A 224,597-nucleotide genomic window follows, 5' to 3' on the forward strand; every position below is an offset into this window, starting at 1 on the left:
AGTCACCCCCTCCCATCCTCCCCCATCAAGGGGGAGGTGCAGGCCAGTGAATTTGGCTCGATCCAGTAACACACTCGATGCGACACCTCCCCCTTGATGGGGGAGGATGGGAGGGGGTGGAGCCAGATGCTCAACACCTCGCCCCTGAGAATGCAGATCCAGAAAAGACAAAAGGCGCCCGATTGGACGCCTTCATCTTACTTACCGATTTTGCCTAGAACTTAGGCAGTGTAGGTACCGCGAGCAATCGACTTGATGTCGGAGCGGGTGATACCCAGGTCGTTAAGCTGGCGGCTGTCGAGCGAGTTGAGCTCGCGCAGGGTGCGCTGGTAACGGGCGAAATCGGCGATCTTCTTGGCAATGTTCATTTTGGTTCCCCTTCGTTTGATGACCTCTATGTAGACCGGAGGGGGTCGTGATTAGTAGATGGACCTTCTGCACATCCGTTATGCACTCAGCGCACAGAAATGAGGCATATGGTTCATATTCGGTTTAGGTGAATTCCCTGTCGATCTTCCCGACCCGTCCTGCGCGGAGCCGTCAAAACATTGAAATATAAAAAGAAAACCGGGCTTCGCAGTTGCAAAGTCCGGTTTTTAGATTTTTGACCAGATGGTCAGGACCCATGCGTTAACGGCTGGTCGGCTCCCGCCCTTCTTCGCGCGCTATGCGTCTGTCCTCGCGCATTTCGAACCACATGGCATTGAGAATGCCGAAAGTGCAGGCAAGGCCGAGGCCAAGAATCCAGGAAAAATACCACATTGTCTCTCTCCTAGTAGGCGTTGGGGTTCTTGTTGAGGCTGGTCGTCGTCACCGGACCGCGCATCACCCGGAACACATAGCCAGTGTAAAGCAGGATGATCGGCAGGAAAAACGCGGTCACCAGCAGCATGATGAACAGCGTCATGTGGCTCGACGAGGCGTCCCACAGCGTCAGCCCGGCCTGCGGAACCGTCGAGGACGGCAGCAGGAACGGGAACAGCGACAGGCCGGCGGTGGAAATGATGCCGAAAATACCGGCGCTGTTCGCCAGGAGCGGAATGAGCTTCCACCGAGCGTTGAAACCCATAACCGCCAGCGCCAGGCCGGCAAAGCCGATTACCGGTGCCGCGATCATCCAGGGATAGGCACCGTAATTGCTCATCCACCCGCCGCGCACCAGTTCAACCGTCTTGGCGAGCGGGTTGATCGGTGCGTTGGGATCGACGGTGCTGGTGATGACATGGCCATCGATACCGAAGGCCACCCAGACGCCGCCGAGGGCAAAGAGCACGATGGTACCAAGCCCGGCCCAGATACCGATGGTTCTTGCGCGTTCGGCCAGCAGTCCGTCCGTTCGACCCACAATCACCGAAGCGCCCTGCGTGACCAGCATCCCCAGGCTCACGAGCCCACAGAGCAGCGCAAAGGGCATCAGCAGCAGGAAGAAGTTGCCGGTATAAAAGGCTCGCATCGTATCGTCGAAGTGGAACGGTGCACCAAGGATGACATTGCCCACTGCCACGCCGAAGATCAGCGAGGGGACAGCCCCGCCGATGAACAGCGCCCAGTCCCAGGTCGCTCGCCAGCGGGTATCGGCGATCTTGCCGCGGAACTTGAACCCAACTGGTCGCAGGATCAGGGCCAGGAGGATCACGATCATGGCGAGGTAAAAGCCCGAAAAGCTCACGGCGTAGAGCGGCGGGAAGGCGGCGAAGATGGCGCCGCCACCCAGCACGAGCCAGACCTGATTGCCTTCCCATGTGGGGCCGACAACATTGAGCAGCACGCGGCGCTCCTCGTCGGTGCGCGCCGCAAAGGGCAGCAGCGCGCCGACGCCGAGATCGCGTCCACCCATGATGGCGAAGCCGATCAGCAGCACCCCCAGCAGCAGCCACCAGATAAGCCGCAGGGTTTCATAGTCGAGTGGAATGGTGCTCACGATCCGAGCTCCTTGGTAGCGGGAGTGGCAGGCAGGGCGGCAACGACGAAGTCATCGGCGTCCGGGCTATCGACGAAAGCAAAGTCCTTCGGCCCGGCCTTCACGATTTTCACCATCAGCATAATCATTATGACGAAAAGCACCGTGTAGAGCAGCGTGAAGAAGCTGAGCGAGATCACGAGGTCCCAGAAATTGAGCCCCGAAGCCGCATAGAAGGTCGGCAGCACGCCTTCCACCACCCAGGGCTGACGGCCGAATTCGGCGATGAACCAACCCGCCTCGATGGCAATCCATGGCGTGGGCAACAGGAAGAAGCTCAGCCAGAGCAGGTTCTTGTTGCTGTCGAGTTTTCCGGTGGAGGCCTTCCAGAACCAGAAGGCGAAGAAGGCAATGAAGAAGAACCCCAGACCCATCATGATGCGGAAGGTCCAGAACAGCGGCCAGACATCGGGCACCGTGTCCTCGGCTGCCATGGCGATTTCCTCGTCCGTGGCATTGCCGACATCCTCGCGATACTTCTTGAGCAGCAGGCCATAGCCCAGATCTGCCCAGTGCTCGTCAAAGGTCGCCCGCGCTGCCTGATCCGTGCCGTCGGCGCGAATAGCCTGCAGCGCATCATAGGCGATCATGCCCGAGCGGATACGCACTTGCGCATGCGCGGTCAGTTCCTCGATACCCTCCAGTTCCTCGTCCAGCGACCGTGTCGTGATCAGACCGCCAACCCAGGGAACCTGGATCGAGAAATCAGGCTCACCACCGTCCTCGCCGGGGATAGCGATGACCGTCCAGGGGGCCGGAGCCTCCTCGGTGTGGTAGCTCGCTTCAAGCGCCGCGATCTTCATCTTCTGGTGTTCGGTTGCGACGTAGCCGCTTTCGTCACCCAGCACGACGACCGAGAGCGCACCGGCAAGACCGAAGCTCGCCGCCACCACCATCGAGCGCTTGGCGATTTCCACATGCTTGCCGCGCGCGAGATAAAAGGCCGAGATGGCAAAGATGAAGACAGCGCCGCAGACATAGCCGGCGCTGACCGTGTGCACGAACTTCGCCTGTGCGACCGAGTTGAACAGCACGGCCATGAAGTCGGTGACTTCCATGCGCATGGTGTCTGGATTGAACTTCGACCCCACCGGGTTCTGCATCCATCCATTGGCGATGAGGATCCAGAGCGCCGAAAGGTTGGTGCCGAGTGCCACGAGCCAGGTGACCACCAGATGGCTCACCTTGCTCATCCGATCCCAGCCGAAGAAGAAGAGACCGACAAAGGTGGCCTCAAGGAAGAAAGCCATCAGCCCTTCGATAGCCAGCGGCGCACCAAACACGTCGCCGACATAGTGGCTGTAATAGCTCCAGTTCATGCCGAACTGGAATTCCATGACGATGCCGGTGGCGACACCCATGGCGAAATTGACGCCGAAAAGCGTGCCCCAGAAAATCGTGGCTTTGCGCCAGATTTCGCGGCCCGTCATCACATAGACGCTTTCCATGATGGCCATCAGCATGGAGAGGCCGAGCGTCAGTGGCACGAATATGAAGTGGTACATTGCGGTGGCGGCGAATTGCCATCGCGAGAGTTCAACGACAGTCATGTCGATCATGGCAGGTCCTGCCTTGCTGCTGCTATGGGCAGCCATCAGCGGACTGCCTCTGCCTCTCCCATCGCGCAACGCGGCAATACGCGCCTTGACCTAGATCAAGGTGCGTTGCACGACATCATCCTAACGAACCAATAAAGACCGAGGCCGCCGAGCCTCGTACCCTAGCCAAGCAAAAACCACGTGACCCCGCAAGAAAAAGCTGCCGGCAAGGCCCTATCGCGATTGCAACGTCACGGCCGCTCGGCCCTATGGCTGGCGATAGCTCTACCGTTGGTTTCGGGTGGCCTGCTCGTCTGGCAGGCATGGAGCCTTGCCAGCGTCATCGGTCGCGCCATCGAGGGCGGCGAGACGGTCGACGCACTCCTGCCGACGGTCGGGCTCATCCTCGCGCTTCTCGTTTTTCGTGCCGGTCTGTCCGCCTTGGGCGATGGGCTCGGCACGCTCGCCGCCGAAAACATCAAACGCGATCTTCGCGATTCCCTGTTTTCCTCGCTCCTCGCCCGCTCGCCGCGCCGTCAGGATCAACCGGCCTCCGGCGCCGCCGTCACGGCCATCGTCGATCAGGTCGAAGCCCTGGATGGCTTTTTCGCGCGCTATCTCCCTGCCTCGGCTCAGGCGGCTCTCCTGCCAATCGTGTTCGGCGCCATCATCCTGCCGCTCGATTGGGTGGCCGGTCTCCTGTTCCTCGTCTCAGCCCCGCTCATTCCGCTTTTCATGGCCCTCGTCGGCTGGGGCGCCCAGGCAGCGACCGATCGTCAGGCTCAGGCCCTCACCCGCCTTTCCGGCCGTTTCGCCGATCGCTTGCGTGGGCTTCTCACCCTAAAACTCTTCGGCCGCGAAGCCGCCGAGGTTCATGGCATCGTCTCCGCCAGCGAATCCCTGCGCCGCCGCACGCTCAGCGTCCTCGCCATCGCCTTCCTCTCCTCGGCCGTGCTCGAATTCTTCGCCGCCCTCGGCGTTGCCGGTGTCGCCCTTTATCTGGGCCTCACCTTCATCGACTACCTGCACCTGCGCTCCTCGCCGTTGACGCTAGAGCTGGCCCTGTTCCTGCTGCTGATGGCGCCCGAGGTCTACAATCCCCTCCGGCTCCTCGCCGCGCACTATCATGACCGCGCCTCCGCCAAGGCCGCCCTCGTCGAGATCGAACGCCAGCTCGGCGAACTGCCCTCCGAGCCGACGCCTCTCAGCGACATCGCGCCCCGCGGCGGTGAAGCCATCGCGCTCGACCTGACCGGCGTTACCTTACGCACACCCGACCGCCAGCGCGTCGTTCTTGCAGACACCGCGCTCAAAATCCCCGCCGGCCAGCACGTCGCCATTCTCGGCCCCAGCGGCCAGGGCAAGTCGACCCTCCTCGAAGCCCTTATCGGCCTCCGCGCCGCCGAAGGCGACATCATGCTCGATGGTCGCGCGCTTGAAAGCTGGCCCGAGGAAGACCTGCGCGCCCGCACCTTCCTCCTCACCCAAAAGCCGCGCCTCCTCCACGCCAGCATTGCCGAGAACATCGCCCTCGCCGGCCATGACGCGAGCCGCGCCGATATCGAACTTGCCGCAGAGCACGCCGGCGTCGCCCAGTTCGCCGCTGCCATGCCGCAAGGCCTCGACACCGTCATCGGCGAAGACGGCATCGGCCTATCCGGCGGCCAAGCCCAGCGCGTCGCCCTCGCGCGCCTCTTCCTCCGCGAGGCCGGTCTCATCCTCCTCGATGAGCCCACCGCCCATCTCGATGCCGAACTCGAAGCCGAAATCATCTCGGCCATTCTAGACTATGCCAAGGGCCGTACCCTCATCGTCGCGACCCATTCCCATGCCGTCGCCGCACGCCTCGACAAGGCCTGGCGCATTGCCGGAGAATCCCTGCTTCCGGTCGCCCTGCCCGCGCATAAGAAAGGTGTCGCATGAGTGTCTTTGCCATGCTCGCCCCGCTCTTCCGCCGCCGCCTCGGCGCCCTCACCCTGGCGCTGCTGCTCTCCTCCATCGCTCTTGCCGCCGGCATAGCCCTTCTGGGCACCTCCGGCTGGTTCATCACCGCCACGGCGCTGACGACGCTCGGCCTCGGCTTCAATCTTTTCGTACCGTCCTCGCTGGTCCGCGCCTTCTCCTTCATCCGCATCCTCGCCCGCTATGGCGAGCGCTTCGTCGGCCACAACGCCACCCTGCGCCTCCTCTCGGACCTGCGCGGCTGGCTCTTTTCTGCGCTCTTCCCTCGCCTACCGCTTTCCGATCGCTCGATCCGCCACGGTGACCTCGTCAGCCGCCTAACCGCCGATGTCGATGCGCTCGACGTTGCCTTTCTCGTCGCCATTGGCCCCATGCTCGGCGCCCTGCTCATGGGCGTGGCCGTCACCGGCGTCCTGGTCGTCTTCCTGCCCTCTGCCGCCCTCGTCTACGCCCTCGCCGTTGCCGGTGCCATCTTCGTAGTCCCCGCCACCCTCGTCATCTCCGCGCGCAAGGTCGGCCGAGACGTCGTCAGCGCCGCCGCCGACACGCGCATCGCCGTCTACGACGCCATCAGCGGCCACGCCGATCTCACGATCCTCGGCGTGCTTGGCACCGCAAAAGCCCGTTTCTCCGCCTTTGCTCGCCACCTCTCCGAGCGCCGCCTCGCGCTCGCCGCCCTCACCGGCGCTGCCGCCATGGCGGTTCAGGTGCTCGCCGCGGTGGCTTTGGTCGGCACGCTCTGGACCGGCCTTATCGCCCATCAAGCCGGCGCCCTCGACCCTGCCGTCTTCGTCGGCCTTGTCCTCGCCGTGCTCGGCAGTTTCGAAGCCACCGCCGTCATCGTCCGGAGCGTTGGCAAATCGACCGCTGCCCTCGCCGCCGCCGAGCGCCTCACCGCTCTCGCCAATCTGCCACCCGCCATCATCGACCCCGCGCAGCCCCTGCCCTTCCCCGAAGGCCAGAAGATGGCGTTCTCCGACGTGCATTTTTCCTACGATAGCGGCGCGCCCGTCCTCAACGGCGTCACCCTCAGCATCGCCCCCGGCGAACGCATCGCCATCACCGGCCCCAGCGGCGGCGGCAAATCCACCCTGCTCCGCCTTCTCCTGCGCCTCAACGAACCGCAATGCGGCGATATCCGCATCGGCACCACAGCCCTCCACGACATTGCCGCTGCGCAGGTCCACGCCCACACAGCGCTCCTCAGCCAGGATAGCCCCGTCTTCATCGACACGATCCGCAACAACCTGCGCATCGCCCGCCCCCTCGCCGATGACGAAGCCATCTGGGCCGCGCTCGGAGCAGCGAAACTCGAAAAATTCGTCGCCACCCTCCCCGAAGGTCTCGACACGGTCCTCGGCGAATCCGGCCGCACCCTCTCGGTCGGCCAGATGCGCCGCCTGTGCCTTGCCCGCACGCTGCTCTCGGACGCGCCGATCATCCTTCTCGACGAGCCAACCAATGCGCTCGACCGCGCCAGCGAACTCAGTTTCTTCGAAACCCTCGCCGGAGCCACCAAGGGCCGCACGCTGATAATGGTCACCCACGCCGCCATTCCTGAGGGCACAGTGGATCGCGTTCTAGAAATCCGGAATGGCAGGTTGTCGGGCTAGCTCGGCGTCACCGCGCTTGCCATCACCCCCTCCCATCCTCCCCCATCAAGGGGGAGGTGCAGGGCTGGCGGTTTTGGCGGGCATCGTGCCTCAAGCTCGATGCAACACCTACCCCTTGATGGGGGAGGATGGGAGGGGATGATGTGAGCCACGATCCTCGCGAAAGGCCTCACCCGCAGCGCAGTCGCAACTGCGTCAGATCCTTGATACTGACATGCCGGTAATTGGCGATCTCGATCACCTTCTCGGCCTTGAGTTTTGTAAGCTGCCGGCTCACCGTCTCGATGGTCAGCCCGAGGAAATCGGCAATATCCGCCCGGCTCAGCGGCAGGTCAAAAGTCTGCAGCGCCGTTTCTTCCGTCGGATCGATATGCGTCGCGAGCAAATACAAAAAACTCGCGACCTTTTCCGCCGCCGTCTTGCGCCCCAGCGTTACCATCCAGTCGCGCGCCTCGTCGAGTTCGCGCAGTGCCTGCATCATGATCCGGTGTTCTACCGGCCCACCCGCTGACATCATCGCCTCGAGCGCCGTCTTGGGGATCATACAAAGTTCGACATCCGAAGCCGTCTCCGCCGTCACCCGGCTCTCGCTGGCAAAGGGCCGGCCCAGCAGGTCCGGGGCAAACTGCAGCCCCACCACCTGCTGCCGACCGTCCTCGAGCACCTTGGTGAGCTTGACCACGCCCTTGAGCACATTGGCATAGGCGGCAATCGGCATGGCATCGGCCATGATCTCCTGCCCCGGCTCGCGGCGCACGCGGCGTGTATGCTTGGATATGGCGAGCAATTGCTCTGCGGTCATTGCACCACAAATGCCCTGATGCCGCGCCTCGCAGCTTTGGCACAGGACCGGCAATTCCGAATTGTGGATGTCTTTGCGAACCGTCTGCATGGATCAAGCTCCTGACAGCGCATGAAATAGGCCGGCGGCGCTTGGAATATAATCAGCAGATTTGTCGCTGTGCCAACAGGTCGCATCGCGAAAAAACAAAAGTAGATTTCACCCTTGACCTTACCATGATGGGAAGGTCTATCTACATGAGGACGGAGTAGAACCCATGACAGAACACGTCCACCACACCCATTCGCCTACCCCCGTGGCCCTCGATATCGAAGGCATGACCTGCGCGTCCTGCGTGTCGCGGGTGGAAAAGGCGCTGCTAAAAGTTCCCGGTGTCGAAACGGCCTCGGTGAACCTTGCGACTGAACGCGCCACCGTAACCGGCGGCGATACTGCAGCGCTCATCAAGGCCGTCGAAAAGGTCGGCTACAAGGGCAGTGTCCGCCAGCCGACACATTCCGGTCACGACCACGCCCATCACCACCACGACGAAGACGCGGCGATCCTCCGCCGTGACGTCATCATCGCCGCCATCCCGACCATTCCGCTCTTTGCGGTCGAAATGCTCGGCCACCTCTACATGCCCTTCCACATGTGGCTGATGTCCGTCGTCTCGATGGACGTCCTCTACACAACCTATTTTATCCTCGCGACTTTCGTGCTCTTCGTCCCGGGCCTCCGCTTCTTCAAGGTCGGTATTCCCGCTTTGCTGGGCGGCGCGCCGGAAATGAACTCGCTCGTCGCCCTCGGCGCCGGTGCCGCCTGGCTCTTCTCCACGGTCGTCACCTTCGCCCCCCAGCTCGTGCCGGCCGAAACGCGCTACGTCTATTTCGAAGCCGCCGCCGTCATTGTTCTCTTGATCCTCGTCGGCCGCTGGCTCGAAGCCATCGCCAAGGGCCGCACCGGCGAAGCCGTCCAACGCCTCGTGCGTGAACAGGCCAAGACCGCTCGCGTCGAGCACAATGGCATGACCCATGAAATGCCGATCGAACAGGTGAAGGTCGGCGACATCGTCGTCGTCCGCCCCGGCGAAAAGATCGCCGTCGATGGCGAACTCGTCGATGGCACCAGCCATGTCAACGAATCCATGATCTCCGGCGAACCCCTGCCTGTCTCCAAGCAGGCAGGCGACACGGTCATCGGCGGCACGCTCAACACCTCGGGCAGCTTCCGTTTCCGCGCCACCAAGGTCGGCGGCGATACCATGCTGGCCCAGATCATCCGCATGGTCGAAGAGGCCCAGGGCGGCAAATTGCCGATCCAGCGCACCGTCGACCTGATCACCGCCTGGTTCGTGCCCGCCGTCATGGCCCTCGCCGCGCTCACCTTCGTGGTCTGGCTCGTCTGGGGTCCCGATCCCGCGATCACCTTCGGCTTCGTCAATGCCGTCGCCGTGCTGATCATCGCCTGCCCCTGCGCCATGGGTCTCGCCACGCCGACTTCCATCATGGTCGGCACCGGCCGCGCCGCCGAACTCGGCGTGCTCTTCCGCAAGAGTGAAGCCCTGCAACGCCTGCGCGACGCCGATGTCGTCGCCTTCGACAAGACCGGCACGCTCACCGAAGGCAAGCCCGTTCTTACGGACCTGATCCTCGACGACGATTTCGACCACGACGAAGTCTTGTCACTCGTTGCCGCCGCCGAAAGCCGCTCGGAACACCCGATTGCCTTGGCCATCGTTGCCGCCGCCGAAAAGGCCGGCCTGACCCTACCAGCGGTTGAACACTTCGACTCCGACCCCGGCCACGGCGTCATCGCCAACATCGGCGGTCGCAAGGTACAGGTCGGCTCCGCTCGCATGATGGAAGGTCTCGACCTGTCCGACTTTGAGCAGGCGCTTCAGCGGCTCGCAGACGAGGGCAAGACGCCGGTCTTTGCCGCCGTGGACGGAAAGATCGCCGCCGCCATCGTCGTAGCCGATGTGGTCAAGCCGACCAGCAAGGCCGTCATTGCCCGCCTCCATGCGATGGGCCTTAAGACGGCAATGATCTCGGGCGATAACAAGCGCACCGCCGCGGCCATCGCCGCCCAGCTCGGCATCGACGAAGTGCAGGCCGAAGTGCTGCCCGCCGACAAGGTCGCTGCCATCAAGGCCCTGCGCCAGGGCGGCCGCGTCGTCGCCTATGTCGGCGACGGCATCAACGACGCCCCGGCCCTTGCCGAGGCCGATATCGGCATCGCCGTCGGCACAGGCACCGATGCCGCCATCGAAAGCGCCGATGTCGTCCTCCTCGGCGGCAATCTGCAGGGCGTGCTCAATGCCCTGACGGTCAGCCGCGCCACAATGAAGAACATCAGGGAGAACCTCTTCTGGGCTTTTGGGTACAATGCCCTGCTTATCCCGGTTGCCGCCGGCGTTCTCTATCCCGCCTTCGGCATCCTGCTCTCGCCCATGCTCGGCGCCGGGGCCATGGCCCTCTCCTCGGTCTTCGTCGTCGGCAATGCCCAGCGCCTGCGCGCCATCAAGGGAGAAAAGGCATGAACATCGGCCAGGCCGCCGACGCTTCCGGCGTCTCCGCGAAAATGATCCGCTACTACGAACAGATCGGCCTCATCCGCCCGCCGACGCGCACGGACAGCAATTACCGCGTCTATGGCAGCGATGAAGTGCATGTGCTGCGCTTCATCCGCCGCTCGCGCACCCTCGGTTTTTCCATCGAGGAAACCGGCGCCCTCCTCGCTCTCTGGCAGGACAAGACCCGCGCCAGCGGCGAAGTGCGTGACATCGCCTCGGAGCATATATCGGCGCTCGAAACCAAGATCGCCGAATTGGAATCCATGGTCGGGACACTCAAGCATCTCGTCCATTGCTGCCAGGGCGACAACCGCCCCGATTGCCCCATTCTCGACGATCTCGCCGGGACCCATTCAAAGACCAAAGGACACTGACATGGCCGACAAGACCATTTTCACCGTCAACGACATGACCTGCAGCCACTGCGTCGGCACGGTCCGCAAGGCCCTCGAAGAAGCGCTACCGGGCGCAGAAATCAGCGCCGATCTCGCCACCCACAAGGTGAGTTTCACGGGCGACCGCGCCAAGGGCGAAGAAGCGATCAAGGAAGCAGGCTATACGCCTGAGGCGGCGTAGCTTCCCCACCCAGCACAGCAACACCTCCCCCTTGACGGGGGAGGATGGGAGGGGGTGCGGGAGCCACGATTTCTGAGCGCGTGAACACCCCTCCCCAACCCTCCCGTCAAGGGGAGGGTGCCGCATCGAGTTTGGCTAAGCCCCTACTCCCAATCCCCCTCCACAAACCGCCCGAGATTATCAAGCAGCACATTCGTGCCCTCTTCCCGCAGCCGTCCGCCATCGTCGAACCCATCGAGATAGGCGCCCATCTCGGTCATCTTCAGCCTGGTATGATCGCCATCCGCGGTCAGCTCAAACGTCGAGACCGACACCGAAATCCGCACATCGTCCAGTGTCATGAAATAGGAATAGACGATCCGCTCATTGGGCACGATATCCTGATAGACCGCGCGAAACGCATGCACCGGCCCACCTATGGGGCCGCCAATGCTGGTCTCCACCCCGCCAATGCGGAAATCCATGGTCTGCTCGTCCTTGCCCCAGGTCTCAGGCGGCGTGAACCATTGGGCCTTGGCCCCAGGCTCGGACAAAGCACGATAGACCCGCGCCGCGCTCGCCTTGTAGCGGCGCTCCAGCACAAAGGTCGCGTGGCTGACGCTGCGCTTCTTTTCGGTCATTTGCCCTCTTCCTCATCTTCCGTCGCCGCGAGATATTCCCCTAATCGATCGAGCCGCTGCACCCACAGTGTCCGCCGTTCATTGAGCCACTGTTCGGCTTGACTTAGGGCCTCCGGCTCGATCTGGCAGGTCCGCACGCGCCCCACTTTCTGCGATGACACGAGCCCGCTCGCCTCCAGCGCCTGCAGGTGCTGCACCACTGCCGGCAGCGACATATCGAAGGGTTTGGCGAGTTCACTGACCGAGGCCGGACCACGGCTGAGGCGATCGATCATCGCCCGGCGCGTCGGGTCGGCCAGCGCCTGAAACATCAGGTCGAGCTTGGGATTTTGGTTAAGCATGAAATTAAGTAACAATTCCGCCAACCGCCTGTCAACGGCACTTGACCTTGCCATCTGGCAAGCCCGCAATTGGGTGGGGCATAACCAAAAGGTAGCCCCAATGAAAACCGCTTCCCTCGCTCTCGCCTTCGCCCTTTTCGCCCTTCCCGCCTATGCGCAGGACGCCCATGCCGGTCATGGTGGCGCAATGAGCGATTCACCTGCGACCACGGCATACACCGAGGCCAACCAGCAGATGCATGCTGACATGGCGATTGAATATTCCGGCGATGCCGATGTCGATTTCATCCGCGGCATGATCCCCCATCACCAGGGCGCCGTTGCCATGGCGAAAATCGTGCTCGAACACGGCAAAGACCCCGAGGTCCGCAAGCTGGCCGAAGGCGTCATCGCCGCCCAGGAAAGCGAAATCGCCTGGATGGAAGAGTGGCTCAAGGCCAAGGGCTACTAGCCAAAAGAAGCCAGGGAACTCGATTGTCACTCCGGCGAAGGCCCGGGGCCCAACCTGAGATCTCGATATGGGTCCCGGCCTTAGCCGGGACGACAACCGGTAGAGAACCTAGCCTACCCGCGTCACAGAGTTCCGCACGATCAACTCGGCCCTGAGCAGCACCTGCTGCTCATGCGGTTTCTCGCCCGCCAGAAGCTCAAGCAACAATTCCATCGCCGCCTCGCCGATCCGGTGCCGCGGCTGTTTCATCGTCGTCAGCGAGGGCGTGACGAAACTCGAAAACGAGATGTCGTCAAAACCCATGATGGAGAATTGCCGCGGCAGGTCATAGTGCCGCGCATTGAGCGAGATGATGACGCCGAGCGCCGTCGCGTCATTGACGCAGAAAAAGGCCGTCGGCAGCGCATCGCGGACGAACATCAATTCCGCCGCCGCCCGTCCGCTCTCCGTCGTGCCATCGCCATCGATGATCATGCGCGGATCAATCGCTATCCCCGCTCCCGCCAGCGCCCTGCGATAGCCTTCTTCTCGCAGCCGATTGACCTCGCGCGCGCTCGAGCGCCCGACAAAGGCAATCCGCCTGTGCCCCTGTGAAATCAGGTGCTCGGTCGCGATGCGCGCGCCCTCAAAATTGTCGACGCCGACAAAGGGCACTTCGGCATTGGGCACCGGCTCATTGACCGCCACCATGGGTGGCAGCCGCCCCTCGGTGCCATCCTGCCCAAAACCATAAGGCAGATGCCCCGTGAACAGAATCAACCCATCCGCCTGATTGGAGCTGATGAACCGCAGATAATCCGTCTCGCGCGCTGGATCGTTCTGGGTATTGCCGATGAGCACGCCATAGCCGCGCTTGCTCGCCTCGGTTTCGAGCCCGACCAGAATATTGGAAAAATTCGGATCGCCCACATCCGGCGCGAGGATGAGAATCATGTTCGAGCGCCGCATGCGCAGCGATCGGGCCATGGCATTGGTGGTGTAGCCGGTGCGGGCGATGGCCTCGGTCACCTTGCGGCGGGTTTCGTCGGCGACCTTGGTTGGCTCGTTGATGGCCCGACTGACCGTGGCGATGGACACGCCGGCAAGCGCCGCGACGTCTTCAATCGTAGCCAGTTTCTGGTGCTGCACTCGCAAAGCCCCGCACACCCACTGGCGCCCGTTTCCCTGCCTCTAGCAGATGCAACGCGTTGCGCCAGACCCTCCCAAGAGGCTTACCCTCTTTTGCCTCTATGTAAACCTTTACACCATTCATGAAAACCTTTACATCATCACATCAGGGACGAAGAGCCGGGTCAACCGCCGCGTCCATTGGGGAGGGGTTTCGCGATGTCATCAGCCGAAGGCACAACTGCGCCTGCCGTTCTGTCGGCCAATCGCATTTCCAAATCCTTTGGCGAGATCCCGGTGCTTTTCAGCATCGATTTCGACATCAAACCCGGCGAAGTGCACGCCATCATCGGCGAAAACGGCGCAGGCAAATCCACCCTCATCAAGATTCTCTCGGGCATCGAGCAGCCGACTTCGGGCTCGATCACCTATGACGGCGAAACCGTCACCCTGCCGCCGGATGGCAAGGCGGAAGCGATGGGCATCGTGCTCATCCACCAGGAATTGAATCTCGCCGAACACCTCACGGCCTCCGAATCCATTTTCCTCGGCCGCGAACTCAAACGCTTCGGCTTCCTCGACCTCGGCGCCATGCGCAGCAAGGCCGCCGAACTGATGGACACATTGCATGTCCGCGTCGATCCCGACGACCGCATCGGCACCCTCTCGGTCGCCGACAAGCAGATGGTCGAAATCGCCAAGGCCATCAGCCGCGATGCGCGCGTGCTGATCATGGACGAGCCGACCGCCGTGCTTTCAGTCAGCGAAACCCAGACGCTTTTCGAACAGATCCGCCGCCTTACCGCCCGCGGCGTCGCCGTCATCTTCATCTCGCACAAGCTCGATGAGATCATGGAGCTGGCCGATCGTGTCACCGTCCTGCGTGATGGCCAATTGATCGCCACCGTCGGCACCGAGTCCCTGACCCCCGACTCCATCGCCCAGATGATGGTCGGCCGCGAGCTCTCCAATCTCTATCCGCCCAAGCACGAGCCCGATGTTGACGCGCCGGTTGTCCTCGGCGTGCGCAATCTCACCGCCAAGGGTGTCAAAGATATCTCCTTCGATCTGAAGAGGGGCGAAATCCTCGGCTTTGCCGGCCTGATCGGTTCGGGCCGCACCGCCGTCGCCGAAGCCATTGTCGGCCTCAGCCACCGCACCGGCGGCGACATCACGCTCGATGGCAAACCGGTCAATTTCACCCAGGTCGCACAATCGGTCGATGCCGGCCTTGCCTACATGACCAAGGACCGCAAGGGCAAAGGCCTCCTGCTGAACATGGGCCTCCGCCCCAACCTGACCCTTCTCACGCTAAACAAGCACATCAAGGCCGGATTCCTCGACAGCTCCAGCGAAGAGCGCGCCCTCGAACGCGCCGTGCGCCGCTTCGATATCCGCGCCCGCGACGCCTCCGTCGCCGTCGGTCGCCTCTCCGGCGGCAATCAGCAGAAGCTCATGCTGGGCAAGACCATGGAGAGCGAGCCGGACATCATCATCATGGATGAGCCGACCCGCGGCATCGATGTCGGCACCAAGCAGCAGATCTATCACATCATCGCGGCCCTGGCCGCCGAAGGAAAATCGATCATCCTCATCTCCTCGGAAATGCAGGAAGTGATCGGCCTCAGCCACCGCGTGGTGGTGATGCGCGAGGGGCGCCTGACGGGCGTGCTCGAAGGCGCAGAAATTACCGAAGCAGAAATCATGCGGTACGCCGCTGGCATCAAGAGTGGAAACGATGAGCGTATCAGCGCCTGATATTCCGGCAAAACCCAAGCGCGGTTTCCGCCTTGACCTCAAGACCGTGGGGCCGCTTTTGGCGCTCGCCCTCCTGGTCCTGCTCGGCATCTCGCTCAACGAGAATTTCCTGAGCTACAACAACCTGACCAACGTCTTGGCACGTTCGTCCTTCATCGGCATCATCGCCATCGGTGCGACTTTCGTCATCACCGCCGGCGGGCTCGACCTCTCCGTCGGCTCCATGGCCGCGGTCATTGCCGGCGTCATGATCATGGTGATGAACTGGTTGATTCCCACCATGGGCATCGGTTGGGGGGTGGTCATCGCCGGCATGGCGACGGGCATTCTGCTCGGCGGCGTCGCGGGCGTCTTCAACGGCACCATGATCACGCGAGGGCGCATCGAAGCCTTCATCGTCACCCTCGGCACAATGGGCATTTTCCGCTCGCTCGTCACCTTCCTTGCCGACGGTGGCACGCTGTCGCTCAATTTCCAGGTCGCCGACGTCTATCGCCCGGTCTATTACGCCGGCCTCCTTGGCGTGCCGTGGCCGATCATCGTCTTTGCCCTCGTTGCCATCGGCGGCGAAGTGGTCATGCGCTATACCGCCTTCGGCCGCTATTGCGCCGCCATCGGCTCCAATGAGCAGGTCGCCCGCTATTCCTCGATCAATGTCGATAACGTCCGGCTGATGACCTACATCCTGCAGGGCGTGCTTGTCGGCGTCGCCGTGCTGCTCTACGTGCCGCGCCTCGGCTCGGCCTCCAGCACCACGGGCGTCCTCTGGGAACTGGAAGCCATTGCCGGCGTGATCATCGGCGGCACCACCCTCAAGGGCGGCTATGGCCGGATCTGGGGCACCGTGGTCGGCGTCGTCATCCTCGGCCTCATCGGCAATATCCTCAATCTTCAGAGCCTGATCAGTCCCTATCTCAACGGGGCCTTCCAGGGCGTCATCATCATTCTCGCCGTGCTGCTGCAACGCGGCCGCAAGAACGCCTGACCACACAGTTTACATCGCCCAAAACGGGCATTTCGGGAGGACTACAATATGAAACTGGCAAAAACCCTTCTGGCTTCGGCGGTTATCGCCGGTGGCCTCATGGGCTCGGTGTTCGCCCAGGACAAGGTGACCATCGGCGTTTCCGTGCCGGCGGCCGACCATGGCTGGACCGGTGGTGTCAACTACTTCGCCCAGCAGGCCATCACCCGCCTCAGCACCACCTATCCCAATGTCGAGTTCGTCTTCGCTTCGGCCCCTGATGCGCCCAAGCAGATCGCCGATATCGAAGACATGGTGTCCACGCGCGGCATCGACGCCCTCGTCATCCTGCCGGGTGATCCGGACGCGATGACCTCGGCCATCAAGCAGGTCAAGGACGGCGGCAAGTTCGTCACCGTCGTCGACCGCCAGCTCTCGATCGATGGCGTGGAAGACCTCTATGTCGCCGGCGACAATCCGGGCCTCGGCGCCAATGCCGCTGCCTATATCAAGGAACAGCTCCCGGAAGGCGGCAATATCGTCATCCTGCGCGGCCTGCCGATCCCGATCGACCAGCAGCGTTTCGATGGCTTCATGTCCGGCATCGAAGGCTCCAACATCAAGGTTCTCGACGACGAGTTCGCCAACTGGAACCGCGATGACGGCTTTAAGGTGATGCAGGATTTCCTGACCCGCTTCCCCGACATCAAGGCGGTGTGGACCCAGGACGACGACATCTCGCTCGGCGCCATCGAGGCGATCAAGCAGGCCGGTCGTGAAGGCGAAATGTTCATCGTCGGCGGCGCCGGCATGCAGCAGATCCTGCAGGCCGTTGCCGATGGCTCTGCCCTGACCCCGGTCGACGTCTCCTACAGCCCGGCCATGATCGCCACGGCCATCGAGCTGACCACCTCGCACCTTGTCGGTGGCATCCATGTCGACGGCCGCTACATCCTCGACTCGACCCTGATCACCAAGGACAACGCTGCCGAATTCCTCGATCCGGCCAGCCCGTTCTGATCGTCGACGCGCTCAACGTCGAAAATGCAAAGGGCGCCTTGCGGCGCCCTTTGTCGTTTCATCCCTAGGGTGATTTGCCCTATGCGATTGCCCGTTCGGGCTCTTCGGTCCAGTCCATCGCTGCCGGACGGCCAAGCAGGAACCCCTGCGCCTCGGTACAACCTTCTACGCGCAGCACATTGAGCTGCTCAACCGTTTCAACGCCTTCGGCCAGCACAGGCACTGAGAGGCTTTTCCCAAGTGCCAGGATGGCGCGCACGATGGCTTTGGATTCCTCGGAATGCTCCACCTCGTTCATGAACGAGCGATCGAGCTTGATCTTGTCGAAGGGGAAGCTGCGCAGCGTCGCCAGCGACGAATAGCCGGTGCCGAAATCGTCGATGGCAATGGATACGCCGAGTTCGCGGATCTGGCGCAGGATGTTCAGCGCGCGCTTCTTATCGGTGATAATGGCCGTCTCGGTGACTTCCAGCTCCAGCCGCTCCGGAGCGAGGCCCGACTGGAACAGCACCATCTTCACAAGGTCCACCAGTTCCACCTGCGAAAGCTGCAGTCCCGAAACATTGACGGCAATCTTGTGCGGCTCGGGCCAGCTAGCAGCCTCGATACAGGCGGTCTTCAGCACCCAGGCGCCGATGGCGCTGATAGCTCCACATTCCTCGGCCACGGGGATGAACTCTGCCGGCGAGACCGCGCCATAGCCGGGACGATCCCAGCGCAGCAGCACTTCATAGCCGGTGATTTCACCCGACGAGACCGATTTCTGCACCTGATAAACGAGGTTGAACGCATCCGTCTCGAGCGCGTGCCAGAGGTCGATGGACATGGCGCGGCGCTGGCGCGCGTGCTCGTCCATCTCGCTCTCGTAGTAGCAGACCCGCGTGTCGAACTCGGCCTTGGCCCGATAAAGCGCGAGATCGGCATTGCTCAGGAGCTTCGAATGCTCCTTGCCGTCCTGCGGATAGATGGCAACGCCGATACTGCCGCTCGTCGCCACGATCACGTCCTGGTACTGCACCGATCCGAACAGCACGCCCTCGATACGATCGAGGAAATCGCGCAGGCTCTCGATGACCGAAAACTGCTTGATGGCGACAAACTCGTCGCCGCCGAGCCGGGCGACGACTTCGCCGGGTTTCAGCAGATCGCTGAGGCGCTCCGAGAGAACCCGCAACACCTGGTCGCCGGTGGCGTGACCATAGCCGTCGTTGATATCCTTGAAATTGTCGAGGTCGATGGCGACGACGCCGATCTGGGTCCCCTTGGCCTCGGCATCGACCAAAGCCATGGCAAAGACTTCCTCGAAGCGCGCGCGGTTGGGCAGGCCGGTCAGCGTGTCGTGCTTGGCAAGGTGGGCAATGGCCGCTTCATTGCGCTTGCTGTCGGAAATGTCCTCCATCAGCGTCACCCAGCGGCCATCGCCGATCGGATTGTGCTGCACGCGCAGGAAGCGTTCGCCGTCAAAGCTATGCACGGCCTGTCCGCCCTGAACGGCAAGCAGGCGATGCTGGTCGGCGAGGTCCCGCGCCATCTCATTTCGCTTGGCGAGATCGGCCAGTTGATTGGTCGCGACAACGCAGACGTCTTCCAGCGTCCGGCCTTCGACAATGGCGCCATGCGGCAGGCCGAGCAGTTCGATCAACCGTTCATTGTGGAGCATCACCCGGCCCTCGGCCGAGAACAGCGCCAGCCCCTGCCCCATATGGGTCAGCGCCAGCTCGAGCTTCTGGCTGACTGCGGCGATCCGCTCCGCATCGGCCTTCTGGCGCGAATCCTCGCGCTCGGTCCGGCGGCGATCGGCTTCATCGAGCACGATACTGCCCAGCGCCGCGCTCAGAATGAAAAGCGTAATCAGGGCGACGATAACGGACATCACGCTGCCGTCGATTTCGCCGCTCATGCCGGACAAAGGCAGGCAATTGCTGAAGTCCGCCGCGCCCATGGCGGTGAAATGCATGGCGCATATCGCGAGGGTCAACAGACCGGCCCCGCCAAACAGTCGCGCCTTGCCCTGGCCCATAGCCGTCACCACGGCCAGGCCCGACAGCACGATGCCGGCCACGATCGAGAGGCCGACAAGCCCGTTGCTCCAGAGCAATTGTCCGTCGAGCAGCAGCGCCGCGATGCCGACATAGTGCATGGAGGAAATGCCGACGCCGATCACCGCGCCGCCGAGGAACCGATCGGTCGTCCCGGTCGCCCGGGTCGCCATGGCAAGGCCCGCGCCACAAATGCCGATGGCCAGCAGCAGCGAAACGCCGGTGAGCAGGATGTCATATTGCAGCGCAAAGCCGGGCCGGAAGGCCAGCATGGCGACGAAATGCGTCGACCATATGCCGAGCCCCACCGAAAGGGCCGAAACCGTCGCCCAGATGAGCCGCGCCCGTTTCTCCATTCGCATAGCGTGGCGCAACAGGCTGACGCAGGCATAGGCCGAAAGCAGACAAACTAGAGCAGCGAGCGCCACGAAACCGAGGTCGTGACCGCGGAAAAAGAAGTCGAGTACGGCAAACACAGCACACATCCGGAAAAATACGGATTAGAACCTATTGGGGCCGCACTTACGGATTTGTTACGCGGGACGGCCTTCCATCATAATGCTGAACGCCCGGTAAAGCAGGGCTTTCAAACCGTTCCCTCATAGGCGATCACCGGCCCGCTCGGCCCCTCGATCAGCCGAGCATGCACACCATAAACCGACGCTAGGAGGTCCTCCCGCAAAACCTCGGCCGGCGGCCCTTCGGCCACCACCCGCCCCGCATCGAGCACCACCAGCCAGTCGCAAAAGTGCAGCGCCAGATTGAGATCGTGCAGCGCCAGCAGCACGGTACCACCCGCCTTGGCCAAACCATCCAACAAATGCAGCACCTGCAATTGCGCCCGAATATCGAGATGGCTCGTCGGCTCATCGAGCACCAGCAGTTTTGGTTCCTGCGCCAGCGCCCGGGCAATATGCACGCGCTGCTGCTCGCCACCCGACAGCGTATTGAACTGCCGTCCGGCAAATCCGGCCATGCCGACCTTCTCCAGCGCACCGGCTACGACTGTCTCATCATCGCTGCCCAGTTCGACGGCCCAGGCTGGCAGATGCGGAATGCGCCCGAGTGCCACGACATCGGCAACGCTCAACCGCTCTTCCGTGCTGGCCGATTGCTCGACATAGGCGCAGATGCCAGCGCGCTCCCGTCGCCCCATGGCGACAAGGTTCGCCCCCTCGAATGTCAGCTCGCCCGCCTCCGGCCGCTCAATCCCGACAATGGCCGAGATTAGCGTCGACTTTCCCGCCCCATTGGGCCCGACCAGCCCCGTCACTTTGCCCACAGGCGCAGAAAATTTTGCATCGGCGACAATCTTCCTGCCACCCCGCCGGATGTTCACACCTGCAACCCTGAGCCCCTCCATCACGTCACCCGCCTGAAGCGCATGAGAATAAGAAGGAAGGCGGGCGCGCCGACCAGCGCCGTGACAATGCCCACCGGCAATTCCCGCGGATCGAACAGCGTCCGTGCCATGGTGTCTGCCCAGAGCATAAAAATGGCCCCCACTAGCATGGACAGCGGCAAGAGTTTTCCATGCCGCGACCCCACCGCCAGCCGCACCGCATGCGGCACCACCAGCCCGACAAAGCCGATGGCCCCACCAATGGCGACCATAACGCCGGTCAACAGCGCCGAAGCCCCAAGCAGGGTCCAGCGCAACCGCGCTACATCCACCCCCAGGCTCGCCGCCGACTTGTCGCCAAAGGCAAAGGCATCAAGCCCCCGTGCCGAAACCAGCACGATCGGCGCGCAAACAAGGAGACTCACCGCCACCAGCCCCGCATCGACCCATCCTGACCCGCTCAACGACCCCATGAGCCAAGAGAGAATTTCGCGATAGGAATCCCCCGTCGCCGACCAGAAGATGATGAAGGACGTCATGGCCGAAGCCAGCGCCGAAATGGAAATGCCGGCCAGTATCGCTCGCACCGGCGTCGCCCCACCGAGCAGTTGCGCGATCAACAACGCCAGTCCCAAAGCCGCCAGCGACCCCAGAAACGCCCCCACCGGCACCAGCAGGGCAAACCCCATCACCACCAGCGTCACTGCCCCGAGCGCCGCCCCCGACGACAGGCCGAGCAGATATGGATCAGCCAGCGGATTGCGCGTCAGCGCCTGCATCACCGCCCCGGCCAGCGCCAGACCCGCCCCAACGCCCATGGCCGCGATCACCCGCGGCAGCCGCAGGTCCCAGACAATGGCATCGCGCAGACGCGACACAGGGCTTTCGGGCACCAGCCCGAGATGATGGAGGATCGTGGTCCAGACTTCGGTCGGGCTGATGTCGGCCGGCCCGAAAGTCACGGCAATGGTCGCGCTCGCGAGAAGCAGGAGCGAGAGGGCTACGAGCGCCAGAAAATGCAGCCTTCTTCCGCCAGGCTTTTTACCTCGCACGATGTCATCCCCGCGAAAGCGGGGACCTCCGTTTCAGAACAGGAGTTCCCGCTTTCGCCGCGCAAACGCAGGCGTTTGCCGCGGGAATGACACCGAGAACAGTTGCGGCCATCGGGCCCACCGACCCTAAAAACTCAACCCAGCCAGTTGCCCAGCCATATCCACCGTCGCCGGCACATTGCGAATGCCCGCCTCCGAAGCCGGGAACGGAATAACGAGATACCGCTGGTTGACCACAGCATCGAGCTTCGACGTGATCGGGTTCTCCGCCAAGAGCTTCTTCTTCGCCTCAGCCGAATTCCACGCCGCATCCACCAGCACGATCACATCGGGATTGGCATCCACCACCGCTTCCCAGCTCGCCGCCGTCCAGCCTTCGTCCACATCGGCAAAGATGTTCGCGAGGCCCAGCGCATCCATGATCATGGCCGGCGCATTGCTGCCCGCACCCACATAGGGCGCCTTGGTGCCCGAGGAATACCACACCGCCGTCAGCCCGCGCGTATCAGCGGTCACGCCCGCCAGAACCGCCTTCTGCTCGGCCACAAGCGCATCGGCCCTGTCCTCGACGTCGAAAACCGCCCCCATTTCGGCGATTTCCGCAAAGAGCTGATCAAAGCTCAGCTTGACCGGCTTTACCGAGCGGCACGCCGCCGGCGCCACATAGGAGGTCACACCCAATTGCTGCAAAGTCGGCCGCTCGCCGGCCCCATCCGCCGCAAAATTGCTTTCCCAGCCGCCATAAACAAAGTCCGGCTCGACCTCGAGCACCACTTCCTGCGACGGCAGCTTTTCCGAGAGCACGGGAATACCCGCGGCCGCTCCGGCCAGGGCCTCAGGCAGCGGCCCATCCAAAAAAGCCAGCCCCACCAATTGCTTCTCAAGCCCGAGCGAGAGCAGCAATTCCGCCGCCGTCGACTTGACGGCCACGACGCGCTGCGGCGCCGCCGCGATATCGAGCGCAAAGCCGCAATTGTCGAGGCTCAATGGATAATCCGTCGCCATTGCGGGCACGGTGAGCAAGCCCGCCGCGAGGGCAGCGAGAAGAGAAAGAGAATGACGCATGGTTCAGTCCTGCTTCTGCCCCTTGGGGCGTGCCTTGGAAGTATCTTTCATGTCCGCCATGGCGGCCTCATAGCCGAGCCGATAGGCCTCGGCCGAACCGAAGCGGAACATATCGTCGTCGCCGGTCCGCACGAGGCTGCGCGCCCCCGGCGCATCGAGCCCCTGCACCAGCCGCTCCATGCCGCGAACCACCGCGACCGGAATGCCCGATGTCTTGCCCTTCACGAGATCAGCCGCCCCGGCCAGTTCGTCAGCAACCACCGCCATGGTCACATGCAACGGCCGCCCATTGGCGTCATTGGCCCCGCGCAGATCGTCGGTCAGTTGCAGTCCAGCCGCACCAATCGCCAGATCGGTCTGCCCCACGCGCCAAGGCCGCCCGACCGTATCGGTCACGACAATCCCGAGCCGCACGCCAAACCGCTCCCGCAACCCTTCGCACAGCGCCCGCGCCGATCGATCCGGGTCCTCCGGCAATTTCAGCGCAAAGCCCTCCGGCACATTGGACATGTCGAGGCCAGCCGCCGCCATGATCATGCCCTGCTTGGTCTCGACGATGCGTGTCACCCCGCCCGGATGCACCCGCTCGGCGACAACACGAACCGTGTCGTCAGCAATGGCCTTTTCCCGATCCGCGGCTGGCACCTGTCGGCCCTCGGCCTTGGAGACGATCTTGCTGGTCACCACCAGAATATCGCCCTCAACCAGCGCATGCTCCGGTCCCATGCCTGCAATCGCCGCTGAGATCAGCGCCACGAGATCATCGCCCGCCGCAATTTCCGGAATGCCGGTCACACCCCAAACGCTGAATGTCGGCACCGACATCTTCCTCTCCTCAGCCCAGGGCCCGAAGGCGCGGCAGGATTTCCTTGGCATAGAGCGCCAGGAACCGGCTCTGGTCCGTGCCCGGCGCATGGAACACCAGATGGTCGAACCCATAATCGATATAGGTTTTTATCTGAGCGACATGCTCGTCCGGATCGCTCGACACGATCCAGCGCTTTGCCACCCGCTCGATCGGCAGCGCCGCCGCGAGCTTTTCCATCTCCTCGGCATCCTGCACCGAGTGCTTCTCCTCCGCCGACAGCGCCAGCGCCGCCCAGTTGCGCGTATCCTCAAGCGCCCGCTCAGCATCGGTATCGAACGAGACCTTCACTTCGATCATCCGCTCATAGGGCTTTCCCGCCCGCGCCGACTCTTGCCGGCCCACGGCCACATTCGGCAGCAGTTCATCGACATAAAGCGAAGCACCCTTGCCCGAGGTACAGATGAAACCATCCCCCTCGCGTCCGGCAAATTTCGCATTCAGCGGCCCACCCGCCGCAATATAGATCGGCACCATTTCCGCGGGCCGATCATAGATCGTGGCGTTGACAGTCTTGTAATACTGCCCCTCGAAACTGACCCGATCCTCGCTCCAGAGCTGCCGGATCAATTTGATGGCCTCGCGCAGCCGCGCCGACCGCTCCTTCAGCTCCGGCCATTCAATACCGGTGGCTGGAACCTCATTCAGCCCCTCGCCCGTCCCGACACCCAAAATGACGCGCCCCGGAAACATCGCTCCCAGCGTGCCAAAGGCATGCGCCACGACCGACGGATGCAGCCGGAACGTCGGCGTCAGCACCGATGTCCCGAGAATGATCCTTTCCGTTTTCGCCAGCACTGCCGCCATCCAGGCCGGCGCAAACGGCGCATGCCCATCCGTGTGCTTCCACGGCTGAAAATGATCGCTGACAAAAACCGAGTCGAACCCGCCCTGCTCCGCCTCCACTGCAAACTGCAGCAGCTTGCTCGGTCCAAACTGTTCCGCCGAAGCCTTATACCCGAAGCGCATTATTTTGGTCTCCTCCCGGGACGTCCCAACCATCTCGGTGCCATTCCTCAACCCACCGCGTCATCCCCGCAAAAGTGGGGATCTTTCTCCCAGTCAGAGATTCCCGCTTTCGCGGGAATGACACCGTGGGAGGGGACGTTTCTCAGCGAAACGCCGGGATCACATGCCTTCCATAGCCGGCAATGATTTCTTCCTCGTCGCCGCTATCGAGATAGATATTGAACTGCGTCACGCCCGCCGCCTCGAGGTCGCGGATTTTCGCGACATGCTCGTCCGGCTCGCCCAGGACGCAAAAACTCTCCACCACATCGTCAGTGATGAAATCGAGAAACGGATTATCCGCCTGCCCGTGCTTGGAATAGTCATAGCCCCGGCGCTTCTCGATATAGCTCGTCAGGCTCGCCGGCACCTTGCCGCTCTCGGTGCCATACTTCTCGACGATATCGGCCACATGGTTTCCCACCATGGCCGGGAACCACTTTACGTGCTCGATCGCACGCTTCTTGTCGCCAAAATAGGCCGGCGCCGCCGCCATCGAACGATAGTTCGACATATCCTTGCCTGCCGCCGTGCCCGCCTCGATGCACTGGTCGGTGAACCACTTGCAAAGGCCAGGGTCAGCAATCTGCAGCACCACGCCGTCGGCGCTCTCGCCCGCCGTCTTCAGCGCCAGGGGACCATAGGCGGCAATCCAGCTCGGCATTTCATGGCCCACGGCCCAGGGAAATTTCACCGGCGCGGGGATTTCGCCGTACGTTACTTCCTCGCCACGCACCATGGCCTTGGTCTTGTCGATGAATTCGGCCACCCGCGCCAAGGTCGCCGGCTTCTTGCCCATGACGCGCATGGAACTGTCGCCGCGCCCCACCGCCAGATCAAACCGCCCACCGCTCTGCTTGCTCAGCGATCCGAAAATGGACGCCGCCACCGACCAGTCGCGCACATCGGGATTGGTCACCAGCGGCCCGAAGCGGAGCTTCTCCGTGTGCTCCATGCACATGGCGATCGCCGCATAGCAATCGCGCCAGAGAATGTGCGAGTCATAGAACCAGCAATAATCGAAGCCTGCATACTCGGCCGCCCGCACCAGATAGCGCGCCCGCTCCGCCTCGATGAACCCCTTGAAGGTAATGCCGAATTCCATAGTCCCGTCCCCACGTTCCCTTCGGCCAATAAATTTGACCAGACGATCAAATTTTTACCGAAGAATGCCGATTGTCAACGGCCTTTATCGGCCGGAACGCAGCGGGGCCGGCGACGTTGAATCGGGCAAAGCCAACCTGTCAGGACGCGCCCATGCCTGCCTCCCGCCCCATCTGGAAAGGCCAGATCAGACTTTCGCTGGTTTCCATTCCCGTCGAACTGTTCAGCGCCGCCCGCACCGGCGCCAAGCCCAGCTTCCGCCAGATCCACGAACCCACCGGCAAGCCGATCCACTATGAAAAGGTCGTCGCCGGCGTCGGCCCGGTCGACAAGGATGAGATCATCAAGGGCTTTGAATATGAGAAGGGCGACTATGTCCTCCTCACCGAGGATGAGATCGACGCGGTCAAACTCGAAACGCGCAAGACGCTGGAGCTGACCCAGTTTGTCGGCGCCTGCGAAATCGACCCGATCTACTACGATAAATCCTATTTCGTCGTCCCCACCGACGACTTGGCCGAAGACGCCTTTCGGGTCATCCGCGATGCCCTGCGCAAAACCCAAAAGGTCGGGCTCGGCCAATTGGCCATGCGCGGCAAGGAATATCTGGCGGCGATCAAGCCCAGCGGCACCGGCCTCATCCTCGAAACGCTTCACTACGAAGACGAAATTCGCAAGGCCGACCCTTTCTTCTCGCAAATCTCCTCGAAAAAGGCCGAGGCTGATCTGCTCGAAGTGGCCGAAGCTCTGATCGAGAAAAAGACCGCCCCCTTCGAGGCCGACGCCTTCAAGGACCACTATCAGGCCGCCCTGCGCGAACTCATCAAACGCAAGATGAAGAACAAAGGCCGCAAGATCACCGCCGACGAAGATGAAGAACCCGCCCGTCCCTCCGGCTCGAACGTGGTCGATCTGATGTCGGCGCTCAAGGAAAGCCTTGAAGGCGGCGGCAAGACCAGTGCTCGCCGCAAATCTGTCGCCAAGGCCGAAACAGCAAAGCCGGCGACTAAAAAGCCTGCAGCGTCCTCGCGCAAGAAGGCGGGCTGACCATGGTTGCCAAGGCGCAGGACCTCCTCAAGGACTACAAAGCCAAGCGCAATTTCGCCAAGACCCAGGAGCCTTCCGGCGATACACCAAAGGACAAAAAATCCGCGCGCGGCAGCTTCCTGATCCAGAAGCACGACGCGACGCGCCTCCACTATGATTTCCGCATCGAGCTAGACGGGGTCCTCAAAAGCTGGGCGGTCACCAGGGGACCGTCCAACAATCCCGAGGACAAGCGCCTCGCCGTCCGCGTCGAAGATCACCCGCTCGAATATGGCACCTTCGAAGGTACGATTCCCGAAGGCGAATATGGCGGCGGCACTGTCATGCTCTGGGATCGCGGCACCTGGGAGCCCATCGGCGATCCCCATGCAGGGCTCGAAAGCGGCGACCTCAAGATGCGCATCTTCGGCGAGCGCCTGAAGGGCGAATATGTACTGGTGCACATGAAGGGTCGCGATACCAAACGCCGCTCCGGTCCACCGCGCGAAAACTGGCTCTTGATAAAGCACCGCGATTCCTACGCGCGCGACAAGGACACGCTGACCACCCGCTTCACCCGCTCCGTCGCCACCGGCCGCGATCTCAAGCAGATCGCCAGCGGCGCTCCGACCAAAAAGGAAAGCAAGGTCAAAGACGACGCCGTCTGGCATTCCGACCCGGAGGAAGCCGAAAAGGCCGACCAGAAAACGCGCATTCTCGCCACCGCCAAATCGGGGAAAACGCCCGCCTTCCGTCCCGTCCAGCTCGCCACACTGGTCGATACGGTCCCCGCCGGCCGGGATTGGCTCTTCGAGATGAAATATGACGGCTATCGCTGCCTCGCGGCGATTGCCGGCGACAACGTGCGCCTCTTCACCCGCAATGGCCTCGATTGGACCGAGAAATTCGGCGCCCTCATCGAGCCCCTGCAAAAACTGAAGATCGGTTCGGCCCTCATCGACGGCGAAATCTGTGCCTTCGATGGCAAGGGGCGCACCGATTTTTCCACTCTCAAGAATGTCCTCTCCGATGGCGGCAGGCTCGAATATTTCGCCTTCGACCTCCTCGAAACCGATGGGAAGGATCTCACGAAACTCCCCCTCATCGAGCGCAAGGCGCGTCTCGAAAAGCTCCTCAAGACCGCGGCCCGACAAGACCCGGTGCAATATTCGTCCCATGTCCGCGGCCATGGCCAAAAGGTGCTCGATGCGCTTTGCCGCGACGGCCATGAAGGCGTCATCGCCAAAGAGGCCGATGCGCCCTATCGCGGCGAGCGCACGCGAAGCTGGCTGAAAATAAAGTGCCTCAAGCGCCAGGAATTCGTCATCGGCGGCTGGTCACCTTCGACCAAGCGCCGCGGCTTTGCCTCGCTCCTCCTCGGCACCTGGGAGGGCAAGAAACTGCTCTATCGCGGTCGCGTCGGCACCGGCTTTTCGCAAGACCTGCTGGCGGAACTGGACGAAAAACTCGCTGGGCTCTCGCGAAAAACCAATCCCTTCGAGGCGGTCCCGAGGGAGCGGGCCCGCGGCGTTCATTGGGTCGAGCCCGAGCTTGTCGCCGAAATTGCCTATACCGAACTGACCGAAGGCGACATTCTGCGTCATCCCAGCTTTATCGGACTGCGCGGCGACAAGCCGGCCAAGGAGGTGAGAATGGAAAAGGCCCAATCTCTCGACCATGACGGCGAAGACGTCGCCGAGCGCCTCGGCGTTCGCCTCACTTCGCCCGATCGCGTGGTTTTTCCCGACCAGGGGATTACCAAGGCCGATCTCGTTTCCTACTACGAGGCGGTGGCCGAGGTCATGCTGCCCCATATCAAGGACCGCCCCCTTAGCCTGGTGCGTTGCCCGCAAGGCCGGGCCAAGGCCTGCTTCTTCCAGAAGCACGATACCGGCGGCTTTCCCGACGAGATCAAGTCCACCGAGATCGTCGAAAAGGACGGCGACAGCCAAAACTACTTTTACGTCACCGACCTTGCCGGCATCATCGCCGGCACGCAGATGAATACGCTCGAATGGCACATCTGGGGCTCGCGCCGCCAAAGCGTGGAAAAGCCCGATCGTCTCGTCTTCGATATCGACCCCGATGAAGGCCTCGATTTTTCCGCCGTCACCAGCGCGGCCCGCGATATCGGCGCAAAACTCACGGCCATGAAGCTCAAGAGCTATCCCATGGTCTCGGGCGGCAAGGGCATTCATGTCGTCGTGCCCCTGAAACCCGATATCGAGTGGCCCGACGCCAAGGCCTTCTGCAAGAGCTTCGCCCAGGCCCTGGCCGATGACGAGCCCGAACGCTTCACCGCCAATCTGTCCAAGGCCCAGCGCAAGGGCCGGCTCTTTATCGACTATCTGCGCAACGAGCGTGGCTCCACCGCCATTTGCCCCTGGTCCGCGCGCTCGCGCCAGGGCGCCCCGGTCGCCGTGCCGATTTCCTGGGATGAAGCAAAAACCATCAAGGCGGCCAATCTCTTTTCGCTCGAAGCCGCCGCCGCCCGCGCCCGGGACGAAAACCCCTGGCCGGACTATTTTGAGATCAAGCAAAGCCTCAAGGGCAAGCTCAGCTAGAAACGAGGGAGAGAGATAATGCGGATTGGCGTTTTGGGCAGTGGTCAGGTTGGCGGTGGCATAGCGCGAAAGCTCGCTTCGCTCGGCCACGACGTCATGATGGGGTCACGCAGCGCCCCCGACAAAGCCGCCGATTTCCCCGGCATAAAGCTGGGCACGGCGACGGAAGCGGCTGCCCATGGCGAGTGGGTCGTCAATGCCCTGCCCGGCGAAACCTCGTTGCGCGTCCTCGGCCAATGCGACATTGCCGGAAAAATCCTCATCGATATCGGCAACTATGACAGCGCCGTGGACCAGCCCATTGCCGTACCCCTCGGCGAGGCCATTCAGGAAGCCCATCCCGAGACGCGCGTCGTCAAGACGCTCAACAGCGTCAGCGCCCATCTCATGGTCGATCCGGCCAATCTGCAGCAAAAGCACTCGGTCTTCATCGCGTCCAATGACGAGGCGGCCAAGCGCGAGGTAACCGCCCTTCTCGAAAGCTTTGGCTGGCAGGACATCATTGACCTCGGCAATCTCAGCGCCTGCCGCGCCATGGAACAGCTCATTCCGCTTTGGATGAGCCTTGAGAAAAAACTGGGTGGACCGCAGTTCAACCTGGCGGTCATTCGCGGCTAAATCGGTGCTCCTGTCGGACCAGCCGAACCGATATCGGCCCGCCTGGGCTGTTCTCGCTCCTCGCATGGCTGTAAACCGCCTAAAAGGCAGAGGGATAAGCATGGCCTATTCGGTTGACCGGGTTTTGGACGAGGCCGGTGCCGGCCGTTTCCAGCGGCGCCTCCTCGGCATTTTCGGCCTCGTCTGGGCCGCCGATGCCATGCAGGTTCTCGCAGTCGGCTTCACCAGCGCCTCCATCGCCGCAAGTTTCGGCATTTCCCTGCCCGAGGCCCTGCAGATCGGCACGGTCTTTTTTCTCGGCATGCTGATCGGCGCCAGCCTCTTCGGTCGCCTCGCCGACCGTTTTGGCCGCCGCCGCGTGCTGCTCATCACCGTCGCCTGCGACGCCGTCTTCGGGCTGCTGTCGGTTTTCGCGCCCAACCTCTTCATGCTCTTCGCGCTGCGCTTCCTCACCGGCGTCGCCGTCGGCGGCACATTGCCGGTCGACTACGCCATGATGGCCGAGTTTCTCCCTGCGAAAAACCGTGGCCGCTGGCTCGTCATCCTCGAAGGTTTTTGGGCCGTCGGCACCGTCGCCGTCGCCCTCGCTGCCTGGGTCGCGAGCCTCCATGTTGAGACCGATGCCTGGCGCTGGATTTTCGCCGTCACGGCCCTGCCCGCGCTGATCGGGATCTGGCTGCGCCTCTGGGTTCCCGAATCGCCACTCTATCTGCAGCGCCGCAATCGCCCTGACGAGCTCAAATCCGTCCTCAACACGATCCTCCGCACCAATGGCAAACCCGAGTTGCCGCCTGACGCAGCCATCACGCCGTCGCCATCGGAACCCGTCCAGGGTATTTTCACCCCGACCCTGCGCCGCCGCACCATTTCCATTCTCGCAGTGTGGTTCCTGGTGTCGATTTCCTATTATGGCATCTTCACCTGGCTGCCCGCCCGCCTCGCGCAGGACGGCTTTGGCTATGTGCGCGGCTATGGCTTCCTGGTCCTCGTCGCCCTCGCTCAGCTTCCCGGCTATGCCCTTGCCGCCTGGGGCGTCGAAGCCATTGGCCGCAAGCCGACCCTCGTCAGTTTCCTCTTCCTCAGCGCGGCCGGCTGCATTCTCTTCCTTCTTGCCAGCGATGCCTATGTGGTGGGCGCGGCCATCCTCCTGATGAGCTTTGCGCTCCTCGGCACCTGGGGCGCGCTCTACGCCTTCACGCCCGAGCTCTATCCCACCGTCTCCCGCGCCACGGGCATGGGCGCAGCGGGTGCCATGGCCCGCCTCGGCGGCTTATTCGCCCCCTCGGTCATGACCCTGGTCTTCGTGCAGAATTTCACCCTCGCCATTGGGCTTTTCGCGGGCCTGCTGGTCCTCGGTGCAGTGGCCGCCACGTTCGTCGATACCGAGACGCGTCAGAAAGTGCTCACTTGAGATCGAGGCATCGCCACCGCACCGTGCCTTCCTTTACCGCCAAGAATTTCCAGAGTTTTTCACACCTGTCATCATAACGAAGAAAAGCTTGTGCGAGGCGCTTGAACCCACCGGCATCGCCAGCTATAACGCCGCTCGTCGCGCATCGCACTGGCTCACCAGCGCATCCCGAGCGACACCTGACGGAGTATAGCGCAGCCTGGTAGCGCACCTGCTTCGGGAGCAGGGGGTCGAGTGTTCGAATCACTCTACTCCGACCAATCAAACCGGGCGTCTCGGGTTTTCCTGAGGCGCCCGGTTTTTTGTTGGCGACAGGGTTGGCTCGGCGCTGGCCTATGCCTTTTCCATCTCGTGCTCGATTACCTGCGTTGCAGCCTTGGCAAGGAAACCTGACCGGGTGAAGCCATGGGCCTCGGCAAAGGCGTCGATCTGCTTCAAAACGTCTTCTAGAAAAGTGACGTTCACTCGAACGGCTTTCTTCGCATCTGTTTTCACAGAAACAAGGATGGCCACGGCATCCCTGTTGGCAGGATCCGCCATAACCGCTTCCAAGCTCGAAGGTTCGGGAACAGCTTCCCCATCCTCAACCAAGCCCTCAATGTGGAAAGACAGCGCTTCGTCTGCCATCGCCCGTGCATCGTCCAGGTCGGTTCCGGCCGTAACGACGCCCGGAAAGTCAGGAAACGAAACGCCGAAATCGCTAGCAGCTTCCTTGTGGATCAATCCGATATAGTGGTTCATCGCATTCACCTCATGCGAACGCCGGACTGCTTCTCAATGCTTAGAAGCGTTCCGATGGGTAAGTCGCGCTTTGGGTGAGGAACAGTTACGCGGCCCGGAGACGTGGCATGCTTGAACTTCGCGTGGCTTCCCTTGCGCGCCACCTCGAACCATCCTGCGGCATTGAGCCGTTTTATTACTTCAGCGATGGTCATGTGTATGGATACACACGGCCATCAAAAAACTCAACATTTTTGTTTCGTCGGTGGCATCCTGGAGGCGCCTGGCCGGGTCCACCGCAGAATTGTGCCTCTGGCTGTTTCTGCACCGAACGCCCGCATCCTAACAGGAGGTTAACGCGTTATCGCTCCACCAAGGAGAGCGAGATGACCGAGATGTATCTGTTGGGGGCGGCCGCCGGAGCGGCATTTCTGACCTGGCTCCTCTTCTCCATGACCGATGGCATGGAGCCCTGAGACCGGTTCAGATTATCGTGTCGGAACCACACCCTCTCTTTCGCATTTCCTGCACACGCGACAGGAGGCCGCCATGTTGAGGCACAGTGTTGTTTGGGATCGGATGCGGGCAGACGAAATCGTCGGCGTGCCGCAGGGCCTCCACTACTCGTCCGATTGCGATACCGGCTGGCACCGCCAGCGCCGCGGCAAGGGATTCTCCTATATCGACGACAAAGGGCATGCTGCCCCCGCCGAAAGACGCCGCCAGATCGAGGCGCTGGTTATCCCACCCGCCTGGAGCGATGTGTGGATCTGCGGCGATCCGCAGGGCCATATTCAGGCGACGGGGCGCGACGAACGCGGGCGCAAGCAATATCGCTACCACCCGGACTGGACCGCCTCGCGCGCCAATACCAAGTTCGGCAATCTGGTGCTCTTTGCCGAGAAACTGCCGAGCCTACGGCAACAGGTCGAAGGCGACCTCCGCCGCCGTACTTTTGGACTTGATCGCGTCGCCGCGTCAGTCGTCTGGCTGCTCGATAACAGCCTCATTCGCATCGGCAATCCAACCTATGCGCGCGAGAACAAGAGTTTCGGGCTAACGACGCTGCGCAATCGCCATGTCGCCATTTCCGGCCAGACACTAAAATTCCGCTTCAAGGGCAAGTCGGGCAAGGAGTGGAACCTGCAGCTCGTCGATCGCCGCATGTCGCGCATCGTCAAATCCTTGCAGGACCTGCCCGGCCAGCACCTCTTCCAATATGAGGACGAGACCGGCTACCGAACCATCACCTCGCGCGATATCAACGACTATATCGGCGAACATGCCGGCCCCGATTTCAGCTCAAAGCATTTTCGCACCTGGGCCGGTACGGTGCGGGCCTATGGCCTCCTCGCCGGCCAGCCGGTGCCCGAAAGCCAACGCGCTCAGGCCAAGGTGCTTACCGGCATCGTCGATGTGGTCGCCAATCGGCTCGGCAATACCCGCGCCGTCTGCCGCCAGAGCTATATCCACCCGGCCGTGTTTGAAAACTGGCAGGCAGGCGACCTGAAGCTCGCCCGGCGCCCAGGCCCGATCGAAGGCCTTGATCAGGACGAGCGGGCCACTCTCGCATTCCTGAAGCGCCTCAATCACTGAAACAAAAGGGCCGGCCCGAAGGCCAGCCCTAAAATTTTCCTTGGTCGAAGCGCTTAGCGCTTCTTGCCCATCAGGCTCCAGGCGCCGGTCACGGTCAGCGCGGCGAGAGCCATCTTCAGCACGTCCCAGATGAGGAAGGGCTGCACGGCGCCGGCCCAAGCCGAAGCGACGACATTGGTCTGATCGATCCACTGGGCCTGGCCCGAGAGCAGCAGCAGCCAGGCAAAGCCCAGCGCCAGCAGCACGGCTTCACCAACCAGCATGGCGCCGAACAGCGTCATCGGTTTGGCCGATGCGCCGCGATCGGCGGCAAAGCCGATGATACCGGCCATGAAAAGGAAGCCGAGAAGGAAGCCGCCGGTCGGGCCCATTAGATAGGGAAGGCCGCCGCCAGTGGCGAAAACCGGGAGACCCATGGCGCCCTGCGCCAGGTAAAGAGCGACGGTCGCAACGCCGATGCGCGCGCCGAAGGCAGCAGCAAGAGCGGCAATGGCAAGGCTCTGCAGGGTCACCGGAACCGGCCAGACCGGCACGTTGATCTTGGCAGCAATCGTGATCACCAGAGTGCCGAGCACCACAGTCGCGAGGTTGGTCGCGAGCTTTGCCGCATCGGACTTGGGCTGGAAGGTGCCGAGCAGCGTATTGGGCGTGGTCAAAGTGACAGCCATTTCATACCTTTCTTGCAGAAGACACAGTTGCGCTATCCAGCGCGCCGTGTTCGGTCGACATGTTCTAGTCTGTCATTTTTGTTGGCGCAATGGCTCCGCTTTCCACCCTGACCTCCGATACCAGCTTTCGCCCAGACATCGGCGTCCGTGTCGATCTGGCCCCCGGTCTCGCGCGGATCACGGCGCCCAACGCCTCCCCATACACTTTTACCGGCACCAACAGTTTCCTCATCGGCCAGGATAGATTGGCGCTCGTCGATCCAGGCCCAGATGACACCACCCACCTCGAATCGCTCCACCGCGCCATCGACGGCCGCCCCCTGACCGCAATTCTCCTCACCCACACCCACCGCGACCACAGCGCCGCCGCCGCTGATCTCGCCCAGCGCTATAGCGTCCCGCTCTGGTTCGGCGGCCAACACCGCCTCTCCCGCCCCCTCCGCCGCTTCGAACGCAACCCGATAAAACGCTCCTGCGACTGGGATCTCATCCCCGACCGCACGCTCTTGGATGGTGAGACCATCACCGCCGGCGACATGGCCGTCATGGTCCACACCACACCCGGCCACTGCGCCAATCACCTCGCCTTCGGCCTACCCGACGCCGACATCCTGCTATCTGGCGATCACGTCATGGGCTGGAATTCCACCCTCGTCGCCGTCCCCGACGGCTCCATGGCCGACTACGTCGCCTCGCTCGACAAGGCGATCGCCCTGCCCTACCGGCACTACCACCCCGCGCATGGCGGCCCGATAGCGGACGGCCCCGCGCATGCTGCAGCCCTCAAGGCTCACCGCCAAATGCGCAACGATCAGCTTCTAGCTGCCGTAGAAAACGGCGCCAAAACCCTCGGCGCGGTGGTGAAGACAATCTACCCGACCCAGCCGACGAAAATCCGCATGGCCGCAAGGATGACCATGCAGGCACATGTCGAATATCTGGAAGAGCGCGGCGCTCTAAAAGTCAGCCGCGGTATTTTTGGAATACGATTGGCGCTGGCCTGAGCCCCGCGCGCCGGCGCTCCCCTCGCCCCTTGCGGGAGAGGGACAGATTTTCTGCGTTCAGCAGAAAATCAGGGTGAGGGGTATTCTCTCCTCCGCAGAGGAGCTTGCGAGAGGCACCACAAGAATACCCCTCATCCGCCCCTTCGGGGCACCTTCTCCCACAAGGGGAGAAGATCAGTTCCGCTGGAACCCAACAGCGCCTTCGCGCCCGGTCTGCCCACGATGCCGCAGCATATGATCGGCCAGCACCAGCGCCATCATCGCCTCGCCCACCGGTACGGCGCGGATACCAACACACGGATCATGCCGACCCTTGGTGATGATATCGACATCCTCATTCCCCGTCGTCACCGTCTGACGCGGCGTGATGATCGACGACGTCGGCTTCACCGCAAAGCGGCACACGATGGGATCGCCATTGGAAATCCCGCCCAAAATCCCGCCGGCATGATTGGATAGGAAATACGGCCTGTCCGCCCCGGCCCGAATCTGATCGGCATTTTCCACGCCCGTCAGCGCCGCCGCCCCAAAACCATCACCAATTTCCACGGCCTTAACCGCATTGATGCTCATCATGGCCGAAGCGAGGTCCGCGCTTAGCTTGCCATAAACCGGCGCACCCCAGCCCGCCGGCACGCCTTCAGCCACGACCTCGATCACCGCCCCAACCGAATTACCATCCTTGCGGACACCATCGAGATAGTCGGCCCAGAATTCCGCCGCCTTGGCATCGGCGCAGAAGAACGGGTTTTCTCCGACCTGATCCCAATCGAAATTGTTGTAGTCGATCTTGTGCGGCCCAACCTGCACGAGGCTCGCCCGAATGGTCACCCCCGCCAACACCTGCCGCGCCACCGCGCCCGCAGCAACACGCGCCGCCGTCTCGCGCGCCGAAGTGCGCCCGCCCCCGCGATAGTCGCGAATGCCATACTTCTGGTCATAGGTGAAATCGGCATGCCCCGGACGGTACTTGTCGCGGATTTCCGAATAGTCCTTCGAGCGCTGGTCGGTATTCTCGATCAGCAGCGAAATCGGCGTGCCGGTCGTGCGCGGCCCTTGGGTGCGCTCATCCTCGAACACGCCCGACAGGATTTTCACCGCATCGTCCTCGCGGCGCTGCGTCGTGTATTTGCTCTGCCCGGGCTTACGCCGATCCAGATCGCGCTGGATGATTTCCGGGGTCAGCGCAATACCCGGCGGGCAGCCATCGACCACCACGCCAAGCGCCGGCCCGTGGCTTTCGCCCCAGGTGGTGAAACGGAAAAGATGCCCAAACGTATTGAAAGACATGGCGCCGCCCTTTGTTGGCTGCGGTTCTAGGCAGAGCGAGGCATAAGGTCAATCGACCGGCGCGTCCCAAGTGTTCTTCGCCTTGTGCAGCGCCATCTTGCCGCCGACGAAATGGGCGATGACACCCTGAGGAGGCGGCCAGTTCATCACCTCTTTGCGCGATGTCCCTTCCACGAGGTGCCAGAGTACGCGCAACACGCCGCCATGCGCCACCACCACCGCGTGGTGAGTAAGCTCCCGTGCAAAATCGAGCAGGCGCACCGCCACGTCGTCATAGTTCTCGCCGTCCTGCGGGCGGAAATGCCAATAGCTTTCGTCGCGCTCGCCCGGCGCCAGCGCCGTCTGTTCGCGGGCGATTTCGGCATGCAGCCGTCCCTCGAAGGCCCCGAAGGAAATTTCAATGAGCCGCTTGTCATGGACCACCGGCGGTAGTTCCACGTCGAACGCCGCCCGCATCCGGTCCATCGTCTCCGACGCCCGGCTCAGCGGCGAGGCAAACCAGTTGAGCGAAGTTGGATCGACCCCGTCGCGCTCCAGCATTTCGCGCAGCAAAACGCCGTTGGAATCCGCCTGCATCTGCCCCTTGCGGTTGAGCGGAATATCCCGGCTACCCTGATAGCGCTGTTCGCGGTTCCAGTCGGTTTCACCGTGGCGAGCGAAGTAAAAGTCCGGCCAATCGAGGGCAGTCATGGGCATAAACGCGCCATCGCGGCGCGACCTTCATCTAGGAAAAATGAACGCGGCTACCCTAACCAATTTCGCTCGGGATACCAGAGGGCAGAGGCGGAAAGCAGCCATGTGTCAAAGCCTTGGTCTGGAACCTCCCCTCCGCTTGTGGCACATGAGTGCACCAGCCTTTTCGAGGTTCCCATGCCGCTCTCATCAGCCGAAATCGCCTCCGCACTCGCCACCATCGTCGGCGCCGATGCCGTCATCAGCGACACGGCCAAGATGGGCGCTTACCTCAACGAACCCCGAAAGCGCTTCCACAAACCCGCCGCCGCCGTCGTCACCCCCCCCAGCGTCGAGGCCCTACAAGCCGTCGTCCGCTGGGCCAACGAAAACCGTGTCGGCCTGATCCCCCAAGCCGGCAATACCGGCCTCGTCGGCGCTCAGGTGCCGCTCTTCGGCACCGAGGTGATCGTCAGCCTCGCCCGCCTCGATCGCATCCGCTCAATCGACACCGCCGCCGGAGTCATGACCGCCGAAGCCGGCGTCATCCTCGAAAACGCCCATCGCACCGCCGAAGCCCAAGGCGCCATGTTCCCCCTCTGGCTCGCCTCGCAAGGCTCCGCCCGCATCGGCGGTGTACTCTCGTCCAATGCCGGCGGCGTCAACGTCCTCGCCTATGGCAATGCTAGGGAACTCACCATGGGCGTCGAAGCCGTGCTCGCCGATGGCAGGCTCTATCAGGGCCTCAATGCGCTCAAGAAAGACAATACCGGCTACGACCTGAAAGACCTGCTCGTCGGCGCCGAAGGCACGCTCGGCATCATCACCGCCGCGACCCTCAAAATCTTCCCGCTCCCCGAGGATCACGAAACCGCCCTCGTCAACGTTGCCTCCCCCGAAGCCGCGCTCGACGTCTTCCAGCTGATGCGCCAGCGCCTCGGCAGCCGCCTCAACGCTTTCGAGCTGATCCCCCATATCGGCCTCGATTTCCAGCTCCGCCACGGCATGCTCGATGCCGATCCCACCGCCAGCCCCTCCCCCTGGTATGCTCTTATTGAAGTCACCCGCATGGCCGGAACCGAACCCGGCGCCCTGCAATCCGCCCTCGAAGCAACCTTCGAAAAATCCCTGATCTCCGACGCCGTCATGGCCGAGTCCCTCGCCGACCGCACCCGCATGTGGGCGTTCCGCGAGCAGATGAGCGAATGCCAGTCCAAGGAAGGCGCTTCCATCAAGCACGACGTCTCCGTCCCCATCGCCGCCGTCCCGGCCCTCATCGCCGAAGGCTCAGCGGCCGCCCAAAACCTCGCCCACGGCATCCGCCCCGTCCCCTTCGGCCACATGGGCGACGGCAATATCCATTTCAATTTTTCTCAGCCCGTTGGCGCGGACTCAAAAGCCTTCATGGCCCAATATGACGAAGCCCTGCACGAGGTGATCTACGAGGTGGTCCTGAAGCTGGGCGGGTCCGTCTCGGCCGAACATGGAATCGGCCAGCTCAAGACCGATCTTCTCAAGCAGGTGAAGGACCCGGTAGCGCTCGAAATGATGCGCGCCATCAAGACAGCGCTCGATCCCAATGGGATTCTCAATCCTGGGAAGATGCTGGGCTAACGAAGGACCCAAGCGTCGTCAGACACCCACGGCGTCATTCCCGCGAAAGCGGGAATCTCTGTTTCGGTCGCAATGAGATTCCCGCTTTCGCGGGAATGACGCGGTGTGAGCTGGACGTGTAAGTGAGACCATGTCTATCGCAGGGATAAAGGCGGAGGTGCAGCCCAAGCCCCCATGTTACCCAGTACCCCCAATGTGCGTTCTTGCGCCGAGCCGCCGCCTGCCCCATCTCTCCGCCATGCTGCTCGACATCAAATTCCTCGACGACGCCACGCGTCCGCCCGTTCCCGTGCTAGAAAACCTCACCGCGGCCCAGCGTGCGCCCGGTCATCACCTGCGCATGATCCACGATCACCTGCGCGACAACATGGTCACCCTCGGAAAGCTCATCGAGCGCGCCAATGCCCGCCAGGCCACGGCAGCAGACATTGCCGCCGAGACGGATAATATGGCCATGGTCGCCAATTACCGGCGCTTCGGTAATCTGTGCGGTCAGCACTGCGGCATCGTGAATACCCACCACACGATCGAGGACCACCACCTCTTCCCCGTGCTCGCCCAGCAAGGCCCGGCCTTTAAAGCCATCGCCGACCGCCTGACGGCCGAGCACGTCGTCGTCCACGAACTGCTCGACCGCCTCGTCGACGCGCTCAACGCCCTCTCCGCCGAACCCAGTGAAGCCCGTTACACCGACGCGCGCGAAATCTACCACGCGCTCGAACGCGTGCTGCTCTCCCACCTCGGCTGGGAAGAAGAAGCCATGGGCGATGCGCTGGGCTATTTCGAGATTATGTAGTCTCGCGGCGCTTCCCGCCGAACACGACCACATCCCCTCCATCGTCACTACCGGGCTTGTCCCGGTAGTCCCTAGCCATTCGTAAGAATGGCTGGCGGAGGCGAGATGGATTGCCGGGACAAGCCCGGCAATGACGACTGAGTTGGCAAAACTGGTCTAAAACAGATCCATCTGCCCGCCACCACCGCCAGCAGCCTTCTTCGCCTTCACAACCGGCTCCGGCTTTTCCTCGGTCACTTCCACGATCAGCCCGGGATCATCATCCCGCGCCGAATTGACCCGCGTCGACACGGGATGGAATTTCAGCGCCCCATCCTCGAGCGGCAGAGCCATCTGCGCCGCTTCTTCGGCCCGCACTTCACGCACATTGAGCCAATCATCGATCTGCTGCCGACCCATCAAAATCGCCGGCATCCGATCATGCACCACCGAAAGCTGCCGATTGGCCGGCACGGTGATGGTGGCAACACTATCCACCTCTTCACCCTCCGGCCCGCTCCAGGTCGCATAAAGCCCCGCCAGCGCCATGGGCTCGCCGTCGGCGCGCGTGATATAGTAGGGCCGCTTCTTCTTGTCCGGCCCCGTGTGCCATTCGTAATAACCGCTCGCCGGCAGCACGCAGCGCCCATGTTTTAGCGCATCGCGAAAAGCCGGCTTTTCCCGCATGCTTTCGGCCCGCGCATTGATCAGCAGCGGAAATTCGCGCGGGTCTTTCACCCAGCGCGGCACCAGCCCCCAGCGCGCAAAATGCCCCTCGCGCCGCCCGCCCTCTTCCCAGATGGCAGCGACCGGCTGGGTAGGCGCCACATTATAGCGCGGCATCATCGGCAGCGTGTTCAGCAGTTGAAAAAGCTGCGCCATCATTTCGGGCGGCAAGGTCACCGCATAGCGTCCGCACATATTTTTCTCGCTCGATCGCCCGGCGACCGCGATGTCATCGGATGATTAGAAACTCTTTGGGCGTACAAGTAGTGCCAGAAGTTCCGAATCGCAAACCAGCTCCGGCCATGACCGACCAACCAAACGCCGCCAGTGTCGGCATCGTACGCCACGGCAAAATCCTGCTCATCAAGCGCGCCTTCGCGCCCTACCAGAATCTGTGGACCTTTCCAGGCGGACGCATGGAGCCGACTGAAACCATCGAGCAATGCGCCATTCGCGAAGTGCAGGAAGAGCTTGGCCTCACCGTGCGCAATCCGCGCCATGTCATGACCCAGTCGCTCGGCCGCGACGGCACCTATCGCCTCGCCGTCTTCACCACCACCGACTATGTCGGCACGGTAAAGCCGTCCGACGAAATCTCGGACCATAAATGGGTCGATCCCGGCATGCTGATCGCGCTTCGCACCACCTCCCGCCTCGATGACGTCATCAAAGAGTGTTTTAAGACTCTGGGCCAAAGCTGGTAGGAGGCGGCATGCGCGCTTTCCTCCGCCCCATCCTCAGCCTAGTCGTGGTGCTTTGCGCCGTCTCGCCGTCCCTCGCCATCGACCCGCCCTATCAGCGGCAGATGGAGCGGCTCGCCGAGGTCATGGGCAGCCTCTACTATCTGCAGCCCCTGTGCAAAACCGGCTCCGAGGATTGGCGCGCCCAGATGGCCGAGTTGATCTCGCTCGACGAGCCCGACGAAGACCGCCGCCAGCGGCTCGCCGGGGCCTTCAACACCGGCTATACCGGCTTTTCGCGCCTTCATCGCCATTGTACGCCCGCTTCGCGCGAAGCCCTTGGCCGCCTGCTCTTCGAGGCCCAGCAGCTCGCCCGCGCCATCCATACGCGGTTTGCCGAATAGGCGGACAACGAAAAAGCTGCAATTGCCTACCTCCCGTTAACCTTCGGCTTACTTCTGCCGCGCCAATGGACAGGGTGCGTGCTACGGGATCATGCATGAGCACCACCAAGTCAATTTTCTCGCCGGCATCTGGTCAGAGCCCGTTCGAACAGGGGCAGGCCGAGCGTCAGATCGCGCTCGAATACCTGGCCGAGGCCTGGAACGAAGCCGAGGAAGACGGACTGGAAACCGCGGCCCTGGCGCATGCCTCGCTCTTTGCTGCCCTCGCCACCTTCGTGCGCATGCATGGCGACGAAGCCACCGCCGAGCTCATCGCGCAGCTGCCCGACCGTATTCGCACCGGCGAATACAATCTCGAGCGCATTCTCCAGTAACAACGGCGCATAGAAGCAGACTGAAACAAAAAGGGCGGCCTCGCGGCCGCCCCTTGTTCATTCGCCCATGGCATGAGCCCGTTCGAGGGCCAGCTCTTCCTTAGTCTTTTGCGGCGCGTTCTTGTCCTTTTTCGCTCCTCGCAGCAGCAGGATCAACGGAATGGACGCGAGGCTCAGCAGCAGCATCAGCCAGAAATCGTCGAGATAGGCGAGCATAGCCGACTGCTTCTGCACGAGGCCGTTGATCACAGCGAGGATCTGCGCATTGCCCGAGATCAACCCCGGCATCTGCGTCTGCACCGCCAGGGAGTCGACCGTCAGCCGCTCGGCCAGTTCCGCATGGTTCACCTGCATCATGTTGGAGAGCACCACCGACACCAGCGAGATACCGATCCCCTGCCCCATATTGCGCACTAGCGCGAACATGGCGGTAGCATCCGCACGCATGCTCGGCGCAATGGTGGCAAAAGCCATGGTCGAAAGCGGCACGAACAAAAAGCCCATGCCAAAACCCTGCAGCGCCCCGGTGATGATCACAGGCCAATAGTCCATATCAGGCGAAAAACTGGTCATCTGCCAGAGCGAGTAGCTCATCAGCACCGCGCCGATCAGCATCATGATCCGCGGATCGACCTTGCCGCTCGTGCGCCCCACGATCATCATCGAGACCAGCGTCGCCGCACCGCGTGGCGCCATCAGAAGCCCGGTAAAGATCACCGAATAGCCCATCAGGTTCTGCAGCATCGGTGGCAGCAGCGCGAGGCCCGAAAACAGCGTGATCCCCATCACGCCCATCAGCACCGAGGCGAGCGAGAAGTTGAAGTCCCTGAACATTTTCAGGTCAACGAAGGGCTGCTTGGCGGTCAGCGAGTGCACGAGGAACACCCAGAGCCCGGCGATGACGATCCCCAGTTCGATCCAGGTTTCGACCGAATGGAACCAGTCGTTTTCCGCGCCCCGGTCAAGCATCAGCTGCAGCGCCCCGACCCCAAGGGCCAGCATGCCGAAACCGAAGAAATCAAAACGCCGGTTCTTCACCTCCGTCTGGGGCATGAAGAACACCAGCATGGCGACGCAGAGCGCCCCCACCGGCACGTTGACCAAAAACACCCAGCGCCAGTCAAAAGTCTCGGTCAGCCAGCCACCCAGTGACGGCCCGATAATCGGCGCCACCATGATGCCCATGCCATAGATGGCCATGGCCTGGCCGATGCGTTCCTTGGGGTTGATATTGAGCAGCACCGTCTGCGCCAGAGGCGCGATCATGGCGCCGCAAATGCCCTGCAGCACGCGAAAGACAACCATTTCGGGCAGGCTCGAGGCAATACCGCACAGCGCCGAAGCGACGGTGAAACCGATCACCGCCCCCAGAAACAGCCGACGCTGTCCCAGCCGATCGCTCATCCACCCGGTCAGCGGCGTCGCGATAGCAGCCGCCACGATATAGGACGTAAGAACCCAGGTGATTTCATTCTGCGAGGCGCCGAGCGACGACGACATATGCGGCAGCGCCACATTGGCGATCGTGGTGTCGAGCACCTGCATGATGGTGCCCAGCATCAGTGCGAGGGTGAGCATGCCCTTGTTCCTGACGACAAGGGCGGGCTGGGAAAGCGTTTCGGCCATGCTGGCCTCCTGATGGAAAAAGCGGATGGGCCCGTGGGCCCATCACATCAGAGCGGCTTGGCGGAGCCAGTCATGCGCTCGAGCGTATTGGCGCCGGTATCGACGCTGACCAGCGCCGACATGCCCGAACGCAGCAATTCGGCCGGCACGTCGTCACCAAAATCGACGCGAACGGGCACGCGCTGGGTCACCTTCACCCAGTTGCCGGTGGCGTTCTGGGCCGGGATCAGCGAAAATTCCGAACCTGTCGCCGCGCCAATGCTGGTCACCGTGCCTTCGATGGCCTTGCCCGGAATGGCGTCCACCATCACCTCGGCATGCATGCCAACATGGATGCCGGCGAGCTGCGTTTCTTTGAAATTGGCCTCAACCCAGCTCGCCTTGGTTTCAACCAGGCTCGCAATGGTCGTGCCGGCGGCAACGAACTGGCCGACATTGAGGCTGGCGATCTGGCTGATGACGCCGTCGGTCACCGCCACAACCTTGGTCTTGCCAAGATTGCGTTCGGCCAGACTCACCTGCGCCAGCGCCGTCTTCACGGCCGGATGGTCGTCGGTCGCAATATCGGCGCTGCCGCCAAGGGCCGCCGCCGCATTGTTCACCTGCTGCTGGGCCGTCGAAACGGCGTTTTCTGCCTGCTGCAAGGACAGCTTTGGCTGGTCCAGCGTCGCCGTCGAAGCAATGCCCTGCTTCACGAGATTATCCTGACGGTCAAAGGTCGACTGCTGGATGGCGAGCACGTCATTGGCAGCCTTCAGCGCCTTTTCGGCCGTGGCATAGGCCACCTTGAGCTGCTCGACATTCACCCGCGCCGTGCCCAGCGCCGCATTGGCCTGTTCGAGCGCAATTTCATAGGGCTCGGGGTCGATGGTGAAGATCAGATCGCCGGCATGCACCAGCATGTTTTCGGACACATCGACTTCGGTGATACGGCCGGCCACGTCGGCCGAAATCGCCACCTTGGCCTGCTGCACATAGGCATTGTCGGTCTCTTCGAACCGGCCACCGGTCAGGTAGAAATAGCCGCCACCGGCAACGAGCAGCACAGGCACGCTGACCATCAGCAGAAGACGGCCGGGGCGGCGCTTCTTCTTTTCCGGCGCAGCCGTCGTCACGATTGCATCGGCCGGTGCAGGGGTCGCCTCGCCGGCTTTAGGTTCAGGCGCATGGGCGTTCATCAGACTTGGTCCTTCGTTTCGGCGTCGCCGCCGGCAAGATTGTCTCGAATTTTTGAGAGCCCTTCGATCAGGGCCCCAGTCTCCGCCTTGTCCATCCCGGCAATGGCGGTCTTGTAGAGTTCAGTGCCCAGCGTCTCGACCATGCGGTAGAGGGTTAGGCCTTCTTCTGTCAGCGTCACGATCTTGGCCCGTCCGTCCAGCGGATCGGGCTTGCGACGCACCAGTTTGCGGTCCGACAGGCGCTTTAGAATCGCGCTCAGCGTCATCGGGTCGGTATCGATCGCGGCCGCCAGTTCCACCTGCGACATGCCGTCGTCGCGCCCGAGCCGGGTGATGATCCGCCACTGCGGCAGCGTCAGCTCATGGTCGCGCGTCTGCTCCTCGAGCTGGCGGCGAAAAGCCCGCCCCACCTCGTGGATCAGATAAAATATCGGCGCTGTCTCCATGCTCTTCATCGGGCGGACCCAAATTTAATAAGCGCGCATATAATATGCCCACTTACTAAATGAAAGCGCGTCTTTGACGAATCTGTCATGCGCGGGAGGCACAGCAGCGCGTCACCGCTCATCCTTCGAGCGCCTTCCCCCACCTGGGGAGAAGGGAGGCAGTATTCCTCCCAGTGCGCAGGACTACCCCTCGCCCCTTGCGGGAGAGGGACAGCAATCTTGCGTTCAGCAAAATTGCAGGGTGAGGGGTTCTCTCCTCCGCAAAGGAGCGAGTGGTGAGATCGATGACCCCTCATCCGCCCTGCGGGCACCTTCTCCCGCAAGGGGAGAAGGAGAACTGTGCCTCCCTCGCCCCAACGAAAGAAGCAGACGAAAGCTCTACCCCGGCGGCAGAGCCTCCAAAAACCGCATCGGCTGCCCCTTGCTCGGCGTCACCAGCTCGCCCTGCCACATCACCTTGTGCCCGCGCACGATCGTGCCCACCGGCCAACCGGTCACCTCAACCCCATCATAAGGCGTCCAGCCCGCACGGCTCCTGATCCACTCATTGGTGATGGTCTCGCGCCGCTTCATGTCGACAATGGTCAGGTCGGCATCATAGCCCACCGCAATGCGCCCCTTGCCGGCAATGCCAAACAGCCGGTTCGGCCCATGGCTGGTCATATCCACGAACCGCTGCAGGCTGAGTTTCCCCGCATTCACATGGTCCAGCATGGTCGGCACCAGCGTCTGCACGCCAGTCATGCCCGAATGGCTCGCGGGATAAGCATGGTCCTTTTCCTCGCGCGTATGCGGCGCGTGGTCGGAGCCCAGAATATCCGCGATGCCATTCTCGACACCCTTCCAGATGCCTTCCCGATGCGCCTTGTCGCGCACCGGCGGGTTCATCTGCGCATAGGTGCCGAGCCGCGTATAAGCCGTCTCGTCCAGCGTCAGATGGTGCGGCGTCACCTCCACGCTCGCCACATCCTTGTGCTCAGCGAGATAGACCATCTCTTCCTTGGTCGAGATATGCAGCACATGGATACGCTTGCCGGTTTTTCGCGCGAGGTTCACGAGCCGCGTCGTGCAGCTCATCGCCACTTCAGGCGAGCGCCACACGGGATGGCTCGACGGATCGCCCGGTACGCGCAAACCTTTGCGCTCCTCAAGCATATATTCGTCTTCCGAGTGGAAGGCCGCGCGCCGCGAAATCGCGCGCAAAATGGCTTCCACACCCGCATCGTCCTGCACCAGCAGCGAGCCCGTCGACGAGCCCATAAACACCTTTACGCCCGCACAACCCGGCAGCTTTTCAAGCACAGCCAATTCGCCGACATTCTCGTGTGTGCCGCCAATGTAGAAGGCAAAATCGCAATGCATGCGATTGGTGCCGGCAGCGATCTTGGCCTCAAAGGTTCCGCGTGATGTCGTCAGCGGATTGGTATTGGGCATTTCGAACACGCCCGTCACCCCGCCCATGACCGCGCCAAGCGATCCCGATTCCAGATCTTCCTTATGCGTCAGCCCCGGCTCTCGAAAATGCACCTGCGTATCGATGACACCGGGCAGGATATGCAGCCCCTTGCAATCGACCACTTCAGTCGCATCGCCCGTGATCGTGCCGAGCGCAACAATCTTGCCGCCCTTCACCGCAATATCGGCCAGCCCCTCGCCATCATGGTTGACCACGGTCGCGTTCTTGAAAATCGTGTCGTACTGCGCCATGTCTAAAATCCCGCCGATGGTTGATCGCGTTCGGTTCTAGAAGCTCGCGCCCTTGCCTGTCCATCCCATCACCGGGTCATTCCTGCGAACGCGGGAACCTCTGTTTATGGAGTGTCCATATGGCTATCGTGCTGCGCAGCGACCGCGTCATCTTCCGTTTCTCCGGTCCCGATGCGCACCGCCTCATCAATGATGTGGTCACCGGCATCATGCCCATGTCTGCCGAAGAGCCCGCCAGCCTCTGGGCCCTGCTCTCCCCTCAAGGCAAAATTCTCGCCGAAGGCCTCGCTGCTCACGCCGAAGACGCGCTCTGGCTCGATGTCCACACCTCCGTCGCCGACGATTTCTATAAGCGTATGCGCATGTACCGCCTCCGCGCCAAGGTCGAGATCGACGATCTCCGCGAAACGCATCGCCTAGGCTTTGCCAGCGAGCCCTCCCACCTTGCCCACAAAGACCGCCGCGGCCCCATCACCCTCGGCTTCCGCATCATCGCGCCAGTTGAAGCCACAACCGACTGGCCAACCGATGACACGGCCTACCACACCGCCCGCATCGCCAACGGCATCCTCCATCAGGGCAATGACTTCCCCGCCAACGACACTTTCGCCCACGATATCGGCATGGACATTCTCGACGGCATCGACTTCGTCAAGGGCTGCTATGTCGGCCAGGAAGTCGTCTCCCGCATGAAGCACCGCGGCACCGCCCGCCGCCGCCCCGTCATCGTTTCCGGCATCACCGCCCCCGCTGGCACGCCCGTCATCGCCGGCGGCCGCGAAGCCGGCGCCATTGGCCAGGTCGTCGACGGCAAAGCCGTCGCCATCCTCCGCCTAGACCGCATCACCGACGTCACCGCGGCGACCGTCGATGGCAAACCCGTCACCCTCGCCCTCCCCGCCTGGGCGACATATCAGTTCGGTGAAGCGGTCACCGAAGACGCCGAATAGCTCACTGCCGCACATCCCCCTCCCCATCCCTCCCCGCAAAGGGGGAGGGTGCCGAGCGGTGATCTTGACGTGCAGCCAGTCCCAAAACTGGATGCGGCACCTCTCCCTTGACGGGGCAGGTTGGGAGGAGGTGCCGGTTTGACTGGATATCGCGGTGGACCTCCCCACCCCTTCACCAATCATTCTCGAATCGGCCGCATCTGTTAGTGTCACCGCCAACAGTCTGCTAACGAACTCGACCCCTATGGCCCGCACAAGCTCACGTGCCTGGCAGCGCATGCTGTCGGGTCGCCGCCTCGATATTCTCGATCCCTCCCCCGTCGATGTGGAGCTTTCCGACATCGCGCATGGCCTTGCCCGCGTCGCGCGCTGGAATGGCCAAACCATTGGCGATTATCCCTTTTCCGTCGCGCAGCACTCCGTCCTCGTGCTCGAACTGTTCCGCGCATCGAACCCAGAGGCCGCGCCCGCGCACCTCCTGCAAACCCTCCTTCACGATGCGCCCGAATATGTCATGGGCGACATCATTTCCCCCTTCAAGACGGCCATGGGCGGGAACTACAAGGACGTCGAAAACCGCCTGCTTTCAGCGATTTACCTACGCTTCTCCCTGCCCGCGACCCAGTCTGTCCCCTTGAAGAAACAGATGAAGAAAGCCGACCAGGAAGCGGCCTATTTCGAGGCCACGAGCCTTGCCGGCTTCGAACCCGCCGAGGCGATAAAATTCTTTGGCGAACCGGGCGTTGCAGCCTTCGAGATCGAGCATTTCGACCGGCTGATCCAGCCCTGGCCGACGCGCGAAGCGCATGACCGCTTCATCGCCAGTTTCGAAGCTATCGCAGAACTTATCCCCGCCCCCTAAACCCGTGGCAGAATTAACCAAGGCTTAAGGAAAGGGTCGCTTCGCCGCATCGTCATGGTTACTAATCCGTTAATCGTGTGCGCCCGCACTGGATCAGAATGGGACGACTGCCATGAACCTGCCGACCCTGCCCACGCTTTTGAGCCTGACCGCGGCCGCCCTCGTGCTGTCCCTCGCCCCCGCCCGCGCCGACGGCTTCGATCCGAGCAAGCTGCTTATCCTCGGCGACGATGAGGGCGTCCGCTATGAGGATTGGGTCTCCACCGACCCGCTCGACACCCATACGATCAAAAAGATCGAGGGCGGGCGCGTGAGCTATGTCACCATCACGCGGACATCCACCGGCACCTATTCGAGCGACGGCATCGCCTCGCCCCATGTGCAGTATCCCGGTGTCATCGAACCCGATAACCCACGGGACCGATTCAGCTTTTCGAGTTGGAACAATGGCCAGTGGACCCGTCTCAAGACCTATAGCGGCAATTCCTACGTCTCGATCTCGACCTACAAGACGCATCGCGGCGAGACGCGGACTTCCACCTGCATCTCGACCGCAAGCTATTGGTATTGCTAAGCTTTATCCGAACAGCCAGCCGCGCTTGAACTTATAGAAGACGTGCAGCCCGATCTGGGTGACCTTCTCCATGCGCGGAGCCCAGGCGGGACGCACGTAGGTCGCGTGGTAGTGCGTCGCATTGCCCACTTCGGTCAGGTAAAGCTCGCCCTTGAGATAGCGCTCGGCAATGTCCTCGGCCTGAGCCCAGGGCTCACGCTCATTGATGACTTCCGGAATACCATCGCAGGCGAACGAGAACTGGCAGGCATTGCGCTTGTTCTGGTTCTGATAAACCACGCCACAGATTGTATCTGGATAGCGGTGATCCCTGACCCGGTTCATAACCACCTGTGCCACGGCCACCTGGCCACGATAGGCCTCGCCACGGGCTTCGAAATAGATCGCGGTCGCCAGACACCATTTTTCGCGCTCAGACACCTCTACCGGCGCTGTGGTCGAAAAAGCCCCGGTGACCGGAGCATTGGCGCGCGCATAGGCCAATTGTTCCGAGGCCATGGCCGGAATTGGATCGGTCGGCGTCAGCGAAGCCGTCTGCGGCGCGATGCCGGCAATGGCGTCGAGCGCTGCCGCCGTTGCCGGATTGATCGAGGCGACCGACATGCGCGGTCCGGCTTCGTCCGGTGCATCGTCAAGTTCGGCGATGCGCGACTGGCCGAGAATATTGGGATCGCCGCCGGGATCACGCAGTGCTGCGATGCGGACCCGGGCTTCCTCAAAATTCTTAGAGAAGGCAACGACATCGACGGCCGGCTTGTAGCGATCGGTCTTTTCCGACCGATTGGGGCCAATAAAGCTAATGGACTCAAAGAGATGATCGACCGATCCCGTGATAATAGGGTCGGCGCCGGAATAGCTCAGGCTTGCAAGAGCAAGGTTGGGTTTTGAGGTCTGGATTTCGGGCAGATCGCCAGACGGGCCAAAGGCACCGCCGGCAAGGCCAGCATAAGCCAGGGACGCGACAACGCCCAACGCCATCGTCCTGGCGACGGGCAATCCCCGGCGAACCGCTCTAGCCGCGTGCGGACGCACGGGCCGGTGTGGATGGGCCATAAACTCTACTCAACGCTACGCAACACGAACAAGACCGGCAAAAGTGACGCTAAAATGCCGACGATCGTGATGATCTCTGATTAAGGTTAGCGCCGAGTAAATAGGCAAACAGGCGCGCAAAGGGTCAAAGCGCGGCAAGCAAGCGGCAGAAGTATGATTGGCGGATTTGTCGCAGGACCCTGCGCATCGGAGGGGAAAGCGCGAAGCGGCTTTCTGCCCGATGTCGCTTAAGTACAGGCCGCCCGTACCGGTTCGACTTGCTCAAGCACACCGGCGAGACTGAAACGCACTGAAAGGGACCGCGAATTGACCGGCGTGACCCGCGTCGTCAAGTTCTGCGCCCCCGCCAGCGTATCGAGAAAGGCTACCGTATCGGCCGTGTTGTCGATCACCAACGCGGTGTTGGTCGAGTTGACCTGCAAAGTCCTGCTACGCGGCGATTGCAGATCGACCTGCAGTGTAATCCCCGCGTCCCGCCCCAGGGCCGACATGGTATTGCCGGCATAGGCGAAGGAAGCGCTGAGGTTCCCCGCCTCGCAGACAATGGTCATGGTCGCGGGCATGCGACCGCTCGGCCTGGCGGGAATAAGCTGTTCGGATTCAAAGCTGACGCTCAACGCTTCTGCAGCAGCCCCACCGTCACGAAAGAGCGCGTCATAGCAGGCAAGACGCTCGCTATCGCCACCGATGGCAGCACATTGCGCGCCGGATTGAGCAAAAGCCGGGGCCGCGGACATGACGCCAAATATAGTCAGCGCCGCAAAACCCCTGATACCAATCACCAGCATTATCCCCCCATTTGCTTCGCTAGTCTTTTGTCACGTTCTTATATCGTGACCAATGCCCGCGATTGAAATGGCTTCAGGGAAAAGTGTGGCGCGTCAGGTTGCCGCCTGCGCCAGCGTCAACCGCGCCACCGGCACGCGATAAGGCGCGCAGCTCACATAATCCACCCCCAGCCCCGAGAAGAATTTCAGCGAGACCGGATCGCCGGCATGTTCCCCGCAAATGCCGATTTTCAGCCGCGAATTGGCCGCCCTGCCCCGCTGAATGGCAATGGAAATCATCTCGCCCACCCCCTTTTCGTCGATGGTGACGAATGGGTCGCGCTCATAGATACCCTTGCGCTGATAGACGGTCAGGAAGGTCGGCGCGTCGTCACGCGAAATGCCGAAGGTCGTCTGCGTCAGGTCGTTCGTTCCGAACGAAATGAAATCGACCATGCCGGCGATGTCCCCTGCCCTGAGGCAAGCGCGCGGCAGCTCGATCATCGTCCCGAACGAGAACTTTACTTTCTCCGATTTCAGCAAGCCCGAATTGGCAACGATCGCCATGGTCCGTTCGCGCACCCAGGCGACCTCACTGGCCGTCGAAACGAAGGGCACCATGACTTCCACCGGGATCGGCTTGTTCAGCCGCTCGCTCGCCTCCCGCGCCCCGGCGATGACTGCCTGCATCTGCATCTGGAGGATTTCGGGATAGGTAATGGCCAAGCGCACACCGCGGTGCCCAAGCATTGGATTGACCTCGGCAATGCGTTCCAGCCGCAATCTCAGGGCGCGAACAGCTACGCCGAGCGACGCTGCCGTTTCCTCGATTTCCTCGTCATTGCGCGGCAAAAATTCGTGCAATGGCGGATCGAAGAGCCGCACGGTCACCGGCAACCCGCCCATCACCGAGAACAGCGCCGAATAGTCGCCGGTCTGGAAATCGACGAGACCGTTTACGGCAAGGCTGCGCGCCTCCTCATCCTCGGAAAGGATCATGCGCCGCAGCGCCACGAGGCGCTCGGGCGAAAAGAACATGTGCTCCGACCGCGCAAGGCCAATGCCTTCCGCGCCAAAGCTCAGCGCCGTCGCTGCCGACTCCACTGTTTCCACATTGGTGCGCACGGCAATCGAGCGGCTGGCATCCGACCAGCCGAGCAGCGTGCCGATATTCCCGCCGATATGTGGCTGCGCCAGCGGCAGCGTGCCGAGATAGACCGAACCATCGCTGCCATCGATGGTCAGCCGATCGCCCGGTCGCAATTCGCGCGAGCCGATGCGGCAGATCATCTCATTGGTGTCGACCGACAGCGTACGCACGCCTGCGACGCAAGGCTTGCCAGTGATGCGCGCAATCACGCCCGCATGGCTGGTCATGCCGCCGCGCGCGGTAAGAATTCCCGTCGCCGCCTTCATCCCCTCGATGTCGGCGGGGCCAGTCTCATTGACCACCAAAATGCAGTGCTTGCCGCGCGCCCGAAGCCGCGCAGCGTCTTCCGCCGAAAACGTGATAATGCCGCTCGCGGCGCCCGGGGAAACGCCAAGCCCGGTCGCAATCGGCGTAACATCCTCGGTCGACTTGATCCGCGGATGCAGCAATTGCGGCAGGCGATTGGGATCGACGCGGCTGACCGCATTATGCGGCGACCAGATCTTGTTCTGCACCCGATCCACGGCCGCCTCAAGCTCCGCCGCCGCCGAAGCCTGCACCGGGCGAGCCGACAGAAACTGCACCTTGCCCTTCTGGATGGCGACGAGACACGCCATATGCCGCCCCGCCTTGGCATCGAGCAGCGAAATCAGCGAACCAATGGACTCCGGCAAGCGCGGCAGCGGCGCGCCATTGAGCGGCGCCGGTCCCAGCGCACCGGTCGCCGCGTTCCGCGTCAGAAACTGTTCGAGCTCGCCTTCTGCCGCCGCCTGAATGAGCACGATCTGCCTGGCGCGATCATCTTCGCCACGGAAATTGGCCCAGCCGCCCTGCGAAAAACCATAGCTTTCAAAGGCCTGCTTGATCGCCTTGGCCAGCGGCCGCGTCGGATCTACCGAATCCTCGGGCGCGGTCGGCGCCGCTATGCCGGTGCGTGCTGGCTGCAAACCGCTATTGTGATTGGCAGCCGACGTCCGCACCGCCAGCATCGGCGCCTTGCCATCCTTGCCCACGAGCTTGAAAAGACAGGCAATCCAATGCGTGCGCAGTCGAGTGTCGAGCCGCGTACGCTCGGATTGGAGCGCTTCCCAGGCCGCGCGGGTGATCGCAATGGTCGGAACCGTCGGGAAACCGGCCTCCCCAACGCGAAAAATCCAGCGGGCCTTGCCGGCCAGCAGTTTCAATTGGGCAGCGGTGAGGTTTGCCTTCCCCTCGGCAGGGGCAATCGCAAACATTTCCTGCGCAAGACTCACCGTAAAACCGTCCCTGACATCATTGTGACCTCATACTGCCTCAGGCTCCGGTGCGGCTGCAACAGCACTTGACTTGGCCCGACGCGGAAAGCATCTGATCTCTCATGGAAAAACGGCCACACCTCGACATTCTGTTATGCGCGCCGCGCGGATTCTGCGCAGGCGTCGATCGCGCCATCCAGATCGTGGAGCTGGCGCTGCAGAAATACGGCGCTCCCGTCTATGTGCGCCATGCCATCGTGCATAATAAATATGTGGTGGAAGGGCTTAAGGCCAAGGGTGCGGTGTTCGTCGAAGAGCTCGACGAGATCCCCGAGACCGAAGCCCCGGTGGTATTTTCGGCCCATGGCGTGCCCAAAAGCGTGCCGGCCGACGCGAAGTCGCGAAATATGTTCTTCCTCGATGCCACCTGCCCGCTCGTCAGCAAGGTGCATGTGGAAGCCTCGCGCCATTTCGAGGAAGGCCACGAAATCGTTCTCATCGGCCATGCCGGTCACCCCGAAGTGATCGGCACGATGGGTCAGCTTCCCGAAGGCGCCGTCACTCTCATCGAGACCGTGGCCGACGCCAATGTCTTCACGCCGAAAAACCCGGACACGCTCGCCTTCGTGACGCAGACGACGCTCAGCGTCGATGACACCCGCGAAATCGTCGCCGCCCTTCGTGCGCGCTTCCCTGCTATCAACGGGCCACACAAAGAAGACATCTGCTACGCCACGACCAATCGCCAGGAATCGATCAAGGCCGTGGCGCCGCTGGTGGACGCGATGATCGTCGTCGGCTCGCCGCACTCGTCCAATTCGCAGCGCCTCGTCGAGGTTGCCCTCCGCAGCGGCTGCAAGGTCGCGACCCTCGTCGACCGCGCCAGCGAGATCGACTGGTCGCTCTATGGCGATATCAGAACCCTCGGCGTCAGCGCCGGCGCCTCGGCGCCGGAAAGCCTCGTCGAAGAAGTGATCGATGCTTTCGCCGCACGCTATGAGGTCTCGGTCGAGACCAAGACCACGGCCGAAGAGAATATCGCCTTCAACATCCCCAAAGTGCTGCGCAATCTCGAAGTGGCCTCGGGGCGATGATCGATCTCGATCTCTTCGAGACCGAGCGCCTCGTCCTGTCGGGCTGGCGCCAAGATCAGCTTGACGACCTGATGGCGCTGCACGGCAATCCCAGCATTGCCCGCTATCTCAGCGTTTCGGGCGCGCCCTGGACGCGCGAACAGGCAGCGTCCGCCTTGTCTCACTGGATAGAGCTTTTTGAAAAGCATCAATTCGGCAAGCTACGGTTACGCCGGAAATCCGATGGAGCCTTTGTCGGCAGGGCCGGTTTCGGCATTTATCCCCCCACTGGTGAACCCGAGATAGGCTATGCGCTCCTCGAAGCACACCATGGGCAGGGCTATGCGAAAGAAGCGGCGGCAGGACTACGTGACTGGTTCTTTACCCAGAACAAGGGCGAGCATTTCATCGGCATGGCCGATGTTCGCAACGCGCCCTCCCTCGCCGTGCTCGGCAAGATCGGCATGGAAAAGACCCATGTCGCAACTGACCACCTCGGCATCACCTGCCAGTTTCATATCCTGAGGCGCCCCAACAATGGCTGAATCTGTCATCATCCATACCGACGGCGCCTGTTCGGGCAATCCCGGCCCCGGCGGCTGGGGCGCTATTTTGCAGTTCGGCCAGCACCGCAAGGAGCTGAAGGGCGGCGAACAGCTGACCACGAACAACAAGATGGAGCTGACCGCCGCCATCGAGGCGCTCAATGCCCTCACCCGCCCCTGCACGGTCGAAATCCACACCGACAGCCAATATGTGAAAAACGGCGTCCAGGGCTGGATTCACGGCTGGAAAAAGAACGGTTGGAAGACCGCCGACAAGAAGCCAGTCAAGAATGTCGAACTCTGGCAGGCGCTGGATGAAGCCACCAAGCGCCATGAGATTTCCTGGCACTGGGTAAAAGGCCACGCCGGCGACGAACTCAACGAGCGCGCCGACGAGCTCGCCCGCGAAGGCATGGCGCCGTTCAAGGGGAAAAAGGCCCCCGAGAGTTTTGCGCCGCCGTTCTAGGCCTTGGCGCGCTTCGGCAACACGCCCTTGATCGCCTTCCAGGTCGGCGCGATGACATAGCCCGCAACCGGGATCAGCAGTGCGCCGAGGATCAAGCCGAAGAAGAAGTCGACAAAGGCGGTCGCGAACCAGCCGGCAACACCGGCGATGGCGGGGAATGTGTGCTCCGCCCAATGCGCCGCAGTCTCGATGACAATTTCCGGTCCGTTGAGTCCGAATTCATAAAGCCCGTGGGCGACGATGGAGCCGCCAACCCAGGTCATCGCCGCGGTGCCGACAACGCTCAGCACCTGCATGAAATAGGGCATGCCGACCACGAGCCCGCGCCCAAAGCCGCGCCCCACCGACGTCCGGCCATTGCGGGCCATGAACACACCAAAGTCGTCGCCTTTGACGATCAACGCCACTGCGCCATAGACGACCACCGTAATGCCGACGCCAGCCACCGCCAGAACCGCTGCACGGCTCCAGAAATCCTGAACCTCGATGGCGGCGAGGATGATGGTCATGATCTCGGCCGACAGAATGAAGTCGGTCTTGATGGCGCCGCCAACCTTCTGATCCTCCAACGTCTGGGGATCGATGGTCGCGGGCTCGAGCGAGGCTTCATGATGCTCAGCCTCGTGCGGGGCCAGCATGTGAAACACCTTTTCCGCGCCTTCATAGCAGAGATAGGCGCCGCCGATCATCAAGAGCGGGGTGATCAGCCAGGGCGCGAAAAAGCTCAAAAGCAGCGCCGCTGGCAACAGAAACAGCAGCTTGTTCTTGATCGAGCCCCAGGCGATCTTGCCGACAATCGGCAATTCGCGATCGGCGGTAAAACCCTGCACATAGTTCGGGGTCACCGCCGCATCGTCGATCACGGCGCCGGCCGCCTTTGCGCCGGCCTTGGCAGCTTGACCGGCCACGTCGTCGAGCGACGCGGCCGCAACCTTGACGAGGCCGGCCACATCATCAAGCAAGGCAAGAAGGCCGACACTCATATTTTGGTCCTTTAGCCGGCGACTTTACCGAAGTCCGCGACGAGATGCATGGTGTCGCGGAGGCGCGCGAGGAGGTTCAGGCGATTGGTGCGCACGGCCGGATCGGCATCGTTGACGAGCACGGCGGTGAAGAACGCATCGACCGGCGCACGCAACGTTGCCAGTTCGCCCATGGCGCCCCTGTAGTCGTCTTTGCCAACATGGCTCGCCACAGCGGCGTGCACGGCGTCCACAGCGAAGGCCAATGCCTCTTCTTCCGGCAGCTTCAGCGCCGCCTGATCGACCGCACCGGCATAGGATTTTCCGTCCTTCTTCTCCTCGGCTGCCAGAATATTGGCCGCGCGGCGATAGCCGGCAAGAAGGTTCTTGCCGTCGTCGCTGGAGAGCAGCGTCGAAAGGGCTTCAGCGCGCTGGGTGACCTGCAGAATGTCATTGCTGTCGGCCGAGATAACGGCGTCGACAAGGTCATGCCGCGCCCCGGCATCGCGCAGCGACACTTTCAGGCGATCATGGAAGAAGGCCAGCAGATCGGCGTCGACCTTGAGCGGAAATTTCAGCCCATTTTCGGTGACGATGCGAATGACGCCAAGAGCCGCGCGACGCAAGGCAAACGGGTCGCGCGAGCCCGTCGGCTTTTCGTCGATCGACCAGAAACCCGAGAGGACATTGAGCTTGTCGGCCAAAGCCACAGCGATGGAAACGGGCTCGGTCGGCACACGGTCCGAGGGGCCGACGGGCTTGTAGTGCATTTCAAGCGCATTGGCGATTTCTGCCGGCTCTCCCTGCGCGGTCGCATAGTAGCGCCCCATCAGGCCCTGCAATTCCGGGAATTCGCCGACCATGCCGGTGACCAGATCGGCCTTGGCGAGCATGGCGGCGCGCTTGGTCTTTTCGACATCGGCACCAACCTGCGGCGCGATTTCGGCAGCGAGATCCACCAGCCGCTTGACCATGGCGAACTGCGTGCCGAGCTTGGCGTGGAACACCATGTCTTCGAGTTTTGGAAGACCATGCTCCAGCGGAATGGCGAGGTCGCCTTGATAGAAGAAGGCAGCGTCGGAGAGACGCGCGCGAATGACGCGCTCATTGCCAGCCACGATCACCGCACCGCCATCGGTCGGAATGATGTTGGAGGTAATGATAAAATTCGGCGCCAGCTTGCCTGAGGCGTCGCGCAGACAGAAGCACTTCTGGTTGGCACGGATGGTGGCGATGATGACTTCTTCGGGGAGCTTCAGGAATTCGGGATCGAACGACCCCATCATCACATTCGGCCACTCGACGAGACCGGCGACTTCTTCCAGCAGCCCTTCGTCATGGATGACGGTCAGGCCCTGCGCAAAGGCGAGCTGATCAGCGTCGCCGCGGATGATGTCCTTGCGGCGGTCGATATCGAGCACGACCTTGGCGCGCTCAAGCGCGGTCACATAGTCATCAAAACGCTTCACGCGGATCGCGTCGGGCGAGAGGAAACGATGCCCGAACGTCGTCTGCGCGGACTCGATGCCGGCAGTCGCAAACGGCACGACAATCGGCTCATCATTCTCAGTGCCGAAGGTGGCAGTGATGGCGCGCAGCGGGCGCACCCAGTTAAAGCTGCCCGAGCCCCAGCGCATGGATTTGGCCCAGGGGAAATCGCTCAGGATTTTCGGCAGAATGCCCGAAAGCAGTTCCACCGCATCGGCACCCGGCTTGTTGATCACGGCGACATAAAAATCGCCTTTCTTGGGATCGCTCTCGACCTTGGCTTGATCCAGCGAAGCAAGCCCAGCCGAACGCAGGAAACCATCGATAGCCGGCTGCGGCGCACCGACCTTGGGGCCCTTCTTTTCTTCGCGCGTATCGGGCGAGCGCACCGGCAGGCCCGACACGGTCAAGGCCAGGCGGCGAGGGGTCGCAAAGGCGCGGGCGCCTTCATAGACGAGACCCGCATCGACCAGTGCATTGGTGACGGCTTTCTTGAGGTCTTCGGCAGCGCGCCGCTGGAAGCGGGCGGGAATTTCCTCGGAGAAGAGTTCGAGCAGGAGTTCGGGCATGAGGGGCAACCGGATTTCGAAGGCGTAGGGGTGATTAGCGTGGCGCGGCGGGCCTGTCCACATGGACGAGGCGGCTGAGCGGAAGTTTTGGCCTACCAGCCACCGCCGCCGCCTCCACCGCCGCCACCGCCGGAAAATCCGCCGCCACCGCTACTGGAGCCGGAGGAGCTGGCCTGTACGGGCTGCGCGGCGACCATGGCGGCGGCCATGCCGGATGAAGCGCCAGCAATGACATTGGAGATCGAGCCCGAGGAAAAGCCGCGGCCCGATCCCTGATACCAGCCGGGCGAATAGCCTTCGCGCGCATCGACAACGGCATTGCGCGCCAGTTCGGCATCAAAATGCTCTGACCATGGTTTTTCGACACCGAGTGCGATGGCATAGGGCAGAATGCGTTCGAAACGCTCCACGGTCATGGGCGGTTCATTGCTGATGTTGAGCCGGTTCTTTTCCGCCGTGTCGAGATAGAGCTTGAAGCCATCGATCTCGTCCATGACCTTGCGGCCCTGCACGGTCGGGGCACGCATCAGGACTGCGAAGATGGCCGTGATCAGCACCATCGAGCCAGCGGCAATGGCAGCGGAATTGATAGTGAGACTGGAAAACGTCTCGACCATGCCGCCGACGAAATTGAACGCAAACACGCCGACGATCAGACCGGTCAGATAGCGCTGCCAGCCGCCGGTGCGCAGCGCATTGAAGACAATCGAACCGATAACCGCAGCGAAAATGCCGCCGACGAAGGCGGCGACTAACCAGACCGGCTCAAGCACGTCGAGCGCCACCATGCCGATCAGCATCAGGATCATCAGCACGACACCGAGCACGGCAAAGCCGATATTGTGGTTGAACCAGACATTGCGGTTCTCCCGCTGCAACGCCGCCATGAACTCGTTGCGCTTGGTCGCTAGCCCCGGCCCGGTCGATTTGTCGATGGTGACGCTGCGCTTGTCGGAAAAATAGCGGAACAGCACCTCTTCGCCGACCGGAAGAGCAACGTCAGGCTCTTTGCCCGTCGCCTTGACGGTCAGCGCATCGCCGCGATTGTCGATGGTCACGAGCCCGCGCACGCCGAGATTGAAGATGGCCGCGGTCATCGCGGTCCAGCCGGAATTGGCAAAACCCCATTTGTGCACATAGTGCGTCAGGGCCGGCGAAAAGTCCTTGGGCGGATGAAAGAGCGGAATGATCGTGCCCTTTGGCGGGTCTCGCCCAACGCGCCACCAGGCCCCAAAATTATAGGCCAGCAGCAGCAGGACGGCGACAATCGGCAGCCAGACTTCACGAAGATCCGAAGCCTCCTGCAAAAGCGCATCAAAACCCTGCGGCAGCTGGATGATGCCCTTCTGGAAGGAGACCGCAAAGCTCATGCCCTCCCCGGCGGCAAGCACGCGCTGCGTACGGAACGTCGCCTCGGTGTCGGAATTGCGGGTGATGGTCACCGCCTGCTCGGTCGAGCCGGCGACACCGGTATAGGCGGATAGGTCCGAAATCACCGCGCCATCGGGCAAGGTCACGCGCGCCACGGATTTCAGGATCGGAAAATCCCAGTAATTGCCCGTAGCGTTCCAGTAGAGTTCGTCATGGTCGGCAAAAGACCGCGCCATGCGCTCCATGACATAGGTGATGATGTAGCGATGCTCGCCCACGGCAATGAGCCGTTCGGAATTACCGATCCAGATGCGCTGGAAATTGCCCATGCGCTCGACGCGAAAATCCTCCGGCCTGCCCTCGCGCGTCACCGTTTCGACAGCGAGCCCGACCCTGATCTTGTTGCCCGAAGGCCCCAGCAGGACGGTGGGGATATCGCGATAGATGCCCCGCCGAATCTGATTGCCCTCGGCGCGCACATCGACCGTCTCGACCACCCGAACCGAACCATCGACGCGCAGCGTCATATCGGCGGCAAAGGCGCGGATTTCCTCGCGCGCAGCCACTGGCAAAGCCAGAGTGAGCACGCAGGCAAGGGCAAGAAACAGTCGACCGAAGGCATTCATGGGCTTTAGAACTTTACGTTCGGAACCTGGCGGTCGGCCTCGTTCTCAAGCTCGAAATACTGCGCCTTGATGAACTTGAAAGCATTGGCGATCAGGTTCGAGGGGAAGGATTCGACCTGGATATTCAGGTTGCGCACCGCGCCATTGTAGTAGCGGCGCGACATCTGGATTTCGTCTTCCACTGTCTGCAACGCTTCCTGAAATTCCAGGAAATTGGTGTTCGCCTTGAGGTCGGGATAGGCCTCGGCCGTCGCAATCAAACGCCCCAGGGCGGAGGTCAATTGCCCCTCGGCCGCGGCACGCTGTTCGGGAGTGCCATTGGCCGCGGCAGTCGCGGCGGCGCGGGCATTGGTGACAGCCTCGAGCGTCTCGCGCTCATGGCTCATATAGCCCTTCACCGTTTCCATGAGATTGGGGATGAGATCGGTGCGGCGCTTCAACTGCACATCGATGCCCGACCAGCCCTCCTCGACCATCTGTCGATTTTTCACCAAGCCGTTGTAGATGGTGATCGCATAGCCAGCGGCAACGACCACCAGCGCAAGAATGACCCATTCCATAGGCGCGTCCCTCAAAGCATTCGTGCGGGACACTGGCAGTTTGCTGAAAACCTTGCAATGGGCGGCCAGGGGTCGGGCTTGACTTCCCCGACGCAATCCCTAGCTTTAGGTCCATGAATAGTTCGCGCCCAAGTCATTGCTGCACCGTCCTGCTCGCAGGATAGAATCCCTAGGCATGCGCGCGCCGGAGCCTGCTTAGGGTTCAGGCACTTTCGCCACCCGGCTCCCAATTCCCCTCATTCAAGACCACTTCGGACGCCGCGCATTGTTGCGGCCGGAGCCCATTAGGATTTTCTAAATGAACGATATTCGCAGGGACCTTGCGCCCGCCATCACCCTTGGCCGCGCCGATCACACCAAGCTCAATTCCCTCGCCCTGGCCAGCCTCGAGCGCCTGCCCGATCTCGCCGACCGGCTCCTCGAAGAGCTTGAGCGCGCCAAGGTGGTTGCCGATGACAAGCTGCCCGAGGGCATTGTCCGCATGGGCTCGTCGATCACCTATGTCACCAATGCCGACAAGGAACAGACCGTCACGCTGGTCTATCCGGCCGATGCCGACATCGAGGCCGGCCGCATTTCGGTGATGACGCCCATCGGCACGGCTCTTGTCGGCCTCAAGGCCGGCCAGTCGATCACCTGGCGCGACCGCGCCGACAAGCGCCACAAGCTGACTGTGGTGTCGGTGCTGGCGCCGGCAATCGCCTGATCCAGGCCGGGCGCCTTGTAGCCCTCATGGTGAGGCGCTTTGCTTTTGCAAAGCCTCGAACCACGAGGGCGGGCGCCCTACTGCGATGTAGAGGCGCGGATTATTCCGCGCCGCCGCCCGCCGTCTGCAGCCATGCTTCGCCGCAGGATTTGGCCAGTTCGCGAATGCGCAGGATATAGCTCTGCCGCTCGGTGACCGAGATCACGCCGCGTGCATCGAGCATGTTGAAATTATGCGATGCCTTGACGACCTGTTCATAGGCCGGAATGGCCATGGTCTGGCGATTGCCTTCGGCGCCCTTGGCGAGGATGGCGCGGCATTCCTTTTCCGCGTCCTCGAAGTGGCGGAAGAGAATTTCGGTATCCGCCGCCTCAAAATTGTACTTCGAGGACTCCTGCTCGTTCTGCAGGAACACATCCCCATAGGTGACCTTGTCGTCGCCTTCGCGGCCGTTGAAATTAAGGTCGTAGACATTTTCGACGCCCTGCACATACATGGCGAGGCGTTCGAGCCCATAGGTGATTTCGCCTGGCACCGGCGAGCACTCAAAACCCGCCACCTGCTGGAAATAGGTGAACTGGCTGACTTCCATGCCGTCGCACCAGCATTCCCAGCCAAGGCCCCAGGCGCCCAGCGTCGGGCTTTCCCAGTCGTCTTCCACGAAGCGGATGTCGTGCACCGACGCGTCAAGCCCGATAGCTGCCAGCGAGTCGAGATAGAGCTGCTGGATATTGTCCGGCGAAGGCTTCAGGATCACTTGGAACTGATAATAGTGCTGGAGCCGGTTGGGGTTCTCGCCATAGCGCCCGTCCTTGGGACGGCGCGAAGGCTGCACATAGGCGGCCTTCCAAGCCTTCGGTCCCAGCGCGCGCAGGGTCGTCGCGGTGTGGAAGGTACCGGCGCCCATCTGCATGTCATAGGGCTGGAGAATGACACAACCCTGCTCGGCCCAGAAATTCTGGAGCGTCAGGATCAGACCCTGGAAGGAATTCTTCGGGTCCATGTGAGCGGGGCGATTGGTCATCGGGGCAATAGGTCCGGCAGGAAAGAGCGGGCGGAACGTATTCGCCCGCCCCTTTCCGGTCAACGGGCTGCGGGCAAATCAGCCGCGCTTGTCGTCATTCCGTCCGCCGGGCCTGAACGTCCCGTCATCGCCGCGCTTGAGATCGATCACATCGGGTCGCTGGCGTTCGGCCAGATCGCGTTCGTGGCGCAGGCGCTTTTCTTCCCTGGCGTCGCTGTCGAACTTTTGCGACCAGTCCTTCCAGATGCGGCGAATTCCGAAGTAGACCATTAACGCCAGTACGGTAAATATCAGGATACGCAGCAACATGATCTAGAGGCCCAGGCGCGCCCAGAGCGCGCGATCATCAATGGTGGTCGTCACATCATCTACCACGCCCTGAGCCGAAAAGCCGAGACGCGGCAGCGCAAGGAAGGGCCTTTTCGCCGCAATGGGTTTCAGGACAATGTCGCGGCCATAGCGCTCGCGCAGCGTCGAATGCAGTTCGCCGATACTGTCGACCAGCCCCAGTTCGACCCCGCGCAGCCCCGGCCACCATTCGCCGGTAAACAGCACATCGTCCTCGGCCTTGAGCTTGCCGGCGCGGTGACGCTTCACATGGTCGATGAAGACCTGATGGATATCGAGTTCGAAGCGCTTGATGCGTTCGACGTCTTCGGCCTTTTCCGGCAGGAAGGGATCGAGCGTCGACTTGTTCCGGCCCGCCGTGTGCACACGCCGCTCGACGCCGAGCTTTTCCAAAGCCCCGACAAAGCCGAACGTCGCCATAATGACGCCGATGGAGCCGACAATCGACGAGGGATCGACGATGATCTCGTCACCCGCCACCGCAATGAAATAGCCGCCCGAGGCCGCCGCATCCTCAACGAAAACCAGAACAGGCTTCCCCGTCTCGTCGGCCAGTTGCCGAATACGATTGGAAATCAGCCGGCTCTGCACCGGCGAGCCACCGGGCGAATTGATGACGATGGCCACGGCCGGCGCCGCGCGCATGTCGAAAGCACGCTTCAGCAGCGGTTCGACGGATTCAATATTGAGCCGGCCGGGGCGCTGCTCGGCAGCGATGACGCCGTGGAGGCGCACGACCGGAATGGTGGTGGGACGGCGAAACAGACGAACGAACCAGTTTGGCTTGCGGGCTTGTGTTCCAGCCATGTCCTCTCCTTGATTTTCCAGTGATTTAGGCATGGTGCAAGCGGATTACCAGTCGAGCACGGCCTGCCCGCGAAAAACGGCCTCGAATTCGGGCGCATATTCGCGCCCTGTGGCACCATGAAGTGCGCGGCTCGCCAGCAGCGTCAGCGGTACCCGCGAGCCCTTCACGCCCCGCACGAGGAGACGCGTCACGTTTTCGCCAGGGCGGGGGGAAATCGGCAGGATGGTGAGCGCACCGAATCGGGGGGCGAGCGCGGTTAGGAGCGACACCATGCCCCTTGCCGGATAGATGATGGTGAAAACGCCATCTCCGGCAGCGCAGCCCGCCGCACAGCGGACCCAGGCATCCAGACTGTCCTCGGCCATGTGCCGCGCATCGGCCTTGCTGGCCTCCGGCGCCAACGTGCCCTGAACCGCGTCGAAATAGGGCGGGTTGGCGATGACCGCTTCGAAGTGATTGCTCTTCAGCCCCGCCGCAGCCCGCGCGGCTGCGCGGTCGAGAATGTCGAGAGCCAGCACCTCGGCGCGGGCTTCGAAACCGTTATCGATGATATTCTGACGCGCCAGATCCAGCGTTTCCGGGTGCCGCTCCAGGAGCGTCGCCGTTTCTGCCCGCTCCAGAGCCAAAGCCGCAAGCGAGGCCGTGCCGACGCCGGCGCCAAGATCGAGCAGGGTTTTAGTCCCTGCCCGCACGGCGGCTCCCAACAGAACGCTGTCGGACCCAGCCCGAAACCCGTTGCGGGGTTGCGACAGAGTGATCCGGCCTGCCAAAAAGGCATCGCGCGTTGTGGTTTGGTGTTTTACAAAGTCAGTCGGCTGGTCTAGGGACATCGCACCCTGAAAGCTGGTTCTGCGCGAGTTTACATGCGCTGATATGGCGGGCTCAACCGATTTGCCGCCGGTGGCAAACGAGGACGGTAATGGCGGTCTCAGTTCTGACCCAGAAGAAAAACGTGCCGACAGGCAATCCGGTCGACAAACTGCTTGCGGCGACCGCCGACGAGATGGCGAAGGTCAATACACTGATCCTGAGCCGTGCGGAATCGCATGTCGACATGGTCCCTGAACTGGCTCGCTATCTCATTGAAAGCGGCGGCAAGCGCCTGCGCCCCATGCTGACCGTCGCCGCGGCCATGCTGTTCGGCGAGGGCAAAGGCAACGAAGTCAATTTCGCCGCCGCCGTCGAATTCATGCACAACGCCACCCTCTTGCACGACGATGTCGTCGACGAGAGCGACATGCGCCGCGGCAAGCCCGCTGCCCGCATGGTCTGGGGCAACAAGGCCTCTATCCTCGTGGGCGACTTTCTCCTCGGCCAGGCCTTCATGATGATGGTCGAAACGGGCGACATCCAGGCACTGGGCGTGCTTTCGGCCGCCTCTGCCGTCATGGCCGAAGGCGAAGTGTTCCAGCTCGCCAAGACCGGCGACCTCACCACCACCGAAGCCGACTATGCCGAAGTGATCCGCGCCAAGACCGCCGTGCTCTTCAAGGCCGCTTGCGAAGTGGGTGCCATTTCTGGTGGCGCCGACGAAGCCGGCCGCACGGCTCTCGCCCAATATGGCCTTGAACTGGGCAATGCCTTCCAGCTCGTCGACGACGCCCTCGATTATGGTGGGCAGTCTGGCGCCTTGGGCAAGAATGTCGGCGACGATCTGCGCGAGGGCAAGATGACCCTGCCGGTCATCCTTGCACTCGCCGAAGGCAGCGAAGCCGAACGCACCATCATCGCCGGCGCCCTCGGCAAGGTCGATGCATCCGAACTCGAAGTCAGCCAGGTCGTCGCGATCTTCAATCGCCACAACACCCTGGCCCGCACGCTCGAAAAGGCCCGCGCCCATGCGGCGGCGGCCGTCGACGCACTGGCCGACCTGCCGGAGAGCGAAATGAAGACGCTCCTCGGCGAAGTCGTCCTCCACAGCGTCAGCCGCGCCTCGTAAGGCAAGAACCTCCGAAATCCCTCTCTTTCGTCACCGCCGGGCTTGTCCCGGTGGTCCATGCGTGCGGCAAGATGGATTGCCGGGACAAGCCCGGCAATGACGACGACACTGGGTGTGCTTTTCTCAGGTCACGGAACGATCAGCGGCGCTGCGGCGACCCAATGATCGGGATTACGCTCGCGCATGACCTGCGCGGCCTGGTACGCTTGGCCCTCGGAGCCAAACAGCCCGAACACCGTCGCGCCTGAGCCCGACATGCGCGACAGGATGCAGCCCTGCGTCTGCGCCAGATCATCGACGATATAGCCGATCTCCGGCACGAGCTTTACGGCCGGCGGTTGCAAGTCGTTGCGCGTTTCGGCCAGCCACAGGCCGAGCTGCGCTGGCCGCGTCAGCGGCTCGGGCAGAGCCGGCAGCGGATAATTGTCATGAGCGCGCAGGCGCCGGAACACATCCGCCGTCGCCACCGGCACCAGCGGATTGACCAGCACGATATGCGTGGTGGGAAAATCCGACAGAGGCGAAAGAATCTCGCCCACGCCCCGCGCCACCAGCGGCCGGCTCAAGAGGCAGGCCGGAACATCGGCGCCAAGCTTGGCTGCCAGATCCGCGAGATCGGCAAATGGCACCGGCTCACTCGCCATCCGCACCAGAATGCGCAGTGCCGCCGCCGCATCAGCCGAACCACCGCCAATACCGGCGGCCACAGGCAGGCGCTTTACGAGATGCATGGCAACGCCATCGGGCACGAGGCCCGGCCAGCGCTGACGAAAGGCACCAACAGCCCGCATTACGAGATTGGTGCCGCCCGTCCCCAGCGCCGCAGCAAAAGGCCCGGAAATTTCGAGACTATCCGCCGCCGCCTCGACCGCCTCCAGTTCGTCCGCTACATCGGCGAAGACGATCAGGCTTTCGAGGTCATGATAGCCGTCCTCACGTCGACGCGTGACATGCAGCGCCAGGTTGATCTTGGCCGGCGCTGCCTCGACAAAAGTTTCCGTCATGCTGGCGGACTATTCCGTCGCGGTTGCGGGGGTCAGGCCATCGACAAGTTTCGGGCCGACGCGTTCGGCCACGTTGCCGACCTCGTCCACCGACTTGGCGACCTTCCACTGGAACTGGGCTTCGAGCCGACGTCCGGCCTTCCAATAGGCATCGCCAAGGTGATCGTTGATCTCGGCATCATTGGGCCGCAGCATCACGGCGCGTTCCAGCGTCTCGACCGCCTCGTTGATGCGGCCGAGCTTGTAAAAAGCCCAGCCAAGCGAATCGACGACATAGCCATCCTGCGGCTGTGCCTCGACGGCCTTCTCGATCATGCCCAGAGCCTCATCGAGGTTCATGTCCATGTCGATCCAGGAATAGCCGAGGTAGTTGAGAACCGAGGGCTGGTCCGGATTGAGATCCAGCGCCTTGAGGAAATCGGCCTCGGCCTGTGGCCAGTGCTTGGCGCGCTCATTGGCAATGCCGCGGACATAGTAGAAGCGCCAATCGGCCGGCGACTCGCCCCCGGTGATCTCCAGCGCCTTGGTATAGGCGTCTGCGGCATCCTCATATTGCTCGTCATAGCGCAGGAGGTCGCCCAGCACGGAAACGGCGTCGAGATCGCCGGGGCGCGTCGCCACAATATTGCGCAGCCGGCGCAGCGCTTCGGCGCGATCGCCCATCGCATCGAGATTTTGCGCGACGCGCACAACAGCCGTGGGCTTCATCGGCGAAGAGGAAGCCACCGCGTCGTAAATCTCATTGGCAGCATCGTGCTGGCCCTCGGAGTCCAGCAGCAGACCGGCGGCCAAACCGATCACATCGGAATTGGGGTCGAGATAGTGGCCAAGGCGCAGGAAGACCAATGCCAGGTCCTTGCTGCCATCGCGCGACAAGGCAACGCCGATACCATGGAACATTTCGGCGGCGCCGAGCTGCACGTTGGTGGCGAAAACGCCCGGACGGCGCTTGGCCTCCACCGCCTCCTTGACCACGGTCACCAGCGGATGGGTCAGCCCCTGGTCCTCAAAGCTGGCGATCACCTCGGCCGCCTCGTCAAAGCGACCTTCATTGGCCAACATGCGCGAATAGACTTCAACCATGCGCGCCACATAGGGCTCGTTCTCAAAGGCTTGGGCGGCAAGCTCCAGCGCCTTATCCTTCTTGCCGGCAACTTCGGCCATCAGCGCGCGGTGGAACACCAGGAAATCTTCAAGCCCGGTATCGCCGAGCTTGGTGAGGATCGCGTCCGCTTCGTCATAACGCTTGTCACCCACCAGTGCCCAAGCGCGCAAAACGCCCGCCGTAATACCGGTAAATGTGTCCTGACCGATGGTTTCGAGCGCGCTGCCGGCGGCGCCATAACGGCGCTCCTTGAGCGCCTCGGTGGCAACGACCAGTTCGGCAAGCTCGTTCTGCCCCACGAGTTCCATCAGCCGCTTGGCGACCTGGGCCGATTGCCCGATCTGGCCATTGGCGGCAAAGGCAATGAAGGAACGCTCGACCAGCACCGGATTGTCCCAGTCGCCCTGCGCGGCTTCGTTGAAATAGCGGGCGGCCTCGTCGGTCCTCAATTCCTCGAGGGCTTGCCGTCCGGCGAGATAAGAGCCGGTGGCGCTCGGGCGGAACAGTTGCAACATGTCGAGCAGGTTCGAAGCGCTGCTCTGGGCCGAAGCCGCCGGCACCAGGGCCAGTGCGAGAATCGTCGCCAGAATGGGCCGGGCCAGTCGGTTCGAAAGCAAGGTCACGTGCAGAATTCTCCATATGCCGCCAAGGGCACGCTTTGGCCGTAAAGATTGTCCGTTTTGCGACTGCGTCGCAAGGTGGCGCGGGTTATGCCCGGTCACATTCCGCTGTAATTGGGCCCGCTGCCGCCCTCTGGCGGCACCCAGGTGATGTTCTGGGCCGGGTCCTTGATATCGCAGGTCTTGCAATGAACGCAGTTGGCCGCGTGGATGCGGAACACCGGCTCACCGTTTTCGCTGGCCATTTCATAGACGCCCGCGGGGCAATAGAGCGGCGCCGGCTCACCATAAAGCGGCAGGTTTTCGCGCACCGGGATCGTCGGGTCTTTCAGCTTGAGATGAACCGGCTGATCCTCGTCATGCGCCAGATTGGCGAGGAAGACCGAGGAAGCCCGGTCAAAAGTCAGCTTGCCGTCGGGCCGCGCATAGGTTTTCCCCTTTACCTCGGCGCGCTTTTTCAACTTGGCGAAATCCGGCGCGCCGTGCGAGCGCAGGTTGAGCAGCGAGCGCCCGACAATCGCTGAAAACCAAAGGTCCGCACCAATAGCGAGCGAACCCACAATTGTCCCCAGCCGCGACCAGAGCGGCTTGGCATTGGCTACGCCCTTCAATTCCTTCTCAATGCCGGTACGCAGTACACTCTGGGCAAAATCCTCAACCAGATCATGCTTCCGCCCGGCGACAACCGCTGCCCCCACAGCATCGGCCGCACCAATGCCCGAGAGAATAGCGTTATGAATGGCCTTCAGCCGCGGCGCATTCATGAAGCCGGCCGAACAGCCGATCAGGCCACCGCCCGGAAAAGCTAGGCTCGGCACCGACTGCCAGCCACCCGCCGTCACCGCCCTCGCGCCATAGCTCACGCGCGACCCGCCTTCGAGCAGCTTTGCGACCGAAGGATGCGCCTTGAAGCGCTGGAATTCGTCGAAGGGCGACAGGGTCGGATCGGCATAATCGAGATAGGTGACGATCCCGACATAGAGTTTTCTGTCCTCGGCGTGATAGACAAAGCCACCACCCGCCGTCGAGTTGTCGAGCGGGAAACCGAGATAGTGATCCACCTGCCCCGCATGGTGCTTTTCGGCCGGAATCTCCCAGACTTCCTTGATGCCGAGACCATATTTCTGCGGCTCACGGCCAAGCTCGAAATCGCCGATGATCTGCTTCGCCAGAGACCCGCGCGCGCCCTCCGCGATCAGCGTATACTTGGCTTCCAGCGCAATCCCCTCGGCAAAGCCCGATTTCGGATTGCCCTCGGCATCGCGACCGAGATCGCCGGTGATCACACCACGCACCGGGCCATCGCCCGAGCGCAGCGCATCCACTGCCGCCGTCATCGGAAAAATATCGACGCCCAGTTCGGTCGCCTGTTCGCCCAGCCACTGCACCAGCCGCCCAAGGCTGGTGATCACCGCCCCCGGGGTCTTGAGCTGCGGCGGCACCAGCAGGTGCGGCAGCGCGAAATCGCCCTTTTCGGTCAGGTAGTGAAACGTGTCCTGCGTAACATCGGGCCCAACCGGCGCGCCCTTGAGCCGCCAATCCGGCAGCAATGCATCGAGCCCCACCGGGTCCATCACCGCGCCCGAAAGAATGTGCCCGCCGATTTCGGCTGACTTTTCCACCACTGTCACACTGAGCTCAGGATGGCGCTGTTTCAGGCGAATGGCCGCCGCAAGGCCCGAAGGACCGGCACCGACAATAAGAATGTCGGTCGAAATCGTCTCTCGATTGCCAGCTTCAGCCATAGTCCAACCCTCAACGTCGGCAGGCGACTGGTCGCCTCGAATGCGGTGTGACATAACGGGCCCCATGTCTCAAGGTCGAGAACTCAACAAGGCCGAACTGCTTGCCGTGCTGGACTGGTATCGTGCCGCCGGCGTGGATCTGGCTGTCGGTGAAGACCCGGTCGACCGTTTCGCCCAGCCAGCGCCAACACCTTCCCCGGCGCAAGTCTTGCGCCAGGCCGCCACTACCCCCGTCCCGCCGCCGCAGCCCGCAACCGCCGCGATCACCGGCGACCCCTCGGAAGCGCGAAAACTCGCAGCGTCGGCTGGCACGCTCGACGAATTGCAAAAAATTCTCGACGCCTATGACGGCTGCAGCCTAAAATTCCGCGCCACCCAGCTCGTCTTTGCCGATGGCAATCCCGAAGCAAAGATCATGCTGATCGGCGAAGCCCCTGGCGCGGAAGAGGATCGCCAGGGAAAACCCTTTGTCGGTCGATCCGGCCAATTGCTCGACCGCATGCTTGGTGCCATCGGCCTCGACCGCTCAAAAGTCTATATCGTCAACACCGTCCCCTGGCGCCCACCCGGCAATCGCACGCCGACGCCCGAAGAGATGGAACTGTGCCTGCCCTTCCTCCACCGCCAGGTTGAACTCGTTGCGCCAAAGCTAGTGATGACTCTTGGCGGCCCGGCAATGCAGACCGTGTTCAATACCACAGTCGGCATTATAAAAATGCGCGGCCGCTGGCAGGACGTGGCGATCGGCACACATCAGGTCGACGCACTCCCGACGCTCCACCCGGCCTACTTGCTCCGCAACCCGGCGGCCAAGCAGCAGGCCTGGGCGGATCTGCTGAGCCTCAAGATGAAGATGGATGGCCTCGGGCTGAGCTAAGCTCGTCACAACTGAGCGCGCCGTCACCCCCTCCCTTCCTCCCCCATCAAGGGGGAGGTGTCAGATCGAGTTTGGGGCACGTTCCAGTCCAAACCGCCGGCCCAGCACCTCCCCCTTGGGGGAGGCCGGGAGGGGGTGGACAGGCACACACCGGCCCCCACCCCAACTTTTTCCCCCGCCTCCCCATTTCCGCCCTATCGCTTCTTTTATGTCTCGCTATGGTCACCTATCGGTGATTTGCAACGTTTCGCTGCCCTTATTCCCAGAGCGCCATGGCTTCCGTCATCAAAATCTACGCCCTGTTCCTTGGCTCGGCCCTGTTGATGTTCGGAGGTGGCCTGCAAGGCCTCCTGCTCTCGGTGCGTGGCGCGGAGGAAGAGTTTTCCCTTCTCGCGCTCGGCCTCATCGGCACCGGCTGGTCCGTCGGCTTCGTCGCCGGCTCCATCATGGTCCCGATGATCGTGCGAAAAGTCGGGCATATTCGCGCCTATTCGGTCATGGCCGCCATCGGCACCATCACGATCCTGCTCAATCTCCTCTGGATCAACGATATCGGCTGGATCGTGTTGCGCGCGCTCTCCGGCTTCTGCTTTGCCGGCGCCGCCATGATCGTTGAAAGCTGGCTCAATGAAGTCGCCGACAACAAGAGCCGCGGCACGATCTTTTCGATCTATGTGACCATCAATCTCGCCGCCTCGACCGTCGGCCAGATGGCCATGTCGATCACCGGCACCGCCGGCTATCTGCCCTTCGTCATCGGCGCCATCAGCTTCATCTGCGCTCTCCTGCCGACAGCCCTCACCTCGAGCCCGCAGCCGCGCCCCCTGGCCTCGGCCAAGCTCGACCTGCGGCTGCTCATAAAAACCTCGCCCGTTGCCGCCGTAGCCGCCTTCTGCTGCGGCATGGCCAATGGCTCCTTCGGCACGCTGGCCCCGGTCTATGGCTATGAACAGGGGCTCGACGCATCCGGCATCGCCCTGCTGTTTGCCATTTCCGCCATTGCCGGCGCCGTCGCGCAAATCCCCTTCGGCCGCCTGTCCGATCGCATCGACCGTCGTCAGGTGATGATCGGCCTTGCTGCCGCTTCTGCCGTGGTCGGCCTTCTCATCGTCCTTATCAATCCCAGCGCCGGCTGGCTGATGTATCTGCTGTTCGGCCTCTATGGCCTTGCCGCCAACCCGCTCTATCCAATCGCCGTGGCCCATGCGAACGACTTTGCGAAAGATGGCGACTTTGCCAAGATCGCTGGCGGCATGCTGCTCATTCTCGGCGTCGGCCTTGCCATCGGCCCGGCCATCGCTTCGGTGCTGATGAGCACCATCGCCCCCATGGCCCTCTTCATCATCACCGCCATTTTCCACGCCGCCGTTGCCGGCTTTGCCTTCATGCGCATGCGCGTCCGAAAGAGCCGCGACGCCGCCGAACGCGCACCGTTCCAGCCCATGGATCGTCAGGTGACGCCCGAATCTATTGTGCTCGATCCGCGGGCTGATAGTGATGCCGAGGACGAGGTGATTGTGCGGCACGAGCCAGCCGTCCCCGAAGAGCTGATCGAAACCAAGGAGCCCCAGCGTGTTCAAGACGGAACGGTTTGAGGATAGGGCCTTCAAGCCCCTCTCCATCGCAGTCATCGCCGTTTCCGATACGCGTACGCTCGAAACCGATACCGGCGGGGCGCTCCTAAAATCCCTGCTCGAAGCCGATGGCCACACCTGTTTCGAGCGTCAGGTCGTGCGCGACGACATCCAGCTCATCCGTGCGGCCGTCCAGGCCTATGTCGCCAATCCCAAGGTCGACGTGGTCCTCACCACCGGCGGCACCGGTTTTTCCGGCCGCGATGTCACCCCTGAGGCCGTTGAGCCCCTCTTCGACAAGCGCATGGAAGGCTTTTCCGTGCTCTTCCACCAATATTCGGGCACCACGGTCGGCACGAGTTCAATGCAGTCGCGCGCCACTGCCGGCCTTGTCGGCACCACCTTTGTCTTCTGCCTCCCCGGTTCGCGCGGCGCCTGCCGCGATGCCTGGGAAGGCATTTTAACCCAGCAACTCGATTACCGGCACAAGCCGTGCAATCTCGTGGAACTGATGCCGCGCCTCGACGAGCGCTGATTTTACCGTTTTGCCGAACAACACGTTCGGCACCGTTCGCTTTACGGAACCGATGCCAAGGCGCATCTAAATGGGCAGAGAGCGCGGGCAGGCCGCGCCAAGGATTCTTAGCCCATGTCCGCTACGGCCCCCATGCAGATCGGCCTGGTGACGCTCAATGTGCGCCAGCTCGACACAGTCTCCGACTATTATCGCCACCTGCTCGGTCTTGAAGTCATCGACCGCGACGGCTCCACCCTGCGCCTTGGCGTGGGCCAGACGCCGCTGCTCGAACTGCGCGGCAATGCCGATTTCGTTGAGCGCAATCCCCGCTCGGCCGGCCTCTTCCACACAGCCTTCCTGATGCCCAGCCGTACCGACCTTGCTGCCTGGCTGCGCTATGCCGCCAAGGAGCGCATCCCCGTCGGTGGAGCCTCCGACCACGCCGTCAGCGAAGCGCTCTATCTCAACGACTCCGAAGGCAATGGCATCGAGGTCTATGTCGATCGTCCCCGCGCCGACTGGCCGCATGAAGACGGCCTCATCCCCATGAGCTCCGACCCGCTCGACATCGCCGATATCCTCCGTTTCGACGAGACCACCGCCTGGTCCGGCGCCCCCGCCGGTATGATCGTCGGCCACATGCACCTGCAGGTCGGCGATCTCCCCACCGCCGAGCCTTTCTATTCCGGCGTGCTCGGCACCGACATCACCTGCCACTATCCCGGCGCCACCTTCTATGGCGCAGGCGGCTATCACCATCAGCTCGCCACCAATACCTGGTCGAGCCGCGGCGCCGGCCCGATTGACCCAAAAACCACCGGCCTCGTCGGCTTCGAACTCATTCTCGATAGCAACGAACAGCGCGACGCCATCACTGCCCGCGCCAGAACCACCAGCAACACGCTCACCGACCCGTGGGGCCTCGCCCTCACGCTCAACACCAGGGAGGTCTGAACAGTTATCATGAGCGACAGCCTCGTTATCCTCCTCCACGGCGTCGGCAGTTCCGGCGCCGACATTGCCGGTCTGGTGCCCGCCCTCGCGCCGGCCCTGCCGAGTACAAAATTCGTCAGCCCGGATGGCCCCGGCCGTTTCAATGCCGGCCATCAGTGGTTCTGCATCACCGGGGTCACCACGGAGAACCGCCCCGCCCGCGTCGCCGCGGCAAGGCCGTCCTTCGACGCCATCCTCTCCGACCTCATCGGTCGCGAAGGCTTTGCCGGGCGCCTTGATCGCGTCGCCCTGGTCGGCTTCTCGCAGGGTTCCATAATGGCCCTCGACGCCCTGGCCTCCGGCCGCTGGCCGGTCGCGGGCGTCGTCGCCTTCTCCGGCCGCCTCGCCTCACCCGAGCCGCTGGAGCCAGCAAAAGGCTCAAAACTGCTGCTGGTTCACGGCACCGAAGACCACATGATGCCGGTGGCCGAAGCGGCAAACGCCGAAGCAAAGTTTTCCGGACTGGGCGTCGCGACAACCAGCTTCATCCAACCCGGCCTCGGCCACTCGGTGTCGGCAGAAGGTGCCGCCGAAGCGTCAAAGTTCTTGAGCCGTCTGTTCTCCTAGAAGCTCCAGTGCCTCCCCTCCCACCGTGTCATTCCCGCGAAAGCGGGAACCTCTGTTTCAAAACGGAGATCCCCGCTTTCGCGGGGATGACATCGAGGGGCGGCGGGAATACGCAAACAAAAAGGCCGGGCATTGCCCGGCCTTTTCTCATTCCTATCAGTGACCCATTGCCGGGCCGCCGTGACCGCCTTCGGGCCGCTTCACGAAGAAGGCCGCGACGATCATCAGCAGCGACACGATGGCGCCGCAGAGGAACCCGCCGCGAATGCCCGCCGCCAGGGCATCGACCGCATCGAGCCCAGCCGCTGCACCAGCCGCCGTCTGCAAGCTCATCACCGCCACGAAGAGCGCGATACCCGCCGCGCCTGCCACCTGCTGCACGGAGCCAAGGATGGCGCTGGCATGCGAATAAAACTTTGGCGGCACCGAGCTCATCGACGATGTGAAGAGCGGGGTGAAGGTGAAAGCGAGGCCAACGCTGAGCACGATGTGCCCGGCGACCACGGCCCAGACCGGGGTATGCTGGCTGACCAGCGTCAGCGCCCACATCACCGCCGAAACCGCGATGACACCCGGCACCAGCAGCGGCTTGGGACCAAAGCGGTCATAGAGCCGGCCAACCACCGGACCCAGCACACCCATGAGCAGACCACCCGGCAGCAACAGCATACCGGTCTGCAGCGTATCAAGGCCCAGCACCTTCTGCGTGTAGATCGGCAAGAGGATCGAGCTACCGAGCAGCGCCACCATGGCGACGGCCATGGTGATCAGGGCAAAGGTATAGTTCTTGTGCTGCAGCGTGCGCAGGTCGAGCAGCGCCTTGTCTTCGTTCTGGAGACCGAACTGGCGCCAGACGAAAGCCGCCATGGAAACGAGGCCAATGGCAATCGGCGCCCAGGCCGGAATGGCCGAACCATGTTCCGCACCTTCACCCAGGCTCGACAGGCCATAGACGAGGCCGCCGAAGGCAAAGGCCGAGAGAATGACCGACAGCACATCGAGCGGCGCATAACGCGGCGTCGAGACATTGCGGATGCGGCTTGCACCGATGACCAGCGCCAGGATGGCAATGGGCAGGGTGAAATAGAACATGAAGCGCCAGTCGAAATGGGCGAGGATAAACCCGCCAATCGTCGGGCCGATGGCCGGAGCCACGGACATGACGATGGAGATATTGCCCATGACCTTGCCGCGCCCTTCCGGCGGCACCAGCGACATGACCGTGGTCATCAGCAGCGGCATCATGATGGCCGTGCCGACGGCCTGCACGACGCGGCCGACAATAAGAAGTTCAATACCCGGCGAAACCGCGCAGATCAGCGTGCCGGCCGTAAAGACCGACATGGCGATCATATAGATCGGCCGCGTATTGAGGCGCTGCAGCAGGAAGCCGGTGATCGGGATCACCACGGCCATGGTCAGAAGGAATGCCGTGGTCAGCCACTGCGCTAGGCTCGCCGTGACGCCGAGATCGGTCATCAGGTGCGGGATGGCCACGCTCATGATGGTTTCGTTGAGGAACACCACAAAGGTGGACACGAGCAGAAGCCCGATGACCAACCGGTTGCGCGCCGCATTGTCAGGATGATGGGGAGCGCTTTGTTCAAGCGCGTCGAATGTTGCTGTGTCTGTCGTCATGTCCATACCCTCACTAAAGCGCGTGACACCCTTGCGACGCACGGCATCGCCTGAGTTCGACAGCGCTTTCCAATTTCTCTGCGACAAGGCCTGTCAGCAGCCATCAGTTCAGACCGCGCTTAACTAATCCCGGCAGGGATCGGCGGTCAATGCTAAATATTATGCTTAACTAATGCGCCCCATTTTCGGGGGCGGTTTCTCTACGCCCGCATCGCCGCTCCGTCCAGTCCCAATCCGCGCAAGGCTGCAATGCACGACAAAATTTGAGAACAAAATTCGAACATCGTTCTTGTTGTGTTCTCATTCGATTGCTAGATTTGGAACGTGCCGACGAGGTCGATTCCAGATCGCGGCGGAGGCAGCAGGAGATATGCCATGGCCCTTTACCAGGCCCCCAGCTTCGAAGCGCTTGAACGTCTCAGCCAGAGCCGCGACGCCGATCTGGCGCGGCGCGAGCTGCTCAATTCCGATCGTATCCGCGGTCGTGGCGCCCAGTCGAACCATACCGGGCGCTTCGAGACCCATGCGCGCGAAAATTTCGATGACGGCTGGGGCGTCGTCGAGGCCCTGCCCATGACCGAAACGGTGGAACATGCCGAGCGTGCCAAGAGCATCATCACCACCAATGACAGCCCGGACATTGGCTTCGAGCGCTCGATCAATGCCTATCGCGGCTGCGAGCATGGCTGTTCCTATTGCTATGCCCGCCCCACCCACGCCTATCTCGGCCATTCGGCCGGCGTCGATTTCGAGCGCGAGATCTACGTCAAGACCAATGCGGTCGAGGCTCTTCGCAACGAACTCGGCGCAAAGTCCTATCGCCCGAAACCCATTGCCATGGGCACCAATACCGACCCTTATCAGCCCTCCGAGCGCAAGCACCAGCTCACCCGCGGCATTCTCGAAGTCATGCTCGAAACCCGGCATCCGGTGATGATCACCACCAAATCGGCGCTGATCCTTAGGGATCTCGACCTGCTCACCGAGCTCGCAAAACTCGGCCTTGCCAAGGTCGCCATTTCGGTGACCTCCATGGACCACAAGCTGAGCCGCAAGATGGAGCCCCGCGCCTCCTCGCCCGCGCGCCGCCTCGAAGCCATCCGCTCCCTCAGCGAGGCCGGTGTGCCTACCGCCATCTTTGCTTCCCCCATGATCCCGGCCATCAACGACATGGAACTCGAACGCATCCTCGACGCTGGCAAGGCCCAGGGCGCGCTCGCCGCCTCCATGATCCTCCTCCGCCTTCCCGGCGAAGTGCGCGACGTCTTTCGCGAATGGCTCCTCCGCCACTTCCCAGACCGGGTACGCCACGTCCTCGCGCTGGTCCGAGACACCCGCGGGGGGCGGGACTATGACTCCCGCTTCGGCACGAGAATGACGGGCGAAGGCCCCTACGCCACCCTCCTCCGCCAGCGTTTCGACAAAGCCCGCGAACGCTATGGCCTTGAAGCCAAGCTGCCGGGCCTGCGCAACGACCTCTTCATCGCCCCGACGCTGGAGAGCAAGCAGATGAGCCTCTTTTAGAATCCCCCTCATCCGCCCTTCGGGCACCTTCTCCCCGATAGGGAGAAGAACGGTCCGGCGTGCACCTCTTATTCCTCTCCCCCTCGGGTAGAGGTGGCTCGGCCAAAGGCCGAGTCGGTGAGGGGGCTGCGTTAGACCTGCATCCCTCTCCCATCGTCACCACCGGGCTTGTCCCGGTGGTCCATGCCTCGGCAAGACTGGATTGTCGGGACAAACCTGGCAATCACGCCAACTAAGCGCTCAGCGCCTCGCCCGCCCCAACGCGCTCAGCAATAAAGTCCAGCATCGCCCGATCGGTATAATCGCGTGCCGCCAGCGTTGCACCCGCCTCCAGCAACTGCGCCAGCTCCAGCCCCGTCGCCATCCCGATCGTCGCGATCCCCGCAGACGTCGCCGACTTCAACCCGGTCCGCGAATCCTCAAACGCCACGCAATTCTCGGCATCAGCCCCGAGAATCCTCAGCCCCTCGAGATAAGGCAGTGGATGCGGCTTGCCGAATTCCAGCTCGTCCCCAATCACCAGCCCCTTGAACCGGTGCCGCGCCCCAATACTGTCCAGCAATTGCTCTGCGTTATCCCGCGGCGCATTCGTCACCGCCACCGCCGGCAGCCCGATCGCATCGGCCCAATCGAGCAGCGCAAAAAGCCCATGTACGGGCTCGACACCCTCGGCCGCCAGCGAGCGGAACAGGGCTTCCTTTTCCATCATGATTTCCCACTGCCGCTCCGGCGTCTCATGCGGTAGGAACTGTGCGCCGATCGCCTCATTGGCGAGGCCCTGCAGTTCGCGCCCGAAGCGTTCGCGGTCGAAATGGTGCCCATAGGGCGCAAAAGCACGATTAAACGCTTCGAGATGCAGCGGATCGCTCTCGACCAGCGTTCCATCGATATCAAAGAGCAATCCGGCGCCGGGCAGAAGAGTCATCGAAAATCCTTGGTTGAGCCGGCGCGAAAGCACACCATGCTCACCGGTCCGTCAACCTCGCCCGTAATCGAATCCGCCGTAAATCAGTATTGCTCCACCTTGCGCGCATAGGTGGCCATGAAATCGAGCGAGGCCATAACGCCCTGCAAGGACAACCAGATATCGGCCGGCTGCTCCGCGCCCGTCATCGGCACGATGAGCTTTAACGAAGCCCGCTCCTTCATCCGCTCGATCAACTGCGTCTCAAGAGCGGCATCGGCCACAAAATACTGATTGGTGACATTGAACCGCGTTTCCAGCTCCTCGCCCATGGCCAGCATCACCGGTCCATCCCCGGCAAACAGCAGCCGCATCGGCCGGCTCTCGTCATAAGAGCCCTCGTCGGCCGCCACAGTGATGGCCACATCGATATCCCCATCGAGCCGATTGCGGATCAGCGTCAGCTTATAGACCGGCAGGCTGGCGCTGTTTACCGCCGCGCTTCCGGTGCTCGCAAAGCAAGAATAGCCATAATAGTCGGGAGAATCCTCGACGATGGTGTCGGGGCAAGCCGCCAGCCAATCGCGAAAATATTCACGCCATTCGCCATAGGAATGATGGAAGGGTTGGGCCGCTGCCGGAACCGTGAGCAGCAACAGGGCAACAAGGCGTGCGATAGATCGCATAAAAACACTCTCGTCTTTGCCCCCCGGCCAGACTCTTATATCAGTGACCCCAGAAAAATGACCATAGGACGACAGGCTTGGCGACCGAGAAGATAAATGGCCTCAATGTGATGCTGCTCGAAGAGATCGGGCCGCTGCTCGCCTCCGAGCAGGACGCGCTTGACGTCATCGGCGCCACTTACGGGCTCGAAGTCGACGCTGTCGCCATTCCGGTCGCGCGTTTCGATCCCGACTTTTTCGTCCTCAGCAACAAGCTGGCCGGGCACTTCATCCAGAAACTGCAGAACTATTCCATGCGCCTCGTGATCCTCGGCGACATTTCTACCGCCATGGCCAGCAGCAAGGCCCTCACCGATTTCGTCGGCGAAACCAATCGCATCGGCCACCATTTTTTCGCTGGCGACCGCACCGCCATGGAGGCCGGCTTCGGCCGGGCCCGCTGATGCCGCGCAATGTCACCGTCACAGTCGAATCCACCGCCGAACTCTTTGCGCCCGAGGCTGATTTCCCCGATTTCAGCCACGAACAGATGGCCTATGACCGCGGCGCGCGCTGCGTCGTCGGCGTCGATGAAGCCGGCCGCGGCCCCCTCGCCGGCCCCGTCGTCGTCTCCGCCGTTCGCCTCGACCCCAACCGCATCCCCAGCGGCCTCAACGATTCCAAAAAGCTGACGGCCGAACGTCGCGAGGAGCTTTTCGGGGAAATCCTCGCCGTCGCCGATGTCGCCATTGTCAGCGCTCCTCCTTCGGACATTCTCAATCTCAATATCCGCGGCGCCACCCTCGCCGCCATGGCCCGTGCCGTCCGCGCCCTGCCCTGCACCGCCGATTGCGTGCTGGTCGATGGTCGCGACATTCCCCCTGGCCTACCCTGTCCCGGCATTGCGCTGATCGGTGGCGACGGCCGCAGCGTTTCCATCGCCGCCGCCTCCATCGTCGCAAAGGTCATGCGCGACCGCATGTGCGCCATCATGGATTGCGACGCGCCCGATTTCGGCTTTGCCGGCCACAAGGGCTATGGCACCGCGGCGCACCTGAAGGCATTGAACCTCCACGGCCCCAGCCGCCACCACCGCTCGGCCTTTGCCCCGGTCGCCGCGCTCCTCATGCAAAAAACGACCGTTACAATCGAGGGTTAACCCCTCGCTAACCCCTTACAAACGCTCCATTAACCCTGACGAAGTACAAAGGCATAGTTAGTACTGCGTTAGGGATAGTTGCATGTTGCGTACCGCGCGTACGGCCCAGTCGGCCGATGCGGAGGAGGCTTCCCGCCTTCCGATCGACACCATTCTCGTGGGCGATTGCATCGACCACATGAATGCCTTGCCGGCCGGCTCCGTCGATCTCATCTTCGCCGATCCGCCCTATAACCTGCAGCTGGAACAAGGCCTTACCCGCCCCGACCAGTCTAAGGTCGATGCGGTCGACGACGATTGGGACAAGTTCGATTCGTTCGCCCACTATGACGCGTTCACCCGCGGCTGGCTGAAGGCGGCCCGCCGCGTCCTGAAGCCCGATGGCGCCATCTGGGTCATCGGCTCCTATCACAATATTTTCCGCGTCGGCACGGCGCTCCAGGATCTCGATTTCTGGATGCTCAACGACGTCATCTGGCGCAAGGCCAACCCGATGCCCAATTTCCGCGGCACGCGGTTCACCAATGCGCACGAAACCCTGATCTGGGCCTCCAAGAGCCAGAAGAGCCGCGTGACCTTCAACTATGAGGCCATGAAGCTCGCCAATGACGACACGCAGATGCGGTCCGATTGGCTCTTCCCCATCTGCACCGGCTCGGAGCGCCTCAAGGACGAGGACGACGGCAAGGTCCATCCGACCCAGAAGCCGGAAGCCCTGTTGTTCCGCATTCTCAACGCGACGACCAAGCCGGGCGATATCGTGCTCGATCCCTTCTTCGGCACTGGCACCACCGGCGCCGTGGCAAGAAAGCTCGGTCGACACTTCATCGGCATTGAGCGCGAAGACACCTATGTCGCGGCCGCCCGCAATCGCATCGCCTCGATCCGCCCCGCGGTCTTCGATGCGCTGCAGTCGGTCACGCCAAAGCGCAAGGAAACCCGCATTCCCTTCGGTTCGCTGGTCGAACAGGGGCTGATCGAACCAGGCGCGCAACTTTTCGACTTAACGAAACGTTACTCTGCCATGGTTCGTGCAGACGGCTCGCTCGTCTCGGGTCCGCACCAGGGGTCGATCCACAAGGTCGGCGCATTGGTACAGGGCGCCGAGGCATGCAACGGGTGGACCTTCTGGCACCACGACTACCTTGGCGTCGCCGAGCCCATCGATGTCCTCCGGGCTAGCGTTCGCCAAAAACTTGATTTGCTTTCTGCCTGATCCTGACCTCCAATCATTACTCAGGCTCTATAACTGGCCGCCGGTTTGCCCCGGCGGCCTTTTTGTTTTCGAAAAAGTTATCCCCGCTCCATTGGCGTCGATCAAAATCGGCAAAGTAAACCATTAGGAGCGACTGTCTTGGTTTCTGCCAAAGATACCCGACTAGCAATATTGAACGCTACTCAAACGCTTCGACCCAAACCAGCCGAGGGTTCCAGCCGGCACCTCCGCGGGTGGCCAGTGGGTTCAAGTTACCGGATCAATTGGCAAATGGATTCAGAGCACCGAACCAAATGATCAACGAGTCCGGCTTGGGGGAGTGAGGCGATTGACTGAGGATGAGTGCGAAGAACTGTATAAGAAAGATACGTTCCACTGTAACATGGTAGGTCTCGCATCCTGCCATCAGCAGGCGATGTTTCGCTACAGCGACTGCCTCTCTGGCAAGACAATCCGTCCACTAAGCTATTGAAGCCTGATGATCATAGCAGAGCGCATACTGAGATTGGTATCAGGCGAGCATGCCGGAACGACGGTGCCGGTTCGCATTCATTTGCCCGAGAAGATGGCGGACCATTGGGCCTGCTCCTATGAAATAGGGTGGCCTGAGGGAATGCGGATCAGTTCGGGCTTCGGTGTAGACAGCGTCCAGGCACTAAGCTTGGCCATGCAAAAAGTTGGAACCGAGCTCTACATGAACCAGCACCACCGCGACCAATCGCTGGCATTTGAGGAGCCTGGGCAAGGTTACGGCTTTCCTGTTCCCAAGCCGCTGCGGGACATCCTCATCGGCGATGACGCGACGGCCGATGGCATCTGAGAACTGACTGCATGGAGGCCGCCACATAGCCGGCGGCCTTGCTTTGAACTAAGGCGAAATCAACTCAACCGTCGGGAAATAGGTCCGATACCGCCCCTCATCGCGCGTCAGCAGCCTTACGCCTTCCACGGCGGCATGGGCGCCGATGAAAAAATCTGACAAGACGCCAGTCTTGGTGCCGCCCGCATCTTTGTACTGTCGGAATGCCTTGGCTGCGAGAAACAACGCCGCCTTCGGCATCGGTGCGTGCACAAGGCCAATGCCGCTCACGAAGTCGTCGAGGTCCTCGATCCGCTCATAGCGAGTGCTCAGTTCAGCATAAACTACGTCATTGATGAGCAGCGATCCTGCAAGACTGGCCTGCTTGAGTTGTCCAATCGACCACTCGGCCCAGACCGGGTCGTCTGTTACGAGGTCCAGCAGCACACTGGTATCGACAAGGATCAATTTTCGCTGCGCAGCAGCGCCATGATGGCATTTGTATCCAGGCCCTCACCTGCGTGCCCCCTGAAGCGATCAAATCGGCTGGTCGTATCGCTCTCCGCCGGCACCAGTACGATTTCGCCCCGGTCATTGCGTTGAAAATCGACTGCGCTGCCCGGCGTGATGCCTAGCAAATCTCGTACGGGTTTTGGAATTGTCACCTGACCCTTGATGGTCACCGTTACAGTCATGGACACCTCCGGTATTACCTGACATGGAAATGGTAATACTTGCTTATGTCCACCGCAAGCCCTACTCCAACCCCGCCTGCGCCAGCACTTTTCTGAACAGCGTCGGCAGTGCCTCGCCTTTCAGCGCCGATGGAGGGCTCCACCAGCCATGTTCAAGACCGTCAGCCGACACCATCGAGGACCACACTTCCAGCTCCAGCCGAAAGTGGGTGAAAACGTGCACCACCTGTCCGCGATGGCGCCAGTTCCCCGCGACTGGATAAGCAACTTCGGCTAGGTCTGAAATCCAATCCGAAGTCGGCACCTCGGTCATGCCGCCGAGCAGCCCCTTGCCCGGTCGCGATTGCAGATAAACGTCGCCACCGGCATCGGTCATGACGAAGGCATGGCCGCGTCGCACCGGGCGTTCCGCCTTCACCGGCTTGATGGGATAAAGCGTCGGCTCACCTTCGCGCGTGGCGCGGCAATCGGGTTGTAGCGGACAGATGAGGCAGGAAGCCGCTCGCGGCGCGCAGATCGTTGCACCCAGATCCATCATGGCCTGCGCAAAATCGCCCGATCGCTCCGGCACGCTTTGCTGCAGCGCCGCGCGCAGGTCGTCCTTGGCCTCGCGCACCGGCACATCGAGCGCATAATAGCGCGCCAGCACCCGGTCGAGATTGCCATCAAGCACGGCAATCCGCTCATCAAAGCAGATCGCCGCAATGGCTGCGCTCGTATAGGCGCCGATGCCCGGCAGGGTTTGCAGCCCTTCCGAGGTTTGCGGAAAGACGCCGCCACGTCGCTCGACAACCGCGACCGCGCAGGCATGGAGGTTTCGCGCCCGCGCATAATAGCCAAGCCCCGCCCATTCGCGCAGCACCGCGTCCAACGGGGCGGCGGCGAGGTCGAATACCGTCGGCCAGAGATGGGTAAAGCGCAGAAAATACTTCTGCACCGCCGCCACCGTTGTCTGCTGCAGCATCACCTCGCTGAGCCAGACCCGATAGGGATCGGCATGCACACCCTTCGCTCGATCCGCCGGCGAAACACGCCAGGGCAGAGTGCGGGCATGGCGATCATACCAGGCGAGCACGGCGTCGGCGTCGATTGGGTGTGGGGCGAGGAATGGCATGGCGGATGGATATAGTTTTTGGGATGGGGGCGACAAGTCCGACTATTGTGTGTGTCGTCACCCCCTCCCATCCTCCCCCATCCAGGCGGAGGTGCAAGCCGGTGGCTTTGAATAGATCGCGCATCACGCTCGATGCACACCTCCCCCTGGATGGGGGAGGATGGGAGGGGGTGGAGCCACACGCGCCGCTTGCTTGTCACTCGCCCCAGCGCTACTCCCAGCCCATGGCCGAAAAGGAACCGCCCGACCCCAAACGCCGCAACAAAACACTCAGCGTTGCTGACGTGCTTTCGGGCGCGCTCGATCCGGTGCTGAAAAAGCGCGGCTTTGCGACCAAGGACATCATCACCCATTGGCGGGTCATCGCCCCGGCGCCCTATGACCAGACGACCATGCCGGACAAGCTTGTCTGGCCGCGCAGCGCAGCGCAGAGCCACGAAGGCGCGGTGCTCTACCTCCGCTGCGGTCCCGGCCAGGCACTCTTCGTTCAGCATGCCGCCCCCGAAATCGCCACCGCGGTCAATCGCTACTTCGGCTATCTCCTCGTCGATGAGGTCCGGCTCTCGGCCGAGCTATTCACCCCCGGTTCAGGCGCCAAGGCGCAAAAGAACAGGCAACCGAGCCAGAGCGAAATCGCAAAGGTCGGCGCCACGGTCGAAAAGATCGAGGATACTGATCTGCGGGAAGCGTTGCGGGCATTGGGCCTGGCGCTCTCCGGCAGGTCGGAGAAAAAGGGCAGATAATCGTGTCCCCACCGAAGCATTCACGGTTTCGGGATCAGGACGTGCAAAGCGGATAGTCCGTTCACCCCCAAGTGATAATCGTGCCCACTTGCCGACACCAAGCCCATGTGTAGTGTCGCGCAGAACAATAATCAGGAGCCTGACACGTGAAGTTCAACCGCCGTGAGACCCTCATCCTTGCCGCCGGTGCCACCGCGCTTAGCCTTTGCGGCCTCAGCGGGGCCCAGGCCGCCGAAGGCGATGTCGTCGATCAAGCCAAGCTCCTCGCCCCGGCCGGCAACATTCCGGACAAGATCCTGGGCAATGCCGACGCTCCGGTCACGGTCATTGAATATGCGTCCCCGACCTGTCCGCATTGTGCGACCTTCCACAACACGGTCTATGAGCCGTTCAAGGCCGAATATGTCGATACCGGCAAGGTCAAGTTCATCCTGCGCCCCTTCGTGCGCAACGTGCTCGACGCCGCCATCTTCATGCTCGCTGAAGCCGCTGGCGAGACCAACTACCACAACGTCATCTCGACCTACTTCAAGACCCAGGGCGAATGGGGCGTTTCGGAAACCCCGCGCGACGCGATCTACACCATCGCGACCCAGCTTGGTTTTACCAAGGAAAGCTTTGATGCTGCCTTGACGAATCAGGACCTGTTCACTGGCATGGAAGCCATGCGCGAACAGGCGCTGAACGAATTCGGGCTCCAGGGCACGCCGACCTTCTATGTCAATGGCAAGACGCTTTCCGGTGACAAGACGCTCGAGCAGCTCGCTGCCGAGATCGACCCGCTTGTGCCTGCCGATTTCGTCGCTCCCGCCGCTGACGCTGCTGCGGCCCCTGCGCCGGCAACCGATGCAATGGCACCGGCCGCCGACGCCATGGCACCTGCTGCTGACGCAATGGCTCCCGCTACTGACGCAATGGCCCCTGCCCCTGCACAGCAGTAATCAAGAACTCGGTATGCACCTCCCCCTTGATGGGGGAGGTTGGGAGGGGGTGTTGCAAGCTCAACACCCCGTCTTCTTTTCGGGCGGGTGAACTGATGAAGTTCTCCCGCCTGAAACTCCACGGCTTCAAAAGCTTCTGCGACGAGACGACGCTCGTGATGGAGCCAGGCCTCACGGGCATTGTCGGCCCCAATGGCTGCGGCAAGTCCAACCTTGTCGAAGCCATGCGCTGGGTCATGGGTGAAAACTCATACAAGGCCATGCGCGCCTCCGGCATGGACGACGTCATTTTCTCCGGCTCCGGCAATCGGCCCGGCCGCAATTCGGCCGAGGTGACGCTGGTCCTCGACAATGTTGACCGCACCGCCCCCGCCGCCCTCAACACCGCCGACATTCTCGAAGTTACCCGCCGCATCGAGCGCGAGGCCGGCTCGGTCTATCGCGTCAATGGCAAGGAAGTGCGCGCCCGCGACGTGCAGCTGCTTTTTGCCGATGCCTCCACCGGCGCCCATTCCCCCGCCATGGTCCGTCAGGGCCAGATCGGCGAACTGATCGCTGCAAAACCAACCGCCCGCCGCGCTCTCCTCGAAGAAGCCGCCGGCATTTCCGGCCTCCATTCCCGCCGCCATGAAGCGGAACTCCGCCTCCGCGCCGCCGAAAGCAATCTCGAGCGCGTCGACGACATCATCGGCCAAATCAGCAGCCAGCTCGAAACGCTAAAACGCCAGGCCCGCCTCGCCATCCGCTATCGCGGCCTTTCGGGCGACATTCGCCGCGCTGAAGCGACGCTCTTTCACATCCGCTGGGTCGCCACCCGCGCCGCGGAAAAGGAAGGCGAAGCCGCCCAAGCCGTCCTCATCCGCAAGCTTGCCGACGCCACCCATGCCGAGCGCATGGCGCAAAAGAACGTCGAACAAGCCGAAGCCGCTCTCGCCCCGTTGCGCGAGCGCGAAGCCGTCACCTCGGCCATTCTGCAGCGCTACAAGATCCTCTTCGAGCAATTGAGCGAAGAATCGCGCCGCCTGCAGCAGCGCCGCACCGAACTCGAAGAGCGCCTCCGCCAGATTTCGCAGGACGGCACCCGCGAACGCGAACTGGTCAGCGAAAGCGAAGCGAGCCTTGCCGCCTATGCCGAAGAGCAGGAGCGCATCGAGGCCGAGGAACAAGAGGCAATCGAAAGCCTCGAGGCCGCCCGCCGCGAAGCCGAGGAAGCGCGCGCCGCCGCAGCCTCCGCCGAAACCGAATCCCGTCTCCTCAGTGATCGCCTCGCCCAGATGCGCGTCCGCCGCGGCCAGGCCCAGCGCGCCGTCGCCGATGCCGACCTTCGCCTCGAACGCCTGACCCGCGAAATCGCAGGCGTCGAAGCCGACATGGCGAAAATCGCCGAAACCATTGCCGGCGACGAAACCCTGGCCCGCCATCAGGACGCTCTCGAAGCCGCCCACGAAGAAGCCGAGATCGCCGAAAGCGCGGCCCTTAGCGCCGAGGAAGAAGCCGCTTCCGCCCAGCAAAAACTCGACGAGATGCGCCCCCGCCTCGCCGAACTCGATGCGCTGGTGACGGGCCTAGAAGCCGAAGCCTCGACGCTCGGCAAAATGCTCAATGTCGGCTCCAGCCTCTGGCCCGCCATCGTCGACGAATTGAAGGTGGAGCCCGGCTACGAAACCGCCCTCGGCGCTGCCCTCGGCGACGATCTCGATGCCTCCTCCGATGCCGGCGCGCCGCTCCACTGGTCCATCGCCATCGAGGGCTATGACGATCCGCCCCTGCCGCAAGGCGCCGAACCACTGTCGCGCTATGTCACCGGCACGCCGCTCCTCAAACGCCGCCTCGACCAGATCGGCCTTGTCAGCGACGTGGTCGGCCCCGGCCTCATGCCCGCCCTATGGCCCGGCCAGCGCCTCGTCACAATCGAAGGCGCCATGTGGCGCTGGGATGGTTTTGTCGCCGCCGCCGATGCGCCGACAGCAGCCGCCCTCCGCCTCTCGCAGCGCAATCGCCTCGCCGAATTGGACGAGGAAGTCATGCGCGCCAAAGCCGAGCGCAATGCCTTCCGCCGCGACATCGACAACCAAACCGCCACCCTCGACCTTGCCCGTCAGGCCGAGCGCGCCCGCCGCGAAGACTGGCGCAAGGCCCAGCACGCCATCAGCCTGGCGCAAACCGAACTCGACCGCGCCCTCCGCGCCCAGGGCGAACTCGCCTCCCGCCGATCCGCCCTCGAAGAAGCCCACACACGTCTCCAGGCAAACCTCAGCGAAGCCGAAGCGGTCCGCGAAGAGGCCGCCATCATCCTCGAAGAATCAGGCGAAGAAGACGACCTCGTTTATCGCCTCGAAGAGGAGCACGAGCGCCTCGCGTCCCTCCGCGAACGCGCCGATCAGGCCCGTCTGAAACTGGGCACCTTCGAAAGCGCCGCCCGCATGCGCGCGTCCCGCCTCGATCAGCTCGCACGCGACAGCGCCGCCTGGCAGCGTCGTTTCGACAGCGCCGCGGCCCAGCTCGCAACACTCGACCAGCGCACAGAGGCCGTCAAAGCCCAGCTCGACGAACTCGACGCCGCCCCCGAAGGTTTTGCCGATCGCCGCGCCCAGCTCGAAGACCAGATCGAAGACGCCAATCTCGACCACCAGGAAGCCAGCGACCGCTTCAACGCCGCCCAGACCGCCTGGCGCGATCACGAAAAAGCCTCACGCGCCGCTGCCGAAGCCCTCTCCGAAGTCCGCATCGACCTCACCCGCATCGAAGAGCGCCTGAAAGGCTCGATGGCCCAGCGCCAGCAGATCGAGCGCCAGGTCGAAGAGAGCCTCGGCATTCCCGCCAGCCGCACCCTCGAAGTTTCAGGCATTCGCCCCGAAGAGGCCCTGCCCCCCGAAACCGCAACCGAGCAAAAGCTGGAACGCCTCAAAGCCGAGCGCGAGCGTCTGGGCGGGGTCAATCTCTCGGCCGAAAAGGAAGCCGAAGAGGTTCAGGAAAAACTCGATACCATGGTCGCCGATCGCGACGACCTCATCGAAGCCATCGCCAAATTGCGCGGCGGCATTGCCGCGCTCAACCGCGAAGGCCGCGCCCGCCTCTCGGAAGCCTTTGGCAAGGTGAACGCCTATTTCCAGGAACTTTTTACCACCCTTTTCGGCGGCGGCACGGCCGAGCTGACCTTCGTCGAAAGCGACGACCCGCTCGAAGCCGGCCTCGAAATCATCGCCCGCCCACCGGGCAAGAAGCCGCAGACCATGACCCTGCTCTCAGGTGGCGAACAGGCGCTCACCGCCATGAGCCTGATCTTTGCGGTGTTCCTCACCAATCCCGCGCCGATCTGCGTGCTCGACGAAGTCGACGCCCCGCTCGATGACGCCAACGTGGAACGCTTCTGCAATCTCCTCGACTCCATGCGCCAGCGCACAAATACGCGCTTCATGGTCATCACCCACAATCCGATCACCATGAGCCGCGTCGACCGCCTCTTCGGCGTCACCATGGCCGAACGCGGCGTTTCCCAACTCGTCTCGGTGGACCTGCAGACGGCCGAAAGTTTCCGCGAAGTCGTCTAGGCCAATTTTGACCGGCCATGCATTTTGTATTACATGTAATACAAAGGAGACTTACCATGGCAGACCTGTCCGGCCCGATCACCCTGCGTCTTCCTCAGGACATCCTCGACGACATCGAGAAGATCGCCTCAGGCTCTGAGCGCACGCGGAGTTGGGTCATCGTGCGTGCCCTCAAGCACTATCTCGCCCATGACGCGGAAGGCGGCATCTGCCTGTCGGTGCTCCGCGGGCGTGACGAAGCCGCCGCGGGCGAGGGTGAAGACATGGACGACGTCATCGCCGAACTCGACGAGATCATCCGGAAGGGCAAAGCTGCCTGATGCGCGTCAAACTGTCGAAAGAGGCTCGGCAGGACATTGATCGGCAGATCGCCTATCTCACCGGCAAGACAATCTCCGGCATCGTGACGTTCCGCGATATCGTCAAGCGCGCCCAGCGCCCCCTCGCGAGCCAGCCACATGCGGGCCAGTCCGATACCCGCATCCCAATTCGCGGTGCCATGCGCATTATCGTCGATGGCTGGTATTTCGATTATGACATCATCGGAGGCGAGGTCTGGGTGCTGCGCATCACCAGTTCAGTCAACACGCCTTCCCTCAAATACGACGATGACTTCGACTACGAAGTGCCCAGCCGGAGCACAAATGAAGGCTCCGACTAAGGTGCGGTGATGAAACCCACCCCCAGGGAATCCCCTTCCCGGCCACGACTCCACCACAATTGAGCTGTGGACAGCATGCCGCACCCTTGGATTTCGTAAAAATCACGCGGCAAATCAAAGGCTTACCAGATCGTTACGCGCCTTGACACTATTTGGGGCCACCACTATGTTGCGCCCGACCTGAATAGGCACCCGGACCAATCCGGGAAAAGGCAGGCCAAGGGGGAGTAAGCGGATGGAAAAACCGCCCAAAATCCAGGGCCAGTCTGAAAATGCCAGTGAGGCGACGCGCGAGCTTGCATCGCGTATTGCTTCAGCCAAGCGGGACCGGCACCTTGAGGACAATAGATCCGCGGGGACCGATTCTGGGCAGATGAGCGGGATGGCGCGCGGCATGCGCATCGGTACCGAGTTCATCGCCGCAATTCTGGTGGGGACCGGCTTCGGCTACCTCATCGATCTTGGCCTGGGAACCAGCCCCTGGGGCTTGCTCATCATGTTCTTGGTGGGCTTTGCCGCTGGAATACTCAATGTCACCCGTGTGGTGGCGCAAATGAACGCCGCTTCGCCCGTCCCGCCCGTTTCGGCCGGGGTAGACGAAACAGAAAAATGATGACGTTTAGAGGGCTCTATCTTGGCCGGTACTGATCCGATCCACCAGTTCGTCATCCAGGACATGTTCCCCATTCACCTTGGTGGTGATGGCACCGCAGGCAGTGGCCTGAATTTCTCCTTTACCAACTCTTCGCTGTTCATGGTGGCGACGGTCGCGGTTATCTCGCTGTACCTGATCCTGACCACTTCGGCGAAAAGCGTTGTTCCGGGCCGCGCGCAGCTGGTCAGCGAACTGCTTTACGGGTTCGTCGCGAACATGGTGCGAAGTGCGGCCGGCACTGCCGGTATGACCTTCTTCCCGCTGGTCTTCTCGCTCTTCACCTTCATTTTCGTAGCCAATATGTTTGGCATGGTGCCCTACTTCTTCACGGTTACCAGCCACATCATCGTCACCTTCGCCCTCTCGATGCTGGTCTTCCTGACCGTCGTCATCTACGGCTTCGTCAAGAACGGTCCGAAGTTCCTGAAGCTCTTCGTTCCCTCGGGCGTGCCGGGCTACATCCTTCCCATCGTGGCGCCGATCGAGTTCATCTCCTTCATGAGCCGCCCGATTTCGCTCTCTGTGCGTCTGTTCGGCAATATCCTGGCCGGTCACATCACGCTCAAAGTCTTCACCGGCTTCATCGTCACCATGAGCTCGCTGGGTTTCCTCGGCATTCTCGGTTCGGCGCTGCCGCTGATCATGGCCATTGCTCTTACTGGCCTCGAATTTCTCGTCGGTGCAGTCCAGGCGTATGTCTTCGCCGTCCTGACCTGCATGTATCTCAACGACGCGATCCATCCGTCTCACTAATCACTAGTCACGGCGGGCTGTTCCGCCAGAACCCCCGCTAAAGTCGCTTGAAAGGACTATAAAATGGAAGCTGAAGCCGCAAAGTTCATCGGTGCCGGCATTGCTTGTTTCGGTATGGCTGGCGCCGCCATCGGCGTGGCCAACATCTTCGGCAACTTCCTGTCGGGCGCCCTGCGCAACCCGTCTGCTGCCCCGAGCCAGTTCTCGAACCTGATCTTCGGCTTCGCCGTGACCGAAGCTCTGGGCATCTTCTCGTTCCTGGTTGCCCTGATCCTGCTGTTCGTCGCCTAATTCTGGCGCGACCGAATTATACGCAGCCGGGGCTATTCCCGGCTGCGCATTCTTGTCCGGCCACGGCCGGTTGACCGGATTTTACGGGACCTCACCTGATGGTAACGCAAGTTTACGCCCAGGAAGCGGCTGCACCGGCCGAAGAGCATGTGGAAGACGTCGCGCACGGCGCGACCGATACCCATGCCGATCCGACCGCTGACACCCATGCAACCACCGAAGCCCATGGTGGCGAGCACGATTCAGGCGTTTTCCCGCCCTTCGACCCCGCGACCTTCCCCAGCCAGCTGCTCTGGCTCGCCATCACCTTTGGCGCGCTCTATGTGCTGATGAGCAAGGTTGCCCTGCCGCGCATCGGCAACATTCTTGAAAATCGCAAGAGCATCGTCGACGCAGATCTCGCTGCCGCCGATGCTTCCCGCCAGAAGACCGACGCTGCCATCGCCGCCTACGAAACGGCCCTGGCTGATGCGCGCTCCAAGGCCCAGGGTATTGCCAACGAAACCCGCGAAAAGATCCAGTCCGACCTCGCTTCCAAGCGCAGCGCTGTCGAAGCCGATCTGACCGCAAAGGTTACCGAAGCCGAGACCCGTATCGCCGCCACCAAGCGCGATGCCCTGACCCATGTCGACGAGATCGCCACCGAAACGGCCCAGACCGTCGTCGGCCAGATCATCGGCGATGTGTCGACCGACAGCGTCCGCGCTGCCGTCGCCAAGGCCAGCAAGGAGTAAGCGACAATGGAACTCGATAATTCCTTCTACGCCCTCGTTGCCCTCGTCATCTTCATCGCGATGGCGCTGTACTTCGGCATCCCGCGCATCGTGGGCAAGATGCTCGACGGCCAGATCCAGAAGATCGCCGACGAACTGGCCCAGGCCAAGAAGCTGCGCGAAGAAGCTGCCGCTCTCCTCGTCGAATACGAACAGAAGCGCGTCGCCGCCGAAGCCGAAGCCCAGGGCATCATCGCCGCCGCCCAGGACGAAGCCACTCGCCTTGCTTCCGAAGCCCAGGCTTCGCTCGCTGACCTCGTGACCCGCCGCACCAAGGCCGTGGAAGACAAGATCGCCCAGGCCGAAGCCCAGGCCGTCGCCGAAGTCCGCGCCCGCTCGGCCGACCTCGCCGTCGAAGCTGCCCGTCTCGTCCTCACCGACGAAATGAACAAGAAGGGCAACCAAGTCGTCGACAAGGCCATCGCGGATGTGGCCGGTCGCCTGAACTAAGGTATTTTGCAGCTAGATTGAATTGAAAGGCGGACCTTTGGGTCCGCCTTTTTTGTTTGCCCTCTATCCCACCCACCGGCCCTCCCTCGCCCCTTGCGGGAGAGGGACAGATTTTCTGCGTTCAGCAGAAAATCAGGGTGAGGGGTCTCTCTCCTCCGCAGAGGAGTGGGTGGTGAAATCCCATGCCCCTCATCCCGACCGAATTCGCGAACGCGAATTCGGTGACCCTTCGGAGCACCTTCTCCCGCAAGGGGAGAAGGCAGGCAGAGGCGTTGACGCCACCACAATTTTTCCCCATGGTGCCCTCGACTGCGGGAGAGACTGGCTGAAAACGCCAGCGCCGAAGGAGCAACCGCCCCGGAAACTCTCAGGCAAAAGGACCGCAGTCAGGTCACAACTCTGGAAAGCAGGCTGTTCGCAGCCTCCCCGAAGGTAGCAACCGGCGCTCAGCCGGGAAATCTCTCAGGGCAAGGACAGAGGGGGCACGCATTCCCGCCGTTTGGCGGAGCCTTGTCGTGTCGCCTTGAACCAGAGAGTGCCCATGGCCGAAGTGCCCACAGAAGACCTCAAGCACACCCCGCTTTACGAGCGCCACGTCACCGCCGGCGGCCGTATCGTCCCCTTCGGCGGCTATGCCCTGCCGGTGCAATATCCCACCGGCATCATGACCGAGCACAAGTGGACGCGCGACAATGCCGGCCTCTTCGACGTCAGCCACATGGGCCCAGGCTTTCTGACACTCAACACCCCATCGGGTGATGCCGAAACCGACCATGCCGCCATCGCCGCAATTATCGAACCGCTGATCTGTGGCGACATTGCGGGCCTCAAGCCCGGCCAGATCCGCTACACCCTGCTCCTCAACGAATCCGGCGGCGCCCTCGACGACCTGATGGTCGCCCGCTCCAAGACACCGGGCACCCTCTTCATCGTCGTCAATGCCGGCACCAAGGAAGGCGATTTTGCTCGCATTGCCGCTGCCGCCGGCAACAAGGCCACCCTCAAGCGCGCCGACGACAATGCCCTCCTCGCCCTCCAGGGCCCGGAAGCCGTTAATGTCATGGCCGCGCTCGTCCCCCCCGCCGCTGATCTGGGCTTCATGCAGTTCGGCGAGTTCGACTGGAACGGCACGCCAGTGACGATTTCCCGCTCCGGCTATACCGGCGAAGACGGTTTTGAAATTCTCGCCCCCGCCCATATGTCCGTCGCCCTCTGGGACGAACTTCTTACGGACCCGCGCGTAAGACCCATCGGCCTCGGCGCCCGCGACAGTCTCCGCCTCGAAGCCGGCCTGCCACTCTATGGTCACGACCTCGACGAGACCGTTTCCCCCATCGAAGCCGATCTGGGCTTTGCCGTCTCCAAGCGCCGTCGCGAAGCCGCCGACTTCCCCGGCGCCCAGCGCATCCTCGCCGAGCGCGACGGCAAACTCTCCCGCAAGCGTGTCGGTCTTCTCGTCGAGGGCGCCCCTGCCCGTGAAGGCGCCGAAATCCTCGACGCGTTAGGCACTGCCATCGGCGTGGTCACCAGCGGCGGTTTTGCCCCCTCGCTGGGCAAGGCCATCGCTCTCGGCTTCGTGTCGCCCGAGCACACCGCCATCGGCACAAAGCTCCAGGTTTCGGTCCGCGGCCGCTCGCAGCCGGCCGAAGTGGTGCCGACACCCTTCGTTCCCCATCGCTATTTCCGCAAATCAGTCTGAGGCCCCAGCCATGACCACGAAATTCACGCCCGACCACGAATACATTCGCGTCGAGGGTTCGACCGGCATTGTCGGCATCACGCCCTATGCGCAGGAGCAGCTCGGCGACATCGTCTTCGTCGAACTCCCCGCCGTCGGCAAAGCGCTCAAGAAGGGCGACGAAGCCGCTGTCGTCGAGTCGGTGAAAGCCGCCTCCGAAATCTACGCGCCGGTCACCGGAACCATCGTCGAAGTTAACAGTCTGCTAACCAATGAACCCGGCTTGGTGAACTCCGATCCGGAAGCCGCCGGCTGGATGTTCAAGATCGCCATCAGCGATGCAAGCGAACTCGACACCCTCCTCGATGCCGACGGCTATGCGGAACTGACCCTCTGACCATGCGCTATCTTCCCCATTCTGAGCACGAACGCGCCGACATGCTCGGCGTCATCGGCGCCGCCGATATGGACGCGCTGTTCTCCGCCGTTCCAAAAACGGCCCTCAAGAGCTTCGACCTCGGCCTTCCCGCGCACCAGCCGGAATTCCTCGTCGAAGCCCATATGCGCGCCCTCGCGAACAAGAACCACGCGGCCGGCGACGGCCCGTTCTTCGTCGGCGCTGGCGCCTATCGGCACCACGTTCCGGCAACGGTCGATCATTTGATCCAGCGTTCCGAATGGCTTACGGCCTATACGCCCTATCAGCCGGAAATCTCGCAGGGCACCCTGCAGATGCTGTTCGAATTCCAGACCCAGGTCGCCAAGATCATGGGCATGGATGTGGCGAACGCCTCGCTCTATGACGGCTCCACCGGCACCGCCGAAGCCGTCCTGATGGCCCGCCGCCTCACGCGCAAAAACAAGATCGTCCTCTCCGGCGGCCTCCACCCGCATTATCGAGACGTGGTCAAAGCCTATCTCAAGGACGATCCGGATCTGGTCTGTCTCTCGCCCTCCCCCGAGGGTCAGGGCGATATTCTCCAGCAAATCGATGGCAACACCGCCGCCATCGTCATCCAGACCCCCGACTTCTACGGTCACCTGCGCGATCTCAAATCCGCAGCCGAAGCCGCCCACGCCCAGGGCGCGCTGCTCATTGTCGTGGTCACGGAAGTCGTCTCTTTGGGCCTCCTTGAGGCTCCTGGGGCGCTTGGCGCCGATATCGTCGTGGCCGAAGGCCAGTCGATCGGCAATGCGCTTAATTTCGGCGGCCCCTATCTCGGCCTCATGGCCACGCGGAAGGAATTCATCCGCCAGATGCCTGGCCGCCTTTGCGGCGAAACCGTCGATGCCGATGGCAACCGCGGCTTCGTGCTGACGCTCTCCACCCGCGAGCAGCATATCCGCCGCGAAAAGGCGACGAGCAATATTTGCACCAATTCGGGCCTCTGCGCCCTCGCCTTCTCGATCCATATGGGTCTCCTCGGCGAAGCCGGTTTCGTCCGCCTCGCCCGCCTCAACCACTTCAACGCCATCAAGCTTGCCGATGCCCTGGCCGGCGTGCCGGGCGTAGAGGTGCTGAACAAGACCTTCTTCAACGAGATGACCATCCGAACGCCGCAACCGGCTGTGGGTCTCGTCGAACGCCTTGCCCGTCGCGGCATTCTCGCCGGTGTGCCGGTGAGCCGCCTGCTGCCCAATGACCGCAGCGTCGATAACCTCATTATCCTCGCAGCGACGGAGCTGACCACCGACGCCGATATATCAGCCCTCGCGGCCGCCCTGACGGAGGAACTGGCATGAGCATGAATACGCAAGGCCGCCCTACTGGCGTGGGTACTGTCGGCACCGGCGCTTCTGGCTCGGCGCTTATCCCCGATGAGCCGCTGCTGTTCGAAATCGGCGACACCGAGCATTCCGGCGTCGACCTGCCCGACGTCACTTTTAACAGTGATCGCCTCGGCGGTTTCGCTCGCAAGACCAAGCTTGATCTTGCCGGCCTCACCGAGCCTGAAGCGATGCGCCACTACGTGCGTCTCAGCCGCATGAACCACTCGATCGACAGCGGCATGTATCCGCTCGGTTCATGCACGATGAAGCACAATCCGCGCCTCAACGAGAAAATGGCTCGTTTGCCGGGCTTCTCGGACATCCACCCGCTCCAGCCGGTTTCCACCGTGCAAGGCGCGCTGGAACTGATGAACCAGCTCAGCCACTGGCTGATGACACTCACCAATACCGCCGCCGTTGCCTTGTCGCCCAAGGCCGGTGCGCATGGTGAACTTCTGGGCATGATGGCCATCAAGGCCGCACAGGAAGCCAAGGGCGAAGCGCACCGCACCGTGGTGCTCGTGCCCGAAAGCGCCCATGGCACCAATCCGGCAACCGCCGCCTTCCTCGGCTACACGGTAAAGCCCGTTCCGGCCAAAGATGACGGTACCGTCGACGTGGAAGCCGTCAAGGCGGCCCTGTCGCCCGAAGTCGCCGCGATCATGCTGACCAATCCCAATACTTGCGGCCTCTTCGAGCCCCAGGTCATCGAGATTGCTCGGGCTGTGCACGATGCCGGCGCCTTCTTCTACTGCGATGGCGCCAATTTCAACGCCATCATGGGCGTGGTTCGTCCGGGCGATCTCGGCATCGACGCCATGCACATCAACCTACACAAAACCTTCTCGACGCCGCATGGCGGCGGCGGTCCGGGTGCGGGTCCGGTCGTGCTCTCCGAAGCGCTGGCGCCCTTCGCGCCGGTCCCCTTCGTACGCAAGACCGCCAATGGCCTTGAGCTCGTCGAACACATCGAGGACGCAGCCCTCGGCCGCGTCACGGCCTTCCACGGCCAGATGGGCATGTATGTCCGCGCGCTGACCTATATGCTCAGCCACGGCGGCGACGGCCTCGCCCAGGCGGCGCAGGATGCGGTGCTCAACGCGAACTACATCAAGGCTCGCCTGCAGCACATCTTCTCGGTGCCCTTCCCCGATTATCCGACCATGCACGAAGCGCTCTTCGACGACAGCTTCCTCAAGGAGTCGGGCGTCTCGACGCTCGATTTCGCCAAGGCGCTGATCGACGAAGGCTTCCACCCCATGACCATGTATTTCCCGCTGGTCGTGCACGGCGCCATGCTGATCGAACCCACGGAAAGCGAAAGCAAGCAGACGCTCGACCGCTTCTGCGACGTCATGGCCGAGCTCGCCACAGACGCACTCGCTGGCAACAAGGAACGCTTCACCTCGGCTCCGACCAAGGCCCCCCGCCGCCGTCTCGACGAGACCCGCGCGGCCCGCCAGCCGGTGCTGAAGTGGGAAAAGCCCGCGGACCTACCGCAGGCAGCCGAATAAAGAAAGGGCGGCCGAGAGGCCGCCCTTTCTTTATTCCAGAACCGCAAGGCTTTAGCCGCGGGTATCGAAGCCAACCCAGATGGTGATGCTCTCGCCACCCAGATACGGGATGGCAACATTCTCGACCACCTTTACGAACTCGGCCGACTGGGCCGGCGCGGCGATCGCCACCGGGATGGTGTACTTTTCCGAGAACACAGCCTGGCCATCGCGCTCGACCGCAAAGCGGATCGGAGCATTGACCGAAGACTGGTTGCCAGCGGGCCCGAGCAGCACGCGGCCGGAAGCGCCCATATTGACGGTGATGAGGCCGTTCGAGACGACGCAATTGCGCGTCACTTCATCGATGACACCCTGATACTGCAGCGCGCGGGCGTCGCCGGTGCGGCCGCCGCCATAGTAGTACATGGCCTCGCCGCCGACGCGCACCTTGATCGGCGGACATTCGGTGGCAATGGCGGGCAGCGCATTGGTCTGGGCCTGCGCCACAGCCTGCGGTGTAGCAGTCGCGTTCTGCAGATTGGCATTGGAACTGGTGCCGCCGCCAAACATGCTGCCCATGGAGCACCCGGCAAGGGCGACGCTGAGGCCGGCGAGAGCGACAAGTCGGGTGAAGGTCGGCTTGGTCATGATTTTCTCCCGGCTCATCATGCTTGGGCCGTTTCTAGCGCCATAAGCACGGCAGGGGCACCGCTGGCGTTGACGCCGGGGGCGTCCTCCACAAAAATATCGCTCACCGAACCATTCCGCACAATCATGGCGGCGCGCGCATAGCGCGTGCCCATGCCGCTGGCAGAAAAATCCTTGGCAAGGCCGAGAGCCTTGGCGAGATCGGCATTGCCATCGGCGATGAATTCGATCTCACCGAGGGCATTCGACGCTTCGGCCCATGCCTTCATGACATGGGCATCATTGGCCGCGGCACAGATGATGCGGTCAACACCCCTCGCCTTGAGCTTGCTGGCATTGGCCAGAAAGCCCGGCAGGTGGTTGACGTGACAGGTGGGCGTAAAGGCGCCCGGGACGGAGAAGAGCACTACAGTGCCCGAGCCAAGGACTGCGTCGCTGGTGGTTTCGGCTACGCCGGACGCATTCACCAGCTTGATCCCAACCGAAGGGATCGCATTGCCACGCTCAATCATAAGAGGATTTGCCCCATGCCCATTGGCGACTTGCCATCGCCATACTCCAAAACGCTATCCCGCGATAGGCGGCTTGGCCGCACGTTACAAGCCCAAAGGCTCGCCGGGATTAATTGCTCGCCGGACCAGCACTAATGGTTCGCGAAAGCTCGAACGCTCCCATACCGGTCATGAACGACACCTGAACGTCCTCGCCCTCGAGGTTACTATTCTCGGTTTTCGTCAGAATGGGAAGCAGCACTAGGCCGTCTTGCGGGCTTTTTTGCGGCACGCCGAAGAGCGGCGTCCCCGTTTCGGTAGCCACGATCAGCGTCGAGATATCGACGGTATCGTCATCGAGCCAGACGGCGAGGGTCTGATCAGCGGCACGATACTCGACCTTGCCGATGGGCGCCTCACCCTCGCTCCAGGCAATCGGCGCTTCGGAAAGCGCCTGCTTGATCCGCAGGGCATTGGGCCGATCGGGCTCCGCATCGGTCAGCGGCAAAGTAAAATTGGCCTGGGCCGGCAGGCAAATGTCGGAACAGATGCCGAGCATGGTCGAAACCACAACGTTGCCGGTGGGATCATCGGCGCTGACCGCGATGGGCAGCAACGTATTGCCGAAATAGGCGAAATCGACATAGCCCGAACTGGTATCGAGCTGAGGATGCGGCCAGACGATCTCGGCCGATTTGACGCCATCGGAGCCGGCAAAATCGAGTTCGGCCGGAAAACCGGTTTCGCCAGGCACACGCCAATAGGTTTTCGTGTTCTCCGGCATCTCGATTTCGAGGCCGAAGAGGGTCGCCCCATCGGGCTTGACGAGGCCGGAACTGACGAGCCGCAGCTTTACCCCGGGCACGACTTCCTGCCATTCCGTTTCCCCGGCCAGCGGAGCGGAAACAAGCAGCAGCGACGCGAGTGTGGCGAGGGCAAGATTACGCATGGGCAAGCCATTAGCGCAGGAGAGGATGAAGGAATAGCTGACGTCAGTTCAGGCCTTCGTGATGGCTCCTGGTTTACCTCGCGGCCCGCAAGCGCTTGGCAGTGTCGTCCCGAGGGCCTAAAATCAGAGCCATGAACACACTTGAAGGACAGTTTCTGGTGGCCATGCCGGGCATGGAGGACGAGCGCTTCGCCGAAAGCGTCATCCTGCTCGTAGGTCATGGCGACGAAGGCGCCATGGGTCTCGTGGTCAATCAGGAACTCGCCAATCTCACCTTTGCCGATATTTTAGACGAACTCGACCTCGGCGATCCCGATGCCGTCATCCGCCTGCCAGATCGCATTCGCGACCGCACGGTGCTGCGCGGCGGGCCGGTGGAGAAAAGCCGCGGCTTCGTCCTCCACACGGCGGATTATCACAGCGGCAATACCTATAAGGTCACCGAGGAAATTGGACTGACGGCGACGCTGGACGTCCTGAAAGCCATGGCCTTCGGCCCAGCGCCCAAGGCCTCGCTCTTCGCGCTCGGCTGTTGCGGCTGGAGCCCCGGTCAGCTTGAGCGCGAGATCGCCGAAAACGGCTGGCTCACCGTGCCGTTCAACAGCTCCTTGCTCTTCGATGTACCGGTCGAGCAGCGCTACGAAAAAGCGCTCGAAATCCTCCATATCACGCGAGCGACGCTGAGTTCCGACGCCGGCCACGCTTAGTTGTTTCCCAGCACCGCCGCCCCCTTCTCACCTTGAGGGAAAAGGTGCCCGTAGGGCGGATGAGGGGTATTTTTCGGTGTCGCCACCCGCTCCCATGCGGAGGATAGCACCCCTCACCTGATTTTCTGCTGAACGCAGAAAATCTGTCCCTCTCCCGCAAGGGGCGAGGAGGTCCGGTGTGCGAGACTACCGTCCCAATTGCGCCAGCAGCTTCTTCGCCATTTCCGGTCCGGTCATGGCCGTACCGAAGGCGAAGCCCTGTGCATAGCGGCAGTTGAGCTGGCGCAGGCGTTCGATCTCGTCGAGCGTTTCCACACCCTCAGCCACCACCATCAGATCGAGATCTTCGGCCAGCCCAATAATGGCGCGGATGATCGGCGTCTGCGTATGCGGAATGCCGGTTTCCGTGCCCATGCGAACAAAGGCCGCCGGAATCTTGATCGTGTCAAAGGGGAAACGGTGCAGGTAGCTCAGCGATGAGCTGCCGGTACCAAAATCATCGAGGGCCAGGCCAAGGCCGAGGCTACGCAGCGCTTCGAGCATATAGGCGGAATGCTCGGGATTGCTCATCACCTGACCCTCGGTGATTTCGAGCTTCAGGTGCCCCGCCAGCGTCTTGTCCTGCGAAACAAGATTGCGCATGTCGTTGAGCAGCGTTTCGGTCGCCAATTGGGTGGGCGAGAGATTGACCGAGATAAAGAAGTCTTCGGGCAGGCCAATCGTCGTCATCCAGTCCTTGGCCTGCGCCGCCGCCTGTTCGAAGGCGAGTCGGCCAAGCTTTTCGATCTGGCCGGATCGTTCGGCCAGCGGCACGAACTCGTCGGGGTTGACCACGCCGCGTGTCGGGTGGTTCCAGCGCATCAGCGCTTCAGCGCCGATGATCTGGCCCGAGGTGATGTTCATCACCGGCTGATACTGCACATGCAACTCGCCCTGACGCATACCGCGCTCGAGGTCTTCCTCGCTGGCGCGGTTGTAATTGGCGATGGAACGGGCCGAGGCGCGATAGGCCTCAATCCGGTCGCCGCCAAGACGCTTGGCGTAATACATGGCCAGTTCCGCGTCGCGGAGGACGTCGCCGGCTTCCGCCGGATTGCCATCATAGATGGTGACGCCGATCGAAGCGGAAATGGTGAGGTCGCGGTCGCCGAAATTGAACGGCGCCTTCAGCGCCTTGCGGATCTGCTCGGCATTCTCGGCGATCTTGCCGGCGGTCTGTTCGGAGGCAAGGATCACCGCGAACTGATCACCGGAAATGCGCGCCACGGTATCGAGCGGACGCATGACGCGGGCGATGCGGCGCGAAATGGCCAGCAGCACCGAATCTGCAGCGGAATGGCCAATGCGCTCTTCAAGCTCCATGAACCGGTCGATATCGATGAGGAACACGGCCGGTTTCACGCCGCCGGGCTGTCGGGCGCGCACCAGGGCGCGGCTCAACCGGTCGAGCAGGAGCTGCCGGTTGGGCAGGCCGGTGAGACTGTCATGCACGGCATCGTGCAGCAGGCGTTCGCGGGCGGCGCGATCCTCGGTGACGTCCTGCAGCGTTCCGACGATGCGGTTGACCTGGCCATCGCCACCCAGCACCGGTTTTACCCGCATGCGGAAGGTGCGGTAGTTGCCGTCATGGCCGGCAATACGCATATCGGCCGAAACCTTGCCGCGACGCAGTTCCACCAGCGTATCGAAGGCGGTACGGAAGCGGTCGCGGTCGTCGGGATGAACCCGATCAAGCCAACGCTTGATCGCGCCGCGCAGGGCACCACGCTTCTCGCCGAGACGTGTGGAAAGCTCGTCGCCAACGCTGACGCGGTCGCGATCGATATTCCAGTCAAAGACGAAATCGCCTGAGCCGGTCAGCGCCAGCGCGCGGCGCTCGACTTCGCTCAGCGTGCCGATGGTCACCTGCCCTTCCGAGAAGGCGTGCTGCACCGCAGTAAAGCCGAGCAACATGACGACCAGCACAAGGCCACCACCAACGGCAGGCTGGGCCACGTCATTGGATACCTGCCCCGAAATCACCAGCCAGGAATAGAACAGCCAGGCGATGAAGATGATCCAGGTGGGCACCAGCAGCACGGCGCGATCATAGCCGCGCAGGGCCAGAAGCAGGATCAGGAAGAAGCCTGAAAGCCCCAGCAGCGCCAGCACAAGGCGCGAAATGGTCGCGGCGATTTCGGGCTGGAAGAAGGCAAAGCCGAAAAGCGCTAGGAACAGCGCTGAAAGACCCAGCGCCAGATGAATGAAACGCAGATGCCAGCGATGGAGGTTCAAATAGATGAACAGGAACCCCGCCAGCGTCGTCGCTATGCCCGCCTCCGCCGCGGCGCGCAGCGGCTGCAATCCGCCAGCAGAGAGGCCGAACAGACGGCCCAAAATACCAAAATCGATGAGGAGATAGGCGAGCACCGCCCAGGCGAAGGCGGCCGTGGCGGGGAAAACCCCGCGCCCCTTCACCACGAACATGATGGTGAGAAACACAGCGGCAAGCGAAGCGACGCCCAGCACCACGCCGCGGAACAGAGTGAAGGAGTTGACGTAGTCGCGATAGGCGTTGGGCTGCCAGAGATAAAGCTCGGGCAGCGAACCGGACGAGAGTTCGGCAATAAGCGTCACCGTCGAGCCCGGGTCCAGCGTCACCTCAAAAACGTCGGCTTCCGGATCAGTCAGCTTGACCGGGCGGATACCGGCGCTCGGCGTCACCGCCGTAATGCGCGCATCCCCAAGATCGGGCTGGAACACGCCAGAGCTCGGCAGGCGGTAAAAGGGCGCAACGAGCAGGCGTTCGATCTGCTGATCGGAATCGTTGCGCAGGGCAAAGAGCGCGAAAGAGGGGTTGGTCCCCTGCTCGCTCGCCAGCACTTCGATGCGGCGGATGATGCCGTCAGCGTCGGGCGCCGTCGACAGTTGCACGCGGCCATCGGTGCCGGGCACGATCTCGATGACATCGGACAGATTGACCGCATTCACGTCCTCGGGGACGGAAATGACTTCGAACGCCTGGGCGGGCTGCAAAAAAGCGAGCGCAAGCAAGATTGCGAGAGCAAAAAAGGGACGCATCAAGAGCAGCTAATTCCCACACAAGGCTTCATTGTGGCGGCAGTCAGCCTGTTCAAAAGCCAGGCGGACAAGCCAAAAGTCGTTGGCAACCTCCGAAGGGGCGCCCTCTTGGTAAGGGAGATTGACGCTTGCGGCAAGTCGGCCGACGCAGGCCGGTGTGGAATCGTACCGCATGCAAAACCCTTTCAGGCCACCCGATTGTGCCGGCCAAGGCGCAAACTGTCCCAGCGCTCGCGCGTCAGGCCCATGAGGACATGGTCTTCCCAGCGCCCATCGATCTGCAGATAGCGCTCGGCAAAACCCTCTTCGACAAAGCCATTCTTTTCGAGCACACGGCGCGAAGCCATGTTGTGCGGCAGAAAGGCGGCGTGGGCGCGATGCAGGTCCAGCGTTTCGAAAATGAAGCGAAGGGCCATTTCCACAGCCTCCGTCATCAGCCCCTGCCCGGCATAGGGCTGACCCATCCAATAGCCGAGATTGACAAATTGCGCGGCCCGGCGGCGGATATTGGAGAGCGTAATGCCGCCTACCAGCGTTTCCGTCCCATCATTGAGGAACACGAAAAAGGTATAATCCGTACCCTGCTCGGCCTCCTGCCGCGCGCGGCGGACGCGCATGGAGAAGACACGACGCCCCAGATCCGCCTCGGTCCAGCGCGGTTCGAAGGGTTTCAGAAATTCATGGCTCTGGCGGCGCAGTTGATACCAGGCGGGGTAATCGCGCATCTGTGGCAGGCGCAGGGAAATCCTGCGCCCCCGCAGATGGATCAACTGTTCTGGCGACGACCAGGGCCAGAGCATGGTTTAGCGCTGCAGCGTCTCGCCGATGCTTTCGACATCGGCCAGCCGGCTGATCGGGCCGATACCGGCCAAGGTCGGCTTGGAATTGGCAAAAATCTGCTCGGCCACATCGCGCACGCGCTGTGCGGTGATGCGGTTGATACGCTCCACCGTCTCGGCCATGGGAATGGGGCGTCCCCAAAGAATCTGCTGGCGGGCCAACTGGCCGGCACGGGCCGAGGGGCTTTCTAGCGACATGAGGAGGCCCGCGCGGATCTGGTTGCGTACGCGGGTCACTTCTTCGTCAGTGATGGTATCGGCGGCGCGCAAAAGCTCGTCGAGCACCACCGGTACGAGTTCGGAAACCTCGTCCTCGCCCGTCGCCGCGGCAACGCCGAAAACGCCGCTATCGGCAAAGGCCCAGTGGAAGGCATAGACAGAGTAGCAGAGGCCGCGCTTTTCGCGCACTTCCTGGAAGAGCCGCGAGCTCATGCCGCCGCCGAGAACCGAAGCCAGCACCTGCGCGGCATAAAAGCCGTCGGAATTATAAGCGCGCCCCTCGAAGCCGAGGACGATATGGGCTTGTTCGTGGTCGGAAACGAGACGTTCCTGTCCACCCTGATACTCGGCCCGTTGCGGGGCCGGCGCACCGCTCGGCGCAAGATCGGCAAAACGCTCCTTGGCGACCTGCACCAGGCCATCGTGGTCGACATTGCCGGCCGCGGCCATGACCATGTGGTCGCCCACATAGTTGCGGCGCATATATTTGCCCACCATTTCCGGGGAGAAAGCGCGAACCGAATCGACGGTGCCAAGAATGGTGCGGCCGATCGGCTGGGTCGGATAAGCAGCCTGTTGGAAGAGATCGAAGACGTGGTCGTCGGGATTGTCCCGTGCCGCGCCGATCTCCTGCACGATGACCTGCTTTTCGCGCGTCATCTCGCCTTCGTCGAATGTCGAGTTCTGCAGGATGTCCGAGAGAATGTCGGCCGCCAGAACCACATCGTCCTTGAGCACGCGGGCAAAGTAGCCGGTGTGTTCGATGGAGGTCGCGGCATTGAGATCGCCGCCGACATTTTCGATGGCTTCAGCAATTTCAAGCGCGGTGCGCGTCTTGGTGCCCTTGAAAGCCATGTGCTCGAGAAGGTGGGAAATGCCATGCTCGGCCTTGCGCTCGGACCGCGCACCGGCCTTTACCCAGACGCCGATGGAGGCACTCTCCAGATGCGGCATGTCATCGGTCAGCACCACCATGCCGTTCTCGAGGGTCGTCGTTTGTACCGTCACACTCGTCCTCCTGAACCGGCGGCGGGATTTGTTCTTCCCTTCCGCCCAGGCCCGTTTGTCGTCTTCAGGCCGCGCGGGTGCGCGTCCCGATGAAGGTTTCCAGGACGCGCTGGTCATTGGCCAACACGTCGACCCGTTCGGGCCGTTGATAGAGATCGCCGAGCCAGCTCGGCAGGGCCGGCTCGATGCCGGACGCCGCTTTCACGGCAGAAGGGAATTTTGCGGGATGCGCCGTCGCCAATGTAATCATCGGCTCCGGCCCACGCGAGAGATTGCGCGCGACGCAAACGCCGACCGCCGTATGCGGATCGAGCAGATAAGCCGACTTGGCCCAGGTCTCGGCAATGGTTGAACTGGTCGCCGCTTCGCCCGAGGTGCCGGCAGCAAATTCGGCGCGGACGGCAGCGATGGAATTTTCCGGCAGGTCGAAGCCGCGCGACTGTTTCAGCGCCGCCATCATGCGGGAAACGGCAGCGGCATCGCGGCCAGCGCTTTCGAACAGCAGGCGTTCGAAATTGGAGGAAATCTGGATATCCATCGACGGACTGATGGTCGGGGCCACGCCAGTCATCTCATAACGGCCCGTATCGATCGTGCGACGCAGGATGTCGTTGGCATTGGTGGCGATCACCAGCTTCTCGATCGGCAGGCCCATGCGCTTGGCGCAATAGCCAGCGAAGATGTCACCAAAGTTGCCGGTCGGAACGGTGAAGCTCACCTTGCGGTGCGGTGCGCCGAGCGACACGCCAGCCACGAAATAATAGACGATCTGGGCAACGATGCGGCCCCAGTTGATCGAGTTGACGCCAGAGAGGCGCACGGAATCGCGGAAGGCGTGATTGTTGAACATGGCCTTCACCGCGTCCTGGCAATCATCGAACGTGCCTTCGAGCGCGATGTTATGGACATTGGCATCGAGGACTGTCGTCATCTGCCGACGCTGCACTTCAGAAGTCCGCCCGAGCGGATGCAGAATGAAAATATCCGTCGTGTCGCGGCCGCGGAAAGCCTCGATAGCGGCCGAACCCGTATCGCCCGAAGTCGCACCGACAATCGTCGCGCGCAGACCACGTTCAGTGAGCACATGGTCCATGATGCGGCTCAGGAACTGCATCGCCACGTCCTTGAAGGCGAGCGTCGGGCCATGGAAGAGTTCGAGCACAAAATGATTGGTTTCGATCTCGACCAGCGGGGTCACCGAAGGGTGCCGGAAACTCGCATAGGCGGCATCGATAATGGCGCGGAGCTTGGCTGCCGGGATCTCGTCGCCGGTAAAGCGCGAAATGATCGCATAGGCCACATCGGCGTAGGATTTTCCGGCAAAGGCGGCGATTTCGTCGGAGCTGAGCTCAGGCCAGACTTGCGGAACATAGAGGCCGCCATCGGAGGCCAGGCCCGCAAGGACCGCATCGGAGAAGCCAAGCGCTGGCGCCTGGCCGCGCGTCGAAACAAACTGCATCGGAGGGGAAGGCCCTTCTAGAATTGTTGCAACCTAGTGAATGCGGCGGCTGACCGCAAGGTTTTGCCTCGGTGCGGCGTCAGGGACCGCTCGCTGGTCGTCGTGCCTGCCGGGTCAGCCAGAAGCCGAGCATAACCACGGCGACGATGGCAAAGCCGTACCAGGTCAGTGCATAGCCGAAGTGATTATTGGGAAAGCTCACCACTGTCTCGCCCGCCTGGGGGAGCTCGCCGGCAGGGCCGGCCGGCAGATCGACATAGAAGGGCGCGATCGGCGCCAGGGCCGGATCGGTCATCTTGGCGAGGCGCGCGGGATCGCGAACCCATTCGATCCGGTTGGACATATCGGCTTCGGGTGTCATGAAGCCCGGCGCTTCCGGCGTGCGCAATACGCCTGATATCGTCACGATACCGGGGTCCTCGCCATGGAGATCACCGAGCGCGGCGGTCTCCTGATATTGCTGCGGCACGAAGCCACGATTGACGAAGACCGTGCCGCCGCCCTGCAATTCGAAGGGCGTCATGACCCAATAGCCGGGGCCGGAATATTGCCCCTTCGGATCGGAAAGGCTGGTGAAGACGGTCGCGGTCTGGGTGTAGCGATAGGCGCCGGTCAGTTCGACCGACTGATAGACGAGGTTTTCGGCATCAAGCGTATCCCAGCTTTCCGGCGGCGGAACCGGGACTGGGGAGGCGCCGAGACGCGCATCGACGGCAGCGATCAGCGCTTCCTTTTCGGCAAGCCGCTGCATCTGCCAGGAGCCGAGAAGGACACAAACCGCAGCAAGCGCCAGCATGAGAACGGCGAAAATCCAGTCGCTGAGGCGAAGACGCGAAAGGGGGGTCATTGGTGTCCCTCATGGGCGTCGTGGCGATATTGGAGATTGACCAGCACGCCCTTGAAGGGCGGCAGCAGCGCCAGGGACAGCAGCAGCGTCGTCGGAATCCAGAGAACCAGGTGCATCCAGGGCGGAATGGACACCAGCGCCCCGGTGATCAGGGCCAGCAAGATGACCAGCGGCGCAACGAGAAAGATGACGAAAACCGCCGGGCCATCGCCGCTATCGGCGAATTTGAGATCGAGCCCGCATGTCTCGCAAGACGGCGCGAGCCTGAGATAGCCGGAAAACAGCTTTCCTTTGCCGCAACGCGGACAGCGGCAAAGGAGGCCGGTGAGAACGGGGTTGGGCTGGCTCATGGAATTCCGCGGAAACGAAAGGGGGCGCAGCCAAGCCGCGCCCCCGTGATTTTGCCCTCAGGCATTAATGCGTGGCAACGCCCCAGCTACCCCAGACATAGATCGAGGCAAACAGGAACAGCCAGACCACGTCCACGAAGTGCCAGTACCAGGCGGCAAATTCGAAGCCCAGGTGACGCTGCGGGGTGAAATCACCGCGCTCGGCACGGATCAGGCAGACGGCCAGGAAGATGGTGCCGATGATGACGTGGAAACCATGGAAGCCGGTCGCCATGAAGAAGGTGGCGCCATAAAGGTTACCTGAGAACGAGAAGCCGGCATGGGTGTATTCGAGATACTGGACGTAGGAGAACAGCACGCCGAGCATCACGGTGAGGGCAAGGCCCCAACGCAGGCCCTGGCGGTCGTTTTCCAGCAGCGCATGGTGCGCCCAGGTCACGGTGGTGCCCGAGGTCAGGAGGATCAGGGTGTTGAACAGCGGCAGGTGGAATGGGTCGAACAGCTCGATGCCGGCCGGGGGCCAGTGACCGCCGGTAAAGGCGACGCGGGCATACTGCTCAACGTCATCAAAGCGGAAGAAGCCGTCAAAATAGGCCCAGAACCAGGCGACGAAGAACATCACTTCCGAGGCGATGAACAGCATCATGCCATAGCGGTGGTGCATCTGCACGACCGGGGTGTGGCTGACCCCGTCATTGGCTTCCTTCACCACGTCCGCCCACCAGGCGTAGAACGAGTAAATCACCGCGGCGAGGCCGATGAAGAACAGCCAGGGGGTCCACTGCTTCATGAAGAAGACGGCGCCGATCATCATGACCAGCACCGCAGCCGACATCACGAAGGGCCAGGGCGACGGCTCGACCATGTGGTAGTCATGGTTCTTTTCAATAGCGGCGGACATGTTCAGCTTCCCTCATTGTCTGAAGCGTAGAATGTGTAAGAGAGCGTAATCTCTTTTATCGTTTTCAGTTCGTGGTTCTCGTCGATATCGGGATCAACGAAAAACACGATCGGCATTTCCACCGTTTCGCCCGGCTGCAAGGTCTGCTCGGTAAAGCAGAAGCACTCGATCTTGTTGAAATAGACGCCGGCCTTTTCGGGCACGACATTGAAGATCGCCTGCCCGGTGAGCGGCTTGTCGGAATTATTGGTCGCGATGTAGTTGACCGTATCGACGCGACCGATCTGGTCGGTGATCGCGGCGGCCGGCTTCACGGTCCAATCTAGGCTGTGCTCGATATTGACGTCGAAGCGCACCTTCATCTCACGGGCGATGACGCCCTTGGGATTGGCCTCGGCGGTCTGCGTGGTCCCGCCATAACCGGTCACCTGGCAGAAAAGCTGGTAGAGCGGCACGGAGGCGAAGGCGAGGCCGACCATGCCGGCCGCAACCCCCAGCAGCGTAAGCCCGACCCGGCGATTGCGCTTTTCGGCATTGGTCTGTGGGGTTTCGACCGTAAGCGTCATCAAAGACCCCGATCGAACAGTGCCGGGCCCATCTTGACGATGGTCAGCACGTAAAAGGTCAGCGCGAAAAGCGCAAGGGCGCCGGCCAGCGCAATAGAGCGGCGGCGACGAACGCGCTTCAGCGTTTCGGCGGCCTTGTCTTCGGCAGTCATGGTTTCAAGCGCCTGGTTTTTCGCGCTCATGACCAGAATCCTCCAAGGCGCGCAATGAAGCTGTCGGTGAGAAGGCCAAGGAACAGCACGAAGAGATAGCTCAACGAATAGGTGAAGAGGCGACGCGCGGCCTTGCGCATGTCGACATTGGTCGGCGCACGCAGCAGGCGCACGGCAAGATAGACGAAGCTCGCGCCAGTGATGACGGCGACGGCGCCATAGATCCAGCCACCGGTACCGAGATAGACCGGCAGGAAGGCCGAGACGGCGAGAATGACCGAGTAAACAAAGATCTGGCGCTTGGTGGAGGCTTCACCGGCGACGTTTGGCATCATCGGGATGCCGGCCGCGGCGTAATCACCCTGCTTGTAGAGCGCCAGCGCCCAGAAATGCGGCGGGGTCCAGAGGAAGACAATGAGAAAGAGCGCGAGGCTTTCCCAAGTGATCGTCCCGGTCACGGCGGCCCAGCCGATCATGGTCGGGAATGCGCCGGCCGCACCACCGATGACGATGTTCTGCGGCGTCGAGCGCTTGAGCCAGATCGTGTAGATCACGGCATAGAAGAAGATGGTAAAGGCCAGCAGCCCGCCGGCCACCCAATTGGTCGCAAGGCCAAGCAGGGCCACCGAAAAGCCCGAAAGGATCAGGCCGAAGCTCAGCGCTTCACCCGAGGTAATACGACCAGCCGGGATGGGCCGGTTCTGCGTGCGGCTCATGATGGCGTCGATATCGGCATCGTACCACATATTGAGCGCTCCCGAAGCGCCGCCGCCGATGGCGATGCAGACAATGGCAATAAGGCCGATGACGGGATTGATGCCACCGGGCGCAACCAGCATGCCGACAAGCGCGGTGAACACCACCAGCGACATCACACGGGGCTTCAAGAGCGCGAGGTAGTCTTCTACCCGCGCCTCGCCTGCCAGAGCAGGCATCCCCTTGCTGTCGTCGATATAGGCCACTGGATTTTTCCTTCTTGCGCGGACCGCACATAGCGCGATCCGCCCGCTTTGTCGCCGCGACTTAGTGCGCGTTGGTCGAGTCGATCTTGGGCAGTGTCGAGAACTGGTGGAACGGCGGCGGGGAGCTCAGCGTCCATTCCAGCGTCGTTGCACCATCGCCCCAAGGATTGTCACCGGCCGGGCGCTTCTTACGGCTGGCTTCCCAGGTCGCGTAGAAGAAGATCAGCATGGCGACGAAGGTCACGTAGTAGCCGATCGACGACACGCGGTTCCACAGCGTGAAGGCATCCGGATAGTCGATGTAACGACGCGGCATGCCGGCAAGGCCTAGGAAGTGCTGCGGGAAGAAGATCAGGTTCACGCCGACAAACATGGTCCAGAAGTGCAGCTTGCCCAGGAACTCATTGTACATGTAGCCGAACATCTTGGGGTACCAGTAGTACCAGCCAGCGAAGATCGAGAACACGGCGCCGAGCGAGAGCACGTAGTGGAAGTGCGCCACGACGTAGTAGGTGTCGTGGAGGGCACGGTCCGCACCGGCATTGGCGAGCACCACACCGGTCACACCGCCAACGGTGAACAGGAAGATGAAGCCGATGGCCCAGAGCATGGGCAGGCGGAAGGTGATCGAGCCGCCCCACATGGTGGCGATCCAGGAGAAGATCTTCACACCGGTCGGCACGGCGATAACCATGGTGGCGGCAACGAAGTAGCGCTGCACGTCAAGGCTGAGACCGGTGGTGTACATGTGGTGAGCCCACACAACGAAACCGACGAAGCCGATGGCAACCATTGCATAGGCCATGGCCATGTAGCCGAAGATCGGCTTGCGGCTGAAGGTCGAGACGATGTGCGACACGATGCCGAAGCCCGGCAGGATCATGATGTAGACTTCAGGGTGACCGAAGAACCAGAACAGGTGCTGGAACAGAACCGGGTCACCGCCGCCTTCGGGCGCGAAGAAGGTCGTACCGAAATTGCGATCCGTCAGCAGCATGGTGATGGCGCCAGCCAGAACCGGCAGGGCCAGCAGCAGCAGGAAGCCGGTCACCAGCACCGACCAGGCAAAGAGCGGCATCTTGTGGATGGTCATGCCCGGGGCGCGCATATTGAGAATGGTGGTGATCAGGTTGATCGCGCCGAGGATCGAGCTCACGCCGGCAACGTGCAGCGAGAGAATGGCGAAATCCATGGCGGGGCCGGGGTGGCCCGCGGTCGAGAGCGGCGGATAGACGGTCCAGCCGCCACCAAAACCGGTCGAGCCCGGGGCGCCTTCAAAGAAAAGGCTCATCAACAGCAGGATGAAGGCCACCGGCAGCAGCCAGAAGGCGATGTTGTTGATGCGCGGGAAAGCGGTATCAGGCGCACCCACCATCAGAGGGGCAAAATAGTTGGCAAAGCCACCCATGGTCGCCGGCATGACCATGAAGAAAACCATGATCAGCGCGTGGGCCGTGGTGAAGACGTTGAACATCTGCTTGCCGGCGTCGATCGAGCCGGAGGGGTCGGAGATGCCATAGACCATGGATGCGAGGCCATGGAAAATCTGGATACCCGGCTCCTGCAGCTCCATGCGCATGAAGCCCGAGAGCAGGCCGCCGACGATACCGGCGACGATCGAGAACACGAGATACATGATCCCGATGTCCTTGTGGTTGGTCGACAGGACCCAGCGACGCCAACCCGTGGGTGTGTGGTGGTCGTGCGCGGCGTGGTCATGCCCGGTGGCATGGGCCTCGAGGTGTGCTGCTTCTGACATTATGGTCTCCCCTGACCCTATTACTGAATAGCCGGCAGCACGGCGACGGCGCTGGCATAGTCACGGCTTTCCTTGAAGGCCGTGATGAAGGCTTGATATTCTTCGGCGGTGACGACGCGCACGGCGATCGGCATGAAGGCATGGTCCTTGCCGCACAGTTCCGAGCACTGGCCATAGAAGAGGCCGGTTTCGCGCGAATTGAACCAGGTTTCATTGAGACGCCCCGGCACGGCGTCGATCTTGATGCCGAAGGATGGAACGGCGAAGGCGTGGATCACGCCCGAGGGGCTCGATGTCACCTGCATCCGCACCGTGGTATCGACCGGAACGATGAGTTCATTGTCCACAGCCAGAAGGCGCGGCTGGTTCGGCTTGATCGTCTGGTGGTAGCTGTCCACGGCAGAACCAAGGATGTTCGAGTCAAAGGCGACGCCTTCGTCGACATATTCATAGTTCCAGTACCACTGCTCACCCGAGGCCTTGACGGTGACAGAGGCGGCCGGAACTTCGACTTCGCCGAACGAGAAGATGTTCGCGCCGAGATATTTGCGCTCGCCGTCGGGGGTCGTCAGCTGGTCGGACAGCACGCCGAAGGACGGGATGGCGATGATGATCAAAACGACGATCGGCAAGACCGTCCAGACCACTTCGATCAGCGTGTTGTGCGTGAAGCGCGCCGGCACCGGATTGGCCTTTGCATTGAAGCGCAGCACGATGACGATAAGCAATGCAAGAACGAAGAGCACGATAAGCGTGATCGTCCACATCAGCGGACCGTCGTGGAAGGCCACGATGGAATCCATGATCGGCGTAACCGACTGCTGCAGGTGGAACTGGCCCGGCTCCGGATGGCCCTTACCGATTTCCTGGGCGGAAGCGAAAGCGGGCATCAGTGCCAGCATGGCCGTCGCGGCGGCACCCAACTTCCTCACGAACTGACCGGTCACCATAAACCCCCTGTTAACCAATTCTGGTGGCGCACACCAAGAAAGAGAGTGGAAAACAGCGGCATAGCTCACGCCGCCCCGACTCAACCTCGGAGCGCAAAACTCGGATTTGACCTAAATCACATTGCTGGGACCGAGTCTATCGCGGCTTCGCACACTTCCGACTGTTTAAAACTGGACAAAATCGGAAGCCTTTGCCTCAAGCGCGCCGCAGTTTCGCTGCCAGATCGCCGGCAGCGCGCCCTTTGGTTGACAGGGCTTTAAGGATAACTCAAACAGGTCCGAACGCCCCGCGCCCCGAATTCGGCTGGAGACGAACAAGAGTGATGGAATTTTCGAAGCGGCTGATCGGCCTGGCCCTGACTGTCGCCGCCCTTGCCGGCGCCACCCCTGCTATGGCTCAGGGCACCGTGCGCGGCGAATATGGCGACTGGCAGATGAGTTGCGACACCCCGCCCGGCGCCAGCTCCGAACAATGCGCCATCATTCAGAACGTCATGGCCGAAGACCAGCCCAATGTCGGCCTCTCGGTCATCGTGTTGCGCACCGCCGATCGTGAAGCCCGGCTCCTCCGCGTTCTCGCACCGCTCGGCGTATTGCTGCCCAACGGCCTCGGCCTCAATGTCGACGGCACCGATATGGGCCGCGTCGCCTTTGTGCGCTGCCTGCCCAATGGTTGCGTCGCTGAAGTCGAGCTCGACGATGGCTTGATCGACGTTCTCTCCAAGGGCACGAGCGCGATTTTTGTCGTCTTCAAGACGCCGGAAGAAGGCGTGGGCATCCCGGTTTCGCTGGACGGGTTCTCTGAAGGCTTTGCCGCCCTGCCCTGACCCAGGACAGAGTATGGAAGACGATCGCCGGAAATATCATCGCAATCGCACGCTCAAGGGCGGACGAATCGTGACCAATGACGGGCATTCGACTTTCGATTGCACGGTGCGCAATCTGTCCGAAGAGGGCGCCAAACTGGTCGTGACGAGCATTGTCGGCCTGCCGCACCGCTTCCGGCTCTCCATGGCCGATGGCCGCAATTTCGATTGCGAAACGATCTGGCACACCGAAACCGAACTCGGCGTCCGGTTTCTGTAAGCGCAACGCTTCCCTACGTCGTCATTGCCGGGCTTGCCCCGGCAATCCATCTCGCCTCGGCATGGACCACCGGGACAAGCCCGGCGGTGACGGCTGGCGCCGGGCCCGCAGCCAAAACCCCAAAATGAAAAAAACCGGGCGAGTGCAAGCACAAGCCCGGTTAAGTTTTCAGGAAACGGGACCAGCGGCAAAACTGGCCCGGGAGATGGAACGAGCACATCGTGTTCGGTCCAAGGGGGACATCCGCGCCCGAGGGGCGTGGACGAAAGCGCTAGCGCAGAGCCTGGCGGGCTCGGGCGGTGTTAAGCACCATGGTGGCGGCGCGCGAGTTCTGCGCGGTCATGGCGTCGTGGATATCTGCATGGGAGAGACCAAGATCGCGCAGGCGATCACTGTCCAGCTCGAGCAGGCTCTTGAGCACGGTCCGGCGTTGACGATCAGTATTCACCTTGGCGACAAAGGCAAAAAAAGCGCGCAAGGGGGTAGTCGGCGTGGCGGCCGCAACTGACCGCTCGCCGGGCAGCGAGAGAGCCATTTCAAGTCTCCGAAATGTTGTTGTGCCGAAGGGAGATCGGCCGGAAGGACGCCTTTTACGGCGATGATGACGAGATAACCCGCTGGACTTCCATTCGTCCAACAAATAGATTTCATTCATTCAATCAAAATGAGTGATGGGAGATCTGCCATGGCCGCTCCACTCGATCTCGACCAGTTGCAGAGCTTTTGTGCCATTGCCGATTGCGGCAGTTTCACCGAGGCCGCCCGGCGTGTGAACAAGACGCAATCTGCCGTCTCCATGCAGATCAAGCGGCTCGAAGAGCGGCTCGGCCATGCCCTGCTGTCGCGCGATGGCCGCACGGTCACCCTCACCCACCACGGCGAAGTGCTTTATGAGCGCGCGCGGAAAATGCTGCGCACCAATGCCGAAATCCTCGACCATTTTTCCGACGGCGATCTCGCCGGCTCCATCCGCTTCGGCGTGCCGGACGACTACGCCGTACGCCTCCTGCCGGTAATCCTCTCAAGCTTCCAGCGCACGCATCCAAAAATCGTCGTCGACGTGTCCTGCATGGCGTCCGAACACCTTCTCGAAGGCATGCGCGCCGGCCGCTACGACCTCATCGTCTTCACCCAAGGCACCGAGCAGAATTTTGGTGAACTGTTCCGTACCGAAAAAATGTTCTGGGTGGCGAGCCATGGCGGGCGGGCGCTGGCCAGCGAACCGGTCGCCATTGCCTGCGGTCCGCAATATTGCATCTGGCGTAAGGACGCGATGGACGCGCTCGACCGCACCGGCACCGACTATCGCATCGCTTATACATCTTCCAACGCCACGGCCATTTCCTCGGCCGTGCTTTCCGATCTCGCCATCGGCTTCCTGCCCGAAAGCGCCTTGCAGCCGGGCATGCGCGTCGTCTCCGACGAACACGGCCTGCCCCATCTCCCCGACGCGCAGATGGCATTGATGCGTGGCAGCCACGCCTATGGTGGCATCTATGACGCGCTCGCCAATCACATCGTGCAGTCCATGGGCAATTTGGAACATCCGCACCAGGCGGAGGCGGCGGAATAGATTTGCTGCGCCTGAAGCCGCTAGATGCAAGTGATCTACCGATCGTCGAGCCCTGGTTCGACGATACCGAAACCCAGCGCTGGCTGGGCGGACGCGAGTGGCCGGCGCTGGGCTTCAGTTTGCAGGGGCCGGATCGCCAACTTTATCTCGCTCTCGACGAAACCACCCCGGTTGGCCTTCTCGACTGCGAGACCTATCCCGACAACAACGCCAGTTTCGCTGTGCTCACGGCTCCAGAAATGCGCAACCGCGGCATTGGACGCGCCATTCTATCCGCCTTCATGGCAGAGCCGGCCTACTCTCACATCTCCCGCTTCTTCGCCGGCATTGAGCGCGGCAATGTCGCCAGTGCGGCCTTGATGCTGAGTTGCAGCTTTGTGGAAGGCGAGGAAGACGAGGACGGCTTTATCGACTTCGAGTACCGCCGGTCTTGACCCGGCGCGGCAATTCCCGCACCAAGTCACCATGCCAGAAGTCCTGACCAATGCTGCCGAATTTACCGTTTCCGAAATCGCCCAGGCGGTGAAGCGGACGGTCGAAGACGAATTCGGACATGTCCGCGTGCGCGGCGAAATCTCCGGTTTTCGTGGCCAGCATTCTTCGGGCCACGCCTATTTCACCCTCAAGGACGACGCCGCTTCCATTGATGCCGTCATCTGGAAGGGCAGCTATGGCCGCCTCGCCTTCAAGCCCGAGGAAGGTCTCGAAGTCATCGCTACCGGGCGGCTGACGACCTTTCCGCGCTCGTCAAAATACCAGATCGTCATCGAGCAGATCGAACCGGCCGGCGCCGGTGCTCTCATGGCTTTGCTTGAAGAGCGCCGCAAAAAACTCCTCGCCGAAGGTCTTTTTGCTCGCGAACGCAAGCGCGCCCTACCCTATCTGCCGCGCGTCATCGGCGTCATCACCTCACCCACCGGCGCCGTCATCCGCGATATTCTCCACCGCCTCGATGATCGTTTCCCGAGCCACGTCCTTGTCTGGCCGGTGCGCGTACAGGGCGAAACCTGCGCCCCCGAAGTCGTCAACGCCATCGAAGGCTTTAACGCCTTCCTCCCCGATGGCCCCATTCCGCGCCCCGACATTCTTATTGTCGCGCGTGGCGGCGGCTCCATCGAAGACCTCTGGGGTTTTAATGAGGAAGCCGTGGTGCGCGCCGTCGCGGCCTCGGGCATTCCCGTCATTTCCGCGGTCGGCCACGAAACCGATACGACGCTGATCGACTATGCCTCGGACATGCGCGCGCCGACGCCCACCGCCGCCGCCGAAGCGGCCGTGCCTGTGCGCGCCGAACTCATCGCTTATGTCGATGACCAAGGCAGCCGCCAACGCCAGGCCGCTCGCCGCAGCCTTGCGAGCCTCAAAGACCGCCTCCGCGCCGCCAGCGCCGGCCTGCCGCGCCCGGCCGACCTCATTGCAACACAACGTCAGACCCTCGATATGGCAGGAACCCGCCTCTCCGGCGGCCTCCGCCATTTCGTGCAAGATCGTCGCCTGGCCTTCTCCCGCCTGGCCGGCTCCATCCAACCGCGCCTCGTACGTCAGCGCCACGCCGAACTTGCAAACCGCATCGACAATCTCGACCATCGCGCCCTGGCCGGCCTGCACAAGACCACCGAACGCGCCCGCCTCACCTTCGACCCGCGCGCCGCGCGCCTCATGGGTGCCGTTGGCCAGGCATTCGAACGCAAGCGGACGCAGTTCGTGCGTGTCGCGCTGCGCCTATCGCCGCAGCCACTGCGGGCTGAGCTCCGCCAGTTACAGGGTCAGCTCGCGCCTCTCGCGCAGCGCCTGACGCTGGCGCCCGATCGCATCACCGCAGACCGGCGGCAATCGCTGACGCAACTGACAAAGCTGCTCGAAACGCTGAGCTACCGCAGCGTCCTTGCGCGCGGCTATGCCCTGGTTCAGGACGAAGCCGGCGACGTGGTCAGCAGCGCAGCCGGTCTCAAACCCGGCGACGCGCTGAAACTCACCTTTGCCGATGGCGAAGTCGGCGCCAATGTTGCTGGCGCCCCACCGCAAAAGCGCAAAGCACCGCGTTCACCATCAGACGACGGGTCGCAGGAAAGTCTCTTTTGATTGTCCGATTTCCGCTCTATATCGGAATAATTCGGAAGGACACGGACGATGAATATCTTCGATAAGGGGTTTTCGCCCTCCGAAGCGACGGTACGCTACCTTGATGGTGACTATGTCGTCCTCAAGCAGGGGACTTTTGTGCGCTGCGCCATTTCGGGCAAGCCCATTCCTCTCGATGAACTCTTCTATTGGAGCGTCGACCGGCAGGAAGCCTATGCCGATGCTTCGACCGCCCACGAGGCCTTTATCCGCTACGGCCGAGGCAACTGAGCGTGATGGAGGCAGCGACGCGTCAGCGCTACCTCGTCATTTCCAATGGTCATGGGGAAGACGCCATCGGCGCTGCCCTCGTGCGGCAACTCACCAGCGATGCCCATGTCGAAGCCTATCCCATGATCGGCAGCGGCAAGTCCTACGAGGGCGCCTGCCGCATCGTAGGCCCTCGCGCCACGCTCGCCTCGGAAGGCTGGCGCAATGTGAAGGGTTCGCTGCGCCGCGACGTCGTCAGCGGCGGGTTACTCACGGTTCCGCCGGCCCTCAAATTCCTGCGTTCGGTGCGCGGGCACTATGACAAGGTCATTGTCATTGGCGACATGGTCGGCATTTTGGCCGCCCTGCCAACGGGCCTTCGCGATCTCATCTATCTCGACGTCTATAAGACCGGCGCGGCTCGGCTCTATTCCGCTGCCGAGGTCTGGGCTATCAAGCGCACCTGCCGCACGGTCTTCTGCCGCGGCGAAAGCCTCAGCGACAAGCTTCGCGCCGCCGGCGTCGATGCGCGTTGCGTCGGCAATATCATGATGGATGCCATTCCCCATGGCGACTACGACGCGCGAGCCCGCCGCCGCGCACCGCTCGCCGTCACCCTGCTCCCGGGCAGTCGCGCCCTGACGGCGGAGAGCTTCGCCCTGCAGGTCGCCGCGCTGCGTCTCATACCCGATGAAGAACGCCCCGATGTTTTTCTCGCGGTCGCCGGCAGCGTCAATGTCGAGGAACTGGCCAAGGCCGCAAGCCTCAGGCGTACCTCGCTCCTCAGCACTGAATCCGATGATCTGGGTGAATTGAGCGACGGCAATCTCACCGTCCATATGGCCCGCGGCGTTGCCATGGGTAATCTCGTCGAAGCGTCTGACGTGGTCCTGAGCCAGGCCGGGACCGCGACCATCCAGTCGCTCGGCCTCGGCCGGCCCGCCATTACCTTCATCAACCCGCGCGATCGCCGCTCGCGCTTCAATGATGAGCAGAACCTTTTTGGGGAAGCGCGCATCGTCACGGAAGCAAAGGCTGCGGACGTGTCGGAAGCGCTGCGTGGCCTTCTCACCGATATGTCGGAGCGCATGCGCCTTGCCGAAATCGGCCGCCAAAGGATCGGCGGCCCCGGCGCCATGGAGGCAATCGTGGCCGAGATCACAGCCCCGGCCACTTCGGAAAATTAAGCGCCGGTCGCTTCCGGATCGAGCAGGCGATGCAGGTGGACGATGAAATAGCGCGTCTGCGCGCTGTCCACGGTCAGCTGAGCCTTCTGGCGCCAGGCCACGAGAGCCGAAGCATAATTGGGATAGAGACCGACGATATCGACCTTGTCGAGATCGGCGAAGGTGACATGCTCGATGCTCGAGAGTTCGCCGCCGATCACCAGGTGAAGAAGTTGCTTGTCAGTCGCTTTGCTGTCAGCCATCGCTCAAGGGTCCACTGAGTTGGGAGGAGGAGGAAATCTCGGCCTCTGCCAAGGGCTCGGCCGGACAGCCGTAGACCTTGATCAGCGCCGCATGAACGAGAGGTTTTAGGCTCATGTCGGAAAGCGCCGCAAGCGCCCCGTGGCGCACATCTCGTCTGTTAAATTGTGGGAAGCCGCTGCACACGTCGGCCAGATCCTGGCCAGCTTCCTTGAGGATCACGGCCGCCGCCGCAATATCCCAATCCTGGCTGCCGCGCCGCACCACCGCCGCGTCGAGCTTGCCCGTCGCCACCTGCAATAGCCGATAGGCGAGCGAGGGATACATCGGCCCGCGTGTATAGTGCAGCCCGCCTTGCTGGAGCTCCTGATGCACCGCGCCCGGCGCGGGGATCAGCGGCGGCGCACCGGCACGGCGATGACGTTCCAGCGGTTCGCCATTAAGCCGCGCCCCGCCACCAAGCGAGGCCTCATACATTTCATTGCGCGCCGGCGCATAAACGACACCGGCCACCGGCACGCCGTTCTCCACCACGGCGAGGCACACCGTCCAGCAATCCTCGCCCTGAAGAAAGGCGCGGGTGCCGTCGATGGGATCGACAATAAAGACACGATCGCAATCGAGGCGGCTGGGATTATCGGCCGTTTCCTCGCTCAGCCAGCCATAGGCCGGCCGCGCGTTAAGCAGGCTCGCCGCAAGATAGCGGTCAACGATGATATCGGCTTCGCTGACCGGGGAGGCATTGCCCTTGGTCCAGCTCTTTATATCGCGGCGAAAATAGCCCGAGGCGATGATGCCCGCAGCCACGGCAGTGGCGCGAAGCAGTTCGAGATCGTCCTCATATGGCGGTGCAAAGGCTGGCATGGGCGGCTTTTATGCCTCGTACGACTTTTGGACAAGGCCCGCCGCGTTATGCCCCATTCTCCATAAGCGAAGTCCCCAAATATGGCAGGGTAAACGAGGTCCAACCTGATTGGGTAAACTGCTCGTTGCAGTGTGCAACACCCCGCTAACCACCCTCTGAAGACAAGATAAACTTAACCGAACCCATTAAGGCGCTGGGTAAGGGGACGCGGTAGATTGCCCTCACAAACGGAGCGCAAAAAACAGCTCTCGAAGTTACAGGAAGGCTAGAAAATGGTTCATGGCGTTGCGATGGAAGGATCGTCAGTCGTCCTTGCTTTCGGTAAGCCCGCCCTGGCGGAACGCCGCTTTGTTGCGGCAAACGACAATGGGCCGCGTGATCCGGTAAAAACCGTGACAGTGCGCAAACAGCTCGAACAGAGCGGCGTTGCCATCAAGATCAAGGTGCCGGTTACCGAATTTATCGGCGTGGCCGTGGCCACTCGAATTTCCGAAGAAGGCGTTCTTACCAGCGCGATCGAACTCGTCCATCCCGATGGCGAGCTGACCTACAAGGTCTTCGAAGAAGAAGGAAATCAGAACGTTGTCGCTGAATGGCAGAACTGGGGCAAGAAGCTCCGCCTGCCGCTGTTCATCAAGGCCGGCGACGGCTCCTATCTCCCCTATAGCCAGCAGGTTGATGGCGTGATGGTCGGCCAGACCGCCCCGCGCCGCAAGCTTGCAGCCGACGCCGCCCGTCGCCCCCGCTTCCTCAATCGCAGGAAGCCCGGCGAGGCCGAGGCCAACTAAAAGAATCCCCCTCCAAGGGCAACGTCGATGGGATCAGCTGGTGGTGCGGCTGGTCCCTTTGGCGTTTGTGGGGGCTATCACCGAACGTCATCCTCGGGCTCGACCCGAGGACACTTCACTTGACGATGACGTGGCAAGCACAAAGCCCTCGGGTCAAGCCCGAGGGTGACGGTCCTGGTGGACTACCAGGCCCACTCCGCCAGCAGCGCCAGCGTCAGGGCAATGCCCACATAGTGATTGATCTTGAACCGCACCAACGGGTTCTCGAAAATCTCGACATCGAGCGTATAGACCTGCCAGGCCAACAGCGCCGCCGGCACCAGCATTAGCGCGACGGCAATGAAACCACCGCCGGCGAGGATCGCCGCCATCAGCCAGAAAATCATCGCGCCGACATAGAGCGCGGAGACCGCCGGTTTCACATTGTCCCCAAACAGCCGGGCCGTGGATTTCACCCCGACCAGCGCATCGTCCTCGATATCCTGCAGCGCATAGATCGTGTCGTAGCCGATCACCCACATGATCGTGCCGATGTAGAGCAGGATCGGGGGCCAGGAGAGCCCACCGGTCTCGGCCGTCCAGCCGACCAGCGCGCCATAGGAAAATGCGAGGCCGAGGAAGAACTGCGGCCACCAGGTGATCCGCTTCATGAACGGATAGATCGCCACCAGCACCAGCGATGCAACACCGGCCCAGACCGTGAAGCGATTGAACTGGAAGAGAATGATCGCCCCCAGCAGGGCCTGCGCAATCAGAAAGGCCAGCGCCTGCTGCGAGGTCACCTGCCCCGACGGAATAGGCCGCAGCCGCGTGCGCGCCACCTTCATGTCGATGTCGCGATCGACGATGTCGTTAAAGGTGCATCCGGCGCCCCGCATCAGCACCGCGCCGATGAACATGAGAATGACGGCGATCCAGCCAAATCCGCGCTCGGGAATTTCCACCGCCGCCAATGCCAAGCCCCAGGCACAAGGCCAAAACAGCAGCCAGAAGCCGATCGGCCGGTCCCAGCGCGCCAGTCGCGCATAGGGTTTCAGCCAATCGGGCGCATGGCGATCGACCCAATTGTCCTTCTGGGCGTCAGCAACGGGTGCGGAATGAATATCGGACATGGTGCCACGACCTCGCGGTTCGACTCACCAGAGGTCTACTCCAATCGCTCAAGACAAAGTAGACCTGATCCCGAGCCCGTCGAAGAAGGAGGGCGCGGCACGCTGCCGCGTCCGAAGAAATATGCCTCGTAGCCACGCCAGCCTGCCCCGCCTTTTCGTTGATGCCGATCTCGCCAAGGGTGGCGAAGTCGCCCTTAACAAGGACCAGTCGCTTTATCTCGCCGCAGTGCTGCGCAAGAGCGTCGGCGATGAAGTCGTTCTGTTCAACGGCCGGAACGGCGCCTGGCTCTGCCGACTGACCAGCGATTCGAAAAAGGCCGTCACGCTGGCTGTCGTCGAAGAAGTCGCTGCTCAAACGGAAAAATCCGACCTCTGGTACGGTTTTGCACCGCTCAAGACCGAACGTCTCGACTATGTGATCCAAAAGGCCGTCGAGATGGGCGCCGGCACGATCCAGCCGGTGATGACACAATATACCCAGGTCCACCGCCTCAAGACCGAGCGCCTCCACGCCAATGCCATAGAGGCTGCCGAACAGTGCGAAGTGCTCTCGGTCCCAACAATTGCCGAGGAAATCACCCTCGAACGCCTGCTGTCCGACTGGCCAAATGAGCACGCTGATCGAAAACTGATCTTCGCCGACGAAGGCGAAGCCTCTTCTTCTCCCGTCGAAGTACTTTCCGCGCTCACGAGCCAAAAAATCGGCCTTCTCGTGGGCCCCGAAGGCGGGTTCTCCGACGCCGAGCGTGAAAAACTACGCTCCCTGCCCTTCGTCGTCCCCATCAGTCTTGGCCCGCGGATCCTCCGTGCCGACACCGCGGCCGTCGCTGCAATGGCTGTCATTCAAGCTATCATCGGTGATTGGCGATAAAAGCCGATTGCATTCCAGCTTGCGCTCGCTATGGTGCCGGCCCAATTTAGCCCTCACCGTTTAGACGAGGATCACATGGCCGGCGCCGACACTGCTTCGCCTCTGATTGAATCGCGCGCAGACCTGATCGAAGCGATGGAACGCGGCTCAAAGCCCGCTTCCGAATGGCGAATCGGCACCGAGCACGAGAAGCACGTCTTCCACACCAATCCCCTCCGCCCCGTCACCTATGAGGGCGAAAACGGCGTTCGTGCCCTCCTCGATGGCATCGAGAAGGAAACCGGCTGGCATCCGTTCTACGACGGCGAAAACCCCATCGGCCTCCGCAATAACGAAGTCGCCGGCGGCATCTCGCTCGAACCCGGTGGCCAGTTCGAACTGTCCGGCGCGCCGATGGAAACGCTGCATGGCACCGCGGACGAAATGGCCGAGCATATGCGCGTTGCCAAGAAGGTCGCCGCCCCGCTCGATATCCATTTCCTTGGCCTTGGCGTCACCCCGCTCTGGGCGGTCAAGGACATTCCGGCCATGCCAAAATCGCGTTATGGCATCATGACGCCCTATATGGACAAGGTCGGCACCCTCGGCACCTCGATGATGTACCGCTCGTGCACCGTCCAGACCAATCTCGATTTCTCCAGCGAAGCCGACATGGTCAAGAAGCTGCGCGTCTCGCTGGCGCTGCAGCCCATCGCCACCGCGCTTTTTGCGAATTCGCCCTTCGCCGATGGTCGCGACACCGGCTATCTCAGCTTCCGCAGCCATATCTGGCTCAACACCGACAATGCCCGCACCGGCATGCTCCCCTTCGCCTTCGATGAAGGTTTTGGCTTCGAGCAATATGCCGACCACGCCCTCGACGTGCCGATGTACTTTGTTATTCGCAACGGCCAGTACGTGAACGTCGCTGGCGAAAGTTTCCGTGCCTTCCTCAAGGGTGAGCTTCCGCAGCTCCCCGGCGAAAAGCCGACGGTCAAGGACTGGGAAGACCATCTTTCCACCCTGTTCCCGGAAGTGCGCCTGAAACAGTTCCTCGAAATGCGCGGCGCCGATATGGGCGATGAAGCCCATGTCACCGCCCTTTCCGCCTTCTGGACCGGTCTTCTCTATGATGAAGTTTCGCTCGAAGCCGCGCGGGAATTGACGCGCAACTGGACGCAGGAAGATCGCGATTATCTGCGCCGCGAAGTTCCGCGCCTCGGCCTCACCACGCCCTTCGACCGCTCCAGCATCTTTGACGCTGCCGCCCAGGCCGTCGGCATTGCCGAAGCCGGCCTCGTGCGCCGCAATCGCCTCAATGACAAGGGCCAGGATGAGACCATCCACCTCGCCTGTCTCGAAGAGACCGTCCGAACCGGCAAATCCCAGGCCGGCCGCTGGCTCGACAAGTTCCGCAACGAGTGGAACGGCGACGTCACGCCGATCTTCAAAGAAGCCGAGATGTAACTCCTTCCCACCAGCTTTCCCTTGCCCTTCCCGTCACTCTCGTGCATCACGCCCGCAACACGGCATGGAGGCAAGAGATGCGGGTTCTGGTCATCGGTTCTGGTGGGCGCGAGCATGCTCTCGCGTGGAAAATCGCCCAGTCGCCAAAGCTGACCAAGCTCTTCGTCATGCCCGGCAATGGCGGCACTGAAGCCATCGCCGAAAATCTGCCGGTCGACATCACCGACCACGCCGCCGTCATCGCTGCCGCCAAGGCGCACAACATCGACTTCGTCGTCGTCGGCCCCGATGCGCAGGTCGTCGCCGGTCTTGGCGACGACGTCCGCGCCGCAGGCTTCACCTGCTTCTGCCCCTCAAAAGCTGCCGGCCAGCTCGAAGGCTCGAAGAGCTTCACCAAGGCGCTCTGCGACGAGTTCGATATTCCCACCGCCGGCTATGCCCGCTTCGAGGATGAAGCCTCCGCCCTTGGCTATATCTACACCCAGGGCGCGCCCATCGTGATCAAAGCCGATGGCCTCGCTGCCGGCAAGGGCGTCACTGTCGCCATGAGTGTCGAAGAAGCCGAAGAAGCCATTATCGACTGTTTCTCTGGCACCTTCGGCGCTTCGGGCGCCGCCGTCGTCATCGAGGAATTCATGGAAGGCGAGGAAGTCAGCCTCTTCGTCCTCTGCGATGGCGAGACGCTGCTCCCTCTCACCACCGCCCAAGACCACAAGCGCGCCTTCGATGGCGATACCGGTCCCAATACTGGCGGCATGGGCGCCTATTCCCCCGCCCCGGTCATGACCGAAGAGCAGTACGAGTTCGCGATGACCCACATCGTCGAACCGACCGCCCGCGGCCTTGCCAAGCGGGGCACCCCCTATCAAGGCGTGCTCTATGCCGGCCTCATGCTCACCGACCAGGGCCCAAAACTCGTCGAATACAATGCGCGCTTCGGTGATCCCGAAACGCAGGTGATGATGATGCGCATGGAAAGCGACCTGCTTCCGCTCCTCCATGCCACGGCAACAGGCACGCTTGGGGGGCACGGTGTGACCTGGAAAGACGCCTATGCGTTGACGGTTATCATGGCGACTAAGGGCTATCCCGGCGACTATGGCAAAGGCAGCGAGATCAATGGCGCCGACGGCCTCGATACGGATGATCTGACCGTGTTTCACGCCGGAACGAAGCGCGATGGAGGCCGTTTACTCGCCAATGGTGGGCGCGTGCTCAATGTCACAGCGCTTGGTAATTCGGTGAGAGAGGCACAGGACCGTGCTTATCGAGGCGTTGACGCAGTGGATTGGCCAGAAGGCTTCTCCCGAAGGGATATCGGCTGGCGCGAAATCGCCCGCGAGCGGAACTGAACCTTTCCTCAATCTTGCGGGCCTACACTCCCGTCGGACCGTCTTCGAAGAGACGCCGCCGGAACGCAAGCTGACCCCGCTGCAAATGCGGGGCAAGGTGCTGGTGGACCGGCTGCGCTCCAAGGGAAGGGAGCGAAGCGGAATGAGCACTGCGTCTGGCCCCAGAATCGGCGTTGCCCTTGGTGGCGGGTCTGCCCGCGGCCTCACCCATATTCCCTATATCGAGGCGATGGACGAGCTTGGCCTCAAGCCATCCGTCATTTCCGGCACCTCGATCGGCGCGCTGATCGGCTCCGGCTGGGCTGCCGGCATGACCGGCAAGGAACTGCGCGAGCATTCATTCGAAGTGCTGGGCACCTTGCGCACCATCGCCACCAAACTCTGGTCGACCCAGATCAAGGGGCTCGGCGGCTTGCTGCGCAACGGCATCTCCATGCAGCTCGATGCCACTCACATCGTCGATGCCTTCACGCCGCCCAGCTTTCCCAACAATTTCAGCGACCTCAAAATCCCGCTCTATGTGGTGGCGACGGATTTCCAGTCCTGGCACCAGGTCGTGTTCAATTCGGGCCCCCTCCGCCCGGCCATTGCCGGCTCCATCTCCATGCCGAGCATATTCAAGCCCGTCGTCCACAACGGCCACATTCTCGTCGATGGTGCCGTGGTCAATCCTCTACCCCTCGACCAGGCTGATATCGGCACCGACTTTCTCATCGGCATTGACGTCAATGGCGACCCTTCGGTGGGCATAAACAAGACCGACCACCGGCCGCTCGATATCTGGTTCGGCTCAGCTCAGATCATGATGCATTCGCTGATCGCGCATTCGATGGCCGCCTATCCGCCCGATATCTATATAAGACCCCATGTCGCCAATTTCGGCGCCATGGAATTCTGGCGGGTGCGCGAAATCATCACCCATGTCGAATCGGAAAAAGACCGCTTCAAACACATCCTGACGCGCAAGATCGAAGACTATATCCAGAACAAGGTCGAGCCGATCCAGAGCAACCCGCGCTAGGGTTTTCTCGCGACCATGACATTGAGCCCGGTGCGCACGCGATAACCGAGTGACTCATAGAGCGTAACTGCGCCCTGATTGGTCTCGTAGCAGTGCAGATAAGGCTGCTCGCCCCGCTCCTGCATGTCTGCCGTCACACGCCTCGAGAGCACCCGCGCCAAACCCTTGCCGCGCTGGTCGGGATGCACGCAGACCGCGCTCATTTCCGCCCAGCCGGGCTGGCGCAGCCGCTCACCCGCCATCGCCACCAGTCGCCCCTCCTCGAAGACGCCCCAGAACTTTCCCATGCGCATGGTGTTGCGCGCAAAAGGACCGGGTTTTGTCAGGGTTGCCAGCGCATGCGCTTCCTCGTCATTCGCCTCGCTTAGCGGCACCAGGCGGTCGTCGGCATCGGCCGACAGATCCTTTGTGGCCACCATCTGCACAACGCGCGCTTCGGAAACGACCTCCAGTTCGGGCGACACGACAATCGGGGCAGCCCGCACCATCACGATCGTCTCGCCGGGCGCGACGATATCAGCTAGGCTTCGCAGGGTCTCCGGCTCGTCATTCTCGACAGCAGCAAAAGGGCTGATCAGCGGATCATAGCGCCAGGCACCGCCACCACCGCGCGCAAAATGCGCATGGCTCGTGGTCAGCGCGGCCAGTATCGGCCGATCCAGAATATGGTCCGTCATGATCGTTCCTTCAGCGGTCGTTCCGCCAGTCGTCTTTCTATTTCGCTCAATTGCGCCAACACCGAGCCTTCGAGCCCATCGCAGAGATCTGCAACCGCCGCCTCGACCTGCGGCCAGCCACTGGCCTTGCTGCGATCGACCAGCGCCCGTCCCTTAGGCGTCAGTTCTGCGAGCTTGCGTCGTCCATCCTCAGGCGCCGCAGCCAGTCGCACGAAACCAAGCTTGCTCAATTGCCCCAGCGCCTTGGTCGCCGCCGGTTGCGACACACCCATGGCCCGCGCCATATCGCCGACCGTAAGCGCCCCCAGCCGATCAATCGCCGCCAGAAATGGCAGGTAACCCACCTGAACGCCGCTATCGGCCAAAATCTCCTGCGTCGCCGCCTGCAACCGCTCGGCTACGCGCCGCAACCTGGTGCCAAGGCAGAGATAGCCAAGCGCGGCCACCACATCTTCGATGTCGTCAGTTTTTTCCATAACCATTTATATAACTGGCTATGCTTCGTTGCAACGAGGATTTGAAGCCATACTAACGGCGCAGCTTCTTGAAAAAATCGACCAGCATGGCCTCGGCACGCGAGGCCGAGACGCCACCGATCACCTCGGGCTTGTGGTGGCAGGTCGGCTGATCGAAAAGCCGGACGCCATTCTCCACCGCGCCAGCCTTGGTATCTTCCGCCGCGAAATAAACCCGCCGCAGCCGCGTATGCGCGATGGCCCCGGCACACATGGCGCAGGGTTCGAGGGTGACATAGAGGTCGCAGCCATCAAGCCGGCCTGTCCCCCGCACCTTCAGCGCCTCGCGAATGGCCAGCATTTCGGCATGTGCCGTCGGATCGCCCAGCGCCTGCATTTGATTGCGCATGGCTGCCAGCACACGATCGCCCTCCACCACCACAGCGCCCACCGGCGCCTCGCCAAGCGCCGCCGCTTCTTCGGCAAGGCGCAGGGCAAGGTCCATGGGGGCAAGGGTTTGGGTCATGCGCCGGATTTAGCGCGCGGCGCCGCGCGCGGCAAGAAAGGTGCTCATCGTTTTGGCGCGATGCCATCGAGCAGGAAGTCGAGACCCCGACGGAATGTGCCATCCCAATCATCATCGAGCAGCAGTCCCGAGCGCCCGATAGACGGATAAAGCGTACCCAGTTCCGCCAGCCGTTCCTGCGATGCCTCGCGGTCCGCATCCGAAGGCCCAAAACTCGCCCGGGTCACCGTCGCGCCCATCACATAGTTCCACAGCGACCAGATGGCCGCATTGACGTCGACATCGGCCACCCCGCCCGCCGAAAGGCAAGCACTGAGGCGTTCGAGCCGCACGAGAATGTTGGGACCAAGCGCCCGGCGCGGTAGCAGCAAGGCCGACCAGGGATGGCGCAACATGGTGGCGCGCCAATCCTCCAGCACATGCACGATGTCGCCCCGCCAATCCTGCAACGCCGTCGGGCCGCGATACTCGAGCACCGTATCGAGCGCCAGATCGAACACCGCCTCCTTGTTCTCTACGTGCCAATAAAGGCTCATCACCCCCGAGCCCAGGGCCTCGGCGAGACCCCGCATGGTCAGCCCATCGAGCCCCTTGGCATCGAGCATATCGACAGCCGTCGCCGCGATCCGCTCGCGCGTCAATATAGGCTCATCCGGCCGCGCCTCCGCGCCCTGACCCTGCGCGCGTCTGCCACGCCGACCGCCTGCCTTGTCTGCCATCCCGTCCTCGTTTGCGCGCAATTCTGATCGCCGGGACAGGCCTTGTCCATGCCCGGCAATTGACTCGTACACCGTACGATGAAATAGATTCGTACATTGTACGAGATTTGCCTAGAGCCAATCGAAGCAAAGTTCAATCGTGTCGGAAACCGGCGACGCCGCGATCCGCCAAACGACGAGGGCACCATGCCAAACGCCATCACGCGTCTCATCATCGGAGGAACCATCATCATGACCGCAGCATTCGCAGCACCGGTCAATGCGGCCGACAGCAAGCTGACCATCGTCAACCCGCCCAATCTCGGCGACCCCTCACCCAATGGCTACAGCACGGCGGTGATCGTGGCCCCCAATGCCCGCATCGGCTATATTTCCGGCCAGGGTGGGCAGGACAGCACCGGCGGCCTTTCGCCCGATTTCGCGGCCCAAGTCAAACAGGCCTATGCCAATCTCGGCGCCGCGCTCGAAGGGATCGGCGCCCGTCCCGATCAGGTCGCCAAGCTCACCATCTATGTCGTCGATCACGACATGTCCAAGCTTGGCGTGTTGACCCAGAACGTCGTCGAAATGTTCGGCGCCAACTTGCCAGCCCAGACCCTGGTTCCTGTGCCGAAACTCGCCATCGACCCCATGCTGTTCGAGGTCGAAGCCGTGGTCGTTCTCGAGTAGTTCGACCAGTCTGGGCACAAGTGCCATTCCGGGTCGGAAAGCGGCGCGCCCTCACCTATATTGTGGGCAAGGAGAATCGCCCTTGCCCATTCGCCAGCTACCCGAAGACCTGATCAACCGCATCGCCGCCGGCGAAGTGGTCGAACGCCCCGCCAGCGTCGTCAAGGAACTGGTCGAGAATTCCATCGATGCCGGCGCCCGCCGCATCACCATCACGACCGCCAATGGCGGCATGGATCTCATCCGCATCACCGATGACGGCCATGGCATGGACCGTGAAGACCTGCTGCTTTCGGTCGAGCGCCACGCCACCTCCAAACTCAGCGCAGACGACCTCGACGATATCCGCACCCTCGGCTTCCGCGGCGAAGCCCTCGCTTCCATCGGCTCTGTCTCGCGCCTCTCCGTCGCCTCGCGTCCAGCCCACGCCGAAACCGGCCTCGCCGTCATCGTCGACAATGGCCGCCGCACCGGCCCCATGCCGCAGGCGATGAACCGCGGCACAGTGATCGAGATGCGCGATCTCTTCGCCCAGGTCCCGGCGCGCCGCAAATTTCTTAAAAGCGCTCGCTCCGAAACCGCTGCGATCACCGACGTGGTCAAGCGCCTCGCCATGGCCAATCCGGAAATCCACTTCATCCTCGAAGGCTCGGACCGGATGATGTCGAACTGGCCGGCGATCACCGGAGAAGGCGCGCTCGCTGCCCGTCTCGGCCAGGTCATGGGTGCCGATTTCGTCGACAATGCCGTACCCCTCGCCATGGCACGCCACGGCGTCGTCGTCGCGGGGATGGCGGGCCTCCCGACCTATACCCGCGCCAATTCCCTCTCCCAGTTCTACTTCGTCAATGGCCGCTCGGTGCGCGACAAGGTGCTGGTCGGTGCCATCCGCGCCGCCTATGCCGACTATGTCTTCCGCGATCGCTTCCCGGTCGTCGCCCTCTATGTCGCCATCGATCCCGCCGAAGTCGACGTCAACGTCCACCCGGCCAAGGCAGAACTGCGCTTCCAGGATCAGGGCGCCATTCGCGGCGCCGTCATCCGCGCCATTGGCGTTGCCCTCGCCGCCGCTGGCTTCAAGGCCTCCAATAGCGTTGCCGAAGACATTCTGGGCGCCTTCACCGCCCCCGAAATGGCTCCGGCACCCGAGCCCATCGGCTATACGCCAACTCTCGCTCCACCGCGTCCCGCCAGCTACAGCTACGCACCGACCACGGCCCCGCTCAATCTCGACCGCTCGCCCAGCCGGTTCAGCGGCTTCACCGAGCCCAGCGCCCGCGTCGAGGCCGTGCCCGAAATGCCCGAAATCGTCGACTATCCCCTCGGCACCGCCCGCGCGCAGATGTTCGACAACTACATCATCGCCCAGAACGACACCGGCCTGCTGCTCGTCGATCAGCACGCCGCCCATGAGCGCCTGGTCTACGAGCGCTTCAAGGCCCAGCTCGCCTCCGGCCCCGTAGCAAGCCAGGCCCAGTTGATCCCCATCGTCATCGAGCTCCCCGAGGAAGACTGCACCCTCCTCGAAGAAGCAGCACCGGAACTCGAAAAATTTGGCCTCTATCTCGACCGCTTCGGCCCCCGCGCCGTTGCCGTGCGCGAAACCCCGGCGCTTCTGGGCAATAGCGATATCAACGGCCTCGTCCGCGATCTCGCCGATGGCCTCGCCGAATGGGAAAGCGCCGCGGCGCTGACCGACCGCATGGAGGCGATCATCGGCCGCATGGCCTGCCACGGCTCCGTCCGCTCCGGCAGGCGCCTGCGCGTCGACGAAATGAACGCCCTCCTCCGCGACATGGAAGCGACGCCCCATTCCGGCCAGTGCATCCACGGCCGCCCCACCTATGTCGAACTGAAAAAGGGCGATATCGAGCGGTTGTTTGGACGCAGCCGGTGATGCCCGCAGGATCACCCCCACCCATCCTCCCCCATCAAGGGGGAGGTGTCGTATCCAGTTTTTGGCACAGTCTTGCCCTCCCTCAGTCCCAACCGAATTCGCTATGGCGAATTCGGTGGCACCTCCCCCTTGATGGGGGAGGCCGGGAGGGGGTGTCGGCACACTCAGAACTCATCGAGATCGCCCCATGACCTCCGGCATCCACCACGTCACCCTGATCACCGGCGACGTGCAGGCCAATGTCGATTTCTATGTCGGCTTCCTGGGGCTGCGCTTGGTCAAGCGCACCGGCGGCTATGAAGACGCGCGCCAGCTGCATCTCTTTTACGGCGACTATGCCGCGTCCCCCGGCTCGCTCATCACCTTCCTCGTCTGGCAGGGCGGCTCATCGGGCCAGGCCGGTGCCGGCCAGGTCAGCGAACTCTCCCTCGCCATTCCCCAGGGCTCCATCGGCTATTGGCTCGAGCGCGCCCTGACCCATCAGGTCAAGGTCGAAGGCACGGCACAGGAGTTCGGCGAAACCGTTCTCCGCCTCCGCGATCCCGATGGCGTGGTCCTGAAACTCGTCAGCGCCAACCTGCCCGCCCTGACCATGCCCGAGACCGACATCCCCGCCGAACACGCGATCCGCCGTATTCGCGGCGTCACCCTGCTCTCGGAAGTGCAGGAAGAAACCACGTCCTTCCTCACCCGCAATTTCGGCTTCCGCACCGGACCCGTCGAGGGCCCGATCCAGCGCCTCGTCTCCGACATCGGCGACGTCCTCGACATTCGCGACGCCGCCGGCTTCTGGCCCGGCGTTCCCGGCACCGGCACGGCCGACCACGTTGCCGTTCGCGCCAAGGATGAAGCCGAAGTTCAAGCCGTCGAGCGCGAATTGCGAAAGCTCAATTCGAGCATGACAAACCTCCACGACCGGCAATATTTTACCTCGCTCTATGTGCGCGAGCCCGGCAATGTTCTTATTGAGATGGCCAGCGACGGCCCCGGCTTCGCGCTCGACGAAACGCTCGAAAAGCTCGGTCACACTCTGTTCATGCCGCCTGACACGCCTGATCCCGAGGCAGTAAAAGTCATGCTGCCCCAGTTTGGCCTGCCCGGCGAAGAACGCGTCGTCTATCGTGATCTCATCTACAAGCACCGTTTCTTCACGCCCGAAAACCCCGATGGCATGACCATCGCCCTCCTCCACGGCACCGGCGGCAATGAAACCGACTTGATGCCGCTCGCCCACCGCGCCGCGCCGAACGCCACGCTGCTCGGCATGCGCGGCCGCAGCACCGAAAGCGGCGTGCAACGCTGGTTCCGCAGCTTTGGCCCCTCGATCTTCGACCAGAAAGACATCCGCTTCGAATCCCGCGCGCTTGAAGCCTTTTTCGGCGAGATAGGAACCGCCTACCGCCCGGACCCGGAAAAGCTCGTCGCCCTGGGCTATTCCAACGGCGCCAACCTCCTCGCCGCCGCCTTGCTCCTGCACCCTGGCTTCATCCGCCGCGCCGTGCTCATCCGCCCGGCCATGGTGCTGGACGAAGTGCCGCAAACCGATCTCAGCGGCACGAGCGTGCTCATCCTCCTAGGCGAGACCGATGCTTTCCGGATGCAAGGCGAAAAGCTGGTCGAAGCCCTCCGCTCCCGCGGCGCCGAGGTTGCGGTCGAAGTTCTCAGCGCCGGTCATGGCCTCGGAGATGATGATGCCCCGGCCATAGCCAACTGGCTGAACTAACCCTTCCAAAACAGAAATCCCCGCTTTCGCGGGGATGACGTCGTGCTTGGAATTGGCGGGCTCAGGCGTTCCGCCCGGCCCATTCGATGGCATAGTCCGCCACTTCTTCCCAGCCCGGTTCGTTGGCGAGGTAGTGCGAGCGGCCAGCAAACTCGTGGAAGTCGGTCACTGCCTTCGAACCCTTCTGGCGATTGAAGGCCTGCCGGGCAAGGTTCGGGGTCACGGTATTGTCCTTCTCGCCGACAACGATCAGCAGTGGCTGCGTGCGCTTCTTCGGGCTCACCCAGGTGCCGAGATTGAGCGCGGCCTGGAAGAAGATGCGGCCGGGTGCCGGCACGACATATTTGGCATATTCCTCATCGCGCTGTGCCTTGGGTGCCGTGTTGGCAAAGCCCTTGTCATAGGCAGCCTTGCTCAGCGTGAACGGCCGGCTCCAGCCATTGAGACGGGCGAGCACCGGGAAGGCCGCGGAGAGCGGCTTCGGCCCGGGAATAAGCCCGCCAATCGGAGCCGGGTCCAGCGCCACGCCGGCACTGCCAAGACCACGATCGAGCAGCAGTTGGGCGATCAGACCACCAAAGGAATGGCCAAGGATCAACGGCTTTTCCGGCAGGGCGCGGATGAGGGCCTCATAATGGTCGACAATCGCCCCCACAGTCAGCGAACCGAATTTCGGGTCGGGGTTGGCATTGAGTTCTGCTACCGGGCGATCCATCAGCGGCCAGCTCGGCGCGATGACGGTATAGCCGGCGGCTTTAAACCGGCTTTTGAAGCGATCCCAGCTTGCCGGAACCTGCCAGGCACCATGAATCAGAACAACTGTCTTGGTCATTTCAGTCTCCCATTGCTCGGTGCCGGACCCGTAGCCCTCGACACCGTCGATGGCAATTACATCGCATGCGATTAGATCGTATTGAAGTGTAAAAATTGCATGGCTGATGTGAAATTCACCTCTTGCGATTCTATCGCATGCGACTATATCAGCCTTTTGACGTGGAGATCTAAGATGAGCGTGAACAATCTGAGCCCGGAAGAAATCGCCGAGCAGATGACGCTCGACCACATGATCTGCTTTGCCGCCTATTCGGCCAGCCAGGCCATGAACCGCTTCTATCGTCCCATTCTCGACGAGATGGGCCTCACTTATCCGCAGTTCATCGTCATGATGGTTTTATGGGAAGAAGGCCAGACGACCATGAAGGCGCTGTCGGATCGGCTCATGCTCGAATCCAACACGCTGACGCCGCTGCTGAAAAAGCTTGAAGCCGCCGGCCTCGTCACGCGCGCCCGCAACAAGGACGACGAGCGTCTGCTCGACATCGCCGCGACCGAAAAGGGCATGGCGCTGAAACGTCGCGGCTGCATGGCCCCGGTGGAACTGGCCGCCGCGACCGGCGAGACGCTGGAAGGTGTCATTGAACTCCAGCAGCGCCTCGCCAATCTGCGCAACAGGTTGAACGCGAAGGCGAGCTAGGCTGCCTTCGGACCCACATAGCGGGACTGCGGGCGGATCAGCCGCCCGTTCGCCACCTGCTCATGGGCATGGGCCAGCCAGCCGCCGACACGGCCCGCCGCAAACACCCCGGTAAAGGCATCGCGCGGAAAGCCCAGTGCTTCGAGCAGCAAGGCGGTGAAGAATTCCACATTGGTATCGAGCGCGCGGTCGGGCTTCTTGAGCCGCAACAGCGCCAGCGCCTCGCGCTCCACCGCCTCGGCCAGTTTCACCCGCTCCGCATCCATGTCACCGGCGGCGCCCAGACGGGTCAGTGCCCCCTTCAGCGCATCGGCCCGCGGATCGCGCACGCGATAGATGCGGTGCCCAAAGCCCATCAGCCGTTCCCCGCGTGCTAATTCACCCGTTAGCCAGGAATTTGCCCGTTCGGGCGCCCCCACCGCATCGAGCATATCGAGCACCGGCCCCGGCGCCCCGCCATGCAGCGGCCCCTTCAATGCGCCCAGCGCCGCCAACACCGCCGAAGTATAGCCGGCCCGCGTCGAAGCCACGACCCGCGCGGCAAAGGTCGACGCATTGAGCCCATGATCGCTCACCGTCACGAGATAGGTATCAAGCGCCTCAACCTCCGCCTTGCTCGGCGCCTTGCCCTTGAGCATGGCCAGCATATCCGCCGCATGGCCCAGCGCCGGATCAGGCGCAATCGCCGCCTGCCCCGCCTTGCGCCGCACCAAAGCCGGCACGAACACGGCCGGCGCCGCCACCAGCAACAGCGCCGTATCAGCATCTTCCCCGTCCGGCAGCCGCGCCATCAACGCCCGCAGGCCCTCGGTGACCGACAGCGCCAGAATGGCCTCGTCGAGCCAGGCGACTTCGGCAAAGGCGCGCAACCGCGCCATTCCCAGCCGCGTCTTCAGCGCATTGCTACGCGGCAGCACGTCGCCGGCGAGAAGCCCCAAAACCTCCTCATAGGATTTCGACCCGGCCAGTTCGTCGAGCCTGTACCCGCAGATCACCAGCCGTCCATTGGCGCCATCGACTTCCGACAGCGTGGTTTCGGCGGCAATGACATCATCCAGTCCAGACATGTTGCGTCTCCTTCGTCTTTACCGCTAGATTGGCTACATCAAGATTGACGTCAATCTTGATACAATTGATCAATGTGAGACGCCATGAGCTGGATATCCGCGGAAGCCGCCCTTACCCTCCTCGGCACCAAGCCGCAGACGCTCTATGCCAATGTCAGCCGTGGCCGTATCGCGGCCCGACCGGACCCGGAAGACCCGCGCCGCAGCCTCTATCGGCAAGACGATGTCGAGCGCCTCGCAGCCCGCCAAAAGGGCCGCCGCCCAGCGACGACGGTGGCCGCCGAAAGCATCGCCTGGGGCGAGCCGGTTCTTTCCACGGCCATTTCAACTGTCGCCAATGGCCATTTCTACATCCGCGGCCAGGACGCCGCGGCACTCTCCAAATCGGCTACGCTCGAAGATATGGCCATGCTGCTCTGGAGCACTTTGGTCCCAGTCGATTTCGGCACCATGACCACGACGGGCGCCGATACCGGCCTCATCGCCTGTTATCGGCAGGTAGCAGAACTCGCCGCTACCCAGATGCCACCTTCCGGCCGTGCACGCAGCGTCCTCATCAAGGACGCCACGCTTGTCGTGTCCCTCGTCGCCGCCGCCATTACCGGCGCGCGCGTCGGCCCAGTCCACGAACGCCTCGCCGCGCATTGGCAACGTCCCGAAGCAGCCAATGCCCTGCGCTGCGCTCTCGTCCTTCTCGCCGAACACGAACTCAACGCATCGACCTTCGCCGCCCGCGTCACCGCCTCCACCGGCGCGCCGCTCGCGGCCGCCGTACTCGCAGGCCTTGCCGCCCTCTCTGGCCCACTCCATGGCACGGCCAGCCTCAGCATCGGCGCGCTCGTACGCGACGCAAAACGCTACGGGGTCGAGACAGCCATTTCGGGCCTATTGCGCCAGGGTCGCCCCCTGCCCTGTTTCGGGCACCGGCTCTATCCCGACCATGACGTGCGCGCACCAGCTCTGATGGAGACGTTCACCGTCCCGGCGCTTTTTTCGGAATTGGCCGAAGTCGGCGAAAGGCTCAGCGGCGAAAAGCCCAATATCGACTTCGCCCTATCCGCCCTCGTTGCCGCGCATGACCTGCCCGACGACGCGCCGCTACAGATCTTCGCCCTGGCCCGCTGTGTCGGCTGGTTGGCCCATGCACTCGAGCAGATAGAAACGGGCGCGCTGATCAGGCCGCGCGCCCGCTATGTCGGCGAACTGCCTAGTTAAAGACGCTCGCGCCGCGATCGGCGACGCCGACAAGGCTCCTGAACCCGGCAAACAGTTCGCGGCCCATGCCATGGTGCGAGGGGCGCAGGTCTTCGCTGGCTGGCGTGCGCGAGAAGAATTCCTTCTCATCGCCCAGGAAGGTCAGCGTGCCTTCATTGGCATCGAGCCGGATCATGTCGCCATCGCGGATCTTGCTGATCGGACCGCCATCATTGGCCTCCGGCGTCATATGGATTGCCGCCGGCACTTTTCCGGACGCGCCCGACATGCGGCCGTCCGTAAGCAGCGCCACCTTGAAACCGCGATCCTGCATGATGCCGAGCGAGGGCGTCAGCTTGTGCAGTTCCGGCATGCCGATGGCCTTGGGGCCGGAGAAGCGCACCACGGCGATCATGTCGCCGGTCAGCTCGCCGGCCTTGAATGCCGCCTGCAGCCCGTCCTGGCTGTGGAAGACACGTGCCGGCGCCTCGACCACGCGGTGCTCCGGCTTCACAGCGGAAACCTTGATCACCGACCGGCCAAGATTGCCCGTAAGGAGCTTCAGGCCACCCGTCGCCTGGAACGGCGTCTTGGCGCTGGCCAGCACCTTTGGCAGCGCGCTTTCGGCCGGCGCCGGTTCAAAGGCCAGCTTCTCGTCGATCAGCTTGGCTTCAACGGTATAGTTGTAGAGCCCGCTACCCCAGACGGTTTTGACGTCGTCGTGGAGATAGCCATCGTCGAGCAGTTCGCGCATGAGGAAACCCATGCCGCCCGCCGCGTGGAAATGATTCACATCGGCAACGCCATTGGGATAGACGCGGGCAAGGAGCGGGGTCGCATCGCTGAGGTCGCTCATGTCGTCCCAGGTCACCTGCAGGCCGGCAGCAGCGGCCATGGCGATGAGGTGCATGGTGTGGTTGGTCGAGCCGCCCGTCGCGTGCAGACCCACAAGCCCATTCACGAAAGCCTTCTCGTCCATGATGTGGCCGATGGGCGTATAATCATTGCCCTGGGCCGTCAGCGAGAGGGCGCGCTTGGTCGCTTCACGGGTCAAGGCATCGCGCAGCGGCGTACCTGGATTGACGAAGCTGGCGCCCGGCAGATGCAATCCCATGATTTCCATGAGCATCTGATTGGAATTGGCGGTGCCGTAGAAGGTGCAGGTACCCGCTGAATGATAGGATTTGCTCTCGGCTTCGAGCAGTTCCGCGCGACCCACCTTGCCTTCGGCATAGAGCTGGCGAACCTTGCTCTTTTCGTCATTGGGCAGACCCGAAGGCATTGGCCCCGCCGGAATGAACACGGCCGGCAAATGCCCAAAGCTCAGCGCGCCGATGACAAGGCCTGGCACGATCTTGTCGCAAATGCCCAGGAACACCGCTGCGTCGAACATATTGTGCGAGAGAGCAATGGCCGTCGCCATGGCGATCACATCGCGCGAGAACAGGCTGAGATCCATGCCCGGCATGCCCTGGGTGACGCCGTCGCACATGGCCGGCACGCCGCCCGCCACCTGAGCCGTTGCGCCGATCTCGCGCGCCGCTTCCTTGATGATGTCGGGATAGAATTGATAGGGCTGATGGGCGCTCAGCATGTCATTGTAGCTGGTGACGATGCCCAGATTGAGTGTCTTGTTGCCGGCCAAAGCCGCCTTTTCGGACGGCGTACAGGCGGCAAAGCCATGGGCGAGATTGCCGCAGGAGAGGGTCGATCGATAGACGCCGGCCTCGCGGGCGGCATCGAGGCGATTGAGATAGTCGCGGCGCGTGTCGCGGCTGCGGGCCGCAATGCGGTCGGTCACGTCCTGGATAGCCTGGCGGACGGTCATGGTTCTACGCTCCTATAGGGCAAGGACGCGCCAAAGGGGGGCCGCTGGCACGGTATTCCTTGCATCGATGACTGGTAAGCGTTCAACGGCCGGAGCGGTCGATTGGGGACCGCTCCAGGGGTTTTACGGGCACCAGTAAATAGCTAGCGGCGCATTCGAGCGCAGCACGGCGCGAATAGGCATATCCTCAATGGGACCATCGCCCAGCGCCTTGTCCAGCACCGCGGCCTTTTCGTCGCCTTCGATGTGGAGATAGAGGCCGTCGGTCTCAAGGAGACGCGGCAGCGTAAAGGTAATGCGCGGCTCGCCGGCACCAGGGGCGCGAATGGCGAGGGTCGGCCCCTGCGCCTTCAGCGCCTCATCGAGCGTATCGCCACCAGGGAAGAACGAGGCCGTGTGCCCGTCATTGCCCATGCCGAGGATCACCGCCGCAAAAGGCTTTGGCAGCGTTGAGACCAGCGCATTGGTCTTGGCCACCTGTTCCGCGTTGGGCTCATCGCCGCCCGAATAGAGCGGGAAGAAGCGCGCTACCGCGGCCGGGCCCTGCAACATCTTCTCGTTGACCAGCAGCGCATTGGAACGATCGCTGGTTTCGTCGACCCAACGCTCGTCAACGAGCGTCACGACGACCTTTGTCCAGTCGATATCCCGCATCTTGCCGAGCGCCGCAAAAAACTTGCCGGGCGTCGAACCGCCGCTTACAGCAATCGCCGCTTCGCCACGCTCCGCAATGGCATTGCGGATGCGGTCGGCAATGGCCTCGGCCAGTTCCTTGGCGAGGGTCGGCTTGTCGGCAAAGCTGCGGCGATCGATGCTCACGAGAGAGGGCCCTCATACCAGGAGCGACCATCGCGCTCGATCAGGGCCACGGCGCCGCTCGGGCCCCAGGTACCTGCAGTGTAGCTCTGCGGCGGCTCGCTCGAACGGTCCCAGGCTTCGCGGATCGGATCGACCCACATCCAGGCCGCCTCGAGCTCATCGCGGCGCATGAACAGCGTCTGCTGGCCGCGGATCACGTCCATGAGCAGGCGCTCATAAGCTTCCGGCGTGCGCTCCGAAAAAGTCTCGGCAAAGGAAAGGTTCAGCGGCACTTCGCGCAGGCGCATCCCGCCCGGACCCGGATCCTTGATCATCATCATGAGCTTGACGCCCTCATTGGGCTGCAGGCGCATGATCAGCTTGTTGGGGCGCGGCGCGCCTTCGGCATGATCGAAGATCGAGTGCGGAATGGGCTTGAACTGGATACAGATTTCCGAAACGCGCTCGGCCATGCGCTTGCCGGTGCGCAGGTAGAACGGCACGCCGGCCCAGCGCCAGTTGTCGATATTGGCCTTCATGGCCACAAAGGTCTCGGTGCGGCTGCCCTTCTTGTCCTCGGGCAGTTCGTCCTGATAGCCAGCCACCGAAACGGTTTCCGATTTCACGCCGCGATACTGGCCGCGCACCGTGTTCTTGCTGACTTCGCCATTGGTGATGGGGCGTAGCGCCCGCAGCACTTTCAGCTTTTCATCGCGCAGCGCATTGGCTTCGTCCGATGCCGGCGGTTCCATGGCCACGAGGCAGAGAAGCTGCAGCATGTGGTTCTGGATCATGTCGCGCAGCGCGCCGGATTCGTCATAATAGCCACGCGTACCGGCGCCGACGCTTTCGGCCACGGTCAATTGCACGTGGTCGATATGGGCCGAGTTCCAGACCGGCTCGAAGAGCGTATTGGCAAAGCGCAGGGCGAGCAGGTTCTGCACCGTCTCTTTGCCGAGATAATGGTCGATGCGATAGACCTGATCTTCCTTGAAAATCTTGTCGACGCCATCATTGATCGCTTTGGACGATTCCAGGTCGTGCCCTAGAGGCTTTTCGATCACTACGCGCGCGTCGCGGCGATACAGCTTCTTCTTGGAAAGATATTCGGCGATAGGCTCAAACAGATCCGGCGCCACGGCGAGATAGAAGGCGCGCACGATCTTGGAATCGTTGCGCAGCGCCTTGCCCAGATCACCGGACTCGTCAGGCTTTGTCGCATCGACCGGCACATAGGTGCAGATATCGACGAAGCGATCGATGGTGCCCTGATCCTGATAGTCCTTTTCCACGAACTGACCGATGGCCTCGCGGACAGACTTCTGAAAATCGGCTTCCGTCAGCTTCGTGCGCGAAGCGCCGATAATGCGGCTCTGTTCGTCGAACTGGCCGTCCTTGAAGCGGTGATAGAGCGCGGGAATAAGCTTGCGCTTGGTCAGGTCGCCGGTGGCGCCGAACACCACGTAGTCGAAAGGCTGGACAGGAATGATGCGGCTGGACACTGGGCGTAGTCCCTAGTTCGAGGCGAAATTTTGCTTGGCGAGAAGAACAGCGCCATGCAGGGGTTCGAATTGCGGCAGGGCAACGAAATTGCCATAGCGTTCGGTCAGCCGCGGGAACAGGCGCTGACCGAGACCGCCGACAATGGCCATCACCTCGGCGCCATGGCTTTTGAACCAGCGCACATAGGTGTCGATATAGCCCATCTGCACGTCGAGCAGTTTTAAGGCCACCGGGTCGTTCTGTTCGAGATAGTCGAACCAGAGCGGCATCAGCTTGCCATATTCGCCCGGTGCCCGGCCAATCAGCGCATCGTCGCACCCTTCGGTGCCATCGTCGCTCAGAAGCTTCAGGTCCATCGCCGTCGCAAACGACCACGTCATGATGCCCTGGTTGTCGCCACCCAGTGCCCCAGCTACCGCCTTGGTCAGCGGCGAGCTCTCGGCAAGGCCGTCTTCGGCCTCGACCGTGTAGCGCGCCAGTTCCCGGCCGAGAATCGCGCCCGACATCTGGTCACCGATATGAAAACCCCAGCCGCCGGCCTGATAGCGCTTGCCGCCCACGATCGACATGGCCGCCGAGCCGGTGCCGATGATGACAACGCCACCCTCGCCGCCACCCAAGGCGCCCGCATGGGCGATGTCGATGTCGTCGTAAACTTTTACGCCCGCAAAGGGCCAGGGCCGCGCGGCGAACTCAGCGCGCGCCGTATCCATGCGCCCACCCGCCATGCCGAAACAGGCATAGGTATTGGCCGTCTGCGCATAATCGACACCGGCAGCCTTGAACACATCACGCGTGCCGTCGCTGATCGCCTTATAGGCGGGATCACCGGCATCGATCTGCAAGTTGGAACGGCCGTTTTTCACTTCGGCCAGCGTCACCAGATTCTCGTCGGCCAAACGTACGCGGCAATTGGTGCCACCGCCGTCGACGCCAAGATAATATCGGGGCACGCAGTCTCTCCATAAGGGGGATGGGCTCAGCACATCGTCGGGATGGACATTGCCCTACCCGACGCAGAGCCACACCCTAAGGTGTCATTTCGGCGCGGACCATAATGCGAAAGACGCTAAGACGAAAGTAGCATATCGGACAAAAACGACCAGCCAAGAGCAGGTTTCGCATAGCTGCTTTCCGCCCCAGTGCAATCGATATGGGAACGCCTGACCCCTCAACCGGGTTTTATGAGGCTTGCAGCATTCGCCAAGGAGAAAATCCCATGCGCCACACACTGGTTCTGGGCGGCGCCCGATCGGGCAAGACGGCCTTTGCCGAACGCCTGGCGCTGCGCACCGGCAGGCACCCGCTTTATCTCGCAACCGCGGAAGCCCTCGATCCAGAAATGCGCGACCGTGTCGCTGGCGACGCCGCGCGCTTTGCCACCCGCGAGGAACCGACGCAGCTTTCCCACGCGATCCTGGAAGAAGGCCGCGAGAGCGATGTGATTCTGGTCGATTCCATCACCCTCTGGATCACCAACCTGCTCCTGACCGGCATGGACGTATCGCGGGCCGTCGGCGAACTCTGCGCCACGCTGCTCGAATTCCAGACCGCCAAGGTCATCCTCGTCACCCATGAAGTCGGCCTCGGCATCATGCCCGAAAACGCCATGGCCCGCACGTTTCGCGATCTCGCGGGATCAACCCACCAGCGCCTCGCCGAGGTCTGCGACGACGTCTATTTCGTTGCTGCAGGGCTGCCATTCACACTGAAGGGCGAGCCGCCTCTGGCTGACGCCTGAGAGAAGAGCCTGTGCAATCAAGGGCTTGCCAGCGCCCGGTGCAGATACAAATGCTTCTGAAAATCACTCGCAAATACAATGACTTGCGGACAATCTGCATTCCCGCTATGGCCCCATGACGAACCGCATGGGGACTCAACGACATGGCTATCAACAACCGCACGCTCGCAATCGCGGCGGCCAGTCTTGCTATTGGCCTTGTCGTGCTCGGCCTCAAGTTTCTCGCCTGGTATCTGACCGGCTCGATCGCGCTCTATTCCGACGCACTCGAATCGATCGTCAATGTCGTCACCGCCGTCCTGGCCCTCATCGCGGTGCGCCTCGCGCAGCGGCCGGCTGATGCGTCCCTGCCCTATGGCTATCACAAGGCCGAATATTTCTCGGCCGTGCTTGTCGGCGTCATGATCATCGTGGCTGCCATCCTCATCCTGCGCGAAGCCTATTTCGGTTTCCTTGAGCCGCAACTGCCCGACGCACCGGTCGAAGGCCTCGCCGTCAGCATTTTCGCGACACTGATCAATGTCGGCTGGGCCCAGTACCTGCGCCGCTATGGTACCCGTGTGCGCTCGCCGGCCCTGATCGCCGACGCCAAGCACCTGGTGACCGACGTCATTTCCACCATCGGCGTCATTGTCGGCCTCGTCCTCGTCTATGCAACCGGCATAGCGGCGCTCGATTCGATATTGGCAGCGCTCGTCGCGCTCAACATCCTTTGGTCCGGCTGGGGCGTCATCCGCGAAAGCGTCGGCGGCCTGATGGACGTCGCCGTACCGCCCGAAACCCAGAAAACTATCCGCGAAGTAATCGCCCAGAACGCCGATGGTGCCATCGAGGCCCATGACATCCGCACGCGGCAGGCCGGGAAGCTGACCTTCATCGATTTCCACCTCGTCGTGCCCGGTGCCATGAGCGTCGAAGCCGCCCACACCATCTGCGACGGCATCGAAGCCAAGCTGCGTGAGGCAGTCAGCGATCTGCAGATCACCATCCATGTCGAGCCGGAAAACAAGGCCAAGCATGCCGGGATCGTGGTAATTTAGGTCGTTAGCCGACCCCTACTCCTTTGAAGACCTCATGGTGAGGTGCGGAGCGCAGCGAAGCCTCGAACCACGAGGTCGAGTGAGTGGAGCCATCGCGCCACGCCCTCGTGGTTCGAGGCTTTTGCTCTGTAAAGCACCTCACCATGAAGGCTACAGGAAGGACCGCCGCGGGGAACAACGCCCTTGCCGCCCCTCCGCGACGCAGGCAGTCTCTGCCCATGCGTCACCTCCTCGCCATCATCGCCGTGTTCGCTCTCGCCGCCCCTGCCATCGCGCAGATACCCTGGGGCTATTACGCCAATACCCGCTATGGCTACGAGCTCGACATCCCTCCCGGCTTCGAAGGCCAGGGGGAAAGCGCAAATGGCGATGGCCAGGTCTTCCTCCTTGACGGCCGCGTCGGAAAACTCACCGCCTGGGGCGGTTCTTTCGTTGCCGAACCGGATTTCGAATCCGAAGCCAATGCGCGCTTTGCGTCGGACACCGAAGCCGGCTGGGGCGTCATGGCGCAATCGGCGACGCCGAGCTGGGCCACCTGGTCAGCGACCAAATCCGGCCGCGTGCTGCAGCAGCACATGATTCAGCTCTGCGACGGCGCGGGCTATGCCGCCATCCGGCTCGAATATGCGCAGTTGGATCGTCCCAAACTCGATGACCTCGTCCAGCCGCTGATCGTCTCGCTCAAATCGACCTGTTGAGCGCCCGAGCAGCAGCATGCGCTATCACCCGCTGCGCCGCTTCTTCGGCGGGCAGATCAGTCGTGTCGAGATCGAGCCGATTGGCGTGCTCGACAGCCAGAAGCGGCCTTGAGTGCCGGACCAATTCGGCGCCCGCAGCATCGGTCATCTTGAGCCGTGCTTCGCGATCGGCCGAAGGAATGCGTTCGGCATGCGCCGCATCCGAAGCCGACAGGAATACCGGCACGAAAGTGCTGCCCCGCCGTTCCGCCGTCGCCACCACTTCGTCATAGGCCAGGCGATCGAGCGGATCGCCCTCCATCAGCGCATTGGTCAGCACGAAACTTGCCTGCGGCGCGGCGATTTCCGCCATGGCCGTCAAAGCCTGGCGCCGGATGGTCATGATCAGGTCCCATGCCGCATCGGGGATCTTCGACCCTCCATCCTCGCGGATCAGCGAGAAAATGACATTATTGGCCAGGTGATTGTCGAAAAGCCGCGCGCTGGTCACGGCAGTGATCCGGTTTGCGATCGTGAGCTTGCCCACGCCATAGTGGCCGATGAGATAGATGATCGTGTTGTGCATGTCGCTCCCGCCTCAATATTCCGGCTGCGGCAGTTCCTCCGGCCATGGATAGCCGAGATTGATCGACTGCACGCGCACATCGAGCGTTTCCAGCAGCGGTTCGGACGACCGCACCGTCACCTCGCCCGATACCGGCGTGACATCCACGCTTTCGGGGTATTCATCCTTGGGCGCAAAGCGAATCCAGAAGCCGCAACCAGTCTCAGGATTGGCCAGCGCGCCCTTTTCGAACACGGCCCCGCCGCCATAGTCCCACCAGAAGCCGCCAATGGTGAAAGGCTCGCCATTGATGGCTTCAACTTCCTCGACGCTCATGCCGATCCTGACGCCGGCCGGGGTCTCCTGGCTCGGTGCCAGTTCCACGGAGCTGAGATATTCGAGCTTTTCCTCGTCCCACCAGCTGAATTGCATCACCCGCTCGGGGTCGTCGGGATAGACCGTCGTCGCTAGGAACTCGATGCCCTCGACGCCATAGACCGTGCCCGTTTCCACATTGTCTTCGCCAAAGGTTTCCCGCACCAGCGCGTCAGAGCTTTTCGGCCCGAAAACGCCATCGCAGGAAACGACCCTGGGCGCGTCCGGCGCTGCTTTCACCTTGTCCTTGGCGACAGTCGGCACAGCAATAAGGGCCAGGCTCAGGGCAAGCAGCGAAATCCGGGCGATCATGAAATGTCCTCCTCAAGCGACGTCATTCTGGCCGAGCTTGTGCGTGCCGACAATTGGCGACTCGCGCTATGAACCGGAGCTGAAGGAGTTTTCCATGAAGCCGATCAAGTTCGACCGAGAAGAAACCAAGGCCATCGTTGGCGAAATCCAGGACTATTTTCGCGAGGAACTCGACCAGTCCATCGGTGCCATTCCGGCCGAAATGCTGATGCAGTTCTTCGCCGACAAGATGGGCGCCTATTATTACAATCGCGGCCTCTATGACGCCCAGGCCCTGATCCGCAAGCAGGTGGATAATCTCAGCGACGAGATCTTTGCTCTCGAGCAGCCCACCAAACATGCGCGCTAGGCCGGCCAGCTCCACTTCGGGTTTCGCATAGGGCACCCGCAAATTGCCCACTTCTCTAGGCCAATTGCAGTGCTAATAGAGGCGGCCGGAATTATCCGGTCTGCCGTCGGAGCAAGCCTTGGGCTTCAATTTTGCTACCTTCGCCCCCATCGGGCTCTTGATCGCCTCCAATATGTTCATGACCTTCGCTTGGTATTGGCATCTGAAATACCATGGCATGGTGCTCTGGGCCGTGGTGCTGATCAGTTGGGGCGTCGCCTTCTTCGAATATTGGCTGGCGATCCCCGCCAACCGCATCGGCAGCGCCGTCTATTCGGCTGCCGAGCTGAAGACCATTCAGGAGGTCATCTCCCTCTCGGTCTTCGCGCTCTTTGCCGTCTTCTATCTCGGCGAAAAACTCACCTGGAACCACGCCATCGGCTTTGGCTTCATCGGCTTGGGCGCGCTCTTCATCTTCAAGGGACCATTGAAATAGTCAGGACCACGCCGGAAACGGATCGGGCAACCGCGCCCAGGCATCCGGCACCATCGTCCGCGCGGGCACCAGACACGCATCGAGCCGCCGCCTGATCTCGGCTTCGCTCATCGGGTCGGTGCCGATGAACACCAGTTCCTGCCGCCGATCACCCCAGATGGCGTCGAGATAAGGCGCCATGGCATCGCGCCATTCCTTGTTATCCGGCCAGCGCTGCGCGGGCACGGCCGCCCACCAATGGCCTCGGCGCTGCGTGCGCACCAACGCTCCCGCCTGGCTCAGTTCCCCAACGAAATGCGGCCGCGTCGCGAGCCAGAAGAAGCCCTTGGCCCGAATGACACCCGGCCAAGCCTCTTTCAGAAACCGGTCGAGCAGCAGCGGATTGAACGGCTGGCGTGCCCGATAGACGAAGGAGCGCACCCCATATTCTTCGGTCTCGGGCACATGATCCTTGAAGCCATTCAACTCCTTGAACCAGAGCGGATTGCTCTCGGCCACCTCAAGGTTGAACAGCCCGGTATCGAGCACATCGCCCAGCGCCACGACGCCAAAATCCGTCTCGATAATCCGCACCCCAGGATTGAGCGCCTTGATAATGGTCCGCGCCGCCTGTCGGTCGCCTTCGGAGGCCGTCGAAATCTTGTTGAGCACGACCACATCGGCGAATTCGATCTGTTCCACCAGCAGATCAACCAGTGCCCGCTCATCGCCCTCCCCCGCCGTCTCGCCGCGATCCCTGAGAAAATCCGACGAGGCATAATCCTTAAGCAGGTTGGCGCAATCGACCACGGTCACCATGGTATCGAGCCGCGTCAGGTCGGACAGAGAAAAGCCGCGCTCATCGCGAAAGTCGAACGTCGTCGCCACCGGCAACGGCTCGGAAATGCCGCTCGATTCGATCAGCAGATAATCAAACCGCCCTTCGCCCGCGAGCCGAGTCACCTCCGCAAGCAGATCGTCGCGCAGGGTGCAGCAGATGCAGCCATTGCTCATCTCGACCAGCGTTTCCTCGGTGCGGCTGAGATCGGCGCCGCCATCACGCACCAGCGCGGCATCGATATTGACCTCGCTCATGTCGTTGACGATGACCGCGACCTTGCGGCCTTCGCGATTGTTGAGGATGTGATTGAGCAGCGTCGTCTTGCCCGCGCCGAGAAAGCCGGACAGCACGGTGACGGGAAGTTTCTTGAGGGCCATGGTCTCTATCCAGAATGAAAATGCCCTGCCGCCGGGGGCGGCGGCAGGGCTTGCGGTCAGTGCTGGCTGCCCGAGCCGCCAATGGCGACGATATTGTAGGGCGCGCCTTCGACCGCGATTTCACCCGCGAGGGCAAAATCAGCCACATCCACCAGATGCACCACACCCTTGAGCGGATCGGTCACCGCAACCTGGTCACCCGCCACGGCAATCCGCGGCCGCGGCAGGCTCCATTCGCCATCCATCGAATAAGGTTCCGTCACCTTCACCGACTGGACCAACTCGCCGCTCACCACATCGAGCTGCCGCAGGAACCCGTCCTCGGTAAAAATGTAAGCGAACTTCGGCCGGACGGAGTCGGTGACGAAATGCACCCGCCGCGTCGGCAGATCGACCAGCCGATAGGGTGCAGCCTCGGCGGGATCGATGATCACCACCTTGTCTGCCCCATAATTGCCAAGGAAATACTGCATCCCCCGCCCGCCGATCAGCGTCGTGGTCTTGCCCTCCGGCAGGCCGGCATAATCGAGCTTGGTCACCTTCGGTTCGCCGGAACCCGAAACAACAAGCACCCCATCGCCGCAACCGACGATCAGCAGATTGCCCGAAGCGGCCTCGCCATGAAGATCTGGGCAGGCATGGGTTTCGCCCACAAGATTGCCCGCAGCATCAAGCACATTGAGCCCAACCCGCGGCTTCTTCTCGTCCTCGGCATTAGCCGTCGAAACCAGCGTGAAATCCCCCCACGGCACAGCCAGTCCATGATGCGGCGTGCCGCTGTCGAGCTGGCTCGCGGTAATCTTGCCCTCATCCGCCCATTCATGCGGGCTGAAGAGATCGATCTTGCCCGAACCGTCAAAGAACAGCGCGACCTTGCCACCATGCTCGACAAAATGCGCCGGCTTTTCGCCTGAGATCACCGCCTCGACGAGCGTCGGCTCCGAAACCTCGATATCGCCGTGATCGCCATGGTCCTCGATGGCAATGCCCGAGCGAATGGCCGAAACCTGATTGGCCGCCCCCTGCACGGCAAACACCGCCTCGCCCGATGCACCCGCAACCAGCGACGCCGGCCCCTTCAGCGCAAATGTGCCCAGCGTATCCCCGCTGATGGCATCCAGTGCCGTCACCCTGCCCTCGGCATGATCGGCAACAAACAGCCGCCAGGCCGTGACATCATCGGCCAAAACCGGAGCCGTCAAAGCCGTGGCGAGCAGAAGGGAGGTAAAGATACGACGCATCTCTTGGTCCTTTTGGTATGTTAGAACGTTACATTTGAATGTATGAATCGAGCGCGGGATCACCCCCTCCCAGCCTCCCCCATCAAGGGGGAGGCTGGGAGGGGGTGTTTGGCTTGCTCCCTAGCCCAGGCAGTCCACCAGCCCAGCGGCGAGGCCGCGCAGCAGGTCGCCATAGAGCGCAGGGCCTTCAGTCAAAGCGCTTCCCTCGGGATCGAGCACACCGGCCTTGGCCTCGGTGCCCTCAACGATCGTGCTGACGATGGCCGGTTCGAAATTGGGCTCGGCAAACACACAGGTCGCGCCCAGTTCACTCACCTTGGTGCGGAGCTGGTCGACACGCGCCGCACCCGGCAGCACCTCGGGCGAAACGGTCACCGTACCGGCAACTTCGAGCCCAAAGCGCTTCTCAAAATACTGATAGGCGTCGTGGAAAACGACAAAGGGCTTGTCCTTCACGCCGACCAGCGTTGCTGCAACTTCGGTTTCGAGCGCGCCAAGCGAAGCAATCTCAGCCTCGGCATTGGCCTGATAGGTAGCCGCATTGTCCGGATCGGCCTTGCTCAACACCTCAGCAATATTGCCGACCATCAGCTTGGCATTTTCCGGATCGAGCCAGAAATGCATGTCGCCTTCTTCATGCTCATGGTCATGCGCCGCTTCCTCGTGCCCATGATCCTCGTCGCCATGCGAATGCGGCTCAAAGGCGCCACCCTCGCGCAGCGGCAAAAGTTCGATTCCCGGCGAATCTGCCAGTTCCACCGTCTCCGCCTTGGTCGACAGCGTTTCGAGCGCGTCGCCCAAGAACAGTTCCAGCCCATGCCCGGTCCAAAACACGATATCGGCATTTTCGAGCGCCGCAGCATCCGAGGGCCTCAGCGAATAGGTATGCGGCGAAGCCGCGCCCTTGACGATCAGGCTGGGCTCGTCCACCCCGGCCATCACGGCCGCAACCAGCGAATGCACAGGTTTTGTCGAAGCCACGACATTGGGCGCCGCCATGGCCGTGCCGGTCAGCAACAGGCCTGCGAGTGTGGCGAAAGGGATCAGCCGGTTCATATGGGCACCTCTTGTCGGCAGCATACCGCGAACGATATGTTATGTTATTACGCTTGCGGCAGTGTTATGCTATAACGTAAATGACAGCGTCAAGTGCACTTGTGGAAACATTCATGGACATGCGCATGAAGGGCGAAACGCTCATCACGCTCACCAATGCCGGTGTGAAAAGCGGCGGCCGCGTCCTCGTCGAAGGCGTCGACCTCTCCATCGCGCGCGGCGAAATCGTCACGCTCATCGGCCCCAATGGCTCGGGCAAATCGACCACCGCCAAGATGGCGACGGGCGTGCTGAAACCGTCCACTGGCACGGTATCGCGAAAACCCGGCCTCAAGATCGGCTATGTGCCGCAAAAGCTCAGCATCGACTGGACGCTCCCGCTGACGGTCGAGCGCCTGATGACGCTGACCGGCCGTTTCTCCCGCCTCGAAATCGAAAACGCCCTCGCCGCCGTCGGCGCCGGCCGCTTGCTGCACGCCGCCGTGCAGGAACTCTCCGGCGGCGAATTCCAGCGCGTGCTCTTTGCCCGCGCCATGATCCGCAAGCCCGATCTGCTGGTTCTCGATGAGCCAGTACAGGGCGTCGATTTCTCCGGCGAAGTTGCGCTTTACGAACTCGTTCGCCAGATTCGCGACACGACCCAGGCCGGCATCCTGATGATCAGCCACGATCTCCACGTCGTCATGGCCGAGACAGACACGGTCATCTGCCTCAACGGCCATGTCTGCTGCCGCGGCACGCCCGCCGCGGTGAAACGCAGCCCCGAATATCTCGCCCTCTTCGGCGCCCGCGCCGCTGACACGCTCGCCATCTACGAGCACCATCACGACCACGAACACCACGACGATGGATGCCTGGTGGGCAAACACGGCGAGCACGAGCATCCGCACGGCCATGTGCACCACGATCACTCGGAGCACGACCATGCTCGGTGATTTCTTCTCCCGCGCCCTCGTCGCCGGCGTCGGCCTTGCCGCCGTCACAGGGCCGCTCGGCTGCTTCGTCGTCTGGCGCCGCATGGCCTATTTCGGCGACACCATGGCCCATTCGGCCCTGCTGGGCGTCGCCATATCGATCCTGCTCTCGATCAACATGACCCTCGGCGTCTTCGCCGTCGCTGCCCTCGTCGCCGGTGCCCTCCTGTTGCTCCAGCGTCAGAACACGCTCTCCACCGACGCCCTCCTCGGCATCCTCAGCCATTCCTCCCTCGCCGTCGGCCTCGTGCTCGTGGGTTTCCTCACCCAGGTCCGCATCGACCTTATGGGCTTCCTCTTCGGCGATATCCTCGCCGTCTCCATGGAGGACATTTACATCATCTATGGCGGCGGCATCGCCATCCTCGCCATTCTAGCGATCAACTGGCGCCCGCTGCTCGCCGCCACGGTCAGCCCCGAACTCGCCGAAGCCGAAGGCCTAAAGCCCGAAGTTAGCCGCATCCTCCTCATGCTGCTCATGGCTTCCGTGATCGCCATTGCCATGAAGCTCGTCGGCGTCCTCTTGATCACTTCGCTGCTCATCATCCCCGCCGCGACCGCCCGCCGTCTCAGCGCCACGCCAGAAATCATGGCGCTCGTCGCAGCAGTTCTCGGTGCAGCATCGGTTGTCGCCGGCTTGTACGGCTCGCTCACCTGGGATACCGCTTCGGGACCGTCCATTGTCGTCGCGGCGCTGCTGATATTCCTCGTTTCGCTGACGGTACCGACCGCAAGATTGTTCGGCAGGAGAGAGAGCCATGGCGCATAGTCACGACATTCCGACGGATCTCACCCGCAATCAGGAACTGGTGCTGGGCACATTGACGGCCTCCGCCGGCCCCCTCAGCGCCTACGACATCCTCGACAAGCTGCGCGGCGACGGCCTTCGCGCTCCCCTCCAGGTCTATCGCGCACTCGACAAACTGGTCGATCGCGGCCTCGCCCACCGGCTTGAATCGCTCAACGCCTTCGTCGCCTGCGCCGACATGCATTGCCACCGCAAGGGCCTCATCGCCTTCGCCATCTGCGAAAGCTGCGGCAAGGTCGATGAATTCGCCGATGAAGTGATCGAGGAGCGTCTGGGCACCTGGGCCCGCACCGGCGGCTTCAAGGTGGAACGCACCACCATGGAAATCCGCGGCCGCTGCGCCGATTGCCTCGCGAAGGCGGCCTAAGGGTCCTGCCGCGCCATCGGCATGCCGGCAATCACCGGCAGCCAGTGCTCGCGTCTGATGCACCAGCCTTCAACCAGCGGCCTGATGCCGTTCGGCGCATCATCGAGCGTGCCGAGGTAAATCTCCCCGCCCGTCTCGTCATAGGCAAAGAGCCGCGAGCCACATTTGGGGCAGAATGAGCGCCCCTCATAAGTGGCAATCTCGCCGGTAAAACTGAAGCGATCGCTTGGCCAGTCGGCATAGGCGAGGAATGAGCTGCCGGTCACCTTGCGGCAGTCACCGCAATGGCACAGCCCCGATTTCATCGGCGCGCCACGCACTTCATAGCGCACCGCGCCGCAAAGGCAGCCGCCAGTCCTGATCTCGTCTGTCATCACGCATCTCCATGTACTGGAGGCAGAATTGACGAGATGCCGGAAGGTTCAGCCGCCCGTGCCGGAAAAGGTCAGAAAACGTACTGCGGCCGCGCCATATTCGCGCTCGTCGTCCAGTTCAAAACCTGCTGGCACCGTCACCGGCACGTCGACGCTTTCTTCCCAGACCAGCGTCGCGCCTGGCTTCAGCCAGCCATTGCCGGCCAGCTCTGCCAGAGCCTTTTCGCCAAGCCCCTGCGCATAGGGCGGGTCGAGAAAAACCAGATCGAATTGCCCAAATGTGCCCGGCGTGCCGAGACCAGTCGCGTCACGACGCAGCAGTTTCGTAATTCCCGCCACGCCAAAAGCCTGGATATGGTCGCGGATCAGCCCGCGCGACTCCGCACCCACATCGACAAAGGTTACATGGGACGCACCGCGCGACAGCGCTTCAAGTCCCAGCGCCCCCGTGCCGGCAAAGAGGTCAAGCACGCGCTTGCCTTCCAGCACCGGCCCGAGCCGTGACCCCAGGATATTGAACATGCTTTCGCGCACGCGGTCCGCTGTCGGGCGAATGGAATCGTCCGACGGCGAATTGAGCTGCTTGCCGCGAAATTTGCCGGCGACAATCCGCATGGTTTAGCCGCGCGGCTTGCGCGGACCGGAGGGACGGCCGCCCTCCGGGCGTCCACCGGGACGACCAGCGCCGCCGGGCTTGCCGCCGAACGGTTTGCCACCAGCAGGGCGGCCGCCTGTGGGGCGCGCACCACCGGGACGGCCACCCTGCGGGCGGCCCTGGCCCGGACGATCGCCGCGCGGCGGCCGGCCGTCGTCAAATCCGCGCTGCGGACGATCCGAACGCGGACCACGCGCGGGCTTGTCACCATAGGAACGTGCCGGACGCTCGTCACCGCCACGAGCGGGACGGTCACCGAAGCTGCGACCCGGCTTGTCGCCAAACGGACGGGTCGGGCGCTCACCACCGCCACGGGCAGGACGATCGCCGAAGCTGCGGCCCGGCTTGTCGCCAAACGGACGAGACGGACGCTCACCGGCGCCACGAGCGGGACGATCATTGAATGGGCGATCACCACCGCGTGCCGGACGGTCGCCGAAACTGCGGGCCGGCTTGTCGCCAAAACCGCGCTGCGGGCGCTCACCGCCACCACGACGTTCGTCATCGCGACGCGCCGGGCGATCGCTGAAGCCACGCGCCGGACGCTCATTGCCATCCGGACGACCGCCGCGCTGCGGTCGATCCCCATAGGACTTTTCGCCATAGGGTTTCTTGTCGCCGAACGATGGGCGCGCACCATAAGGCTTTTTGTCGCCAAACGAGGGACGATCACCATACGGCTTCTTGTCCCCGTAGGACTTCTTATCGCCGTAGGGCTTTTTGTCGCCAAACGACTTGCGGTCACCCGCGGGACGATCGGCACGATCGGGCTTGGGCGCGCGGATCGGCGGCCGGCCGTAATTGCTTGCCGGCTGGTCATCGGGGTCAATGCGCCCACGGCCGGGACGGACCGGGCCCTTGGGTTCATATTCTTCCGGCGCGCGGCCATCGTCGTCGAAGTGAATGCGACGCGGCCGTACCGGACGGTCATCGTCGCGGAACGAGCGGCGGTCATTGGAGCCGCCGCGAGAATCAAAGCGGCCACCACCACGCGACCCACGGCTACGCGGCGATTCGCTGCTCGGCTGTGGCGGCGGGAACAGACCCTCGGGCATTTCGCTGTCGAAATCGACACCGGCAGCCTCGGCCAGCTTCTTGCCAAGCTGGTCCTTGAGCATCTTGGCCTTCACCACCTCGATCTGGCCTTCCGCCAGGTCGCCGAGCTGGAATGGACCATAGGACACGCGGATCAGGCGGTTGACCTCGAGACCAAGCGCGCCGAGCACATTCTTGACTTCGCGGTTCTTGCCTTCGCGCAGACCGACGACGATCCAGACATTGTGCCCCTGCTCGCGCTCGAGCGTGGCTTCGATGGGGCCATAATTGATGCCTTCCACCGTGATGCCGTCCTTGAGCGCATCGAGCTGCGCCTGGGTCACAAAACCATAAGCACGAACCCGATAGCGACGCAGCCAGCCCGTGGACGGCAGTTCCAACACGCGCTTCAGCCCACCATCATTGGTGAGCAGCAGCAGGCCTTCGGTATTGATATCAAGTCGACCCACGGTGACGACTCGCGGCAGGCCCTGCTCTTCGAGCGCCTCGAAGATCGTCGGGCGGCCTTCCGGGTCCTTCTCGGTGACCACTAGGCCGGCGGGCTTGTGGTAGAGCCAGATGCGGGTGCCCTGGCGTTCCGCAAGGGGCTTGCCATCGACGGTGATCTTGTCGCGGCTCGTCACGTTGAAGGCGGGGGTGATGACCTTCTTGCCATTGACCGTGACGCGGCCGGCGGCGATCCAGCCTTCGGCATCGCGGCGGGAGCAGAGGCCGGCGCGGGCCATGACCTTGGCGAGACGATCAGCGGTTTCGGGTTTTGGTGTGTCGCTCATGCGAACAGGACTTCCATGTCATGCGGGACCCGGATTGGGCGGCGCGGAGAAAGCGAAAGGCGGCCGGATCATCCGGCCGCCGGAAAGTGTCAGGTCGAAAGCTCGGAACTAGTTCTTGATTTCCGAGCCAAGCAGATTGGCCGAAGGACCGGTGCTGAGCATGGTCGAGCCCGGGCCGCCATTGCGCAGCGCCTTGCGGACCTCTTCGGGGCAACGCTGGTCGTTCAGCGGCACCAGCTCGCCGGCCGGCGTACGGCAGATGAGGTTGGCGTCACCCACGCGGGTAAAATATTCATCCGGCGGCAGATAGAGCGGACGGCTCGCCGTGCCGGTGACCTGCATGCCTGCAGCGCTCATACGCGCCGTCAGCGCGCGCGCTTCTTCGGGGGTCAGAGGACGGCCGGAAAGCGAACGCAGGTCAACGACCTTAGCATTGCGCAGGCGCTGGATATCGGCCTCGCTCAGATTGGACGTATCGATCCGCACGGTATTGCTATTCGCCGGCAGTTGCGCCGCAGCCACCTGGGTGCTCGGTGCCGGCAGGTTGTTACCCGACCGCGGCAGCACCAGCGGCGCACGCGCCGCCGTCAGATCTTCCTTCGGAGCGTCACCGGGGATGAGACCAACGCCGCGCGCCGTCGTATTCAGCACGTCGCGCTCAAAGGTCCCGAAATCAGTCAGCGCATTGGTGCCTTCGACCGTGGTGCAGGCGCCAAGAGCCAGCGTAGCTGCCAAGGCCAGCCCTGCCAGCACTGCGCGCGCCGCGGCCGAAATACGGCCATTGTGGCCGATCAATCCAATACGCATGAAACGTCCCTTACGATAATGGCGGCGCTTATAGCGCATTTGAGGCCCTAAGGCCAGATTTGGGCAGCACAATGGTGCGCGAGCCTTAATCGGCCGGCTTTGCCCTGCTCTTCCCGAAGCCCGCGAGGTCAACCAGCAAGAGGATCACCCCCAGCGTGATCGCCATATCGGCGATGTTGAAGATGTAGAATGACCAGCTCCCCCAATGAAAATGGAAGAAGTCGGCCACGGCCCCAAAAATCAGCCGATCGAGCGCATTGGACAGCGCCCCGCCAATGGCAAAGGCCAGCCCCAGCCGCACCAGCGGCGCATCTGTCCGCCACCACCAGACCGAAAGCCCGATGATGGCCACCAGCATGATCGCGCCCAGCGTCCACACCGGCAACCCGTCCAGCAGCCCATAGGAAATGCCGGTATTCCACACCAGCACATAGTCAAAGAACGAGGTCACCGGCACGATCTCGCCACCCCGCCAACCGGTCATCGAGAACGGCAGGTAGCTGGCGAAGATGTCAACGCATGCCGCCTGCCCGATCGCATAACAATCGGCGGCGATATGATAACCCTTTTGCGCGCGGTCGAGCCCAAACGCGAGCACAGCCGCGACAAGCGAGGTGTAGATGGCAGGGGAAGCTTTCACGACGCTCTCCGTCTTCCCTTCTCCCCTCGCGGGAGAAGGTGGCGCGAAGCGCCGGATGAGGGGTATGCGGTGCTCGGGAATACCCCTCACCCGCCCTTCGGGCACCCTCTCCCGCAAGGGGGGAGGGCAAGGAGCCGAAGCTCCGTCGATTAAGAGAGCCCTGCTGCCGCAAGCTCGCGCAATGCCTGGGCATCGCGCAGCGTCACGTCGGGATATTCGGCATCGGACCCAACTTCGGGCAGCACCTTCCACGAACGCGCGCAACGCGTGCCTTCGGCCAGAGCCGGCACAACCGAAACGCCCGGCACATCGTCGAGCTTGAAGGCTTCCGCCGGGCCATCGCCCTCGGAGACCGCGATCGCCGAAGTGATGGCGATTTCGGCGAGGTCCTGTCCCTCAAGTGCCTCGATGTAACGGGCGTCAGCGACGAAAACTTGCGGCGCCGCTTCCAGCGAAGAACCAATGCGCTTCTCGCGACGCTCGATTTCGAGCGCCCCGGTCACGACGCGGCGTATGCCACGGATGAGCTGCCACTTGTTGGCCAGATCCTCGTCGAGCCATTCCGCGGGGATGTCGGGGAAGAGCCGCAGATGCACCGACTCGTTCTCGCCCGGATGCCGTTCCAGCCAGCACTCTTCCATGGTGAAGACCAGGATCGGCGCGAGCCAGGCGGTCAGTGCGTTGAACAGATGATCGAGCACGGTGAGCGCCGAACGACGCTTCACCGACGAGATCGGATCGCAATAGAGCGTGTCCTTGCGGATGTCGAAATAGAACGCCGAGAGCTCGATGTTCATGAAGTTCGACAAGAGCGAAACGACCTTGCGGTAATCGTATTCCTTATAGGCCGAACGCACGCCCGCATCGAGCTGTGCCAGGCGGTGCAGCATCAACCGTTCAAGCTCGGGCATATCGCGGAAGTCGACGACATCGTCGGCTTTGAAGTGCGCGAGGTTACCCAGCAGCCAGCGCAGCGTATTGCGCAGTTTTCGGTACGCATCCACGGTCGTCTGGATGATTTCCTTGCCGAGACGAAGGTCTTCCGAATAGTCCGACGACGCCACCCAAAGTCGCAGGATATCGGCGCCGTACTGCTTGATGATGTCCTGCGGGGCAACGGTGTTGCCGAGCGACTTGGACATCTTCTTGCCTTCGCCATCCATGGTGAAACCATGAGTGAGAACGCTGTCATAGGGCGCATAGCCATTGGTCGCGCAGCTTTCGAGCAGCGACGAATGGAACCAGCCGCGATGCTGGTCCGAACCTTCGAGATACATCGAGGCCGGGAATTTCAGATGCGGCCACTTCTGCTTGTTGCGCAGCACGAAGGCATGGGTCGAGCCGGAATCGAACCAGACGTCGAGCACGTCTGATACCATCTCGTAGTCCTCAACCTTGTAGGCCGAACCGAGATAGCGCTCAGCAGCACCAGCCTTATACCAGGCGTCGGCGCCCTCTTCCTCAAAGCTCTGGGCAATACGGTGATTGACCAGTTCATCCCGAAGGATTTCCGCGCTTTCCTTGTGCACGAAAACCGTGATCGGCACGCCCCAGGCGCGCTGACGGCTCAGCACCCAGTCGGGACGATCAGCAATCATGGCGCGCAACCGGTTCTGCCCCGCGGCCGGGTAGAACTTGGTCTTGTCGATCGCATTGAGCGCGCGGTGACGCAGCGTATCACCCTCAACGCCTTCAATGGCCTTGTCCATATAGACGAACCATTGCGGCGTGTTGCGATAGATCACCGGCTTCTTGGAGCGCCAGGAGTGCGGGTACTGATGTTTTACGCGGCCACGGGCGAAGAGCTTGTTCGCCTCGATCAGAGCCGTAATGACACGCTGATTGGCATCGCCCTTCTTGCCGTTGTCGTCGATGACGCGAGCGCCATCGAAGCCCGGCGCGTCCTTGGTATAAAAACCATCGTCTCCGACAGGCATTGGGATGGACGGATCGATCCCGCGGTCCTGAAGCAGTCGCGTGGAAGTCATCCAGATATCGAAGTCGTCGAGACCGTGGCTGGGCGCGGTATGCACAAAGCCCGTACCAGCATCGTCAGTGACATGCTCACCATCAAGCAGAGGGACGTCAAACGCGTAACCACCGCCAAAGCCCTTGAGAGGGTGAGACAATGTCATACCGGAGAGGTCTGCGGCGGTGACATCGTCAACGCGCTTGAAGGTCAGCTTGGCCTTGGTCGCACTTTCGGCAGCGAGCTTATCGGCAAAGATCAGCCTTTCGCCGGGCTGCGGACCGAAATCGTTCTGCGCGGTTTCGACTTCGTAGAGGCCGTAGGCGACGCGACCGGAAAAGCTGACGGCGCGATTTGCCGGGATGGTCCAAGGCGTCGTGGTCCAGATGACGACTGAAGCATCGCGGAACTTGAAGTCCCACTCGCCGCGCCCGCTCTTGTCTTCCGCATGCTGGGGCACGATCGGCGACTTCGTCACCACCGGGAATTTCACCCAGATCGTATCGCTCTCATAATCCTGATATTCGATCTCGGCCTCAGCCAGCGCCGTGCGCTCGACCACCGACCACATGACCGGCTTCGAACCGCGATAAAGCTGCCCACTCATGGACACCTTCATCAGCTCGCGCGCGATCTGTGCTTCGGCGTCAAAGCTCATGGTGAGATAGGGATTGTCCCACTCGCCCAAAATGCCCAGGCGCTTGAATTCCTCGCGCTGGATATCGACCCAGCTTTCGGCGAACGAGCGGCATTCCTGGCGGAATTCCACCACCGGAACTTCGTTCTTGTCCTTGCCCTTGGCGCGGTACTGCTCTTCGATCTTCCATTCGATGGGCAGGCCGTGACAATCCCAGCCGGGGATATAGGCAGCGTTGTGGCCAAGCATCTGCATGGACCGGGAAACCAGGTCCTTCAGCGTCTTGTTGAGCGCATGGCCGATATGGATATTGCCATTGGCATAGGGCGGGCCGTCATGCAGCGTAAACAGCGGCCGATCCTTGGCCTGCTCGCGCTGACGCTCGTAAATATCCATGTCCTGCCAGCGCTTGAGCCAGATCGGCTCGCGATCGGGCAGGCCCGCGCGCATCGGAAACTCGGTTTCGGGCAGGAAGAGCGTGGCCGAATAGTCTTTTTCGGTCGCGCTTGCAGCGGTATCGGTCATGGAACGGCAATCGGTTTTGGAAGATTGGGCCGCCTTTTAGCAAGTGAGGGCAAAGGGGGCAAAGGTTGATTTTGCCACTCCGTCACAGGCACGGCGCGTGTCCGGGCCGTGGCAGGCACTCACGCCTGTTGCAGAAGTGGCAGGATCCGCGCCCGCGCCATGGCGCCGGCATCGCCAAAAAGGCTCGCGCGCAGCTTTTCCGTCGCTGCCGCGTCGCCGCCACCGATCTCATAGGCTTCCATGATCGTCGCACTGATCTCGTCCGCATCCGCGGCCGCCGGATCGACGATGCGCACCGGGGCCATCTCGCCGGCGCGCCGCGCATGAAAGAGGTGTTCGAGATGCTGGGGAAAGGCAACTTGTCCGATCCCCATGCCCAGCCCCATGCAGAGCGTGCCGTGCTGGCCGGAATGGAGCAGCAGCCGCGACCGCCGATTGATCGCTTCGAAGGAAACCGGCCGCGCCTCCACCGTCACGCCGGCCTCGGCGAAAAGCTCCCGCACTCCGGCCGTGGCGCCGGGAATGAAGGCGCGCATCGGCAGGTCGAGGCCGATCAGCGCATCGACAAGCGCATGGTTCTCGGTCTCGTCGCCCGGAAAATAGAAGAAAATCTCGTTGCCGCTGCCATCGGGACGCGGCAGTTTTTCGCTGAGCGGCGGCAGGGGTGGCGCCTGACGCATGCTCCGATAGGGATCAAGACCGGCAATGGTGCGCGGCATGGCCGTGCTGCCGGCATAGATATCGGACAGTCTCGTCAGTGGCTTCACGCCATAATGGACCAGCGCCATATTGACCGCCCGCAGCAGTTCGTCCTCCGCAAAGACCAGTTCGGCATATTCGGGCAGGAGAACGGGAAACCCATCGAGCCCGGCAGGCGGCACCGAATAGCCCGTGCCCACCGCGACGGACGGAATGCCGGAAATCAGCGCTGCCAATTGCGCACAGGGCGCGAAGTCGGCAATGACCAGCCGACTCTTCCGCGCCTTGATCGTCTCCAGCCACCACTTGATCTGGGCGATCAGAAATTGCGGATTCCAGAAATTGAGATCGCCGAGAAAATCCCCCCAGGTCGCCACCTGCGGATCGCCCGCCGCCTCGCGCCGCGCCCGATTGGTCGAGAGCCGTGCACCCTGAAAAACGCTGTCGCAATAAGGCACTAGCTCGGCCGCGTGTTCCATGCGGCAGAGTGCGGCGTCGCAGATGGCATCGGCACCAAGCGCCTCGGCAATATCCCTCAGCGTCACCACATGACCGCGCCCGGCCCCGCCCTCCCAGGCCAGCAGAATACGCGTCCGATTGGCCTCAAATGCCATGGCACGCGTCCCGCAGCAGGCCGATCAAGAAGCGCCGTCGTCGTCGAAGTAAGCGGGCGGCAATGCGAAACGGCATAGAGAATTCCCCTGCCTGAAGTCCGCGTCGCTCAAAAAAGTGATCGAGACGACCCCAAACCTCTGGATTGACCGGGATTTTTTAGTGGCTCATGCTGAAGGCAACATCGAACACCTGTTCGATGGGGCACGCGCTCCGCGCGCGATGTGGGTAGGCGATGGGACGGTTCGAGGATATCCTCGGTACGATCCAGCAAGCGGCAGAGGACGAGGCGTCCTGGCCGGACATGTTGACGCGCCTCGCCGATTACCTGGGCAGTGTCGAAGCGACCCTTGGCGGCGGCGCCCCCGGTTCGCTGCCGCAAATTCTGTCGCCCCGGACCAATCCCGCCGAAATCGAGCGCTATTTCACCACGTTCCATGACCGCAACACGCTGATGCGCGACATGATGGGCCATGCCCCCGGTGTCGTCGTCGTCGACGAGTCCCTGTCGCAATTCGCCGATTTTCAGCGCGATACCTTCTACAATGAATGGTGTGTGCCCCAGCGCTATAACCGCGCCTTCGGGGTCAGGCTTGCCACCAGCACCGGCTGGCATGGTGCCCTGATGATCAACCTGCCCGGCGCCATCGAAACCGAACAGGTCGCCCGCTTCGAAGCCATTCTTCCAACGCTCACCCGCGCGCTCGAGATCAACAAGCTCATCGGCCAGTTCAGCGGCCTCGCGCGCTCCAGCCTCGATGTGCTGGAACTCGCGGGCCAGGCCGCCATACTGCTCGACGCCCGCGGCATGCTGCTCGATTGCAATGACAGTGGCACGCAGCTCTTCGAGGACGGACGGCTGCGCCAGCGCCACGGCCGCATTTCCTCTGAGGACCCGGCGACAAACCGGCACCTGGCACGCCTCATCACCCTCTGCCTGCAAGCGCCCGACCACACATCCGGCGGCCGCATGCAGATCCCAACGCCCCAGGGAACCCTGGGCGTGCATTGCGCGCCCTATCCCGGCGGCCTGCTTTACCCCGCCGGGCGCCGCCCCGCGGTTATCATCATCATTTCCGATCCGCAGAGCCGCCTGCGCCGCCGGCTTGCCCGGTTGCAGCAGCGCTATAGCCTAACGGCAGCCGAGATGGCCCTGGCTCTGGCGCTCGTTGAAACCGGCAGCCGCAAGGCCGCCGCCGATCGACGCGGCGTGTCGGACGCCACCGCCCGCGCCCAATTGACCAGCATTTTCGACAAGACCGGCGTGCGCAAGCAGACCGATCTCATGCGTCTCTTGCTGGCCGAGGATTAACCGAAAAAGCCGAGCTTCTCGTCCAAGACACCGATCGGTCGTGCGTCTGCAATCATCGCCCGCGCCTTGCGGCTATCGCGATCCATGGCGGCGATGAGATCGTCGAGCCCCTTGAACACTTCCTGCCCGCGGATATGTCCGATCAGCGCCACCGAAATGGTCTGGCCATAGATATCCGCGTCGAAATCGAAGAGATGCGTCTCGAAGGGTGGCCGCTGATTGTCGAACATGGGCTTGCCATAGGCGGCGACGCCGTCGAGCAGTTTTCCCCTCACCTTGGCCCGCACCGCATAAACGCCCTGCGCCAGTTGGAAACCCGTCTGGGTCATCGTATTGGCCGTGGGATAGCCCAATTCCCGCCCGCGCTGGTCGCCCTTGACCACACAGCCTTCAAAGAACCAGTGATACCCGAGGAGCCGGTTGGCCGCCGTCACCGCACCCTCGGACAGGGCTGCACGAATGCGCGAGGAGGAAATGACCTCGTCGCCCTCATCGACCAGATCGAGCGTATCCACGGCAAAACCGAGCTCGACGCCTTTTTCGCGCAAAAAGCTCGGCGTGCCGCGCCGCTGCCGGCCGAAATGGAAGTCGGATCCGACGATCACGCCCTTCACACCCAGCGCGCCCACCAGGAAATCAGCGACAAAAAACTCCGCCTCGATCTGCGAAAACGCCGTATCGAAGGGCAGGACGATGATGCCATCGAGCCCCAGCGCCTCGGCCAGAGCCGCCTTGGCATCGCCCAGCGTCAGCCGGAACATGAAGGGAGCAGGCGCGAAAACGTCGCGCGGATGCGGCTCAAACGTCAGGATCAGCGCCGGCACGCCCGCGGCCCGCGCCCGCTCACGCAAAGCTGCGATAACGCGCTGGTGGCCGCGATGCATGCCATCGAAATTGCCGATGGCGACATAGGCGCCCTTGAGCGCCGCGGGGAGTTCGGCAAAGCCGGAAAGACGAACGAAACCGCTCAATTCAGACCGTCCACGAAAGACGCGGCAGGAAGCCGGCGACATGCGCCCGGCTCGGCGCGATCAGGTCGGCAATCGCCTGCGGATCGGGTTTTCCGAAAGCATCAAGCTCGGCCGCATGGATCGAACCGGTGATAAAAAGGAGATCGATGCCGAACTGCGCCGCCCCCGTCGCATCGGTGCGCACGCTGTCGCCGATGGCCAGCACGCGGCTCTTGTCGAGCGCCTTGCCCGCGGCCAGCTCGCCGAGGCGAAACGCCTCTTCATAGATCGGCTGATAGGGCTTGCCCGCCATCAGCACCATGCCCCCCATGGCCGCATAGAGATCGCCCAGCGCACCGCCGCAATAGATGATCTGGTGCCCATGCTCCACCACCCGGTCGGGATTAGCGCAGATCATCGGCAGCTTTCGCTGGAGCCAGTATTTTGCCCGCTCGCGATACATTTCGGGCGTGTCGTCATCCGTATCGAGATCGGTCACGACAACCACTTCGGCCTCTTCCGGCCCAGTACGCCGGAGGTCAAAACCTTCGTAAAGCGCATCGTCCTCGGTCAAGGGGCCGACGTGGTGAATTGCCTTCCCGCGATATTTCGAGATCATCGTCCGCGTCGCGTCCCCCGAGGAGACGATGCCATCATAGGCCTCACGCGGCACATTGAGCCGATCGAGCATGGCGACGATCGGCGGGGATGGCCGCGGTGCATTGGTGATGAGAACCACCTTGCCGCCGGCACGGCGATATTGCACCAGCGCATCCACCGCCTCGGGGAAGGCCGAGACGCCATTGTGGATGACGCCCCAGACATCGCTCAGCACCGCATCATAGCGCCCCGCGAGATCGGCAAGGCCGGAAATGATGGGCAGGGGCGCGGCTGCGGACATGGGTCAGTTCCCGTCTAAAAATGTCTCAGGCTGCTATGTGGCAGTTCGGTCCGGACGATCAAGCCCGAAACCGATGGAACTGTCGATTTCAGAGTTCGGCGCGGCGGCGCGCGGCTTCTGGACGTTGCGGAGCCGGCGGCGCCACGGTGCGGGTCGGCTCGAGCAGCAGGTCGGGACGAACCGGACCGGCCGGGGCGATGTGATTGCCCTGCACCAGCGTGATTTCGTTGTCGAGCAGCTCGACGATCTGCCGCTCGTCGGTCACCCCGGTCGCGAGCAGGGTGATGTCGAAGCGCCCCACATAGCTGGCAATGTCGGAGAGATGGAAGTCGGTATAGACCTCCGAGGAATTGATGAGCTGACCGGCATTGACGCGAATGGTGCGCACGCCGAGCTCGGAGAGATCGGCGAAATTGAGCCGCAGCGACGAAGTATTGGAGAGCGAGAAGCCGGCGCCGCGGCGCTGGATCGCTTGCAGTGCCGTGCGCGCCGTCTGCATCAGCTCCTGGAACTCGATCTCTGCCAGCGTAAAGATCAGGCCGGTGGCAATGACGCGGTTAGCATCGAGAATGGCGAGAAGCTGTTCCACGGCCGCGCTGTCGCGCACAGTGGCGCTGCTGAGCGGAATGTAGAGCGTGATCGCCTGGCCGCCGGTACGGGCACGGCGTGCAATCGCAACGGCTTCGTTAAGCGCCGTGCCGTCGATCCGCTGCAACACGTCCTCGCCACCATGGCGCGGAATGAAATCAACGGGCTCGGCCATATCGCCGTCTTCGAGCAACAGGCGAGGCACGAGATCATAGCCGGCAGGACGCCGCTGCGGCAGGCGCGCGACAGGTTGGATATGATAGACAAGGCGCTGGTTGCCCAGCGCCTGACGCACCATTTCAAGGGGAATGATCGGCTCGATATCGCCATGCCGAGGCGCTGCCACCACGGGGCGCGGCGCGTCGCTCAGAAATCGATCGCCGGCGGGAACGGCCGCCGGTACGGCTCCCTTCTCCTCGATTTCGGCAACCGCCTCAGCCACCTGGCGGATCACCGTACCGAGGACGGAAATATCGGCCTCGATGGTCTCGAGGCGCTGGCCGGGATTGAGTTCGGAAAGGGCATTGATGCGGCGGCCGAGCACGGAGCCGGCCTGGGCATCGGTGGCGAGAAGGCGTGAAAGATCCTCGATACCGCGTTCGAGGCGCTTTTCCGCACGCAGCCGCAAACGGCGTTCGGAAATCAGGGTAGCAATGCAAACAACGACCAGCGCAACCAGGATCGCTTCGGCAAGCGTGAACGACAAGGCGAAGTAGGATGTTGCGCCAATCGCAAAACCCGCAAGCGCGATAAAGAGATAGACCAGAGCCTGCATGGCATCCCAGGTTCAGATTGTGGCTAGATTCGACGCACCTGTCATACCATCGCCTCTGTGACGGAAAAAGCACTTACACCCGATCCTACAGGTAAAGAACGGATTATTTACCCTGTTCGTCAACAATCCCCGCACCCGTCATGGCTGTCCGGCACCCGTCGGACGCCAGGCGAAACACTAGGATTTTGGCGTAATGGCAATGAATTCAGGCCTCGACAACGCGCTGAGCGGCCGGCTGCTGCTGATCGACAGCGATGCCGAAGCTGCCGCTCAGATTGGCGAATCGTTGAGCCAGGCGCTGCTCTGCACGCCCGCCGTTACACTCGCAAAGTCCGGCCGCGAGGCCCTCGACATGCTGCGCGCCAACCGATTCGACATCATCCTGGCCGATATGCCGAGCCTCAATGACATCGCCGAGCGCGACGATGAAGGCATGGGCCGCGTCGTGCGCCATGCCGAAGGCGCGCTTGTCGTCGCCATGGCCGGCGGCGCCTCAGTCACGGCCGCCGTCAGCGCCATGCGCTCCGGCGCGCATGACTACGTAACAAAGCCCATTGCCGGCCCGACCCTTGCCACCCGCATTGGCGAATTGGCCCAGCGCCATGGCCGCCCGCGCTCGCTCGGCCTCGACACCAGCCTGCCGCAGGCCGTGCCCGATTTCGCCGGCTTTGTCGGCGCGTCCAACGCCATGCAGTTCATCTATGAGCAGATCGGCCGCGTCGCGACCTCGTCGGCTCCCGTCTTCATCACTGGCGAAAGCGGCACCGGCAAGGATGTCTGCGCCGAAGCCCTCCACAGCCAGGGCCCGCGTTCGGGCAAGCGCTTCGTCGCCATCAATTGCGCCGCCATTCCGCGCGACCTGATGGAAAGCGAACTGTTCGGCGTCGCCCGCGGCGCCTTTACCGGCGCGCATGAAGACCGCAAGGGCGCCGCAGAACTCGCCGATGGCGGCACGCTGTTCCTCGATGAAATCGGGGAAATGGACCTTTCCCTGCAGTCGAAACTCCTTCGCTTCCTGCAAACCGGCACGATTTCCCGCGTCGGCGAAGCGAGCATGCGAAAAGTCGATGTGCGCGTCATCTGCGCCACCAATCGCAATCCCCTGCAGATGATCACCGAGCGGAAATTCCGCGAGGACCTGTTCTATCGCCTGCACGTCCTGCCGATCCATCTGCCCCCGCTGCGCCAGCGCCCGACCGACATCATGGTCCTCGCCCGCCACTTCCTCGAGCGTTATGCGCGCGAAGAGCACAAGGCGTTTGGCAGTTTCTCTAACGAGGCGTCGCAACAACTGACCGCCGCCGACTGGCCGGGCAATGTCCGCCAATTGCAGAACCTCGTGCGCCGCATCGTCGTCATGTTCGATGGCGGCGAGATCGATATCGGCATGCTCAATGCCGCCGATATCGAATCCCAAGCCTTTGCGCCGGTGGAGGCCCCTGCCCCGCGTGCCGAAACACGCCGCGCCATCCTCCCCATGTGGCAGCAGGAACAAAAAATCATCGAAGACGCCATCGCCGCTTTCGCCGGCAACATCTCCATGGCCGCTGCAGCACTCGAAATCAGCCCGTCCACCATCTATCGCAAACGCCAAAGCTGGGCGGAGATGCAGAAGGCCGGCTGAGGCCTCCTCAAGGCCCCTCACCCCCACGGCGTCATTCCCGCGAAAGCGGGAATCTCTGTTTCAGCGCAATGCGATTCCCGCCTTCGCGGGAATGACGCTGCGGTTTAGGCACCCGTTCCAGCTATTTGGCGACCAGATGTGCCGGGCGTCGGTAACTGCGCAGGCCTGCAACATCAAGCGCCAGCTCGCAGAACATCGCATTGGCCCATGAGAACCATGGTCGCGTGAACTTTGTGGGATCATCGACGTGGAAGGACTCGTGCATGAGCCCCGTTCCCCCGTCGGTCGCAAGCAACAGGGCCAGCAGATCCCGCTTTTCAGCGGGGTCATCGCTGGTCAGTCCCTGCACAGCCAAGGCAATCGGCCAGACCTGATTCGGCGGCGTATGCGGACTGCCGATACCCGAGGCAGCCGTCCCCGCGTAGAAGTAGGGGTTGGCCTTGCTCAAAATGCGAGCGCGCGTCGCCTGATAGATCGGATCCGACGCCGTGCACCAGCCCAGCATGGGGAGCGAAAGAAGGCTCGGCACATTGGCATCGTCGGCGAAAAAGCTGTTGCCAAGCCCATCGACCTCATAGGCGTAAACACGGTCTCGACCATCCGCCTCAATCAGTCCGAAATGCTCGATACCCCGTTCGATGTCCTCGCGCAGTCGATCAGCGTCCTCAGCCAGGGCAGCGTCACCAAAAACCTCGACAGCCAGTTCCGCGATATATTTTAGCGCCACCGCAGCAAAGGCGTTGCCGGGGATGTTGTAGCCATAGACGCACGCATCATCGCTGGGCCGAAACCCCGCCCAGGTCATACCGGTATGACCAGTGACCGGCCCCAGACCCTTGCGCGTCAGGGTATCGCTCGGAGGACAATCCAGACGGTCAAAACGATAAGTCGAATTGCGCTCGTGATCCTGCTCGGTCCGCCATGTTCGGATAACGACCTTGGCCACGTCGACAAAACTTTGCAGATGGTCGGTTCGCCGGGTTGTTGCCCAGAGGTCATAGGCCAGCTGGATCGTATAGGCGAGCGAGTCGATTTCGTATTTGCGCTCCCACACCCAGGCCGACTGCGGAAACACGTCCTTGTGTCCCGCAGCATTGCCGCTGGCATTGAAGGCATTGGCATAGGGATCGAGCAGCACATAGTCGAGCTGGCGCCTCGACACCGCCGCAATCAAATCGGCCAAGCCGGCATCCTGGTCCGCAAGGTGCAGGAACGGCGCCAGTTGGGCCGTCGAGTCACGGAGCCACATTGCCGGAATATCGCCCGTTATGACGAATGCCGTTCCGTCGGGCAGGTAAGTGACTGTTCTCGTCAGCATATCCATAAGGCAGCGCTCGACGGTCTCGGCGACCTGCACGCCCAGCTTCTCGGCAACCTGGCCCGCGATTTTCTGAACGATTGGATGAAATGTCTCTCCAGTCATCGCCCTCTCCCTTTATCGGCGCAATTAAGGAACTTCCCTTTAGTACATAGAGGCAGATTCGGCGCCTAGAACCGAACCAAAACCATCAGGCTTGAGCCCCTCCTGCCACCCCCTGTCACGTCGCGCCCATACACCTCCTGCATCCACAGGAGAGCCCAATGCCATCAGCCCATGTCTTCATCGCCACCAGCCTCGATGGCTACATCGCCCGCCGGAACGACGACATAGACTGGCTGACGAGTTTTTCAGCCCTTGGGGAAGACCACGGCTACAATACCCACATCGCCAGGATGGACGGCATCATCATGGGCCGAGGCACCTATGAAAAAGTGCTGACCTTCGACCAGTGGTATTACGAGAAGCCTGTTCTGGTCCTCAGCAGCAGCCTCGACCCAGCCTCGGTTCCCGAACGTCTCCAAGGCAAGGTCGAAATCGTCAACGTCACGCCCGAAGCCGCCATGGACCTCGCCGCCGCCCGCGGCTGGAACCGCATCTATGCCGATGGCGGAAAGCTCATCCAGTCCTTCCTCCGCGCTGGCTTTGTCGAAGACATGATCATCAGCCGCATCCCGATCCTCCTCGGCGACGGCATTCCGCTATTCGGGCCGCTGGATCAGGATGTTGGGCTCGAACACATCGAGACAAAATCCTTCCCCTCCGGCCTCGTGCAGTCGCACTATCGGGTACAGCGCTAGGTTTCCAAACCCAAATCATCTTCTCCATCGTCATTGCCGGGCTCGTCCCGGCAATCCATCTCGCCTCCGCATGGACCACCGGGACAAGCCCGGTGGTGACGACAACTGAGAGATGTGAGTGATCTACTGTCCCAGCGCCACGATCACCGCAGCACCGCACAGCACCGCGGCAACCGGCGTCATCACCAGCCGCTCGGACATGCTGCGCGAAATCGCGTTCATCACCGTCCCCAACACTAAGACACCCGCGATCACCCAGGTTGCCGGCCCAAGCCACTCGCCGCTCAACGCCACGAGCCCGGCCCTGCCGAGCAAAACCGCAGCAAAGCCGACATAGATCAGGATCGAAACCGCACTGCCGATGCGCAGCCCCAGCGGCAGGCGCTGAAACTGCCCGCCCCAGGCGAGCCGTCCCCACGGCGCCCCGGCCGCAAGATTGGCCTGAAACAGTGCCAGTCCGATGACGATTGCTGAAAAGATGACGGCTGCCGTCGCGACCATGAATGCCCCCTGCTCCAACCGCCCTTAGGTGGGGCGGCCGGCTATGCGTTCAAGGCGTATTGGCTTCCTTCGATTTCACCCGATCGAGCCCCAGCCTATGCTCACGCAGGATGACGGCAATGCCCGAACCAATGATGATCAATGCCCCGAGGATCATGGTCAGCGTCGGCACATCGGCAAAGATGAAATAGCCCAGCACAATGGTCAGGATCAGCGACACATATTCGAAGGGCGCAATCACCGACATATCGGCATGGCGATAGGACGAGGTCATCAGCAATTGCCCGATGCCACCAAAGAACCCCGCCCCGATCAGCAGCGCCGTCTGTTCCGGCGTCGGCCAGATCCAGCCGAAGGGCAGCGTCAGCAACGAGAGCACGCTGGCGCTGACGAAGAAATAGGTGACGATCGCCTCGGTGCGCTCGGTATGGACGAGATTGCGCACCGCCATCATGGCAAAGGCTGACAGCACGGCGGCAAGGAACGCGGCCAGGGCACCCACCGCCTCGGCATCGCCGAGCGCGGCGCCGCCCGAAAACACCGTCAGGCGCGGCCAGAGAATGATGAGGACACCGACAAGACCGAAGACCACCGCCGTCCAGCGAAAGAAATGCACCCGCTCGTTGAGCAGCACGGCCGAGAAAATGACGATCAACAGCGGCGCGGCGTAGGAAATCGCCGTCGCCTCCGGCAGCGGCAGCCGCGTCAGCGCGAAGAACCCCAGGCTCATCGAGGCGACACCCACGAGACCGCGCAGGATGTGCCCGACCGGCCGCTTGGTCGCGAAGGCATTGCCCAGCCGTCCCTTCCAGCCGAGATAGGCCAGAACGGGAAGCAGCGCAAAGAAGGAGCGGAAGAATACCATCTGTCCCGATGGTACCGTCTGGGTCGCCTTGAGCATGGTGGCCATGCCCACGAAGAAAAACACCGACACCACCTTGAGCATGATGCCGCGCATAGGATTGGTCGCACGCGCGGGCGCTTGGGCAGGAATTTTGTCGGGGGCGGACATGGGACACTATCCGGGCCGGATGACCGGCCTATTTGGACTGGGTTTTTTCCAGCTTCTCTTTGGCGATCCGCGCCGTGGCGAAGGCCTTGTGCTCGGGGCCCACGGCGCTGCCGGTCTTGACGACCTTGCCGTCGGCATCATGGATTTCCCAGTGCCAGTTGGCATTGGGACCGCTGCCGCCCTTGAGGCGCAGCTTGATCTGGTAGGGTGATTGTTCGCTCATGCCCGCCTTATGCAGCACCTCGGCCCCCGAAGAAAGCGGAAAGTGGGGCAGCAACAGCGCCCCATTCTCCTAATCCGCCCCGCGTTGGTCTCGATGCTAACAGTCTGCTAACGACTAGACGTCAGAAACGCTGACTTTCACGCGCTCGCCGCCAAAGGTGATGAGGTCGCGGATCGGCCCATAAGCGCCGTCGGCATAAGGGTAGTACCAGGCTTCGTCCGGCCCATCGGCGGTCAGCGTCTTGATCGTATAATAGTGCGCCTCGCCCTTTCCCGGCTCCTTTTTCCGCGTCTCCGACAGCTCCAGAATGCCGGGATGCACGGCTTCGAGCGGCACGAAAACCTGCGGTTTCCGCCCTGGCTCCTCAAGCCTTACAGCGTTGATTGTGCTCGCGATTTCGCCATCGTCGAAAAAGATATGCACGCGTCCGGCAATCGGGCTCACAATGGAAGTCGTCTCGTCGGCGGCCAAAGCAGCCTCCTTTTGTAAGAGGTTCATCTTCCGATGTTAACGCACGAACAAAATCTCCGTTCACCCAACCTTGACTCTCTTAGCGCTGCGTCCCTATATCCCCATCACCTTGCTAGCACTCAGCCACTTCGAGTGCTAACAAGCCCGAAATTGCATTCAGAAATGATGCCAAGAGGAAAATATCATGGGCTTCCGTCCCCTGCATGACCGCGTGGTCGTCCGTCGCGTCGACAGTGAAGAAAAGACCAAGGGTGGGATCATCATCCCAGATACCGCCAAGGAAAAGCCCTCCGAGGGCATTATTGTTTCCGTGGGCCCGGGCGCCCGCGACGAGAACGGCAAGGTTGCCGCCCTCGACGTGAAGGCCGGTGATCGCGTGCTCTTCGGCAAGTGGAGCGGCACCGAGGTCAAGCTCAATGGCGAAGACCTGATCATCATGAAGGAAAGCGACATCATGGGCGTGATCGAAGCCTAAGCTTCGTAACCCTTTGTCGTTCAACCCATTCTAAGGAGCGCCTCACATGGCCGCTAAAGAAGTAAAGTTCTCGACCGACGCCCGCGAAAAGATGCTGCGCGGCGTCAACATCCTCGCCAATGCGGTGAAGGTTACCCTCGGCCCCAAGGGTCGTAACGTCGTCATCGAAAAGTCCTTCGGCGCCCCGCGCATCACCAAGGACGGCGTCTCGGTTGCCAAGGAAATCGAACTCGAAGACAAGTTCGAGAACCTCGGCGCGCAGCTCCTGCGCTCGGTTGCTTCTAAGACCAATGACATTGCCGGTGACGGCACCACCACCGCCACGGTTCTGGGCCAGGCCATCGTCGTCGAAGGCGTCAAAGCCGTCGCTGCCGGCTTCAACCCGATGGATCTGAAGCGCGGTATCGACCTTGCCGTTGGTGAAGTCGTCGGTTCGCTGAAGGCTTCGGCCAAGAAGATCACCTCGACCTCGGAAATCTCGCAGGTCGGCACGATCTCTGCCAATGGCGAAACCGCTATCGGTGAAATGATCTCCGAAGCCATGCAGAAGGTCGGCAACGAGGGTGTCATCACCGTCGAAGAAGCCAAGACCGCCGAAACCGAACTCGATGTCGTTGAAGGCATGCAGTTCGACCGCGGCTATCTCTCGCCCTACTTCGTGACCAATGCTGAAAAGATGACCGCCGTCCTCGAGGACCCGGTCATCCTGCTGCACGAAAAGAAGCTCTCGAACCTCCAGGCCATCCTGCCGATCCTCGAAAGCGTTGTTCAGTCCCAGCGTCCGCTGCTGATCATTGCTGAAGACATCGAAGGCGAAGCTCTGGCTACCCTCGTCGTCAACCGCCTCCGCGGTGGCCTCAAGGTTGCTGCCGTCAAGGCGCCCGGCTTTGGCGACCGCCGCAAGGCAATGCTCGAAGACATCGCCATCCTGACCGGCGGTCAGGTGATCTCTGAAGATCTCGGCATCAAGCTCGAGAACGTGACCATCGACATGCTCGGCACTGCCAAGCGCGTTGAAATCACCAAGGAAAACACCACGATCGTCGATGGCGCCGGTACCCAGGAAGACATCCAGGGTCGCGTTGGCCAGATCAAGGCGCAGATCGAGGAAACCACCTCGGACTACGACCGCGAGAAGCTGCAAGAACGCCTTGCTAAGCTCGCTGGTGGCGTTGCCGTGATCAAGGTCGGTGGCTCGACGGAAGTCGAAGTCAAGGAACGCAAGGATCGCGTCGATGATGCGCTCAACGCAACCCGCGCTGCCGTCGAAGAAGGCATCGTTCCGGGTGGCGGCGTTGCCCTGCTGCGCGCTTCTGCTGCCATCACCGTCAAGGGTGCAAATGCCGACCAGGAAGCTGGTATCGCCATCGTGCGTCGCGCCCTCCAGGAGCCGGTCCGCACCATCGCGAACAATGCCGGTGCCGAAGGCTCGGTCGTTGTTGGCAAGATCCTCGAGAACAACTCGGCTTCGTTCGGCTACAACGCAGCGACCGGCGAATACGGTGACCTCGTTGCCCTGGGCGTTATCGACCCGGTCAAGGTTGTCCGCACCGCTCTTGAAGACGCTGCCTCGGTTGCGTCGCTCCTGATCACCACCGAAGCGACCATCGTCGAAGCCCCCAAGGAAGCAGCGCCGGCAATGCCGGGCGGCGGCGGCATGGGCGGCATGGGCGGCATGGACTTCTAAGAAGTCCAACCCAACCAGCTTCGAAGCTCGTTTCTTCCCAGTCACGATCTTCGTGGAAAGGCGCGGTGGCAACACCGCGCCTTTTTCTTTTGCCCTCGGGCCTTGGGTCGCATTTTCCCTGCCGAGTGGTTTGACAGAAAAGCCCGCGCCGTTTCATTCTCAGGCATCTAGGGCTTTGGGAGGTTCCGATGCGTTTTGTGGTCATGGCAATCACTCTGCTGGCGCTCTTGCTGGGTGGAAGTTCGGCCGCGCTGGCGCAGAAGACGAAAACCAAATCCACGACCGAGCAGAGCCAGACGACCAATTTCGATCCCAACGATCCCGAAGACCTCGACGAGATCGTTGCCGAGGCCGACGCGGCCTATTTCGCCGACAATGGCGGCGACCCCGACTATGCCTACGCCTTCGAGATGTATTCTCTTGCCGCCAATGCGGGCGATGCCTATTCGATGAACCGGCTGGCGCTGATGTATGACCGCGGCGAGCATGTCGATCAGGATTTTTACGAGGCTTTTGACTGGTACATGAAGGCCGCGGAAGCCGGTCTTCCGGCTGCTATGAGCAATGTCGCCAGCATGTATCGCCTGGGCGAAGGCGTCGGCCAGGACTATGGCGAGGCCATGGAGTGGTTCCGCAAGGCTGCCGATAACGACTATTCCTATGCGCTCTACGCCATTGGCGAACTTTATCTCGGCGGCCATGGCGTTGCCAAGGACCCGACGGAGGCCGCCGCCTGGTATCAGCGCGCGGCCGATGCAGGCGAGCCGAATGGCCAATGGGCCCTCGCCCTGCGCTATCTCTATGGCGATGGTGTTGCCATGGATTCACGCAAGGCCGGCGACCTCGCCTATCTGGCTCTCGTTAATGGGCTCGATATCGCGCTCGACGAGCTCAAGGAAATCGGCTCGGCTGAGACCTCGCCCAATTTCCGTCGCCGCATCCAGGAATTGCTCAAGAGCGACGGCTTCTACAATGGCACGATCGACGGCAGCTTTGGGCCACAGACCATGCGCGCCGTGGAAGCCGCCTTCGGCAACGAGCTTTAGGGCCAGAGGATCAGTTTTATCGCCATGGCGATGGAAATCACCACGACCAGTGGGCGGATCAGCTTTGCGCCGAAGCGAATGCCGGCATGCGCGCCGACATAGCCGCCGATGATCTGCCCGACAGCCATGCACATCACAGCCGGCCAGACGACGTCGCCGCTCGGGATGAAAATCGTCAGCGCGGCAAGGTTTGACGTCAGGTTTAGCAGTTTCGTGTTGCCCGCCGCGCGCGTCACGCCGAGGCCAAAGAGCAGCACGAAGCCTATGGTGAAGAACGAGCCGGTGCCCGGACCGAAGATGCCGTCATAAAAGCCGACAACGAAACCGAGCAGAGGCACCCATTTGGGGAAGGCCAGACGCGAGGTCCGGTCGGCATCCGACAGATTGGGCGCGAAGAGGAAATAGAGCGCCACTCCGATCAGCGCGACGGGCACGGCCAGATTGAGGAAGGTCGTATCGATCTGCTTGACCGTCAGCGCGCCGATGAGACTGCCAGCATAGGTGACAGCGATCGAGGGGATCAGCGCCTTGAACGAGACAAAGCCCTTCCGCCAATAGGTGTAGGTCGCCATGGCGGTGCCGATGACAGACTGCATCTTGTTGGTCGCGAGCGCGGCAATCGGCGGCAGGCCGGCAGAGAGCAAGGCCGGAACGGTCAGCATGCCGCCGCCGCCGGCGACCGCATCGACGAAGCCCGCGAGAAGGCCGACGCCACCAAGGGCAAGAAGAGTGATGGGATCGAGCATTTTTAGGTCAGACTAGAGCGGTTCAGCGGCAAGCTGAGTGAGAAGAGAATTAAGTTTTTTCTTCTTTCCTTCAGGCCAGTCAGCGGTCCTGGAAACGATCAGATTGGCCTCGCTCTTGAGCATGACGCCATCGTCGAGCACACGCAGGCCGTTGGCCGCGAGGGTCGAACCGGTGGAGGTGATATCAACGACGATATCGGCCACGCCCGAGGCCGGTGCGGCTTCGGTCGCGCCAAGACTTTCGACGATCCGGTATTCGGCAATGCCGGCCCGCGCAAAGTGCTGGCGGGTGATGGTGATGTACTTTGTCGCTATGCGCAGCCAGCGCTTGTGGCGGCTGCGGAAATCCGAGGCGACGTCAGCGAGATCATGCAGATGCGTGACATCGATCCAGGCCTCGGGCACAGCGATGACGACGTCGGCGTGGCCGAATTCGAGCGAGCGGGCAAAGTGCACGCTGTCCGGCCCGGTTTCGCTGGTTTCGTGGATGAGATCGCGCCCAGTGACACCGATATCGATATTGCCGCGGATCAGTTCGCGGGCAATTTCCGAAGCGGGGAAGAAGCGCACGGTGACGTCGGGTTCGCCCTCCATGACGCCAAGATAGGAGCGGGCGCCGCCGGGTCGAGAAATGGTGAGCCCGCGCGCGGCGAACCATTCGCGCGTCAGTTCTTCAAGACGCCCCTTGGAGGGTACGGCGAGAGTAATGCCCGTCATGCCGAGACCTCCGCTTCCAGTCGATCGACCCAAAGCGCGCAGCCCGAGGCGGCGATGGGTGCGGTAGCGCCGAGGCGCTCCAACAGCCGATCATATTGTCCGCCCGAGGCGAGCACCGCACCGTTTCGACCGGTCATTTCGAAGACGATGCCTGTGTAGTAGTCGAGGCGCGGCGAGAAACCCGCATCGAAGCTGACTTGGGCTTCGCCGAGCTTGTCGAGATGGCGGCGAATGGCGCGGATCGGGGCGCCGAGCATAAGCTTGTGGCTTTCGGCGAGGGCCTCGATCTGGCGCAGGGCAGAGAGCACATCGCCTGATATGGCGAGATAGTCACGCAGCAGTTTCAGCGTTTGGGCCGGCACATGAGCGGCATCGAGCGCCTGCTGTTCGAGGTAGCGATCGGCGATTTCTTCGGGCGTACGGCCTTCAGAAAGGCTGAGGCCAGAAGACACCATACGGGCCGTAACATCTTCGATCAGCACATCGCGCGTGGGCTGCTCCTGCCTCGGAGAGTCGTGCGCCGCTTCAAGCCGCGCCAGCAGGCGTTCCATGGCTTCGGTGTGGCCAAACCGGTGGCGGATGCGCGGACGCCAGGCGGCGGGCATATCGGCCTGCACAAGCAGCGCTTCGAAGAGACCAACGCCGCCAAGCCGAATATGGGTAGGCAGGCCATAAATGGAGAGGGCGGCGCGAGCGAAGGTAAAAACCTGGTCGAGCGCCACTTCGCCATCGGGTTGCGCCAAGAGTTCGATACCGGCCTGGTCGAATTCCGCGGGGCCGGTTTCGCGCTGGCGAAAGATTGGGCCGAGATAGGTGAAGGCGGCCGGCTGGCGCGTGCCATCGGCAATATAGTCGCGGACGATGGGCAGGGTGAATTCGGGCCGCAGGCAGTGTTCGGCGCCGGTCAGGTCGGCGGTGAGCAGCAGGCGGCGGCCGAACTCTTCACCGGCGAGATCAAAATAGGGATCGGCCGGCAAGAGCAGCGGCGGCGTCGCCCGACAGCCGCCCTGAGCTTCGACAAGGGCTTCGAGCTGGGCCCGGCGCATAGCGGCGTTCGTCATGGCTCTTTCTCCACCTCTCCCTTGGGGGAGAGGTCGGCGCACAGCGCCGGGTGAGGGGGCCTTTCACATACACTTTGCGGGCCGAAGGCTCCCACACCCGACCCCTGCGGGTCGACCTCTCCCCCAAAGGGAGAGGTGAAGGCGGTGCATGCCGAAAAGCCCATCAACATCACTCGCTCAGCAACTTCTGGATGGCCGAAACCAGGTCTTCGCGCTTGATCTCGAACTGGCCGGGACGCGAGGCTTTCCATTCGGCATTGTCGGTAATGCCTTCGGCGGCCTCTTTGCCGGCAACCAGATCCTTGATCTGCAGAATGCCCTGTTCGCGTTCCTGGCTGCCTTCAATGATGACAGCAGGCGCATTGCGCTTATCGGCGTATGATACCTGCTTGCCGAAGTTCTTGGTGGAACCAAGGAACATTTCGGCGCGAATACCGGCCTTGCGCAGCTCGGACACCATGGCCTGGTAACGGGCGGTCTGGTCTTTGTCCATGACGAGGACAACCACGGGACCGACGGGCTCTTTCGAACCAAGATTGCCGGTCAGCTTCAGCGCATTGGCAAGGCGCGAGACACCGATGGAAAAGCCCGTGGCCGGAACCGGCTCGCGGCGGAAGCGAGAGACGAGGCCATCATAGCGGCCACCGCCACCAACGGAGCCGAAGACGACGTCCTGGCCTTTTTCGTTCTGCACCTTGAAGGTCAGTTCGATCTCAAAGACCGGGCCTGTATAATATTCGAGGCCGCGAACGACGGAGGGGTCGATCTTGATTTTTTCCGGGCCATAGCCGGCAGCATCGAAGAGCGCCTGCATGGTGTTGAGTTCGGCAACACCTTCATTATCGGCGGGCGGTTTGCCGGCGACATAGTCGAGCACCACGGCGGCCTGGGCATCGTCGAGACCGGCGCCTTTGGTGAAATCGCCGCTTTCATCCTTGCGACCGGCGCCAAGCAACAGTTTGACCCCTTCAGGGCCGAACTTGTCGAGTTTGTCGACAGCGCGGAGCACGCTCAGCTTCTGCTCGTCCGAGGTGACGCCAGCGGCTTCGAGCACGCCGTCGAGCACCTTGCGGTTGTTGACCCGTACGACATATTTGCCGCCGAGCCCCAGCGCATCCATGACGTCAGCCATCATCATGCACATTTCAGCATCGGCTTCGGCGCCCGGCGCACCGACGGTGTCGGCGTCGAACTGCATGAACTGGCGGAAACGGCCCGGACCGGGCTTTTCGTTGCGGAACACATAGCCCTGTCGGTAGGACCGATAGGGCTTTGGCAGCGTTTCGAAATTTTCGGCAAAGTAGCGGGCGAGCGGCGCGGTGAGATCATAGCGCAGGCTCATCCACTGCTCGTCATCGTCCTGCAGCGAAAAAACGCCGGCATTGGGCCGGTCGGTATCGGGCAGGAATTTGCCGAGCGTTTCGGTGAATTCGAAGAGCGGGGTTTCGACGGGGTCGAAGCCATAGCGCTCATATACCTTTCGGATCGTCTCGATCATCTGGCCGACCGCAGCGATATCGCCGGGCGTGCGGTCTTCGAAACCGCGCGGCAGGCGGGGATTTATCAGCTTGGTCTTTTCGGTCATCGGAACAACTCTGGGAGGCGGGCGCAGGCTAGGTTTTTTGCACGACAGCGCGCGCCAAAACCTTTCCCCCTTCGGGACCCCTGCTCTAGCCCATCGGTTTTGGGGAAACAACAGGTTGGACAGCTATTGGTGGGTTGGCAGCGGCCGGGGAGGTCCCCGGCCGCCAAGGGCGCTCACGTCACCCTCCGGCCTTTTCGATGCGGAATCAGAGAGGCCGTCGGAATAGTGTGCCACTGGATGGGTTCTGCGACTGGCGGCAGGCCGACATCTTCCCGCAGATAGGCGGGCAGTTCGGACGGCACGCGGGGCCGGTTCCACCAGGCGCCGAGTGCTGCGGCCAGCACCGGCACGAGACCGCGCTGGTGCACGGCATCGGCGATAGAGAATTCAAGGCGCAGCACGACGCTGCGCTCGGAAAGCGCGTTTGGAGACATCTTTTGCTCCGGCAAGGGGCAACCCTGCCGGCCTCATTGGTTATGAAGGAAGGAAAAAAGCGGAGAACGGACGCAATACGAGTCGGTCTACGCTTCAGCAGGAGTTGGACGATCCGCGGGCAAAGAACCCGGAAGACTTACCGAAGGCTGAGTTAGCCTTGTACCGGACCTCGGTTGGTACGGGTAAGATGATGCCAATTCCCCGAATGGCGGACAAACATGGCTTTCATGTAAAGTGCCTCCCTCGGTTGGCAGATGCGGACATTGGGCTTCTAGATCGCGTGTCCGTGATCGGCAAGCGCAAAGTGGGACAGTCTGTCGCAGGCGGCTTTCGTGTTGCTCCGAAGCAACAGAACGACACAGGTGCTTAACCGCCTGCTAACTCTCATTTCTATCGCTTCCTTTACCATGCCGATTGACCGGTCCTTGGGGCTTCCCGGGCACAATTGGCAGTGGTGCCAAAGGGGGCTCGATGGTCATGGTCAAGACAATGCGGTTGGTTGGTCTGGGTTTTGCGGTGGCGGCAATGATGCTGTCCCAGGTTGCACCCGGCTTTGCGGATTCTCGTTTCCAGCCCGGCTGGCGCTTCGCGCCACCGCCCGGCGTGACCCTCACCAACCAGCGCCCGCGACACGCCCTGGCGCTGCAGGCGAGCGGCCAGGTTCAGCCGGTCTATCTCCGGCAGGTGGTTCCCTACCCCACAGGCGAGCGCTCCGGCACGATCGTGGTCGATACCTCGTCGCATTTTCTTTATTTCGTTCTCGGCGACGGGCGGGCGCTGCGCTACGGCATCGGCGTTGCCCGCGATGGCTTTGAATGGAGCGGCACGCACCGCGTCTCGCGCAAGGCGGAATGGCCGGGCTGGACGCCACCGGCCGAAATGCGCAAGCGCCAGCCGGGCCTGCCGGCGCATATGGAAGGCGGCCCCAACAATCCGCTCGGCGCCCGCGCGCTTTATCTCGGTTCGACCCTTTATCGCATCCACGGTACCAATGAGCCCTGGAGCATCGGCCAGAACGTATCCTCGGGCTGTATTCGCATGGTCAACGAAGACGTGATCGATCTCTACGGTCGTGTGCAATTGAACACAAAAGTGGTGGTTCTTTAGCAAGGATTTGGCGGCAAAACTCCGAGCACCCGACTGAGGGAGCTGTCGCATGGCGTCAACACTGACTTTTCTCTCATCCTTCCGGCGTTTCCTCGCCGACGAGCGCGGTGCCTTTGCCGTCATGTTCGGCGTCATGGCGATCGTCCTCGTCGCGCTTGGCGGCGCGGTGGTCGACTATGTCACCCTCGAACAGGGCCGCAACCGGGCCCAGCTCGCGCTTGACGCCGCAGCGCTGGCCCTGCAGCCGCGCGTTTTCGAGGACGATTTCGATCAGGCGGAAGTTCAAGAACTGGCGCAGGCCTTCCTCAACGAACGCATTGGGCGCAGCGACGTCGTTGCGGAGATTGTGACGACCCGCGGCAATGAAGAGGAAGGGTCGCTGTATTTTCAGGCGCGCATTAAGGTCCCTACGATCTTTGTCGCCTTGGTCGGCGTGCCGGAGCTCGATGCCGCAATCGAATCGGAAGCGACGCGCAAGAAACTGGCGCTCGAAGTGGTCATGGTGCTCGATAATTCGGGCTCGATGAAAGACGAAAACCGCATGACGAACCTCATCGACGCGGCTAAGTGTGCGACCTACATTTTGATGTACACTGCGGTTCAGGACGCGGGGAAGAACAACAGTACTTGCGTACCAACCGCGGACGCAGACCTCGTTGAAGACGTTCGCATCGGCATCGTACCATTCACCATGTTTGTGAATGTAGGTGCGAGCAATGCCAATGCGGCCTGGATAGACAGGACCGGCGCATCTTCAATACATTTCGATAATTTCGACAACGACGATGATGAAGACAGGCTTGTCCTGACATCAGGAACGTATTCCTTCCCCACACGGCAGACCCTGCTGGCAGCTACCGGACAGACGTGGCGCGGCTGTGTAGACTCCCGTCCTCATATCAAGACGGGCTCCGAACCGTCAGAATATCTTGATACGGATGACAGTCTTCCCGTTAGCGGCGATACGCTCTTCGTGCCGCAGTTTTCGCCCGACCTAGCATCGGGCACCGGCGGCAACAATTACATAAACAACACCACTGCGATCATCCATTCGACCTATCTCAACACCATTGGTTGGGGAACGGCAAATGCTGACAGCCCTGCCGTCTGCGACCGCCCAGCACAGGGCGCAACACGCTGCAACATTGAAGAGCAACGAACCAAGTCGAATGGTACCTGGGGGAAAGAGGTCCTCACAAAGGGAACAGTCAGCAGTAGCTCGCCAATCAATTTTGTCAGTAACACGTTGTACCCGAATGCGTTCTACGGCCGTCTTCCACCCAACTGCGCTTGTCGCAGCGGCATCACCTACACAAGCTGGACAGGATCGGGTAACACGCAGACCCGCACCGGCTACTGCGGCAGCTTCGTTCCGTTCGGGCTTTCAACACGGGAGTTGCAGGAGCGCGTCTGCAAGTATCATCAGGGTATCGGCACGCAGGGATTCTCGTCGGGCCCGAACGCGGATTGTACACGCACCGCCATCCTGCCGCTGACGAATGTCCCCAAGACCGTCATTGACACGATCGGAGGCATGACGGCCGAAGGCGGTACCAATATACACGAGGGTGCGGCTTGGGGCTTCCGAGCACTGACACCAACGGAGCCCTTCACCGAGGGCGGCGCATTCGAAGACAAGTCGATCAAGAAGGTCATGATCATCATGACCGACGGCGAAAACACTGACTACAACCTATCGAACTACTGCAATGACGCGATGCGGACGCTCAATGGCAAATGCTACAACACCGCCTATGGCTTCCCCTACAATTCGCGAAATGCCAGCACAACCTCGACCAGCGGGGGAAACGTCAATCGGCTAGGCATTATGAATGCCAGCAATGCCCAGCTCGTTGAGCAGATGAATCAACGCACTGCCGACACTTGCGCGAATGCCAAGGCCGCTGGCATCGAAATTTACACGATTGGGCTGGCGACCAACAAGGTCTCGCAGAGTACGACAGAAGTCGTGCAGGCCATGTTGAGAGGATGCGCCTCGACTGCGGACAAGGCTGAATTTCCAGAGGCATCAAGCGACCTGAAAGACGAATTTGCCGAGATCGCCAACGAACTCTCGGCCCTGCGCCTCGCCCTCTAGGGCAGCGCAGCCGAACACACGGGGCGAACAAACCAAATTTTGGGGGAAGGTGGTACCGCCTCCCCGGATCGAACGGGGGACCTCTAGATCCACAATCTAGCGCTCTAACCAACTGAGCTAAGGCGGCATATCGCAGTGGCGCCACAGGTGGCTGCCGAAAGCGGGCGGAACATAGGTCGAGATCGTCACAATGACAAGCACCGATTTTGCCCCTGTGGACAGATGCGACGGAGCGCGCCTTCAACCAATTGCAGTGGGGCTTGTGACCATTCCTTAGGACCTCGCATTTAACCATGGCGACGATTGAATGGGCGGGATGCGTGCCACGGGCTGGATTCGTTTTCAGCGGCACGATAATGAAGAACACTTAAAGAACTCTCGAAAATTGTGCCGATCTGGCACAATCACAAATGGCCTCAAAACGCTGTCTATGAATGCCGAGTGGACCACATCGCCGAATGCCCGCCGGGTGCTGCAGCACGCGCAAGACGCGCGGCCGGCTTGGCTATGGTCGCAGGATGGTCAGCGCCTGATCTGGTCGAACCCGGCCGCCGCCCTGTTTCTGGGCAAACTCAAGAAAAGCGGATTGAGGTTGGCCCCGCTCGCCGTGCCGCTCAAGGGCCAGGTGGCGCGCACCATCAGGCTTGGGTCGCCCGGTCGCACGAGCCTGGCGCGCATCCAGTTCAATGCCGGCGACAAGCCGGCCTCGGCGACCTGTGCCACTACGCCTCTGGTGCTCGAAGGCGAGGAAACCTGGCTGCTCATCGTTTCGGTCGATCCCATCGAACTCGAAATTCTCGCCGCATCCGGCGTCCTGCAAGGTCGTGCGGCAGGAGAAGCCCGGCCGGCCGAACAGGCCACGGTGGCTGACGAGCCGGCCGCGCAAGAGGACGACGTAGTCCCGCAGCCCACCGCTGCTCCAGAAGAACCCCAGATGCTCGAAACGTCTCCTGAAGCTGCGGCGCCTGTCGAGGATGCAGGCGAGCCGGAAGACGAGCTCCCCAGCGTCACGCAGACCGCCATCGCGGCCGACGATTCCTATGCCCGCGAATTGCACGATTGGCAGGATGCGGACCCGGAAACGGTCTATGCACCGGCCGAGGAGCCGGCAGTTTTCACCGATGAGGTGGATACTTCGGACCTCGACGAAGAAGACGAACCTGCGCAAACCGAGCCTGCAACTGCCGGAGAGAGCGACGAGCGCCCGCTTTTCCGCAGCCTCAGCGCCTTGGTGGACCGTCTCGCGGCCGACGAAGACCTTTATACTCCGCTCAATGAAGCGGATGACGAGGTTCCCCTCTCGCCTGCCCCTGAAGAATCTGCACAGCCAGACGACACGCCCCCGCGCCTCTTCAAGATCACCGGCCGCGGCTTCCGCGCCAGCGCGCGCCCGCCGGCACTCGAAGAACGACCGGAGGACGATTCGCTCTTTCCGGCGGGAACCGAACCAGAAATCGCCCACGACCTGGTCGAGCGCGTGTCGCGCTACAATTTCGACGAGCTGTCGCGCATTCTCAATGATCGCGTAGGCCTTCAAGGAACGACCCAACCGGCCGTGCCGGCAACGACCGAAACCGGCTCAGAAAAGCCCGGTGGCTCGCTTGTCAGTCTCGGCGGCGAGACGCTGGTGCTCAATCGCCTGCCGCTCGGCATTCTGGTCTTCCGCGACCAGCAGATCCTCTTTGCCAACCGCGCCATTACCGAAATGGTCGGCTATGAATCCGTCGAGGCCTTGCGTCTCGCTGGCCTCACCGCCATTTTCCCGGCGAGCAATGGCGAGCAGGATGCAGGCCCGGTCAATCATTTGGTGCAGCGCGATGGGACGCTGGTTCCAGTGACGGCACGCCTGCAATCGACCTCCTGGCAGGGCCGCCCCGCACTGATGCTTTCGGCCAGCACCACCGAAGTGCGCACCGGTCATGAAGACGCTGTCCGCGCCTTTGCCCAGGCTTTTGCCGAATTGCGCGGCGATGGCTTTGTCGAATTGAGCCGCACTGGCGTCGTCCGGTTGGCCGATTCCTCGGCCTCGGCAGCTCTCGGCGCGGGCAGCACTATTTTGGGTAAACCGCTCTCGGCGTTAATTTCATCCGAAGATGGCTTTGCCCTGCGCGGCTTCCTCGAACGCCCCGGGCGCTTCGCCGAGACGGAGCGTCCAGCCGTCATCCTGCGCTCTGGAGACAACAAGTCGGAAATCGTCCTTTTCGCCCAGGGTCAGGCCGGCATCGTCAGCGGCTATTTTGCCATGGTGCGGCCGCGCAATGTCGCGCCGCGCCGCGCCCTTGGTACGCCCGATGCCGATCCGGCCCTGCTCGCCCGCATTGGGCGGGGTGTCAGGCGACCGCTCAATACCATTATCGGCTTTGCCGAACTGCTGCGCAGCAAGGCCTTTGGTGAACTCGGCGACGAGCGCTACGAAGCCTATGCCGAGGACATTGCCGCCGCCGGCAATGACATCGCGGCGCTGGTGGATGAGCTTGAAGACTATGCGCGCCTGCGTGAGGGAAAATATCTCGCCGAACGCGCCAGCCTTGATCTGACGGAGCTCTTGGAAACCTGCGTGCTGCGCATCCGCAACCAGGCCAATGCCGGGCGGATCATCGTGCGCAATGCCATTTCCGAAACGCTGCCGCGCGTAACAGCCGATCGGGCGTCGCTGGCGCAGGCCGTGCTTAACCTCCTCGCCAGCGCCATCGACCAGAGCCCGGTGGGCAGCACGGTCGTCATTTCGGCGCAGTTGCTCGATGATGGTGGGATCGCGATCCATGTCCGCGACAATTCCAATCACGCCGTGGACATGGCCGAGCGCTTCGTGGTGTTCCGCGATGGCCTGAGCAAGTCCGGACAGGCGCTCGCGCCGGTTCGCTCCAGCGTCGGCCTGGCGCTTACCCGCTCGCTCCTCGCGGTCAATGCGGTCTCGCTCTCGGTTGATCCCGCGGGCGAAAATGGCGTGCTGTTTTCGCTCCGCATCCCGGCCGATCTCGTGGACAATCTGCCGACCGAGTAGAGCCGGGTCATTCTTCCCAAGGGAAATGGCGATAGGCGAAAAGTTTAGCGCCCAATGCGGGTGCGCAAGCGCGAAACTTTGCCTATACCTAGCGAAAGGCGCGGAGCCGCGCCGACCTCTGGGAGACAGATATGAGAGTGACCAAGTCTTTCGCGCTGGCCAGTGCCGGTTTGCTGTTGGCCACCAGCTTTGCCTTTGCGCAATCGACCGAAATTCGGGTCGGCGCGCCGCTCGAACCGCCGATGCTGGACCCGACGGCCGGCGCTGCCGAGGCCATCGACGTGGTGGTCTATCAAAATGTCTTCGAGGGCCTGACCCGCATTGACCAGACCGGCGCGGTACAGCCTGGCCTCGCGTCCGCATGGACCGTCAGCGAAGACGGGCTCACCTATCGCTTCACGCTCAATGACGGGGTCACCTTCCACGATGGCACCGCCTTCGACGCAGAAGACGTGAAATTCACCTTCGAGCGCATTCTGGCCGAAGACAGCGTCAACGCGCAGAAAGCACTTTACGAGGCCATTTCGGCCGTAACGGTGATTGACCCGCTTACGGTGGAATTCACCCTGTCGCGTCCGGACGGACTGTTCCTCTTCAATATCGGCCGCGGCGATGCTGTCATCGTGGCGCCGGAAAGCGCCGCCAACAATGCGACCGACCCGATCGGCACCGGCCCCTTCGCCTTCGTGCAGTGGGATCGCGGCAGCCGCGTCATTCTCGAACAGTATGGCCCCTATTGGGGTGAGAAGCCGGCCCTGACCAAGGCGACCTATGTGTTCATCGGCGATACCGCGACGATGACCAATGCCCTGCTCGCTGGCGATGTCGACGGTACCTACAATTTTGCCGCCGAAGCCCTGCCGGTCTTTGACGGCAACCCGCAGTTCAAGGTGCTTGTCGGTTCGACCGAAGGCGAAACGATCCTTTCGACCAACAATGCGAAATCGCCCTTCGACAAGCTCGAAGTGCGCCAGGCCATGGCCCATGCCATCAATCGCCAGGAAATCATCGATGGGGCGACCTATGGCTATGGCGTGCCAATCGGCAGCCATTTCGCGCCGCACCACCCCTACTATATCGACCTGACCAATACCTATCCCTATGACCTCGACAAGGCGCGGGAACTTCTTACTGAGGCCGGCTATCCTGATGGTTTCTCGGCGACCCTGAAGCTGCCGCCGGTCAACTATGCCCGTGTTTCGGGCCAGATCATTGCCAGTGAATTTGCGAAGGTCGGCATCAAGCTCGAGTTAGTCAACATGGAATGGGCACAGTGGCTGGAAGACGTCTTTGCCAACAAGGACTTCGACCTGACCATCATCAGCCATGTGGAACCGTTCGACATTGGCATCTATGCCAATCCCGACTACTACTTCGGCTATAACAACCCCGAAGTGCAGGCCCTCAACGAGACGCTCAATGCCACGACCGACGAGGCCAAGCGCAAGGAGCTGGCACAAGAGATGCAGACCATCATCGCCAAGGATGCGGTCAACGGCTTCCTCTTCGAACTCGCCCAGACCGGCGTGTGGAACGCCAAGCTCGAAGGCATGTGGCAGAACGCACCCGTCGAAGGCGTGGTCCTGCGCAACGTACATTGGGTTGAATAAGACTTCGGCGACTGAAGCCAGCCACACCCCCCTCCCAGCCTCCCCCACAAGGGGGGAGGTGCAGGTTTGTGCGCGTGGCAGGATCGAGCCAGTGCGACCGATCTTCACCTCCCCCCTTGTGGGGGAGGCCGGGAGGGGGGAACTCACCAAGTGACCCTCTATATCCTCCGCCGCATCTTCGGCTTTCTCGTCACCCTCCTCATCGCTGCCGCCGTCATATTCTTCCTGCTCGATCTCCTCCCCGGTGATCCCGCGCGCTTCATCCTCGGCATCAATGCCACGCCCGAAGCCGTGGCAGCTCTCCGCCTGCAGATGGGCCTAGACGACCCAGCCATTGTCCGCTTCGGCAACTGGCTTTTCGGCATGCTGCGCGGCGATTTTGGCCTGTCACAGACGCAAAAGTTGCCGGTGGCCGGCCTGATCGCCGACCGCATGGCCGTTACGCTGCCGCTGACCATCTTTGCCATGGTCATCTCCGTCGTCATCGGCCTGCCGCTCGGCATTCTGGCGGCGCGGCATCGCGGCAAGATCATCGATACCGGGCTGATGATCCTCGCGCAGACTGGCGTCGCCATACCCAATTTCTGGTTCGGCATGCTGCTTACGCTACTCTTTGCCGTCACCCTGCGCTGGCTGCCGCCGGGCGGTTTTACGCCGTGGAATGAAGATGCCTGGGCCTCGCTGCGCGGCCTCGTGCTGCCCAGCCTCGCGCTTGCCCTTCCCCAGGCCGCCATTCTCGCCCGCGTCATGCGCACGGCGCTCGTCGATGTTTCGAGCCAGGATTTCATCCGCACTGCCCGCGCCAAGGGGATGACCTTTGGCGAAGCGCTATGGCGCCACGGCGTGCGCAATGCTCTGCTGCCCGTGCTGACAATCCTCGGCCTGCAGTTTGCTTTCCTCGTTGCCGGCACCATCATCGTCGAAAACGTCTTCTATCTTCCAGGCCTCGGCAAGCTGATCTACACCGCCATCATGGAGCGCGATCTGGTACTGGTGCGGAGTGCCACGATCATTCTCGTGCTGGTCGTCAGTTTCACCATGCTGGTCGTCGACCTTGCTTATGGCTTCGTCGATCCTCGTATCCGGGAGCGACGGGCATGAACTGGCGCAGCCTTCTGAAGCATCCCGGCCTTGTCATCGGGCTCAGTGCCACGGCGCTTTTCGCGCTCCTGGCCCTCCTTTCGCTCGTCTGGACACCCTACCCCATCGCCGACATCTCCATCGCCCGGCGCTTTGCAACGCCGGGGCCGGAGCATTGGTTGGGCACCGACCAATTGGGCCGCGACATGCTTTCGCTGATCATGTCGGGCACACTCACGAGTTTTACCGTGGGAGCCATGGCCGTGCTGATCGGCGCCGGCATCGGCGTGCCGCTAGGGCTTGCAGCGGCCATTTATGACGGGCCTGTCGAATGGGTCGTGCTCCGCTTTTCCGATCTCGCCTTTGCTTTCCCTGCCGTTGTCATCGCCATTCTTATCGCCACGCTGGTGGGCCCCGGCGCCAGCAATGCGGTGATCGCCATCGGCATTTTCAATGTGCCGGTTTTTGCGCAGGTGGCGCGCGGCGGCGCATTGGCCATTTCGACGCTGGATTTCGTCGCCGCGGCGCGTTTGGCAGGCCTCAGCAAGCCGATGATCGCCCTGCGGCATCTCCTGCCCAATATTGCCAGCCTCATCATCGTGCAGGGCACGATCCAGCTCTCGCTCGGCATTCTGGCTGAAGCAGGCCTCTCCTATATCGGCCTCGGTACGCAGCCGCCGGCCACAAGCCTGGGGCTAATGCTGCGCGACGCGCAGAGCCTGTTCCTGATCCATCCTTGGCTCAGCCTCGCGCCAGGACTCGCTATCGTCGTCATCGTGATCGCGCTCAACATTGCCGGGGATGGGCTGCGCGATGCGCTCGACCCGCGCCTGCGCAATCGGGGATTGGCCAATGTCGCTGGTTGAGATCGAAAAACTGACAATCAGCTTCGGCGGCAAGGCGGCTGTGTCGGACCTGTCCCTGAGCATCAATAAGGGAGACCGTTTCGGTGTCGTCGGCGAGAGCGGCTCGGGCAAGTCGCTGACGGCTCTCGCGGTGACCGGCCTGTTGCCGGAAAATGCCGAGGTCTCCGGCGCCATTCGTTTCGATGGCGCCCACCTGCCCCAGGACGAAAAAGCCATGGCGCGGCTGCGTGGCCAGCGGATCGGCATGGTGTTTCAGGAGCCGATGACGGCGCTCAATCCGCTGCTGCGGGTTGGCGACCAGATCGAGGAAGCACTCAAGCTGACTGGCCACGAGGGTGACACCGCTGTGGCCGGCCTCCTCACCGAAGTTGGGCTCGAAGCGCAGCATACCGATCGCTTTCCGCATCAGCTTTCGGGCGGGCAACGCCAACGCGTGATGATCGCCATGGCGCTGGCCAGCGCGCCGGACCTGATGATTGCCGATGAACCGACCTCGGCGCTCGATGTCATCACCCAGCGCGTGGTGCTCGATCTCATCCGCGAGATCTGCGACCGACGGCAAATGACACTGATCTTCATCAGCCACGACATGCGCGCTGTCGCAACGCTTTGCGACAGGATCGCGGTCTTGCGCGGCGGCAAGCTGATCGAGACGGGGCCGGTGAAGGAGGTTCTGTCTCGCCCGGCCGACGCCTACACGCAAAAGCTCGTTGCCGCGACACGCATGGCACCGCGTCAGGGTGAGCCGCATGTGGCTGAGAAGACCTTGCTGGAGGTAGTCCACCTCACGCGTGCCTTCCCGCAGGGTGGCTTCTGGCGCTGGCGGCAAAAACCGCTTCTCGCGGTCAACGATGTCAGCCTCCGCGTTTCGGCCGGCGAATGCCTGGCGCTCGTCGGGCCATCCGGCTGCGGCAAGACCACGCTCGCCCGTATGATCGTTGGGCTCGATAGCGCCACAACGGGCCAGATGCGCTTTGAAGGCACGGCCTATCGCGGCAGCGACCTGCCGCCGGCCCGCCGCGCTGATCTTTCGCTGGTATTTCAGGACCCGTTCGGCAGCTTCAACCCGCGGCTGAGCATCACCCAATCGCTCGGCGAACCCTTGCGGCTCATACCGGACCTCGATCCCCTCGCGCGCGAAGAACGGCTTATGGAGGCGATCGATTCTGTGGGCCTGGACCGCGCCATGCTCGCCCGCTTCCCGCACGAGTTTTCTGGCGGCCAGCGGCAGCGCCTCGCTATTGCCCGCGCCCTCGTCACCCGGCCCAGCCTCGTCGTGCTCGACGAGCCGGTTTCGGCGCTCGATGTCTCGGTGCGAGGGGACGTGCTCGACCTGCTGGTCAAGCTGCAGAACCAGCTTGGCCTCACCTACATCATCATCAGCCACGACCTCGACATGGTCGCAGCCATGGCTGATCGCGTGCTGGTGATGGAGGCGGGGAAAATCGTCGAAGAGGGCAAGCCTGATGCCCTCTTCGCTGCGCCGCAGCATCGGCTGACCAAGGCCCTGATGGAGGCCCGCCTTCCCGATATCGCGGCCTAGTCGGCCTTGTGCACCTGGTGCAGCAGCACGGCTGCAATGGCGAGATTTTCGGGCATGGCCTCCATGACCTCGTCATACTCGGCCCATTCTTCCTCGCCCGCCGTGTCGTCGGGCTTGGTATCGGGCGAAGACAGCATCAGGCCTGAGGCGAGCAGCATGGCCGCCTCGCCACGCGCATCTTCGCTGGTCTCACGCAGGAATTCGTCCCAATAGTCGAAGCGCATCAGCATGGCCTGCTGGAAGCCGGCGATCCAGACCTGCCAGACCACCTCGTCGGTTTCCTCGTCGACCTCGTAGAGCGGCGCATATTCGCCGCTGGCGAGTTCCTGCTCAATCTCGGCGAGGCGCGCCACGATCAGCGTCTCCAGCTCAGCCGTGCCCGGCTTGGGTTCGCCACGCTCGTCGGCCAGCCAGTCGAAGGGCCACCATTCCTCCTTGGCAATCGGCTCGGGGCCGACCGCGAGGCAGCACAAGAAACCGTCGAGCTCGGAGAGCAGCATGGCTTCGTCGCCGGCCTCGGCAAGCAGGTCTTCGAGCCGAACCAGGGATTCGGGCAGGTCGGTGAGTTCAGAGGTCATGGCAGTTCCGGTCCGCATCGCGTGGAAGAGATGCGGACCTATACACGGCTCAGCGCGTGTTGTGCAGCATACCCTGGAAAGAACGGTAACTTGCCTTGGGCGTGCGCTGCTGCGTCTCGTAGTCGACGTGGACGAGACCGAAGCGCTTGTTGTAGCCCTCGGCCCATTCGTAATTGTCGAGCAGCGACCAGGCGAAATAGCCGCGCACATCGGCGCCGGCTTCGCGGGCAGCGAGCACAGCCTTGAGGTGTTCGTCGTAGTATTTTACGCGGCGCGGATCGTCGTCGCCTTCGACCTCGGCCATGCCGTTCTCGGTCACGTAGAGCGGGATTTTGGTATATTCATTGGAGACGCGTACCAGCAGGTCCGACAGGCCCCTGGGGTAGATTTCCCAGCCGATATCGGTCTTTTCGAAATCGCCCTTGACCTGCTCGACCGGCCGGCCTGGTTGGGTGGACGCCTTGTAGATGCCGCGGGTGTAGTAGTTGATCCCGAGCCAGTCGAGCGGGCGCGACACGACCGACATATCGGCCTGATAATTTTCCGGCAGATAGGGTGCGAGCCATTCGGTGAGTTCGGCGGGGTATTGTCCCTTCAGCACGCCGCCGAGATACCAGCGGTTGAATAGCGCATCGCCGAAATTGCAAGCGGCCTTGTCTTCTTCGCTTTCGCTTGCTGGCTCGGACTTTTCGAGGTTGAGCACGATGCCGAGATTCTTGGTGCCGGTGGCGCGCAGGGCGTCGATGGCGATGCCGTGGGCGAAGAGCACATGGTGCATGGCGCGGGCGGCGGCGCGCAGGTCGCGATAGCCGGGGGCGTGGATGCCGAGGAAATGGCTGAGGAAGGCAACGCACCAGGGTTCGTTGATGGTCGCGGTCGCAGCAAGACGATCGCCGAACTTTTCGCCGACCAATGTCGCGTAGTCGCCGAACCAGTTGGCGATGTCGCGGTTCATCCAGCCGCCGCGGTCCTGCAGGGTCGAGGGCAGATCCCAGTGGTAAAGGGTTGCGTAGGGTTTCAGGCCGCGCTCAAGCATCCCGTCGATCAGGCGATCGTAGAAATCAAGACCGGCCTGGTTGATGGCGCCGGTGCCTTCGGGGATCAGGCGCGGCCAGGCGATCGAGAAGCGATAGGCGTCAAAGCCGCCATCGCGGATGAGATCGAGATCCTGCGGCCAGAGTTCGTAGTGATTGCAGGCGTTGAGGCCCGTATCGCCATTGTGGACATTGCCCGGGGTCGCCGAGAACGTATCCCAGATCGATTGGCCGCGACCATCGCGCTGGCCGCCTTCGATCTGATAGGCGGCAGTAGCGACGCCAAAGGTGAAGTCGGGACCAAAATCCTTGCGATCGATCGAAAACATAACCCCTCCGCTGGGCGCTGCGCCCTTGTTGGACTAGCCCGATAGCCTTTTCGGAAAAGCTATGCAATCGATTTCGGAAAGGGGTTTTGGCGCCGGAGCGCGCCTAGAACTGCGCCTTGCTGACCGGCATGCCGGCGAGAAGTCGCTGTGCGATCAGGCGATAAGCGGACGCTTCGGCCCCCTCCGGGTCCGCCGATACGGGCGGCACGCCGGCGTCGGATTTTTCGCGGATGGACATCACTAGGGGGATGGCGCCGAGGAACGGAATGTCGAGGCGCGTGGCCGCTCTTTCGGCGCCGCCCGTCCCAAAAATGTCGTAGCGATTGCCGGTGTCGGGGGCGATGAAATAGCTCATGTTTTCGATGAGCCCGAGGATGGGAACAGACATGCGGCGGAGCATGTCGATGGCTTTTTGGGCGTCGATGAGCGCGAGGTCCTGCGGGGTCGAGACGATGACGACGCCATCGACGATGGTCTGCTGGAAAAGGCCGATATGGATGTCCCCGGTACCCGGCGGCAGGTCGATGACGAGAACGTCGAGATCGCCCCAATCGGTTTCGCGCAGCAGTTGGCGGAGGCCGGAGGTCGCCATGGGGCCGCGCCAGACCACGGCCTGGCCGGGGACCAGCATCGCGCCGATCGACATGACTTTCATGCCAAAGGCTTCGTGCGGCTGGAAAATACCGTCGTCGCGGAGTGCCGTTCGGTCTTCGATGCCAAGCAGTTTTGGCACAGAGGGGCCATAGAGATCGGCGTCGAGCATGCCGACCTTGAGGCCTTCGGCGGCGAGAGACAGGGCGAGATTGACCGAGGTGGTGGACTTGCCGACACCGCCCTTGCCCGAGCCGACGGCGATGATGCGGCGGACGCCTTTCACCTTGGTCTTGCCCTGCGGCTGGGGGGAGCCGTGCGAGAATTTGGGACCGGCCTGCTTTTCGGAGGTGATGGAGACCATCACCTTGCGGCCGCCCGACAGGGTTTTGACCGTCTCGATGGCGGCTTCGCGGGCGGGACCGAAGGCGGCCTCCATGCCCTGCGGCACGCCGACGGCGAAGGCGACGGCGCTGGGGGTGACGATGATTTCGGAGAGGCCGGAAAAACTCGCAAGGTCGCCGCCGCCGGGGATTTCCACGGCGCTGAGGGCAGTTCTTATACGGGCGGCGAGTTCGGTATCGGCCATGTCGGTCTCGGAAAAGAGAAAGACCTCACCCAGGCGTTTGACGAGGGCGAGGCCTTCAAAAGGCTTGGCTTTGAAATTACTCGAAGCCAATCAATGGATTGCGACGATCCCTTAGAGGATCGACTGGCCGGTGGCCTTCCAGTCCTTGAGGAAGCCTTCAATGCCCGCATTGGTCAGCGGGTGGATCGCGAGCTTCTTGATCACGTCCGGCGGGATGGTGGCGACGTCGGCACCGACCAGAGCCACCTGGGTGACGTGGTTGGGCGAACGGATCGAGGCAGCCAGGATCTGGGTCTCGAACTGGTAGTTGTCGTAGATCGTGCGGATGTCTTCGATCAGCTGCACACCATCGAGGTTGATGTCATCGAGGCGGCCGAGGAAGGGCGAGATATAGGTCGCGCCGGCCTTGGCAGCGAGCAGGGCCTGGTTGGCCGAGAAGCAGAGCGTGACGTTGGTCTTGACGCCCTTGTCCTTGAAATACTTGGTTGCCTTCAGGCCGTTAAGGGTCAGCGGCAGCTTGATGACGACGTTGGACGCGATCTTGGCGAGGTGCTCGCCTTCGGCAACCATGCCTTCATATTCAAGGCTGGCGACTTCAGCGGAAACCGGGCCGGGAACGATGGCGCAGATTTCGGCGATAACTTCCTTGAAGTCGCGGCCGGACTTGGCGATCAGCGACGGATTGGTGGTGACGCCGTCGAGGAGACCGGTGTCATAGAGTTCCTTGATGGCGGCGGTGTCTGCAGTATCGACGAAGAACTTCATCGTTCCCTCCTAGATTCCTAACGAGTGGCCTTTAGCCAAGGTGTAGCACGGCGGCGGCACGCCGCAAGCGAGTTGGGCAATGACTTGAAAGCTAAAGAGAGCTTTGAAGTCATTGCAATTTCAGCTGGCGGCACCCAGCAGGGCGGTCGCAAGATCGCCGACGCGATCTTCCGGGATGCCGGCGACGTTGATGCGACTGTCCGAAGTCATATAGACCCCGTTTTCGGCTTTAAGATGATCGACGCCTTCGACGGTGAGGCCGAGCAGCGAGAACATGCCGCGGTGATCGGCGACGAAGTCGAAGTCGCTGGAGTTCGAGCGTTCGCGAATTGCGTCTGCGAGTTTTTTCCGCAATGAAATCATGCGGTTACGCATGACGGCAAGTTCTTCTTCCCACTCGGCGCGCAGAGCCTTGTCCTCGAGAATGGTGCGGATGATCTCGGCACCGTGATCGGGGGGCTGGGAATAGGCGCCGCGGATGATGTTCAGAAGCTGCGAATTTGTAACATCCGCTTCTTTTTCATCGCGGGCGATGAGGATGGCCGCGCCAACACGCTCACGATAGAGCCCGAAATTCTTCGAGCCCGAGAATGCTACCAGAGCTTCGGGGACCGTGGATAGAATTTTGCGGGTGCCATAGGCGTCGGCTTCGATGCCATCGCCGAAGCCGAGATAGGCGAGATCGACGAAGGGCAGCGCGCCGGTGCGTAGAAGGCTGGCGGCGACCTGGTCCCACTGCTCGTTGGAGAGGTTCGCGCCGGTCGGGTTGTGGCAGCAGCCGTGCAGCAGCACGACGTCGCCAGCGCCCAATTTATCAAGCGTGGCCAGCATTTCGGCGAATTTTACGCCGCGCGTTTCCGTATCGAAATAGGGATAGGTCGCGACCTTGAGGCCGGAGTTGATGGCGATCGGGTTGTGGTTGGCCCAGGTCGGGTCCGAGACATAGACCGTGGCGCCGGGGCGGGCACGGTTGATGAGCTGCATCAGGACCCAGAGCGAGCCGGTGCCGCCCGGCGCCTGCGCGATGCGGACGCGGGAGCGGTCGACGCTATTGGCCAGGACGAGGTCGAGCACGGCGGTGCCGAAGCCCTTGTTGCCGGCGATGCCGAGATAAGTCTTTGTTTTTTCGTTCGAAAGGATTCTCTCTTCGGCTTTGCGCACCGAGGTCATGACCGGGGTCACGCCCTTTTCGTCTTTGTAGACGCCGACGCCGAGGTCGATCTTGGTGGAACGCTGGTCAGCAGCGTATTCGCCCATGAGCGCAAGAATCTTGTCGCCAGGAGCCTTTGAGAGGTTTTCGAACATTTGTTGGAAGTCCGGTGAGGGAAGCGCCGCCTTTATAGGCGGCTGGGGGATTTTTGCAATTGAAACAGAGGTCGCAGGCTCTAGCGTTTGAGGCCCTGTTTTTCCAGCTCGGCGATCAATTGCGGAACGATTTCAAAGAGATCGCCGATCAGGGCCACGTCGGCGATTTTCACCAGCGGGGCTTCTGCATCGGTATTGATGGCGAAAATCTTCTTGGCGCCCTGGATGCCGGCGAGGTGCTGCAGCGCGCCGGAGATGCCGATGGCGATGTAAAGGTCGGGGGCGATGATCTTGCCGGTCTGGCCGATTTGCCAATCGTTGGGGGCGTAGCCGGCGTCGACCGCGGCGCGGGTGGCGCCGACGGCGGCACCGAGAGTTTTGCCAAGCTTTTCAATGAGTTGAAAACCTTCGGCGGAGCCGACGGAGACGCCGCCGCCGATGACGATCTGGGCCGTCGCGAGATCGGGCGTGTCGCTTTCGGTGCGATGCGCCGCGAGGAAGCGGGCGGCGGAAGTGATTGAAAGATCGAGGTTTTCGACCGGCGCGGCATTGCCCGAAGCGGCTGGGCGGAAGGCCGAGGCGCGGAAGGTCAGGAGATGCTTTTCTTGCGGATCGGTGAGTGTTTCCAACGCATTACCGGCGTAAATCGGGCGGGTAAAGCGGTTGGGGCCGAGGATTTCGACAATGTCGGTGACAGGCTGGATATCGAGCTTTGCGGCGAGGCGCGGGATGACATCCTTGCCCACCGAGGAGGCACTCGCGCTAACAGACTGGTAGCGTTGAGCCAAGCCTTCGAGGGAATTGGTGATGGATTCGGCCGTCTCGGCCGCCTTGACCACTTGGACTATCCGAACTCCGGCGATTTGAGCGGCCGCAGCGGCGATGTTGCCAGGATTTTCGGCAACGACGAGGAGGTCGACCGGGCCGAGTTGGCTCGCGGCGGCAACGAGGCGGGCAGTGGCGGGCGAGAGTTCACCCTTGTCGTGATCGGCAAGCAGGAGAACCGACATCAGAGCGCCTCCATCTCATTGACTTCAGCGGCGATGGCGCTGGCGAGGTCGGCAACGGAGCCGACAGTCTTGCCGGCCACGCGTTCGGCGGGCGGTGACACTTTTTCGATTGTAAGGCGCGGGGCGAGGTCGATGCCGAAGCTATCGGCCGGGCGCACGGCGAGCGGCTTGGAGCGCGCTTTCATCACCATGGGGAGGGCGGCGTTGCGCGGGGTGTTGAGGCGGAGATCGGCGGTGACGACGGCGGGGAGCGGCAGGGCGATGGTTTCGCGGCCGTAATCGACTTCGCGGGTGACTTCCAACTCGGAGCCTTTCACCACGATTTCCGAGGCGAAGGTGGCCTGGGGGCGGTTGGTGAGGGCGGCGAGCATCTGACCGACATGGTTTGAATCGTCGTCGACGGCCTGCTTGCCCAAGAGGATCAGGTCGGGCTGCTCTTCGTCAACGACCTTGGCAAGCAGCTTGGCGATCGTGAGGGTTTCGAGGGCCGCGTCGGTTTCGACGAGGATGCCGCGATGGGCGCCCATGGCGAGGGCGGTCAGGATGACGTCGTTGCTCTGCTTGGGGCCGATGGAGACGACGACCACTTCGCTTGCGTGGCCCTTTTCGGCCAGTTGCACCGCGGCTTCCACCGCGTGCTTGCAGAAGGGATTCATCGACATGCGTACGCCGGTGGTTTCGACGCCCGTTCCATCGGGACGGACGCGGATGCGGACATTGTGGTCGACGACGCGCTTGACGGCGACGAGGATTTTCATGGGCGGCTCCGAATTTGGGGGTTCAATGGCAGGTTGAGCCGAGGCGGGCAAGGCACGGGAGGGGAAATTCGGTTCGGTGGCGAGGGGAATGTTAGAAAGGGGTGCCTGCACACCGTGTGGGGCCCACCCTCTCCCATTCTCCCCCTTGTGGGGGACTGTTCACTTTGGACTTTCCCGTTCCCACCGCGTCATTGCCGCGAAAGCGGGAATCTCCTTGCGCAGAAACAGAGATTCCCGCTTTCGCGGGAATGACACCGAGTATTTTGAAGGGCCTCAGAAGTCCAAAATCAACACTCCCCTTAATGGGGAGGATGGGAGGAGGGTGAACCGGGTTGGCGGCCATAAAAAGCCCGCGCCTTCATCGGAAGGCGCGGGCCGGAATGCGTGGAGCTGAAGGGATCAGGCTTCCTGGATGGCGGAGAGGAGCCAGTCGCCGCCGGAGGTGCGCTTGAAGGTCCAGATTTCGACGGACTCCGTGGCGTTCTCGGCATCGCCTTCGACCACAGCACCGGTATTGCGATCCGCGGTATAGTCGACCGAGGAATAACGCATGGCGACGGTGGCGTATTCGTCACGTCCCTCGCGCCAGCTCTCGGAGAGGTCGCCCTGGAGGAGCTTTACGTCGGAGACGTGGTTCTTGACGCCATTGGTGGCGTTGGTGGCCAGCTCTTCGGAGAGATAGCCCATGACTTCGGGCGTTGTGAGCGCACGAAGGGCGGAGTAATTCTCGCTGGCGAAGGCAGCCTGTACGCGGCTCAGCATCTGTTCGAAGATTTCGAGGTCTTCGATGCCGATATTGAGCTGGTTCTTCCCCGGCGCGGGCTTTGCAGCGCGCGGGGCAGCGGAGCCGCCGCCAAACATCTGGCCGAAATCATTGCGTTGCGTATTGGGCTGGGCCTGATAAGCCGCGGCATTGGGGCCGCCGGCCGTGGCAGGGCGCGCGCCGCGGAAGAAGCGCATGGCCAGCCAGACGAGGCCGCCGATGAAGGCGATCTGCACGATCATGGCGAAGATTCCGCCCAAACCACCAAAGCCGGCGCCGAAGAACAGGCCAAGCAGGCCACCGAGCGCCAGGCCACGAAGGAGCGAACCGCCAAAACCATTCATGAAGCCGCCGCGGGGCTGCGCCGACTGCACGCCGGGAGCCGCCGAGGGCTGCTGGCCGGGAGTCATGGTACGCTGCACCGGGGCAACCTGGTTGGGCGCGGTATTGGTGGGCGCGGGCGAATTGAACGTGTTCATGCCACGGCCACCAAAGCTGCCGCCACGGCGCGCTTCGGCATCGCTGACCGAGATCATGGAGAAGGCCATGATGAGAACAGTGAAGAGGCTCGCGAAGCGAAAGGTCTTGGAGGCGTACATATGTCGGATCCAGAGAATGGTGTTGTCCGCCATATAGGTAGTCTTGATCGCAATGTGTAGCGGTGGGGCGCAAAACGCGCTGCGGCATAGTGGTGACGGGCGTGTGACGGCGCGGGCAGTTGACGCCGGAGCCGCGGGCATGGACATTGCAGCCTCTTTCCTTCTGCTTCGGACGTCCTATGCCTATCCTGAACCGCATTGCCGAATTTCATGATGAAATCACCGCCTGGCGACGGGATTTGCATCAGCATCCGGAAGTGCTGTTCGATGTGCATCGCACCGCGGGGATCGTGGCGGAAAAGCTCAAGGCATTTGGCGTCGATGAGGTTGTCACCGGGCTCGGGCGCACCGGGGTTGTCGGCATCATCAATGGCAAGAGCAATACGAGCGGCAAGACCATCGGGCTGCGCGCCGATATGGATGCGCTGACGGTCACCGAAAAGACCGGCGCCGCCTATGCCTCGACCAATCAGGGCAAGATGCATGCCTGCGGGCATGACGGGCATACGGCGATGCTGCTGGGTGCGGCGAAGTATCTGGCCGAGACGCGGAATTTCGATGGGCGCATTGCGCTGATCTTCCAGCCGGCCGAAGAGGGCGGCGGCGGCGGCAAGGTGATGCTCGACGACGGTCTCGTCGAAAAGTTCGACATTTCGGAATTTTACGGGATGCACAACTGGCCGGGCATGCCGGTTGGGCATTTCGGTATTCGCCATGGCGGGATCATGGCGGCGACGGATCGGTTTTACATTACCATTACCGGCCAGGGCGGGCATGCGGCGCGGCCGCAGCAGACGGTCGATCCGATCATTGTTGCGGCGCAGATGGTGACGGCGCTGCAGACGATTGTTTCGCGCAACCTTGATCCGCTGGAATCGGCGGTGCTTTCGGTGACGATGATCGAGGCGGGCGAGGCGGACAACGTCATTTCGCAGACGGCGAAGATCACCGGCACGGTGCGCACGCTCGATGGCGATGTGCAGGATTTTATCGAGGCACGGCTCGGCGAGATCGTACCGCAGTTTGCCCAGAGCTTTGGGGCGAGCGCTGACATCCGCTATGCGCGGGGTTATCCGGTGACCGTCAATTCGCCGGATGAAGCTGACTTTGCCGCCGATGTGGCGACCGAGGTGGTCGGCGCGGAACGGGTGGATCGCAATACGCCGCCATCCATGGGCGGGGAGGATTTCTCCTTCATGCTCAACGAGCGGCCGGGAGCTTATATTTTCCTTGGGAACGGGAATTCGTCGGAGCTGCATACGGATACGTATGATTTCAATGACGAGGCCATCCCGGTTGGGACGAGCTATTGGGTGCGGTTGGCGGAGACGGCGCTGAAGGCGTGAGGCTCGGATATCCTCCCCCGCTCGCGGGGGAGGGGGACCGCCGGTAGGCGGTGGAGGGGGGGGTGCCGCGAGCACAATGCCCCTTAGCTATACCAACCGATGACTCAGTGCTTTTGGCACCCCTCTCCACCACGCGACGCGTGGTCCCCCTCTCCCGCAAGCGGGAGAGGAAAGAAAGAGCAGCCCTGCCCTATAGCGACAAAATATACAGCCACCCCGTAATCGTCACGGCGGATAGCACCGTGGCGATGAGGATGGTGTTGGTGGCGACGCTGACGCCGCGGTCATAGTAGGTCGCGAAAACGTAGATGTTTACGCCGGCCGGCATGGCGGAAAGCAAAATGCCGTAGCGGGCGATTTCGAGCGGGACGTGCAGGAGCCAGACCATCAGCACATAGGCGATGGCTGGGTGCAGAACGAGCTTGATGAGCGAGGCGACGAGAGCCTGCTTCCAGTTTTCCGAGAGCTTGAATTCGACCAGCGCGCCGCCGATGCCGAAGAGGGCGGCGGGGACGACGGCCTGGCTCATCATGACGAAAAAGGCTTCGGCCGGTTCGATAAGCTGGATTTCGAGCAGTGAGCCGATAATGCCGGCAGCAATGCCCCAGATGAGCGGATTGGAGACGACGCGGCGAATGGCGACGACGAGCGTCTTGCCGAGCGGCTGACCATCGCGCTTGACCAGTTCCATGGTGATCATGCCGACGGTGAGCAGAATGGCGCCGTGGAGGCCGATGATTGAGAGGGTGACCGGCAGGGCATCGCTGCCATAAGCGCGGGTGAGGATCGGGAGGCCGACGAGGACCGTATTGGTGAAAGTGCCGGAGAAGCCGACGGCGACGCTTTCGCCGGGGCGATTGCCGAAAACGCGCTGGGCGATAATGATGCCGACGATGAAACAAGCGATGGCGCCGAAATAGAAGGGCCCGATGATCGATAGATTGAAGGCCGAGCGGAAATCACTCGTCGAGATCGAGTGAAACAAGAGACATGGCGTCGCGAAATTGTTCACGAAAGCGATGAGGCTTTTGACGCCCTCGGCCGGATAGAGCCGCTTGAGCACGGCGAAATAGCCCAGGCCCATGAGGCCGAAGATGGGCAGAATAACGTAGATGATGTCGAGCATTGGCCGAAGGTCCGGGCCGGAGGGGAAATTCAGGCCTAGACCCTTGGCGCGGCTGGGTCAACCATGATCTTGTATGGAAGAATTACCACCGCACGGTGTCATTCCCGCGAAAGCGGGAATCCCTGTTTCCGAGATGAGATTCCCGCTTTCGCGGGAATGACGCAGTGGTTTTGTAGGAAAGCTTGGTGCTTCGGCGAGGGACTACTGTCAGACCGCCCGAAACGAAACAAAGACAGTTTCAAAACGAAAGCAAATGACTTACATACGAACTATTCTCGGAGCGAAGCGATATGAGTGAGTCAGTGCTGGATCTGTTCGTCATCGGCGGCGGCATCAATGGGGCCAGCGTGGCGCGCGATGCGGTGGGGCGCGGGTTCTCGGTTGGCTTGGCCGAAATGAACGACTTTGCTTCGGGCACGAGCTCGGCGGCGACCAAGCTGATCCATGGCGGGTTGCGCTATCTCGAGCACTACGAATTCCGACTGGTGCATGAGGCGCTGGCGGAGCGCGAAATTCTTTGGGCGGCCGCGCCGCATATCATTCGGCCGCTGCGCTTCGTGCTGCCGCATCACAAGGGGCTGCGGCCGGCCTTCGTGCTGCGCACGGGGCTCGCCATGTATGACTATATGGGCGGGCGCAAGCTCTTGCCGCCGACCAAGACGCTGGACCTGACGCGGGATGTGACCGGGAAGCCGCTGAAGCCGGGCTATCGGCTGGGGTTCGAATATTCTGATTGCTGGGTCGATGATGCGCGTTTCGTGGTGCTCAATGTGCGCGATGCGGCGGACAAGGGCGCGACGGTTTATGCCCGGACCAAGGTGACTTCGGCGCGCAAGGAAAATGGCGCCTGGACGATTTCGCTCGAGGGCGAAGGCGGGACGCAGACGGTGCGCGCAAAGATGATCGTCAATGCGGCGGGGCCGTGGGTCGACAATGTCATCAATGGCGTGATGGGCAAGAACGGGGCGCATAATGTGCGGCTGGTTCAGGGTAGCCATATTGTGGTGAAGAAGCTCTATGACCACGACCGCTGCTATATTTTCCAGAATGGCGATGGGCGGATCATTTTCGCCATTCCCTATCAGGATGATTTCACGCTGATCGGCACCACGGACCGCGACTACAAGGGCGATCCGAAGGACGTCAAAATTTCTGAGGAAGAGACGGATTATCTGCTCTCCGCTGCCAGCGAGTATTTTGCCAAGCCCGTGACCAAGGACGAGATCGTCTGGACCTATTCGGGCGTAAGGCCGCTGTTCGACGATGGCGCAAGCGCGGCGCAGGAGGCGACGCGGGACTATGTGCTCAAGGTCGAGGGTGATGCGGCGACTGGGGCAGTGGTCAATGTGTTTGGCGGCAAGCTGACGACGTCGCGGCGGCTGGCGGAGTCGGTTCTTGAGAAGATCGAAGAGGTGCTTGGCAAGAAGAAGGGCTCGTGGACCAAGGTCAGCACCCTGCCCGGCGGTGATTTCGGGCCGCTGAGCTTTGATGCGGAAGTGCGGCGGCTGGGGCTCGACTATCCGGAATTGCCGGGGACGCTGCTGAAGCGGTTGATGCGGCTTTATGGGAGCAAGGCGCGGGTACTGCTGGGGGATCGGAAGACGGTTTCCGCGCTGGGGCAGCATTTTGGGGCTGACCTTTATGCGGCCGAGGTCGATTATCAGGTTGAACACGAATGGGCGCGGACGGCACAAGATGTGCTGTGGCGGCGCACGAAGCTGGGGCTGCGGGTTGGCGCTGAGGATGTGGCGCGGCTTGAAGGGTATCTGGCTAGTCGGAAGTAAACACCGTTCTGCCTTCTCCCCTTGCGGGAGAAGGTGCCCGAAGGGCGGATGAGGGGTCCGCGACCTGGCCGCCCACTCCTCTGCGGAGGACAGAAACCCCTCACCCTGGAAATCTGCTGAACGCAGATTTCCGGTCCCTCTCCCGCAAGGGGCGAGGGGGACAGCGTGCGGAGGAGAGCACTTTGACTAACTTTGTACTTGCGATCGATCAGGGCACCACATCCAGCCGGGCGATTGTGTTCGATGGCGACCGGAAGGTGGCCGGGGTCGGGCAGAAGGAATTTTCGCAGATCTTCCCGCAGGATGGCTGGGTGGAGCACGATCCGGAGGAAATCTGGGAGAGTGTCAGTTCGACCATCAAGACCGCGCTGGGCGAGGCCAAGGTTGGCGCGGAGCAGATTGCGGCGATCGGGATTACCAATCAGCGCGAGACGGTTGTTGTCTGGGATCGGGCGACGGGGAAGCCGATCTACAATGCGATTGTCTGGCAGGATCGGCGGACCTCTGCGACTTGTGCGGAGCTGAAGCGCGCGGGGCATGAGGCGCTGTTTACCGAGCGGACGGGATTGCTGCTGGACCCGTATTTTTCGGGGACGAAGGTCAAGTGGTTGCTCGACCATGTCGAGGGGGCTCGGGCGCGCGCGGAAGCCGGGGAGCTGGCTTTTGGAACGATTGATACGTTCCTCATCTGGCGGCTGACGGGCGGCAAGGTGCATGCGACCGACGCGACCAATGCGGCACGGACGCTAATGTTCGATATCGGGCGCAATCAGTGGGACGACGAGCTGCTTGATATTCTCGGCGTGCCGAAAGCGCTGCTGCCCGAGGTGAAGGATTGCGCCGATGATTTTGGGGTGACAGCGCTGTTTGGGGCCGAAATCCCGATTCTCGGGGTGGCGGGCGACCAGCATGCGGCGACGATTGGGCAGGCCTGTTTTGAGCCGGGTATGGTCAAATCGACCTATGGGACTGGCTGTTTTGCGGTTTTGAACACCGGCAAGGATATGGTGCGTTCGCAGAACCGGCTGCTCACGACCATTGCCTATCGGCTGAATGGCGAGACGATCTATGCGCTGGAAGGTTCGATTTTCATTGCGGGCGCGGCGGTGCAGTGGATTCGGGATGGGCTGAAACTCGTAAAACATGCCAGCGAAACCGGGCCGTTGGCGCGGACGGCGGACCCGAGCCAGAACGTCTATATGGTGCCGGCCTTTGTGGGGCTCGGGGCGCCATGGTGGGATGCGGAGGCGCGTGGGGCGATTTTTGGCATTACCCGCAATACGGGGCCGGCTGAAATTGCGCGCGCGGCGCTGGAGGCGGTTTGCTACCAGACGCGGGACTTGCTGGAGGCGATGCGGAAGGACTGGACGGCGGAGGGCGACACGGTGCTGCGCGTCGATGGCGGCATGGTCGCTTCGGACTGGACCATGCAGTTTCTAGCGGATGTGCTGGACGCGCCGGTGGATCGGCCGACGATTCTGGAAACCACGGCGCTGGGTGCGGCCTGGCTGGCGGGCATGAAGGCCGGGGTCTGGCCTGATATGGACGAATTTGCTGCCAGCTGGGCGCGGGATCGGCGGTTTGAGCCGGCGATGGATGCGGAAGAACGCAAGGCCAAGGTCGCGGGCTGGGATGATGCGGTAAGGCGGGTGCTGACGCAGTAGAGTTTGCCGATTACCCCACCCTCGTTCCTTCTCTCCTAAAATCGCTCCACAGGAGCGATTTTGCCTGCTGCCGGTCGAAGCCCACAAAGGGGAGGGATTAAGGGTGGGGGGCGAGAGCCACGATTTCCGAGTGTGTGAACACCCCTCCCCCTGCCCTCCCCGTCAAGGGGAGGGTGTCAGATCGAGTGGGGAGACCTAGTCTCCCTCACCCTCGACGCTTGGGGCTGGCTCTTCGTCTTCGGATGATGCGGGCTGGTTGACGTTGGGGTTGTCGCGGAGGAGCGTCGTCACTTCATTGTCGAGCGTTACCATGAAACGCTCGATGCGGGTGCCGTTGGAACCAAAATCGTGCGGGGCGCTGATGGAGGCGGAGCGCATGTCGACCTTGGCGCCGGTGGGCGTGGGGGAGACGCGGAAGACGGCCTCTTCGCGCCAGCCGGGAATGGTGGTGATGCGGGCATTGATGCGGCCGGGCGTGCCATCGGGGCCGGGCGCGCGGGTGAGGCGGATGTCCCAGCCCTCGCTCTGCGCGAGGCGTTCGACCACGCCGAAAAGCGAAACCACATCGAGCGGATAGGTGCGCGTCGTCGCATTGGGGAAGATGCGCGCCTGCTCGTCGGGGGTGATGAGCTTGGGCGGCGGCATTTTCGCCGTATCGGGCAGGAAGAGCAGCGGCAGGTCGCCACGGGCGACGGTGGCGATATCGGTTACCGGCGGATAGCGCCAGGCGTAGTAGCCGTAATAGGCGAAGGGGATAAGGCAGATGAGGCCGAGGAAGAGGCCGGACAGTGCCTTGCCCCAGCCCTGATCGCCCGAGAACCACAGGCGAATGATGGCCAGAAGGCCGGTGAGAGCGGCAAGGGCCGAGACGACCAGCGCCAGCATCGCAACGGTGAAGAAGCTCGGGGAGTCGATCAGCCCCAGGTGATGCATAGCCACGGGCAGAATGACGAGCGGAATGGCAATCCTGCCAATCCGGCGGGCCCAGATGGCCGTTTTCGACGTTCTGATCAGTATGCGCACGAAGAGGCGTTTCCCTTGCTGGCGCCTGTTTTACGTCAAAGGTCTTGGGATTGTTTAAACTTGTCGCGATTTCGCTCCGCGAAACGCTGGCTCAGGGATAGAGGCGCGCGTTTTGCCAGCCGGCATCCAGCGTTTCGCGGGTGAAGCGGACGCGGTCGTGGAGGCGGTATTCGCCGTCTTTCCAGAATTCCATCATGGTGGGAAGAATCCGAAAACCGGCCCAATGGGCGGGGCGGACGACATCGGCATCGCCGATCTCGGCGGTGAGCTTTTCAACGCGAGCGATGAGCGTGGCGCGGTTTTCGAGCGGGCGCGACTGGAGCGAAGCGGACGAGGCGATCTGGCTGCCGCGGTGGCGCGAGGCGAAATAGGTGTCGGATTCGGTGGGGCTGACGACTTCCACCGGGCCGCGGAGGCGAACCTGACGGCGCAGCGACTTCCAGTGGAAGACGGCTGACGCCTGGGGATTGGCGAGAAGCTCGCGGCCTTTGTCGCTCTCGAAATTGGTGAAGAAGCAGAAGCCCCTGCTATCGCGGGCATTGAGGAGAACCATGCGGACATCGGGCATGCCGGAAGCGTCGGCGCTGGCGAGAGCCATGGCGTGGGGATCGTTGGGCTCGCTCTCATTGGCCAGCGCAAACCACTCCTCGAATACGGCGAAGGGATCGAGGTCGGAACGATCGCCATCGTCGAAAAGGCGTTCGGTGAGGGTCTGCAGCATCGTCATATTTCCCGCGCTTTTGGCCCTCTCAAACTGGACAAGCCGAGGGGGCGTGGCCATATAGGACTCGAATTGTGGGCGAAGCAACGCCCGACCCAAACAGATTGGACCAAATGCGCGATCCTTACACCGTGCTCGGGGTGCCGCGGTCCGCAAGCGAGAAGGACATCAAGTCCGCCTATCGCAAGCTGGCCAAGAAGTATCATCCCGATCAGAATCCCGACGACCCTTCGGCACATGGAAAATTTGCCGAGGCGACGCATGCCTATGACCTCTTGAACGATGCCGAAAAGCGCGGCCAGTTCGACCGCGGCGAAATCGACGCCGAGGGCAATCCGCGCTTTGCCGGCTTCGGCAATGGCGGCTTTGGCGGCGGTGCCGGACGTGGCGCGCGGCCGGGTGCCGCTGGCGCGGGCGGATTTTCGGCCGAAGACATTTTGAAAGAATTCATGAGCGGCTTTGGTGGCCAGCCGCGCGGCGGTGCTGGCGGCCGGGCCGGTGGTGCCGGTGGCGCGCAATGGGACCCATTTGCCGGTGGCATGGGCGCCGGTGCGGGCGCGCAGACGCGCGGCGGCATGAAGGGCGACGATGTGGTCGTGAATGCGACCGTATCGCTGGAAGATGCGCACAAGGCGGCTTCCATTCCGGTGCGCATGCCATCGGGAAAAATGCTGAACGTCAAACTGCCCGAGAAGGTGGAAGAAGGTCAGCAGATCCGGCTCAAGGGCCAGGGCACGGCCAATGCCTTTGGCGAGCCCGGCGATGCGCTGGTGACGGTGCGCTTCGAGAAATCGAAGGTGTTTCGGCGTGACGGCAGCGATGTGCGCACCGATGTTTCGGTGACGCTTTACGAAGCCGTGCTGGGCGCCAAGGTGCGCGTGCCGACGCTGGACGGTTCGGTGGAACTGAACCTGCCGCCGGGCGTGGATACCGGCAAGGCGCTGCGCCTCAAGGGCAAGGGCCTCTACGGCGATGGCGACCTTTATGTGAATATCCGGGTGGTGCTGCCGCCGGGTGGGGATCCGGATCTCGAGGCACTGGCGCGGTTCATGCGAGATCAGAAGCCGTATAAGGTCAGGGATTAAGGGGGCATCGGCCCTCCCTCACCCCGGCGTCATTCCCGCGAAAGCGGGAATCCCTCTGCCCTGCCGAAGTGAGATTCCCGCTTTCGCGGGAACGACGCGGTGACAAACGGGAGCTGGGGCGGAGCATTTCAGCCCCAGTGCTCTGCGATCTCAGGATAGAGATCCCGCCAATCCGGGTTCATCGCTGAGATCAGTTCGTCCTTCCAGGCGCGATTCCATTTCTTGATCTGTTTTTCGCGCATGATGGCGCCTTCGGCCGAGCCTTGGTGCTCGTACCAGACCAGATAATGCACATGGTAGCGCCGGCTGAAGCCATCGAGCAGGTCGTTGCGATGGATGTAGGTGCGGCCGATGAGGTCGCTCGTCACCCCGGTGTAGACGACAGATTTTGTCTTGTTGGTCAGGATGTAGACGTAAAATTCCTTGTCCATCGCTGCGCCCCGACAGCAGAATTCCATCAATCTAGCACTGCGTCATTCCCGCGAAAGCGGGAATCTCTGCCGGAGGTGAAGGGAGATTCCCGCTTTCGCGGGAATGACGCGGTGGATGAGAGGGAGATTTGAGGGCAACCGATGTAGCCGCCCTACTCCCGCGGAGCTGCTGCTCTTTCCAGCCGATCGTTGATTGCTTCGCCTAGACCCTCATGCGGAATGGGGGCCACCGCGATCAGGTTTGCGCCGGTTGCGTCCAGTTCATGCAGCATGGAAAAGAGATTGCGGGCGGCTTCGTGGAGGTCGGCGGTGGGGGAGAGGTTTCGGGTTTCGCCGGCGAAGTCTGCGCTCGCGCCAAAAGCCAGAAAGGCTTCGCCGGCTTGGGGTACCGTGTCGAGGCGCATGGCGGCGTTGGGGGCATAGTGACTGAGGAGCATGCCGGGGGCGGAGATTTTGGCGCCTTTGGCGGCCCGGGAAACTTTGCGGCCGAAGGCTTTTTCGATGTCTTCGCGGGCGAGCGCGCCGGCGCGGAGCTGGATGATGGTTTCGCCATCGACGGCGACGATGGTCGATTCAACGCCGGCCTTGCAGGGGCCACCATCGAGGACTGGTACCTTGCCACCAAAGCCACGGCGGACCTGCTCGGCTGTGGTGGGCGAGAGCTTGCCGGAAGGATTGGCCGAGGGCGCCGAGAGCGGGCGGCCGGTGGCGCGGAGGAGCGCCAGAGCCACCGGATGATCGGGCATGCGGATGGCCACCGTGTCGAGGCCAGCGGTGGCGACATCGGCGAGACCGTGGCCGGGGCGCAGGGGAACCACGATGCTGAGGGGGCCGGGCCAGAATTTTTCGGCGAGCTTTTTCGCGAGAGGGGAAAATACGGCGAGCCGTTCGGCCATTTCGAGATCGGCCACATGGGCAATCAGCGGGTTGAAGCGGGGGCGGCCCTTGGTTTCGTAGATCGAGAGCACGGCATCTGGATTGGTCGCATCGGCGCCGAGGCCGTAGACCGTCTCGGTCGGGAAGGCGACGAGTTTGCCGGCGCGGAGGGACGCTGCGGCTTCGGCAATGGCCTCGTCGTCGGGAAAGGTGCTCATGGGCGGTGTTTGACAAGCAGCTCAAGCGCCGTCAAGACATTGGGGCGCATATGGCGCCCTGCGTTTGTCGCGCTTTTGCACCAGAAAAGTGCTATCCACTTTTCCTGAAAGCGCTCCCAGAGGCCACAAGTGACAACGCTTCTCGTCAGCCAGACCAACTTTGCCGACCACCGGACCCCGCCCGGGCATCCGGAGCGGGCCGATCGCATCATTGCGGTCGAGGAGGCGCTGGCGACGGACGAGTTCGACCGACTGGTGCGGCGCGAGGCGCCCTATGGCGACATTACGCTCGCTGAACTCGTGCATGACGAGCGCTATATGGCGCGATTGCGCATGGCGCGGCCGGCGGAAGGCATCGGGCAACTTGATCCTGATACCTATATTTCGGACCAATCGCTTTCGGCGGCGGCGACCGGGCTCGGTGGGGCCATGGCGGCGCTCGATGCGGTCGTGATGGGCGAAGTGGACAATGCCTTTTGTGCCATTCGCCCCCCGGGGCACCATGCCGAGATCGACCGGCCGATGGGGTTTTGCCTCATCAATACCGTGGCCATCGTGGCGCGTGAGGCACAGCGAAAATATGGGGCGGAGCGGGTCGCGATCATTGATTTCGACGTGCATCACGGCAATGGAACGCAGGACATTTTTTATGACGATGCCAGCGTGTTTTATGCATCGAGCCACCAGATGCCGCTCTTTCCCGGCACGGGGCATCCGAGCGAGCATGGCGTGGGCAATATCGTCAACGCGGCGCTGAAGGCGCATACGGATGGCTCGGAAATGCGGGCGGCCTATAATGAAATCATCCTACCGGCGCTGGATAATTTTGCGCCGGACCTGATCCTGATTTCGGCCGGCTTCGATGCGCATGAGCGGGATCCGCTGGCGCAGCTCGAATGGGTGGATCAGGACTTTGCCTGGGTCACGGGAAAGTTGATGGATGTGGCAGAGCGCCGCTGCGGCAATCGCATTGTGTCGCTGCTCGAAGGTGGCTATGACCTCAAGGGCCTTGCCGGAGGCGTGCGCCAGCACGTGGCCATGCTGATGGATGGGGCGACGAGTTCTCTCAATTTTTAGGATGGCGCCATGGCCGAGATTGCCGAGGATGTGAAAACCCTGAGCTTCGAAGCGGCTTTGGAGCAGCTCGAACAGATCGTGCAGAAGCTCGAAAGCGGACGCGCGCCGCTGGCCGAATCCATCGCCATCTATGAGCGCGGCGAAGCACTGAAGGCGCATTGCGAGATGCTGCTGAAGACGGCGGAAGCAAGAATCGAGAAAATTACGCTCAGCCGTGAGGGTAAGGCCGTGGGCACTGAGCCGCTCGACGCGAACTGATGTTTGAGCGTGGGGTACCACCCCCTCCCGCCCCCCCCATCAAGGGGGAGGTGTCACCGAATTCGCTGTGGCAAATTCGGTTGGGGACAGTGGTTTTGATGAAATCGCGCCACACACTCGATCTGCACCTCCCCCTTGATGGGGGAGGATGGGAGGGGGTGATCGGCAGGAACCGAACATGACGACGAACAAAACGCTGCGCAATTTCCGTATTGTGCTTTGGGTGCTGGTGGCCGTGGCGGCGCTGGGGGCGACGTTTCTTTATGTGTTTCGGCCGCCGCAGCGGCCGCTGGGGCTGAATGGGCAGAGCTTTGCGCTGAATTCGACGCAGGGCGGGACTTTTACCGAGAAGGATCTGGTGGGGAAGCCGAGCCTGATCTTCTTTGGCTATACGTTCTGCCCTGATGTGTGCCCGACGACGCTGGCTGAAACGACGGCCTGGCGTGCGCAACTGGGGTTGAGCCCGGAAGACCTGCGGATCATTTTCGTCACTGTCGACCCCGAGCGCGATACGCCGGAAATGGTGAAGTCGTACGTGGAAGGGTTTGATCCCAGTGTGATCGGGTTGGTGGGCGATCAAGCGGCGACCGACCAAGTGAAGGCGGCGTTTGGCGTGTTTTCGGAAAAGGCGGGCGATGTGGAGAGCGAGTTCTATCTCGTCAATCACACGGCGCTGACGTTCTTGATCGACAAGAACGGCTCGTTCCAGGGCACCGTCGCCTATGAAGAGGCGCAGGATACGGCGCTGGCCAAGGTCAAGCGGCTCGTCGGGCAGTGAGCCGGATACGGCTCGATCTGGCGCTTGAGCAGCGGGGGCTGCTGCCCAGCCGGGCGCGCGCACGCGATGCGATTCTGCGTGGCACCGTCAGCGTGAATGGCGAGAAGGCGAAGAAGCCCAACCAGATGGTTAGCGCGGATGATGCAATCGCGCTGGATGATCCGGCAGCGGGCTATGTATCGCGGGCGGCGCTGAAACTGGTGGCAGGGCTCGATGCGGGTGGGATCGATGTCGAGGGGAAGACCTGCCTCGATGTGGGTTCGTCCACCGGGGGATTTACTCAAGTTTTGCTGGAGCGCGGCGCGGCAAAGGTTTTTGCCGTGGACGTGGGGCATGACCAATTGCACGAGAGGATCAAGGGCAATCCGCGCGTCGTGAGCCTTGAGGGATTCAACGCGCGGGAACTTTCGCGTGCGGAGATTCCCGAGCCGGTGGAGCTTCTGGTGTCGGATGTGAGCTTTGTATCCGTCACAAAAGTGCTGGAGGCGCCGCTGGGGCTTTGCGCGGCTCGCGCTGACGCTGTGATCCTCTTCAAGCCGCAGTTCGAGGTGGGGCGGGATTTTGTTGGCAAGGGCGGGATTGTCACAGACGTTGAGTCCAGTGCTCGCGCTATGCTCGAGGTGATCGCCTTTGTCGAAGCGCAGGGATTTGCGCATCGATTGAGCGTGGTGTCGCCGATTGCTGGCGGGGATGGGAATATCGAGACGGTGCTTGTCTTCGGCCGGGGTTATTCGTAGACGCGCCACGCATCAAAGCTGCCGCCGGCGATCATGGCCCAGTAGGGCTTGCCCGAATTGGTGCGCGCAACGGCGAGGCCAAACTCGGTGAACTTTGACGAGAGCAGCGTGTTGCGGTGGCCCTGGCTTTCGAGCCAGCCGCCGATGACGTCAGGGAGGGTCTTGTAGCCCTTGGCGACGTTTTCGCCGACCGCGCCGAGATAGCCCGCTTCGGTGACACGCTGGCGGAGAGTCACACCAAGATCGTGGCTGAGCTTATCCTGACGAGCCATCAGGCGGGCCTGCGAAAGAGCAGCGGCTTCAAGGCGTGGATTGTAGGTCCACGGCGGGGCGCCGTTGGCTTTTCGCGTGGCGTTGATGGCCGAGAGGATTTCGTCGCGCGTCAGGCTTTCCGGACGGTTCGATGTGTTTGCCGGCAGCGGCGGGATGGTGGCCGAGCAGGCCGAGATGAGGCTCATGGCGCCAAGAGCAAGAACTGCGCGGCGGGAGAAATTCGTCATCGAGGGATTTCCGGGGCGATCAGGCAAGGTCGTAGGCGCTGAGGAGGTTTGGGAGGCAGGCGAGTTGCCCGACGATAGGGTTGCCCTCTTCGAGATCCCAGCAGGCCGAGAGAGCGGCATGGGCAGCGGCCCAGCCGAGGATGCGCTTGCGATTGTAGCCCAGGCGCTGGGACAGGATATCGGCGCGCGCAGCGATGCGCCTAGGATCGGAAGCGATCTTCTCGGCGCGCTGGGGGTTGATAAAGATGTTGGCGGTCTCATAGGCAGGGTCGCCCACGAGCCCCTTGGGGTCGATGGCGAGCCAGCCGCGATCGGAGCTCAGGATATTGTCGTGGTGCAGGTCGCCGTGGAGCGGCACGATGGCGCTCGGCTTATCGAAAAGCTTTAGCGCGATGCCGGCGGAGCGGGCATAGAGATCGCGGGCGGTGTGGGGCCAAGCGCGGACATCGGTATCGAACAGCGTCTGGAAGCGATCGCGAAGGGGCTGCAAATCTTCTGGGGCGTCTGGCCTCGGCCTATGCAGGCTGGCAACGACCGTGGCGATGGCGATTGTGCCCTCATCGTCTTTACCGGCGCGAACGGGTTCGCCCAGCGTACCCCCGTCGAGCCATTCCATGAAGATTGTATCGCCATGGCTATCGAATACGGTGGCGGCGCCGTCGCCTTCATACCATTGGAGAAGGCGGACGCCCCTCCCCTCTTCCTTTGATGCTTCAGGCTTGATGATTTTCAGCGCCGCGAAGTTGCGCCCATTCTGCTCGACGCGAAAGAGCCAGCTGCGCGGCGTTTCGGCCACGGGCGTGGATTTTGTCAGGGACCAACGGATCATGGCGCGGCTGAGCGCGGTTTCTGCAGGAGACTGATTCATCATGGCGCCATTAGAGCAGAAGGCGGCGTGCGATTCGACGGCTCAATCGCTGTTGGCGCGAGAAGGTGATGAAAGTGTGGTGGTTATCGGGAGCTAACCTCCACCGCTTGCGGGGGAGGGGGACCGCCGGCAGGCGGTGGAGGGGGGGTGTGGCGGGGTGAAATATCTAGGGCTTCGCCCCGCTCTGCACGAGCGCCAGTGCGTTTGGCCCCCCTCTCCACCATGCTTAGCATGGTCCCCCTCTCCCGCAAGCGGGAGAGGAAGGAAGGAGCCACGGCCTACTTGATCCTATAAGCGTCCTTGGCCGCCTGATAGCTCAGGTGCTTGGCGATCTCTTCGGCCGAGGACTTGGTCAGCCGGTTTTCGCCAACCCAGCGGCCCAAAAATCCGCAGACTTCGCGGCGCCAGACGTCATGGCGGGCGGGGATGGAGAGGAGCGCGCGGGTGTCGTCGTTGAAGCCGGCCAAGTTGTAAAAACCGGCGGTTTCGACGACCTGGTCCAGATAGCGACGGATGCCCTGCGGCGAATCGTGGAACCACCAGGGGGGACCAATAAGAAGGCTGGGCCAATAGCCGGCCATGGGGGCGAGCTCGCGGGCATAGGTGGTTTCGTCGAGGACGAACATGATGAGCCGCAGATTGGGCTCGTTGCCGCAGCGCGAGAGAAGGGCGCGGAGGCCGCCGACATAGTCGGTGGGGCCGGGAATATCGGCTCCGAGATCGGGGCCGCGTTCACCGAACAGCAGCGGATCGGTATTGCGGCGCGAGCCTGCGTGGATCTGCGTGACCATGCCGTCTTCGACCGAAAGCAGCGCCATTTCGGTCATCATCTGGGCGCGGAAGAGTTCGGCGTCATTGGCGTCGTGCTTGCCGGCCAGAATTTTTTCCAACAAGGCCTGCTTTTCTACCAACGGGAGATCAGCAGTGTTGGCCGTGGGCACGCCATGGTCGGTGGCGACGGCGCCAAAACGACGAAAGTATTCGCGGCGCTTGCGGTGGGCGTTGATGAGGCCATCCCATTTGGAGATGTCTTCGCCGGTCAGTTCGCCGAATTTCTTCAGGTTTTCGACGATGGCGGGGCGGCTGGGGTCGGTGACGTCATCGGGGCGATAGGTGGTGCGGACCTGGCCAATGAGGCCCTGCCCTTCCATCGACTGATGGTGGGTTAGCGGATCGAGCGCGAATTCTGTGGTGGCGATGACTTCGACGTTGAAGCGTTCGAGAATGGCGCGCGGCAAGAGTTCGGGCGCGCCGAGTTTTGCATCGATGGCGTCGAAAATGCTGTCGGCGGTTTTGCCCGAGAGCTCTTCGGTGATGCCGAAGACGGCGTGGAGCGAGTGATCGACCCAGGTTTTCGAGGGCGTGCCGGCGAACAGGTAATAATTGTCGGCAAAGAGGCGCCAGGCCTTGCGGCCGTCGGTTTCCACCGGTTTTCCATCCTTACGGGGAATGCCCAAGGCGTCGTAGCTGATGCCCCGGCTTTTGAGCATGCGCAGCACATAGTGATCGGGCGTCAGAAACAGGGCCGTGGGGCTGGCAAAGCGACCATTTTGGGCGAACCAGGAAGGGTCGGTATGGCCATGCGGGCTGACGATGGGGAGGTCTTTCACCGCCGGATAGAGATCCCTGGCGATGGACTGCGCGGGCTCGGAAGCGGGGAAGAGACGATCGGGATGAAGGTGTGCTGGCTGGGTCATGGCAGACTTGTGCCATGTTCGGGAGAGGCTTTCAACATCTTCCATACAAGATGTAGATTGTGAAGATTTAAGACAAATTAACCGCGCTCGCAAACTGCAATTCGTCATCAGGCCAAGCGAGGCTATCGTGCTGAGGCGGGTGAGAAACGGCCCTTTTTCAAGGCGGCTGCCCAATGTCGATGACCGGCTCTGCAAGGGCCGGAAGCACGCAGAGGGAAGAGCATGGCCGATCTCGGAGCAGAGGGACTGAAGCAGTTGCGGCTCGACGCAAGGCGCGGCGCGCAGGTGCAGCGAATTCAACAGATGGTGCTGGCGGCGGGGATCGCGGCGCTGTGTGTGATCGGCGTTGCCGGGGTGTTTCTGGCGCAGGTGATGTAAGCCGGTTTCGCGCGGCGTTCGCCTTCGATAATATCGGCGCTGGGGGACCAACCGCGCATGCGAATTTTGCTTGTCGAAGACAATGAGGACCTGGGCGAGGCCATCGAAAGACGGCTGCGCACGGCTGGTCACTCGGTCGACTGGGTGCGCGACGGCGCCGATGTGGTGTCCGCGGCCAAGGGCGAGGATTTCGACGCGGTGGCGCTCGACCTGATGCTGCCCAATCGCGATGGGATCGGTCTTATTGCGGAGCTGCGGCGGGAGAAATTTTCGGCGCCAATCCTGGTCATTACCGCCCGCTCGGAGATCGACGACAAGGTGAGCCTGCTCGATCTTGGAGCGGATGATTATCTCGTAAAGCCGTTTGATCTGCGCGAGCTTGAAGCACGGTTGCGGGCGTTGATCCGGCGGACGGGCGGGAAGACGAGCAGTGTGCTAGCGCTGGGGGATCTGGAGCTGGATTTGGCGGGGCTCAATGCCAGTGTGGGCGGCAAGGCGCTGGAGCTGGGGCGGCGGGAGTTTCGGCTGCTCGAGATTCTCCTTACGCACGCGGGAAAAGTGGTCGCCAAGGAGCGGTTGATGAACCAGCTGTTCAATTTCGATGAGACCGTGTCGATCAATGCGCTGGAGCTGCATATTTCGAGATTGAGGAAGAAGCTGGAGCCGGCGCGGGTGGAGATCGGGACGGTTCGCGGGGTTGGTTATGTGGCGCGGGCGGTGAATGGGTAGTTTTTACACCGTGCTTGCCGCCACCCCCTCCCATCCTCCCCCATCAAGGGGGAGGTGTTGCATCGCGTGCTTGGCACTTTCTCGTCACAACCACAGTCCCTGCACCTCCCCCTTGATGGGGGAGGATGGGAGGGGGTGACCCGGCGTGCCCACTAAAAAGTCCTTTTCCATCCGCAGACGCATTCTGGCGCTGGCTACGGTGCTGCTGCTCGCGGCTGCGGTGATCCTTATTGTCTTCATTCGCGACTATGCCGAGCGGGCGGCGGATCGGGCTTTTGATCGGTTGTTGGCGGCTTCCGCGCTGACGATTGGCGGAGCAGTGCAGGTCGAGGACGAGACCGTTATCGTCGAATTGCCCTTTGCTGCCTTTGCCATGTTTTCGGGGGCTGATCGGGTTTTCTATGCTGTCGAAGGGCCGGGTGGAGGGACGGTGACAGGCTATGAAGACCTCGCAGCGCAGATGGACGAGACCAGTTCGGCGGAGCCGCGCTTTGCCGATATTTTGTACCACGGCGAACTGGTGCGAGTGGCGTCGATCGGGCGGCTGATTTCGACGGCGAGCGATACGGGATGGGTGACGATCCACGTTGCCGAGACGCAGAACCAGCGCGAGGCGCTGAGCAATGAAATCCTGTCCAATGCCATCGTGCCAGTGATTGCGCTGACGCTGCTTGCGGTGGGGCTGGTGTGGTTCGGTATTTCGCGCATGTTTGCGCCACTGACCGAGCTGGAGCACGAATTGGCGGCGCGGCCGCCCGATGATCTGTCGCCGGTCAGCGTGCCGGTGCCGGTGGAAGTGGGGCAGCTCGTGGCGGCACTCAATGGGTTCATGGGGCGGCTGCAAAAGACCATGGAGCGGGTGAGCGGGCTGGTGGCGGAAGCCGCGCATGAGGTGCGAACGCCGCTCGCTTCGCTGCGGGCGCAGGCGGAAGTGGCGATGGATGAGCAGGACCTGGAGGCCATGCGCGGGCGGGTTGGGCGCATTCATACGGGCGCGGTGCAGGCGAGCCAGTTAGTCAGCCAGTTGCTGATGGACGCGACGATTTCGCATCGCCTTGAAGCGCAGGACAGCGAGATGGTGGCGCTTTGGGGGATCATCGAGGAAGTGTGCCAGCGGCTCGATGGCGAGCAGTTGGAACGGGTTTCGCTCGATGCTTCGGACGCGGCGCAGGCCGTGCAGGTGCGTGGGGATCGCGTGGCACTGCGCGAGATGATGCGCAATCTGATCGACAATGGCCTCACGTATTCCGAGGGGCCGGTGGAAATCGGTGCAGCGATCGCGGCCGACGAACTGGTGGTCACGGTGGGGGATCGCGGGCCGGGGATGGATGACGAGGAGAAGGCCAGCGTGCTCGAACGCTTCAAGCGCGGCAAGGCAAGCGCCGGAACGGTGGGGTCAGGGCTGGGGCTTTCCATTGTGGCGCGCGTAGCCGGGGCGCATGGCGGAAAGCTGCGGTTTGGTGACCGCGCGGGTGGTGGGCTGGTGGTCGAGGTGGCGCTGCCGCTGACGCGGGTGTCGCGGCGGGCTGGGCTCGTGGCATTTGCAGGGCTGGCGCTTGCCGCACTGTTGCTGGTGCCGGGCAATGCGGAGGCAGCATCGACGAACTATCCGGCGCCGGATGGGTCGAGCGGGACTGTGCTCACCATTGTCGGGGTGACGGATACAAAGGTGTTTCAGGCCTTTGTCGCCGGTTTTCAGGCGGAGCGGCCCGAGGTGACGGTCACCTATGAGGAGATGGATTCGCTGCCGCTGTTCCGGCAGTTCCTTGATGGCACGCTGCCGGTGGCGCCCGATCTGCTGATTTCGTCGGCTTCGGACCTGCAGCTCAAACTCGCCAATGACGGGCATGCGCTGGCCTATGACAGTCCCTATCTCGGCGACCTGCCCGATTGGGCGCATTGGCGCAACGAGGTGTTTGGCTTCACCTTCGAGCCGGCGGTGATCATCTACAATCCCGACCGGATTGCGCTCGAAGACGTGCCGCGGACGCATCTGAAACTGGCGGAGCTGCTGGAGACGGAAACGGAAAAATTCCGCGGGCAGATTGCGACCTATGACATTGCGCTGTCGGGCGTGGGCTATCTGTTGGCGGCGCAGGACCAGACGATTTCCTCGACCTTCTGGCGGCTGGCGACGGCGTTTGGACGTGTCGGGGCACAGTTTTCGGGCTCGAGCCCGGCGATTTTGAATGGCGTGGCCGATGGGTCGCTGGCGCTTGGGTATAATGTGTTGGGCTCCTATGCCTTTGCGCGGCAGGCGGAGGGGGCCAATATCGAGATCGTGGTGCCCGACGATTATGTGCTGGTGCTGACGCGCTCGATGCTTATTCCCCGCGAGGCGAAAGAGGTCGGCCTGGCGCGGGCATTTGTCGATTTTGCGCTTTCGCCCGCGGGACAGGCAATTGCAGCGGGCGGTACGGCGCTGGGGTCGGTGGTGCCGGGATCGAGCGGGGACTGGACCAGCGAGGCGATTGCAGCGCGGGGGCGCGGGGTGATCCAGGCCATTCCGCTGGGGCCAAGCCTGCTTGTCGCGCTCGACACGCTCAGGCGGCAACGGTTTTTGGATACGTGGAAAGAGATCGTGTCGCCGAAGCTTTAGCGTCTCACGACGTCATTCCCGCGAAAGCGGGAATCTCCTAGTCGGCGGAAACAGGGATTCCCGCTTTCGCGGGAATGACACCGTGGGGGATGGGGAGAGCGGCGGATCGGGCGAGATTTCGTTGACACTCCGCCTGTCCCCGCTATGGTCCGCGCCAGCATTTCCGTAGGAGCCGTCATGTCGAACGCCCAGCTTTCCACCATCATCGAAGCCGCCTTTGAGAACCGGGCCGAGATCAATTTCTCGACCAAAGGCGAAGTGCGCGATGCGGTGGAAACGGCGCTGAACCTGCTCGATAGCGGACAGGCTCGCGTGGCCGAGAAGGTCGATGGCGAGTGGCAGGTTAATCAGTGGCTGAAGAAGGCCGTGCTGCTGTCCTTCCGTCTCAATGACAATGTGCTCATCGAAGGCGCGCCGGGCGGGGCCAACTGGTTCGACAAGGTGCCGAGCAAGTTTGTGGGTTGGGGCGACAACCAGTATCGCGCGGCCGGTTTCCGCACCGTGCCGGGCGCCGTGGTGCGCCAGTCGGCCTTTATCGGCAAGGGTGTCATCCTGATGCCGAGCTTTGTGAATCTCGGGGCCTATGTCGATGAAAACACCATGGTCGATACCTGGGCCACGGTGGGGTCTTGCGCGCAGATCGGCAAGAATGTGCACCTTTCGGGCGGCGTCGGCATTGGCGGCGTGCTCGAGCCGCTGCAGGCCAATCCGACCATCATCGAAGACAATTGCTTTGTCGGTGCGCGTTCGGAAGTCGTCGAAGGCGTCATCGTCGGCGAAGGGTCGGTGATCTCCATGGGCGTCTTCATTGGCGCTTCGACGAAGATCATCAATCGCGCCACCGGCGAAGTGCATATGGGCAAAGTGCCGCCCTATTCGGTCGTCGTTTCAGGTTCACTGCCGGGCAAGCCGCTGCCGGATGGCACGCCGGGCCCGAGCCTTTATTGCGCTGTGATCGTCAAGACGGTCGATGCGCAGACGCGCTCGAAGACCGGCATCAACGAACTGTTGCGCGACTAAGTCGGGGTTCGGTGCACATAATAGGCAGCGCTGGCTCTTGCCGCGCTGTCATCCTACTCTTCGCATTGCGCCGGAATGATTCCGGGCCAATGTGGGGGAAGTCATGGATAAAATCGTTGCACTATTGACCACGTCTGAAGGCCGGATCGGCCGCCAGCAATGGTGGATCGGCGTGCTCGCCGTTTTCGTCATCGCGCTGGTGGTCAGCATCGTCTTGAACTTCATTGCCTTTGGCAATTTCACCATTCTTGCCTGGCTCTATGTGTTGCTGAACCTGGCCCTGCTGTGGCCGACCTACAATCTCGGCATGAAGCGCCGGCATGACCGCGGCAGCGATGGCATGGACCTCAAGATCTTGCTCGGCGCCAGCGTGCTGCTCAACCTCTTAACCGCGACCGGCATCGGCTTTTCGGTGGTGGATATCGGGGGTGGCGTGATGCTGCCGCAGCCGCCGTTCTGGTTGACCGCGCTCAATCTTATCTTTGGCATTTTTGCCATCTACATGCTCGTGCAGCTCGGTTTTCTCAAGGGCACCACGGGCTCCAATTCCTATGGTGCCGATCCCGTCGGCGCCGCTGCCTGACCTTTAGGACTTATCCGTTGACCATCGACCCGCAGAACCTGCTCGAACGCCTCATTGTCTGCCCCTCGGTAACGCCGGAGGCGGCCGGGGCGCTCGACCTTTTGGGCAAGGAGCTGGAAGCGATCGGCTTTGCCGTGACGCATCTGCGGTTCGATGGTGACGGGTCCTATCCCGTCGACAATCTCTTTGCGACGCGCGGCACGGGCGGGCGGAAGCTGCTCTTTGCCGGGCATACCGACGTGGTGCCACCGGGTGATCGCGCGCAATGGACCAGCGATCCCTTCGTGCCGCGGGTCGAAGGCGGCAAGCTTTTTGGGCGCGGGGCGGCCGATATGAAATCGGGTGTCGCGGCCTTTGTGGCGGCCTGTGCCGCCACTCCGTCAGAGGCCGGCACGATCCAGCTTGCCATTACCAATGACGAAGAGGCCGATGCCATCAATGGCACGGAAAAGCTCGTGCGCTGGATGGCCGATAATGGCCACAGCTTCGACTTCGCGCTGGTGGGTGAGCCGAGCTCGGCCGAGGCGCTGGGCGACAGCATCAAGATCGGGCGGCGCGGGTCGTTTTCGGGCGCGGTGACGGTGAAAGGCGTGCAGGGGCATGTCGCCTATCCGCACAAGGCGAACAATCCGCTGCCTGTGCTGGCCGCTATTCTGACGGCGCTGAGCACGACCAAACTCGACGATGGCACGGAGCACTTTCCCCCCAGCAACCTTGAAGTGACGACGGTGGATGTCGGCAATCCCACCAGCAATGTCATTCCGGGCGCCGGGACGCTCAAATTCAATATCCGCTACAATGACGCCTGGACGCCGGACAGTTTGGCAGACTGGGTGCGCGAGCGGATCGCTTCAGTCGAGGCGAAGGGCACCGAGGTCAGGTTTGAACTGGCCGGCGTGCCGTCGCGGTCGTTCCTCTCGCCGCTTTCCGACGATATCGACACGCTGTCCGATGCCATCGAGGATGTGACCGGGCGGCGGCCTGAATATTCGACCGGCGGCGGCACGTCGGATGCGCGCTTCATCGCGCAATACGGACCGGTGGTGGAGTGCGGCCTCGTTGGCCCCTCCATGCACAAGGCGGACGAGCATATCGCCATTACCGACCTTGTCGGGCTGACGGCGATCTATGAGAGCTTTATGGCCAGATTTTTCGCGAGCGAGGCGGAATGAAGACCTTTGCGGCACTGAAGGAAGCGCTGGCCGGCTGGATCGCCATCATTCGCGGCGAGGCTGATTGGCAGAGGCATTTTACGATTTCTGCGGCCGGACTGACGACGGCACTGGTGCTGTTTCTGTTTTTTTCGCTGCTTTCGATCGCACTGGCGACGGCCGATGTCGGCATTCCGAATTTCTTCGGTCTCCTCATTGCACTGCTGGTGCAGAGCCTTTCCATCCTCGCGTTGCTTATCGGCATCTTTGTAACCCGGCGCATGGTGCCAGGCGACGCACGGGTGCTGGACCTGCTGGTGCCAGGGATTTATGCGCTGATCGCCTATCTCGTGGTTGGCACCATTCTCTCGCTGATTGCCGGACCGGTGCTGATTCTGCTCTGGATCGGCCTGGCTTTTCTGCTGTTTCATCTGGGCTGGCGGGTCGGCGGGTGGAATATTGGCGTTGCTGCGGCATTTGCGGTTTTGACCATGGTGCTGCTTGTCGGTATGCCAGTGACGCTCTACATGGTGCTTGGCCCCGTGGCCGCGCCCACACCTTGAGACGAGATCCACGCCCTTGGCCCAGCCTAATTCTCCCTTTTTCGAAGAAGCCGCGAGCGCCGTCCGAGGCTGCGTTGCCCTCATTACCGGCAAGCGCGATGCTTCGGCCTATTTCGATTTTTCCCAGCGCGGCCTTGTCGGCAGCCTGATCGCGGCGGTCGTCGCCGTGATGCTGGCCGGCTTTGGGCCGGTGCTGTTCGGGATCAACATGCCGGCCGGGGCGGCGACGCAATCGGTCATCGTCAATGCTGTGCTCTTCGTGGCGCAGGCGGGCATGGCTGCCCTCGTCCTCAGGCAGATGGGACGGCAGGATGGGTTCATTCCCTATCTCGTTGCCAGCAATTGGGTGACGCTGGTTTCGGCGGTGCTGCTGCTGATTTCGACGCTGTTCGGCGAGGCCGGCATCGTGCTGCTGCTCGGCATTGCCATCGTGGCGCTGCTGACGTTCATCAATATCGGCCGCTTCATCGTGACGCTGGCGCCGCTGCAGATCGGGCTTTTGTTCGTATCGCAGGCCGTGGGCGTGTTCCTGGCGCTGGGCATTGTTGCCTTGTTCCTCCCGGCGCCGGCGCTGACCTAATAGTCGACTTTAACGAAGTAGAGCCCTGCTGATGGCGCCATGGCGCCGCAGCGGCTGCGGTCGGCTGCGTCGAGCGCGGCGCGGAAATCGGCCGGGGTCCATCTGCCCTCACCAACCAGTTTCAGCGAACCCACCATGGAGCGCACCTGATGGTGGAGGAAAGAGCGAGCGCTGGCGGCAACGACGACGTGGTCGAGTTCGCGGCGCACGGCAAAATGGTCGAGCGTGCGGATGGGCGAATTGGCCTGGCACTCGGACGAGCGAAAGGTCGTGAAATCATGGCGGCCGAGGATTTTTTGGGCGGCTTCGTGCATCACTTCGGCATCGAGCGGCATGGGGACGTGCCAGACCTGATTGCGCTC

The 224,597-nt window shown here is 62.2% G+C and carries 222 protein-coding genes, 2 tRNA genes, 1 pseudogene and 1 riboswitch (1 of these 226 running past the window's edge); of the genes and pseudogenes, 108 read left to right on the forward strand and 117 right to left on the reverse strand.

What is annotated here, in order from left to right:
• Positions 1-221: 221 nt before the first annotated feature.
• From J7557_RS10830 to J7557_RS10845, 4 genes are all read right to left on the reverse strand, one after another.
• Positions 222-368: a DUF1127 domain-containing protein gene (locus J7557_RS10830; protein ID WP_084587602.1), complete on the reverse strand. Its 147-nt coding sequence runs from the start codon at positions 366-368 to the stop codon at positions 222-224.
• A 262-nt stretch (positions 369-630) separates the two neighbouring features.
• Entirely contained in the window at positions 631-762 is a 132-nt protein-coding gene (cydX, locus tag J7557_RS10835) for a cytochrome bd-I oxidase subunit CydX (RefSeq protein WP_291420082.1), read from the reverse strand.
• A 10-nt stretch (positions 763-772) separates the two neighbouring features.
• Entirely contained in the window at positions 773-1,921 is a 1,149-nt protein-coding gene (gene cydB / locus J7557_RS10840; RefSeq protein WP_291420083.1) for a cytochrome d ubiquinol oxidase subunit II, read from the reverse strand.
• Entirely contained in the window at positions 1,918-3,516 is a 1,599-nt protein-coding gene (locus J7557_RS10845; RefSeq protein ID WP_291420360.1) for a cytochrome ubiquinol oxidase subunit I, read from the reverse strand. The genes cydB and J7557_RS10845 overlap by 4 nt, the downstream gene beginning before the upstream one ends.
• Positions 3,517-3,699: 183 nt before the next feature.
• Between J7557_RS10845 and cydD the strand changes: the two genes are divergently transcribed.
• A complete protein-coding gene (cydD, locus tag J7557_RS10850) occupies positions 3,700-5,421 on the forward strand; it encodes a thiol reductant ABC exporter subunit CydD (RefSeq protein ID WP_291420084.1) in 1,722 nt (573 codons plus the stop codon).
• Positions 5,418-7,073 carry a thiol reductant ABC exporter subunit CydC gene (gene cydC, locus J7557_RS10855; RefSeq protein WP_291420085.1) on the forward strand — a complete coding sequence of 552 codons (1,656 nt, stop codon included), beginning with the start codon at positions 5,418-5,420 and terminating at the stop codon, positions 7,071-7,073. The genes cydD and cydC overlap by 4 nt, the downstream gene beginning before the upstream one ends.
• Positions 7,074-7,242: 169 nt before the next feature.
• Here cydC and J7557_RS10860 read toward each other — a convergent pair whose 3' ends face one another.
• The gene (locus tag J7557_RS10860) at positions 7,243-7,965 is read right to left on the reverse strand and encodes a Crp/Fnr family transcriptional regulator (RefSeq protein WP_291420086.1); all 723 of its coding nucleotides are present in this window, start codon (positions 7,963-7,965) and stop codon (positions 7,243-7,245) included.
• A 166-nt stretch (positions 7,966-8,131) separates the two neighbouring features.
• Between J7557_RS10860 and J7557_RS10865 the strand changes: the two genes are divergently transcribed.
• Genes J7557_RS10865 through J7557_RS10875 form a run of 3 tightly spaced genes read left to right on the forward strand, consistent with a single transcriptional unit; the run spans position 8,132 to position 11,005 of the window.
• Positions 8,132-10,396, forward strand: a complete 2,265-nt coding sequence (locus tag J7557_RS10865) for a heavy metal translocating P-type ATPase (protein WP_291420087.1) — start codon at positions 8,132-8,134, stop codon at positions 10,394-10,396.
• Positions 10,393-10,803, forward strand: a complete 411-nt coding sequence (gene cueR, locus J7557_RS10870; protein ID WP_291420088.1) for a Cu(I)-responsive transcriptional regulator — start codon at positions 10,393-10,395, stop codon at positions 10,801-10,803. Before J7557_RS10865 ends, cueR begins: the two co-directional genes overlap by 4 nt.
• Before the next feature lies 1 nt (position 10,804).
• The gene (locus J7557_RS10875) at positions 10,805-11,005 is read left to right on the forward strand and encodes a heavy-metal-associated domain-containing protein (protein WP_291420089.1); all 201 of its coding nucleotides are present in this window, start codon (positions 10,805-10,807) and stop codon (positions 11,003-11,005) included.
• Positions 11,006-11,148: 143 nt separating this feature from the next.
• Here the strand turns inward: J7557_RS10875 and J7557_RS10880 are convergent, their stop codons facing one another.
• Positions 11,149-11,625, reverse strand: coding sequence for an SRPBCC family protein (locus tag J7557_RS10880; protein WP_291420090.1), 477 nt, complete (start codon positions 11,623-11,625; stop codon positions 11,149-11,151).
• Positions 11,622-11,966 carry a metalloregulator ArsR/SmtB family transcription factor gene (locus J7557_RS10885; RefSeq protein WP_291420091.1) on the reverse strand — a complete coding sequence of 115 codons (345 nt, stop codon included), beginning with the start codon at positions 11,964-11,966 and terminating at the stop codon, positions 11,622-11,624. Before J7557_RS10885 ends, J7557_RS10880 begins: the two co-directional genes overlap by 4 nt.
• Positions 11,967-12,066: 100 nt before the next feature.
• Between J7557_RS10885 and J7557_RS10890 the strand changes: the two genes are divergently transcribed.
• Positions 12,067-12,417: a DUF305 domain-containing protein gene (locus tag J7557_RS10890; RefSeq protein WP_291420092.1), complete on the forward strand. Its 351-nt coding sequence runs from the start codon at positions 12,067-12,069 to the stop codon at positions 12,415-12,417.
• A 108-nt stretch (positions 12,418-12,525) separates the two neighbouring features.
• Here the strand turns inward: J7557_RS10890 and J7557_RS10895 are convergent, their stop codons facing one another.
• The gene (locus J7557_RS10895; RefSeq protein WP_291420093.1) at positions 12,526-13,545 is read right to left on the reverse strand and encodes a LacI family DNA-binding transcriptional regulator; all 1,020 of its coding nucleotides are present in this window, start codon (positions 13,543-13,545) and stop codon (positions 12,526-12,528) included.
• A gap of 198 nt (positions 13,546-13,743) precedes the next feature.
• Between J7557_RS10895 and J7557_RS10900 the strand changes: the two genes are divergently transcribed.
• From J7557_RS10900 to J7557_RS10910, 3 genes are read left to right on the forward strand one after another with little or no spacing between them, the layout of a single operon-like run.
• A complete protein-coding gene (locus J7557_RS10900; protein WP_291420094.1) occupies positions 13,744-15,282 on the forward strand; it encodes a sugar ABC transporter ATP-binding protein in 1,539 nt (512 codons plus the stop codon).
• Positions 15,263-16,267: an ABC transporter permease gene (locus J7557_RS10905; RefSeq protein WP_291420095.1), complete on the forward strand. Its 1,005-nt coding sequence runs from the start codon at positions 15,263-15,265 to the stop codon at positions 16,265-16,267. Before J7557_RS10900 ends, J7557_RS10905 begins: the two co-directional genes overlap by 20 nt.
• Before the next feature lie 48 nt (positions 16,268-16,315).
• Complete coding sequence (locus J7557_RS10910; RefSeq protein ID WP_291420096.1) at positions 16,316-17,266, forward strand: substrate-binding domain-containing protein; 951 nt, start codon at positions 16,316-16,318, stop codon at positions 17,264-17,266.
• A gap of 79 nt (positions 17,267-17,345) precedes the next feature.
• On the opposite strand, the gene J7557_RS10915 is transcribed toward J7557_RS10910, so the two are convergent.
• The 7 genes from J7557_RS10915 to J7557_RS10945 form a co-directional block, all read right to left on the reverse strand.
• Complete coding sequence (locus J7557_RS10915) at positions 17,346-19,781, reverse strand: EAL domain-containing protein (protein ID WP_291420097.1); 2,436 nt, start codon at positions 19,779-19,781, stop codon at positions 17,346-17,348.
• Positions 19,782-19,891: 110 nt separating this feature from the next.
• Complete coding sequence (locus tag J7557_RS10920; RefSeq protein ID WP_291420098.1) at positions 19,892-20,644, reverse strand: ABC transporter ATP-binding protein; 753 nt, start codon at positions 20,642-20,644, stop codon at positions 19,892-19,894.
• A gap of 23 nt (positions 20,645-20,667) precedes the next feature.
• A complete protein-coding gene (locus tag J7557_RS10925; protein ID WP_291420099.1) occupies positions 20,668-21,699 on the reverse strand; it encodes a putative F420-0 ABC transporter permease subunit in 1,032 nt (343 codons plus the stop codon).
• A gap of 126 nt (positions 21,700-21,825) precedes the next feature.
• Positions 21,826-22,764 carry a putative F420-0 ABC transporter substrate-binding protein gene (locus tag J7557_RS10930; RefSeq protein WP_291420100.1) on the reverse strand — a complete coding sequence of 313 codons (939 nt, stop codon included), beginning with the start codon at positions 22,762-22,764 and terminating at the stop codon, positions 21,826-21,828.
• A gap of 3 nt (positions 22,765-22,767) precedes the next feature.
• Complete coding sequence (gene cofE, locus J7557_RS10935) at positions 22,768-23,589, reverse strand: coenzyme F420-0:L-glutamate ligase (RefSeq protein ID WP_291420101.1); 822 nt, start codon at positions 23,587-23,589, stop codon at positions 22,768-22,770.
• 10 nt (positions 23,590-23,599) lie between these two features.
• Positions 23,600-24,598, reverse strand: coding sequence for a glucose-6-phosphate dehydrogenase (coenzyme-F420) (gene fgd, locus J7557_RS10940; protein WP_291420102.1), 999 nt, complete (start codon positions 24,596-24,598; stop codon positions 23,600-23,602).
• A 142-nt stretch (positions 24,599-24,740) separates the two neighbouring features.
• The gene (locus tag J7557_RS10945) at positions 24,741-25,742 is read right to left on the reverse strand and encodes a TIGR03842 family LLM class F420-dependent oxidoreductase (RefSeq protein WP_035082573.1); all 1,002 of its coding nucleotides are present in this window, start codon (positions 25,740-25,742) and stop codon (positions 24,741-24,743) included.
• A 152-nt stretch (positions 25,743-25,894) separates the two neighbouring features.
• Here J7557_RS10945 and J7557_RS10950 point away from each other — a divergent pair, with 152 nt between their 5' ends.
• The 5 genes from J7557_RS10950 (at position 25,895) to J7557_RS10970 (ending at position 31,620) form a co-directional block, all read left to right on the forward strand.
• Positions 25,895-26,788, forward strand: coding sequence for a Ku protein (locus J7557_RS10950; protein WP_291420103.1), 894 nt, complete (start codon positions 25,895-25,897; stop codon positions 26,786-26,788).
• A 2-nt stretch (positions 26,789-26,790) separates the two neighbouring features.
• Entirely contained in the window at positions 26,791-29,331 is a 2,541-nt protein-coding gene (gene ligD, locus J7557_RS10955) for a DNA ligase D (RefSeq protein ID WP_291420104.1), read from the forward strand.
• An 18-nt stretch (positions 29,332-29,349) separates the two neighbouring features.
• Positions 29,350-29,949 carry an NAD(P)-binding domain-containing protein gene (locus J7557_RS10960; RefSeq protein ID WP_291420105.1) on the forward strand — a complete coding sequence of 200 codons (600 nt, stop codon included), beginning with the start codon at positions 29,350-29,352 and terminating at the stop codon, positions 29,947-29,949.
• A gap of 100 nt (positions 29,950-30,049) precedes the next feature.
• The gene (locus J7557_RS10965) at positions 30,050-31,360 is read left to right on the forward strand and encodes an MFS transporter (protein WP_291420106.1); all 1,311 of its coding nucleotides are present in this window, start codon (positions 30,050-30,052) and stop codon (positions 31,358-31,360) included.
• Positions 31,361-31,543: 183 nt separating this feature from the next.
• Positions 31,544-31,620: transfer RNA gene (locus tag J7557_RS10970), tRNA-Pro, on the forward strand.
• Between the two features lie 73 nt (positions 31,621-31,693).
• On the opposite strand, the gene J7557_RS10975 is transcribed toward J7557_RS10970, so the two are convergent.
• Together J7557_RS10975 and J7557_RS10980 are read right to left on the reverse strand one after the other, a co-directional pair.
• Complete coding sequence (locus J7557_RS10975; RefSeq protein WP_291420107.1) at positions 31,694-32,101, reverse strand: type II toxin-antitoxin system HicB family antitoxin; 408 nt, start codon at positions 32,099-32,101, stop codon at positions 31,694-31,696.
• 5 nt (positions 32,102-32,106) lie between these two features.
• Positions 32,107-32,295 (reverse strand): type II toxin-antitoxin system HicA family toxin, encoded by a 189-nt coding sequence (locus J7557_RS10980; RefSeq protein WP_291420108.1) that lies wholly within the window; start codon positions 32,293-32,295, stop codon positions 32,107-32,109.
• Positions 32,296-32,629: 334 nt separating this feature from the next.
• On the opposite strand from J7557_RS10980, the gene J7557_RS10985 reads away from it, so the two are divergent.
• On the forward strand, positions 32,630-33,676 hold the full coding sequence (locus J7557_RS10985) for a DNA topoisomerase IB (protein WP_291420109.1): 1,047 nt from the start codon (positions 32,630-32,632) through the stop codon (positions 33,674-33,676).
• A 53-nt stretch (positions 33,677-33,729) separates the two neighbouring features.
• Here the strand turns inward: J7557_RS10985 and J7557_RS10990 are convergent, their stop codons facing one another.
• On the reverse strand, positions 33,730-34,344 hold the full coding sequence (locus tag J7557_RS10990; protein WP_291420110.1) for a biotin transporter BioY: 615 nt from the start codon (positions 34,342-34,344) through the stop codon (positions 33,730-33,732).
• An 89-nt stretch (positions 34,345-34,433) separates the two neighbouring features.
• Between J7557_RS10990 and J7557_RS10995 the strand changes: the two genes are divergently transcribed.
• On the forward strand, positions 34,434-35,348 hold the full coding sequence (locus tag J7557_RS10995; RefSeq protein WP_291420111.1) for an MBL fold metallo-hydrolase: 915 nt from the start codon (positions 34,434-34,436) through the stop codon (positions 35,346-35,348).
• A gap of 174 nt (positions 35,349-35,522) precedes the next feature.
• Here the strand turns inward: J7557_RS10995 and aroC are convergent, their stop codons facing one another.
• Complete coding sequence (gene aroC / locus J7557_RS11000) at positions 35,523-36,638, reverse strand: chorismate synthase (protein ID WP_291420112.1); 1,116 nt, start codon at positions 36,636-36,638, stop codon at positions 35,523-35,525.
• 48 nt (positions 36,639-36,686) lie between these two features.
• Positions 36,687-37,334: a histidine phosphatase family protein gene (locus J7557_RS11005; RefSeq protein WP_291420113.1), complete on the reverse strand. Its 648-nt coding sequence runs from the start codon at positions 37,332-37,334 to the stop codon at positions 36,687-36,689.
• 174 nt (positions 37,335-37,508) lie between these two features.
• Between J7557_RS11005 and J7557_RS11010 the strand changes: the two genes are divergently transcribed.
• Positions 37,509-38,924: an FAD-binding oxidoreductase gene (locus tag J7557_RS11010; protein WP_291420114.1), complete on the forward strand. Its 1,416-nt coding sequence runs from the start codon at positions 37,509-37,511 to the stop codon at positions 38,922-38,924.
• 193 nt (positions 38,925-39,117) lie between these two features.
• Positions 39,118-39,720, forward strand: a complete 603-nt coding sequence (locus tag J7557_RS11015; RefSeq protein WP_291420115.1) for a hemerythrin domain-containing protein — start codon at positions 39,118-39,120, stop codon at positions 39,718-39,720.
• A gap of 156 nt (positions 39,721-39,876) precedes the next feature.
• Here the strand turns inward: J7557_RS11015 and J7557_RS11020 are convergent, their stop codons facing one another.
• Entirely contained in the window at positions 39,877-40,620 is a 744-nt protein-coding gene (locus tag J7557_RS11020; RefSeq protein ID WP_291420116.1) for an SOS response-associated peptidase, read from the reverse strand.
• A 107-nt stretch (positions 40,621-40,727) separates the two neighbouring features.
• Between J7557_RS11020 and J7557_RS11025 the strand changes: the two genes are divergently transcribed.
• From J7557_RS11025 to J7557_RS11035, 3 genes are all read left to right on the forward strand, one after another.
• On the forward strand, positions 40,728-41,129 hold the full coding sequence (locus tag J7557_RS11025) for an NUDIX domain-containing protein (RefSeq protein WP_291420117.1): 402 nt from the start codon (positions 40,728-40,730) through the stop codon (positions 41,127-41,129).
• 8 nt (positions 41,130-41,137) lie between these two features.
• On the forward strand, positions 41,138-41,509 hold the full coding sequence (locus tag J7557_RS11030; protein WP_291420118.1) for a TIGR02301 family protein: 372 nt from the start codon (positions 41,138-41,140) through the stop codon (positions 41,507-41,509).
• Between the two features lie 95 nt (positions 41,510-41,604).
• On the forward strand, positions 41,605-41,883 hold the full coding sequence (locus J7557_RS11035) for a hypothetical protein (protein WP_291420119.1): 279 nt from the start codon (positions 41,605-41,607) through the stop codon (positions 41,881-41,883).
• A 57-nt stretch (positions 41,884-41,940) separates the two neighbouring features.
• Here J7557_RS11035 and J7557_RS11040 read toward each other — a convergent pair whose 3' ends face one another.
• The 4 genes from J7557_RS11040 to J7557_RS11055 form a co-directional block, all read right to left on the reverse strand.
• Positions 41,941-43,509: a DHA2 family efflux MFS transporter permease subunit gene (locus tag J7557_RS11040; protein WP_291420120.1), complete on the reverse strand. Its 1,569-nt coding sequence runs from the start codon at positions 43,507-43,509 to the stop codon at positions 41,941-41,943.
• Positions 43,510-43,556: 47 nt separating this feature from the next.
• Positions 43,557-44,687, reverse strand: coding sequence for an HlyD family secretion protein (locus tag J7557_RS11045; protein ID WP_291420121.1), 1,131 nt, complete (start codon positions 44,685-44,687; stop codon positions 43,557-43,559).
• Positions 44,687-45,133 (reverse strand): MarR family transcriptional regulator, encoded by a 447-nt coding sequence (locus J7557_RS11050; RefSeq protein WP_291420122.1) that lies wholly within the window; start codon positions 45,131-45,133, stop codon positions 44,687-44,689. Before J7557_RS11050 ends, J7557_RS11045 begins: the two co-directional genes overlap by 1 nt.
• 378 nt (positions 45,134-45,511) lie before the next feature.
• Positions 45,512-46,840: a dihydroorotase gene (locus J7557_RS11055; protein ID WP_291420123.1), complete on the reverse strand. Its 1,329-nt coding sequence runs from the start codon at positions 46,838-46,840 to the stop codon at positions 45,512-45,514.
• 119 nt (positions 46,841-46,959) lie between these two features.
• Here J7557_RS11055 and J7557_RS11060 point away from each other — a divergent pair, with 119 nt between their 5' ends.
• The 3 genes from J7557_RS11060 (at position 46,960) to J7557_RS11070 (ending at position 49,226) form a co-directional block, all read left to right on the forward strand.
• Positions 46,960-47,790, forward strand: a complete 831-nt coding sequence (locus tag J7557_RS11060) for a folate-binding protein (protein WP_291420124.1) — start codon at positions 46,960-46,962, stop codon at positions 47,788-47,790.
• Positions 47,791-48,034: 244 nt separating this feature from the next.
• On the forward strand, positions 48,035-48,652 hold the full coding sequence (locus J7557_RS11065) for an HD family hydrolase (protein WP_291420125.1): 618 nt from the start codon (positions 48,035-48,037) through the stop codon (positions 48,650-48,652).
• Between the two features lie 112 nt (positions 48,653-48,764).
• Entirely contained in the window at positions 48,765-49,226 is a 462-nt protein-coding gene (locus J7557_RS11070) for a hypothetical protein (RefSeq protein WP_291420126.1), read from the forward strand.
• Between the two features lie 3 nt (positions 49,227-49,229).
• Here J7557_RS11070 and J7557_RS11075 read toward each other — a convergent pair.
• From J7557_RS11075 to J7557_RS11085, 3 genes and pseudogenes are all read right to left on the reverse strand, one after another.
• A pseudogene (locus J7557_RS11075) lies at positions 49,230-49,643 on the reverse strand (cell wall hydrolase); the annotation flags it as partial.
• Positions 49,644-50,506: 863 nt separating this feature from the next.
• Positions 50,507-51,061, reverse strand: a complete 555-nt coding sequence (locus tag J7557_RS11080) for a hypothetical protein (protein ID WP_291420127.1) — start codon at positions 51,059-51,061, stop codon at positions 50,507-50,509.
• Between the two features lie 99 nt (positions 51,062-51,160).
• A complete protein-coding gene (locus tag J7557_RS11085; protein ID WP_291420128.1) occupies positions 51,161-53,449 on the reverse strand; it encodes a putative PEP-binding protein in 2,289 nt (762 codons plus the stop codon).
• Between the two features lie 104 nt (positions 53,450-53,553).
• Between J7557_RS11085 and ispH the strand changes: the two genes are divergently transcribed.
• Genes ispH through rnhA form a run of 3 tightly spaced genes read left to right on the forward strand, consistent with a single transcriptional unit; the run spans position 53,554 to position 55,515 of the window.
• Positions 53,554-54,525 (forward strand): 4-hydroxy-3-methylbut-2-enyl diphosphate reductase, encoded by a 972-nt coding sequence (gene ispH / locus J7557_RS11090; RefSeq protein WP_291420129.1) that lies wholly within the window; start codon positions 53,554-53,556, stop codon positions 54,523-54,525.
• A complete protein-coding gene (locus J7557_RS11095) occupies positions 54,522-55,049 on the forward strand; it encodes a GNAT family N-acetyltransferase (RefSeq protein WP_291420130.1) in 528 nt (175 codons plus the stop codon). Before ispH ends, J7557_RS11095 begins: the two co-directional genes overlap by 4 nt.
• On the forward strand, positions 55,042-55,515 hold the full coding sequence (gene rnhA, locus J7557_RS11100) for a ribonuclease HI (RefSeq protein WP_291420131.1): 474 nt from the start codon (positions 55,042-55,044) through the stop codon (positions 55,513-55,515). Before J7557_RS11095 ends, rnhA begins: the two co-directional genes overlap by 8 nt.
• Here rnhA and J7557_RS11105 read toward each other — a convergent pair.
• The 4 genes from J7557_RS11105 to J7557_RS11120 all read right to left on the reverse strand — a co-directional run bounded on the left by J7557_RS11105 (position 55,512) and on the right by J7557_RS11120 (position 61,091).
• The gene (locus J7557_RS11105; RefSeq protein ID WP_291420132.1) at positions 55,512-56,498 is read right to left on the reverse strand and encodes a DUF808 domain-containing protein; all 987 of its coding nucleotides are present in this window, start codon (positions 56,496-56,498) and stop codon (positions 55,512-55,514) included. The two genes, rnhA and J7557_RS11105, sit on opposite strands and share 4 nt — an antisense overlap.
• 11 nt (positions 56,499-56,509) lie before the next feature.
• Positions 56,510-58,534: a glycine--tRNA ligase subunit beta gene (glyS, locus tag J7557_RS11110; protein WP_291420133.1), complete on the reverse strand. Its 2,025-nt coding sequence runs from the start codon at positions 58,532-58,534 to the stop codon at positions 56,510-56,512.
• Between the two features lie 92 nt (positions 58,535-58,626).
• Complete coding sequence (locus J7557_RS11115; RefSeq protein ID WP_291420134.1) at positions 58,627-60,531, reverse strand: DUF2207 domain-containing protein; 1,905 nt, start codon at positions 60,529-60,531, stop codon at positions 58,627-58,629.
• A 5-nt stretch (positions 60,532-60,536) separates the two neighbouring features.
• Positions 60,537-61,091, reverse strand: a complete 555-nt coding sequence (locus J7557_RS11120) for a LemA family protein (RefSeq protein ID WP_291420135.1) — start codon at positions 61,089-61,091, stop codon at positions 60,537-60,539.
• 298 nt (positions 61,092-61,389) lie between these two features.
• Between J7557_RS11120 and rnk the strand changes: the two genes are divergently transcribed.
• Positions 61,390-61,797 (forward strand): nucleoside diphosphate kinase regulator, encoded by a 408-nt coding sequence (rnk, locus tag J7557_RS11125; protein WP_291420136.1) that lies wholly within the window; start codon positions 61,390-61,392, stop codon positions 61,795-61,797.
• A 100-nt stretch (positions 61,798-61,897) separates the two neighbouring features.
• On the opposite strand, the gene J7557_RS11130 is transcribed toward rnk, so the two are convergent.
• The 4 genes from J7557_RS11130 to J7557_RS11145 all read right to left on the reverse strand — a co-directional run bounded on the left by J7557_RS11130 (position 61,898) and on the right by J7557_RS11145 (position 64,669).
• Complete coding sequence (locus J7557_RS11130) at positions 61,898-62,800, reverse strand: glycine--tRNA ligase subunit alpha (RefSeq protein ID WP_291420361.1); 903 nt, start codon at positions 62,798-62,800, stop codon at positions 61,898-61,900.
• 99 nt (positions 62,801-62,899) lie between these two features.
• Positions 62,900-63,130 (reverse strand): hypothetical protein, encoded by a 231-nt coding sequence (locus J7557_RS11135; RefSeq protein ID WP_291420137.1) that lies wholly within the window; start codon positions 63,128-63,130, stop codon positions 62,900-62,902.
• Positions 63,131-63,133: 3 nt separating this feature from the next.
• Complete coding sequence (locus tag J7557_RS11140) at positions 63,134-63,976, reverse strand: S49 family peptidase (RefSeq protein ID WP_291420138.1); 843 nt, start codon at positions 63,974-63,976, stop codon at positions 63,134-63,136.
• Positions 63,977-64,021: 45 nt separating this feature from the next.
• Positions 64,022-64,669: a methyltransferase gene (locus tag J7557_RS11145; RefSeq protein WP_291420139.1), complete on the reverse strand. Its 648-nt coding sequence runs from the start codon at positions 64,667-64,669 to the stop codon at positions 64,022-64,024.
• Positions 64,670-64,896: 227 nt separating this feature from the next.
• On the opposite strand from J7557_RS11145, the gene J7557_RS11150 reads away from it, so the two are divergent.
• A complete protein-coding gene (locus tag J7557_RS11150; protein ID WP_291420140.1) occupies positions 64,897-65,916 on the forward strand; it encodes a polyprenyl synthetase family protein in 1,020 nt (339 codons plus the stop codon).
• A gap of 128 nt (positions 65,917-66,044) precedes the next feature.
• Here J7557_RS11150 and J7557_RS11155 read toward each other — a convergent pair whose 3' ends face one another.
• The 3 genes from J7557_RS11155 to J7557_RS11165 all read right to left on the reverse strand — a co-directional run bounded on the left by J7557_RS11155 (position 66,045) and on the right by J7557_RS11165 (position 70,444).
• On the reverse strand, positions 66,045-66,920 hold the full coding sequence (locus tag J7557_RS11155; RefSeq protein WP_291420141.1) for a 4-(cytidine 5'-diphospho)-2-C-methyl-D-erythritol kinase: 876 nt from the start codon (positions 66,918-66,920) through the stop codon (positions 66,045-66,047).
• 9 nt (positions 66,921-66,929) lie between these two features.
• The gene (locus tag J7557_RS11160; RefSeq protein ID WP_291420142.1) at positions 66,930-68,648 is read right to left on the reverse strand and encodes a tetratricopeptide repeat protein; all 1,719 of its coding nucleotides are present in this window, start codon (positions 68,646-68,648) and stop codon (positions 66,930-66,932) included.
• Between the two features lie 95 nt (positions 68,649-68,743).
• Positions 68,744-70,444 (reverse strand): 4Fe-4S dicluster domain-containing protein, encoded by a 1,701-nt coding sequence (locus tag J7557_RS11165; RefSeq protein WP_367272886.1) that lies wholly within the window; start codon positions 70,442-70,444, stop codon positions 68,744-68,746.
• A gap of 10 nt (positions 70,445-70,454) precedes the next feature.
• Between J7557_RS11165 and J7557_RS11170 the strand changes: the two genes are divergently transcribed.
• The 5 genes from J7557_RS11170 to J7557_RS11190 all read left to right on the forward strand — a co-directional run bounded on the left by J7557_RS11170 (position 70,455) and on the right by J7557_RS11190 (position 74,918).
• Positions 70,455-71,267, forward strand: coding sequence for a uracil-DNA glycosylase (locus J7557_RS11170; protein WP_291420143.1), 813 nt, complete (start codon positions 70,455-70,457; stop codon positions 71,265-71,267).
• Between the two features lie 272 nt (positions 71,268-71,539).
• Positions 71,540-72,862, forward strand: a complete 1,323-nt coding sequence (locus tag J7557_RS11175) for an MFS transporter (RefSeq protein ID WP_291420144.1) — start codon at positions 71,540-71,542, stop codon at positions 72,860-72,862.
• Positions 72,840-73,376: a molybdenum cofactor biosynthesis protein B gene (gene moaB / locus J7557_RS11180; RefSeq protein WP_291420145.1), complete on the forward strand. Its 537-nt coding sequence runs from the start codon at positions 72,840-72,842 to the stop codon at positions 73,374-73,376. Before J7557_RS11175 ends, moaB begins: the two co-directional genes overlap by 23 nt.
• A 114-nt stretch (positions 73,377-73,490) precedes the next feature.
• A complete protein-coding gene (locus J7557_RS11185; protein WP_291420146.1) occupies positions 73,491-74,312 on the forward strand; it encodes a VOC family protein in 822 nt (273 codons plus the stop codon).
• A 9-nt stretch (positions 74,313-74,321) separates the two neighbouring features.
• A complete protein-coding gene (locus J7557_RS11190) occupies positions 74,322-74,918 on the forward strand; it encodes a dienelactone hydrolase family protein (protein ID WP_291420147.1) in 597 nt (198 codons plus the stop codon).
• Between the two features lie 156 nt (positions 74,919-75,074).
• On the opposite strand, the gene J7557_RS11195 is transcribed toward J7557_RS11190, so the two are convergent.
• Positions 75,075-76,556 (reverse strand): MDR family MFS transporter, encoded by a 1,482-nt coding sequence (locus J7557_RS11195; RefSeq protein ID WP_291420148.1) that lies wholly within the window; start codon positions 76,554-76,556, stop codon positions 75,075-75,077.
• 375 nt (positions 76,557-76,931) lie between these two features.
• Here J7557_RS11195 and J7557_RS11200 point away from each other — a divergent pair, with 375 nt between their 5' ends.
• Positions 76,932-78,080: a PA0069 family radical SAM protein gene (locus J7557_RS11200; protein ID WP_291420149.1), complete on the forward strand. Its 1,149-nt coding sequence runs from the start codon at positions 76,932-76,934 to the stop codon at positions 78,078-78,080.
• Between the two features lie 232 nt (positions 78,081-78,312).
• On the opposite strand, the gene J7557_RS11205 is transcribed toward J7557_RS11200, so the two are convergent.
• Together J7557_RS11205 and J7557_RS11210 are read right to left on the reverse strand one after the other, a co-directional pair.
• On the reverse strand, positions 78,313-79,005 hold the full coding sequence (locus J7557_RS11205) for an HAD family phosphatase (RefSeq protein WP_291420150.1): 693 nt from the start codon (positions 79,003-79,005) through the stop codon (positions 78,313-78,315).
• Between the two features lie 83 nt (positions 79,006-79,088).
• On the reverse strand, positions 79,089-79,670 hold the full coding sequence (locus J7557_RS11210) for a hypothetical protein (RefSeq protein ID WP_291420151.1): 582 nt from the start codon (positions 79,668-79,670) through the stop codon (positions 79,089-79,091).
• A gap of 77 nt (positions 79,671-79,747) precedes the next feature.
• On the opposite strand from J7557_RS11210, the gene J7557_RS11215 reads away from it, so the two are divergent.
• The 4 genes from J7557_RS11215 to J7557_RS11230 all read left to right on the forward strand — a co-directional run bounded on the left by J7557_RS11215 (position 79,748) and on the right by J7557_RS11230 (position 82,844).
• Positions 79,748-80,113, forward strand: a complete 366-nt coding sequence (locus J7557_RS11215; protein ID WP_291420152.1) for a DUF4180 domain-containing protein — start codon at positions 79,748-79,750, stop codon at positions 80,111-80,113.
• Positions 80,114-80,199: 86 nt separating this feature from the next.
• Positions 80,200-80,808: a ribonuclease HII gene (locus J7557_RS11220; protein WP_291420363.1), complete on the forward strand. Its 609-nt coding sequence runs from the start codon at positions 80,200-80,202 to the stop codon at positions 80,806-80,808.
• Positions 80,809-80,890: 82 nt separating this feature from the next.
• On the forward strand, positions 80,891-82,024 hold the full coding sequence (locus tag J7557_RS11225; protein ID WP_291420153.1) for a site-specific DNA-methyltransferase: 1,134 nt from the start codon (positions 80,891-80,893) through the stop codon (positions 82,022-82,024).
• A gap of 478 nt (positions 82,025-82,502) precedes the next feature.
• Positions 82,503-82,844, forward strand: a complete 342-nt coding sequence (locus J7557_RS11230; protein ID WP_291420154.1) for a hypothetical protein — start codon at positions 82,503-82,505, stop codon at positions 82,842-82,844.
• Positions 82,845-82,892: 48 nt separating this feature from the next.
• On the opposite strand, the gene J7557_RS11235 is transcribed toward J7557_RS11230, so the two are convergent.
• The 3 genes from J7557_RS11235 to mutY all read right to left on the reverse strand — a co-directional run bounded on the left by J7557_RS11235 (position 82,893) and on the right by mutY (position 84,632).
• Positions 82,893-83,291, reverse strand: a complete 399-nt coding sequence (locus J7557_RS11235; protein WP_291420155.1) for a type II toxin-antitoxin system VapC family toxin — start codon at positions 83,289-83,291, stop codon at positions 82,893-82,895.
• Positions 83,288-83,518, reverse strand: coding sequence for an AbrB/MazE/SpoVT family DNA-binding domain-containing protein (locus J7557_RS11240; RefSeq protein ID WP_291420156.1), 231 nt, complete (start codon positions 83,516-83,518; stop codon positions 83,288-83,290). The genes J7557_RS11235 and J7557_RS11240 overlap by 4 nt, the downstream gene beginning before the upstream one ends.
• 61 nt (positions 83,519-83,579) lie before the next feature.
• Positions 83,580-84,632, reverse strand: coding sequence for an A/G-specific adenine glycosylase (gene mutY, locus J7557_RS11245; RefSeq protein ID WP_291420157.1), 1,053 nt, complete (start codon positions 84,630-84,632; stop codon positions 83,580-83,582).
• Positions 84,633-84,856: 224 nt separating this feature from the next.
• On the opposite strand from mutY, the gene J7557_RS11250 reads away from it, so the two are divergent.
• The 14 genes from J7557_RS11250 (at position 84,857) to gcvPB (ending at position 98,412) form a co-directional block, all read left to right on the forward strand.
• Entirely contained in the window at positions 84,857-85,375 is a 519-nt protein-coding gene (locus tag J7557_RS11250; protein ID WP_291420158.1) for a DUF721 domain-containing protein, read from the forward strand.
• A 146-nt stretch (positions 85,376-85,521) separates the two neighbouring features.
• Positions 85,522-86,316, forward strand: a complete 795-nt coding sequence (locus J7557_RS11255; RefSeq protein ID WP_291420159.1) for a DsbA family protein — start codon at positions 85,522-85,524, stop codon at positions 86,314-86,316.
• 95 nt (positions 86,317-86,411) lie between these two features.
• Positions 86,412-89,867 carry an AAA family ATPase gene (locus tag J7557_RS11260; protein ID WP_291420160.1) on the forward strand — a complete coding sequence of 1,152 codons (3,456 nt, stop codon included), beginning with the start codon at positions 86,412-86,414 and terminating at the stop codon, positions 89,865-89,867.
• Positions 89,868-89,923: 56 nt separating this feature from the next.
• On the forward strand, positions 89,924-90,187 hold the full coding sequence (locus J7557_RS11265) for a CopG family ribbon-helix-helix protein (RefSeq protein WP_291420161.1): 264 nt from the start codon (positions 89,924-89,926) through the stop codon (positions 90,185-90,187).
• Positions 90,187-90,528, forward strand: coding sequence for a type II toxin-antitoxin system RelE/ParE family toxin (locus tag J7557_RS11270; protein WP_291420162.1), 342 nt, complete (start codon positions 90,187-90,189; stop codon positions 90,526-90,528). Before J7557_RS11265 ends, J7557_RS11270 begins: the two co-directional genes overlap by 1 nt.
• 235 nt (positions 90,529-90,763) lie before the next feature.
• On the forward strand, positions 90,764-91,141 hold the full coding sequence (locus J7557_RS11275; RefSeq protein ID WP_291420163.1) for an AtpZ/AtpI family protein: 378 nt from the start codon (positions 90,764-90,766) through the stop codon (positions 91,139-91,141).
• A 21-nt stretch (positions 91,142-91,162) separates the two neighbouring features.
• Positions 91,163-91,936, forward strand: a complete 774-nt coding sequence (locus tag J7557_RS11280; RefSeq protein ID WP_291420164.1) for a F0F1 ATP synthase subunit A — start codon at positions 91,163-91,165, stop codon at positions 91,934-91,936.
• 63 nt (positions 91,937-91,999) lie between these two features.
• Positions 92,000-92,227, forward strand: a complete 228-nt coding sequence (locus J7557_RS11285; protein WP_035087599.1) for a F0F1 ATP synthase subunit C — start codon at positions 92,000-92,002, stop codon at positions 92,225-92,227.
• Between the two features lie 98 nt (positions 92,228-92,325).
• Complete coding sequence (locus tag J7557_RS11290; protein ID WP_291420165.1) at positions 92,326-92,961, forward strand: F0F1 ATP synthase subunit B; 636 nt, start codon at positions 92,326-92,328, stop codon at positions 92,959-92,961.
• A gap of 6 nt (positions 92,962-92,967) precedes the next feature.
• Positions 92,968-93,450, forward strand: a complete 483-nt coding sequence (locus J7557_RS11295; RefSeq protein ID WP_291420166.1) for an ATP F0F1 synthase subunit B — start codon at positions 92,968-92,970, stop codon at positions 93,448-93,450.
• Positions 93,451-93,752: 302 nt separating this feature from the next.
• Positions 93,753-93,843, forward strand: a riboswitch (glycine riboswitch).
• A 148-nt stretch (positions 93,844-93,991) separates the two neighbouring features.
• The gene (gene gcvT / locus J7557_RS11300) at positions 93,992-95,149 is read left to right on the forward strand and encodes a glycine cleavage system aminomethyltransferase GcvT (RefSeq protein WP_291420167.1); all 1,158 of its coding nucleotides are present in this window, start codon (positions 93,992-93,994) and stop codon (positions 95,147-95,149) included.
• Between the two features lie 10 nt (positions 95,150-95,159).
• Entirely contained in the window at positions 95,160-95,525 is a 366-nt protein-coding gene (gene gcvH, locus J7557_RS11305) for a glycine cleavage system protein GcvH (protein WP_291420168.1), read from the forward strand.
• A 2-nt stretch (positions 95,526-95,527) separates the two neighbouring features.
• Complete coding sequence (gene gcvPA / locus J7557_RS11310) at positions 95,528-96,871, forward strand: aminomethyl-transferring glycine dehydrogenase subunit GcvPA (RefSeq protein WP_291420169.1); 1,344 nt, start codon at positions 95,528-95,530, stop codon at positions 96,869-96,871.
• Positions 96,868-98,412, forward strand: coding sequence for an aminomethyl-transferring glycine dehydrogenase subunit GcvPB (gene gcvPB / locus J7557_RS11315; RefSeq protein ID WP_291420170.1), 1,545 nt, complete (start codon positions 96,868-96,870; stop codon positions 98,410-98,412). Before gcvPA ends, gcvPB begins: the two co-directional genes overlap by 4 nt.
• A gap of 51 nt (positions 98,413-98,463) precedes the next feature.
• Here the strand turns inward: gcvPB and J7557_RS11320 are convergent, their stop codons facing one another.
• From J7557_RS11320 to J7557_RS11330, 3 genes are all read right to left on the reverse strand, one after another.
• Complete coding sequence (locus tag J7557_RS11320; protein WP_291420171.1) at positions 98,464-99,042, reverse strand: hypothetical protein; 579 nt, start codon at positions 99,040-99,042, stop codon at positions 98,464-98,466.
• A 17-nt stretch (positions 99,043-99,059) separates the two neighbouring features.
• On the reverse strand, positions 99,060-99,554 hold the full coding sequence (locus tag J7557_RS11325) for a peroxiredoxin (RefSeq protein ID WP_291420172.1): 495 nt from the start codon (positions 99,552-99,554) through the stop codon (positions 99,060-99,062).
• Positions 99,555-99,663: 109 nt separating this feature from the next.
• The gene (locus J7557_RS11330; protein WP_291420173.1) at positions 99,664-100,482 is read right to left on the reverse strand and encodes a protein-disulfide reductase DsbD domain-containing protein; all 819 of its coding nucleotides are present in this window, start codon (positions 100,480-100,482) and stop codon (positions 99,664-99,666) included.
• Between the two features lie 131 nt (positions 100,483-100,613).
• Here J7557_RS11330 and J7557_RS11335 point away from each other — a divergent pair, with 131 nt between their 5' ends.
• Entirely contained in the window at positions 100,614-101,189 is a 576-nt protein-coding gene (locus J7557_RS11335; RefSeq protein WP_291420174.1) for a YqgE/AlgH family protein, read from the forward strand.
• Positions 101,190-101,375: 186 nt separating this feature from the next.
• On the opposite strand, the gene J7557_RS11340 is transcribed toward J7557_RS11335, so the two are convergent.
• The 12 genes from J7557_RS11340 to coxB form a co-directional block, all read right to left on the reverse strand.
• Positions 101,376-104,249: an EAL domain-containing protein gene (locus tag J7557_RS11340; RefSeq protein ID WP_291420175.1), complete on the reverse strand. Its 2,874-nt coding sequence runs from the start codon at positions 104,247-104,249 to the stop codon at positions 101,376-101,378.
• Positions 104,250-104,434: 185 nt separating this feature from the next.
• Positions 104,435-105,049: a GNAT family protein gene (locus J7557_RS11345; RefSeq protein ID WP_291420176.1), complete on the reverse strand. Its 615-nt coding sequence runs from the start codon at positions 105,047-105,049 to the stop codon at positions 104,435-104,437.
• 3 nt (positions 105,050-105,052) lie between these two features.
• Positions 105,053-106,315 (reverse strand): pitrilysin family protein, encoded by a 1,263-nt coding sequence (locus tag J7557_RS11350; protein WP_291420177.1) that lies wholly within the window; start codon positions 106,313-106,315, stop codon positions 105,053-105,055.
• Between the two features lie 64 nt (positions 106,316-106,379).
• Positions 106,380-107,774 (reverse strand): threonine synthase, encoded by a 1,395-nt coding sequence (gene thrC / locus J7557_RS11355; protein WP_291420178.1) that lies wholly within the window; start codon positions 107,772-107,774, stop codon positions 106,380-106,382.
• Positions 107,775-107,853: 79 nt separating this feature from the next.
• Positions 107,854-108,621 (reverse strand): SURF1 family protein, encoded by a 768-nt coding sequence (locus tag J7557_RS11360; RefSeq protein WP_291420179.1) that lies wholly within the window; start codon positions 108,619-108,621, stop codon positions 107,854-107,856.
• Positions 108,618-108,971 (reverse strand): DUF983 domain-containing protein, encoded by a 354-nt coding sequence (locus J7557_RS11365; protein ID WP_035087618.1) that lies wholly within the window; start codon positions 108,969-108,971, stop codon positions 108,618-108,620. The genes J7557_RS11360 and J7557_RS11365 overlap by 4 nt, the downstream gene beginning before the upstream one ends.
• Before the next feature lie 64 nt (positions 108,972-109,035).
• Positions 109,036-109,872 carry a cytochrome c oxidase subunit 3 gene (locus J7557_RS11370; protein ID WP_291420180.1) on the reverse strand — a complete coding sequence of 279 codons (837 nt, stop codon included), beginning with the start codon at positions 109,870-109,872 and terminating at the stop codon, positions 109,036-109,038.
• Positions 109,873-109,874: 2 nt separating this feature from the next.
• Positions 109,875-110,438, reverse strand: a complete 564-nt coding sequence (locus J7557_RS11375; RefSeq protein WP_291420181.1) for a cytochrome c oxidase assembly protein — start codon at positions 110,436-110,438, stop codon at positions 109,875-109,877.
• Positions 110,438-110,620 carry a hypothetical protein gene (locus J7557_RS11380; protein WP_291420182.1) on the reverse strand — a complete coding sequence of 61 codons (183 nt, stop codon included), beginning with the start codon at positions 110,618-110,620 and terminating at the stop codon, positions 110,438-110,440. The genes J7557_RS11375 and J7557_RS11380 overlap by 1 nt, the downstream gene beginning before the upstream one ends.
• Positions 110,617-111,525, reverse strand: a complete 909-nt coding sequence (locus tag J7557_RS11385; protein ID WP_291420364.1) for a heme o synthase — start codon at positions 111,523-111,525, stop codon at positions 110,617-110,619. Before J7557_RS11385 ends, J7557_RS11380 begins: the two co-directional genes overlap by 4 nt.
• A gap of 88 nt (positions 111,526-111,613) precedes the next feature.
• A complete protein-coding gene (gene ctaD / locus J7557_RS11390; protein ID WP_291420183.1) occupies positions 111,614-113,311 on the reverse strand; it encodes a cytochrome c oxidase subunit I in 1,698 nt (565 codons plus the stop codon).
• 20 nt (positions 113,312-113,331) lie between these two features.
• Positions 113,332-114,258 (reverse strand): cytochrome c oxidase subunit II, encoded by a 927-nt coding sequence (gene coxB, locus J7557_RS11395; RefSeq protein ID WP_291420184.1) that lies wholly within the window; start codon positions 114,256-114,258, stop codon positions 113,332-113,334.
• 326 nt (positions 114,259-114,584) lie between these two features.
• Between coxB and J7557_RS11400 the strand changes: the two genes are divergently transcribed.
• Complete coding sequence (locus J7557_RS11400) at positions 114,585-115,088, forward strand: invasion associated locus B family protein (RefSeq protein ID WP_035087629.1); 504 nt, start codon at positions 114,585-114,587, stop codon at positions 115,086-115,088.
• A 13-nt stretch (positions 115,089-115,101) separates the two neighbouring features.
• Positions 115,102-115,347: a PilZ domain-containing protein gene (locus tag J7557_RS11405; protein WP_291420185.1), complete on the forward strand. Its 246-nt coding sequence runs from the start codon at positions 115,102-115,104 to the stop codon at positions 115,345-115,347.
• 271 nt (positions 115,348-115,618) lie between these two features.
• Here J7557_RS11405 and J7557_RS11410 read toward each other — a convergent pair whose 3' ends face one another.
• The gene (locus J7557_RS11410; RefSeq protein WP_291420186.1) at positions 115,619-115,882 is read right to left on the reverse strand and encodes a DUF1127 domain-containing protein; all 264 of its coding nucleotides are present in this window, start codon (positions 115,880-115,882) and stop codon (positions 115,619-115,621) included.
• Positions 115,883-116,032: 150 nt separating this feature from the next.
• On the opposite strand from J7557_RS11410, the gene J7557_RS11415 reads away from it, so the two are divergent.
• From J7557_RS11415 to J7557_RS11435, 5 genes are read left to right on the forward strand one after another with little or no spacing between them, the layout of a single operon-like run.
• Positions 116,033-116,920 (forward strand): LysR family transcriptional regulator, encoded by an 888-nt coding sequence (locus tag J7557_RS11415; RefSeq protein WP_291420187.1) that lies wholly within the window; start codon positions 116,033-116,035, stop codon positions 116,918-116,920.
• Positions 116,921-116,922: 2 nt separating this feature from the next.
• Positions 116,923-117,354, forward strand: a complete 432-nt coding sequence (locus J7557_RS11420; protein WP_291420188.1) for a GNAT family protein — start codon at positions 116,923-116,925, stop codon at positions 117,352-117,354.
• A gap of 31 nt (positions 117,355-117,385) precedes the next feature.
• On the forward strand, positions 117,386-119,002 hold the full coding sequence (xseA, locus tag J7557_RS11425) for an exodeoxyribonuclease VII large subunit (protein ID WP_291420189.1): 1,617 nt from the start codon (positions 117,386-117,388) through the stop codon (positions 119,000-119,002).
• A gap of 48 nt (positions 119,003-119,050) precedes the next feature.
• Positions 119,051-119,272 (forward strand): DUF2093 domain-containing protein, encoded by a 222-nt coding sequence (locus tag J7557_RS11430; protein WP_035083511.1) that lies wholly within the window; start codon positions 119,051-119,053, stop codon positions 119,270-119,272.
• A 2-nt stretch (positions 119,273-119,274) separates the two neighbouring features.
• Positions 119,275-120,438, forward strand: coding sequence for a hypothetical protein (locus J7557_RS11435; RefSeq protein WP_291420190.1), 1,164 nt, complete (start codon positions 119,275-119,277; stop codon positions 120,436-120,438).
• Here J7557_RS11435 and J7557_RS11440 read toward each other — a convergent pair.
• Positions 120,435-120,680: a DUF4170 domain-containing protein gene (locus J7557_RS11440; RefSeq protein WP_291420191.1), complete on the reverse strand. Its 246-nt coding sequence runs from the start codon at positions 120,678-120,680 to the stop codon at positions 120,435-120,437. The two genes, J7557_RS11435 and J7557_RS11440, sit on opposite strands and share 4 nt — an antisense overlap.
• Entirely contained in the window at positions 120,673-121,542 is an 870-nt protein-coding gene (locus J7557_RS11445; RefSeq protein ID WP_291420192.1) for a 3'(2'),5'-bisphosphate nucleotidase CysQ, read from the reverse strand. The genes J7557_RS11440 and J7557_RS11445 overlap by 8 nt, the downstream gene beginning before the upstream one ends.
• Before the next feature lie 273 nt (positions 121,543-121,815).
• On the opposite strand from J7557_RS11445, the gene J7557_RS11450 reads away from it, so the two are divergent.
• Positions 121,816-122,331, forward strand: a complete 516-nt coding sequence (locus tag J7557_RS11450) for a DUF6101 family protein (RefSeq protein WP_291420193.1) — start codon at positions 121,816-121,818, stop codon at positions 122,329-122,331.
• Positions 122,332-122,513: 182 nt separating this feature from the next.
• Here the strand turns inward: J7557_RS11450 and ubiA are convergent, their stop codons facing one another.
• On the reverse strand, positions 122,514-123,443 hold the full coding sequence (ubiA, locus tag J7557_RS11455) for a 4-hydroxybenzoate octaprenyltransferase (protein WP_291420194.1): 930 nt from the start codon (positions 123,441-123,443) through the stop codon (positions 122,514-122,516).
• 121 nt (positions 123,444-123,564) lie between these two features.
• Here ubiA and J7557_RS11460 point away from each other — a divergent pair, with 121 nt between their 5' ends.
• The 4 genes from J7557_RS11460 (at position 123,565) to J7557_RS11475 (ending at position 128,133) form a co-directional block, all read left to right on the forward strand.
• A complete protein-coding gene (locus tag J7557_RS11460; protein WP_291420195.1) occupies positions 123,565-124,314 on the forward strand; it encodes a 16S rRNA (uracil(1498)-N(3))-methyltransferase in 750 nt (249 codons plus the stop codon).
• A gap of 75 nt (positions 124,315-124,389) precedes the next feature.
• Positions 124,390-125,760, forward strand: a complete 1,371-nt coding sequence (locus tag J7557_RS11465) for a glutamate--cysteine ligase (protein ID WP_291420196.1) — start codon at positions 124,390-124,392, stop codon at positions 125,758-125,760.
• A gap of 77 nt (positions 125,761-125,837) precedes the next feature.
• A complete protein-coding gene (gene purD, locus J7557_RS11470) occupies positions 125,838-127,112 on the forward strand; it encodes a phosphoribosylamine--glycine ligase (RefSeq protein WP_291420197.1) in 1,275 nt (424 codons plus the stop codon).
• A gap of 142 nt (positions 127,113-127,254) precedes the next feature.
• Positions 127,255-128,133, forward strand: a complete 879-nt coding sequence (locus tag J7557_RS11475; RefSeq protein WP_291420198.1) for a patatin-like phospholipase family protein — start codon at positions 127,255-127,257, stop codon at positions 128,131-128,133.
• Here J7557_RS11475 and J7557_RS11480 read toward each other — a convergent pair.
• The 4 genes from J7557_RS11480 to J7557_RS11495 are packed head-to-tail and all read right to left on the reverse strand — an operon-like array spanning position 128,130 to position 130,510.
• On the reverse strand, positions 128,130-128,810 hold the full coding sequence (locus J7557_RS11480) for a GNAT family N-acetyltransferase (RefSeq protein ID WP_291420199.1): 681 nt from the start codon (positions 128,808-128,810) through the stop codon (positions 128,130-128,132). The genes J7557_RS11475 and J7557_RS11480 overlap by 4 nt on opposite strands.
• On the reverse strand, positions 128,807-129,292 hold the full coding sequence (locus tag J7557_RS11485) for a MarR family transcriptional regulator (protein WP_291420200.1): 486 nt from the start codon (positions 129,290-129,292) through the stop codon (positions 128,807-128,809). Before J7557_RS11485 ends, J7557_RS11480 begins: the two co-directional genes overlap by 4 nt.
• A gap of 46 nt (positions 129,293-129,338) precedes the next feature.
• A complete protein-coding gene (locus J7557_RS11490; protein ID WP_291420201.1) occupies positions 129,339-129,791 on the reverse strand; it encodes a nucleoside deaminase in 453 nt (150 codons plus the stop codon).
• Positions 129,792-129,835: 44 nt separating this feature from the next.
• Positions 129,836-130,510, reverse strand: coding sequence for a TetR/AcrR family transcriptional regulator C-terminal domain-containing protein (locus tag J7557_RS11495; RefSeq protein ID WP_291420202.1), 675 nt, complete (start codon positions 130,508-130,510; stop codon positions 129,836-129,838).
• Between the two features lie 186 nt (positions 130,511-130,696).
• Here J7557_RS11495 and J7557_RS11500 point away from each other — a divergent pair, with 186 nt between their 5' ends.
• From J7557_RS11500 to J7557_RS11510, 3 genes are all read left to right on the forward strand, one after another.
• Positions 130,697-131,179, forward strand: a complete 483-nt coding sequence (locus J7557_RS11500; protein WP_291420203.1) for a RidA family protein — start codon at positions 130,697-130,699, stop codon at positions 131,177-131,179.
• Between the two features lie 82 nt (positions 131,180-131,261).
• Positions 131,262-133,076, forward strand: coding sequence for a DNA mismatch repair endonuclease MutL (gene mutL, locus J7557_RS11505; protein WP_291420204.1), 1,815 nt, complete (start codon positions 131,262-131,264; stop codon positions 133,074-133,076).
• Positions 133,077-133,263: 187 nt separating this feature from the next.
• Positions 133,264-134,799 carry a VOC family protein gene (locus J7557_RS11510; RefSeq protein ID WP_291420205.1) on the forward strand — a complete coding sequence of 512 codons (1,536 nt, stop codon included), beginning with the start codon at positions 133,264-133,266 and terminating at the stop codon, positions 134,797-134,799.
• Between the two features lie 61 nt (positions 134,800-134,860).
• Here the strand turns inward: J7557_RS11510 and J7557_RS11515 are convergent, their stop codons facing one another.
• The gene (locus J7557_RS11515; RefSeq protein WP_291420206.1) at positions 134,861-135,631 is read right to left on the reverse strand and encodes an alpha/beta hydrolase; all 771 of its coding nucleotides are present in this window, start codon (positions 135,629-135,631) and stop codon (positions 134,861-134,863) included.
• A gap of 174 nt (positions 135,632-135,805) precedes the next feature.
• Between J7557_RS11515 and J7557_RS11520 the strand changes: the two genes are divergently transcribed.
• Positions 135,806-136,273 carry a MarR family winged helix-turn-helix transcriptional regulator gene (locus J7557_RS11520; protein ID WP_291420207.1) on the forward strand — a complete coding sequence of 156 codons (468 nt, stop codon included), beginning with the start codon at positions 135,806-135,808 and terminating at the stop codon, positions 136,271-136,273.
• On the opposite strand, the gene J7557_RS11525 is transcribed toward J7557_RS11520, so the two are convergent.
• Positions 136,270-137,340, reverse strand: a complete 1,071-nt coding sequence (locus J7557_RS11525) for a citrate synthase/methylcitrate synthase (protein WP_291420208.1) — start codon at positions 137,338-137,340, stop codon at positions 136,270-136,272. The genes J7557_RS11520 and J7557_RS11525 overlap by 4 nt on opposite strands.
• Before the next feature lie 84 nt (positions 137,341-137,424).
• Here J7557_RS11525 and J7557_RS11530 point away from each other — a divergent pair, with 84 nt between their 5' ends.
• On the forward strand, positions 137,425-138,555 hold the full coding sequence (locus tag J7557_RS11530; protein ID WP_291420209.1) for a citrate synthase: 1,131 nt from the start codon (positions 137,425-137,427) through the stop codon (positions 138,553-138,555).
• Here the strand turns inward: J7557_RS11530 and edd are convergent.
• The 4 genes from edd to J7557_RS11550 all read right to left on the reverse strand — a co-directional run bounded on the left by edd (position 138,548) and on the right by J7557_RS11550 (position 143,616).
• Positions 138,548-140,362, reverse strand: coding sequence for a phosphogluconate dehydratase (edd, locus tag J7557_RS11535; protein ID WP_291420210.1), 1,815 nt, complete (start codon positions 140,360-140,362; stop codon positions 138,548-138,550). The genes J7557_RS11530 and edd overlap by 8 nt on opposite strands.
• A 123-nt stretch (positions 140,363-140,485) precedes the next feature.
• The gene (pgl, locus tag J7557_RS11540) at positions 140,486-141,181 is read right to left on the reverse strand and encodes a 6-phosphogluconolactonase (protein ID WP_291420211.1); all 696 of its coding nucleotides are present in this window, start codon (positions 141,179-141,181) and stop codon (positions 140,486-140,488) included.
• Entirely contained in the window at positions 141,178-142,662 is a 1,485-nt protein-coding gene (gene zwf, locus J7557_RS11545) for a glucose-6-phosphate dehydrogenase (protein WP_291420212.1), read from the reverse strand. Before zwf ends, pgl begins: the two co-directional genes overlap by 4 nt.
• Positions 142,663-142,674: 12 nt before the next feature.
• Complete coding sequence (locus J7557_RS11550; protein WP_291420213.1) at positions 142,675-143,616, reverse strand: BadF/BadG/BcrA/BcrD ATPase family protein; 942 nt, start codon at positions 143,614-143,616, stop codon at positions 142,675-142,677.
• Positions 143,617-143,882: 266 nt separating this feature from the next.
• Here J7557_RS11550 and cobU point away from each other — a divergent pair, with 266 nt between their 5' ends.
• The 3 genes from cobU (at position 143,883) to J7557_RS11565 (ending at position 146,142) form a co-directional block, all read left to right on the forward strand.
• Positions 143,883-144,404: a bifunctional adenosylcobinamide kinase/adenosylcobinamide-phosphate guanylyltransferase gene (cobU, locus tag J7557_RS11555; protein ID WP_291420214.1), complete on the forward strand. Its 522-nt coding sequence runs from the start codon at positions 143,883-143,885 to the stop codon at positions 144,402-144,404.
• Between the two features lie 143 nt (positions 144,405-144,547).
• Positions 144,548-145,444, forward strand: coding sequence for a cation diffusion facilitator family transporter (locus J7557_RS11560; protein ID WP_291420215.1), 897 nt, complete (start codon positions 144,548-144,550; stop codon positions 145,442-145,444).
• A 218-nt stretch (positions 145,445-145,662) separates the two neighbouring features.
• Positions 145,663-146,142, forward strand: a complete 480-nt coding sequence (locus J7557_RS11565; protein ID WP_291420216.1) for a hypothetical protein — start codon at positions 145,663-145,665, stop codon at positions 146,140-146,142.
• Here the strand turns inward: J7557_RS11565 and J7557_RS11570 are convergent.
• On the reverse strand, positions 146,126-146,707 hold the full coding sequence (locus J7557_RS11570) for a hypothetical protein (RefSeq protein ID WP_291420217.1): 582 nt from the start codon (positions 146,705-146,707) through the stop codon (positions 146,126-146,128). The genes J7557_RS11565 and J7557_RS11570 overlap by 17 nt on opposite strands.
• 12 nt (positions 146,708-146,719) lie before the next feature.
• Positions 146,720-147,373 carry a hypothetical protein gene (locus J7557_RS11575; RefSeq protein ID WP_291420218.1) on the reverse strand — a complete coding sequence of 218 codons (654 nt, stop codon included), beginning with the start codon at positions 147,371-147,373 and terminating at the stop codon, positions 146,720-146,722.
• A 94-nt stretch (positions 147,374-147,467) separates the two neighbouring features.
• Here J7557_RS11575 and J7557_RS11580 point away from each other — a divergent pair, with 94 nt between their 5' ends.
• Together J7557_RS11580 and J7557_RS11585 are read left to right on the forward strand one after the other, a co-directional pair.
• Positions 147,468-147,722: a DUF2164 domain-containing protein gene (locus tag J7557_RS11580; protein ID WP_291420219.1), complete on the forward strand. Its 255-nt coding sequence runs from the start codon at positions 147,468-147,470 to the stop codon at positions 147,720-147,722.
• Positions 147,723-147,840: 118 nt separating this feature from the next.
• Positions 147,841-148,197, forward strand: coding sequence for a DMT family protein (locus J7557_RS11585; protein WP_291420220.1), 357 nt, complete (start codon positions 147,841-147,843; stop codon positions 148,195-148,197).
• Here J7557_RS11585 and J7557_RS11590 read toward each other — a convergent pair whose 3' ends face one another.
• From J7557_RS11590 to J7557_RS11600, 3 genes are all read right to left on the reverse strand, one after another.
• Positions 148,198-149,394, reverse strand: a complete 1,197-nt coding sequence (locus J7557_RS11590; protein WP_291420221.1) for a GTP-binding protein — start codon at positions 149,392-149,394, stop codon at positions 148,198-148,200.
• 56 nt (positions 149,395-149,450) lie between these two features.
• Positions 149,451-150,635, reverse strand: coding sequence for a zinc metallochaperone AztD (gene aztD / locus J7557_RS11595; RefSeq protein ID WP_291420222.1), 1,185 nt, complete (start codon positions 150,633-150,635; stop codon positions 149,451-149,453).
• 120 nt (positions 150,636-150,755) lie between these two features.
• On the reverse strand, positions 150,756-151,691 hold the full coding sequence (locus J7557_RS11600; protein WP_291420223.1) for a zinc ABC transporter substrate-binding protein: 936 nt from the start codon (positions 151,689-151,691) through the stop codon (positions 150,756-150,758).
• Positions 151,692-151,804: 113 nt separating this feature from the next.
• On the opposite strand from J7557_RS11600, the gene znuC reads away from it, so the two are divergent.
• From znuC to J7557_RS11615, 3 genes are read left to right on the forward strand one after another with little or no spacing between them, the layout of a single operon-like run.
• A complete protein-coding gene (gene znuC / locus J7557_RS11605) occupies positions 151,805-152,626 on the forward strand; it encodes a zinc ABC transporter ATP-binding protein ZnuC (protein WP_291420224.1) in 822 nt (273 codons plus the stop codon).
• Positions 152,616-153,434, forward strand: coding sequence for a metal ABC transporter permease (locus J7557_RS11610; RefSeq protein WP_291420225.1), 819 nt, complete (start codon positions 152,616-152,618; stop codon positions 153,432-153,434). The genes znuC and J7557_RS11610 overlap by 11 nt, the downstream gene beginning before the upstream one ends.
• Positions 153,424-153,840: a Fur family transcriptional regulator gene (locus J7557_RS11615; RefSeq protein ID WP_291420226.1), complete on the forward strand. Its 417-nt coding sequence runs from the start codon at positions 153,424-153,426 to the stop codon at positions 153,838-153,840. The genes J7557_RS11610 and J7557_RS11615 overlap by 11 nt, the downstream gene beginning before the upstream one ends.
• Here the strand turns inward: J7557_RS11615 and J7557_RS11620 are convergent.
• The 7 genes from J7557_RS11620 to J7557_RS11650 all read right to left on the reverse strand — a co-directional run bounded on the left by J7557_RS11620 (position 153,837) and on the right by J7557_RS11650 (position 162,589).
• Positions 153,837-154,214, reverse strand: a complete 378-nt coding sequence (locus J7557_RS11620; protein WP_367272887.1) for a GFA family protein — start codon at positions 154,212-154,214, stop codon at positions 153,837-153,839. The genes J7557_RS11615 and J7557_RS11620 overlap by 4 nt on opposite strands.
• Before the next feature lie 48 nt (positions 154,215-154,262).
• Entirely contained in the window at positions 154,263-154,829 is a 567-nt protein-coding gene (gene rsmD, locus J7557_RS11625) for a 16S rRNA (guanine(966)-N(2))-methyltransferase RsmD (RefSeq protein WP_291420228.1), read from the reverse strand.
• Between the two features lie 3 nt (positions 154,830-154,832).
• Positions 154,833-156,698, reverse strand: a complete 1,866-nt coding sequence (locus tag J7557_RS11630) for a pseudouridine synthase (RefSeq protein WP_291420229.1) — start codon at positions 156,696-156,698, stop codon at positions 154,833-154,835.
• 108 nt (positions 156,699-156,806) lie between these two features.
• Positions 156,807-157,505 (reverse strand): hypothetical protein, encoded by a 699-nt coding sequence (locus tag J7557_RS11635; protein ID WP_291420230.1) that lies wholly within the window; start codon positions 157,503-157,505, stop codon positions 156,807-156,809.
• 85 nt (positions 157,506-157,590) lie between these two features.
• Positions 157,591-158,145, reverse strand: a complete 555-nt coding sequence (gene lspA, locus J7557_RS11640; protein ID WP_291420231.1) for a signal peptidase II — start codon at positions 158,143-158,145, stop codon at positions 157,591-157,593.
• Between the two features lie 149 nt (positions 158,146-158,294).
• Positions 158,295-161,276, reverse strand: a complete 2,982-nt coding sequence (gene ileS, locus J7557_RS11645) for an isoleucine--tRNA ligase (protein ID WP_291420232.1) — start codon at positions 161,274-161,276, stop codon at positions 158,295-158,297.
• A 119-nt stretch (positions 161,277-161,395) separates the two neighbouring features.
• The gene (locus J7557_RS11650) at positions 161,396-162,589 is read right to left on the reverse strand and encodes a hypothetical protein (RefSeq protein WP_291420233.1); all 1,194 of its coding nucleotides are present in this window, start codon (positions 162,587-162,589) and stop codon (positions 161,396-161,398) included.
• 233 nt (positions 162,590-162,822) lie between these two features.
• Here J7557_RS11650 and J7557_RS11655 point away from each other — a divergent pair, with 233 nt between their 5' ends.
• Positions 162,823-163,899 carry a hypothetical protein gene (locus tag J7557_RS11655; protein ID WP_291420234.1) on the forward strand — a complete coding sequence of 359 codons (1,077 nt, stop codon included), beginning with the start codon at positions 162,823-162,825 and terminating at the stop codon, positions 163,897-163,899.
• Here J7557_RS11655 and J7557_RS11660 read toward each other — a convergent pair.
• From J7557_RS11660 to J7557_RS11670, 3 genes are all read right to left on the reverse strand, one after another.
• Positions 163,896-164,870, reverse strand: coding sequence for a bifunctional riboflavin kinase/FAD synthetase (locus tag J7557_RS11660; protein WP_291420235.1), 975 nt, complete (start codon positions 164,868-164,870; stop codon positions 163,896-163,898). The genes J7557_RS11655 and J7557_RS11660 overlap by 4 nt on opposite strands.
• A 1-nt stretch (position 164,871) precedes the next feature.
• Positions 164,872-165,750 carry a TIGR01459 family HAD-type hydrolase gene (locus J7557_RS11665; RefSeq protein ID WP_291420236.1) on the reverse strand — a complete coding sequence of 293 codons (879 nt, stop codon included), beginning with the start codon at positions 165,748-165,750 and terminating at the stop codon, positions 164,872-164,874.
• Positions 165,751-165,838: 88 nt separating this feature from the next.
• Positions 165,839-167,113, reverse strand: a complete 1,275-nt coding sequence (locus J7557_RS11670; RefSeq protein ID WP_291420237.1) for an EAL domain-containing protein — start codon at positions 167,111-167,113, stop codon at positions 165,839-165,841.
• Positions 167,114-167,306: 193 nt separating this feature from the next.
• On the opposite strand from J7557_RS11670, the gene J7557_RS11675 reads away from it, so the two are divergent.
• Positions 167,307-168,737: a sigma-54 dependent transcriptional regulator gene (locus J7557_RS11675; RefSeq protein ID WP_291420238.1), complete on the forward strand. Its 1,431-nt coding sequence runs from the start codon at positions 167,307-167,309 to the stop codon at positions 168,735-168,737.
• A 121-nt stretch (positions 168,738-168,858) separates the two neighbouring features.
• On the opposite strand, the gene J7557_RS11680 is transcribed toward J7557_RS11675, so the two are convergent.
• Positions 168,859-170,160, reverse strand: coding sequence for a glycoside hydrolase family 125 protein (locus J7557_RS11680; RefSeq protein WP_291420239.1), 1,302 nt, complete (start codon positions 170,158-170,160; stop codon positions 168,859-168,861).
• Between the two features lie 158 nt (positions 170,161-170,318).
• Here J7557_RS11680 and J7557_RS11685 point away from each other — a divergent pair, with 158 nt between their 5' ends.
• Positions 170,319-170,855 carry a dihydrofolate reductase family protein gene (locus J7557_RS11685; protein ID WP_291420240.1) on the forward strand — a complete coding sequence of 179 codons (537 nt, stop codon included), beginning with the start codon at positions 170,319-170,321 and terminating at the stop codon, positions 170,853-170,855.
• 123 nt (positions 170,856-170,978) lie between these two features.
• On the opposite strand, the gene J7557_RS11690 is transcribed toward J7557_RS11685, so the two are convergent.
• From J7557_RS11690 to J7557_RS11705, 4 genes are all read right to left on the reverse strand, one after another.
• Positions 170,979-171,356, reverse strand: a complete 378-nt coding sequence (locus J7557_RS11690; protein WP_291420241.1) for a hypothetical protein — start codon at positions 171,354-171,356, stop codon at positions 170,979-170,981.
• A 49-nt stretch (positions 171,357-171,405) separates the two neighbouring features.
• On the reverse strand, positions 171,406-172,368 hold the full coding sequence (locus J7557_RS11695) for a DMT family transporter (RefSeq protein ID WP_291420242.1): 963 nt from the start codon (positions 172,366-172,368) through the stop codon (positions 171,406-171,408).
• 28 nt (positions 172,369-172,396) lie between these two features.
• The gene (locus tag J7557_RS11700; protein WP_291420243.1) at positions 172,397-172,591 is read right to left on the reverse strand and encodes a hypothetical protein; all 195 of its coding nucleotides are present in this window, start codon (positions 172,589-172,591) and stop codon (positions 172,397-172,399) included.
• Positions 172,592-172,705: 114 nt separating this feature from the next.
• Positions 172,706-173,062 (reverse strand): DUF427 domain-containing protein, encoded by a 357-nt coding sequence (locus tag J7557_RS11705; protein ID WP_291420244.1) that lies wholly within the window; start codon positions 173,060-173,062, stop codon positions 172,706-172,708.
• A 184-nt stretch (positions 173,063-173,246) separates the two neighbouring features.
• Between J7557_RS11705 and J7557_RS11710 the strand changes: the two genes are divergently transcribed.
• The 3 genes from J7557_RS11710 (at position 173,247) to J7557_RS11720 (ending at position 176,270) form a co-directional block, all read left to right on the forward strand.
• Positions 173,247-173,537, forward strand: coding sequence for a co-chaperone GroES (locus J7557_RS11710; protein ID WP_291420245.1), 291 nt, complete (start codon positions 173,247-173,249; stop codon positions 173,535-173,537).
• Positions 173,538-173,583: 46 nt separating this feature from the next.
• Positions 173,584-175,224 (forward strand): chaperonin GroEL, encoded by a 1,641-nt coding sequence (gene groL, locus J7557_RS11715; RefSeq protein WP_291420246.1) that lies wholly within the window; start codon positions 173,584-173,586, stop codon positions 175,222-175,224.
• A 188-nt stretch (positions 175,225-175,412) separates the two neighbouring features.
• The gene (locus J7557_RS11720; RefSeq protein WP_291420247.1) at positions 175,413-176,270 is read left to right on the forward strand and encodes an SEL1-like repeat protein; all 858 of its coding nucleotides are present in this window, start codon (positions 175,413-175,415) and stop codon (positions 176,268-176,270) included.
• Here J7557_RS11720 and J7557_RS11725 read toward each other — a convergent pair.
• The 5 genes from J7557_RS11725 to J7557_RS11745 form a co-directional block, all read right to left on the reverse strand.
• Positions 176,267-177,016, reverse strand: coding sequence for a TSUP family transporter (locus J7557_RS11725; RefSeq protein WP_291420248.1), 750 nt, complete (start codon positions 177,014-177,016; stop codon positions 176,267-176,269). The genes J7557_RS11720 and J7557_RS11725 overlap by 4 nt on opposite strands.
• A 12-nt stretch (positions 177,017-177,028) precedes the next feature.
• Positions 177,029-177,733: an ATP phosphoribosyltransferase gene (gene hisG, locus J7557_RS11730; protein WP_291420249.1), complete on the reverse strand. Its 705-nt coding sequence runs from the start codon at positions 177,731-177,733 to the stop codon at positions 177,029-177,031.
• Positions 177,730-178,794 carry an ATP phosphoribosyltransferase regulatory subunit gene (locus J7557_RS11735; protein WP_291420250.1) on the reverse strand — a complete coding sequence of 355 codons (1,065 nt, stop codon included), beginning with the start codon at positions 178,792-178,794 and terminating at the stop codon, positions 177,730-177,732. Before J7557_RS11735 ends, hisG begins: the two co-directional genes overlap by 4 nt.
• Before the next feature lie 169 nt (positions 178,795-178,963).
• A complete protein-coding gene (gene hisS / locus J7557_RS11740) occupies positions 178,964-180,379 on the reverse strand; it encodes a histidine--tRNA ligase (RefSeq protein ID WP_291420251.1) in 1,416 nt (471 codons plus the stop codon).
• A 173-nt stretch (positions 180,380-180,552) separates the two neighbouring features.
• Positions 180,553-180,813 carry a hypothetical protein gene (locus J7557_RS11745; RefSeq protein WP_291420252.1) on the reverse strand — a complete coding sequence of 87 codons (261 nt, stop codon included), beginning with the start codon at positions 180,811-180,813 and terminating at the stop codon, positions 180,553-180,555.
• 478 nt (positions 180,814-181,291) lie between these two features.
• Between J7557_RS11745 and J7557_RS11750 the strand changes: the two genes are divergently transcribed.
• Positions 181,292-181,921 carry a L,D-transpeptidase gene (locus J7557_RS11750; RefSeq protein WP_291420253.1) on the forward strand — a complete coding sequence of 210 codons (630 nt, stop codon included), beginning with the start codon at positions 181,292-181,294 and terminating at the stop codon, positions 181,919-181,921.
• 49 nt (positions 181,922-181,970) lie between these two features.
• Complete coding sequence (locus tag J7557_RS11755; protein ID WP_291420254.1) at positions 181,971-184,019, forward strand: pilus assembly protein TadG-related protein; 2,049 nt, start codon at positions 181,971-181,973, stop codon at positions 184,017-184,019.
• A gap of 50 nt (positions 184,020-184,069) precedes the next feature.
• Here J7557_RS11755 and J7557_RS11760 read toward each other — a convergent pair.
• Positions 184,070-184,146 (reverse strand) — tRNA-His (locus J7557_RS11760).
• Between the two features lie 303 nt (positions 184,147-184,449).
• Here J7557_RS11760 and J7557_RS11765 point away from each other — a divergent pair.
• The 5 genes from J7557_RS11765 (at position 184,450) to J7557_RS11785 (ending at position 192,122) form a co-directional block, all read left to right on the forward strand.
• Positions 184,450-187,023 carry a histidine kinase dimerization/phospho-acceptor domain-containing protein gene (locus J7557_RS11765; RefSeq protein WP_291420255.1) on the forward strand — a complete coding sequence of 858 codons (2,574 nt, stop codon included), beginning with the start codon at positions 184,450-184,452 and terminating at the stop codon, positions 187,021-187,023.
• Between the two features lie 131 nt (positions 187,024-187,154).
• On the forward strand, positions 187,155-188,633 hold the full coding sequence (locus J7557_RS11770; RefSeq protein WP_291420256.1) for an ABC transporter substrate-binding protein: 1,479 nt from the start codon (positions 187,155-187,157) through the stop codon (positions 188,631-188,633).
• Between the two features lie 150 nt (positions 188,634-188,783).
• Complete coding sequence (locus tag J7557_RS11775; RefSeq protein ID WP_291420257.1) at positions 188,784-189,734, forward strand: ABC transporter permease; 951 nt, start codon at positions 188,784-188,786, stop codon at positions 189,732-189,734.
• A complete protein-coding gene (locus J7557_RS11780) occupies positions 189,731-190,579 on the forward strand; it encodes an ABC transporter permease (protein ID WP_291420258.1) in 849 nt (282 codons plus the stop codon). The genes J7557_RS11775 and J7557_RS11780 overlap by 4 nt, the downstream gene beginning before the upstream one ends.
• The gene (locus tag J7557_RS11785; RefSeq protein WP_291420259.1) at positions 190,566-192,122 is read left to right on the forward strand and encodes an ABC transporter ATP-binding protein; all 1,557 of its coding nucleotides are present in this window, start codon (positions 190,566-190,568) and stop codon (positions 192,120-192,122) included. The genes J7557_RS11780 and J7557_RS11785 overlap by 14 nt, the downstream gene beginning before the upstream one ends.
• On the opposite strand, the gene J7557_RS11790 is transcribed toward J7557_RS11785, so the two are convergent.
• The 8 genes from J7557_RS11790 to J7557_RS11825 form a co-directional block, all read right to left on the reverse strand.
• Positions 192,119-192,700, reverse strand: a complete 582-nt coding sequence (locus tag J7557_RS11790; RefSeq protein WP_291420260.1) for a UPF0149 family protein — start codon at positions 192,698-192,700, stop codon at positions 192,119-192,121. The two genes, J7557_RS11785 and J7557_RS11790, sit on opposite strands and share 4 nt — an antisense overlap.
• Positions 192,701-192,749: 49 nt before the next feature.
• The gene (locus tag J7557_RS11795; protein WP_291420261.1) at positions 192,750-194,063 is read right to left on the reverse strand and encodes a GH1 family beta-glucosidase; all 1,314 of its coding nucleotides are present in this window, start codon (positions 194,061-194,063) and stop codon (positions 192,750-192,752) included.
• 103 nt (positions 194,064-194,166) lie between these two features.
• Positions 194,167-195,333, reverse strand: a complete 1,167-nt coding sequence (locus tag J7557_RS11800) for an Mrp/NBP35 family ATP-binding protein (RefSeq protein ID WP_291420262.1) — start codon at positions 195,331-195,333, stop codon at positions 194,167-194,169.
• 21 nt (positions 195,334-195,354) lie between these two features.
• Positions 195,355-196,008 carry a fructose-6-phosphate aldolase gene (gene fsa, locus J7557_RS11805; protein ID WP_291420263.1) on the reverse strand — a complete coding sequence of 218 codons (654 nt, stop codon included), beginning with the start codon at positions 196,006-196,008 and terminating at the stop codon, positions 195,355-195,357.
• 120 nt (positions 196,009-196,128) lie between these two features.
• Entirely contained in the window at positions 196,129-197,313 is a 1,185-nt protein-coding gene (locus tag J7557_RS11810; protein ID WP_291420264.1) for an amino acid aminotransferase, read from the reverse strand.
• Positions 197,314-197,393: 80 nt separating this feature from the next.
• Positions 197,394-198,323, reverse strand: a complete 930-nt coding sequence (locus J7557_RS11815) for an electron transfer flavoprotein subunit alpha/FixB family protein (protein ID WP_291420265.1) — start codon at positions 198,321-198,323, stop codon at positions 197,394-197,396.
• A complete protein-coding gene (locus J7557_RS11820) occupies positions 198,323-199,081 on the reverse strand; it encodes an electron transfer flavoprotein subunit beta/FixA family protein (protein ID WP_291420266.1) in 759 nt (252 codons plus the stop codon). Before J7557_RS11820 ends, J7557_RS11815 begins: the two co-directional genes overlap by 1 nt.
• Before the next feature lie 399 nt (positions 199,082-199,480).
• Positions 199,481-200,443, reverse strand: coding sequence for a Tim44 domain-containing protein (locus J7557_RS11825; protein ID WP_291420267.1), 963 nt, complete (start codon positions 200,441-200,443; stop codon positions 199,481-199,483).
• A 179-nt stretch (positions 200,444-200,622) separates the two neighbouring features.
• On the opposite strand from J7557_RS11825, the gene J7557_RS11830 reads away from it, so the two are divergent.
• Positions 200,623-201,789 carry a M20 aminoacylase family protein gene (locus tag J7557_RS11830; RefSeq protein WP_291420268.1) on the forward strand — a complete coding sequence of 389 codons (1,167 nt, stop codon included), beginning with the start codon at positions 200,623-200,625 and terminating at the stop codon, positions 201,787-201,789.
• Between the two features lie 190 nt (positions 201,790-201,979).
• Here the strand turns inward: J7557_RS11830 and J7557_RS11835 are convergent, their stop codons facing one another.
• Positions 201,980-202,915 (reverse strand): AEC family transporter, encoded by a 936-nt coding sequence (locus J7557_RS11835; protein WP_291420269.1) that lies wholly within the window; start codon positions 202,913-202,915, stop codon positions 201,980-201,982.
• 290 nt (positions 202,916-203,205) lie between these two features.
• On the opposite strand from J7557_RS11835, the gene glpD reads away from it, so the two are divergent.
• Both glpD and glpK read left to right on the forward strand, forming a co-directional pair.
• Positions 203,206-204,699, forward strand: a complete 1,494-nt coding sequence (glpD, locus tag J7557_RS11840; RefSeq protein WP_291420270.1) for a glycerol-3-phosphate dehydrogenase — start codon at positions 203,206-203,208, stop codon at positions 204,697-204,699.
• Positions 204,700-204,881: 182 nt separating this feature from the next.
• Positions 204,882-206,363 (forward strand): glycerol kinase GlpK, encoded by a 1,482-nt coding sequence (gene glpK, locus J7557_RS11845; RefSeq protein WP_291420271.1) that lies wholly within the window; start codon positions 204,882-204,884, stop codon positions 206,361-206,363.
• A 195-nt stretch (positions 206,364-206,558) separates the two neighbouring features.
• On the opposite strand, the gene J7557_RS11850 is transcribed toward glpK, so the two are convergent.
• Together J7557_RS11850 and pdxH are read right to left on the reverse strand one after the other, a co-directional pair.
• Positions 206,559-207,386, reverse strand: a complete 828-nt coding sequence (locus J7557_RS11850; protein ID WP_291420272.1) for a DUF1499 domain-containing protein — start codon at positions 207,384-207,386, stop codon at positions 206,559-206,561.
• 91 nt (positions 207,387-207,477) lie between these two features.
• Positions 207,478-208,113: a pyridoxamine 5'-phosphate oxidase gene (pdxH, locus tag J7557_RS11855; RefSeq protein WP_291420273.1), complete on the reverse strand. Its 636-nt coding sequence runs from the start codon at positions 208,111-208,113 to the stop codon at positions 207,478-207,480.
• A gap of 107 nt (positions 208,114-208,220) precedes the next feature.
• On the opposite strand from pdxH, the gene J7557_RS11860 reads away from it, so the two are divergent.
• The gene (locus tag J7557_RS11860) at positions 208,221-209,192 is read left to right on the forward strand and encodes a DnaJ C-terminal domain-containing protein (protein ID WP_291420274.1); all 972 of its coding nucleotides are present in this window, start codon (positions 208,221-208,223) and stop codon (positions 209,190-209,192) included.
• A gap of 128 nt (positions 209,193-209,320) precedes the next feature.
• Here J7557_RS11860 and J7557_RS11865 read toward each other — a convergent pair whose 3' ends face one another.
• Positions 209,321-209,623, reverse strand: a complete 303-nt coding sequence (locus J7557_RS11865) for a GIY-YIG nuclease family protein (protein ID WP_291420275.1) — start codon at positions 209,621-209,623, stop codon at positions 209,321-209,323.
• 152 nt (positions 209,624-209,775) lie between these two features.
• Complete coding sequence (locus J7557_RS11870; protein WP_291420276.1) at positions 209,776-210,717, reverse strand: L-threonylcarbamoyladenylate synthase; 942 nt, start codon at positions 210,715-210,717, stop codon at positions 209,776-209,778.
• 129 nt (positions 210,718-210,846) lie between these two features.
• Between J7557_RS11870 and J7557_RS11875 the strand changes: the two genes are divergently transcribed.
• The 4 genes from J7557_RS11875 to J7557_RS11890 all read left to right on the forward strand — a co-directional run bounded on the left by J7557_RS11875 (position 210,847) and on the right by J7557_RS11890 (position 213,567).
• Positions 210,847-211,794: a histone deacetylase family protein gene (locus tag J7557_RS11875; protein WP_291420277.1), complete on the forward strand. Its 948-nt coding sequence runs from the start codon at positions 210,847-210,849 to the stop codon at positions 211,792-211,794.
• A gap of 9 nt (positions 211,795-211,803) precedes the next feature.
• Complete coding sequence (locus J7557_RS11880; RefSeq protein ID WP_035083659.1) at positions 211,804-212,052, forward strand: exodeoxyribonuclease VII small subunit; 249 nt, start codon at positions 211,804-211,806, stop codon at positions 212,050-212,052.
• A gap of 178 nt (positions 212,053-212,230) precedes the next feature.
• Entirely contained in the window at positions 212,231-212,830 is a 600-nt protein-coding gene (locus tag J7557_RS11885) for an SCO family protein (protein WP_291420278.1), read from the forward strand.
• A complete protein-coding gene (locus tag J7557_RS11890; protein WP_291420279.1) occupies positions 212,827-213,567 on the forward strand; it encodes a TlyA family RNA methyltransferase in 741 nt (246 codons plus the stop codon). Before J7557_RS11885 ends, J7557_RS11890 begins: the two co-directional genes overlap by 4 nt.
• Here J7557_RS11890 and J7557_RS11895 read toward each other — a convergent pair.
• The 3 genes from J7557_RS11895 to uxaC form a co-directional block, all read right to left on the reverse strand.
• Entirely contained in the window at positions 213,558-214,067 is a 510-nt protein-coding gene (locus J7557_RS11895) for a CAP domain-containing protein (protein ID WP_291420280.1), read from the reverse strand. The genes J7557_RS11890 and J7557_RS11895 overlap by 10 nt on opposite strands.
• Positions 214,068-214,086: 19 nt before the next feature.
• Complete coding sequence (locus J7557_RS11900; protein ID WP_291420281.1) at positions 214,087-214,938, reverse strand: aminoglycoside phosphotransferase family protein; 852 nt, start codon at positions 214,936-214,938, stop codon at positions 214,087-214,089.
• A 275-nt stretch (positions 214,939-215,213) separates the two neighbouring features.
• Positions 215,214-216,632 (reverse strand): glucuronate isomerase, encoded by a 1,419-nt coding sequence (gene uxaC / locus J7557_RS11905; RefSeq protein ID WP_291420282.1) that lies wholly within the window; start codon positions 216,630-216,632, stop codon positions 215,214-215,216.
• Positions 216,633-216,854: 222 nt separating this feature from the next.
• Between uxaC and J7557_RS11910 the strand changes: the two genes are divergently transcribed.
• The 8 genes from J7557_RS11910 (at position 216,855) to J7557_RS11945 (ending at position 224,235) form a co-directional block, all read left to right on the forward strand.
• Entirely contained in the window at positions 216,855-217,010 is a 156-nt protein-coding gene (locus J7557_RS11910; RefSeq protein WP_291420283.1) for a hypothetical protein, read from the forward strand.
• A 57-nt stretch (positions 217,011-217,067) separates the two neighbouring features.
• Positions 217,068-217,739 carry a response regulator transcription factor gene (locus tag J7557_RS11915; RefSeq protein WP_291420284.1) on the forward strand — a complete coding sequence of 224 codons (672 nt, stop codon included), beginning with the start codon at positions 217,068-217,070 and terminating at the stop codon, positions 217,737-217,739.
• A 145-nt stretch (positions 217,740-217,884) separates the two neighbouring features.
• On the forward strand, positions 217,885-220,338 hold the full coding sequence (locus J7557_RS11920; RefSeq protein ID WP_291420285.1) for an extracellular solute-binding protein: 2,454 nt from the start codon (positions 217,885-217,887) through the stop codon (positions 220,336-220,338).
• 177 nt (positions 220,339-220,515) lie between these two features.
• Positions 220,516-221,358, forward strand: coding sequence for a 2,3,4,5-tetrahydropyridine-2,6-dicarboxylate N-succinyltransferase (gene dapD, locus J7557_RS11925; RefSeq protein ID WP_291420286.1), 843 nt, complete (start codon positions 220,516-220,518; stop codon positions 221,356-221,358).
• A gap of 103 nt (positions 221,359-221,461) precedes the next feature.
• The gene (locus J7557_RS11930) at positions 221,462-221,941 is read left to right on the forward strand and encodes a DUF805 domain-containing protein (RefSeq protein WP_291420287.1); all 480 of its coding nucleotides are present in this window, start codon (positions 221,462-221,464) and stop codon (positions 221,939-221,941) included.
• Between the two features lie 17 nt (positions 221,942-221,958).
• A complete protein-coding gene (gene dapE, locus J7557_RS11935) occupies positions 221,959-223,113 on the forward strand; it encodes a succinyl-diaminopimelate desuccinylase (RefSeq protein WP_291420288.1) in 1,155 nt (384 codons plus the stop codon).
• Positions 223,110-223,655, forward strand: coding sequence for a hypothetical protein (locus tag J7557_RS11940; protein WP_291420289.1), 546 nt, complete (start codon positions 223,110-223,112; stop codon positions 223,653-223,655). Before dapE ends, J7557_RS11940 begins: the two co-directional genes overlap by 4 nt.
• 16 nt (positions 223,656-223,671) lie before the next feature.
• The gene (locus J7557_RS11945; protein ID WP_291420290.1) at positions 223,672-224,235 is read left to right on the forward strand and encodes a hypothetical protein; all 564 of its coding nucleotides are present in this window, start codon (positions 223,672-223,674) and stop codon (positions 224,233-224,235) included.
• Here J7557_RS11945 and truA read toward each other — a convergent pair.
• Positions 224,232-224,597 carry the final stretch of a tRNA pseudouridine(38-40) synthase TruA gene (truA, locus tag J7557_RS11950; protein ID WP_291420291.1) on the reverse strand. 372 nt of this gene lie beyond the right edge of the window, so only the last 366 of its 738 coding nucleotides appear in the window; the start codon falls outside the window, past its right edge — the gene reads right to left on this strand; the stop codon is at positions 224,232-224,234. The genes J7557_RS11945 and truA overlap by 4 nt on opposite strands.

This window comes from Devosia sp. (assembly GCF_017744655.1).
Lineage (GTDB): Bacteria > Pseudomonadota > Alphaproteobacteria > Rhizobiales > Devosiaceae > Devosia.

What these genes read in the sequence shown, in the direction of transcription:
- J7557_RS10830 (WP_084587602.1), bottom strand. Translation starts at nt 368, where the DNA reads ATGAACATTGCCAAGAAGATCGCCGATTTCGCCCGTTACCAGCGCACC.
- cydX (WP_291420082.1), bottom strand. Translation starts at nt 762, where the DNA reads ATGTGGTATTTTTCCTGGATTCTTGGCCTCGGCCTTGCCTGCACTTTC.
- cydC (WP_291420085.1), top strand. Translation starts at nt 5,418, where the DNA reads ATGAGTGTCTTTGCCATGCTCGCCCCGCTCTTCCGCCGCCGCCTCGGC.
- J7557_RS10860 (WP_291420086.1), bottom strand. Translation starts at nt 7,965, where the DNA reads ATGCAGACGGTTCGCAAAGACATCCACAATTCGGAATTGCCGGTCCTG.
- J7557_RS10865 (WP_291420087.1), top strand. Translation starts at nt 8,132, where the DNA reads ATGACAGAACACGTCCACCACACCCATTCGCCTACCCCCGTGGCCCTC.
- cueR (WP_291420088.1), top strand. Translation starts at nt 10,393, where the DNA reads ATGAACATCGGCCAGGCCGCCGACGCTTCCGGCGTCTCCGCGAAAATG.
- J7557_RS10875 (WP_291420089.1), top strand. Translation starts at nt 10,805, where the DNA reads ATGGCCGACAAGACCATTTTCACCGTCAACGACATGACCTGCAGCCAC.
- J7557_RS10880 (WP_291420090.1), bottom strand. Translation starts at nt 11,625, where the DNA reads ATGACCGAAAAGAAGCGCAGCGTCAGCCACGCGACCTTTGTGCTGGAG.
- J7557_RS10885 (WP_291420091.1), bottom strand. Translation starts at nt 11,966, where the DNA reads ATGCTTAACCAAAATCCCAAGCTCGACCTGATGTTTCAGGCGCTGGCC.
- J7557_RS10890 (WP_291420092.1), top strand. Translation starts at nt 12,067, where the DNA reads ATGAAAACCGCTTCCCTCGCTCTCGCCTTCGCCCTTTTCGCCCTTCCC.
- J7557_RS10900 (WP_291420094.1), top strand. Translation starts at nt 13,744, where the DNA reads ATGTCATCAGCCGAAGGCACAACTGCGCCTGCCGTTCTGTCGGCCAAT.
- J7557_RS10905 (WP_291420095.1), top strand. Translation starts at nt 15,263, where the DNA reads ATGAGCGTATCAGCGCCTGATATTCCGGCAAAACCCAAGCGCGGTTTC.
- J7557_RS10910 (WP_291420096.1), top strand. Translation starts at nt 16,316, where the DNA reads ATGAAACTGGCAAAAACCCTTCTGGCTTCGGCGGTTATCGCCGGTGGC.
- J7557_RS10930 (WP_291420100.1), bottom strand. Translation starts at nt 22,764, where the DNA reads ATGCGTCATTCTCTTTCTCTTCTCGCTGCCCTCGCGGCGGGCTTGCTC.
- cofE (WP_291420101.1), bottom strand. Translation starts at nt 23,589, where the DNA reads ATGTCGGTGCCGACATTCAGCGTTTGGGGTGTGACCGGCATTCCGGAA.
- fgd (WP_291420102.1), bottom strand. Translation starts at nt 24,598, where the DNA reads ATGCGCTTCGGGTATAAGGCTTCGGCGGAACAGTTTGGACCGAGCAAG.
- J7557_RS10945 (WP_035082573.1), bottom strand. Translation starts at nt 25,742, where the DNA reads ATGGAATTCGGCATTACCTTCAAGGGGTTCATCGAGGCGGAGCGGGCG.
- J7557_RS10950 (WP_291420103.1), top strand. Translation starts at nt 25,895, where the DNA reads ATGCCTGCCTCCCGCCCCATCTGGAAAGGCCAGATCAGACTTTCGCTG.
- ligD (WP_291420104.1), top strand. Translation starts at nt 26,791, where the DNA reads ATGGTTGCCAAGGCGCAGGACCTCCTCAAGGACTACAAAGCCAAGCGC.
- J7557_RS10960 (WP_291420105.1), top strand. Translation starts at nt 29,350, where the DNA reads ATGCGGATTGGCGTTTTGGGCAGTGGTCAGGTTGGCGGTGGCATAGCG.
- J7557_RS10965 (WP_291420106.1), top strand. Translation starts at nt 30,050, where the DNA reads ATGGCCTATTCGGTTGACCGGGTTTTGGACGAGGCCGGTGCCGGCCGT.
- J7557_RS10975 (WP_291420107.1), bottom strand. Translation starts at nt 32,101, where the DNA reads ATGAACCACTATATCGGATTGATCCACAAGGAAGCTGCTAGCGATTTC.
- J7557_RS10980 (WP_291420108.1), bottom strand. Translation starts at nt 32,295, where the DNA reads ATGACCATCGCTGAAGTAATAAAACGGCTCAATGCCGCAGGATGGTTC.
- J7557_RS10985 (WP_291420109.1), top strand. Translation starts at nt 32,630, where the DNA reads ATGTTGAGGCACAGTGTTGTTTGGGATCGGATGCGGGCAGACGAAATC.
- J7557_RS10990 (WP_291420110.1), bottom strand. Translation starts at nt 34,344, where the DNA reads ATGGCTGTCACTTTGACCACGCCCAATACGCTGCTCGGCACCTTCCAG.
- J7557_RS10995 (WP_291420111.1), top strand. Translation starts at nt 34,434, where the DNA reads ATGGCTCCGCTTTCCACCCTGACCTCCGATACCAGCTTTCGCCCAGAC.
- aroC (WP_291420112.1), bottom strand. Translation starts at nt 36,638, where the DNA reads ATGTCTTTCAATACGTTTGGGCATCTTTTCCGTTTCACCACCTGGGGC.
- J7557_RS11005 (WP_291420113.1), bottom strand. Translation starts at nt 37,334, where the DNA reads ATGCCCATGACTGCCCTCGATTGGCCGGACTTTTACTTCGCTCGCCAC.
- J7557_RS11010 (WP_291420114.1), top strand. Translation starts at nt 37,509, where the DNA reads ATGCCGCTCTCATCAGCCGAAATCGCCTCCGCACTCGCCACCATCGTC.
- J7557_RS11015 (WP_291420115.1), top strand. Translation starts at nt 39,118, where the DNA reads ATGTGCGTTCTTGCGCCGAGCCGCCGCCTGCCCCATCTCTCCGCCATG.
- J7557_RS11020 (WP_291420116.1), bottom strand. Translation starts at nt 40,620, where the DNA reads ATGTGCGGACGCTATGCGGTGACCTTGCCGCCCGAAATGATGGCGCAG.
- J7557_RS11025 (WP_291420117.1), top strand. Translation starts at nt 40,728, where the DNA reads ATGACCGACCAACCAAACGCCGCCAGTGTCGGCATCGTACGCCACGGC.
- J7557_RS11030 (WP_291420118.1), top strand. Translation starts at nt 41,138, where the DNA reads ATGCGCGCTTTCCTCCGCCCCATCCTCAGCCTAGTCGTGGTGCTTTGC.
- J7557_RS11035 (WP_291420119.1), top strand. Translation starts at nt 41,605, where the DNA reads ATGAGCACCACCAAGTCAATTTTCTCGCCGGCATCTGGTCAGAGCCCG.
- J7557_RS11040 (WP_291420120.1), bottom strand. Translation starts at nt 43,509, where the DNA reads ATGGCCGAAACGCTTTCCCAGCCCGCCCTTGTCGTCAGGAACAAGGGC.
- J7557_RS11045 (WP_291420121.1), bottom strand. Translation starts at nt 44,687, where the DNA reads ATGAACGCCCATGCGCCTGAACCTAAAGCCGGCGAGGCGACCCCTGCA.
- J7557_RS11050 (WP_291420122.1), bottom strand. Translation starts at nt 45,133, where the DNA reads ATGGAGACAGCGCCGATATTTTATCTGATCCACGAGGTGGGGCGGGCT.
- J7557_RS11055 (WP_291420123.1), bottom strand. Translation starts at nt 46,840, where the DNA reads ATGGCGCAGTACGACACGATTTTCAAGAACGCGACCGTGGTCAACCAT.
- J7557_RS11060 (WP_291420124.1), top strand. Translation starts at nt 46,960, where the DNA reads ATGGCTATCGTGCTGCGCAGCGACCGCGTCATCTTCCGTTTCTCCGGT.
- J7557_RS11065 (WP_291420125.1), top strand. Translation starts at nt 48,035, where the DNA reads ATGGCCCGCACAAGCTCACGTGCCTGGCAGCGCATGCTGTCGGGTCGC.
- J7557_RS11070 (WP_291420126.1), top strand. Translation starts at nt 48,765, where the DNA reads ATGAACCTGCCGACCCTGCCCACGCTTTTGAGCCTGACCGCGGCCGCC.
- ispH (WP_291420129.1), top strand. Translation starts at nt 53,554, where the DNA reads ATGGAAAAACGGCCACACCTCGACATTCTGTTATGCGCGCCGCGCGGA.
- J7557_RS11095 (WP_291420130.1), top strand. Translation starts at nt 54,522, where the DNA reads ATGATCGATCTCGATCTCTTCGAGACCGAGCGCCTCGTCCTGTCGGGC.
- rnhA (WP_291420131.1), top strand. Translation starts at nt 55,042, where the DNA reads ATGGCTGAATCTGTCATCATCCATACCGACGGCGCCTGTTCGGGCAAT.
- J7557_RS11105 (WP_291420132.1), bottom strand. Translation starts at nt 56,498, where the DNA reads ATGAGTGTCGGCCTTCTTGCCTTGCTTGATGATGTGGCCGGCCTCGTC.
- glyS (WP_291420133.1), bottom strand. Translation starts at nt 58,534, where the DNA reads ATGCCCGAACTCCTGCTCGAACTCTTCTCCGAGGAAATTCCCGCCCGC.
- J7557_RS11115 (WP_291420134.1), bottom strand. Translation starts at nt 60,531, where the DNA reads ATGAATGCCTTCGGTCGACTGTTTCTTGCCCTTGCCTGCGTGCTCACT.
- J7557_RS11120 (WP_291420135.1), bottom strand. Translation starts at nt 61,091, where the DNA reads ATGGAATGGGTCATTCTTGCGCTGGTGGTCGTTGCCGCTGGCTATGCG.
- rnk (WP_291420136.1), top strand. Translation starts at nt 61,390, where the DNA reads ATGAACGATATTCGCAGGGACCTTGCGCCCGCCATCACCCTTGGCCGC.
- J7557_RS11130 (WP_291420361.1), bottom strand. Translation starts at nt 62,800, where the DNA reads ATGGACCCGAAGAATTCCTTCCAGGGTCTGATCCTGACGCTCCAGAAT.
- J7557_RS11135 (WP_291420137.1), bottom strand. Translation starts at nt 63,130, where the DNA reads ATGTTGCTGCGTATCCTGATATTTACCGTACTGGCGTTAATGGTCTAC.
- J7557_RS11140 (WP_291420138.1), bottom strand. Translation starts at nt 63,976, where the DNA reads ATGGCTGGAACACAAGCCCGCAAGCCAAACTGGTTCGTTCGTCTGTTT.
- J7557_RS11150 (WP_291420140.1), top strand. Translation starts at nt 64,897, where the DNA reads ATGGCGGTCTCAGTTCTGACCCAGAAGAAAAACGTGCCGACAGGCAAT.
- J7557_RS11155 (WP_291420141.1), bottom strand. Translation starts at nt 66,920, where the DNA reads ATGACGGAAACTTTTGTCGAGGCAGCGCCGGCCAAGATCAACCTGGCG.
- J7557_RS11165 (WP_367272886.1), bottom strand. Translation starts at nt 70,444, where the DNA reads ATGTCACACCGCATTCGAGGCGACCAGTCGCCTGCCGACGTTGAGGGT.
- J7557_RS11170 (WP_291420143.1), top strand. Translation starts at nt 70,455, where the DNA reads ATGTCTCAAGGTCGAGAACTCAACAAGGCCGAACTGCTTGCCGTGCTG.
- J7557_RS11175 (WP_291420144.1), top strand. Translation starts at nt 71,540, where the DNA reads ATGGCTTCCGTCATCAAAATCTACGCCCTGTTCCTTGGCTCGGCCCTG.
- J7557_RS11185 (WP_291420146.1), top strand. Translation starts at nt 73,491, where the DNA reads ATGTCCGCTACGGCCCCCATGCAGATCGGCCTGGTGACGCTCAATGTG.
- J7557_RS11190 (WP_291420147.1), top strand. Translation starts at nt 74,322, where the DNA reads ATGAGCGACAGCCTCGTTATCCTCCTCCACGGCGTCGGCAGTTCCGGC.
- J7557_RS11195 (WP_291420148.1), bottom strand. Translation starts at nt 76,556, where the DNA reads ATGACGACAGACACAGCAACATTCGACGCGCTTGAACAAAGCGCTCCC.
- J7557_RS11200 (WP_291420149.1), top strand. Translation starts at nt 76,932, where the DNA reads ATGGCCCTTTACCAGGCCCCCAGCTTCGAAGCGCTTGAACGTCTCAGC.
- J7557_RS11205 (WP_291420150.1), bottom strand. Translation starts at nt 79,005, where the DNA reads ATGACTCTTCTGCCCGGCGCCGGATTGCTCTTTGATATCGATGGAACG.
- J7557_RS11210 (WP_291420151.1), bottom strand. Translation starts at nt 79,670, where the DNA reads ATGCGATCTATCGCACGCCTTGTTGCCCTGTTGCTGCTCACGGTTCCG.
- J7557_RS11220 (WP_291420363.1), top strand. Translation starts at nt 80,200, where the DNA reads ATGGCCTATGACCGCGGCGCGCGCTGCGTCGTCGGCGTCGATGAAGCC.
- J7557_RS11225 (WP_291420153.1), top strand. Translation starts at nt 80,891, where the DNA reads ATGTTGCGTACCGCGCGTACGGCCCAGTCGGCCGATGCGGAGGAGGCT.
- J7557_RS11230 (WP_291420154.1), top strand. Translation starts at nt 82,503, where the DNA reads ATGATCATAGCAGAGCGCATACTGAGATTGGTATCAGGCGAGCATGCC.
- J7557_RS11240 (WP_291420156.1), bottom strand. Translation starts at nt 83,518, where the DNA reads ATGACTGTAACGGTGACCATCAAGGGTCAGGTGACAATTCCAAAACCC.
- mutY (WP_291420157.1), bottom strand. Translation starts at nt 84,632, where the DNA reads ATGCCATTCCTCGCCCCACACCCAATCGACGCCGACGCCGTGCTCGCC.
- J7557_RS11250 (WP_291420158.1), top strand. Translation starts at nt 84,857, where the DNA reads ATGGCCGAAAAGGAACCGCCCGACCCCAAACGCCGCAACAAAACACTC.
- J7557_RS11260 (WP_291420160.1), top strand. Translation starts at nt 86,412, where the DNA reads ATGAAGTTCTCCCGCCTGAAACTCCACGGCTTCAAAAGCTTCTGCGAC.
- J7557_RS11265 (WP_291420161.1), top strand. Translation starts at nt 89,924, where the DNA reads ATGGCAGACCTGTCCGGCCCGATCACCCTGCGTCTTCCTCAGGACATC.
- J7557_RS11270 (WP_291420162.1), top strand. Translation starts at nt 90,187, where the DNA reads ATGCGCGTCAAACTGTCGAAAGAGGCTCGGCAGGACATTGATCGGCAG.
- J7557_RS11275 (WP_291420163.1), top strand. Translation starts at nt 90,764, where the DNA reads ATGGAAAAACCGCCCAAAATCCAGGGCCAGTCTGAAAATGCCAGTGAG.
- J7557_RS11285 (WP_035087599.1), top strand. Translation starts at nt 92,000, where the DNA reads ATGGAAGCTGAAGCCGCAAAGTTCATCGGTGCCGGCATTGCTTGTTTC.
- J7557_RS11290 (WP_291420165.1), top strand. Translation starts at nt 92,326, where the DNA reads ATGGTAACGCAAGTTTACGCCCAGGAAGCGGCTGCACCGGCCGAAGAG.
- J7557_RS11295 (WP_291420166.1), top strand. Translation starts at nt 92,968, where the DNA reads ATGGAACTCGATAATTCCTTCTACGCCCTCGTTGCCCTCGTCATCTTC.
- gcvT (WP_291420167.1), top strand. Translation starts at nt 93,992, where the DNA reads ATGGCCGAAGTGCCCACAGAAGACCTCAAGCACACCCCGCTTTACGAG.
- gcvH (WP_291420168.1), top strand. Translation starts at nt 95,160, where the DNA reads ATGACCACGAAATTCACGCCCGACCACGAATACATTCGCGTCGAGGGT.
- gcvPA (WP_291420169.1), top strand. Translation starts at nt 95,528, where the DNA reads ATGCGCTATCTTCCCCATTCTGAGCACGAACGCGCCGACATGCTCGGC.
- gcvPB (WP_291420170.1), top strand. Translation starts at nt 96,868, where the DNA reads ATGAGCATGAATACGCAAGGCCGCCCTACTGGCGTGGGTACTGTCGGC.
- J7557_RS11320 (WP_291420171.1), bottom strand. Translation starts at nt 99,042, where the DNA reads ATGACCAAGCCGACCTTCACCCGACTTGTCGCTCTCGCCGGCCTCAGC.
- J7557_RS11325 (WP_291420172.1), bottom strand. Translation starts at nt 99,554, where the DNA reads ATGATTGAGCGTGGCAATGCGATCCCTTCGGTTGGGATCAAGCTGGTG.
- J7557_RS11330 (WP_291420173.1), bottom strand. Translation starts at nt 100,482, where the DNA reads ATGCGTAATCTTGCCCTCGCCACACTCGCGTCGCTGCTGCTTGTTTCC.
- J7557_RS11335 (WP_291420174.1), top strand. Translation starts at nt 100,614, where the DNA reads ATGAACACACTTGAAGGACAGTTTCTGGTGGCCATGCCGGGCATGGAG.
- J7557_RS11340 (WP_291420175.1), bottom strand. Translation starts at nt 104,249, where the DNA reads ATGCGTCCCTTTTTTGCTCTCGCAATCTTGCTTGCGCTCGCTTTTTTG.
- J7557_RS11345 (WP_291420176.1), bottom strand. Translation starts at nt 105,049, where the DNA reads ATGCTCTGGCCCTGGTCGTCGCCAGAACAGTTGATCCATCTGCGGGGG.
- thrC (WP_291420178.1), bottom strand. Translation starts at nt 107,774, where the DNA reads ATGCAGTTTGTTTCGACGCGCGGCCAGGCGCCAGCGCTTGGCTTCTCC.
- J7557_RS11360 (WP_291420179.1), bottom strand. Translation starts at nt 108,621, where the DNA reads ATGACCCCCCTTTCGCGTCTTCGCCTCAGCGACTGGATTTTCGCCGTT.
- J7557_RS11365 (WP_035087618.1), bottom strand. Translation starts at nt 108,971, where the DNA reads ATGAGCCAGCCCAACCCCGTTCTCACCGGCCTCCTTTGCCGCTGTCCG.
- J7557_RS11370 (WP_291420180.1), bottom strand. Translation starts at nt 109,872, where the DNA reads ATGTCCGCCGCTATTGAAAAGAACCATGACTACCACATGGTCGAGCCG.
- J7557_RS11375 (WP_291420181.1), bottom strand. Translation starts at nt 110,438, where the DNA reads ATGACGCTTACGGTCGAAACCCCACAGACCAATGCCGAAAAGCGCAAT.
- J7557_RS11380 (WP_291420182.1), bottom strand. Translation starts at nt 110,620, where the DNA reads ATGAGCGCGAAAAACCAGGCGCTTGAAACCATGACTGCCGAAGACAAG.
- J7557_RS11385 (WP_291420364.1), bottom strand. Translation starts at nt 111,525, where the DNA reads ATGCCTGCTCTGGCAGGCGAGGCGCGGGTAGAAGACTACCTCGCGCTC.
- ctaD (WP_291420183.1), bottom strand. Translation starts at nt 113,311, where the DNA reads ATGTCAGAAGCAGCACACCTCGAGGCCCATGCCACCGGGCATGACCAC.
- J7557_RS11400 (WP_035087629.1), top strand. Translation starts at nt 114,585, where the DNA reads ATGGAATTTTCGAAGCGGCTGATCGGCCTGGCCCTGACTGTCGCCGCC.
- J7557_RS11405 (WP_291420185.1), top strand. Translation starts at nt 115,102, where the DNA reads ATGGAAGACGATCGCCGGAAATATCATCGCAATCGCACGCTCAAGGGC.
- J7557_RS11410 (WP_291420186.1), bottom strand. Translation starts at nt 115,882, where the DNA reads ATGGCTCTCTCGCTGCCCGGCGAGCGGTCAGTTGCGGCCGCCACGCCG.
- J7557_RS11415 (WP_291420187.1), top strand. Translation starts at nt 116,033, where the DNA reads ATGGCCGCTCCACTCGATCTCGACCAGTTGCAGAGCTTTTGTGCCATT.
- xseA (WP_291420189.1), top strand. Translation starts at nt 117,386, where the DNA reads ATGCCAGAAGTCCTGACCAATGCTGCCGAATTTACCGTTTCCGAAATC.
- J7557_RS11430 (WP_035083511.1), top strand. Translation starts at nt 119,051, where the DNA reads ATGAATATCTTCGATAAGGGGTTTTCGCCCTCCGAAGCGACGGTACGC.
- J7557_RS11440 (WP_291420191.1), bottom strand. Translation starts at nt 120,680, where the DNA reads ATGGCTGACAGCAAAGCGACTGACAAGCAACTTCTTCACCTGGTGATC.
- J7557_RS11445 (WP_291420192.1), bottom strand. Translation starts at nt 121,542, where the DNA reads ATGCCAGCCTTTGCACCGCCATATGAGGACGATCTCGAACTGCTTCGC.
- J7557_RS11450 (WP_291420193.1), top strand. Translation starts at nt 121,816, where the DNA reads ATGGTTCATGGCGTTGCGATGGAAGGATCGTCAGTCGTCCTTGCTTTC.
- ubiA (WP_291420194.1), bottom strand. Translation starts at nt 123,443, where the DNA reads ATGTCCGATATTCATTCCGCACCCGTTGCTGACGCCCAGAAGGACAAT.
- J7557_RS11460 (WP_291420195.1), top strand. Translation starts at nt 123,565, where the DNA reads ATGCCTCGTAGCCACGCCAGCCTGCCCCGCCTTTTCGTTGATGCCGAT.
- J7557_RS11465 (WP_291420196.1), top strand. Translation starts at nt 124,390, where the DNA reads ATGGCCGGCGCCGACACTGCTTCGCCTCTGATTGAATCGCGCGCAGAC.
- purD (WP_291420197.1), top strand. Translation starts at nt 125,838, where the DNA reads ATGCGGGTTCTGGTCATCGGTTCTGGTGGGCGCGAGCATGCTCTCGCG.
- J7557_RS11475 (WP_291420198.1), top strand. Translation starts at nt 127,255, where the DNA reads ATGAGCACTGCGTCTGGCCCCAGAATCGGCGTTGCCCTTGGTGGCGGG.
- J7557_RS11480 (WP_291420199.1), bottom strand. Translation starts at nt 128,810, where the DNA reads ATGACGGACCATATTCTGGATCGGCCGATACTGGCCGCGCTGACCACG.
- J7557_RS11485 (WP_291420200.1), bottom strand. Translation starts at nt 129,292, where the DNA reads ATGGTTATGGAAAAAACTGACGACATCGAAGATGTGGTGGCCGCGCTT.
- J7557_RS11490 (WP_291420201.1), bottom strand. Translation starts at nt 129,791, where the DNA reads ATGACCCAAACCCTTGCCCCCATGGACCTTGCCCTGCGCCTTGCCGAA.
- J7557_RS11495 (WP_291420202.1), bottom strand. Translation starts at nt 130,510, where the DNA reads ATGGCAGACAAGGCAGGCGGTCGGCGTGGCAGACGCGCGCAGGGTCAG.
- J7557_RS11500 (WP_291420203.1), top strand. Translation starts at nt 130,697, where the DNA reads ATGCCAAACGCCATCACGCGTCTCATCATCGGAGGAACCATCATCATG.
- J7557_RS11510 (WP_291420205.1), top strand. Translation starts at nt 133,264, where the DNA reads ATGACCTCCGGCATCCACCACGTCACCCTGATCACCGGCGACGTGCAG.
- J7557_RS11515 (WP_291420206.1), bottom strand. Translation starts at nt 135,631, where the DNA reads ATGACCAAGACAGTTGTTCTGATTCATGGTGCCTGGCAGGTTCCGGCA.
- J7557_RS11520 (WP_291420207.1), top strand. Translation starts at nt 135,806, where the DNA reads ATGAGCGTGAACAATCTGAGCCCGGAAGAAATCGCCGAGCAGATGACG.
- J7557_RS11525 (WP_291420208.1), bottom strand. Translation starts at nt 137,340, where the DNA reads ATGTCTGGACTGGATGATGTCATTGCCGCCGAAACCACGCTGTCGGAA.
- J7557_RS11530 (WP_291420209.1), top strand. Translation starts at nt 137,425, where the DNA reads ATGAGCTGGATATCCGCGGAAGCCGCCCTTACCCTCCTCGGCACCAAG.
- edd (WP_291420210.1), bottom strand. Translation starts at nt 140,362, where the DNA reads ATGACCGTCCGCCAGGCTATCCAGGACGTGACCGACCGCATTGCGGCC.
- cobU (WP_291420214.1), top strand. Translation starts at nt 143,883, where the DNA reads ATGCGCCACACACTGGTTCTGGGCGGCGCCCGATCGGGCAAGACGGCC.
- J7557_RS11560 (WP_291420215.1), top strand. Translation starts at nt 144,548, where the DNA reads ATGGCTATCAACAACCGCACGCTCGCAATCGCGGCGGCCAGTCTTGCT.
- J7557_RS11565 (WP_291420216.1), top strand. Translation starts at nt 145,663, where the DNA reads ATGCGTCACCTCCTCGCCATCATCGCCGTGTTCGCTCTCGCCGCCCCT.
- J7557_RS11570 (WP_291420217.1), bottom strand. Translation starts at nt 146,707, where the DNA reads ATGCACAACACGATCATCTATCTCATCGGCCACTATGGCGTGGGCAAG.
- J7557_RS11575 (WP_291420218.1), bottom strand. Translation starts at nt 147,373, where the DNA reads ATGATCGCCCGGATTTCGCTGCTTGCCCTGAGCCTGGCCCTTATTGCT.
- J7557_RS11580 (WP_291420219.1), top strand. Translation starts at nt 147,468, where the DNA reads ATGAAGCCGATCAAGTTCGACCGAGAAGAAACCAAGGCCATCGTTGGC.
- J7557_RS11590 (WP_291420221.1), bottom strand. Translation starts at nt 149,394, where the DNA reads ATGGCCCTCAAGAAACTTCCCGTCACCGTGCTGTCCGGCTTTCTCGGC.
- aztD (WP_291420222.1), bottom strand. Translation starts at nt 150,635, where the DNA reads ATGCGTCGTATCTTTACCTCCCTTCTGCTCGCCACGGCTTTGACGGCT.
- J7557_RS11600 (WP_291420223.1), bottom strand. Translation starts at nt 151,691, where the DNA reads ATGAACCGGCTGATCCCTTTCGCCACACTCGCAGGCCTGTTGCTGACC.
- znuC (WP_291420224.1), top strand. Translation starts at nt 151,805, where the DNA reads ATGGACATGCGCATGAAGGGCGAAACGCTCATCACGCTCACCAATGCC.
- J7557_RS11610 (WP_291420225.1), top strand. Translation starts at nt 152,616, where the DNA reads ATGCTCGGTGATTTCTTCTCCCGCGCCCTCGTCGCCGGCGTCGGCCTT.
- J7557_RS11615 (WP_291420226.1), top strand. Translation starts at nt 153,424, where the DNA reads ATGGCGCATAGTCACGACATTCCGACGGATCTCACCCGCAATCAGGAA.
- J7557_RS11620 (WP_367272887.1), bottom strand. Translation starts at nt 154,214, where the DNA reads ATGACAGACGAGATCAGGACTGGCGGCTGCCTTTGCGGCGCGGTGCGC.
- rsmD (WP_291420228.1), bottom strand. Translation starts at nt 154,829, where the DNA reads ATGCGGATTGTCGCCGGCAAATTTCGCGGCAAGCAGCTCAATTCGCCG.
- J7557_RS11630 (WP_291420229.1), bottom strand. Translation starts at nt 156,698, where the DNA reads ATGAGCGACACACCAAAACCCGAAACCGCTGATCGTCTCGCCAAGGTC.
- J7557_RS11635 (WP_291420230.1), bottom strand. Translation starts at nt 157,505, where the DNA reads ATGCGTATTGGATTGATCGGCCACAATGGCCGTATTTCGGCCGCGGCG.
- ileS (WP_291420232.1), bottom strand. Translation starts at nt 161,276, where the DNA reads ATGACCGATACCGCTGCAAGCGCGACCGAAAAAGACTATTCGGCCACG.
- J7557_RS11650 (WP_291420233.1), bottom strand. Translation starts at nt 162,589, where the DNA reads ATGGCATTTGAGGCCAATCGGACGCGTATTCTGCTGGCCTGGGAGGGC.
- J7557_RS11655 (WP_291420234.1), top strand. Translation starts at nt 162,823, where the DNA reads ATGGGACGGTTCGAGGATATCCTCGGTACGATCCAGCAAGCGGCAGAG.
- J7557_RS11665 (WP_291420236.1), bottom strand. Translation starts at nt 165,750, where the DNA reads ATGTCCGCAGCCGCGCCCCTGCCCATCATTTCCGGCCTTGCCGATCTC.
- J7557_RS11670 (WP_291420237.1), bottom strand. Translation starts at nt 167,113, where the DNA reads ATGCAGGCTCTGGTCTATCTCTTTATCGCGCTTGCGGGTTTTGCGATT.
- J7557_RS11675 (WP_291420238.1), top strand. Translation starts at nt 167,307, where the DNA reads ATGGCAATGAATTCAGGCCTCGACAACGCGCTGAGCGGCCGGCTGCTG.
- J7557_RS11680 (WP_291420239.1), bottom strand. Translation starts at nt 170,160, where the DNA reads ATGACTGGAGAGACATTTCATCCAATCGTTCAGAAAATCGCGGGCCAG.
- J7557_RS11685 (WP_291420240.1), top strand. Translation starts at nt 170,319, where the DNA reads ATGCCATCAGCCCATGTCTTCATCGCCACCAGCCTCGATGGCTACATC.
- J7557_RS11690 (WP_291420241.1), bottom strand. Translation starts at nt 171,356, where the DNA reads ATGGTCGCGACGGCAGCCGTCATCTTTTCAGCAATCGTCATCGGACTG.
- J7557_RS11695 (WP_291420242.1), bottom strand. Translation starts at nt 172,368, where the DNA reads ATGTCCGCCCCCGACAAAATTCCTGCCCAAGCGCCCGCGCGTGCGACC.
- J7557_RS11700 (WP_291420243.1), bottom strand. Translation starts at nt 172,591, where the DNA reads ATGAGCGAACAATCACCCTACCAGATCAAGCTGCGCCTCAAGGGCGGC.
- J7557_RS11710 (WP_291420245.1), top strand. Translation starts at nt 173,247, where the DNA reads ATGGGCTTCCGTCCCCTGCATGACCGCGTGGTCGTCCGTCGCGTCGAC.
- groL (WP_291420246.1), top strand. Translation starts at nt 173,584, where the DNA reads ATGGCCGCTAAAGAAGTAAAGTTCTCGACCGACGCCCGCGAAAAGATG.
- J7557_RS11720 (WP_291420247.1), top strand. Translation starts at nt 175,413, where the DNA reads ATGCGTTTTGTGGTCATGGCAATCACTCTGCTGGCGCTCTTGCTGGGT.
- J7557_RS11725 (WP_291420248.1), bottom strand. Translation starts at nt 177,016, where the DNA reads ATGCTCGATCCCATCACTCTTCTTGCCCTTGGTGGCGTCGGCCTTCTC.
- hisG (WP_291420249.1), bottom strand. Translation starts at nt 177,733, where the DNA reads ATGACGGGCATTACTCTCGCCGTACCCTCCAAGGGGCGTCTTGAAGAA.
- J7557_RS11735 (WP_291420250.1), bottom strand. Translation starts at nt 178,794, where the DNA reads ATGACGAACGCCGCTATGCGCCGGGCCCAGCTCGAAGCCCTTGTCGAA.
- hisS (WP_291420251.1), bottom strand. Translation starts at nt 180,379, where the DNA reads ATGACCGAAAAGACCAAGCTGATAAATCCCCGCCTGCCGCGCGGTTTC.
- J7557_RS11745 (WP_291420252.1), bottom strand. Translation starts at nt 180,813, where the DNA reads ATGTCTCCAAACGCGCTTTCCGAGCGCAGCGTCGTGCTGCGCCTTGAA.
- J7557_RS11750 (WP_291420253.1), top strand. Translation starts at nt 181,292, where the DNA reads ATGGTCAAGACAATGCGGTTGGTTGGTCTGGGTTTTGCGGTGGCGGCA.
- J7557_RS11755 (WP_291420254.1), top strand. Translation starts at nt 181,971, where the DNA reads ATGGCGTCAACACTGACTTTTCTCTCATCCTTCCGGCGTTTCCTCGCC.
- J7557_RS11765 (WP_291420255.1), top strand. Translation starts at nt 184,450, where the DNA reads ATGAATGCCGAGTGGACCACATCGCCGAATGCCCGCCGGGTGCTGCAG.
- J7557_RS11770 (WP_291420256.1), top strand. Translation starts at nt 187,155, where the DNA reads ATGAGAGTGACCAAGTCTTTCGCGCTGGCCAGTGCCGGTTTGCTGTTG.
- J7557_RS11780 (WP_291420258.1), top strand. Translation starts at nt 189,731, where the DNA reads ATGAACTGGCGCAGCCTTCTGAAGCATCCCGGCCTTGTCATCGGGCTC.
- J7557_RS11785 (WP_291420259.1), top strand. Translation starts at nt 190,566, where the DNA reads ATGTCGCTGGTTGAGATCGAAAAACTGACAATCAGCTTCGGCGGCAAG.
- J7557_RS11790 (WP_291420260.1), bottom strand. Translation starts at nt 192,700, where the DNA reads ATGACCTCTGAACTCACCGACCTGCCCGAATCCCTGGTTCGGCTCGAA.
- J7557_RS11795 (WP_291420261.1), bottom strand. Translation starts at nt 194,063, where the DNA reads ATGTTTTCGATCGATCGCAAGGATTTTGGTCCCGACTTCACCTTTGGC.
- fsa (WP_291420263.1), bottom strand. Translation starts at nt 196,008, where the DNA reads ATGAAGTTCTTCGTCGATACTGCAGACACCGCCGCCATCAAGGAACTC.
- J7557_RS11810 (WP_291420264.1), bottom strand. Translation starts at nt 197,313, where the DNA reads ATGTTCGAAAACCTCTCAAAGGCTCCTGGCGACAAGATTCTTGCGCTC.
- J7557_RS11815 (WP_291420265.1), bottom strand. Translation starts at nt 198,323, where the DNA reads ATGTCGGTTCTCCTGCTTGCCGATCACGACAAGGGTGAACTCTCGCCC.
- J7557_RS11820 (WP_291420266.1), bottom strand. Translation starts at nt 199,081, where the DNA reads ATGAAAATCCTCGTCGCCGTCAAGCGCGTCGTCGACCACAATGTCCGC.
- J7557_RS11825 (WP_291420267.1), bottom strand. Translation starts at nt 200,443, where the DNA reads ATGTACGCCTCCAAGACCTTTCGCTTCGCGAGCCTCTTCACTGTTCTC.
- J7557_RS11830 (WP_291420268.1), top strand. Translation starts at nt 200,623, where the DNA reads ATGCCTATCCTGAACCGCATTGCCGAATTTCATGATGAAATCACCGCC.
- J7557_RS11835 (WP_291420269.1), bottom strand. Translation starts at nt 202,915, where the DNA reads ATGCTCGACATCATCTACGTTATTCTGCCCATCTTCGGCCTCATGGGC.
- glpD (WP_291420270.1), top strand. Translation starts at nt 203,206, where the DNA reads ATGAGTGAGTCAGTGCTGGATCTGTTCGTCATCGGCGGCGGCATCAAT.
- pdxH (WP_291420273.1), bottom strand. Translation starts at nt 208,113, where the DNA reads ATGACGATGCTGCAGACCCTCACCGAACGCCTTTTCGACGATGGCGAT.
- J7557_RS11860 (WP_291420274.1), top strand. Translation starts at nt 208,221, where the DNA reads ATGCGCGATCCTTACACCGTGCTCGGGGTGCCGCGGTCCGCAAGCGAG.
- J7557_RS11865 (WP_291420275.1), bottom strand. Translation starts at nt 209,623, where the DNA reads ATGGACAAGGAATTTTACGTCTACATCCTGACCAACAAGACAAAATCT.
- J7557_RS11870 (WP_291420276.1), bottom strand. Translation starts at nt 210,717, where the DNA reads ATGAGCACCTTTCCCGACGACGAGGCCATTGCCGAAGCCGCAGCGTCC.
- J7557_RS11880 (WP_035083659.1), top strand. Translation starts at nt 211,804, where the DNA reads ATGGCCGAGATTGCCGAGGATGTGAAAACCCTGAGCTTCGAAGCGGCT.
- J7557_RS11885 (WP_291420278.1), top strand. Translation starts at nt 212,231, where the DNA reads ATGACGACGAACAAAACGCTGCGCAATTTCCGTATTGTGCTTTGGGTG.
- J7557_RS11895 (WP_291420280.1), bottom strand. Translation starts at nt 214,067, where the DNA reads ATGACGAATTTCTCCCGCCGCGCAGTTCTTGCTCTTGGCGCCATGAGC.
- J7557_RS11900 (WP_291420281.1), bottom strand. Translation starts at nt 214,938, where the DNA reads ATGATGAATCAGTCTCCTGCAGAAACCGCGCTCAGCCGCGCCATGATC.
- uxaC (WP_291420282.1), bottom strand. Translation starts at nt 216,632, where the DNA reads ATGACCCAGCCAGCACACCTTCATCCCGATCGTCTCTTCCCCGCTTCC.
- J7557_RS11910 (WP_291420283.1), top strand. Translation starts at nt 216,855, where the DNA reads ATGGCCGATCTCGGAGCAGAGGGACTGAAGCAGTTGCGGCTCGACGCA.
- J7557_RS11915 (WP_291420284.1), top strand. Translation starts at nt 217,068, where the DNA reads ATGCGAATTTTGCTTGTCGAAGACAATGAGGACCTGGGCGAGGCCATC.
- dapD (WP_291420286.1), top strand. Translation starts at nt 220,516, where the DNA reads ATGTCGAACGCCCAGCTTTCCACCATCATCGAAGCCGCCTTTGAGAAC.
- J7557_RS11930 (WP_291420287.1), top strand. Translation starts at nt 221,462, where the DNA reads ATGGATAAAATCGTTGCACTATTGACCACGTCTGAAGGCCGGATCGGC.
- J7557_RS11940 (WP_291420289.1), top strand. Translation starts at nt 223,110, where the DNA reads ATGAAGACCTTTGCGGCACTGAAGGAAGCGCTGGCCGGCTGGATCGCC.